A 230,686-nucleotide genomic window follows, 5' to 3' on the forward strand; every position below is an offset into this window, starting at 1 on the left:
TTATTTGGTTGTTAATCTATATTCAAATCTTGATTTACTTAAACATTTAGCTATGTCCGGTGCAAAAACTCAACCACTCATAACTCTTGGCAGAATGATAATTGACAATTATTCAATATTGTTTCTTTTATCTTCATATTCAACAAAAGAGGAACAAAATTTACGATACTATCTGTATTTACTCGATTCAATTTCAGTAAGATCTGAGTCAGTTAAAAGTTTTCACGAAGGAATTGAACATCAATTGACACTACAACATCGAAATGAGAAAGAAAGTCTAATTAATCACGATAAGAGAATTATAACTAAACTAAAAGCAAAAATCGTTTCTGAAAATTTACAAAATATTACTAGCCAAAATGACATAGCTAAATATAATTGGAAATTTCAAAGTGTTATAAGTGCAAAAAATAAATCATATTATAATTGGTATGAATTATATAATATTGCAAAAATTCCAAAACCTTTTAGCGAAACAATTCAAAAGCATTTTTCAGCATTTGTTCATGGTCTTGGAATGGTTATAATTTATGAACAAAAAAATAAAGCGATGGAAGAATCTGTAATGTCTTTATTAATGATTGTTCAATTTCTTACTGCGCAAATAATTGTGAATGAATATTCGGAGTTAACTAAGAATGTTATTTTAGATAAAGAATTCAAACTTAACATGCATGAAGGTTGGAACAATTGGAAATAAAACTCAAATGCTAACAGGTATTACGACGGATTTGGAACGTTGGTCTAGTATTTGGGGAGATTTGGCAAATCCGAACATAGGGCTTAATTTAGTCCCAAACCTGCTGTATTAACAGAACGTTAGCAGTAATAAATTTAGAGCAATTATGGATAAGAAAACACAAGAAGATTTCAAAAATTTACAATCTATATTTAAAAGCGCACACAGTAAAAAACATGAATGCTTACTTTGTTCTGATAATGCTATTAATTCACATGTTTTACAGAAAAACGGGATTTTAAATCTAATCAGTTCAAATAATCATGTCATACAGATTAAAAGCAAAGATTTTTTTTCAATAGACGAAAGTGGATTATTAGATATTAAATCTGTGGGAATAAATAGTGCAATGTCATATCCATTATTCTGTAACTTTCACGACACGCATGTATTTGCTCCGATTGAAAAAGAAGAGTTAAATTTAAATTTATACATTAGTCAATTGTTATTTTCATATCGTGCATTATGTGCCGAAATGAGAAAGAAGATAATTAATGTCGACATATTTCATAGAGTAAAAGATTCGAGTCACTTTGCATTTAGAGGTCCTTTATTGGAAATGGCAAAAATGCAAATTGAAGCAAACACCATGGGCATAAATGACATGGACTGGTTTAAGACAGAATTTGAAAAAGCTATTATTGATCCCGAAAACAATAAAAATTATGTTTTTGAAAAAATGGAATTTGATTTTATCCCTGTAAGTGTTTCCGCTGTATATTCGCCAATAAATCCTGAAGTTCATAAATTAGAAGTACTAATGAATTCTGCAAATATTTTAAATTATATTTTTATCAATTTAATTCCACAAAATAACAAACTGACTTTGATTATTGGATATCATAAACTAAAAAAAGATGAGTGGATAATGAATTACATCACATCATGGAAAAATATAAACCAAAAAGAATTTGAAATAAAACTAAATGATCTTTTAGCAACAAAAATTGAAACTTGGTGTATATCTCCAGAGTATTTTTTAACACTAAATACCAAAAACATTGATTTATTTAAAAAATATTGGAATGACAACGCCATGAATTTAAAAATCACTCAAGCTATTGATTTTAACATATTTGAATAATTTTACCCCGATCGCGCGCATATCCACAATCGTTAGCGCAGTTTTGCAAACTGTGCCCACAAAGAGAAGCACATAAAATAATAAACAAACTGGATGGGATTGCTTCGTTCCTTGCAATGACTTAACTCGCGATAGCCTTTGGGCAGCAAGCTAAAAGAAAAACATAAGAATGAAATTCGACAGAAAAGATAAAATAGAAATTTTTGAAAATGCAATTAGTTGGATTGTAGTATTTGCACTTTTTGTTTATGGTGGAGGTAAAATAGTACAATTTGATGGAGCTTCTGAAATTAACAAAACTGTTTCAGAAATGACTGGAATGGAATTGATGTGGGCTTTTTATGGTTACTCCAAATCATATGCATTAACTTTAGGACTTTTTGAAATAATTGGAGGAACATTAATTTTAATGAAAAGAACTAGAATTATTGGTTGTTTGTTCACATCTACTATACTTGTAAATGTAATTTTACAAGACATATATTTCGAAGTGCATCTTGGAGCATTGAAAGCAGCTATTCTATACCAAGTGTTACTTCTAATGATTTTATGGCTAAATAAAGATAAAGTTATTCAAAGCATAAAGGCTTTAATGAATCTCAATACACCTCAACAACCAAAAAATAAATTTATAATCAAATTAGCTATTGCTTTTATTTGTTTTGTACTATTGAGAATAACAGAATACTATATAACAATTAAATTGTAGAACCAATTACCAAAAATTACTACAACGGATTTAGGTATTGGCTTAATGGAAAAATGGTTTTATATTTGGGATGATTTGCTTCGCCTGTTCGCTATCGCTCAGGTGACAAATCCAAAAACAAGGCTTAATTTAGTCTCAAATTGCTTGTTTCGCGAGAACGTCAGGCTAAAAATTCCTAGTAACTGAATCAACTAAGTAGACAATCATAATCAGTTTTTATGGACGAGAAAATGTTTTTTAAGATCCGTATATATTTCACAGGAATTGTAACAATTGCCATATGGACACTTTTAGCCTGGAATTATTATCATGGAGGTGTGCCAAGTCACCATATTTTGAACGATAAAGACTTACCGGAAATCTCTAATTGGTGGGGTGGACTGCTACTTCCTTTTTTAACTTGGTTTCTTTTGTACCGAATCCAAAAGAGAATTGTTCGTCATAACAATGGAAGGTCTGAAACGTCAAATTATCAAAAACATACACTTTACAGATTCACTGGTTCTTTATTATTCGGGGTGCTGCTATCTGTCTTTTTTACTTTTGGCCATTCGGATTTATCGGGTTACATGATATTGGGACTATTGCCATTAGCCCTGTACTTTCCAATTTTTCGGGCAGAATGTCTTCTAGGTTTCGTTATTGGCATGACATTTACATTTGGTGCTGTACTTCCAACTGGTATCGGATCCATATTAACATTAGTGAGTGCAATACTATATATATTCGTCCGACCTGGAATATTATATATTGCATCAAAGTTTGTGCAAATTGCATCGTCAAATAAATAAAGAACAACAATTAAAAGCCCGATTGCTCGGATATCCATAATCGTTAGCGCAGTTTTGCAAACTGTTCCCACAACGAAAAGCAAATAAAATAATAGACAAACTGGATAGGATTGCTTCGTTCCTCGCAATGAAATAAGCCTATCATTAACAAATAAAAGCTAATGATAGTTTCCATCACTAAAATCGAGTTAAATTCATACCTAAAACTGATTCCTTTTTTTAAGTTCAATGGGCAAATCATAGCAGAGCTGCAACAAGCCAACTGTAAAAAACACAAAGTAGCCGGCAGTTGGAACGGGAGAGTTTGGTACACCATGACGTTATGGGAAAATGAAAATGACATTAACGCTTTTTATCACAATGGCACCCATCTGGCAGCGATGAAACACTCCGGAAAATTCTCCTCCAAAATTGAATCTCGTCGCACACAAAACGAGGATTTGATACGTTGGAAAGAAGCAAAGAAATTGTTTGGTAATAATTAATCTCAAGCCAGCTCTGCGAAGTATGAATAAGTCGTATCAACAAAATATAATCGGGATTGCTCTGCGAAGTCTCCCGACTTCATAGTAAGAATTAAGTAAGCAAAACAATAATTCACATTAAATAAATTATGGTCAAACCAAAAACGTTATGCGCAATAGGACTCGTTTTTTTCGTTACGAGTTATGTATTCTTTTCTCTTATTTCATTGAACACTCAAAAATATATTGATCTGGCGCATTGGTTTAATTTAATTGGAGCTGTGTTACTATTTTCTTTTAATAATGTATTTCCCAAGAACAAGATTACCACCGTAGCTTCTGTAATTACAACTCTAGGAATTATTGCTCATATCGGACTTTGCACAATTGATTTTATTATGTGGAGTTTTGGTAATGATGCTATTGGCAGCGAAAAATTAAGAGAACAAATAAGTAATACACCATTAATCTTATACCCATTTATTATTGTTGGTCCGTCTTTACTTTTTATAGGTTTGGCTGCTCATGCGCTAAACTTCATCAAAACAAATCCAATAAGCACTCTTATGGTAGTAATAGGCGGTCCTTTTGTTGGACTTTCCTACTTCATTTGGAATAATGGTTTTCTAATGTTAATCAGCTGTATGGTATTTACTTCCGGATTAGCTTTACTTCTATTTCGAGAAGAGGTAAAAAGATGGCAATATTAAAAGGGACAAACTATTCTTCTAAGTAGGATGAATTTAAATTTTGAGCACAATCATAGCGTTTGCAACGCGATAACTTTACCAGCTCTACGAAGTATGAATAAGTCGTATCAACAAAATATAATCGGGATTGCTCTGCGAAGTCTCTGACTTCGTAGCCATCCAATAATCAATAAACACAGGGAAATAAAATTTGCTAAAGTTAGAACGACATACAGCAAAATGTGCCCACAACGAGAAGCGAATAAATAATAGACAAACTAGATGGGATTGCTTCGTTCCTCGCAATTACTCAAACAAGTCGCTAGGAAATAAACCGGATCACTCGGATATTCACAAGAGTTACCGTAGTTTTGCAAACTGTGTACACAACGAGCAACAAATAATAGGAATGGGATTGCGTCGTTCCTCGAAATGACTTAATCCATTCGCCCACAGATAAAACCAATTAAAATGAAAAAGATCCTTTTTATATTTTCAATAGTTACATTCTTTGTTTCGTGCAAAGAAACAACTAGCAAGAAAGCGGCCGAAGTTAAAAACCAACAAGTTGACAGCACAGCGAATCAAGTGATAGCAGTTGCTGCCTTCAAAGGGCAACAAGTTACCGGAGTTACAGTTACTGATGCTGGGCGTATTTTTGTAAACTTTCCGAGATGGAGAAAAGGAGTTGATGATTCCGTCGTGGAAATAACAAACAATACCGTTCAAAAAAGCTATCCGGATGAAAACTGGAATTCTTGGGAGATTGGACAGCCAGTTGTAGCCAATAAATTTGTTGGAGTACAATCAGTAGTTGCCTCTGAAAACCAATTGTATGTTTTAGACACCAGAAGTCAATTATTTGAAAATGTCCTGGATGCACCTCGTATTTTTGTTTTTGATTTAGCTACTGATAAATTAGTTAAAACCTATATTCTAGATAAAAACAGCTACCACCCTGATTCTTATATCAACGATCTTAGGGTAGATAAAAAAACTCAAAAAATCTATCTTACTGACTCAGGAAACTCTGGTATTGTCATCCTAGACATTAAATCCGGTCGTTCCAGAAGAGTTTTAGACAACCACAAATCAACAGCTGCCGAACAAGGCTTTTTGACATTTGGAGACAAAAAATGGGAAAATACTATTCACTCAGATGGAATAGCCTTGGACACTGCAAACGACCGATTATATTTTCATGCTCTTACAGGATATAGCCTTTATTCAATTGCAACAAATATGCTTGACTCTGAAGACGAAAAAAACATCCAGGAAAGCGTTCGATTTGAGGCAAAAACTGCCGCACCAGATGGCATGCTATTTGACCAAAACGGTAATTTATATTTTGCCGATTTAGAAAACAATAAAATCCAGTATCGAAAACCAGATGGCAGTATTCACACTTTGGTAGAAGGTGACAAGATAAAATGGGCAGATACATTTAGTATTTATAACAACTACTTGTATTTTACAAACTCAAGAATAAATGAAGTTACTGCTGATATTTCAAATTTGACTTTTACTTTAAACAAAATCAAATTAGCTGAATAGTAAAAAATTCTTTGATAAATACAGTATTTGCAACGGATATAAAGTTTACTGCTATCAAACATTCGTTTTTAGTTTCAAGATATGATTTAAAATGGGTCCGAAAAATCGGATCCATTTTTTTTATCAAGCGAATACGTTTCACTACTTTCACAACTTGCAAATCCACAGCTACAGTTGCGCAAAGGTTGGATGTTTTTAAAATGTAATTACGCATAGTAACTTAGCTTTCAACTGCAACTAATTTCAAGTTAGAAATAATTACAGGATTTAAAACCATGAAAAAACACATCTCTCTATCAGTAATACTTACCTGTCTATTGGTTTTGGTTAGTTGTTCTTCCTTTAAAAAGGATCTGATTCCCACTTATAATGCAGGAGGATATAGAATTATCAACAGCAAGGAAAAGTCGATACCAAATTCTAATGAATTAATCATCTCGGGTAAAGTGTACGATATCAAAACAGGCAAACCGTTAAATAATGCAACAGTACTCGCACCATGTATTAGAATTCAAGTTTCATCAAAAGGAGAATATACTATAAAGACTGAAAATTCAACGTATAGTAATTTTTTTATTGAAGTAATTTCAATTGGCTACAAAACAATTCAAACTAATTTTATTGATCTAAAAAATAAAAAAGAAATTACTATTGATTTTTATTTAACAGAAGACGACAGACCTCTGATTAACTGTGAGGGAGGCGTAAAAGAAATGAAATCCAAATAGGTACTTGATTATAAAGATTTTTTAAAGTGTTACCGTAGCATTTTGTGCTCATGAGTATGAACAATAGACAAACTGGATGGGATTGCTTCGTTCCTCGCAATGACCTGCTCTGACACTAGTGTTTCTTTCTTTTGTTATTATGAAAATAAAACGAAATCTTTAGCCCTGATGATAGCGGCATCTCCCGATATAGAAAAACAAGGCTTTTTCAGCCGTAGATTTTATTAATCGGGAATACAGCGGACAGCAGGACGGTTGGTGATTGAAAAAACTATTCGTTCTGCTCCTAAAAAACAGCACACCCAAAACCATAATAAACAACCCAATCCCTTATTATGAAAAAAAATTAACCAAAAAAAAAAGACTTGATATATTTTAAAATATATCAAGTCTTTTTTGTGTCAATTATAAATTAGCCATTATTCTTGTTGCGACAAACCTCTTGTCAACCATCCGCTTTTATTAGCGGTAAAAATAGCATAAGGCAAAATCCAAAAAAGACTAAAAGTATAAAAAATACTGTACGTATACGCCCAAAAGGATTCTAGAATTGAATAGCGCCTTGCATAAAATAAGACCGGAAAACTGGAAAAAATCAATATTCCTAAAAGCGTAGAACTAATCACTAAAATAGGATGCGTGAGGATCAGAAACACCATAAGTAGCAGGAAAGGAATGGCCATAATTATCTTTATCGACTGGTTTAAAAACAAAAGCCTGGTTCCAAATTTTGCTCCATTTCTAAAATTCTTGAAAACATATTTTGCCATCATAATATTTTCGCGGACGTTGCTTCGTCCCCATCTGATAAACATTTTATACAAACCGGTATATTCTTCCGGTACGTTAGTTAAAACCAAAGCATTCTTCTGGAATAGCACCTTATATCCTTGTTTCAATATCATATTAGTCATTGCACGATCTTCGCCAATATCCGAAGGTTTTCCCATAAAAGTTTGGTTAATCCATTCCGGAAGACACTCAAGGACAGCCGATTTACGATACGCTGCTGCTGCTCCCGGAGTACATAAAACAGAACCTAAACTACTTTCTGCTGAACGCATGAATTCAAAACTCATTACGAAACTCACATTTAACATTTTAGGTAAAATAGCTTTTTGATTATTCAAAACCTGAACATTTCCAGCTACAGCACCACAATCTTCGTTGGTAATAAACGGACTTACCAGATTTCGCAACGTATCCACTTTGACAATCGAATCACTATCTACTGTTACAAAAATTTCTCCGGTACCCATCTTAAAGCCACGATCCAACGCATGACGCTTCCCTTGGTTTTTAGGTTGCTGATAAATAGACAAACGATCCCCTAATCTCAATTTTGCCTCTTGCATCCAATACCAAGTATCATCTTTACTACCATCATCTATGGCCAATAACTGCAATTTATGTTTGGGGTAATCGCTTTCAGCTAAGCTAATCAATGTATTCCAAACCAATTTTCCTTCATTATAAGCAGGAACAATTACCGTACAAGTGGGTAATAACTCATCTGCTACGGATTCAATAGGTTTATAAACTAAATAGAGATACAGGTTATATAAAAATACACTCGCATAAAACACAAATAACGAAATGGTCAGAATCAAAAATGATAATCCCCAGAACGAATTGACTCTGTCATTATGTAAGGCTTCAAAATCAGATTGCAAATTATAAACCAATAATGCTCCTGTTATAAGTAGTACAAATGTTCCAAACAGCACTAAAACCGCTGTTGGACTACTGTTTTTCTTAAAATTAATTTTGAATGACCTGAAATTAATTCGAAAAATGGAACTCAAATCAGGATTTGGAGAATAAACTTGTTTTAAAATACTGGTTTCATTTTTCATAATTGACTATTAAAATTGTAGGTTGTTTCATTTAAATCTCACTTTTCATTTTTTTTATTTATTTACTGTGTTTACAAAATAAATACTCACATAAAATGGACAGTGGAAATTATACAGTTCGATTTTACAATACTTGTTCCAAAATCATAAAATCATAATAATCAACACATTACTAAAAACACGCCAAAATACAATTGGGTAATTATTACCCAATTGAGGTGTATCTACACAACATTTACCCACTTGAACCCCGTTATCACAAGCTTCACGTTGTTGAACACAAACGGATACAAATCCATAAAAATGAGCAGATGCGGAACGCTGATTTCGGCTTGTAGAATAAAAATCTGTTTCCACTATTTTATATTTTCTTTCGTTATTATGAAAATAGAACAAAATATTTTAGCCCTGATGGAAGCGGCATCTCCCGATATAGAAAAACAAGGCTTTTTCAGCCGTAGATTTTATTAATCGGGAATACAGCGGACAGCAGGACGGTTCGTGATTGAAAAAACTATTCGTTCTGCTCCTAAAAAATAGTACCCCCAAGCCGTTCATAACTCCTACCGATTTCTTTTTAATACCAATTTCTAAATTCCTAATTTGCGCCCTTAAATCAGAAGGAGAAAAATGAAGGTCTGTATTGCCGAGAAACCGAGTGTAGCGCGCGAAATCGCATCCGTTTTAGGAGCCAATACCAAGCACGATGGGTATTTTGAAGGCAATGGATATCAGGTAACGTATACTTTTGGGCATTTATGTACCTTAAAAGAACCGAACGATTATAAACCGCACTGGAAAAGTTGGGACCTCAACAACTTACCGATGCTTCCCGAGAAATTTGAAACCAAGGTGGTGGAAAATTCGGGGATCCAAAAGCAATTCCGAATCATAAAAGGTTTGTTCGATAAAGCCGATTTGGTCATCAACTGCGGGGATGCCGGGCAAGAGGGAGAACTCATTCAGCGCTGGGTGATGAACGAAGCCCAGTACAAAGGCGAGGTACAACGCTTGTGGATTTCATCCCTGACCACCGAAGCCATCAAAGAGGGTTTTCAGAACTTGAAACCATCCGCCAACTACGATAATTTATACTACGCCGGATTTTCCAGAGCGATTGGCGACTGGTTACTGGGTATGAATGCCACGCGTTTGTACACCGTAAAACACGGTGGCTACAAGCAAGTTTTGTCTATCGGAAGGGTACAAACGCCAACTTTGGCAATGGTTGTGGAACGATTCAAAGAAATTGAGAATTTCAAACCGCAACCGTATTGGGAGTTGCAAACCTTGTATCGAGAAACGCTTTTTAGCTATGAAGAAGGACGTTTTTTGAAAAAGGAAGATGGAGAAATTCTCGCCAATAAAGTAAAGGAAAGTGAGTTCGAAATTGTTTCTGTCGAAAAAAAGAATGGTAATGAGTTTGCACCAAAACTATTCGATTTAACAGGTTTACAGGTATATTGCAATACAAAATTTGGTTTTACGGCAGATGAAACGCTTAAAATTGTACAGACTTTGTACGAGCAAAAAGTAGTTACGTATCCCAGAGTCGATACCACATTTTTACCCAATGATATTTATCCAAAAGTACCGGGGATTCTGAAAAACTTGACGAATTATACTGCGTTGACGCAACCGCTTTTGGAAAAAAAGATAAAAAAATCACCCAAAGTTTTCAACGATAAAAAAGTAACGGATCACCACGCTATTATTCCAACTGGGATTCAAAGTAATTTGCAATACAATCAGCAGCAAGTGTATGATATTATTACAAAGCGATTTATTGCCGTGTTTTATGACGATTGTTTGGTTGCCAATACTACTGTAGTCGGAAAGGCAGCCGATGTTTTATTTAAAACTACCGGAAAAGAAATCTTGAAAAAGGGATTTCGTGTCGTTTTTGAAGATCCAAACGCCAAAGAAAAAGAAGCCGATATCTTGCCGAGTTTTGTTGTAGGTGAAAAAGGGCCACACCAACCTTCGTTTTTAGAAAAGGAAACCAAACCACCGAATCAATTTACCGAAGCTACTTTATTACGTGCCATGGAAACTGCCGGAAAACAAGTGGATGATGAAGATTTACGGGAATTGATGAAAGAAAACGGTATTGGTCGTCCATCTACGCGAGCCAATATTATTGAAACGCTTTTTAGACGTCAATATATTGTAAGAAACAAAAAACAGGTTTTGCCAACACCAACGGGAATTCAACTGATTGACACCATTCAAAATGATTTGGTGAAGTCGGCTGAACTGACCGGTTCTTGGGAAAAGCAACTGAAAGATATCGAAAAAGGAACTTTTACCGCGGGTTCATTTATTAAGAACATGAAACACATGGTTGAAACTTTGGTGTACGAAGTCCGAAGCGAAACGAGACGCGCCAATATTTCACATGCAGGAAGTGTTCAAAAAGAAGTGGTAAAAGTCGAGAAAAAGAAAGCAGCCGGAATTTTGGCGGAAGCCTGTCCGAAATGTAAAAAAGGAACACTTATCAAAGGAAAATCTTCGTTTGGGTGTTCCGATTATAAAGCGGGTTGCGCATTTTTATTGCCTTACACTTTTGCAGAAAAAAAAATATCCGAGAATCAATACTTGCGATTGCTTCAAAAAGGATCTACCGTAAACTTAAAAGATTTCAAAACGGATGTCGGAATTGTGGAGGGTTTGCTTCGCTTTGACGAAAATTTCCAACTCAAATTAGAACCCAAGAAAACTTTGGCGAAAGCTATTCCGGATGAATTAACCTGTCCGAAATGCCAGAAAGGAACGGTGCTAAAAGGAAAAACGGCTTATGGTTGCAGTCAGTATAAATCAGGCTGCGATTTTAAAGTGACTTTTGATACAGTCAGATTGAAACTAAAAGATCAAAAGCCTACGAAGGAATTGGTTTATACTATTTTGAAAGCCAGTGTTTAATTTTTCACCATATAAGTCATATAAAAACATTTAAGTTTGTTTTTAAAAAGAAAGATAAATACCCTTTTCTTAACTGAAATACCTAATAAATTTTTGAGATTTAAAACATATAAGTCATATAAGATTATTGAGGTTAGCTGCAAAACAATTGCTTATATGTCCTTATATGACTTATATGGTTAAGTTTTTTATAACGGTTGCATTTTAATTATTTGTTTGAAAAGTATTCAAAACTCTAGTCTTTTTTGAAAATTTAAAAACTAAAAAAAGAACACTATTCTATTTTTTCATAATTTAGCTCCATAGAAATAACCCCATAAAATCTAAGCTTATGTTTCAAAAAACGACCTTTATACTGCTTTTGCTTGCCTTGGTTTCTTGTAAAGATTCTGATGCAAATGAAAAAGAAAAAATCAAGGCTGCCAATTGGCTTTTGGGAAATTGGGAAAACAAAGCCGTTGATGGTACTCTAACCGAATATTGGAAAAAAGTAAACGACAGCACCTTTCAAGCGCAATCTTATTTCGTTAAGGAGAAAGACACGCTGCATTTTGAATCCATCGTCTTACAACAAAAAGGAGAAAACCTTACTTATTCTGCAACTGTAAAAGGGCAAAATAATGACAAACCAGTGGCTTTCAAATTGACAACTGCAACAGAGAAGCAAATGGTTTTTGAAAATCCAAAACATGATTATCCTCAAAAAATAAGTTATACCCAAATTACTCCTGACAGTTTAGTGGCTAAAATTTCAGGAATCCAACAAGGAAAACCAAGTTCCGAGCAGTTTTCGATGAAAAAAATCAAATAAAACTTTAACATTTTATACTCCAATTAGAACCTTGCTCGAAATAGCAAGGTTTTTTTATGCTTCTAAAAAACTGATTTACAAGTTCATAAAAAATATTTCATTTTATTATCTATATTAAGTCTAAATAAGTTTTGTTAAAACAAAATGCACTTCTATATTTGCATTATTATTTTTACTTAATCTAAATAAATGAAAAAGATACATACTATTTACCTGTCCGTTTTACTTTTTGGCGCAACTGTTAGCGCCCAAGAAAAAAAAGATCAAGAAAAAGATTCTCTGAAAACGTTGAAAGAAGTTATTGTAAACTCGAACAAATACAAATACAAAAGAGAAAAAAGTACTACCGTTTCCAGAATGCCATTAAACAATATTGAAAACCCACAGGTTTACAATACAGTAACTGCTGAGTTAATGAAAGAGCAATTAGTTACAAATTTTAATGATGCGCTAAAAAATGCTACTGGAATAACACGTCTTTGGGAATCAACAGGACGTGGCGGCGATGGTGCTGAATATTTTACAATGAGAGGTTTTTCAGTTCAGCCGACTATGATAAATGGTTTACCGGGAATTAATAACGGAAGTATTGATCCTGCAAACGTGGATAATATTGAAGTTATTAAAGGACCTTCAGGAACTTTATTTGGCAGTAGTTTGATTTCTTACGGAGGCTTGATAAACATTGTAACTAAAAAACCTTATTCCAGATTTGGCGGAGAAATCAGCTATAATTCCGGAACTTATGGAATGGACCGCCTTACAGCTGATGTAAATATTCCCTTGAATTCAGATGTTGCCCTGCGTATCAATACAGCATATCAAAAAGAAAATTCGTTTCAAGATGCCGGTTTTGGAAAATCATTTTTCTTTGCACCTTCCTTGAGTTACAAAGTAAATAATAAACTTTCGTTCTTGATAAACACCGAATTCACTAACAGAAATTCGTCAAATGCACCGATGCTTTTCTTGAACAGAAATTCGGATTTGTCGTTTGATTCGATGGAATTATTCGAAAGAAATTATAAAAAATCGTTTACTTCAAATGAGTTGTCCATCAGTAATCCAACGTTTAGTTTACAAGCTCAAATGTTCTACAAACTTTCTGATCAATGGACTTCCCAAACGGTATTATCCAGAAGTAACAGTAAAACCAACGGCTATTATTCGTATTTGTTCGACGCTTCAAACGGAAATGATTTTACACGATCTATTTCTAAAAGAAACGGAGAAACTTTGGCAACTGATATTCAGCAGAATTTCATTGGAGACTTTAAAATTGGAAATTTAAGAAACCGATTAGTCGCAGGTGTTGATTACTACCAATCGAATATTATGAATGGAAGCACTGGTTGGGTTGGAAACGGAATTGTTTCATTAATCGATGGTGGAGATACTGGAGATTTGACACAAGCGGGAGTTGATAATTTATTAGTCGGTTCATTTGAAGGAAACTCAACTGCCGAAGTGGAAGTTATCAGTGCATATGCTTCGGATGTGTTGAATATTACCGATAAATTATCCGCGATGGCGAGTTTGAGAATTGACCATTTCAAATCGACAACCGCTACCGAAGAAAGAAGCCAAGCAGCCGTTTCACCAAAATTCGGTCTAGTTTATATGTTGATTAAAGATAAAGTTTCTGTTTTTTCCAATTACATGAATGGCTTTGTGAACGTGACACCAAGAGAAGTTTCAGAAGTGGATGGATCAAATCCGAGAATAAAATCTTTTGACCCGGAACAAGCCAATCAGTATGAATTTGGATTAAAAACAAACTTATACAAAGACATCATTTCGGCATCCATCAGCTACTATAATATTGATGTTAAAAACAAATTGATGACTGATCCAAACAATATAAACAACGCTATACAAGGCGGTGAAGTAAACAGTAAAGGAGTAGAAGTTAGTTTTACGGCAAATCCAGTAAAAGGATTTAACATCATTGCCGGATTCAGCAACAACAAAAGTGAAGTTACAAAAGACAATCCAGGAGATGGTTATTTAGGACTAAGACCCGAAGAAGCCGGACCGGAAACGCTTGTAAATTTATGGGGAAATTACACGTTGACTTCAGGGAAATTAAAAGGTTTCGGAATAGGATTTGGTGGAAATTATGCCAGCGAATACAAAACATTAAACAGAGCCAATATTGGAACCTTTGAATTGCCAAGTTATACCATAGTAAATTCGGCTTTATCGTATTCAAATGATAAATTCAATATTGCTTTGAAATTGAATAATGTATTCAACGAAAAATATTATTCAGGATGGTCGACAGTAACTCCACAGCGTTTGAGAAGTGTAACCGCCGGTTTAACCTATAAATTTTAAGTTTCATAATTGGTTTTTGTTTCACTAAGCTCCTCATTTCGGTGGGGAGTTTTATTCTTTTTTTAAATGAAAAATAATAACATTAAAAAAGCAATCCGAAAAATCCACCTTTGGCTAGGTTTGTCCTCTGGATTACTCGTTTTTATAATTGCCATCACGGGATGTTTGTATGCCTTTCAGGAGGAAATACAAAACATCACAGAAAAATATCGTTTTGTGGAACCGCAAAATGAATCTTTCCTGCCTCCTTCTCAGTTGGAAACAATCGCCAGAAAAGAAGTTCCTAATAAAGTGCTTCACGCCATCAAATACAATGAAAAAAACAATTCCGTTGAGGCGATATTTTTTCATTACGAACCCAGTTATCATTATACGACTTACCTAAATCCTTACACTGGAAAAGTCCTGAAAACGATCAATAATGAGGAAGGTTTCTTTGCATTTATCCTCGACGGACATTTTTATCTTTGGCTGCCGCATGAAATTGGGCAAACTGTTGTGGCATCTGCAACTTTAATATTTCTAATCATGTTAATTTCAGGTTTAATTCTTTGGTATCCCAAAAATAAAAGCGCAGCAAAACAACGCTTTTGGTTCAAATGGAAAAAAGGAACGAAGTGGAAACGAAAAAATTACGACTTGCATAATGTAACCGGTTTTTATGTACTCATCATCGGAATTATTTTTGCCATAACGGGATTAGTTTGGGGATTTCAATGGTTTGCATATTCCTATTATACCATGTCCGGTGGTGAAAAATCATTATTATATGAAGAACCACTTTCGAAAAAAAAACAGAAAAATACAACTACAATTGTAAAGCCATTAGATGTGGTTTGGCTCCAAATGCAAAGAGAATATCCATTGGCCAAATCCATTGAAATTCACCCGCCAGAAACGAATATGTCCCCAATAGCGGCAAATGCAAATAGCGATAAAGGAACATATTGGAAAATTGACTATCGATATTTTGATCAATACAGCTTGAAAGAGATGAGTGTTTCTCATATTTGGGGAAGAAAAACAGCCGATAAAATTGCTGATAACCTGATGAAAATGAATTATGATATTCATACCGGAGCGATATTAGGATTACCCGGAAAAATATTCGCCTTTCTGTGTAGTTTACTCATTGCAAGTCTGCCAATATCTGGATGCTACATTTGGTGGGGACGAAACAGAAAAAAGAAAACAGGGGTTTTGAATTAATCTACTTAAATTATTTCAAGTTCCTTCTTTAAACCTTTTCATCAGTTTGACATCTAAAGTAGTGGGAACTAAAAGATACCTTTTTCAAATTAACGAAAGAAAGATTGAAATATAAACAACATAATACATTAAATATTTCCTGATAATTGAGTCTTTAATAATTGGAATTATACTATTTATTTTTACATTTGTGTTATTTTTATTTATTCTAAATAACTTAAAACAATTTTCTTTACAACAACTAAGAACCCTTATAAAAACATTATGAAAAAGAATCTTTTCATCTCTTTTGCCTTAGTTGCCACTTTGTTTGTGAGTGCGCAGCAAAAAAATACACTTTTGGAGCAATCTTTTTGGAAAACAAATCCAGATGTAAATGCAGTAAAAGCTGAAATAGCAAAAGGTAACAGTCCTTCAGCCTCTACTCCAAATGCCTTTGATGTCACTGTTATGGCTATTAATAATGATGCGCCTGCAGCAACCATACAATTCTTACTGGAACAAGCCGGGAATGAAGTCAATAAATTGACACATGACAATCGTATTTATTTACACTGGGCCGCCAATAAAGGAAATGTAGCAATTGTAGAATACCTTATCAGCAAAGGCTCAGACCTTAATCTAGAAGACAGCAAAGGAGAAACTCCGCTAACTTTTGCGGCAATTGGAGGTCAAAGCAATACCGCATTGTATGAGGCTTTTTTTAAAGCTGGAACTGATCCAAAGAAAAAATACAAAGACGGTGTCAACCTTTTATTAATGGCGATTGCATCCGACAAAAACCTGGCGCTTTCAAACTATTTCACCACCAAAGGAATGTCAATTAAGGATACTGATAGTGATGGAAATACGGCTTTTGATTATGCTGCGAAATCAGGAAACCTACCATTATTAAAATCTCTGTTAGAAAAAGGAGTAAAATATACTGACAATGCATTGCTGTTTGCAGCACAAGGTTCCCGTAGAGATGTAACTCCTCTTGAAACCTACAAATACTTAGTTGAAGATTTAAAAATCAAGCCAACTGCTACTAGCAAATCTGGTGAAACGGTGCTTCATTTATTGGCAAACAAAGCCAACCAATCCGAAATTATCACTTACTTTTTGTCTAAAGGCGTAGATGCTAACAAAGCCAATAACGAGGGAAATACGGCATTAATGGCAGCAGCCTCAGCTAGAGATATTGCAGTATTAGAACTGCTATTACCAATAGTAAAAAACAACAATGTTAAAAATCTAAAAGGAGAATCGGCATTGACAATGGCTGTAAAAACAGGAACTCCTGAAGCAGTGACAGTACTTTTAAACAAAGGAGCTGATGCAAAAGTACTAGACAAAGACGGAAACAATTTAGGATATTACATGATTCAATCCTACAGACCATCAGGTCGCGGACCAGAGACAACCACTCAAGATCCTTTTGAGACTAAAATAAAATTACTTCAGGATAAAGGTCTAAACTTGGCTACTCCTCAAAAAGACGGGAATACATTATATCATTTTGCTATAATTAAAAACGATTTGGCTTTATTAAAAAAAATCGCTGCTTTAAACATCGATATCAATGCCAAAAACAAAGATGGCTTAACCGCTTTGCACAAAGCTGCTATGATTTCAAAAGACGATGCTATCTTGAAATACCTTATTTCAATGGGCTCCAAAAAAGAAATTACTACTGATTTTGACGAAAGTGCGTATGCTTTAGCCAAAGAAAACGAGTCGTTAACAACTAACAAAATAGCTCTAGAATTTTTAAAATAATAGTATGAAATCGCCGTGATACAAAATCACAAACAATAATAAACAATGGCGCTACCATATTCCTTAAAAAACAAAAATTATCTACATATGAAATCAATCCTAAAAATTAGTTTATCTATAGCGTTTTTATTCCTTTTGTCCTTTCAAGCGACAGCACAAACCAGTAAATACAAATGCATGCTCCAAATGTCAAACTACATGGGCGAAGGTGCTTATATCGTAGTTTCACTTGTAAACGCTAAAGGCGAATATGTAAAAACACTGTATGTAATGGGAGATGACAAAAAATGGTACAAAACCCTTAAAGAATGGCATAAATTCTATTCTAAAAAACCAGAAAACATCAGTGCCAAAACGGGTGCTTCAGTAACTGGTGGTGACCGCAGCATTACTACAATAGAAATTGAAGATGCTAAAATTAATAAAGGATTTAAATTGCGTTTTGAAACTGCAGTAGAAGATCATAAATATTACACCACTGATTTAGAGATTCCACTTACAACCGAAGGAATAGCTGCAAAAACAGAAGGTAAAAACTACATTCGCTACGTAAGATTAAACAAAATCTAAAAAAAACAGCTTTTACATTAAACCATATAAGTCATATAAGCTTTTACAAAACGTAAAACTCATATGACTTATATGTTAAAATTTATTACAAATGACTCTTTCTTTTTGGCGTTACGCACACTTGGCTTTGGCTGTATTTTCTGCTGCATTTTTAGTATTGGCATCCGTAACTGGTGTCATCCTTGCAGTCGATGCCATACAAGAGAAAGCAACGCCCTACAAAGTAGAAAATTTTGAAAAAATAACCCTTGGAGAAACTTTGCCAATAGTACGCAAAACCTATCCTGAAATAACGGAATTGAGTGTTGACCACAATCAATTTGTAACGCTGCAAGGTATCGACCAGGAAGACAATGATGTCAATGCCTATATTGACGCAAGAACTGGAAAAATACTAGGAACACCAATCAAAAAAAGTGAGTTTATTCAATGGACTACTGCACTCCATCGCTCTTTATTCCTTAAAGAAACCGGGCGTTTTATTGTGGGCTTTGTTTCCTTTTTGTTGGTATTGATTTCCATTTCGGGTTTTGCTTTGATACTAAACCGCCAAAGAAGCCTTCGCAGTTTATTTTCTAAAATTGTGAAAGAAAATTTCGCTCAATATTACCACATATTTTTAGGAAGATTATCGCTAATTCCGATTCTGATTATTGCACTTTCCGGAACGTATTTAACCTTGGAAAAGTTTAATTTTTTCCTTGAAAAAACAGATTCAGAAGAGAAAACTGAAACGACTGTAGCTACGCCTATTGCAAAAAAAAGTGCTGCTACTTCCGTTTTTAAAAACACGCTTCTGGCTGATGTCCAAAAAATTGAATTCCCATTTTCGGATGACCCCGAAGAATATTATATAATTACATTAAAAGACCGAGAAATAGAAGTTAATCAGGTTTCCGGTGCAATTGTAAGTGAAACTCCTTTTCCACTGCAAACTTTAGCATCAAATTTGAGTCTTGATTTACATACTGGGAGAGCAAGTATTTTATGGGCGATAATATTAGGAATAGCGAGTTTGAATATTCTGTTTTTTATCTACTCGGGTTTTGCCATGACATTAAAACGAAGAGCGAGTCGTATTAAAAACAAATACAAAGCTGAAGAAAGCACATTCATATTGTTGGTTGGTTCCGAAAATGGAAGCACGCTTCTTTTTGCCAATGCGATTCAAAAACAATTACTTGCGCACGGAGAAAAAGTCTTCCTTACTGAACTGAATAATTATTCGGTTTATCCAAAAGCAAAACATATCATCGTATTTACTTCAACCCACGGATTAGGCGATGCGCCATCTAATGCAAGCAAATTTATTTCGCTCATCAACAAAACGGAACAACAGCAAAAAATCAATGTTTCAGTAGTAGGTTTTGGGTCGAAAGCGTATCCTGATTTTTGCGGTTATGCACAGGAAATTGATGTGTTGTTAGCAAAACAAAGTTGGGCGGAACACTTGTTAGAATTACAAACCATAAACGACAAATCCTCAGAAGAATTTGTAGGTTGGGTAAAATTATGGAGTGCAAAAACAGGAATTCCACTTTCGGCGACTCCATCATTATACAATGAAGTTCCGAAAGATTTACAAAAAATGACAGTACTTGATAAAACTGCCATATCCGATACGGAACATACCTTTTTACTCACATTACAAACTAGTAGTAACGCTAAATTTACTTCGGGTGATTTACTGGCCATTTACCCGGCAAACGACAACCAAGAGCGGCTCTACTCTATCGGGAATCATAACGGCAACATACAATTAGTAGTAAAATTACATCCTTCAGGGTTGGGTTCCGGATATTTATATACTGTAGAACCAGGTTCTGTTTTTAAAGCACGAATCATTAATAACCAGACTTTTCATTTCCCGAAAAAAGCCTCTAAAGTAGCGTTGATTTCAAATGGTACCGGTATTGCTCCCTTTCTAGGAATGATGGAACAAAACAAGAAAAAAACCGAAATTCATTTGTATTGCGGTTTTCGAAAAGCAACTGAAACTGTTTTAAGGTATGAAAAATTTACTGCTGAAATGATTCAGAAGCATCAATTACACAGTTTTCATGTGGCTTTATCCCGTGAAGCAAACCATAATTATGTGATGGATTTGATTAAACGTGACGCTGATTTTTTTATGGATTTACTAACACAAGGAGGCGTTGTAATGATTTGCGGTTCGCTTGCGATGCAAAAGGATGTAGAAGCTATTCTTGATACACTTTGTCTTGACAAAACTGGGAAAGGAATTGCTGACTATAAAACTAATGGGCAAGTGCTGACGGATTGTTATTAGTGGAATTATGTTATTTTGTCATTGCGAGGAACGAAGCAATCACATTAGTTGCTCAACTTATATCCTTATACTAGTACGATTGCTTCGTTCCTCGCAATCACTACTGATACTTTTATTATGAAATTCCAATTCCTGTTTTTCCTTTTACTAATTTGCGCTTTCACAAGCCACAGCCAAGTCTTACGAAAAAGAACCAGCTTACTTATGGGCGGTCGATTTGACATTTCCATCGTTGACAAAGATTCATTATCGGCAGAACAAAACATATATGCAGTTATTAATGAAATTACCCGAATCGAAAATTTAATTTCCGATTGGAAACCAGACTCACAGGTTTCTGAAGTGAACCAAAATGCAGGTATTCGGCCAGTGAAAGTGGATAAAGAAGTTTTTGAATTAACGCAAAGAGCGATTCGGTTTTCTGAAGTGACGAATGGTGGTTTTGACATCAGTTTTGCGGCAATGGATAAAATCTGGAAATTTGATGGTTCCATGACACAAATGCCTTCGGCCGAAGCCATTCAGAAATCAGTTGAAAAAGTGGGCTACAAAAATATAATCTTGGATAGCGTTCAATCCACCATTTTTCTGAAACTAAAAGGGATGAAAATTGGTTTTGGCGCTTTAGGAGAAGGATATGCCACCGATAAATGCCGCGATATGATGCTTGCAAAAGGCGTTAAAGCCGGAATTATAAACGGTTCAGGAGATATGAGCACTTGGGGGAAACAGCCCAATGGAAAACCTTGGAATATTGGAATTACGAATCCCTTTCATCCTGAAAAACTCGTTGCAGTTGTACCATTAAAACAGGATGCTATAACCACTTCGGGCAGCTATGAAAAATTTGTTGTTTTTAATGGCAAACGCTATTCGCATATTATTAATCCGGCAACAGGTTATCCTGCAACGGGTTTGTGTAGCGTGACGGTTTTTGGACCGAATGCTGAAACGGCGAACGGTTTGAGTACTTCGTTAATGGTTTTAGGAAAAACAGCTGGGCTTCTTTTACTCAACAAATACGCTGATTATAGCTGCATCATGATTACCGATGATGGAAAAGTGATAAAATCAAAAAACTTCCGAATCAAGAAATTTAAGGCACGCCTTTAATTCTTCTGAGCTTAAACTTCCGAAATTAAATACTAGCTCCACAAAGATAAACTTCCTATTTGTGGTCAGGACAGGTTAATTCCAATACTGCCTCTTTGATATAAATTTCAAAAATCAAAGTTTACTATCAAAAATCTGTAGCATAAAAACGGTAACACACAACGCTGCTATTTGGATTACTCTTTAACAAAAATTAACATAAAAGATATTCATAGTCTTTTTGGAGAAGAATTTTCAGAATCTAGAAGTCAAAACAACCAAAAAACACTAGACAAAGGCCTCAAAAAGCATGTGTTATTTAAAAAAATGCTATTTTAAACAAACACAAATAGCTAAACTATAATTAGTTAAATAAAAAATAAAATATTATTAATATTTAATCTAAATAAGTTTTGTCAAACCAAACTTGGGTTTTATATTTGCATCGTTATTTTTAATTATTCCAAATAAACACTCATGAAATATATTTTCCTTCCCACATTAACACTTTTATTTAGTTTGACTTGTTTAGCACAAGAATCAGTGAATACATCTGACGATAAAAATTTTGAAGATCCTTTCGAATCCATAACGGATACCATAAAAAACAAAAAAGGAGGAGTACTTAAAGAAGTTGTTATCACAGCCAACAAAGAGAAAAAGGCAGTTTCAGCATTAAGATCAGGATTAAAACCAATGGACACTCCGCAAAGTGTTCAGGTTATTGGAGCTGAAATAATCGAGCAACAACAAGCCATTCGCCTAAGTGAAGTTATCAAAAATGCCAATGGTATTTATGTAGGTTCCGCACGTGGTGGCGCTCAGGAATCATTTTTCTCAAGAGGATATGATATGTCAGCCAACAATATGTTTAAAAATGGTTTCCGTTATAATGCAGGTTCTATCCCGGAAGTTTCAGGTTTAGAAAAAGTGGAATTTCTTAAAGGTGGTTCTGCCTTATTGTATGGAAACGTTGCTCCGGGTGGAATTTTAAATTTGGTTACTAAAACCCCTTCTTTCAAGAGCGGTGGAGAAATTACAATGCAAGCAGGTAGTTATTCCTACTACAAACCATCGATTGATTTTTACGGCCCTTTGAATAAACATATCGCTTATCGATTTAATGCTTCTTACGAAAACTCAGAAAGCTTTAGAGATGTTGTCAAAAATGAGCGTATTTATGTAAATCCTTCATTCCTTTTTAATGTAAGCGATAAAACTCAAATTACGGTACAAGGTGACTATTTAAGTGCCGATTGGACTCCTGATTTTGGAACAGGAATTCTTGGTAAAACTATTTTAGATTTGCCCCGCAACAGTTTTTACGGTGCGCTGTGGTCTACTGGAAATACAAAATCGGCAAGTGCTTCGGTATTATTAAACCATAGCTTTAATGAAAACTGGAAATTAAGTTTTAATACCTCGTTTCAAAACTACGATAGAAGCTCTAAATCAACGGCGCAATTATCAAATCTAGACACGTATGCCACTCCTGGTGACTGGAATAGAGGATTAGTTCAGAATAAAAACTCAGAACAAATATTTGGTGACCAATTGAGTTTGCAAGGTACTTTTTCGACTGGAAGCATCAAACATCAAATTTTCACTGGAGTAGATTATGAAAATTCTTTGGCTACAGCCAACACCTACGCTTTTTACGATGCAAATGGCAAAGTAATCACTACTTACGATACTATAAATTTATTTACATACGACCCAAATGTTCCAACATTGGCAATACCAAACTCAAGAGCAACCCAAACGGTATATACGAGCACACAGCGATTCGGAATCTATGCGCAAGATTTGATATCGTTTACAGAAAAAATCAAACTTTTAGCAGGACTGCGTTGGTCTTGGCAAGAATCACAGGCGGATACGCATAATTTAACCAAAAATCCGATAACCATTGCCGAAGGCGCCAAACGTTTAGATAATGCTTTTTCACCAAAAATTGGATTAGTGTATCAACCTACAAAAGACATGTCTTTGTTCGCTAGTTACTCGAACTCGTTTACCCCAAATACAGGAACAACGGTAGATTTAAAACCATTAGAGCCTTCAATCATAGACCAATACGAAGCTGGAATCAAAAAAGATTTTTGGAAAGGTGCCTTAAGTACCAATGTAACTGTCTATCAAATTACGAATAGCAACTTAGTTCAAACGGCGATTTACAAAGCAGACGGTACCTTGAATATCAATCCGATAGATCCTAATTTAAGAGAATTAAGTGGTGAAACAAAAAGTAAAGGAATCGAAATAGATGTAACAGCAAGACCTATAGTTGGATTAGGAATGAATGCCGGCTACAGCTATAACGACATGCGTTATGAGAAAACTTCAGGACTAAACGGTAGCCCGATAGCAGGAAATCGATTAGCTAGAACACCTGCAAATACAGCTAATTTGAGCTTTTTCTATACTTTACAAACAGGGATTTTGAAAGGAATGTCTCTTGGAGCCATCGGAAACTATATTGGTAAACGTGTGGGAGGTTGGAATAATCAATATGATTCAACCCGACCAAATGGAATTTGGGACAGAGAAATTCCTTTAGAAGGATACACAACAATTGATGTTTCAGCAGGTTATGAATGGAAAAAATTCTCCATATTGTGTAAATTATCTAATGTAACAAATGAGTTGAATTACACGGTACATGAAAATTACAGTGTAAACCCAATCGCTCCACGTCAAGTATTGACAAGCTTGAAGTATAAATTCTAAAACCTTGCAAAGGTTGTATTTTATCCAAAGTTTTTCTGCTTCTTTACTTTTTTTGAAAAGCAGAAAAACTTTGGATTTTTTAATTAAAAAATCCCATATCCTTTTTACAGGAAATGGGATTTTATATTTTAAAAGAATTTAACGGCTATTTCAAACCCGCCAGACTATGTTCAATCGTTTCAATTTTTGCCAAAGCATCCGCTTCTTTTTGTCTTTCGTTTGCCAGAACTTTCTCTGGCGCACCAGCCACAAATTTCTCATTTGCCAGTTTGTTTTGAACTGATTTCAAGAAACCTTGTGTGTAAACCAACTCAGTAGTCAATTTTGCAATCTCAGCTTCTACGTCAATACTTCCGGTGATTGGAATGAAATATTCGTTCGATTTCACACGGAAAGACAATGCTCCGTCTACTTTGTCCGAAACATATTCCAATGAAGTGATGTTCCCTAATTTAGTCACAACCGAATCAAAATAAGTCGATGCTTTATCATTGTTTACCACTTTCAATTCTATGGTATCTTTGAATGGAATATTTTTGTCTTTACGAATCGTTCTAATTCCAGAGATCACTTCAATTGTATTGTCAAAATCAGCAATCAAAGCTGCGTTAAACGGTTTCATTTCCGGCCAAGTCGAAACGATTAACGCTTCTTCTGTAGTTCTTTCGGCAAGAATTTGCCAAATTTCCTCTGTCAAAAATGGCATAAACGGATGCAACAATTTCATATTATTTTCCAGCATTTCTATGGCTTTCTCCAAAGTTACACTGTCAATTGGCTGTTGGTATGCCGGCTTTATCATTTCAAGGAACCAAGAACAGAAATCGTCCCAAACCAATTTGTAAATTGCCATCAACGCATCGGAAATTCTGTATTTCTCGAAATTGTCTTCAATTTCCAAAAGTGTTTGTTGCAATTTAGCTTCGTACCATTCAATCGCTACTTTTGAAGATTCTGGTTGCGGAATAGCATCCGAAACTTCCCAACCTTTGATTAGTTTAAAGGCATTCCAAATTTTATTCGTAAACGCTTTTCCTTGGTTACACAATTCTTCATCAAACATAATGTCGTTTCCCGCAGAAGCACTTAAAAGCAATCCCACACGAACTCCATCGGCACCAAATTTTTCAATTAAATCTAAAGGATCAGGTGAATTTCCTAATGATTTAGACATTTTACGACGTTGTTTGTCACGAACCAATCCAGTCAAATACACATTTGTAAATGGTTTTTTACCAGTGTATTCATATCCTGCAATAATCATTCTCGCCACCCAGAAAAATAAAATATCTGGACCGGTTACTAAATCATTTGTTGGATAATAGTATTTAAAATCTTCGCTTTCGGGATCCATTATTCCACCAAAAACAGACATTGGCCACAGCCAAGAAGAGAACCAAGTATCAAGCGCATCAACATCTTGCTTTAAATCTTTTGTTTCAAGTTTAAGGTTTAAAGTTTTCTCTCTCGCTAACGTTAAAGCGTCTTCAATGTTTTCAGCGACCACGAAATCTTCTTTTCCATCGCCATAAAAATATGCAGGAATTTGCTGTCCCCACCACAATTGACGCGAAATATTCCAATCGCGGATATTATTTAACCAATGTGCGTACGTATTATTAAAACGTGCAGGATGCAATTTGATTTCACCATCTTCCAATACAGATTTGATTGCCGGTTTTACCAAATCTTCCATTTTTAAGAACCACTGATCAGATAAACGAGGCTCGATTACCGCTTTGGTTCTTTCGGAAGTTCCTACTTTATTTAAGTGTGTTTCTGTTTTTGCTAAAGCGCCAATAGTTTCTAATTCTTTGGCGACAGCCTCACGAACTACGAAACGATCTTGTCCTTGATAGTGTAATCCAAAACTATTCAAGGTAGCATCTTCGTTGAAAATATCAATAATTTCCAGATTATGCTTCTCTCCTAGCGCTTTGTCATTCATATCGTGAGCAGGCGTCACTTTCAAACAACCAGTTCCAAATTCGATATCAACATATTCATCCTCGATAATTGGAATTACTCTTCCACAAATAGGCACAATCGCTTTTTTGCCTTTTAAATGAGCAAAACGTTCGTCATTTGGATTAATACAAATTGCGGTATCTCCAAAAATAGTTTCCGGACGAGTAGTAGCAATCGTCAGGAAGTCTTCACTTCCTTCGATTGTATATTTTAAGAAATATAATTTTCCTTGTTGTTCTTCATAAATTACTTCTTCGTCAGAAAGAGTCGTTTTTGCTTCCGGATCCCAGTTTACCATTCGGTATCCGCGATAAATCAATCCTTTGTTGTATAAATCTACAAAAGAACGAATTACTGATGCTGACATATCAGGATCCATCGTAAACTTAGTTCGCTCCCAGTCACAGGAAGCTCCCAATTTTTTTAATTGGTCTAAAATTACACCACCGTATTTATCTGTCCATTCCCAGGCATGCGCCAAAAATTCTTCGCGAGTCAAATCATTTTTATTGATTCCTTCAGCTTTTAATTTGGCTACAACCTTAGCTTCTGTTGCAATTGAGGCGTGATCCGTTCCTGGAACCCAGCATGCATTGAATCCCTTAAGACGCGCTCTTCTAATCAATACATCTTGAATCGTATTGTTCAGCATGTGTCCCATGTGTAAAACTCCAGTCACATTAGGTGGTGGAATTACTATGGTATATGGTGTTCTGTGATCTGGTTCTGAGTGAAAATAATTATTTTTCATCCAGTAGTCATACCACTTATTCTCAATAGTTTTAGCGTCAAATTGTGCAGGAATTGTCATTTTATTGTGGATCATTTAATCGTTAAGTTCACTTATTTGTCGGTTCCGTTTATTAGTTAACCAAATCAACAAATAACCTTTTAGACTTTGGTCTGATATTTGTAATTCTATTCTGGAACAAAAGTAAATAAATATGTAGACTATAAAAAGGGAAATAAAAATTTGTCCGTTAATTAAAACAAAGTACATTTACTTTACTGAATTTAAAAATTTCAAAATGAAAAAAACAATAGCTTTATTCGCATTCGCTCTCATCAGCAGTATCAGTTTTGCCCAAAATGGTCCTAAAATCGAGTTTGCCGCCCAAGACAACACGATTGATTACGGAAAGGTTACCAAGAATGAAAATGGATCTCGTGATTTTATCTTTACAAATACTGGAAACGCGCCATTAATTATTACGAATGTACTGTCTACTTGCGGATGTACGGTTCCTACAAAACCAGACGAACCAATCATGCCTGGAAAAAAAGGAAAAATAACCGTAAAATACAATATGGCTCCAGGTCCAATCAGAAAAACAATAACTGTTGAATCGAATGCCGTTAATTATGAAGCGGGAAGAGTCGCTATAAAAATAAAAGGAGAAGTAATTTCGAATTAATTTCTTAATCAATAATAAATTAAAAACGCTTTTGGAAAATTATCCAAAAGCGTTTTTTGATTATAAAACATCAAACAATTGAAAGCTGAATTTTAAAATTTCACTATCACGCTCCACTTCCAAAGTAATCCATTGCTCCTGCTCTGATTTAAAAAGAGTATTGATCTCTTGCAAAGAATATTTGTATGCAGGACTCCTATTTATCAATATTAGCACATCTCCTTTCTGTAATCCTGCTATTTCTGCCGGTGAATTTTTCCGAACATTGGCTATTTCATATATTGGTTTTAATACGAATTTATATTTAAAATCTTTTTTCTTATTATCATTGGAATCAAATACGTTTGTGGCTAATGGGACCGTTTCAAGACGTACTGTTTCTTGAATCCATTGCAATCCTTTATGTTGTATTTCAACCCCGCTTTTATTATACCCAAAAGCAGAATTGTATTCACTATTTTTTTTAAAATACATTTTTTGTTTTTGGTAATCAAAGACAATATCAAATCTTCTCAGAATTTCACCTCCAACTGACCCCATTCTATCTGCAACCATGTTTACATTTTTAATGGAACTCGAATCTGGAAAGGCTACTATAGGATTATTAAATTCAAATTCTGAAATGATAAATTTTTGAATCCTAGCCCTCTTACCTTCTATATCACCACTAAAACCTCGGCCTAAAAAATCATTAAAACTTTTTGATGGAACATTAATTACCTCTGAACGATTTTGAAAAAGCCATATCGCATCACTATTTCCTATATCAATCAGCAACTTTACAGGAATTTCACGGCCTTCCATAACTACTTTACTTTTCAAATAGGGCTTGGATTTTTCTATAGTGATTGGGATAGAAATATATTTTTTTTCAGTTTTTTTCCTGTTCGTTTCATTGTCTTTGTAAACAATTATTCTTTTTTTCTTATAATTAATTTCAACCAAATTATTTCTGAAAAACTGGTGACCAATAATACCGTTTACGGGAATACCAATATGAGATGATAAATTAAAATCCGGATCTAATACAATATAAAACATATGATTTTTATATTTCATGCTACCAAACTCCAATACATTATTAGTTGATTTTAATCCTTCAACTGCCGCTTGACTTCCTAAGCCTTTTAGAAGTATCCTTTCAGTATTGAAATATCGGACTTCTTTTTTATCCTCTAAACTGAACAATATGGTTTCAGCAACACCGGTATCCAGTAAAAAATTCAGTTCTATCCCATTCACTTTCATAGGTACAAAAACTAAATTATTGATTAATTTAAAAGGGACGCTTATCTTATTGTCATCTTTTTCAAACTGAAATCCTTGTTGAGAAAATACAGAATAACTAAAAGAGCACGTAAGAATTAAAAAGAGCAGTTTATTCATTGTTTTTCTTTTCATAAAAATACTAAATAAATCATATCAAAAATGCAGATTTAACAATATATACTCCTTTTGATTAGAATAAATTCGGAAAAAAAATTGCAAATTTGCAATTCAATAATTTAAGACTATGCCAACAATATCAAACAAAGGCAGACAAATGCCAGAATCACCAATTCGAAAATTGGTTCCCTACTCAGAAATTGCTAAGAAAAAAGGAAATAAAGTATACCATTTAAACATTGGGCAACCGGATATAAAAACTCCCGAAGTTGCGATGACTGCCGTTAAAAATATTGATTTAACTATATTAGAATACAGTCATTCTGCCGGAAATGAAAGTTACAGAAAAAAATTATCGGCTTATTATATCAATCAACACATTTCAGTAAATATAGAGGATATTATCATTACCACCGGCGGATCAGAAGCACTTATGTTTGCCATGGGAAGCACGATGGACCAGGGTGATGAAATTATTATTCCGGAACCTTTTTATGCAAATTACAATGGATTTTCAACGGCTTCAGGTGTTACCGTAGTTCCTGTAATTTCAACAATTGAAACTGGTTTTGCTCTTCCTGCAGTAGAAGATTTTGAAAAACTGATTACTCCAAAAACAAAAGCAATACTGATTTGTAATCCCGGAAATCCAACTGGATATTTATATTCAAAAGAAGAAATTATGAAACTGGCTGCGTTAGTCAAAAAACATGATTTGTTTTTAATCTCTGATGAAGTATACCGCGAATTCACTTATGATGGAGATGTACATTACTCTGTGATGAATGTTCCCGGACTTGAAGAACACGCTATCATGATTGATTCTGTTTCAAAAAGATACAGCATGTGTGGTGCCAGAATAGGATGTATAGTTTCTAAAAATAAGGAAGTGATGGCTACTGCGATGAAATTTGCGCAAGCAAGATTAAGCCCGCCAACCATTGAACAAATAGCAAGCGAGGCCGCTCTGGACACTCCACAAAGTTATTTTGACGAAGTAATTTCAGAATACAGAGAACGTAGAGACACTTTAATTGAAGAGTTAAATAAAATAGATGGCGTTATTGTTAGCAAACCAAAAGGTGCTTTTTATTGTATTGCACAACTGCCGGTGGACAACGCTGATGCGTTTGCACAATGGCTTTTAGAGAGCTATGACTTAGATGGCGAAACAGTAATGGTAGCACCCGCAGCAGGATTTTACTCTACTCCAGGAATGGGATTAAATCAAGTTCGAATCGCTTATGTTTTGAAGAAAGCCGACTTAATAAGTGCCGTGAGAATCCTAAAAGCAGCGATTCCGGTTTATAACGCATCACTTACAAAAGTATAATTAAACAAGAAATTTTAGATTTACCACTCCAGTAAATTGTTTTCTACATATAAAGGCAATAGCGAACTCGTTATTGCCTTTCTTTTTACTTCCAAAAAAAGAAATGATAAAGCCTTATAGAACCGATAAAGTAGTCTTAAATAGTGAGACCGATAGAAATTCTTAAATTTTTATTATTTATCTTTACCGCTTAAATATTTATACCAACAATAATAGTTGCTTTTAATGATAAAAAACGAAGAATTTCAAGACGAAATAGGAGATAATCATGTTAGTTTATCCGCAAAAAATCCAGTAAGAGATGATGCTTTTGACATTTCTGATGATGATAAAATTGAAAAAATAAAAAAAGACGTTGAGAGCATTCTAATTACACTTGGAATGGACTTGACTGATGATAGTTTGAAAGGCACGCCCAATCGTGTTGCAAAAATGTTTGTGAAGGAAATTTTTGGAGGTTTAAATCCTGCAAAAAAACCAAAAGCTTCTACATTTGACAATAATTACAAATACGGTGAAATGTTAGTTGAAAAAAACATCATCGTATATTCTACCTGCGAACATCATTTATTGCCCATTATAGGAAGAGCACATGTGGCTTATATTTCTAACGGAACAGTTATTGGCTTATCTAAAATGAACCGTATCGTGGAATATTATGCCAAAAGACCTCAGGTACAAGAGCGTTTAACGATGCAAATTGTTCAGGAATTACAAATAGCTTTGGGCACAGACGATGTAGCTTGCGTAATTGATGCCAAACACCTTTGTGTGAATTCAAGAGGAATCAGTGATATTGAGAGTAGCACTGTGACATCCGAATTTGGTGGAAAATTTAAAGATAGTGTAACTCGAAGAGAGTTTTTGGATTATATTAAATTAGAGACAAAGTTCTAGTCCTCTCCCCGACCCTCTCCAAAGGAAAGGGAGCCTAGTCTGGTAAGGCCTGAACAAGATTACAACAATTATTAATAACACATTCACGTCTCAACTCCCTTCCCTTTGGGGAGGGCTGGGGTTGGGAAAACAATAATCTACAATGCCATTATATAGTAGCCAAAATCTAAAAATATACAATTCTCTTTCGGGAGAAAAAGAAATATTCGCACCCATTCACGAAGGAAATGTTGGGATGTATGTGTGTGGACCAACGGTTTACAGTAATGTGCATCTTGGAAACGTGCGTACTTTTATGTCTTTTGACGTGATTTTCAGGTATTTTTTACATTTGGACTACAAAGTGCGTTATGTTAGAAACATTACGGATGTAGGTCATATTGTGGATGATGTGGATGAAGGCGAAGATAAAATTGCCAAAAAAGCACGTTTGGAGCAGCTGGAGCCGATGGAAGTCGTACAGCGTTACACTGTAGATTTTCATGATATTTTGAATGAATTTAACTTTTTGCCACCAAGTATTGAACCAACGGCAACGGGCCATATTATTGAGCAAATTGAAATAATCAAAACTATTATTGACAAAGGAATTGGTTATGAAGCCAATGGATCGGTTTATTTTGATGTGGTGAAATTTAATGAAACCAATCATTACGGGCGATTAAGCGGCCGTAATATTGAGGATATGCTTACCAATACCCGTGATCTTGACGGACAAAGTGACAAGAGAAATCCACAAGATTTTGCACTATGGAAAAAAGCGGAAGCACAACATATCATGCGTTGGCCCTCGCCTTGGAGCGATGGATTTCCGGGATGGCACTTAGAATGTACAGCAATGAGTACTAAATACTTGGGCAATCATTTTGATATTCACGGTGGTGGAATGGATTTGAAATTCCCGCATCATGAGTGCGAAATTGCACAAAACGAAGCTTGTACCGGTCAAACTCCAGTTAATTATTGGTTACATGCCAATATGCTGACTTTAAACGGTAAAAAAATGGCGAAATCTACCGGAAATAATATTTTGCCAAGAGAAATATTGACTGGAGAAAACACCATTTTGAGTAAAGCTTTCTCAGCATCGGTAGCCCGATTTTTTATGTTGCAGGCGCATTATAGAAGCATTTTAGATTTTTCTGACGATGCCATTGTTGCTGCCGAAAAAGGATACAAACGATTGATGGAAGCGATGAACTCCTTAAAAGAAATCACTGCTGACACAAAAAGTACAATTGATATTTCAGCGTGGAAACAATCCTGCTATGATGCGATGAATGACGATTTTAACACGCCAATTTTAATTGCGCAGTTGTTTGAAGGCGTACGTTTTGTCAATTTATTAAAGGATGGTAAAGAGACTTTGAATTCCGATGACTTAAACAATTTTGCAAAAGCAATGCATGATTTTGTTTTTGATGTTTTAGGATTGGAAGATGAAAAAGTTTCGGACAGCAATAACGATAAATTAGAAGGAACAGTGAATATGCTTATCGACATGAGAAAACAGGCCAGAGACAACAAGAATTTCGCCTTGTCTGATCAAATTAGAGATCAATTAATCGCTTTAGGAATTCAATTGAAAGACGGTAAAGAAGGAACGACATTCAGCATTTAGTGTTGAGTAATCTCATTTTAATGATTAGCGCAAAATTTAAAATAGAAACTAGTACTATATGATTTCTAAAATACTCATATTTCCTTTTGTACTATTGGTTCGATTTTATCAAGTTGCGATTTCTCCGTTTACACCTTCCGCCTGCCGATTTGAGCCTACGTGTTCATCTTATATGATTGAAGCCCTGCGTATTCACGGTTTGTTTTATGGAGGATTTTTGGGAGTAAAACGTATTTTGAGTTGTCATCCTTGGGGCAAGACGGGTTATGATCCTGTTCCAAAAAAAACATGCAATCACAAACATTAACCTTTTTTAGTATAAATGTACTTTAAAACTCTATTTTTACGACTAATAAACAAATTTAACACTAAATGACACACGCTTTAAACATCGTTTGGAATCCATCAGAAGGAATCGATTTAGGCTTTTTTATCATTCGATATTACAGCTTAATGTTTGTAATTGCTTTTGGGTTAGGCTGGTATATCATGAAAAACATCTTCGAACGAGAAGGTGAATCAATAGAAAAATTAGATTCATTGTTTATCTGGACTGTGTTGGCAACCTTAATTGGTGCACGTTTGGGACACGTTTTCTTTTACGATTGGGAATATTACCGCAATCATTTATTAGAAATTATTTTACCGTTTAGATTCAGTCCAAATTTTGAATTCACAGGTTATCAAGGTCTAGCGAGTCATGGCGCTGCGATTTCTATAATTATTGCCATGTATTTTTACAGTAAAAACGTGTTGAAAAGACCACAATTGTGGATATTAGACCGCGTTGTAATTCCTGTAGCAAGCGGCGCTATTTTCGTGAGATTAGGCAACTTTTTCAATTCGGAAATTATTGGTCATGAAACAACTTCACCTTTTGGAATAAAATTTATTAAAGATCATTTTAGTCCGATGGACGCAGTAAATGCTACTCAAATTCCAAATCCTAAAGATGCTTACACAGCCATTGCAACAGATCCAAAATTTGCGACTTTACTGGAACAGGTTCCCGTGAGACATCCTACCCAATTATACGAAGCATTTTGTTATATTTTTGTTTTTGCCATCTTATTTTTCATGTATTGGAAAACAGAAAAAAGGAAATATACAGGATTCATTTTTGGAATGTTTCTCGTTCTTTTGTTTACAGTACGTTTTATTGTAGAATCCGTTAAGGAAAGTCAAGGTGGTTTCGAAAGCGCTTTAGGTTTGTTTTCAACAGGTCAATGGCTAAGTATTCCGTTTATACTTATAGGACTGTATTTCATCTTTACAGCTCAAAAAGAACTTACGAATTAAATAATTATTCGTTTCAAAAAAAAGCGTTAGCTACATCAAAGTAGCTAACGCTTTTTTTATAGGGTAAATAAAAATCCAAAGTCAATATTTTTAGTATTGTAACCGGAATTAGTATTTTGTAATCCTGCATTTGAAACATGACGAATATTTGGTCTTACATCAAAAATTACTTTATTATATTTGAAAGTAAACCCTAAAGCTAAAACATTTGCGAAGGCAAAACCTTTAGACAAGCGCTCCGTTTCCGTATCTGTAATCATTGGTCCGACACTTCCTAAAACGTAAATTGAAGCCGATTTAAATATTGGTTTCCTTACCATAAAGCCAATATTAAGAACGTATTCTTTCACACTCTTTAGCTTTGTATATTGTTCTCGTTTTGCAATATAATTCAGTTCATCAGGTTTAACAAAATACAAATTTAAGAGTTGGTGTGTAGCTAAATTAAGCTCTGGCTGCAGTACAAATTCGTATTTAAAGCTCTTTGCATCTTTTATTTTGTAATATAATTGCAACTTGAAATACTGGTTTGTATATGTATAATTTCTATTTTTAAATTCATTACCTAATCCGTAAGCAAAACCAAATTCAACTCTATTGTCATCATCTTGCGCGTAAAATGGAATTGAGCTACAAATAATAATTGCAATAAGAAATGCTTTCTGACACATACATTTAGATTTAAAACTCATCAGCTATTTATAACAAACAGTTAAATTACGAATTAAAAATTTCACTTTGGATTGCAGACAAAAAAAAGAGATTCAACTTTCATTGAATCTCTTTTTAAAATTTATATAAAAGCTTTTTTTAGCTTTCTTGGTGTGCTTTTTCTACCTTGTTTTTATCTTCTTTAGAGATTGTATCCACAAGTACTGGAGTTGCAATAAACAATGAAGAATAAGTACCTACGATGATACCTACCAACATAGCGAATATAAATCCTCTGATTGATTCTCCACCAAAAACAAACATGATTAATAAAACCACAATCATCGTTAATGATGTATTGATAGTTCTTGACATGGTTGTATTAATAGATTGATTTACAATCTCAGCAAAAGTTCCTTTTGTTTTACCAGCTAAATATTCACGAACTCTGTCAAATACAATAACAGTATCGTTCATAGAATACCCAATAACGGTTAGGATCGCAGCGATAAAGTGCTGATCGATTTCCATTCCAAAAGGCATGAATTTATAGCATAATGAGTAAATTCCTAATACAAAAATAACATCGTGTGCAATAGCTGCAATAGCTCCTAAACTGTATTGCCATTTTCTGTAACTGATCATTAAGTATAAAAATACGATAGCCATCGCTCCAAGTACCGCCCAATATGCGTTAGTTTTAATATCTTCTGCTACAGTTGGACCAACTTTAGAGGCTTGTAAAACACCTAATTTTTTACCGTCATACGCATTTACAAATTTTTCATACGTCATATCGGCAGCAAAATGTTGTTTTAAAGCGCCAAACAACAACTTATTCACTTCTTCGTCCGCTTTAATTCCGGGCTCTTCAACTTTATATTTCGTTGTTATTTTTAATTGGTCAGTACTACCAAATACTTTAACCTCAGCGCTACCGTCAAAGACTTTTGATAATTCTGCTTTTACCGCTTCAGTTTCAATTGGTTTTTCAAAACGTACTTGAAATGTTCTTCCTCCAACAAAGTCAACACCTTCATCAAGTCCGTTTGTTGCTAAAGAGATCACACTTATAACAACTACTATGCTTGAGAATAAATACGTCCATTTTTTCATTCCTAAGAAATCAAAATGAAAGTTATTAAACATATTCTTAGAGAAATTTGTAACAAATGTCAAATTATTCTTTTTGCTTATGTTCCAATCAATGAAGATTCTCGCAATAAAGATTGAAGTAAATAATGATGTTACGATACCAATCAATAATGTAGTAGCAAAACCTTTAATTGGTCCTGAACCAAAAATAAACAATACAGCTCCAGTTAAAATATGCGTTACGTTAGCATCCGTAATAGATGACATTGCACCTCTCCAACTGTAAGAAGTTTTAACCGCTTCTTCTAGTGTTTTACCCGCACGTAATTCTTCTTTCGCTCTTTCGTAAATAATGATATTTGCATCAACCGCTGTTCCCATTGTTAAAACGATACCGGCAATACCTGGCAATGTAAGAACTGCTCCGATACTTGCTAAAATTCCGAATAAGAATAATAAGTTAACTGCTAGTGCAACGTTAGCATACCAACCCGCTTTACCATAATAAATCATCATCCAAAGCGATACTAGAAGTAATCCTATCAAAGCGGAGTAAGTACCATTCTCAATTGCTTCTTGACCTAAGGATGGCCCTACCACTTCTGACTGAACAATATCAGCAGCAGCTGGCAATTTACCTGCTCTTAAAACATTTGCTAAATCTTTAGTTTCTGAAACATCAAAAGCTCCTGAAATTTCAGATCTACCACCTGAAATTGGCCCTGTAGAAACACCAGGTGCTGAATAAACTATATCATCAAGAACAATGGCAATATTACTTTTTTGAGTGTATGCTCTACCTGTTAATTCTTCCCAAGCTTTTGCACCTTGACCGTTCATTTGCATAGAAACCGCAGGTTTACCGGATTGATCAAATGTATCACTTGCATCCGTTATAACACCACCGCTCATTGCAGGAACATTATCTCTATTACCTTTTAAAGCGTATAATTCTACAGCATCAATATCTTTTGCTTTAGCATCTTTAATTATCATTGGCTTACCCCATACAAACTTTGCATAACGTTGGTCACCAGCTAATAAAATTCTAACATCGGCTCTTTTCAAATACCCGTTTACTGCAGCAGTATCTTTTGGTGAGAAAAGTCCCAAAACTGGACCTCCACCTTGACCAATAATTTTATCAAACAAAGGATTTTCTCCTTTTTTAGTGGATGTCGAATCCTTAGCATCCGTAAGTAAAGCACTCAATGAATCTTTTACAACTGGCTTTACCTCTGTAGTTTTAATTTCAGTTTTTTTCAATGACTCATTAGCAGCCATTAAAAAGTTTCCAATTTCTTCAATTTTATAGGTTTCCCAAAACTGTAATTGAGCTGTACTTGATAATAATTTTTTAGCACGATCCACATCTTTTGCCCCTGGAAGTTCCACAAGAATTTGACCTGAATTTCCTAGTTTTTGAATGTTAGGCTGAGTTACACCAAATTGATCGATACGTTTTCTTAAAACGCCAAAAGCACTTTCTACAGACTCATCTACTTTTCTAGAGATAACCTTTTTTACTTGCGCATCTGTCATTTGAAAATCTACTCCACCTTCACCTTGCAAACTTCTGTTTGCGAAAATATCAGGAGATGCTAATTTTACAGTTCCTTTTGAATTTGCTTCAAAAGCATCAAAAAACTTGTCTAAATATGATTTATTACCTTGTAAATCTGCAGAAGCATCAGCCAATGACTTATTGAAGACTGGGTTTTTAGAATTATTAGATAATCCTTTTAAAATGTCTTTTACAGATATTTGAAGTATAACATTAATACCACCTTCTAAGTCAAGACCTTTATTGATTTGTTTGTCACTAACTTCATTGAACGTGAAATCGGTAAAACCAAGATTAAATACTTTCTCTTTACCAATAGAATCTAAATATTTTACTTCTTTGTCAGCATTTCCATTAGCAAAAGATTTTGCATCGTTTTTTACTTTACTTGCGACAAAAGTGAAAGAAAGTTGGTAAATACTTACCAATGCAAATAGAATTGCGAAAAATTTAATAAGTCCTTTATTCTGCATTATTACTAAAAATTAATTATTTTTATTTATTTATTTTTGCTTTAAACCCTATATAATAACACTTTACATTCATTTATTATAATAAAAAAAGAATATACCGAGTTACCTCATTTTTTTTAAACCGAGCAAATATATAATTAACGTTAAGATTAACCAATTTATTTATAGATTAATCTCAAGAAAAAGACTGCAATGATGCAGTCTTCTCTTTTTATATGTAAATTTTTATACCAAAATCGATTTTAAAGCGTCATTCATTTGTCTGACAGCATCTGCACTTTTAGCAAATAGTGCTTTTTCAGCATCATTTAGTTTAATGTCAAGAATTTCTTCTACTCCATTTTTACCGATAATACATGGAACACCAATACAGATATCATCCTGACCATATTCTCCTTCAACGAAAACTGAACAAGCAATCATTTTCTTTTGGTCATTCAAAATACTGTCTACTAAGAAAGCAACGGAAGCTCCAGGAGCATACCAAGCCGATGTTCCAAGAAGTCCTGTAAGTGTAGCTCCACCAACCATAGTATCTGCAGCTACTTTCTGCAATTCTTCTTCCGATAAAAATTGAGAAACTGGGATTCCGTTGTAAGAAGCCAATCTTGTCAAAGGAATCATCGTTGTATCACCATGCCCACCTATAACCATAGCTGAAATATCATTAGCCGGTTTGTCTAAAGCTAAAGACAAATACGTTCTGAAACGAGAACTATCTAATGCTCCACCCATACCTATAATTCTGTTTTTTGGTAATCCAGTAGATTTCAATGCCAAATATGTCATCGTATCCATAGGATTAGAAACCACCACAATAATAGTATCCGGTGAATGTTTCAATACATTTTCAGCAACTGTTTTCACGATTCCTGCATTGATTCCTATTAATTCTTCACGAGTCATTCCTGGTTTTCTTGGAATTCCTGACGTAATTACAACTACATCACTTCCTGCTGTTTTAGAATAATCATTGGTAACGCCTGATACTTTGGTATTAAAACCTGTATTAGTAGCGCATTGCATAATATCTAATGCTTTACCTTCAGCAAAACCTTCTCTAATATCCAATAACACAACTTCGCTGGCAATTCCTCTATAAGAAATCACATCTGCACACGTCGCTCCTACATTCCCTGCTCCTACAATGGTAACTTTCATATTTTAAAGTTTATTCGGTTATTTTTTAATCTTTGTGGTTAATTATTTAATAGAACATTTCCTAAGCGTCAATATTTGCGTAAACTGCATTTTTCTCAATAAATTCTCTTCTTGGCGGTACTTCGTCACCCATTAACATAGAGAAAACTCTATCGGCTTCCGCCAAACTGTCAATAGTTACCTGACGCAAAGTTCTAAAACTTGGATCCATTGTAGTTTCCCATAATTGCTCAGCGTTCATCTCTCCAAGACCTTTATAACGTTGAATTCCTGCACTTCCGCCCATTCGTTCATTCGCTTGGTCACGTTGTACGTCATTCCAAGCATACTCTTTCTTGTTTCCTTTTTTAACTAAATACAAAGGTGGTGCTGCAATATACACATGACCTTCCTCGATTAATTCTTTCATAAAACGGAAGAAGAACGTTAAGATTAAAGTAGAAATGTGACTACCATCGACATCGGCATCACACATAATAATTACTTTATGGTAGCGTAATTTTTCAATATTTAAGGCTTTACTATCTTCAGCAGTTCCTATTGTAACTCCTAGAGCAGTAAATATATTTCGAATCTCTTCGTTTTCAAAAACTTTGTGATGCATTGCTTTTTCTACGTTCAAAATCTTACCACGTAAAGGCAAAATAGCTTGAAACGCACGATCACGACCTTGTTTTGCAGTTCCACCTGCCGAATCTCCCTCGACAAGGTATACTTCACATTTTGCCGGATCTTGTTCCGAACAATCTGATAATTTTCCAGGCAATCCACCGCCACCCATTACGGTTTTTCGCTGCACCATTTCACGGGCTTTTTTGGCCGCGTGACGTGCTTGTGCCGCAAGAATTACTTTTTGAACAATGATACGGGCATCATTTGGATTTTCTTCCAAATAATTTTCAATCATTTCACTCACTGCCTGACTTACTGGAGAAACAACTTCTCTGTTACCAAGTTTGGTTTTCGTTTGTCCTTCAAATTGTGGTTCCTGAACTTTCACCGAAATAATAGCAGTCAATCCTTCACGGAAATCATCTCCTGAAATATCAAATTTTAGTTTGTCTAACATTCCCGAAGCATCTGCGTATTTCTTTAACGATCTTGTAAGACCGGTTCTGAACCCTTGCAAGTGTGTTCCTCCTTCGTGTGTATTTATATTGTTTACGTAAGAAAAAATATTTTCCGTGTAACTCGTATTATAAATCAAAGCAACCTCAACCGGAATCTCTCCTTTTTCATGATCCATAGAAATTACGTGTGCAATAATTGGCTCACGGTTTCCATCTAAGTAACGGATGTATTCTTTTAAACCTTCATCAGAATGAAATACTTCCGAAACAAAATTCCCGTCTTTATCTAATTCTCTTTTATCTGTAAAAGTGATTGTGATTCCTTTATTCAAAAAAGACAATTCACGCATACGAGCGGATAAAGTATCATAAGAATACTCTATTGTTTGCGTAAATATGCTTGGATCCGGATAAAAAGTAACGATTGTTCCTCTTTTTGTCGTTTCACCAATTTGTTTTACCGGATATAACGCTTTTCCTTTTTCGTATTCTTGTTCGTATATTTTACCATCACTACTGTGAACGGTAGCTCTCAAATGGTTTGACAATGCATTTACCACAGAAACCCCAACACCGTGAAGTCCTCCAGAAACTTTATAGGAATCTTTATCAAACTTTCCTCCGGCACCAATTTTAGTCATTACAACCTCCAATGCCGAAACACCTTCTTTTTTATGAATACCTACCGGAATACCACGTCCATTATCCTCAACCGAAACGGATCCATCTTCATTAATATCAACTATTATGGTATCACAATGGCCTCCCATTGCCTCATCGATAGAGTTATCTACAACCTCATACACTAAATGATGTAGTCCTCGAACACCCACATCTCCAATATACATCGAAGGACGCATTCTTACGTGCTCCATTCCTTCTAATGCCTGAATACTATCTGCTGAATAACTGTCCTTCTTGATTTCTTCGCTCATATATATTTTATTGTAAAAAATGTAATTTTTGTATAACACGCAAATATATAAAAACGCAAATTAGATAACCGTTAAAATCCCTTTTTAAGCCCTTAAGTTATTAACATTTGTTCATATAATTACAAAAAAAAAGCTCTCAAAATTGAGAGCGTTCTTCATTTATAAAAAATTCAAATTTTTGTTTCAAACCACAACTCCTGTTTTGGCAATTCCAATATCTGCCCGAACGTGAGCTGCATTGGCTCTTCCGCTTGGATCTAGGTTTTCTTGCCATTTTGGAATCCATTTCCTAACTGTTTGCGCGGCACTTATTTGCGGATAATATTTATTAAATATCGACCTATAAAAGTAGGCTTCTTTAGTGGTTGGTGAGTTATAAGGAAATTCGGCTGCAGCTCCGGCTAATTGCTCGTCCGTAACTTGCGTTGCACAATATTCAATCAATTGATCGATCCAATTGTATCCTACTCCATCCGAAAACTGTTCTTTTTGTCTCCATAAAACTTCTTCTGGAAGATAGGGATTATCCGGAGTATCAAACGCTTTTCTTAGAATGTATTTTTCTTTTCCATCATACGTTTTATGCATTTTTTCTTCTGCTTTGATGCGAATTGACACATTTAAGAACGCTTTATCCAAAAACGGAACTCTAGTCTCTAAACCATGTGCCATCGTTGATTTATCCGCTCTTAATAAATCAGCCGTAAATAATTTCTGTACTCTTTCAATGGTTTCCTTTTGGAAATCCTCTGCCGAAGGCGCATTTCTAAAATACAAATATCCACCAAAGATTTCATCAGCTCCTTCACCTGAAAGCACCACTTTTACACCTAAATCCGTAATCGCTTTCGACAAGAAATACATTGGTGTACTTGCTCGTACTGAAGTCACGTCATACGTTTCTAAATGCCAAATTAGTTTCTCTAAAATTTCAATTCCTTCTTCGACAGTAAAGTGAATTTCATGATGCTCTGTTCCTAAATACTCAGCAACTTTTCTGGCTGCCGCAGTATCTGGCGCATCAGCATTTAAACCAATTGAAAATGATTGTAATTTTTTACCGCTTTCTGCCAATAAACGACAAGCAATTGCTGAAGTCAATGAAGAGTCTAATCCTCCAGAAAGCAACACACCAATAGGCACATCGCTCATTAATCTTTTACGAGTCGCTTCGGTCAACGTTTCTCTGATTAACTCCAAATCTAATTCTTGGTCGGCTTTTAAAAAATCTTCATATTCCGGTTTGTAATATTTTACAAAACCTGTTTTTGCAGTATAATAATGTCCCGGAGGAAAAGTAGAAAATGTTTTACATTGATCTGCGATAGGTTTCATTTCAGAGGAGAAATAGATTCGCCCCCTTTCGTCCAAACCATAATACAACGGCTTTACTCCCATTGGGTCTCTACCAGCAATAAAATCATCACCATCCACCACCACAAAAGCCCAGTCTCCGTCCAGCATATTGCAAAAATCATATCCAAACTCTTCATACAAATGCACAATAACTTCAGAATCTGATTTTGTTCTAAAAGTATGATCTTTTAAAACACCATCTCTTAATTCCTGATGATTGTATATTTCGCCATTATGAACCATGTAGGTGGTTTTCGTACCTTGTATCGGTTGTTTTCCGGAATGCAAATCAATTATCGATAGCCTTTCATGACTGAGAATATGCCCTTTTTCAGTAACATGCAAATCACTTTCATCCGGACCACGATGCGTCATTCTTTTTGAAAGTTCTCCAAACAATTGCTCCTCTTTTCCTCTTCCGATAATGGCTAATATTCCGCACATAACGCTGTATTTTTATTTTTTACCAATTCTAAGTCAACAAATATGCAATAGCAGTTACAAACACAAAACACAATTGTAGTATTTAGTTACTATTTCAAACAAAAAAATATTTTTTACATTAAAAATGTAATTTAATTGCCATAAACCTAAGCTCACTGTAACAACTATAACTCATGAAGTACATTCTTACAGTTATTGCACTTTCTGACCTTTCAAGTAGGTATTAATTGGTTTCATTTTCACTATTTTATTTTCTTCCACTTTCATCAAATCCTGATCGTACATTACAAAATCAGCCCATTTTCCCACTTCAAGACTTCCTTTTTCTTTTTCTTCGAAATTAGAGTAAGCTGCCCAAATGGTCATTCCTCTTAAAGTTTCCGCTCTGGTCAAAGCATTTTCCATTTGGAAACCACCTTTTGGATATTCCTTACTGTCTTTTCTGGCTACAGCCGCATGAAAAGTTAGCATCGGATTTACTTCCTCCACTGGAAAATCAGTTCCAAGGGCTACCATTCCCGCTTTTTGAAGTAATTTTTTATAAGCATAGGCATTTTTCAGCCTTTCTTTCCCTAATCTATCTTCAGCCCAATACATATCGGATGTGGCATGCGTAGGTTGAACTGAAGGAATAATTCCAAATTTGAAATAATCAAAATCTTGTTCACGCAAAACTTGCGCGTGCTCAATTTTCCATCTTCTATCTTTGGTTCCAGCCAAAACATCTCCGTAAATTTTCAAAATCACCGTATTTGCCGAATCGCCAATAGCATGCGTATTCAACTGAAACTTTGAAGCCGCAATCTGTTTGGCTACATCCTTTAATCCAGAAATTGGTGCCAACAAAGCGCCGTATTGGCCTGGCTTGTCGGAATACGGTTTATGCATGCAAGCACCGCGAGAACCCAAAGCGCCATCACCGTACATTTTAAAAGAACGTACATTTAGATTATCCGTTTTATAAATTCCTTTTTTTAGATATAAATCAATATTTTTCTGATTTGCCGTAATCATTGCATACACATTAAGCTTCATCACTTTTGCTTTTTGCAAACTATCCATCAAATGAATAATGTCCGGATCTAATCCTGCATCATTTACGGTTGTCAATCCATAATCAAACATCACTTTTTCGGCATCCAATAAAGCGGCTATTTGTATTTTACGGGTTGGTTTGGGAATTATTTTAAACACTAATTCCATCGGATTATCTACTAAAATTCCTGTTGGTTCTCCGTTAGCAATTTCAATCTGTCCGCCATCTGCTTTCGTATCTTTAGTGATTTTTGCTAATTTTAATGCCTTACTATTCACGATAATTGCATGACCGTCAACTCTGTTTAAAACTACAGGAATATCAGGAAATGCAGCGTCTAAATCAGCTTTTGTAGGATACTTTTTGACTTTCCAGTCGTTTTGATCCCATCCGTTACCTACAATAAACGTTGGATTTTTATCTTTTTGAAAAGCCTTTAAACGAGTTATTATTTCGTCCATACTTTTGGTACCGCGTAAATCAGCTTCCTGCAAGCTTAAACCATAGCTATAAAAATGGCAGTGTGCATCAATCAAGCCCGGGTAAATAAATTTCCCTTCCGCATCTATTGTATTTTTGGATTCATATTGTTTTGAAATTTCGCCATTAGTCCCAATAGCCACAATTTTCCCCTTATCAATTGCCATAGCCGAAGCCGTTCCAAAAGAGTTATCTACCGAGTAAATAGTAGCATCTGTAATAATAGTGTCAACGGTAACTTTATTTTTTTGATCACAGGAAATCAACAAAAACAAAGCAAGAAATAAAGTAATAGATCTCATAATAAACATTTTAGTTATGCTAATATAAAAAAACTGTACCGAATTATTTTAAACAAACGGAATTAAAAGAAATTTTTGAATTCTTAACTCGACCATTCTGATTATTTCCATAAAAAAACGCTCTCCAAAAGGAGAGCGTTTGTCTATTTGTAAAATCTTAATTAATTGTGTTTATGCTTTTGCATACGCATCATCATGCACGCTAGCTACTGCTCTTCCAGATGGGTCATTCATGTTCTTGAATGCCTCATCCCATTCCAATGCAATTTTTGTACTACACGCAACGCTTGCTTCTTGCGGAACACACAAAGCAGCTGCATCACTTGGAAAATGCTCATGAAAAATAGAACGGTAATAATATTCCTCTTTTGAAGTTGGCGTTTGTAAAGGGAACTTGTATTTAGCATTTGCTAATTGTTCATCTGAAATTTCAACCGCTACCACTTCTTTCAAAGTATCAATCCAACCGTATCCTACACCATCACTAAATTGTTCTTTTTGTCTCCAAGCAACACTTGGCGGCAACATCTCTTCAAAAGCTTTACGAACTACCCATTTTTCCATTGGATGTTCTGCATTGATCATTTTATCCTGAGGATTAACGCGCATCGCCACATCCATAAATTCTTTATCTAAAAATGGCACACGCCCTTCAATTCCCCATGCTGCTAAACTTTTGTTCGCACGCAAACAGTCGTACATGTGCAATTTACCTAATTTACGTACGTTCTCCTCATGAAACTCTCTTGCATTTGGTGCTTTGTGGAAGTATAAATATCCTCCAAAAAGTTCATCTGCTCCTTCACCCGACAATACCATTTTGATACCCATTGATTTGATAACTCTCGCCATTAACCACATAGGTGTCGATGCTCTAATAGTAGTCACATCATAGGTTTCTAAATTGTAAATCACATCTTTAACCGCATCCAAACCTTCTTGAATAGTGAATTTAATTTCGTGGTGAATCGTTCCTATATGATCCGCTACAATTTGAGCAGCCGCTAAATCCGGAGAACCTTCTAATCCTACTGAGAAAGAATGTAATTGCGGATACCAAGCATCAGCAACATCTCCAGATTCAATACGTTTTTGCGCATATTTTTTGGCTACAGCCGAAGTAATCGAAGAATCTAATCCTCCAGAAAGCAAAACACCATAAGGCACATCACTCATCAATTGTCTATGAACCGCAGCTTCTAAAGCCACTTTAATTTCGTCAATGCTGGTTACGTTGTCTTTTACGGCATCATAATCGGTCCATTCTCTTTTATACCATTGTACAAATTCCCCGTCTTTACTCGTCATATAATGTCCTGGAGGAAACAATTGTATTTTTGTACAATAGCCTTCTAAGGCTTTCAATTCTGAAGCTACATAAAAAGTTCCATGCTCATCCCAACCTATGTATAATGGAATAATTCCCATGTGATCACGAGCAACAAAATATTCGTCTTTTTCTACATCATAAATAGCAAATCCAAATATTCCGTTCATTTCATCTATAAAATGAGGTCCTTTTTCTTTGTAAAGTGCCAGAATTACTTCGCAGTCACTTTCTGTTTGAAAGTTATATTTCCCTTCAAATTGTTTACGCAATTCTCTGTGGTTATAGATCTCACCATTTGCGGCTAAAACAAGTTGTTTATCTTCACTGAACAACGGTTGCTTTCCTGAAGCAGGATCAACAATTGCCAAACGTTCGTGAGACAAAATGGCTTTTTCATTACTAAAAATTCCACTCCAGTCCGGTCCACGATGACGGATAATTTTAGACATTTCTAATACTTGCGGTCTTAAAACTTCCGCTTTTTGTTTTAGGTCAAAGGCACATACTATTCCGCACATAACTATATATTTTTAATGTTTTGTTTATTTTGATAAGGCAAAGATGCAGTTATAGTTCTAATTGAAAAACACAAATACTATTTTTAGTTATAAATTATAACCAAAAAATAGCATTTGTGTTTAAAATGTAATTAAAAAAGAATAAAAAAGGAATAGAAGTTGAGAATTGTAAAATGGGACGCAGATGATACGGATACAACTCCCGAAGCTTCGGGACGGATTCTAACGGATTTTATTCAATAGCCTCCACCAAATACTTCGTACCATTAATCTCAAAAGTAAAACCTTCTTGATTTCCCATGAGTTTATTTCCCAAAGGAGATTGTGGTGATAATGCGATAATATTGATTCCCTCGACATTGATTTTTGGAAGCGCCACACTCAGATACAAATAGATTCCGTTCGCTTTTACCAAGCTCCCCAAAATAATTGTTTCGGCAATAGTAGCAGCATCAATTTTATCCAAAACTGTTTTTTGATCCAGTACTTCTCTCAACTTACGATTGAGTTTTTCCTGCTCAATGTGCATCATGGATAAAGCGGTTTCATGTTTGTCTCCGGCAGAACCTTTGGCATCGTTCTTAGAATCTTCGGTAAGCGCCACAATCATGTCTTTGAAAACATCGATTCGATCCTGAACTAATTGTAAATAATGGGTATGTATTTTTTGTTTGAAAGTCATAATTAGAATTACTAGCCTGACAGGGTTCAAAACCCTATCAGCGTTTCAAATTTTTATAATAAAAAAAGCGAAGATTGTTTTCCGTTTCGGCTCCCTCTCCTTTGGGGAGGGCTGGGGTGGGGATTTAAAAATCAAATTTATAGTTCACTCCCAGAATCACTTGAAATCCCTGAACTGGGTAATTCAACCATTTTTGATAGGCATTATTAGTGATATTATTAGCTCTTGCAAAAGCAGTCAATCGGTCGCTGTATTTGAATCCAACATTTGCATTAACATCAAAATAAGATTTCAAAGTTACAGGAGCTGCATTTGCCGAAAAGGCCGTATTCATCTGAAAATCTTTTCGCTCACCTACGTAAAACACATTTGTTCCAGCGAACCATTTTTCTGTAATATTAAAATCAAGATTTGAATTTATTTTTATTGCTGGCATATTCCAGGCTTCTTGCTGAAAATCATTAGTGAAACTGCTGAAAGTTCCGTTGATTCCAAAAGTTACATCCTCAGAAAAATCAGCTTTTAATTCTCCATAAAAACTTAATGTTTTCATATCATCATACACCACTTGAAAGGAATTCCCGTACGCATAATCCTCATTTCCTGTACTTTCATTGTAATCATTGCTTCTAAACAAGGCTTTATTTCTTTCATTTACATATGAAGCTTTTACATTATAACTCACATTATTTGTCAATTTCCCTTTTAATCCTGCAAAAATATCATATTGCTGATCTGTTGGAGTTATGCTCAAAGTCGGAGATAAAAACGGATTTTCGTTCACAAAATCCTGATATGAATTTTGTTTTAAATTTCCTTCGGCACCAGCATAGAAAATCATCAAATCGCCAACAACTTTATACGAAGCATTGAATTTTGGATACACATAAAAGGAATTATTGCTGTTTTGATTATCCATACTGTAAAAAACAGCGGCACCAATATTCAGTGTCCAATCCTCCTCCTGCATCACAAAGCTTGGAGAAATTCCAAAATTCGTAAATCCGTATTTGATGGCTTCGACATTCGTGTTTAAATAATTTTTATCGAAACTTCCTCCCACATAATCTACCGTTAAATCCGTTTTCACAGCACTTTCCATCACGTCAAATTCAACGGTTGGTTTTGCATAAAATCTATTTTCTGAAGATCCTGAAGCATCTGAAAAATGGCTGTATTTAAGACTTGTTTTATTCAAAATACTTTCGCTGAAAGCAACATTTCCGCCCAACGTTATGGTTCTGTACGTTTGCTGCGGATCAATTCCATTAATCAACATCACTTGATCCTGGGCTGATAAAGTATTTCCAAATTCCGACGGCAATCCGTACCAATTATAAATCTGATTTTGATATCCTAAATCCAAATTCCAAGACACGTCTTTTTGATTGGAACCATACATTAAGTCTAACGAAGTATCATAAAACCGATTTTCTAATGCTACATTTTTGATTCCGCCTTCTGACGAATGATGACGGAACATTCCTCCAACATAATCAGTGTTGCTGATATCGTGATTCACGAATAATTCTCCAATAAAAGTTCCGTAATTCCCAACACCAAAAGTCGCGTAATTTTTAAATAAATGTGCTTGTTTTTCTTTCTCCACGCCCTCTGCTTTTCCTTTGGATGGTGTAAATGTTGACGCTACCGGAAAAGAAAAAATCGAATATTTAATACTTTCTTTTTTGGCATTACCTTCTTCATCAAGTTCTGGGACTTCTTTGACTTTGTTCGCATCCGAAATTTTTGGTGTATATGGTTTTACAACATTTACGGTTTCGGTTCCAATTTGCTCTTTCTTTTGTGCAAACGAAAATTGAAATGCAATAAGTAATAAACTTAAAATTATTTTATTTTGGAAATTGATTTTCATTTTTATTGTTGTTTTTTGATAAAAGAAGAAAGAAACAAGACTTTACAAATTGCCTAATCAATAACTTTTTCTTTCTAATTACCTCTTTAATTTTTTACTTCTTATTTATTACTTAACTTGTAATTTAAACTTCCCACTCGCCTTTTGCAATGAATTGCGATTTACCACCAATATTTATATCAAAATGATTATTCTCTAATTTTCCGTCAAAATAAATTTGAGAAGGTCTATTTATGAAATCGCCCTGATGATTAATAATTTGAATTTTTGGAGCATTATATTTTAACAGAAAAGCCTGCAAACAAGTGCTTGCACTTCCCGTTGCTGCATCTTCTATAAGTTGATTGTTTTCTATACAAAGCATTCTACTGCTTAATTTCGTGTCTTCTAAACAAAAGAAATACAACGCTCTATGACTTGTTTTACAGTTTGCCTGCAACCATTCGTTCATTTTAGTTTTATCCAAAATCAAATTCTCTAAAACTTTTTTATTTTTGACAGGAACAATTACAAACGCGCTTCCTGTGGTTACTTCCTGAATGGGAAATGCATCATCAAAATCAGCACGGCTTAAATTGCTGAAGTTCAAAAAATCTTCTGCTGAAAAAGTATCCAAAAACTGAGGTTGAGCAGCCTGCAACCAAACCAAGTCTCCCGATTGATGCACCGGAATTTCACCAATTGGCACCGACAATGTAATCTTTTCCGGTTTGTGCTCAAAGATCTTATTCATCAAAACCCACGAAGTCCCAATGATTGGATGACCGGCAAACTTCATTTCGTGCTCCGGAGTAAAAATTCTGATGGTTGCCGAATTATTTTCAGCATTAAGCTTGGTAATAAAAGTACTTTCCGCAAAGTTGATTTCACGGGCAATTTTTTGCATCTGTTCGTCACTTAAGGCTTCAGCCTCTAAAAAAACAGCCAATTGATTGCCCGCATATTTTTTCTCTGTAAAAACATCAACTAGATAAAAAGGTAGATTCATTCTCTTTGTTTTTTGGCTTTCAATTATTTTAAAAATTTTACGCTTGATTTAAGCTGTTTTCCAACTTTCAAACCTTGATTTTTATTTTGTTATCGATGAGTTAGTTTTGGATTCTTCTGCTTTTATAATATCCAATTCTCTTTGCGCATCTGAAACCACATCCGGAAAATCAGTGAAATTCTGACTTACATTTTCTAAAATATAAGTCGCCTGATAACTGTCTTTTAGTCCGTAAAAGTTTTTCGCCATTAAAACTAAACCTTTGGCTCCAAAATATTTATAGCTGGAATAATTCTTCGCTAATTTTTGAACCGCAACATTTGACACCTCAAATTTTCCTTCTTTATTTTTAAAATAAGCATCATAATACAAGGCTTCAGCAGCTAATTCGCCTTTAGCAATCGTCATTAATTTTGCGTAGGCCTCTTTAGCTTTCGCTTCATCACCGGTTTCAATTGCTGCGCGTGCAATGATGATTTGCGCATCACTTTTTACATTATCATCTGTTTTAGGATTCATCAAAACCTTCTCGGCATAAATACCTGAATTTGGATAATCTTTCTTATCGTAATACAATTTCATCAAATTAGATTGTGCAAATGTTTTATTTTGAGGAATATCCGCTTCATTTTCTAAACGGGCCAAAATTAGAATTGCTTTTTGATCTTCTTTGTTTTTAAGGAAAATTTGAGCCAATCGCGACAACGATTGTTCTGTAAATTCACTTCTCGATTGTGCAACTATGTATTCATAATTAGGAATAGATTTGCTCTCTGACCCTTCAGAAAAATACAATTGAGCTAGGTAATAATTAGCCTGTAAAGCATGAATCCCACGAGGAAACTGGCTTACATAACCACTAAATCCTGCAATAGCCTGCTTGGTGTTATTTTGTTGAAATTGTTTTTCAGCAGCTTCATACGTGTCATTATCCAATTCTGCATCTGTAACGGCAACAAAATCCAATGTACGAACCCAAGTTGCATATTCATCCACTCTGCCATTGTCTACATAAATCAATCGAGCGGTTGCTACCGCTTCTAAAGCCTCCGGAGTTCTAGGAAAATCAGCCGCGACTTTTTTAAATTTCAACAATGCCTGCTCGTCTTTATCTGTATTATAATAAACCAATCCCTGACGCAAAATAGATCTAGAAGTGAAAGAACCTTTTTTGAATTCTGTATTCAATTGGTCGTACGTTTTTACGGCAAGGTCATTTTTATTCTCAGCAACATAAGTATTTGCCAATTCAAAAAGTGCATCGTCTCTGTATTCTGATTTTAGATACAATTGTAAAAAAGCGTTTAGTTCGTCAATTTTCTTATCGTTTTTAGCTAAAAATCCGTAGGAAATAGCTTTTTGGAAATACGCATAATCCGCATCAACACTTTTAGATTCGATTACTTTAGTGTAGGCATCCATTGCCGCACCGTATTTTGAAGTCACAAAACGACAATCCGCTAAACGCAAATAGGAATCATTGAGACGCACTTTATCAGCAGGCGCTTTTTCTATTTGGTTTTGGAAATAATTACCCGCTTGATCATATTCTTTCAATTTGAAATAAGCGTATGCAATATTGTAATTACTGTTTTTAAATTCCGGTGTTTTAGAAGCTTGGTTGGCACCAACAAATTGTTTGAAACTTAATAATGCGTCTTTAAAATCATTCAAAACATATTCTGTTTCTCCTTTCCAGAAAGTAGCACGAGCTGTAAAAACAGCATCTTTTTGTTCCCCTAAAGATTTCGTAAACATTTTTAGTGCTTCGGGATAATTTCCATCGGTGTATAATTCTAAACCTCTATAAAAAAGCACTTTTTGGTACGCTAATTTATTTTCTGGAGATTTATTTTTTTCCAATAAAACTAAAGCTTCTTTGTAGTTTTTAGAAGAAATATAAGAGTCAATCAATAATTTTTCTACCTCGGAACGGCTTGCATTCTCTGGATATTTTTTTAAGAAAGCCTGCAAAACAGAAGGAACACTTTGGTAAGAATTTCCTAATTCATAACTTAATTTTGCATAATTTAAACTCGCATCTTCTTGAATAGCCAAATCAAAATCCATTTCCGAAGCATTTTTGAACGCATTCAAAGCTTGTTGTTTTTTATCGGTATTCAGATAACTTTCTCCCAAATGATAATAGGCATTTTGCGCTACAAAATCTTTCCCGCCAATGATTTTATTGAACTGAGAAATCGCATTTTCGTAGTCTTTTTGCTTGTAATACGCATATCCTAATTGGTAAAAATCCGTATTATTCCATTTGCCTTTTTTACCTTTGTAAGCAACTAAAAATGGAATTGCGGTGTCGTATTTTTTTAAATTAAAATAGCTTTCGCCAATGATTTTATTGAGTTCTGATTTTTCCAAAGGAGTGGATTTAGCCATTGCTTTCTGACCTAAATCAATTGCTTTTTGGAAATTCCCCAATTTAAAATTCATATCCGCCTGATAATACGAAAGCTTTTCTTTGTACTTTTCTTCACCTGAAACTTCGTCAAAATACTTTGTAGCTTGCTTGTAATCGTCGCCTTCATACGCCATAAAACCTAAATAATATTTGGCTTGAGAACCATATTCAGCTGAATTCACCACTTTATTCAAATACACCGTAGCTTCTTTTTTGTTTTTGGCATTAAAAAAACTATAGCCTTTTTGGAAATTGAATTTATCTTGATCCTTTCTGCTTAAACTGCTTTCGTCAACTTTGTCAAACCATTGTAAAGCTTGCGGATAATTTCCTTGATTAAAATGATAATGTGCTACTTCGATGTACGCCTGATTTTGTTTTACGCTGGTAGGATAATCCGAAACAAATTGCTCCATCAACTCATCCGCATTGGATTGATTGGTTCGAATGGCACAATTCGCGGCATAATAAGCACAATCTGATTTCAATTCTTCAGTTGCGGCAGTTTCCTTTACTTTATTAAAAATAAGTTGCGCTGAAGCATATTGCGCGTCTTTAAATAAAGAAACCGCTTTATTGAAATCTTTTGAATCGTGCGTGTAAATGGTAGATTTTTGTGCCGAAATACTGGCCGTTATAATAAAAATGGATAAGAAGTACCTCCAGGAAAGTTTACGCATTGTGATTTTATTTTAATAATTCAAATATATTATATTCTGTCCTCTATAACGAATCACAATTGGCTTTTATTATGAATAATTTTTTTACAGTTTAGATTTCAACCTTCTTTATCGAAATATTAATCAAATCAAACTTCCTAACTTTTCAATATTATTTGTAATTTTTGTAATTCTGTCTAATACAACAGAATTTATTTTGAATAGAACCGTTATCTTATTACTTTTACCCAATAAACAAATGCAAATTATGTCACAATCCGTCCTATCGTTAAAAAATGTAACGATTTATCAAGAAGCAAAATCTATTCTAACAGAGGTAAACTTGGAAGTAAATCATGGTGAATTCCTTTACATCATTGGAAAAACAGGCTCCGGAAAAAGTAGCTTAATGAAGACTTTGTATGCTGATTTGCCATTGACAGAAGGAGAAGGAAATATTGTAGACTTTGACTTATCTGCATTAAAAGAAGATGATATTCCGTTTTTGAGAAGAAAAATTGGAATCGTTTTTCAAGATTTCAAATTACTTCCCGACCGTACTGTAAATGACAATATGTTGTTTGTACTGAAAGCAACTGGCTGGACGGACAACGCCGAAATGCAAAATAAAATTGAAGAAGTTTTGAATAAAGTAGGAATGAAAGATTTTGGCAAAAAAATGCCACACCAACTTTCCGGAGGAGAACAACAACGTGTGGCCATCGCCAGAGCTTTGCTTAACGATCCGGAATTAATCCTTGCTGATGAACCTACAGGAAACTTAGATCCACAAACCAGCGCCGAAGTACTGGAAGTATTGAAGAAAATCAATGCGAACGGCAAAACGATCATTATGGCGACACACGATTATGCGTTGCTAATGAAATTCCCTTCGAAAACATTGAAATGTGAGGATTCCAAAATTTTTGAAGTGATTCAGCAGCGAAACGCGTAATGCTCTCCATTCTTGTTCCAATATACAATTACAATGTTTATCCGCTGGTTTTAGAGTTGCACAATCAATGTAAAGATTGCGGAATAGCGTTTGAAATTTTGTGCCAAGACGATGCTTCAAATTTATTTAAAATTGAAAACCAGAAAATTAATAATTTAGAAAATTGTAATTTTTCAGTAAACAATTTAAATTTAGGACGAGGAAAAAACATCAATTTTTTGGCGAAAAAATCAAAATTTGAATGGCTATTAATCATGGATTGTGATACTTTTCCAACTCAAAATAATTACATCCAAAAATATATTTTCCAAATAAACGAAACTGAACAAGTTGTTTATGGCGGAATCGAATACCACAAAGAAAAACCTTCAAGTAACCAATTGCTGCGATGGTTTTATGGCAACGCGCGAGAATCAATTTCTGTTGAAAAACGAAAAATCAATCCTAACGACAGCGCACTGACATCAAATATTTTAATCCAAAAAAAGGTTTTTAACTCTAATAAATTTGACGATTCAATCACTAAATACGGCTACGAAGATTTAGTCTTTTTATCTGATTTGAAAAAGAAGGGGATTTTAGTAAAACATATCGATAACCCTACGTATCACTTGGGATTAGAAACTTCCGAACAGTTTTTAGTGAAGACAAAAATCGCTTTGGAAAATCTAAAATCAATTTCAGAAAACAATTATTTATACAAATCCGAAAGCAAGATTTTAAAAACTTATAGTCTATTGAAACGATTGTATTTGACTTCATTTATTTCCATACTATTCAAAAAAACCGAACGGAATTTACAACACAACTTACTTTCTAAAAACCCATCTTTGTTCCTATTTGATTTGTACAAATTGGGCTATTATTGCAGTATCGCTTCCCGATAATTATTTCGTTACAAGATTTTCGAAAAGGGATTTCCACTGTTCCATGATAGATTCTAAATCATAAATTTTGATACTTTCCTGAGCCTTTTCCCCCATTTGTGTTCTCAAATTTTCATCTTCAATAAGCAGTTCCAATCGTTGAACAAAAGAATCTATATTACCGTTTTCAATGAGAAATCCGTTTTCATTATTTTGAATTATAGCTCTTGGACCGCACGGACAATCATAAGCAACACAAGGCAAACCCATTGCCATTGCTTCAATAAGTACCATTCCGAAACCCTCCGTGCGAGAGGTCATCAGTAGTATTGATGCTTCTCGATATTTGTCATTTATATTTTTTACAGGGTCAAAAAAAGCAACATTAGTATCAATATTTAAAGTCCTGGAAAGTTTTTGCAATTCTTGATTTTGATCGGATTTCCCGTAAATTTCAAGAGTCCAATCTGGATGTTTCTGAATGACTTTATGCCAAATTCGCAACATTCTGTCAAATCCTTTTTCATAAGAATGACGGCCAACCGCAATTACTTTTTTAGCTTTTAAATCGGAAAAATTTGTTGGTTCAAACCAAAGTGGATTTGGAATTACAACTACGTTTTTCACATTCCATTCTTGTAAACTCGCCTGCGACAACGCCACGTATTTGGTAAAACTATTGGCGAAAAACCCTTTGAAAAACGCTTTAATTTTTGTCGAAAAAAAATATTTTGAAGGCTGAGTTTCCTCAATATATTTAGAACCGTGGCACTCAAAAACAATCGGTGTGTTTTTCTTTAAAATAAAAGGAATTAAATAAGCTTTTAAACCATTATCACCAACAATAATAACATCAGGTTGAATGGATTTAATTTTAGTTTTTAACCCTTTTGCAAACGAATTAAAAAACTGAAAAAAATTACCTTTCAATGATAAATCGTGATAAATAATATTAGCATTAAAAGAATAAAACAAAGGAGAAAAACCTTCATTTTGAGTTAAAACATGGACTTCATATCCTGATTTTTCTATCCAATAATTCGTTTTCACCGAAAGCACTCTCGCTACACCGCCTTCATTATTTATTTTGGGAACTATATAAAGAAGTCTCATTTTTTTGACTCTAAAAATGCATCAAAATCCCGAATATAATCGGCTTCTTCAAAAACATCTGAAGCCAAAACTAAGCAAACCGCTCCAGAAGAAAAATTTTGCAATTCTCTCCAAATCCCAGTTGGTATAAGCAATCCCACATTTGGTTTATTAAGGATAAATGATTTTTTCATTAAACCATCCTGCACAACGACTTCAAAACTTCCGCTCAAAGCGATCAAAAGCTCTTGCTGCACAATGTGAGAATGTCCGCCTCTGTACGCACTGCTCGGCACATCAAAAAGATAGTATACACGCTGGAATTCAAATGGTAAAATATCCTTTTGAATGAATGCTAAATTCCCACGCTGGTCTTCTACAACGGGGATTTTTAAAAGTTGCACGCCTGTAACGGTTGTTTTCATTTATTGATTTGTAAATAAGCTAATTTTCCTCTTTTGGCATTTTTTAGTGCTGTATAAACTTGGTTTATTTGTATTCTATTCTGCTTTAGATCAAAAAAAAGTTTCAAAAAAAGCAGTTTTTGGTAATGATTCTTTGCAACTCTGGTCAAGAATGCGCCCTGAATATAATAGCGTTGTTCAAGATTTAATTTATCATCTGTTGAAACCGCCGGATGACTTGCGATAACCGTTGGTACAATAATTATATTTTGCTGCTGCTTCTTTAAATCAGACAAAAAAATAGCTTCTTCTCCCATCGAAAAGGAACTTCCAAGACCAAAATCAGTATCGAATTTAGTGTTGAATTGATGAAGTGACTTTGTTTTTAAACTTATTTCAATTGATAAAACACTAAAAATATCCAGATTATTCAGTTGCAATTTTGGTTTCTCAGGATATTTTTTGAACAAAAAACCCTGGGAATCTTCTATTGCAAAACAAATGCTCACTGCCTCAGGATAATTGTTGTGGGCTTCCAGAATAGTATTTTCAAAATCTTCCTTGAAAACCTCATCATCATCGGTCAGCAAAATAATTTGTCCAATCGCATTTTGCAAACTTAAATTCCTGCTTTTTGACAATGCTTTTTCAAATGAATTTACAATTCTTACAGAAGGAAAATCTGAAACCAATAGCTTCTTTTCAGTCGTTTGATTGATAATTAAAATGGGGAATTCCGAAAAATGACAGAACGGAAACATGGGAATTAAAAAATCCAAAGAATCTCTATTCATCGTAGCCAGTACTATTTCCAGATCTCCTTTTTTAAATTCTTTTGTCAATTTGTTATTATATTTACACAAATATAAATAATTCCGCATTGTAAATGAAAATACTTTTGATTGGCGAATACAGTCGTTTGCATAATTCCTTAAAAGAAGGATTGGTGGCGCTGGGACATGAAGTAATTTTGTTTTCATCAGGAGATTATTTCAAAAAATTCGATTCCGATTATTCCTTTCATTCCTCCTTTTTATCCGGATATTGGTTGCCTCGAAAGATAAAAAATGTCATTCATAAACTCACTGGAATCGATTTAGAAAAAGCTGAAAGAGGGCTTCGTTTTTATCTTTTAATACCCCAATTACAGAACTTCGATCACGTACAGCTCATTAATTCTGATGCCATTGAAACATTTCCTTTTTTTTCCAGATTTCTCTATAAAAAATTATTCAAGAAAATTAAAAATCGGAGCTTATTGATTTGTGGTGATGAAACTCCGGTTATTGATTATTTGCTAAAAAGGGAAACTGATTACAGCATTTTGACTCCTTATTTTAAGGATAATTCGTTAGAAAAACATTTTGAATATCCATTAAAATACACCTCCAAAAATTACCGAAAAACCTTTGATTGGTTAGTCGAAAACTGCCAAAACATGATTGCTTCCGACTTAGATTATAAAATTCCGATGGAAAAAATGGGATATTCGGTTTATTTTATTCCAAATCCAGTCAACACTAGAAAAATCGACTTTCAAGAACAAAAAATCAATGATAAAATTGTAGTTTTTCTTGGAATAAATCGCGCCAGTTACATCAAAAAAGGGATTCCATATTTTGAAAAAGCACTGCAAATAATTCAGGAAAAATATATTGAAAAAGTTACTGTGATTATCAGCGAAAATCTTCCTTACAAGGATTATATAAATTCATACAATACTGCACAAATCGTGCTAGATCAAATGTATGCTGATGATCAAGGATACAATGCGCTGGAAGCTATGGCAAAAGGCAAAGTAGTTTTTACCGGTGCCGGAAAAGCCTTTATGGAACATTATAATTTAACGGAAAAAGTCAATATTAATGCGCTGCCAGATGTAGATTATTTAGTGAATGAACTTTCCTTTTTGATCGAAAATCCCGAATCTATTGTCGCTATTGGAAAACGAGCGAGAGCATTTATCGAAAAAGAACATGATTATTTTAATATTGCGAGTCAGTATCTCGAAGCTTGGGACTTCAAAACAACTTCCTAAACATCCATAAAATCAAGATAAACAAAATTAAATTTGCACAAAAATAAGCCTGCAAAGCTCCTTCGAAAGAAAAAAGCGGCACTAAATAAAAAGAAAGTAAAAGATACGATACATTAAAAACTATTTCAAGAAAAAAGTATTTCTTAATACGAGCTTTGACTACGATTTGATAGCCAAAAGCTAATGTCATTATCCTTAAAAAGTCACCTAAAAGTTGCCAAATCAGCACTTCATTCACTTTTGAAAACGCTGCAGTAAAAGCGATATCCAAAATAATTCCTTTCAACAAATAAACGGCTACTAATGCCGTAAAAAACAGTGGAACGAAAACTTTAAAATAGGACTTCAATTCCATTTTAAAAGCTTCATCTGTAGTCAACGAAGCTAATTTTGGCATGTAGTATAAAGACAATCCTGAACTAAAAACCAACATGTAAAAACTGGAAAATTTATTAGTTGCATCCCAAATTCCCGCTTCTTGAATGGAGTGCGTTTCAATTATAAAATTTCGGATAAGCATTAATGTTGCAGGAGCAATTACAGCGCTTAACAATGCCATTGAAGAAAATTTCTTGATAACATTTAGGTATTTCTTTTTTAAAATTTTTTGAAAACTGAATGTAAAATAATAGCTTTTATCTTTTAAAACAAATGCAAAAGTCACTAATACCATCAGTAATTCGCCTAGAACAACGGCCAGTAATCCTCCGTTTATTGCTTTGTTCACTATTAAAAAAGCGGTGAAACCAAAAATCAGCACATTAGAAATAATTTGGAGAATTACAATTTTTTTATACTTTTCTAAAGCGTTATAAATTGCCATCCAAAACGTATTGATAACGATTAAAGGCAATAGCAATCCAAAAAAACGAATGTGATTCGCAAACGAATTAGTGAAAAATAAAAATTCGGAAATACCATTGGCAAATACTAAAGTAAACAAACCCAAGACGGTTGAAATTATGAGGAAAAACCAAAAAAAAGTAGCGTAAATGACTCCTAACTCTTCCTTATCATCTTTATTTTCAACGAATAATTTTATAAAAGAATTGTTTATACCCAAAATCGCTACGGACTTCATCATTGCAGTGAAATTCCTGAAACTTCCTAACAATGCCATTCCAGAAGTTCCTAAATAAACGGATACAATCTTTGTCGCAAAAATTCCCAAAACAAAACTCACCGCTACCGAAATAGAATTAAAAGATACTACTTTTAAAAGTGTATTTTGTTTTAGGGATTTCAACATTATAAATTTCTTATGACTTTAGCGGGATTTCCTGCGGCAAATACATTCGCAGGAATGTCTCTTGTCACAATTGAACCACTTCCAATAACTGAATTTTCTCCAATTGTCACGCCTTTCAAAATTGTTGAATTATAATATATCGCAACATTTTTTTTAATAGTAATTTCAGCAGTTTTAGGAATTCCTGTCATTCTTTCTTGGGCACTTAAATCATGCCCGTCACTATCAATAATAAAACAATTAATTCCAATCATAACCTTATCTTCGATTGTAACTTTCGATTTTGCATAAATTGAGACTCCATTACTAAAAACTACATTATCACCAATTATAACTTCACTTTCATGATCCATTGACAAAATATAATTGTAATTAGAATAGTAACATGAAGATTCTACGACGCCATTTTGAAAATTTTTACCAAATTGTACCTTCCCATTTCCCTTTAAAAGTAAGGGAAAATATAAGTTAGGTTTTCCCGAAACTCTTTTGCAATCGGAAAGGAATTTATATTTTTTGATTCGCAAAGTAACAAAGCAAAATTGTTTTATTCTACTGATTATTCCCATTTAATATTGATTTAAAATTGCAATAATAAAACCCACTTCATCATCTGTCAAAACTGGACTTATAGGCAAACTCAATACTTCATTATGAATTTTTTCAGTAATTGGAAACGACAAATGATTCCATCCCGAAGTTTCGGGAGATAATGCTTTTTGATTATGCGGCGGAACTGGATAATGTATTACCGTTTGGACTCCATTCCTATCTAAATAGTCTTGTAAATCCACTCTGTTTTGAGTTCGAATGACAAACAAATGAAAAACATGATTATTTGACAAATCCCAAAATGGAAGCGTTATTTTTTCATTTTTAATTTCCGACAAATACCGTTTGGCAATTGTTCTCCGCTTTTCATTTTCAGCATCTAAAAACGGTAATTTCACATTTAAGAAAGCCGCTTGCAGTTCATCTAATCTTGAATTTATACCAACATAATCATTGTAATATTTGGTTTCCGAACCATAATTCCGAAGTGACTGAATCACTTTGGCTAATTCAAAATCATTTGTAGTAACTGCGCCGCCATCACCTAATGCTCCAAGATTTTTCCCTGGATAAAAACTGTAAGCTACGCTTGATTTTTGATTGCTGATTTCTGATTCTTGATTTCTGATTGCGCCGTGAGCCTGAGCTGCATCTTCAACAACCAGTAAGTCATTTGCAACAGCAATTTCATTTATCCTATCCATTTCAGCCAATTGCCCATAAAGATGAACTACCAGAATCGCTTTGGTTTTTGAGGTAATCTTTTGAGAAATTAAATCAGGGTTAATGTTGTAGGTTTCCAATTTTGGCTCGACCAAAACAGGAATTAAATCTGCTTGTAAAATAGCCAGAATACTCGCAATATAAGTATTCGCAGGCACAATAACTTCGTCGCCTTTTTGCAATTTCCCCAACTGAATATATCCTTTGAAAATCAAAACTAAAGCGTCAAAACCATTTCCCACGCCTACACAATATTTTTTGCCGCAATAGCTCGCAAAACTGGTTTCGAATTCCTTGACTTCATTCCCTAAAACATACCAACCATTATCTAAAACCACTTTCAATTTTTCTTGAAAAGCAGTTTCATACGGTTCGTTTATCTTTTTTAAATCAAGAAAAGGTATCATATAAAATTCATTTTATAAAAATCCTGACTGTAAACAGAGCATCCTAATTCTTCTTTTTGTTTCAAAAGTCCGGCGTGATATCCTTTTTCATTGTCCTCATTTACGATTCCCATATCAAAAAAAAGTTTGCCTTCGCTCTTGTATTTCTCTATTAAATTAATAAATAAAAAATCCAAAGCGCGCAACTCTTCGCCTTTTTTACTGGTAGCTCCATATTGCGATTTAACAACGGTTTCTGTTTCGAACACAGTAATTCCTGCAATAATAACATCTTCAAAATACACTGAAAACTGTTTGATATTATCCGGAAATTTTTCTTTTAACAAGGTAATTTCTGCTAACTTATGTACAGGTGTAGCATTGTATTTCTCCAATAATCTTGGTTCTAAAACCAATTCCCAAAAAGATTCTAATTGCTGTTCTTCGACCATTTCTAAATCGAGTTCTTCAATTTTTCTAAAATGTTTGAGTTTACTTTTTGAAATTGTTAAAGGCATGGCTAAATTGATACCTAAATTCATTTCTTTTTTGTCTAAAAACGCTCCTTTTTTAAGCATAAAAAATTCCATTTCGGCGTTGCCCTTCGAAGTATAGAATAACGGAATAGATTTAAAAAAGAACGATTGCACCTCATTTTCTTTAAAAAAAGACAAAATAGAATCCAGAATCTCTTCTACTTTTTCTCCGTTTAATTTAGGGGAATAAACCAACCCGCCATATGTCAATCCTTGATGGGAACAAACGATGTCTCCTACTCTATTTGCCGGCAAAACAGCAATCAGTTTTTGGTCATCAAAAACCATCAAAGAAAAATCCTCGAATCGATCTTTGTGGTATTCCATAAAGTCTCGATGAAATAAAAAAGTAGCATTTTTGGCCTGACCAATAAAGGCATTCCAATTTGAATAATCACTTTCCTGATATGGTTTGACAGAATAATTTTTCACTGTTAAATTTTAGACCCCGTGAAAGTAATCAATTTTTATTTATGTTCTAAAGTCGGTAAATACCATTTAAATTTTACGGCCATTAACCGTACCGAAATGATAACAATTGAAGTAGTCAAATACAGAATATCATTCTCTAAATTCAGTTTTCGAAGCAGGAAAAAGACAATTCCGCCCAAAATACAAATCGTGGCATAAATTTCTCTTCTAAAAATAACGGGGATTTCAGTACACAAAATATCTCGAATAACGCCTCCAAAACACGCTGTCATGGTTCCTAAAGCAATACAAATTACAGGATGAAGTCCAATATTGATTCCTTTTTCAAGACCAATCAAGGTAAAAACTCCTAATCCAATCGTGTCAAATAAAAACAAGGAAGTTCGTAATCTGTCGAATTTTTTTCGAAAAAGGATTGCCAAAACAAACCCGATGATGATCACATAAACGTATTTTAAATCCAGCATCCATCCTACCGGAGTTCGCCCAATCATAATGTCCCGCAGGGTTCCGCCGCCAACGGCAGTAACAAATGCAATAATAAAAACCCCAAAAGGATCGAGTTTTTTACTCATGGCTGTCAATGCGCCTGACATGGCAAATGCCATCGTACCGATGATGTCTAATAAATGAAACATTTGGATTGGGATTTTGACAAAAATAGAGAAAATACTCGTGAAATCAGTTTGAAACAACTACAATTAATGAAACTTATGCATCCAAAAAATATTCAAATCTGATTAGAAAACTGGATTTTCTCTATGTATCTTTGTTGCTACTAATTAAATAGTTGAAAGTCTTGAAACAAATCACTTCGATACAAAACCCTTATATCAAATCATTAGTGCAATTGCAGGAAAAAGCGAAAGCCCGCAAGCAAACCGGTACTTTTTTAATGGAAGGTAAACGCGAAATTTCAATTGCCATCAAAGGCGGTTACGAAATGGAAACGCTATTGTTTTTACCTGAAATTTGTTCCGAAACGGATGCCAGAACATTATCCAAAAATGCGGAGCTGATAGAAATCAACAAAGAAGTGTATCAAAAATTAGCGTACCGCGATACTACCGAAGGAATTTTGGCTGTAGCCAAAACCAAATCGATGCAATTATCCGATTTGAAATTATCTAAAAACCCTTTGATTCTGGTTGCTGAAGCTCCCGAAAAACCCGGAAATATTGGTGCTTTATTGCGTACCGCCGATGCTGCTAATCTGGATGCTGTGATTATTGCGAATCCAAAAAGCGATTTATACAATCCAAATATTGTGCGTTCAAGCGTGGGCTGTTTATTTACGAACCAAATTGCAACTGGAACAACATTAGAAATTATTGCTTTTTTGAAAGAAAGAAAAATTAATTTTTATTGTGCGACTTTGCAAAATTCCACTTCCTATCACACGCAGGATTACACAACTCCAACGGCATTAGTCGTAGGAACGGAAGCCACAGGATTGACGGAAGAATGGAGAAAAGAAGCGACCCAAAATATTATTATTCCAATGCAAGGCGAAATCGATTCTATGAATGTCTCGGTTGCCGCAGCCATCTTGATTTTTGAAGCCAAAAGACAAAGAGGGTTTTAGATTTTAGATTGCAGATTAACGATTTTTGATAGCAGATTTAAAAATAAAAAAATATGAAAAATAATTTATTCGTTGCAATAGCATTAATTTCAACCACATTTTCTTTCGCACAAATTAGTTCGATTCAAGTGGATGAATTAGTTGATCGTACTTTAAAAACATTCAATGTTCCTGGAATTGCAGTGGCAATAGTCAAAGACGGAAAGATTATTCATGCGAAAGGATATGGTGTAAAATCTATTTTGACTAATGAAAAAGTCGATGCGAATACGCTTTTTGGAATTGCTTCCAACAGTAAAGCGTTTACAAGCGCTGCTTTGGCAATGTTAGTTGATGAAGGAAAAGTAAAATGGGATGATAAAGTCATCAAATACCTCCCTAATTTCAAGATGTACAATGACTATGTAACGAATGAATTTACGATTCGCGATTTATTGACCCATAGAAGTGGATTGGGTCTTGGTGCTGGAGATTTGATGATTTGGCCTGACGGAAGTGACTTTACAGCACAAGATATTATTCAGAATTTGCAATACTTAAAGCCGGTTTCGGCATTTAGAACGCAATACGATTATGACAATTTACTTTATATAGTTGCCGGCCAAGTTATTCGCGTAGCAAGCGGTTTGAATTGGTGCGATTTTGTAGAAGAACGCATGATGAAACCTTTAGAAATGAATCATAGCGCCGCTTCTTTTTTACGTATAAAAGACACCACAAACATCATTGCGCCGCACGTTCCTATTGACGGTAAACTAAAAGTAATCAAACGCTACCAAAACCAACTTTTTGATGCGGCAGCCGGCATTTACTCCAGTGTAAATGATTTGAGTAAATGGACCATTATGCAAATGAACAATGGGCAATATGGTGCTGATAACAAGCAATTATTTTCCAAAAAAGAACACGCCGAAATGTGGCAATTACAAACCATAATTCCTGCGGCCACAAGACCTCCTTACAATACACATTTTAGTGGTTACGGATTGGGCTGGTTTTTAAGCGATGTAAAAGGATACAAACAGGTAACGCATACCGGCGGATTAGAGGGAATTGTTACGCAAGTGACTCTTATACCAGAATTAAATCTGGGAATTATTGTATTGACCAATCAGCAATCAGGAGCGGCATTCAGAGCAATTACCAACACTATAAAAGACAGTTATTTAGGAATCCAATCCGAGGATTATGTGACTAATTACAGTGCGAGTTTAAAGGAAAACGAAGCTTCTGCTGACAAAGTAACTGATGAAGTTTGGGCAACCATAACCAAGAATAAAAAAGACAAAATCAAAATTGATTTCAAAAGCTTTACAGGAACATACAAAGACAATTGGTTTGGTAAAATTATACTTTCAGAGAAAAAAGGGCGCTTGTATTTTGCTTCAAAACGTTCTCCACAACTTACCGGTGAAGTTTTTTTCTACAAAGACACTAATTATGTGGTGAAATGGGACAATGCTTATTTTCATGCTGATGCCCATTTATTTTTTGAATGTGATGCCTCTGGAAAAGCCGTACGATTAACAATGAAACCTATTTCTGAGTTAACTGATTTTAGTTATGATTTTCAGGACTTAGATTTTAGTAAAGTGCAATAACCATGTTGAATGTCACATTTGTTATTTGCACCATGAAACCCTTTTTTACTTGCACATCTCCCAACTAATTTCTATTTTTAGAAAATGAACCATGCCGCTATGACAGAAATTGATATAGAAAAAGAAAATAAAGCAATTGCTCAAGAATACAAAGAATTACTTCGTATTAGCTACCAAACGTTAAGTGATGAAGATAAAAAACTCATCCGAAAAGCATTTGACGTTTCTGTAGAAGCACATAAAGAACAACGACGAAAATCTGGCGAAGCCTATATTTTTCATCCTATTGCTGTCGCAAAAATTGTTGCTTCAGAAATAGGTTTGGGAGCAACATCTATTGCAGCTGCATTACTGCACGATGTTGTCGAAGACACACCCACTACTGTTCAGGATATCGAACGTTTGTTTAATCCAAAAGTGGCTCAAATCGTTGAAGGATTAACAAAAATATCATTGGTACAAAAAGATCTGAATGTTTCCATGCAAGCAGAGAATTTCCGTAAAATGATATTGACGTTGAATGATGATGTACGCGTAATTCTGATTAAACTAGCCGATCGTTTGCACAACATGCAAACCATGGATTCGATGCATGAGGACAAACAAACCAAAATCGCATCCGAAACCTTGTATATTTATGCACCTTTAGCACATCGATTGGGCTTGTACAACATAAAAACCAAACTGGAAGACTTAGGGCTAAAATATACGGAACCTGCCATTTACAAAGAAATTGTCAGTAAAATAAAAGAAACCAAAGAAGAGCAAGATGCTTATATTGAAGATATTTCTAATGTCCTGAAAGCCTCTTTAGATGCCGAAGGAGTTGAATATATTATAAAAGGACGTCCAAAATCTATTTATTCTATTCGCAGAAAAATGCAGGCGCAAAACGTGAGTTTTGATGAAGTGTATGATAAATTTGCGCTGCGTATTGTATACAAAGCAACTCCACATGAAGAGAAATTCGTTGCTTGGAAAATATATTCAATCGTAACGGATCATTATAGACCGAGTCCAAGCCGTTTGCGCGATTGGATTTCGTCCCCAAAATCTACCGGTTATGAAGCCTTGCACATTACAGTAATGGGACCAAAAGGGCGATGGGTTGAAGTACAAGTTCGAAGCGAACGTATGGATGAAATTGCCGAAAAAGGATATGCCGCACATTACAAATACAAGAACGGGGCTACCGAAGAAAGTGGTTTGGATGTATGGTTAAATTTACTAAAAGAAGCTTTAGAAAATTCCGAAACAAATGCAGTAGATTTTGTAGAAGATTTCAAAATGAATTTATATTCTAAAGAAATCTTTGTTTTTACTCCAAAAGGAGAAATAAAATCATTGCCTAAAGGAGCCACTTCACTAGATTTCGCGTTCAGTATTCACTCTGAAATAGGAATTCGTACCAGAGGAACGCGTGTCAATGGAAAATTAGTCCCTTTGAATTTCGAATTAAAAAGTGGCGATCAAATTGAAGTTATTACTTCACAACATCAAAAACCAACCATTAACTGGCTGGATTATGTGACGACCTCGAGAGCTAAAACAAAAATTAAAAACGTTCTAAACGAAAACACCAAGAAAATCGGTGAAGAAGGAAAAGAACTGCTCACCAGAAAATTAAAACATTTAAAGATTACTTTAAGTGAACAAGTGATTAATGAATTGGTCAACTTTTTCAAACTAAAAACAAGCCTGGACTTATTCTACAGAGTTGGAATTGGCGCTATTGAAAACCAACAGCTTAAGGATTACGCTGCGCAAAAGAGCAATACTTTCATAAATTTTTTCAAAAATAAGATGAAACGCTCTCCAAGCAACACTTCGGATGAGGATATTCATAAACCAGTAATTAGCAGTAATTATGACATGCTCGTTTTTGGGAAAGAACACGACAAGCTGGATTATAAATTATCGCCTTGCTGCAACCCAATCCCCGGAGATGACGTTTTTGGATTTGTAACAATCAATGAAGGAATAAAAGTGCATAAAAAAGATTGTCCTAACGCCATTGGTATGCAATCAAATTATGCATACCGAATCATGTCAGCAAAATGGATTGATTCATCGCAAGAAGAGTTCAAAGCCATTATAAACATCACCGGTATGGATGTTCTTGGACTTACCAACCAATTGACAAAAGTGATTTCGAATAACATGCATGTGAATATACAGAGCATTTCTTTGAGTACTGATGCGGGAATTTTTCACGGTCAGGTTGCCGTAATTGTTCAAAACAATACAATATTGAAAAAAATGATCAGTAACATCAAAAAAATTGATGGAATCGATAAGGTAACACGGGAGTATAAAACATAGAAAAGTGATATTGTTTATTGGAGTCCGTCTTTAGGATTTTCAAATACAAACGGAATAAACTTGAAACTAAACAAACCGGAAACTTTAAACTTTAAACTAAAAAATTTATCTTTGCCAGATATGACACTCATTTCCACAGATAATACCAAAAATCAAGAAATTGTAAAAAATGTTTTTACAATGTATCTTGAAAAAAAAGGACATAGAAAGACTCCTGAACGCTATGCTATCCTTCAGGAAATTTACGATAGCGAAGAACATTTTGATGTAGAGAATCTTTATATCAAAATGAAAAATAAAAACTATCGTGTGAGTAGAGCAACTCTTTACAATACGATTGAATTATTATTGGACTGTGCTTTAGTACGCAAACACCAATTTGGACAAAATCAGGCACATTATGAAAAATCGTACTTTGACAAGCAGCACGATCATATTATCATGACGGATACTGGCGAAGTAATTGAGTTTTGTGATCCAAGAATTCAAAGTATCAAGAAAACAATTGAAGAAATATTTGATATAGATATTACCAACCACTCGTTATATCTGTACGGAACTAAGAAACAAAAGAACAACTTGGACGAAGAAAATCGTTCATAAACATAAAAACTAACTACAAATAACATTCAGAATGACGGTAGATTTATTACTAGGATTACAATGGGGAGATGAAGGAAAAGGAAAAATTGTTGATGTTTTAACTTCAAATTATGACATTATTGCTCGTTTTCAAGGAGGTCCAAACGCAGGGCATACTTTGGAATTTGACGGAATAAAACATGTTCTAAGAACTATTCCTTCTGGTATTTTTCATAAAACTGCAATAAATATCATTGGAAACGGAGTTGTAATTGATCCTGTAGTTTTTCAAAAAGAAATTGAAGGCCTTGAGAAATTTAATTTAGATATTAAAAGTAAATTAATCATTTCAAGAAAAGCACATTTAATTTTGCCTACTCACCGTTTATTAGACGCCGCTTCTGAGGCTTCTAAAGGTAAAGCAAAAATTGGTTCTACATTAAAAGGAATTGGCCCAACGTATATGGACAAAACCGGAAGAAACGGAATCCGTGTAGGTGATATCGAATTAGAAGATTTTGCAGATCGTTACAGAGCTTTGGCTGACAAGCATGAAGCAATGATTAAATTCTATGATGTTGCAATCCAATATAATTTAGAAGAATTAGAAAAAGAATTTTTTGAAGCTATCGAAGAATTAAAAAAATTAGATTTCATTGATAGTGAAGAATATTTACACCAAGCGCAAAAAGCTGGTAAATCAATATTATGTGAAGGTGCTCAAGGTTCTTTATTGGATGTTGATTTTGGAACGTATCCATTCGTAACTTCATCTAACACTACTGCTGCTGGTGCTTGTACCGGTTTAGGGATTGCTCCAAATAAAATCAAGGAAGTATACGGGATTTTCAAAGCGTATGTAACACGCGTAGGAAGTGGCCCGTTCCCTACTGAACTTTTTGATGAAGATGGCGCAACTATGGCACGCGTAGGAAATGAATTTGGATCTGTAACCGGAAGACAAAGACGTTGTGGCTGGTTAGACTTAGTAGCACTTAAATATGCTGTTCAAGTGAATGGTGTAACGCAGTTGATGATGATGAAAGGCGATGTACTTTCAGGATTTGAAACCTTGAAAGTATGTACGGAATACAATTATAAAGGAGAGAAAATTTCTCATTTCCCTTATAACATCGAACCAGAAAATGTAACTCCAGTATATCAGGATTTCAAAGGATGGAAACAAGATTTGACGGGTATGACAACCTACGATGAATTACCGACAGAGTTGAAAGAATACATTGCATTCATTGAAAAAGAAGTAGAAGTTCCTATTAAAATTGTTTCTGTAGGTCCGGACAGAAAGCAAACTATTCTGAAATAAGATTACCAAACGCTCTGAAAATTCAGAGCGTTTTTTTTATACTTTAGTAATCAAATAGCTAACCCATTTTCAGCTCACCATGATACCAAAACAAGAAAAATTTTTACAGTACGCAATTCTATTTGCTTGTTTTAGTATGCTTTTGTCGTGTAGGGAGGAGCAAGATATTACTTTAAGCACTGACAATCAAAAATATAGCATCAAAGGAAATAAAATATTGAAAGACAACCAACCCATTCAGTTGATTGGAACAAATTCATTTCAAGTTTTTGGAGCAAATGACCTAAAAATGAGTAGTTGGAATATGGACATAGCGCGGGAATTTATAGGGAATGTTCAAGGACAACCCTTAACCGGTATGCCTATAAAAGACAGTAATGGTTCTTTTTTACATTCATTACAAAGTATTGTGGATGGAAATCGAAAAAATAACAGAATTACTATTTTATGCGGTTTTGGTTGGGACGGAAAAAACGAAACAGAATTTACAGGCAAAAGTCCTTCAAAAACAATTTGGTGGAAACCCTATAAAGAAAAACTACAAGAATGGGCGTTGCATTTTAAAAATCAACCAGATGTATGGATCGAAGTATGGAATGAGCCCTACAGATTTGACAGAGCTGATGGTTATACTGATGAAGTCTGGGAAAAAGACATGACAGAACTTGTTACCATTATTAGAATTACAGGCAATCCCTCTATAATTCTTGTACCTTGTGCTGAACAAGGACAAGACGAAAGTGTTTTGCTAAAAAAAGGGAATTCTTTTCTACAAAAAAATTCTAATATTGTCTTTGATATTCACGCTTATGAAAAATGGCTATTAGATAATGAAATTGCAATAGACAATAGGCTGGATTTATTAAAACAGCAAAACTTACCAGTCCTTTTTGGAGAAACAGCACCTATGAATGCAGGGATTTTAATGGACCCTCGCTATTTTCTTAATGCTGTATACAATAGAGGATTTTCTGTATGTGCATGGGTATGGAAATACGATAAAAATGACCAAGATGCACTGCTCACGGCTGATGGTACTCCTAATGACACCAACAATAATAACTGGGGCTCCACGTATAAAAACTTAGCTGCTAAACCTCGAAATCCTTAAAAATATTATTACAAAATAAAATGAAAAATCCAACTATTAAAATCCAAAACACTGAAATTCTGTCTGACAACTGGTATATATTAAACAAAGTAACTTTTGACTATCAAAAAAAAGACGACTCTTGGATTACCCAAAAAAGAGAAGTTTACGATAGAGGAAACGGCGCCGCTATTTTACTTTATAACACACAACAAAAAACAGTTATTCTAACGAGACAGTTTCGCTTGCCGACGTACCTTAACGGAAATGAAACCGGAATGATGATTGAGGTTTGCGCAGGACTTTTGGACCAAGATAATCCGGAGCAATGCATCATTCGAGAAACTGAAGAAGAAACAGGATACCGCATTTCTAAAGTCAAAAAGGTGATGGAAACGTATATGTCTCCCGGTGCTGTAACTGAAATTTTATATTTATTTGTTGGCGAATACGATGAATCTATGAAAGTAAGCGACGGTGGTGGAGTGGAACATGAAGAAGAAAATATAGATGTGATGGAAATGACTTTTGACGAAGCTTATGCTATGATCGAAGCCGGTCAAATACAGGATGCAAAGACAATTATGTTATTACAGTATGGCAAAATTCATAATTTGGTTTAATGAGCAATACGACTAAAGGAGTTTTTTTTGCCTTATTTGCTACCTTACTATGGTCTGTAAATATGGTAATTGCCAGTGGGATAAAAGGTCACATTCCCCCTGTTGGATTGGCTTTTTGGCGCTGGACTGTTGCTTGTATTGTTTTGGCTCCATTTGCAATAAAAAGCACTTATGAAAATTTCAAAATGGTAAAGAAACACATTCGGTATCTCACGCTTACAGCCGTATTAGGCATCACTATTTTTAATACGCTAATTTACTTTGCAGGAAAAACAACAAGTGCAGTCAACTTATCGTTAATCGCCATTTCGATACCGTTATTTATTGTTGTACTCTCCAGAATTATTTTTAAAGAGAAAGTCTCCAACATAAAAATAGTGGGAATTGCAACCATAATCACAGGAGTTCTAGTGCTTATTTCCAAAGGTTCCATACAAGCATTACTGCATATCAACTTTACTATTGGGGATTTATTAATGCTTGTGGCCTGCTTCTTTTTTGCTTGTTATACGATACTTGTACGACAAAAACCAGATGAATTAACACCAAAAGTATTTTTGTTCAGTGTTTTTGTAATTGGTACAATTTTACTGTTTCCGTTTTACATGTATGAACACCTCTATTATAAAAAAGTAATTTTTGACACTAAAACAGTCTTGGTAACCACATACGTTGGCGTTTGCGCTTCCCTAATTTCATTTTATTTATGGAACGAAGCCATTCGACTAATTGGAACATCAAAAACAGCGTTAATTTATTATTTGATTCCGGTATTCAGTGGGATTTTGGCGTATTTTTTTCTTAACCAAGCCATTTTACTAACCCAAATCATAAGTATGGGAATCATTATTACGGGGTTATTAATTACCAATAAGAAGTAAAACATTAAACTTTTGACGAAATAGAAAAGCAGAATGAAAATAAATTCATTCTGCTTTTTTATTTATGAAGTACTCTAAAAATTTACTATTTATTAGGTTGTGGTGTCATTCTTAAATAGGGTTTTATTCTTTCGTAGCCTTTTGGAAATTTAGCAGCGATATCTTCGTCCTTAACCGAGGTCGAGATTACCACCTTATCACCATCTTTCCAGTTTGCCGGTGTTGCTACGCTATATTTTGCTGTCAATTGCAAACTATCAATTACACGCAATAATTCATCGAAATTTCTACCGGTTGAAGCAGGATAGGTTAACGTTAATTTTATTTTTTTGTCTGGTCCAATTATAAAAACCGAACGTACCGTGAAACTCTCACTTGCATTGGGATGAATCATATCGTATAATTCAGCTATACGCTTGTCTTCATCGGCAATTATGGGGAAGTTTACTGTTGTATTTTGAGTTTCGTTGATGTCTTTGATCCATTCCATGTGTGAAGCTACTCCATCAACACTCAATGCGATTACTTTTACATTTCGTTTTTTAAATTCAGGATAATAATTCGCAACTGTTCCTAACTCAGTGGTGCAAACAGGTGTAAAATCAGCTGGATGGGAGAAAAGAACTCCCCAAGAATCTCCTAACCATTCATGAAATTTTATTTTTCCTTGTGACGTTTCTGCTTCGAAATCAGGAGCAATATCGCCTAATCGTACTGTTGCCATAGTAATTTAATTTATTGATTAGTAACACTGTAAGGTATTGAAATAAAAGCAATAAAGGAGAAAACTAATCTTAAAGTTGTACTAATTTTTATGAAAACTAGAAAGTAATCAGGAAACGAAATGCCCTAGCCCTTATAGCTTCGGCATCTCCCGATTTAGAAAAACAAGGCTTTTTCAGCCGTAGTTTCTATTAATCGGGAATACAGTGCAGAGCAGGAAAAAGCTCCTGAAAAGAAGTGTTATTTTTTCTTTAAATTAGGTAAAAAGAGCGCTATAATCCCTATTAAAGGCAAGTAGGCACAAAGATAATACACATACGTTATGCTGGTGTGATCTGCAAGATTCCCCAATAAAGCGGAACCCAAACCACCCATTCCAAAGGCAAAACCATAGAAAAGACCAGAAACCATTCCGAGTTTTTTAGGCAATAATTCTTGCGCATAAACCAAGATAGCCGGAAATGCAGAGGAAATTATGATTCCAATTACAACTGACAAAACGCCTGTCCAAAACAAATCAACATACGGCAACAATAAAGTAAAAGGTGCTGCTCCCAACACTGAAAACCAAATCACATATTTTCTTCCGAATTTATCGCCTAACGGTCCGCCAATTAAGGTTCCTATGGCACAAGAAGCCAAAAATAAAACCAAATGAAATTGCGCTTCCTGAACCGATAATCCAAATTTTTCGATTAAATAAAACGTAAAATAACTCGACATGCTTGCCATGTAAAAGAATTTTGAAAAGATCAAAACCAGTAAAATCCCTACTGAGATGACAATCTTTTTTTGGGATAAATTAGGCAAATCGATTACCGCTTTCTTTGCACTTCTTAAACTCAAATGGTTTTGGTACCAAAGTGCAATTCTACTCAAGACAATCAATCCGATGATGGCAACAACCACAAACCAAATGATATAATATTGTGAATTTGGAACTACAATTAAGGCAACTAATAAAGGCCCGATTGCAGTTCCGGCGTTCCCTCCCAACTGAAAAATGGATTGTGCCAAACCTCGCTTTCCACCTGATGCCAAAAAGGAGATTCGGGAAGCTTCCGGATGAAAAATAGAAGAACCAATTCCGACCAAAACTACCGAAATTATAATCATTTCAAAACTGGAAGCATAGGACAAAGATACAATTCCGGATAAAGTAAACAGCATTCCGAAAATTTGAGAAAAGGGCTTTGGTCTTTTATCGGTATACAAACCAACCAAAGGCTGCAATATAGAGGCCGCCAATTGATACGCTAAGGTGATTAATCCGATTTGTGTAAACGTTAAATTGAAATTTTCTTTTAAAATAGGATACGCTGCCGGAATTACGGCTTGTAATAAATCATTCAATAAATGGGCAAATGCTATCGAAAATAATATAGAATAAACGGTTTGCTGTGCAATAGGAGTTGTTTCTGTTTTTGATGTAGTATCAAGAGATGCATTCATATTTTATAAAACTTTATTACTAATTATTGATTCAGATTCAGGCTTTAAAAATTAAACATACTGAACCACAAAATACCAAAATAACAAGGTGATAAACGATATTGGAATTCCAAAACCAATCATCATGCTACTTAAACGGGGTTTTAAACCGTGGGTAGATGCTAAAATACAAGCCGTAATCATTGGTGCCATCGCTGACTCCATTATAGCAACTTGAATAACTTTAGAATGCTGTTGCAAAATTACGACATACAACACGTAAATGAGAGCCGGAGTTAATATTAATTTATACAAAAGCCCGAGTCCTAAAAATTTCCAATGCTGGCTTTTTCGTTCAAAACGTAGTTGCAAACCAACAGAAAGTAAAGCCAAAGGTGTCACTCCACTTCCCAATTTTTGGAATAAAAGCTGCACGTATTCATGGAAATCGACATTAAGAATATTCATCAAACAGGCAATCAAAAAAGTTATAAATGGCGGAAAAAGAAGAATCTTCTTTGCGATTTGAAAACCATTTGGGTTGCCGCTGGAATATAAAGTTGCCACTAAAATTCCTAAGGTAGAAAGCACCACAAAAGAACCAGGTTGATCGACTAGAATAGCTGTTTTCAAACCTTCTTCCCCATACAACGCTTCAATTATTGGAAAACCTAAAAAGGAAGTATTTCCTAAACCCGCCGTTAAAATTAAACAACCAATAAGTTTTTTAGACCATCCCAACCTATTTCCTAAGAAACTAAAAAATAAATAGGATACAATAAAACCAATCCAAGCAACTCCAATTGGAAATAACAATTCATTACTCCATTTTATTTTTGGGATATAATATAAAGCCAAAGCTGGAAGACAGATATAGATAACAATCTTGTTTAACAGCTTGTAAATAGTTACAGGAAAACCTTTTATATTTTGGAATACAATTCCAAGGAATAGGAAAACAAAGATTAGGATGAAATTAGTCATAGTTTAATTTGATTACAAAAATACCACTTAAATTTATTTTGAGAAGTAGAAAATCCTGCTTTAGATGCTACAATAAGTTAAAAAAGGAACAATAATTGGAAATTACAATTTTAGACGTATATTTGTAATATATTTTATTACAGTATGATTTCAGGTAAATTTGCAATAACAATACATATCCTAACCTTACTCACTAAATTCCCAGACGAATTTTTATCCTCTGAATTTATTGCGGGTAGCGTGAACTTACATCCTGTTTTGGTAAGAAAAGAAATTGCGAACCTGAAAAAAAATAATATTGTGGAAAGCAAAGAAGGCAAAAACGGAGGAACAAAATTATTAAAATCGGCATCAGATATTTCATTAGACACCATATTCAAAATGACTTTTGATACTGTGACCTTAGGTTTTTCAAAAAACGAACCTAATCCAAAATGCCCTGTCGGAAAAAAAATAAATAAGAACTTAGAAGATTTATATGAAAATATCAATGAGAAAATCAGCTTACAATTAAGCGGCATTACATTGGAAAATTTTTCTAATCAATTTTAAAACTATTTTTTTATATAAAACTGTAACATTTTTTATTACTTTTAAATACACATAATTATGAAAATCGCAATTATCGGAGCCACAGGATTTGTAGGTTCAGCAATTTTAAATGAATTGGCAAGTCGCAATCATGAAATAACGGCTCTAGCCCGAAATCCTAAAAATAATGGAAACGCAGCTATAAAATGGGGAAAAGCAGACATCAACAACGTTGAAGAACTGTCTAAAATTATTGCTGGAAATGATGTGATTGTAAACGCTTTCAGCGCAGGTTGGACCAATCCAAATTTATATACCGATTTCCTAGAAGGTTCAAAAGCGATTCAAGAAGCTGTTAAAAAATCCGGTGTAAAACGTTTTATTACCATTGGCGGTGGCGGAAGTTTGTTTATAGCTCCTAATTTGCAAGCAGTAGACACACCCGATTTCCCAAAAGAATATTATATAGGAGCTACTGCAGCAAGAGATTATTTAAATATTATTAAAGACGAAAAAGAGTTGGATTGGACATTTTTCAGTCCGGCTTTTGAAATGCATCAAGGCATCACTACAGGAAGAACCGGTAAATACCGCCTTGGATTAGAAAATCCTGTTTTTGATGAAAATCAGAGAAGTATTTTATCCGTTGAAGATGTAGCAGTAGTTATCGCAGATGAAGTTGAAACCCCAAAACACCATCAGGTTCGTTTTACAGCAGCGTATTAATTCTATATATTTTATAAAATAAATCAGTTTCATAAGGCCATTGCTTTTTGAAACTGTTTTTGTTTTCACTACTTTTACTATTCTAAAAAATAGTTTTGCCAAATAAAAAACACCATCCAAGCGCCTTAAACGAAAAACCCGGAATTTCTGCTCCTGAAATTGTTAGTGCCGTTGCTGTTGGGCATATTCAACAAATTAGAAAAATACAACCTTCTGCAAAAGAACTCGTTGAAGGAATTTTAAACGAAAATATTACTGCACTGAGTCGTGCGATTACTTTAGTCGAAAGTACGAATGTCAATCATTTGGCGAAAGCCAATGAAGTAATAAATGCCTGCTTACCCTACGCAAACAAATCTGTCAGAATAGGAATTACAGGTGTTCCAGGCGTTGGAAAAAGCACCTTCATTGAAGCTTTTGGAAAATACTTGACTGGTTTAGGGAAAAAAGTAGCTGTACTTGCCGTTGATCCCAGCAGCACGATTTCGCATGGAAGTATTTTAGGTGATAAAACTCGAATGGAAGAATTGGTCAAAGATAAAAATGCTTTTATACGACCATCCGCTTCAGGAGAAACATTAGGTGGTGTGGCTCGAAAAACCCGTGAAACCATAACGCTTTGTGAGGCTGCCGGTTTTGATACCATCATCATAGAAACCGTTGGCGTAGGCCAAAGTGAAACCGCCGTTCACAGCATGGTTGATTTTTTTCTTTTATTAAAAATTTCTGGTGCGGGCGATGAATTGCAAGGTATCAAACGCGGAATCATGGAAATGGCGGATGCTATTGTCATCAACAAAGCCGATGGTGATAATATCAAAAGAGCCAATCTTGCCAAACTTGAATTTAATAGAGCGTTGCATCTTTTTCCTGCCAAAAAATCAGGTTGGACACCCACAACCGCAGCATGCAGTGCCATAACCCATGAAGGAATATCCAATGTTTGGGAAACCATTCAGAAATTTTTGGAACTAACAAAAAGCAACAACTATTTCTTTGAAAAACGGAAAGAACAAAACCAATATTGGATGCTGGAAACCATCAACGAGCAATTGAAAACGAATTTTTACAACAATCCAGAAATTCAAAAATCACTGGAATCAACTAAAAAAGCGGTGCAAAATGATGAAATTTCACCTTTTGCCGCCGCTCAAAAATTATTAGAAAAGTATTTTAAAAAATAAACCTACTCTTTTTCGTAGCGTTCCATTTCACGATCGTAAAATTCATTGGCAAGAACGATTAATCCTTCCATTTCAGCATTTAATTCTGCCTCGTCAAGATCCTCTGCTTCTTCGATAAACTCTACTTCATCATCTTTGAGATTGATGATAAATCTTGGGTAATCAAGATGTATGATAAAAATATCTTCGGGAAAATCAGTATTGTCGCCTAGTAAAAATTTTGGTAATTCCATGAATTTAATATTTAAGTAATTTATTATTTTATTTATTCTCGTTTTGCATCACCAACTTTCTTGTCAATCTCGCAAAGCGAATATACAAAAATAAAGCGGCAGCGGTTAATCCTGCCAGAAGTCCTATCCAGATTCCAACGGCTTTCAGTTCTGTGTATTTTCCTAAATAATAGGAAATAGGAAAACCAATAACCCAATACGCCACAAAGGTAATGTACATTGGGATTTTCACATCTTGCAAACCACGTAATGCTCCTAAAACCACAACTTGAATTCCATCTGAGATTTGAAAAATGGCTGCAATCAATAGTAATTTTGAAGTTATAATGATGATTTCTTCATTATCCAACATTTGAGTCGAATCGCTCATATTCAAGAATAAATGCGGTAAAAAATTATGGAATACCACAAAGATTATTGCAAAAAAAGTTTCAAGTATAATCGCCAAAAGAAAAATAGATCTTGCAACGACAATCAAATTTTTATAATCGTTCATTCCTTTCGTGTGACTCACTCGGATCATTGCGGTAACACTTAAACCCATAGCAACCATAAAAGTGGAGGATGCCAGAATAAGTGCAATCTGATTGGCGGCTTGACTATTTTTTCCCAAAGAACCAGAAAGCCATATCGCAGCAGTAAACAACGTTACTTCAAACAACATTTGCATTGCTGAAGGCATACCCAGATTAATAATTTTTTTCAAAATTGATTTGCGGATTTCTTTAAAACTGAAATTCTTAAAATATTTTTTCAATGCCGAATTTTGTTTCATCAAGTAATGCATGAAAACCACCATCATTATTCTGGACAAAACCGTTCCAAGTGCAGCACCCAGAATTCCTAATTTTGGAAAAATCCAAATTCCGTAAATCAAAACATAATTAAAGAAGATGTGTACCACATTTGCCATAAAAATAGCATACATCGAATATTTAGTTTTGGCTAAACCATCCGCAAATTGTTTGTAACCCTGGTATATAATCACTGGAATCAATGAAAACGCCACCCAATCTATATATGGAGCGGCCATATCAGCCACTTCTTTGGGTTGGTGCATCATGTACATAATTTGTTTGGACAGCACAGTCAGAATAAACAATGCAACTCCTAAAACGGTGCATAAAAGCAATCCGTGGTGAAAAGTGGTGCGGATTTTTTGATCATCTTTTTCGGCATCCGCTTCAGCAACTAAGGGCGTAATTGCCGTAGAAAAACCTATTCCTAAAGACAATGCAATAAATATAAAGCTATTTCCCAGCGAAACCGCTGCTAACTCAGTAGAACCTAACTTGCCTACCATGAAATTATCAACTATTCCTATTAGTGTATGTCCCAACATTCCTAAAACCACGGGATACGCTAATTTAATGTTATAAGAAAACTCTTTGAAGTATTTTGATAAATTCACTTTCTATCTTTTTTTGGCAAATATAATTAGAAGCTTTGAATTGTGTTGATACTATTGCACTTTAAACAATTGTTTTTTTTTAGCTGTGGTATACAAAACAAGGAATTCTATAACAAATGGACTTAATTCTATAACTTTTTAAATACTTGAGGACTTACTTTTGCACTGTTGTTTTTAACCAAACAAAACCCGTAAAAACAACGAAAATATTAAAAAATACAATTATGAAAATCGCAGGAAAAATTAAATTCGCACTAGCACTTACAATCTCAATGATGTTTGCTAGCAATGTAGAAGCTCAAGAAACAAACAAAGCAACAAATTACGAACAAGGATTTCGTTTAGGTGTTGGTGCAAATGCAGGATATTCAGTTAATGATCCTTACAAATTATCACTTGGTGCAGATGTAAGAGGACAATATGATTTATCAAAAAGATACTCTTTGACGTTGACTACAGGTTACACTAATTTATTTGTAAGCAAAGCTGATGGGTTTCCTGGTCAAACAGAAGGGAAAGATTTAGGTATCATCCCAGCTAAAGCAGGTTTTAAAGCTTTCGTATGGAATGACCAATTTTATGTAATGGGAGAAGCTGGTGCAGCATTTGCAACAAGTAATGTAGAAAATACCAGAGATAAAACTTCTTTATTGTTATCTCCAAGTATAGGTTATGCAACTAAATACATAGATATTTCTTTGAACTATACACACTACAATCATTTTGATCGTTTAAACAATAACGGTTCTCTTAATAGAGGAGTTGGACAAGTAGGTGTTCGTTTAGCTTATGGTTTTGAACTATAAACCACAAATAATTCCATAAAAAAATGCGCTGAAATTCAGCGCATTTTTTTTGCCTATTCTTTTTTCAACATTTCTTTATACATCTCAAAATTAGCTTTCACTTTTTCATCTAATTTAGGTTCCTTAATATCAGTATATTTTTGCATTTCTTCCCAGATAATTTTAGCAACAACATAACGTGCCATTTCCTTATCATCAGCCGGAATAATATACCACGGCGCATTTTTAGTAGCCGTTTTATTAATTGCCTCCTCATAATACTGCATGTATTCATCCCAATGCTCGCGCTCTTTCAAATCTCCAGGCGAAAACTTCCAGTGGTGCTCTACTTCTTCTAATCTTCGCAGCAAGCGCTTGCGTTGCTCTTCCTTACTCATGTGAAAGTAAAACTTCAAAACAATAGTCCCGTTTTGTGTAATATGCTTTTCAAAATTATTAATTTGATCCAATCGATCTTCCCAAAACTGTGGCGTCACATCTTCTACTTTTTCAATTCCCGGCAAATTTTCATTCAAAATATATTCCGGATGCACCCGTGTCACCAAAACATTCTCATAATGTGTTCTGTTAAAAACTGCGAATTTCCCTTTTTCTGGTAAAGCCAAATAATGTCGCCACAAGTAATCGTGTTCCAGTTCCGTTGAATTGGGTGTTTTAAAACTATGCACCTCAACACCACGCGGATTAAATTCCTTGAAAACTTCCCGAATCAGACTATCCTTCCCAGAAGTATCCATGCCTTGCAAACAAATCAAAACGCCGTATCGATTGTGCGCGTACATCACATCCTGCAACTCGCTCAATTTCGCCTGAACCTTATCTAGTTTCTCTTCTTTGGCGTCATCACTGGCGCCATTAAACAAATTCGTTGGAATTTTGGCCAATTCAATTTTGCCAATCACTTTAAAATCATCGGGATTTATAGACTTCATAAGAAATATTTTATCTTTGTAAACTCAAATATAACAAATTATAAGGATTAATCCTGATGAATTTCAGGAGCATTTTCCAGCTATCCGTTGCAATCTTTTATTATTTTAAAGAAAAATAATAAAAGGATTTTCACTTTTATCTGGGCTAGGCACTCGTTTTAAAAACAAATACAATGGAAAAATTCACACTCGAATTATTATTTCAAATTATCGGCATTGGTTCTGCATCAGGACTTATTTACAAAGACAATTCCCTACTGATTATTGGTGACAACAGCGGTTTTCTTTATGAATATCAAATGGATTCTAAAAATTTAAAACGCCATCCATTACTAGAAAACCCAAGAGAGAACACACTCAAAAAAGACAAAGCAGATTTTGAAGCCATAACCCATTTTGGAGACAGCTTGTATGTTTTTGGTTCCGGTTCCACCGAGAAAAGAAACAAAATGATACAAGTCAATGCTACTGATAAAAAGATAATCGCCACAAATGACCTCAGCGATTTGTATGCCGTCATGCAAAATTTTGGAGCAATAAAACCCGAAGATTTCAACCTCGAAGGCGCCATCTATAATGGCGAAAGTTGGTTTTTATTAAATCGAGGCAACGGAAGCTCCAATAAAAATGTCCTTTTCACCATCGAAGGAAAAAATCTGACTAACGATTTTGCTATTCTATCAAACGACTACAAACTCCCTAAAATTAAAGGAGTGCGCAGTAGTTTTACCGATGCGATTTTAGTCGGTGACAGCATTTATTTTTTGGCCACAGCCGAAGATACAGAATCTACGTATGATGATGGGGAAGTTTTAGGAAGTCTTATTGGGAGCATTAACCTGAAAACTATGAAAATCGATTTCACCCAAAAAATTAGCAGCACCCATAAATTCGAAGGATTAACTTTGTACTCCAATTCAAAAGAAAAAATGGAGTTCCTACTTTGTGAAGACAACGACACCGAAGTCTTGGAAACAGATATTTACAAATTGACTTTAGACAAAAAATAATGTTCATTTCAGTCAAAATCACAGAACGTTAAATTTAGATTAAATAGAAAATCAAAATAGATTTCAACTGTAAAACGTACTACTTTTACAGTAAACTAAGCCTTTTATTGGCCTAAAACAATATACAAAATGACAGATTTAAAAAATAAAAATGCCCTAATCACTGGCGCAGGAAAAGGAATTGGTAAAGCAATCGCTTTGGCATTAGCCAAAGAAGGTGTAAATATAATTTTAGTAGCACGCACACAAGAAGAAATAGACAGTGTAGCGGCAAAAGTGCGTTCGTTAAGAGTAAAAGCACTGGCGATAACCGCTGATGTTGCTGATATCAATTCTGTAAACGCTGCCGTTGAAAAAGCTTTGGCTGAATTTGGAACCATTGATATTTTAATCAACAATGCTGGAATAGCTGCTTTTGGAAAATTCTTAGAATTAGAACCGACCGATTGGGAACGCATCATTCAGGTAAACTTAATGGGAACCTATTATGTGACACGCGCCGTTTTGCCAAATATGATAGAAAGACAAACTGGTGATATCATCAACATTTCTTCAACAGCAGGATTAAGCGGAAATGCGTTAACGAGTGCTTATAGTGCTTCAAAATTTGCCGTTTTAGGATTAACGGAATCACTGATGCAAGAAGTTCGTAAACATAATATTCGTGTAACGGCATTAACGCCGAGTACTGTTGCTACTGATATGGCCAAAGAATTAAAATTGACCGATGGCAATCCGGAAACCGTAATGCAGGCAGAAGACATGGCCGAATTAATAATCGCCCAACTTAAACTAAACCGACGCGTTTTCATCAAAAACAGTAGTATTTGGTCTACGAATCCGTAAATTCTTTCAAACATATAAGACATATAAGTTTTTTAAACCATTAAGGGATTAAGAAAATTAAGCGTAAAACTTAATGAACTTAATCCCTTAATGGTTTTTGATCTTTTGCTTATATGACTTATATGTTTAAAAAAATTAAACTAAAACAGAAACAAAATCCATTCGCACACTTCCATCTTCATCAATTTTCGTCAAATTAATATCATGCAATGTATTTACTAATTCTGGATTCCAAGGTGTTTTCACTTTCACATAGTTTTCGGTAAACCCGTGAATATACCCTTCTTTATTTTCACTTTCGAACAAAACAGTTCTATTACTTCCCAATTGACTTTCGTAAAAAGCACGACGTTTTTTTACTGATAACCCTCTTAACATCTTGCTGCGTTTGGCGCGAACATTAGCAGGAACAACACCTTCCATTGCAGCAGCTTCGGTATTATCTCGTTCCGAATACGTAAATACGTGTAAATACGAAATATTCATTTCATTCAAGAAATGGTAGGTTTCTAGAAAATGTTCATCTGTTTCGCCAGGAAAACCAACAATCACATCCACTCCAATACAAGCGTGCGGCATTACTTCCCGGATTTTGTTTACTCTTTCAGTATATACTTCACGTTGGTAACGACGTTTCATCAACTTTAGAATTTCATTGCTACCTGATTGCAACGGAATGTGAAAATGCGGAACAAATGTTCTACTTTTTGATACAAATTCTATTGTTTCGTTTTTCAATAAATTCGGTTCAATAGATGAAATTCGTAATCTTTCGATTCCTTCTACTTTGTCTAACTCCTGAACTAATTCTAAAAAGGTATGTTCGTGTTTTTTATTTCCAAATTCTCCTTTTCCGTAATCCCCAATATTTACTCCGGTAAGAACAATTTCCTTGATATTTTGTTTCGAAATTTCTGAAGCATTTTTCAGTACATTTTCCAGTTCATCACTTCTTGAAATTCCTCTTGCTAATGGAATAGTGCAGTAGGTGCATTTGTAATCACAACCATCCTGAACTTTTAAGAAAGCACGGGTTCTGTCCCCTATCGAATAGCTTCCAACATAAAAATCAGCTTCGGCGATTTCGCAGGAATGCACTTCGCCAAAATCATTTTTAGACAAATCATTGATGTAATCCGCTAATTTAAATTTTTCAGTTGCACCAAGAACTAAATCCACTCCATCAACACTAGCTAATTCTTCCGGTTTCAATTGCGCATAACAACCAACAGCCGCAACAAATGCTTTATCATTCAATTTCATTGCTTTTCGCACGACTTGTTTGAACTGTTTATCAGCATTTTCAGTAACGGAGCAGGTATTAATCACGTACATATCAGCCACTTCTTCAAAATCAACGCGGTCAAATCCTTCATCTTGTAAGTTACGGGCAATCGTAGAAGTCTCTGAGAAGTTTAGTTTACAGCCTAAGGTATAAAAGGCTACTTTTTTTCTGTTTTCCATAAGATAACTCAATTAATGAAATCGTTGTCAAAAAATTGAGGTTGCAAATTTACGAACTAAATTCTGGAAAAGGAAATCAATAATTTCTATATCTTAGCATCTTCTTGACCAATAATTTACACTCTAATAGATGAAAAAAATAATTTCAATTACATTACTTTTTATTGCGGTTCAAATAAATGCCCAGAACAACATTGAATGGGATGGAAAATACCAACTACAACTTTCCGATTTTCAATCTAATACCACTCAAATTGGGAATGTGAAAATTAATAGTATTCATACCGCTTCAAGTCTTGATTTCGCTTTCCAAATGAGCAATATTGAGTTTGTGTTTACCAAGAATTTTAATTCAAAAGTGAATTCTACATTCAAGCGCGATGCCGCATCCATTATAGCAATTAATACTAATACAGCAAACTATTTAGTGAATTTTGCGCAAAATGAATTTGATTTATCCGAACTCTATGCCCGTAAATTGCGTAAAGAAATTTACGATCAAAAAGGGATTTTTTCTGACGCCAGTTTTTTACAAGTACTTTATGATGCCATTCAGAAACAATATACTGAGGAACATGCAATTACTTCAAAAATAACGGACCTTGGACAAAATGAGAAAAAACTATTAGAAATTAGAACTGAGGTTCTTAAAAGAATACAAGAATATCCTGATTTTTGCAAAAGTTGTAAACCTCCAAAGAAAAAATCTTAATTAGAGATAGATCTTTTTACTTTAGCGCCTAATCATGTCGAGTGCCAACTTATTTTTGTAAACAAGAAAATGCGTTTGCAACTCGACTACTTTCTAAAAACAAAAACCATTAAGAAATTAAGTGTATTAAGAACTGCTCTTAAATTACCTTAATTTCTTAATGGTTTTATTTCTAATTTGAAAATTCTAGTTCAAGATAAATCGTCTCACCACTTCAGCCACGCCATGATTATTATTTGACGCCACGATAACATCTCCTTTATCTCTCAATTCAGGATCTACATTATCGACCCAAACGCCCAATCCAGCATATTCAATCATAGTTAAATCATTTCCTGCATTTCCTACAGCAATAATTTCACTTTGAAGAATATTTAGTTTTTCGGCTAAAAATTTAATACTGGCTCCTTTATCAATTCCATTTTGCGCTACCTCAAGAAAAAAGGGCTTTGACATGCTGACACTAAGATGTGGCATCGCTGCTTTCAAATCTTTTTCTACTTCTTTTAAATAATTTGGATCTTCTAATAAAATACATTTGACAGCTGAAGATTGAACTTCCTCTTTAAAACTTACCACTTTATTATGTTCTAAACCCGTAATATTTTTTTCGATTTCAATATATTCAGAATCCGTTTCACTTACAATTTTCCCATTAACGTAAGTTATAATATGTGTCTTACTTTTCAAACTGTAATCATACAATTCATGAATCTGTCCTTGGGTTAACGTTTGCTCAAAAATGACTTTATCTTCTTTTAAATCTGTAATAACAGCGCCATTATATGATATCATATAGGAATTATCTAATTGTAATTCTTTAGCGTAAGCAATCATTGCTGGCGTTGGTCTTCCGGATGCCAAAACAATATGCACCCCCAATTCTCTTGCCTTAGACAACATCACTTTATTTTCGTTTGAAATGGTATGATCATCGTTCAACAAAGTATCATCCATGTCCAAAACCAACATTTTATATTTCATTCTATTTCTTTTATTGTGAATGAATTAAATACTCATTCTGAATTCTTCAATAACAGGGTTTACTTTTGCAAACTCGGTTTCCTGAACAAACAATTCAACTGCTAAATCTGAATTTCCAAATCCTCCCAATCGAGCCGATTGTATATTATTTTTCACTACTACATCTACACCAATCGCTTCAATTCTTTCTTGTAACGCTAAAGCTAAAATTTCACTTCCCGAAAACACTTTCATTAATCCCATTTTATTCTTTATTTAATTATTTTGTACCGTTTTCTTCATCACCTTCTAATTCCTCAAAATCCTCTTCTGCATCTGCCTCCAAGTTTTCTTCCTCCTCAAAATCTTCATCGTCTTCATCCTCATCTTCTCCATCAAAGTCGAATTCATAAGGCTCCTCTAACATTTTCTCTGCAAGGACTTCAATACGTTCCGTTAATTGTTCCGAAAAAATGATACGTTGGGTTCTCACAATACTATTCGAAATACGCATGATTTTTGTTTCATGACGCAATTTCAAGATTGGATCAGCATCATCCAAAATAAACATTTTCAATCGGTTTACGTTAAATCCAGCCGTAGTAAACATTTCACTTAACTTATTTGGAGTCCCAATCAAAACATCAATTCCGCTGGAGATATAATTTTTATCGTATTCCATATCACCTTTGTCATGGACACCATAAACTTCTAAATTAGAATTCTTTCCATATTTTTCAAAAAGAGATTCCATTTCCAATACTTTCGCTTTGTCTTCAACAATAATCAAAGCCCTTGGCGATTCTTCGTTTGCTCCTGCCAATCTCTGAATTACATTTAGCACAATTGTCGTTGATTTCCCGCTTCCTTTTGGTGCAATAATGATACAATCCGAACCACTTTTTAGTGTCGAAAATGTTTCTTTTTGCATCGCATTGGCCTCGGTCAAACCGTTTTCAATTAGGGCTTGTTGTAACTCTTCGTTTATTTTTTTTAGTTTCATTTCTTATGATTGAAAGATTAAAAATTAAAAAATTAAAAGATTAAACTAGTGCCAAATCTTTAAATAGTTAAATTTTCAAATCATTAAATTAATTTTATTTCGATGCAAACAACTTCACATCATTCTCTGAAATTTCGCTTCCACCAAGGATAATTAAGCGCTCTACTACATTTCTTAACTCACGTATATTTCCTGTCCAATCGTATTCTTTCAACAAATTAATCGCTGCTGAAGAGAATTTTTTGACTGCATTCCCTTGCTCCGAAGCAATCTTATCCGCAAAATGCGAAATCAACATCGGGATATCATCTCGTCTTTCATTCAAAGCCGGAACTTTTATCAAAATCACTGCCAAACGATGGTATAAATCTTCACGGAAACGCCCTTCGGCAATTTCGACTTTCAAATCTTTATTGGTAGCTGCAACCACACGAACATCGACTTTGATGTCTTTGTCCGCTCCCACTCTAGTAATCATGCTTTCCTGTAAAGCACGTAATACTTTGGCTTGCGCCGAAAGACTCATATCACCAATTTCATCTAAGAAAATAGTCCCTTTATCCGCCGCTTCAAATTTTCCTGCGCGATCTTTGACAGCCGATGTAAACGCTCCTTTTACATGACCGAATAATTCACTTTCAATCAATTCAGATGGAATCGCAGCACAGTTTACTTCAATTAAAGGGAAATTAGCACGCTCGCTCTTTTCGTGTAATTGATGGGCAACCAATTCTTTTCCGGTTCCGTTGGGTCCCGTGATTAAAACTCTGGCTTCGGTTTGTGCAACTTTCTCAATCATCACTTTGATGTGATTGATAGCTTCGCTTTCGCCAATCATTTCGTAATTCTTGCTGACTTTTTTCTTTAGGATTTTATTCTCAACTACGAGCTGTTTTTTGTCCAAAGCATTTCGAACCGTATTTAACAATCGGTTTAAATCGGGTGGTTTTGAAATGTAATCAAACGCTCCCAAACGCATTGTATTAATTGCCGTTTCCATATCGCCATGACCGGAAATCATTACCATAGGAATTTCGGGCTTGATTTTTTTAACTGCTTCTAATACCTCAACACCATCCATCTTCGGCATTTTGATGTCGCACAAAACCAAATCGTAATCGTTGTTCTTTATTTTTTCAAGACCTGCAACACCATCTTCGGCTTCTTCAACCTGATAAGTGTCATTTTCTTCAGAAAGTATTTTTGTGAGTACTCTTCGAATTGCGGCTTCGTCTTCTATAATTAGTATTTTTGACATATTTTTATTTTTGTTTAGCCACAAGGGCACAAAATTTTTATTTCTAATTAACAGACAACGTTTTCTGAAAACTGATGCCCTAGCCCCGATTAAAGTGAAAATCCTTTTTATTTTTTTTTAAAAATAAAAAGATTGCAATCTCGTCTTCAGGACGAGACGGGAAATAGCTCCATAAATTAATTAAGTTTTAACAAAGCTGAACCGAGCTTTATTTAATATTTCAACCAGCGGTACATTTCACTCCACGTTGGTTTTTTGCCGTACATGAGTATTCCTATTCGGTACACTTTTGCGGCAAACCAAACGACACAAAAGAAACTTCCAAACAATAACGTTACAGATATAGCGATTTGCCACAAAGGTACGCCAAACGGAATGCGCATCAACATTACTATTGGTGAGGTAAGTGGAATCATTGAAAAAACAACTGCAACTGTGCCATGTGGATCATTGATAACTGTAAAAAAACCAACGTAAACGCTCAACATTAACGGCATAATGATTGGCAACAAAAATTGCTGTGAATCCGTTTGATTATCTACTGCGGCACCAATAGCCGCGTAAAAGGAACTGTACAGAAAATAACCGCCTATGAAATAAATCACAAATCCAATCAAGATACTTGCAATGGGTAAATTCCATAATTCCTTAATATACATTTGAGCAGTACCGGTCATTTCTTGCTGTGCAGTTTGAATCATTTCTGGTGAAATTCTGGCTGTAGGCCCCACATTTACTCCAAAAAACACAGAAGCTGCAAACATTAATGATAGTCCGATTATTGCCCAAATAAAGAATTGCAACAATCCTGCTAATGAAGTTCCTATGATTTTTCCCATCATTAATTGAAATGGTTTCACTGAGGAAATTATGATTTCTACAATTCGGCTGGTTTTTTCTTCAATGACACTTCGCATCACCATGTTTCCGTATATGATTATGAACATCATAATAAGGTACCCAAATGCTCCACCGATACCGATTTTGATTTCGTTAAGTCCTTTGACACTTTCTTCACCGGATGCTTTTGTCAAACTGATATTCACTTTGGACTGGGCGTTTTTAATTGCCAGCGTATCTAAATGAGCTTTTTCTAAATTGTTTTTGGTCAGTTTACTTGCAATTATATCCTGAACATTTTCAATGAATGAAATACTAGGACTGCTGTTTGAAATAAATTGGATTTTACTTTCAAATTCCTTAGTATTACTCGCCTTTGGGATATACAATAATCCTTCATAGCTTTCATTTGTGATACTGTCTCTCAGGAATTTTAAATCTATGAGAGACAAATCAAGGTATTTGTATTCATCATTTTTATTGTTCTGCGACGTAAATTCCTTTACAAACATACCTGATTCGTCATGAATAGCGATTCGTTTTGTTTCCGCTTTCATGGAACTTAAATACGCTACAAATGATGCAATTGCTACAAACAGTAACGGACTTAAAAAAGTCATGACAATAAAGGATTTATTGCGAACCTTGGCAATAAACTCTCTTTTTATGATTAATGATACTATGGACATTTTAGATGGTTAGATTATTTGACATTTTAGACTGTTAGAATTATAAACCTTTAGATTTCTAAAAGTCTAAGAAAGTCTATTGTGTTACTGTTTGAATAAAAATGTCATTGACACTTGGAATTTTTTCTACAAAATGTGTTACTTGTCCAGATTGCGTGAGGATATTCAATAATTCATTTGGTGTAGCATTTCCTAGTTGAATTTCCAGTTTTAATTCGTTGTTCAGTGATTTAAAATTAGCCGGACCAACAGTGAATTTTTGTGTAATTGCATACATCAATCCTTCTACATTCTCCGATAAAATGCCCACTTCAAAACTATTGGTTTTAAATTGTCTTTTTACATCATCCAGTTTTCCTTCAATGAGTTTATTGGATTTATGAATCAGCGCAATATGGTCACATAATTCTTCAACGCTTTCCATGCGGTGAGTCGAGAAAATTATGGTAGCTCCTTCTTCTCGCAATGCCAGAATTTCATCTTTTATGATATTGGCGTTTACAGGATCAAAACCAGAAAAAGGTTCGTCAAAAATCAATAGTTTAGGTTTATGCAAAACGCAAACTACAAACTGAATTTTCTGCGCCATTCCTTTAGAAAGCTCTTGGATTTTCTTGTTCCACCAGCCTTGAATTTCTAATCTTTCGAACCAATACTCGAGTTGTTTTTTGGCTTCAGCCTTAGAAAGACCTTTCATTTGAGCCAAATACAAGCATTGTTCGCCCACTTTCATCGTGTTATACAATCCTCTTTCTTCGGGTAAATAGCCTATATATTGAACGTGTTTGGGTTGCAGTTTTTCACCATCCAAAATAATTTCACCGCTATCAGGCAATGTAATTTGGTTAATAATTCGGATAAGTGATGTTTTTCCGGCTCCATTTGGACCTAAAAGCCCGTAGATACTTCCTTTTGGAACCATTAATGAAACCTCGTTAAGCGCCACATAATCACCGTATTGCTTAACAACTTTATTCACTTCAAGAATATTACTCATGCTCATTTTTTAATTGGTGTAAAAGTAAATAATTAGTACCGAAATACTTAGAATAGTTTCATATATGTAGCATTTAATTTTTAGCGGTCATATATGTTATCGCTTTGTATTTATCGGTGTTTATCTCACAATATTTTATTTTCATCGGAGTTCGATGATTTTCAATTGTTTGCAACAAACAAATTGTTAGTGGCGATTTCATAAAAAACCCATCCTTATTTTAACAAGGATGGGGGGGATATGTTTTTTTGATTAGACGAGATAAATCTCGTCTCTAAGTTTTTTATTATGAAAACATGTCTTTCACTTTCTCAAAAAATGATTTGTCTGATTTCTCTGGATTTGGAATAAAATTCTCGTCGGTAAGATTTTTTTCAAAAAACTGTTTTTGTTCTTTGTTCAATGTTTTTGGAGTCCAAACATTTACATGCACCAATAAATCTCCGTTTCCGTAGCCATTGATACTTGGAATTCCTTTTCCTTTTAATCTCAGAATTTTACCGGATTGAATTCCTTCTTCAAGTTTGATTCTTACTTTTCCGTTTATAGCTTCGATATCTTTAGAAATTCCAAGAACCGCTTCAGCAAAACTGATGTATAAATCGTAGTGTAAATTCTCACCTTCACGTTTCAGGAACTCATGCTCCAATTCTTCAATTGCAACAATCAAATCTCCTGGAATACTATTTCCTGGAGCATCATTTCCTTTATTAGAAACTTTCAACTGCATTCCGTCCACAACACCCGCAGGTATTTTTATCGAAACCGTTTCATCCTCAAGAATCATTCCTTGTGAATCCGCTTCAGATGGTTTTTTATCTAAAATTTGACCAGAACCACTACATGTTGGACAGGTAGAAGCTGATTGCATTCTTCCCAAAATGGTATTCGTAACGCGCATTACTTGTCCTTGACCGTTACAGGTAGAACATGTTTTATACGTCACACCAGGGGCTTGAACTTTACGTTTTACTTTTACTTTTTTCTCAACGCCATTGGCAATTTCTTCCAATGTCAATTTTACTTTGATACGAAGGTTGCTTCCTTTAGCACGACGAACTCCGCCGCCTCCACCGCCTCCGAAACCACCAAAACCGCCTCCGAAGATATCACCAAACTGACTGAAAATGTCATCCATATTCATTCCGCCGTGACCACCTCCGCCAAAACCGCCAGAACCATCAAATGCTTGATGACCATATTGATCGTATTTAGCTTTTTTCTGAGGATCACTTAATACTTCGTAAGCTTCAGCAGCTAATTTAAACTTATCTTCTGCCGATTTGTCTCCAGGATTTTTGTCAGGATGGTATTGTAAAGCATTTTTTCTATATGCTTTTTTAATTTCAGCAGCATCAGCATTTTTTGAAATGCCTAATATTTCGTAAAAATCTTTTTTCATTTTTATTTTTTCTTTTGTTGAAACGCACTGCAATGCGAATCAATGCGTGATATAAATACGCGATTAATCGCGAATCTATTACTGCCCTATTACAACTTTTGGAAAACGAATGATCTTGTCTCCTAATTTGTATCCTTTTTCAAGAACATCAACAATTTTTCCCTTCATCTTTGGCGCTGGAATCTGAGTAATTGCTTCAGCAAAATCAGCATCAAAAGCGTCTCCAGCCTTCACCTCAACTTGCTCTAATCCTTTAGAAACTAAAGTGCTTTTTAGTTTTTCATGAATAAGCTCCACTCCTTTTGTCAACAATTCGTCATCCGATTTGCTAATTTCAACCAAAGCTCTGTCGAAATCATCTAATACAGGAAGCATAGCCAATAAAACTTCTTGATTAGCTGTTTTGAATAACTCGATGCGTTCTTTAGAAGTTCTTCTTTTATAATTTTCGAATTCAGCAAATAATCGTAAATATTTATCTTTTTCTTTGGCTAAATCTTGCGTTAATTGCTCTTCTACACTTAATTCCTCAACAATCATTTGCTCCCCATTGGCATTATTTTCTAATGTCGCATCATCTAATTCTTGATCGATTTCTGTATTTTCAGTAGTCATAGTATTCGTATTTTTAAAAATATTCTTAAACTTCATTTTTATTCTTTTCTTTGGATTGCAAAAGTACTGCCAATTCTTTTAAAATGTCAAATTGTCACCTTTTTGTCGATTTGACTTTTCTTCTCAACATAACTACTATAGACTTAAAATTTTAATATTATTTTAAGATTATCTTGACATTCTTTATCTAGCTTTGTTGCAACTTTTTATTTAGAACACTTTTAAAAGTTAAAAAACCAAAGGTTTTATTCTAAACAATTATTAATTCACCATTATTTTATATTAAAAAAGCTTCGTTTACCAAAACGAAGCTTTTTTTCTGCTTTTAAATTTAAGAATCTGATAATGCTTGCCTTACACCTTCAAAATCTAACGAAAGCTGTTCACCCGTCATTAGATTTTTGAGAGAAAAAGTATTGGAAGCCAATTCCTGCTCTCCTACAATTACAGCAAATGGAATTCCTCTTTTATCCGCATGTTGAAACTGCTTCGCCACTTTAGCATTATCAGGATACATTTCTACCTTAATGCCTGCATTCCTTAATTCTTTTATTGATTTCATCGCATAAAAAGCTTCTTTTTCACCATAATTGATAAAAAGCGCTTTGGAAGTTGCCGTTACAGTTTCCGGAAATAAATTCAGTTCCTCTACAACTAAATAAATTCGGTCCAATCCAAAAGAAATTCCCACGCCACTCATATTTTTCAATCCGAAAATCCCGGTCAAATCATCATATCGTCCACCGCCACCGATGGATCCCATTGCTACTGATTTTGGTGGAGCCACTTCAAAAATGGCACCTGTATAATAATTCAATCCTCTGGCCAAGGTTACATCCAAGTCTAAAATTGCTGTCGATAAACCAAGATTAGCAACATTATCACAAATAAAACGCAGTTCTTCAACTCCTTTCATTCCTTCATTGGACTCCGAAAGCAAAACAGAAAGTTGGTTTATTTTCTCTGAAATACTTCCTGTAAAATTAAATAATGGCTGTACTTTCAGAATCGCTTCTTCCGAAATCCCTTTCTCCATCATTTCTTTTTTCACGCCGTCCTCGCCTATTTTGTCGAGTTTATCTAATGCTACCGTGAAATCTATTAATTTATCCGAAGCACCGATTACTTCCGCAATCCCGGATAATATTTTTCTGTTATTTATTTTGATAGTTACACCTTCTAAACCCAAAGCCGAAAAAACCGTGTCATATAACTGCACCAGTTCTACTTCTTGCCACAACGATTTCGAACCTACTACATCCGCATCACATTGAAAAAATTCTCTGAAACGGCCTTTTTGTGGTCGATCTGCTCTCCAAACGGGTTGGATTTGGTATCTCTTGAACGGAAATTCAATATCATTTTGGTGTTGTACCACATAACGCGCAAACGGAACGGTTAAATCATAACGCAATGCTTTCTCCGATATACTTGCAGTCAGTTTTGTGCTGTCTTTATTTTCCAGGTGCGTTACATTGGCTTTCGCCAAATAATCTCCGGAATTTAATATTTTGAAAATCAAACGGTCGCCTTCTTCCCCGTATTTTCCCATTAAGGTTTCGGAGTTTTCAAATGAGGGCGTTTCTATGGGTTGGAATCCGAATTTCTCGAAATTACTTTTTATAACCTGAATGATATAGTGACGTTTTGCCACCTCTGTAGGTGAAAAATCTCTAGTTCCTTTTGGAATGTTCGGTTTTGATGCCATTTTTTGATTATTGGATTTTAGATTTTCAGATTTAGGAATTCTTGAAAAACTCCAAATTCTAATTATTTGCAAATATCTTATTTTTAAAATAAATCTGTTTACAAATTTCATCATTTTATTGCCAGATGCCTAGCCCAGATTACTTCACTTAATTTCTATTTTTCACAGGAGTTCAGAGAACTTCGTTTGCAGCGAAAATAGGGAAGTAAAAAACAATATTGTTTTCTTGCCTGAAAGAGCGACCAAAGGAAGCTCCTTTTAGGCAAAAAAAAACAAATTATTTTCACTGACAGGTTGTAGCGAAAAGCTGGACACGAGCGAAGCGAACTGACGAAGTAAATAGCTCCTAAAAAATAAATTAGGATTTTTGAAAAGGAAATTTGTAACAAAAATTGTATTTTCGTGTCAAACTGCTATGATGTTAAAATTATTCAAAGAAAATATTCGCATTGCACTAGGTTCTATCAGAACGCAATTGTTGCGAACGGTTCTTACGGTGATGATTATCGCTATTGGAATCACGGCTTTAGTCAGTATTCTTACGGTTGTTTCGGCACTTGAAAATACGATCTCCTCTGATTTTGCATCGATGGGAGCCAATACCTTCAACCTAAAACAGTATGAAAACACTGTAAGAAGACAAGGAAGAGACGAACGTGAAATAATTAATCCCATTATTTCGTATCCTGAAGCGGTGGCTTTTAAGAATAAATACAGCTATCCTTTTACGGAAACTTCGCTTTCATTTACCGCTACTTCTGGCGCAGAAGTAAAATTTGAATCTTCAAAAACGGATCCTGAAAATTCAATTGTAGGAGTCGATGAATTTTTCATGACTAATTCCGGACTGGAAACCAGTGCTGGACGAAATTTTACAGGATTTGATATTGACAACAATGCGTATGTTTGTGTTGTAGGTTCTGATTTTGAAAAAGGACTGCTAAAAGACGTGAATCCTATTGATAAAATAATTTCAATCAGAGGCGCTAAGTTTAGGGTTATTGGAGTTTTAAAAGAGAAAGGATCCACCTTTGGGAACAGTCAGGATTTGCGGGTTTTAATCCCAATACAATTAGCGCGTTCCTTATTTACGGCGCCTAACATCAATTATACGGTGAGTGTAATGGTTGGCAAAAAAGAGTTGCTGGACCAAGCCATTGACAATGCTAACAGCACCATGCGCAGGGTTCGTAAATTAAGTCCTGTTGAAGACAACAATTTTGGAATCGTCCGCAGTGATGACTTAATCAACCGAATTTTAGGCATCACTCAATATCTAGGACTTGCTTCTTGGCTGATAGGTATTATCACCGTTCTGGGTTCTTCTATCGCTTTGATGAATATTATGATTGTCTCGGTAACAGAACGTACTCGAGAAATTGGGGTCAGAAAAGCATTGGGAGCCAAAAAAACGACTATAGCTATTCAGTTTTTCATAGAAACATTGCTAATTGGTCAACTGGGCGGATTAGTTGGAATCATTTTTGGAATCCTAATTGGATTTGGTATTGCAACTGCAATGGATTTTGCATTCGTAATTCCATGGGGCGCTATTATAGCCGCTTTCATCACTAGTTTCATCGTAGCCATTGCTTCCGGATTATACCCTGCTATCAAAGCCGCTGTATTAGATCCAATTGAAGCGTTACGATACGAATAATAGTAGTGTTCAAAATCATTGTATGAAATTTTTCACGAAAAAAAATTGGGCGTGACCCTATTAAAAAAAGGGGCTATTAACCATATGAGTTAATAGCCCCTTTTCTTAATACGGTCGGGTCATACGCGTTACATGGTAACTAGCTCCTACCCCTCACGCAAACCACCTAAAACCAGAACTTTTACAGGTACAACAACCCAAATTAAATAACATCGCTTCATTCCTAGCAATGGCACCTAATCATGCGGTCATTCCCGTAAATATCCTTGCGCAATTCGATGTTTTTGAAATTCATTTTTTCGAGTAAATCAATCATTTCTTTTCCCAAATATTGATTGATTTCAAAATACAACTGACTATTTTCAGAACCATTTTTCTGAGCTAATTCGGCTATTTTTTTGTAAAAAATTAATGCGTCGTTATCTTCTACAAAAAGTGCCAAATGTGGTTCATTGTCCAAAACATTTTTCTTGATTTCTACCTTTTCAAGATTCCGGACATAAGGCGGATTGGACACAACAATATCAAATTGTTGCCCTAAATCTTCTGTTTCAAGAATGTTTTGATTGATAAAAGTGACGTTTACAGCATTTATTTTGGCATTCCTTTTGGCTATAGCCAAAGCTTTCTCCGAAATATCTAAAGCAAAAACGTCGGCATTTGGAAGATTCTTCGCCAATGAAATAGCAATGCAACCGCTTCCTGTTCCAATATCAAGAATACGGATCTTTTTATTTTCTCCTTTTGACTTTTGACTTTCTAAAATCCACTCGACTAATTCTTCGGTCTCTGGTCTTGGAATTAAAACATTTTCATTGACTTCAAAATCCAAGCCATAAAAACTGGTTTTTCCCAACAAATATTGAATCGGAATCTCCTGTTTCAATTGTTCTAAAATCAAGTTCCAAACTACAATTTCTTCCTCCGAAAAAACCAAATCAGGATGTAAAGCCAAGTCAATTCTTTTTAATTGCTGTTTATCCTCGAGAACCAAATAAAAAAAACTCTCGGCCTCACCTGCATCGCAAATGGGTGTAAGTTGCTGAATAAACTGGCTTCTGTATTCTTTGATTTTCATTTTATAGTGGTATCGATGCTATGAAGCAATTCGGCAATTCAACTTTTAAAACTTACAGCTCTTTTAGCATCCAAACCGGACAACTAACATGACCGGTACTTCCCATAGGACCAGAAATATATTCAAAACCTGTCTTTTTATATAATTTTTGTGCATCAAGCATAAATGGCATCGTTTCCAAATAGCATTTTTCGAAACCAAAATTTCGAGCACTTTGAATACACACTTCCATCATTTCAGTTCCAATTCCAATGCCGCGTGTTTCAGGTAAAAAATACATTTTCTGTAATTCGCAAATGCTATCTGCTTCATTTGCAAGCGGAGCAATTCCGGCTACACCTACAATTCTTCCGTTGTTCTCCACAACATAATAAACGGATTTTGGTTTATTGTATTCTTCATACATTAAATCCAAATACGGATCTTCATAAGCTGTTCCCACTTTTGGAATATCCAATTCATCAAAAACGGCACGAATTAATTGTGCAACTTCAGGATTGTCCTCTTTATTTATTTTTCTGATAATGTAGTTTTCCATTTTTTCAAAATCTGATTATACCTGCAAAAATAGAAATTGTTTACTATTATTTTTAAAAGTTTCAAACAAATCCCAAATCGCTTCCGAAGTTTCGGTACAGGATTGGGGCTAACCTCAAAAATTACTACTTTTGTGAAGTGAAAATACATGAAAAATACATAAAACGGTGCATCGAATTAGCCAAAAATGGTTTAGGAACAACGTATCCAAATCCCTTAGTGGGCAGTGTTATAGTTTATAAAGATAAAATCATTGGCGAAGGCTGGCATAAAAAATCAGGAGAACCGCATGCCGAAGTCAATGCTGTAAATTCCGTAAAGGACAAATCATTATTGAAAAAAGCCACGATTTATGTGAGTCTGGAGCCGTGCAGTCATTTCGGAAAAACACCTCCATGTTGTGATTTGATTATCAAAAATAAAATTCCAAATGTGGTCATAGGAACAGTGGATCCTAATGTAAAAGTAGCTGGAGACGGAATCAAAAAACTGATTGAAGCCGGAATACATGTCACCTTAGGCATCCTTGAAAAGGAATGTCATGAACTTAATAAAAGGTTCTTTACATTTCACGAAAAGAAAAGGCCGTATATCATTTTGAAATGGGCCGAAAGTAAAGATGGCTTTATTGCACCCACTGAAAAATTAGAAAGAAAACCGGTGTGGATTACCAATAAGTACTCTAGACAATTAGTACACAAATGGCGTACTGAAGAACAAGCGATTCTCGTGGGAACTCAAACGGTTATTGATGATAATCCAAAACTAGATGCCAGAGATTGGTATGGAAACAATCCGATTCGAGTGGTTTTAGACCAAAATAACCGAATCCCAAAAGACAATCATATCCTTGACAATCAAGTTAAAACTATCCTATTTTCCAGATTTGAAACGGCTGTTGAAAAAGAAAACAGTATCTTTGAAACAATCGATTTTGAAAAAAATGTAGCGCAGCAAGTTATTCAATCGTTGTATAAACATAACATTCAATCCGTTATTATTGAAGGCGGAAGACAAACAATACAAACTTTTATCGATGCCAATCTTTGGGACGAGGCACGAATATTTATTGGAAAAGTCCAATTCAAAAATGGGATCAAGGCGCCTAATCTTGTTAATAAACAGTTCGAAAAACATTTTATTAGTGCTGACGAACTTATAATTTCTAGCAACCATGATAAATACTATAATATTTGATTTTGGAGATGTATTTATCAATTTAGATAAGCAAGCCACCATTAATGCTTTTGAAAAATTAGGATTAAAGGAATGGAATGAAGATCTGGATTTTTTGAATAAACAGTTTGAGACTGGCCAAATCTCCCGCGAAAACTTCCTTTTTGGAATTCAAAAACACATTCCTACTGCCAGCATAAAGGAAATATTATCCGCTTGGAACGCGATACTTCTTGACTTTCCGTTGTATCGATTAGAATTTCTGCAAATGCTTTCTGAGAAATACCGTCTTTTCTTATTATCCAATACGGATGCAATTCACATCGAAACTTTCGAGCAAACGCATGGAGTTTCATTTTACAGGGATTTTTATCAATGTTTTGAAAAAGTTTATTTTTCATTTGAACTTGGCTTGAGAAAACCAAATCCTGAAACATTCAATCATTTAATTAATAACCATGAATTAGCTCCCAAACGCACGTTATTTGTGGATGATAAAAAAGAGAATACTGATGCTGCTCTCGCATTAGGATTTGAAGTTTGGAATTTACAAGTAGGAGAAGAAGATGTCATCAATTTACTGGACAAAAAGATAATTTGACAGCAACTACCTCAGCAAGCTAATTCTAATTTAAATTTCACTCCCTTTTGTATTCAAATTGAAAGATACCTACCGCACTATTGAAATCCCATCCGAGCAAATTCTATTTAAAGAAAAAAACAGCAAGTTTTTTGGTTATGCGTATCCAATCAAAACCGATGAAGAGGTAAAACCACTCCTTGAAATTTTGCGAAAGCAGCACCCTAATGCAGGACATTTTTGTTATGCCTACCAAATAGGCAGTGATGCAATAATTTACAGAGCAAATGATGACGGAGAACCAAGTAATAGCGCCGGAATGCCGATTTATGGACAAATTCAGTCCTTTACAGTCACAAATGTATTGATAGTTGTGGTTCGGATATTTGGTGGAGTAAAATTAGGAGTTGGCGGATTGATATCGGCTTATAAAACTACTGCGCAGCTGGTTCTTGAAAGCTGCAACATTGTCGAAAAAACAATTGATATTCATTTTGAAATCACTTTTGACTACCAAAACATGAATAAAGTGATGCGTGTAATCAAGGAAAAAAAACTGGAAATTGTATCTCAGGAAATGGAAATAGATGAAATTACGACACTTCCAATAGGCAAAATTGAACTAAAAACCCGAAAAAAAAATGCCGAAATGATATTCGACATTTTCAATTCGATGTTTGAAATCAAAATAAATCGACTTTAATTTCGCTACAAAATTGCCTCTTTTATAATTTATTCCATTGTTTTTAACAATTCCAAAATATAATCTGGAGGAGCCGTTGGTCGACCCGTTTTTAAGGACACAAAAACCAGAATAAATTGGGCTGTTGTTAATAACTCATTCGACTCATTATAAATTGCGCAATCAAATTCAATCTTCACGGAAGTCTGACTTTTGAAAACCGTATGAACCGTTAGCAACTCATCATAGCGGGCTGATTTTTTATAATTTATATTCATGGAAACTATAGGTAATGCAATACCGCTTTCCTCCATGCTTTTATATGAAATCCCTTTGTTTCTAAGCCATTCCACCCTTCCTATTTCAAAATATGGAATATAATTCCCATGATAAACAACTCCCATTTGGTCTGTTTCGGAGTATCGAACCCTAACTTCTATTTGATGATCTTTCATTAATTATGAATTAAAAATTTAAATTTTGAACGGTGCCTTACAACAATAATTCGTAAAATTATTACCCTATATATTTTTTTTTACAGAAATTTGTTCACATATTTGTTACCCCGATAATAAATAACAAAACATCTTTTTTTTAGTAAGATAACAATTACCAAATAAAAACAATTTTATAGAATATATGAACAAAACTGCTCAATCAGTATGGGAAAACTGTTTGTCTTTCATAAAAGACAACATCCAAGACCAAGCGTACAAAACTTGGTTCGAACCAATCAAATCAGTTGAACTTACCGATAACGCATTATATATTCAAGTTCCAAGTAAATTTTTCTATGAATGGTTAGAAGAGCACTATGTAAAATTACTAAAAGTAGCCCTTACCAAAGAACTTGGAAAAAACGCTAAGTTACTTTATAAAATCAGAATGGAAAACACTTATGGCAATAAACAACCGTTTACGGAACAGTTGCCAAGTGCGAATAGAGTTCCTATGAAACCACAGGAAGTAGATGCTCCATTTAAAAACTTAAACCCAGAATTAAAAAATCCTTTTGTCATTCCGGGGATTCGAAATTTGAAAATTGAATCTCAACTGAATGCAAATTATAGTTTTGATAATTTTTTAGAAGGAGATTCCAATAGATTAGCCCGTTCTGCAGGTATGGCTGTTGCCAATAAACCGGGTGGAACTTCGTTTAATCCTTTATTAATTTTTGGAGGAGTTGGTCTTGGAAAAACACACTTAGCACACGCTATTGGTGTAGAGATAAAAGATAAATATCCTGAAAAAACGGTTTTATACATTTCAGCTGAAATTTTCACACAACAATATATCGACTCGGTTAAGAAAAACAACCGAAATGATTTTATTCATTTTTATCAATTAATTGATGTTTTAATTATTGATGATGTACAATTCCTTTCCGGTAAATCTGGAACTCAGGATGTATTTTTCCATATCTTTAATTATTTACATCAAAATGGCAAACAGGTAATCTTGACTTCTGATAAGGCGCCTGTTGACATGCAAGATATTGAGCAAAGATTATTATCTCGTTTCAAATGGGGATTGTCTGCTGAATTGCACCAACCGGATTATGAAACCAGAATTTCCATCCTGAAAAACATATTGTACAGAGATGGTGTAGAAATTCCGGAAGAAATTATCGAATATGTGGCCCGCAATATCAAATCAAATGTTAGAGAATTAGAAGGAGCAATCATTTCACTAATAGCGCAATCGTCTTTCAATAAAAAAGAAGTGACATTGGAACTTGCTAAAAGTGTCGTGGAAAAGTTTGTGAAAAATGTAAAAAGAGAAATTTCCATCGATTATATTCAAAAAATTGTCTCGGATTATTTCCAATTGGATTTAGAAACATTGCAGTCGAAAACAAGAAAAAGACACGTAGTACAAGCGCGTCAGTTAGCCATGTTTTTTGCAAAGAAATTTACTAAAGCTTCTTTGGCAAATATTGGTTCCCAAATTGGAGATCGCGATCACGCAACGGTGCTACATGCATGTAAAACTGTTGATAATTTAGTGGCTACTGACAAACAATTCAAAAAATTCGTTGAGGATATCAATAAAAAATTAACGTTGTAAAAGCATCATGTCTGTAAAAATTCTAATGGTTTGTTTGGGAAATATTTGCCGTTCTCCATTGGCAGAAGGCATTTTGGCTTCAAAACTTCCTAAAGACAAATTCACAGTTGATTCAGCAGGGACTGGCTCTTGGCATATTGGCCATTCGCCTGATGAACGTTCTATTGCTGTTGCAAAAAAAAATAAAATCAGCATTTCAAATCAAAAAGGACGACAATTCAGCAAAACTGATTTTGATGCCTTTGATTACATTTACGTAATGGATAATTCAAATTATGAAGATGTAATTCAGCTTGCTGAAAACCAACAACAAAAAGAAAAAGTCGAACTTATTTTGAATGAATTATTCCCAAACGAAAAAGTAGATGTTCCCGATCCTTATTTTGGTTTACCTAATGGTTTCGAAATTGTTCACAACATGCTAGATGAAGTGTGCGAGATAATTGCAAAAAAACTAATTGCGAAGCACACATAATTTTTCTGCGAAAAATTACTTTGGGTTCACAACACAATCCTGACCATATCATACTACAAATACATTACTTTTAGGAACATAAATTACACCTATGAAATCAAATACTGTTTTAGGGAAACTCTATCTAATCCCCACCACAATGGGTGACTGTGACCCTATGGACGTTTTGCCGCAAACCATAAAAAGAAGTATTGATCTCATTGATTATTATATTGTTGAAAACGACAAAACAGCTCGTAAATCTATTAAAGAGGTCGATCCTGAGAAGAAACAATCCGAGTTAAAACTTTTTGTATTAAACAAACACACCGAAACCAAAGAACATTTAGAGTTCATAAAACCGCTACTTGAAGGTTACAATATGGGTTTAATGAGCGAAGCGGGATGTCCCGGAGTGGCTGATCCTGGTGCTGTAATTGTAAAATTAGCACATGAAAAAGGAATTCAGGTTATTCCTTTGGTTGGTCCTTCTTCTATTCTTTTGGCAATGATGGCATCAGGAATGAACGGTCAAAGTTTCACTTTTCATGGTTATTTACCTATTGAGAAAGATGAAAAGAAAGCCAGTTTTAAAACGTTAGAAAGAGTTTCTTTCGAAAAAAACCAGTCTCAAATTTTCATTGAAACTCCGTATCGCAACAACAAATTACTGGAAGATCTGGTGCAAACTTTACATCCTGAAACGCATTTATGTATCGCCACGGACATTACCTTACCTACAGAATATATCAAAACCAAGAAAATTGCGGCTTGGAAAAAAGAAACCATTGATTTACATAAACGACCTACAATTTTTATCATTCACAAGATGTAAATTCAAAATGTTTTTTATTAATATTAAAGAATGATTTTAGTAAAAAACTTTAGAACTTACAATTTGATATAACAATAGTAAACTTTAAATTTTTCGACTCAAAAGAGTTAATAAAAGATAAAACAAAACTCGTAATCATTAATTCTAAGTATAAAAACCTATTTTTATACTTAGAATTAATGATTTTTTTTATGAGTAAACTTCCAAATATCAGTACGAGTATTTTTACGGTTATGTCAAAAATGGCTGCTGAATATAATGCCATCAATCTTTCTCAAGGTTTTCCAAACTTTCCTGTTGATGAACGATTAACAGATATTGTTGCCAAACTGGCCAAAGAAAATGTACATCAATACACGCCAATGTCTGGCTATCCACTGTTATTATCCAAAATAGCGCTATTAATTCAGAACTCTTATCAAAGAACAATTCAGCCTGAAACAGAATTGCTAGTTACCGCTGGAGCGACACAAGCCATTTTTACCACCATAACAGCTTTGGTAAAAAGCAATGACGAAGTGATTATCTTAGATCCCAGTTATGATTGCTATGAAGCGCCCGTATTATTATGCAACGCAAATCCGGTTCGGGTAGCACTGAATGATGATTACACTCCAAATTGGGAAATTATCGAAAAAGCATGTACTGTAAAAACTAAAATGATTATCATCAATAATCCGCACAATCCAACGGGGAAAATTTTAACAGAATCTGATTTTGAAGCCTTGGAAATCCTGCTCGAAAAACACCCTGATATCGTACTTCTTTCTGATGAAGTCTATGAATACATCACTTTCGAGGAGAAACATATTTCAGCTCATACACGCGAGAAACTATTGAATCGTTGTGTGATGGTTTCTTCTTTTGGAAAATCGTTCCATGTTACGGGATGGAAAATTGGTTATTTAGTAGCACCGGAATATTTGATCAAGGAAATCAAAAAAGTGCATCAGTTTTTAGTTTTTAGTGTCAATAGCATTTGTCAGGTTGCCATTAACGAGTATTTAGAGATTGTTTCTGTTTCTGAAATCGGGAAATTATATCAGGAAAAACGGGATTATTTTAGACAATTATTAAAAGGCAGCCGCTTCAAACTCATGCCGTGCGAAGGAACTTATTTTCAGGTGGTATCGTATGCAAACATATCAAATGAGAATGATGTTGATTTTTGCAAACGCCTCATTATAGAACATGGCGTTGCTGCAATTCCTATCTCTACTTTTTATGCCGATGGAAAAGACCTGAAATTAATTCGGTTTTGCTTCGCCAAAGACAATGCTACGCTTGAAGAAGCCGCTAAAAGATTGTGTGCCATCTAAAATCAGAATTGAAATTTATTTTTATTATGCATGCATACTATTTAATTTTATTATATTTACAATAAAAAAATATCGAAATATGAGCTATACAGATAAAATGTTACGCGACGATGCCCTAAAAGGCAAAGTGATTGTCGTGACCGGAGGCGGAAGCGGTTTAGGAAAAGCAATGACCAAATATTTCTTGGAATTGGGTGCGCAAGTGGCCATCACTTCCCGAGATTTAGAAAAACTAAAAAATACTGCCGCAGAACTGGAAACGGAAACCGGCGGAACTTGTCTTCCTATTCAATGTGATGTGCGTCATTATGAAGAAGTGGAAAATATGCTGCAAGAAGTGTTGAAAGCTTTTGGTAAAGTTGATGTTTTATTAAATAATGCTGCCGGAAATTTCATTTCTCCAACAGAAAGATTATCTGCCAATGCTTTTGATACTGTAATTGATATCGTTTTAAAAGGATCCAAAAACTGTACACTTGCTTTTGGAAAACATTGGATTGATACCAAACAAAAATCATCTACCATTTTGAATATTGTTACGACTTACGCTTGGACAGGTTCTGCTTACGTGGTACCTAGCGCAACTGCAAAAGCAGGAGTTTTGGCAATGACACGAAGTCTCGCGGTCGAATGGGCAAAATACGGAATTCGTTCGAATGCAATTGCTCCTGGACCGTTCCCAACTAAAGGTGCGTGGGACCGATTGTTACCTGGAGATTTAGCAGAAAAATTTGATATGGCTAAAAAAGTACCGTTAAAACGTGTGGGAGATCATCAGGAATTAGCCAATCTAGCTGCTTATTTAGTTTCTGATTTTTCAGCATACATCAACGGTGATGTTATTACAATTGATGGTGGTGAATGGCTTAAAGGTGCTGGACAATTCAATTTACTTGAAGCAATTCCAGAAGAACTTTGGGATCAATTAGAAATGATGATCAAAGCAAAGAAGAACAAATAATAGTTTTGTATAAAATAAAAAGAGAGTCATTCACATGGCTCTCTTTTTGTTTCTGCTACTATTTAGTATTTTCCAAGGCAAGTAGAATTTCACTTTTCAGTAAACCACTTCCACCGCCATAATGCTGAACAATACTAATATTTGGATTTTTATTTTTGAAAAAAGAACACAATTCAGCTTCACTTTCTTCCTGAATTCCGGAACCTAACAATACAATAGAAAAATCTTTTTTTAGAAAAATTTCCTTCGCTTCCTCATCATTCATAACGCCTACTCCATTCCAAATCTCGTTTGCATTTATCAATCGGATGACGGTTTCTAGAATTTCCGGATGTCTTCCTATGTATAAAATATTTGTGGTCTCCATCATTTCATCTTTAAAAAAACACAAATCTCAAATGACATAATTCATTTTAAATTTGTGACTAATTACTTTATATTATTGTTGCAAAAATTGCAACTCGATATTCAAACGAACTTCTTCGCTTACTAAAACACCTCCTGTTTCAAGAGCAGAATTCCAGTTTAATCCCCAATCTTTTCTGTTGATTTTTCCTTCTAATGCAAGTGCCATTTTGGTATTTCCCCACGGATCTTTCATTAATCCTCCATAATCAGCAGCTAATTTCACTGATTTTGTAACGCCGTGTAATGTTAAATCACCAACCAATTCATATTCGCCTTCATTAATTTTGGTAAAAGAAGTAGCACTAAATTTAATTTCTGGAAACTGAGCAGCATCAAAAAAATCAGCACTCAATAAATGTGTATCTCTATCTGCGTTTCCTGTTGTTACAGAATCAATTGCTCCTGTAAATTCAATTTTCGCATTTTCTAAATTGCTGTCTTCTGCTTCAATCGTTGCATCAAATTTTGAAAATTTACCTGAAACATTAGTAAACATCATGTGTTTTACTTTAAAACCAATTTCTGAGTGTGTTGGGTCAATTACCCATTTTGTTGTTGACATAATTTTGATATTTATTAGTTATTTTTATTATTTATTAGATTACAATTGCATCGGAACTTCCATCAATAGGATCTCTGCATTAGCTGAATTAGCGGTAATTTTAATTGAATTTATATCCCAAATTCCTAACCCGTCACGTTCATTTAAAGCAATGTTTCCTATTTTAAAATCTCCTTTTAAAACAAAAGCATAAATTCCATTTCCTGGTTTTTTCAATTCGTACGAAGTAGAAAAATCGTTGTCAAACTTCCCAATATGAAACCAAGCATCTTGATGAATCCAAACCCCTTCGTCTTCTGGATTAGGTGACAAAATTTGCTGTAATTTATTGTGACGATCATTTAAATCTAAAGTGATTTGGTCATAACGAGGCGTTACATTTTTTTTATTTGGATAAATCCAAATCTGTAAAAATTTAACCAACTGATCTTTGTTTTTATTGTACTCGCTGTGAAAAATTCCGGTACCAGCACTCATCGCCTGGATATCACCTTCCTTGATTACGGTAGTATTTCCCATACTGTCTTGGTGTTCTAAATCACCTTCGAGGGGAATAGAAATAATTTCCATATTATCATGTGGATGTTTCCCAAAACCCATTCCTTGGCTGACTCTGTCATCATTTAGAACGCGTAAGACTCCAAAATTCATACGTTCTGGATTTTGATAATTGGCAAAGCTAAAGGTATGATAGGATTCTAACCAACCATGATTAGCATGACCGCGAGTATTTGCTTTATGCAAAACCGAATTAGTAATTACACCATCTATTTTTTTATCTGTATTTTCCATTGTCCTGTTCTTTAATTGTATGATGCAAAGTTGCGTCAAAAAAAAAGCGCATGCATTGAACTAGGACAAGAAATGAAAAAAGCGAAATCTAGAGTTTAGCAATTTTAGTTCTTACTTTACTTAAAAACTCGGCTGAAATTCCCAGATAAGAAGCAATATAATGCTGGGCAACGCGCTGTGAAAGTGTGGGATAATGTTCCAGAAACTCTAAATATTTCTCGGTGGCCGATTTAGAAATCGTATTAAATAAACGGTCTTGAGTAACGGCAAGACTTCGTTGCATCAGAATACGGAAAGCGCGTTCAAACTTTGGGGCTTTCGCAAATAATTCCTCTTTTGTTTCCGGACTAAAAAGGAAGAATTCACAATCTTCCAACGTTTCAATGTATACGCTGCTGGGATTATCTTCGTAAATACTAAATGAAATATCACTCACCCAAGCATTTTCGATCGCAAATTGCAGAATTACTTCTAAACCATTGGCATCAATGTAATATTTTCGGACACAGCCTTTGATGACAAATGCTTCAAAACTACACATTTCGCCCTCCTGAAGCATAATCGTTTTCTTAAGAACCGTTTTGTATTCCAACAAAGAATTGAAAATTTCTAATTCTTTTGGTTCAAAAGTGACATACCGACTTATATTTTTATTGATTTGTGAATACAATGTTTTAAATTTTAGAAACTAAAGATAGAAAAACATCAAGTAATAACTCCCAATAAATATAGTAATTTAGCAATATTTCTTAAAAAAAGAAAAACTGCTCCCGATAAAATTCCTATTTTTGTCCAGATAAAAACATAACAAAAAATTTATGCTCATTATAGGAATTGCAGGTGGTACAGGAAGCGGAAAAACAACCGTTGTACATCAGATTATGAATGAATTACCACAAACAGAAGTTGGTATTATTTCTCAAGACTCATATTACAAAGAAAATCACGGACTATCATTTGATGAAAGAGCATTAATTAATTTTGATCATCCGCGTGCCATTGATTTCCCGTTATTAGTAGCTCATCTCAAGGAATTAAAAGAAGGAAACAATATCAATCAACCCGTTTATTCTTTTGTAACACACAATAGAACAGACGATACCGTTTTTACACATCCTCGAAAAGTGATGATTGTAGAAGGGATTTTAATCTTGGCAAATCCAGAATTAAGAGAATTATTTGATGTCAAAATATATGTTCATGCTGATTCTGACGAGCGATTAATCCGACGGATGAAACGTGATATCGCGGAACGTGGCCGAGACATGAATGAAGTAATCAACAGATATCAAACTACTTTGAAGCCTATGCACGAGCAGTTCATTGAACCAACTAAAGCATTTGCGGACATCATCATACCAAATGACAAATACAACACCGTAGCCATTGATGTGGTTCGTGCGGTAATAAATCAAAAAATTCTATAATTTATTTGTAATTTTAGTGGAATAATAATTAAGAGCTATTTCCCGTCTCGTCCTGAAGACGAGATTGCAATATTTTAGTAGGTGAGTCTTCCTTCGTGAGTATCACCTACTAAAAGGATTTCCACTGTAATCGGGGCTAAAAAAAATAAAATGAAAAATCCGTACAAAGAGAAACCTTGGTTTAAATTTTTAAGCAACAAATATGTCTGGGTTTTGTTGTTTTTTTGTACATGGATGATTTTTCTAGACAACTATTCCTATTTTGATCATCGCATTTTAGATCAACAAATTGAAGATTTAGAAGACAATGCCACTTATTACAAAGAAGAAATAAAAAAGGATCAGGAAAACATAAAGCAATTAAAAAATTCAGAACAAATAGAAAAATACGCCCGCGAAAAATACTATATGAAAAAAGATAGTGAAGATATTTATATCATCGAATTCGAAGGTGACACGATTGAAAAAAAATAAAATCCCATCCCCAACCCTTCTCAAAGGGAAGGGAGTTTAAAATTTATTGTAATTATTAAAACATAACACCAAGTTTCGGCTCCCTCTCCTATGGAGAGGACTGGGGTGAGGAAAATAACAAACAAAATGGCTAAAAACCTTTTCAATGATTTCAGTCCCATTTCCTCCAAACAATGGAAACAAAAAATCCAATTTGAACTCAAAGGAGCGGATTATAATGAAACCTTAGTTTGGAATTCTCCGGAAGACATTCAGGTAAAACCTTTTTACCACAAAGATGAATTCACTAAAGCTTTTCCTGTTTCCACTAAAGCTACTGAATTCAAAATTTGCCAAAACATTTTTGTTTACGATGTTGAAAAATCAATAGAAAGAGCGCGCGACACCTTGAGTCGTGGTGCGGATAGCCTTCGGTTTACAATAGAAAACGAATCAATTGATATTACTAATCTTTTGGAGCAATTACCATTAGAAAAAGTTACCGTTTATTTTAATCTTGGATTTATTTCAATCGATTTCGTTAAAAAAATTGATGCTTTCGCAAAAAAAAATAATACTGTTATTTTTTGTAATCTAGATCCAATTGGGCAATTAGCCAAAGATGGAAACTGGTTTGTAACTAAAGAAAAAAGCAATTTTGATACACTGAATTTACTTTCGGAAGAAACAAAATCAGTGTCATTAATCAGTATAAATGCTGCTTTGTACCAAAATGCAGGTGCCAATATGGTGCAGCAAATTGCTTATAGTTTAGGACAAGCCAATGAATATTTCAATAGAATTGAAACGATAAATAAACCTATTGTTTTTGAAGTAGCCGTTGGGACAAATTACTTTTTTGAAATTGCAAAACTGCGTGCATTACGATTACTTTTTAATCTGATAGCCAAGGAATACAACCACAACTTGGATTGCAACATTATTGTTTCACCAACCAAACGAAACAAAACATTGTATGATTATAATGTAAATATGTTGCGAACCACAACCGAATGTATGAGTGCAATTATTGGCGGAGCAGATGCTATTGCAAATTTACCGTACGATGCCTTGTACCATAAAGACAATGAATTTGGCGACCGAATTGCCCGAAACCAATTATTGATTCTTAAAAATGAAAGTTATTTTGACAAAGTCAATAATCCGGCTGACGGCAGTTATTATATCGAAAATCTTACGAATCAATTAGCCGAAAAAGCATTGTTTTTATTCAAAGATATTGAGGCAAATGGAAGTTTCTTGAAACAACTTAACGATGGAATCATCAAAAGGAAAATTCAGGAAAGTGCTGATACAGCTCAGGAATTATTTGATTCTGGTAAAGAAATTCTGTTAGGCACAAACAAACATCCTAATAAACAGGATAAAATGAAACATGATTTAGAATTATTTCCTTTTGTAAAAGTCAAACCAAGAAAAACCTTGATTACACCAATAATCGAAAAACGTCTGGCAGAGAAAATAGAACAGGAAAGATTGGATCTTGAATAGCATCCAGAAATTTCGGTTAATCAAAATTAAAAATTAATCAGCATTCGTGTAATTTGGTACTTAACAAATGAAAAGAAAAGATTTACAACATATAAAATTAGAAAGTACACCGTTGAAAGTGGAGAATGAAAATTCTTTAGCTGATGCATTTCTAACCGCAGAGGGAATAGAACTAAAACCAACGTATTCGGAACAAGATATTGAGCAACTTACTCATCTTGATTTCGGAGCTGGTTTTGCACCAAATTTACGTGGACCTTACGCTACAATGTACGTTCGTCGTCCGTGGACTGTGCGTCAATATGCAGGATTTTCGACCGCTGAAGAAAGCAATGCTTTTTACAGGAGAAATTTGGCTGCGGGTCAAAAAGGACTTTCCATCGCTTTTGATTTACCTACACACCGCGGTTATGATTCGGATCACGAACGTGTGGTAGGTGATGTAGGAAAAGCGGGAGTCGCGATTGACACCGTGGAAGACATGAAAGTATTATTCGACCAAATTCCACTGGATGAAATGTCCGTTTCCATGACGATGAATGGCGCTGTTTTACCTATTATGGCCTTCTATATTGTCGCCGCCGAAGAACAAGGCGTAAAACCCGAATTGCTTTCCGGTACGATACAAAATGACATTCTAAAAGAGTTCATGGTGCGTAACACGTATATTTATCCGCCAACGCCTTCGATGAAAATCATTGCTGATATTTTTGAATTTACCAGTAAAAAAATGCCGAAATTCAACTCGATTTCAATTTCCGGATACCACATGCAAGAAGCGGGAGCCACTGCTGATATTGAGTTAGCTTACACGCTGGCAGATGGATTGGAATACATTAGAACTGGATTAGCAACCGGAATGAAAATTGATGAATTCGCTCCAAGATTATCTTTTTTCTGGGCGATTGGTATGAACCATTTTATGGAAATTGCCAAAATGCGTGCGGGAAGAATGATTTGGGCGAAACTAGTCAAACAATTTGAACCAAAAGACGATAAATCATTAGCATTGCGAACCCATTGTCAAACTTCGGGTTGGAGTTTAACAGAGCAAGATCCTTTTAATAATGTGGCGCGCACGTGTATTGAAGCAGCCGCAGCAGCTTTTGGAGGAACACAATCTTTACATACCAATGCTTTGGACGAAGCCATCGCTTTACCAACAGATTTCTCGGCAAGAATTGCTAGAAACACGCAACTCTATTTACAAGAGGAAACTAAAATCACTAAAACAGTCGATCCTTGGGCAGGCAGTTATTATGTAGAAAGCTTAACGAATGAGATTGCAGAAAATGCTTGGAAACTTATCGAAGAAGTTGAAGAACTAGGCGGAATGACTAAAGCCATTGAATCCGGAATTCCGAAACTTAGAATCGAAGAAGCGGCAGCCAGAAAACAAGCAAGAATAGACAGCGGTCAGGATATTATTGTAGGTGTCAATCAATACCGATTAGAAAAAGAAGATCCTTTACAGATTTTGGATGTGGATAACCAAATGGTCCGCAAGCAACAACTGGAACAATTAGACCGAATTAAAGCTAGCAGAGATTCTGAAAAAGTTCAGGATTCACTTAAAAAACTAATCCTTTGTGCTCAAACTGGTGAAGGAAATTTACTGGAAATAGCTGTTGAAGCAGCTCGAAACCGAACTACATTAGGAGAAATCAGCGATGCACTAGAAACGGTTTTTGGAAGATACAAAGCACAAATTAAATCCTTTAGCGGTGTGTATAGCAAAGAAATAAAAGACGACAAAAGCTTTGAAAAAGCAAAACAACTGGCAGATGAATTCGCTAAAAAAGAAGGACGTCGCCCACGAATTATGATTGCCAAAATGGGACAAGACGGACACGACCGTGGTGCCAAAGTGGTCGCTACCGGTTATGCCGATGTAGGTTTTGATGTTGACATTGGCCCACTTTTTCAAACACCGGCTGAGGCTGCCAAACAAGCGGTAGAAAATGATGTTCATATCCTGGGTGTTTCCTCACTTGCTGCTGGTCATAAAACCCTGGTTCCTCAAGTCATCGAAGAACTTAAAAAGTATGGTAGAGAAGATATTATGGTGGTCGTAGGCGGGGTAATTCCGGCACAAGATTATCAGTTTTTATTTGATGCCGGTGCAGTTGCCGTATTTGGACCAGGAACAAAAATCAGTGAAGCAGCCATTAAAATATTAGAAATTTTAATGGGAAGTTTCGAGTAAAAATAACTTATAAAAATTTATTACCTACAAAGCATCAATCGAAAGGTTGGTGCTTTTTTTTTGTAAAAACATTGATAATAAGTCATTTAAATCTTATTAAAAAAACATGAAATTATTGCCTTTTATTAACATTGTTTATGGAATACGTTAACAGTCAGACCTTTAAAAAATAGGTAAATTTACATATACTTATGACAATTTACATTTTAAATCATTGATAAACAGATAATTAAATATTTCAAAAAAAAGGGGAAGAAAAGACAAGCCTTAACATTCATTAGACCATTACAAGTATTAAAACTCATTAATTAATTTAAAACTAAATATTATGAAATCACTTATTATTATCATCCTTTTCAGTTTTTCTATAACTGCATTTTCTCAGGAAACAGAGAAAGGAAAAATCAAAATCGAAGAATTGCCAGGAGTAGTTATCAAAAGGGTCGGAACTGATTTTTCAGTTTATATCCCAGATAATAATGCGGATCAAAGAGTTCAAGTGGTGGAAGAAAAATTTATCGCTTACGATTTAGGAAAAGACGCAGAGGGTTATGAAGAATATCTTGTAGTAATGGAAGTAAAAAACGGCTCTTTGACCGCTACTTATAATGAAAAGGGAAAATTAGTTCGCGTGGTAGAAAATTTTAAAAACGTACGACTTCCCAGTGAAGTTATTTACTCCATTTACAGAACGTATCCTGGCTGGTCTATTGTGAATGACAGTTTTTTATACACACAAGAGGACGGAGACGTCCTCAAGAAACAGTATAATGTTAAAATCAAAAAGGATAAGGAAGTAGTTAAATTATTAGTACGTCCAAATGGAGAAATTCTTAAAGCGAAATAATCCATTTATAATTAAACAGAAAGAGGCTGTCATGAATTTGACAGCCTCTTTTATATTTAGCAACAAAAGGAATTAAATATTTTTCACTTTTGCATTAATATCTGCAATTATGAAAGAAGTATCATAACCGCCAAACATTTTCATGTAAGATCGTATGGAACTTCCGTAAGCATCTCTAAAATTACGTTTTCCCTTGTGTTTAAAATATTTTTTGACAGATCCTGCTCCTCCTAAATGTGCCGCAGCTAAGATACCGGATTCTGTGATTTGAATACCGTTTAATATTGTACCCTCATATTTTTCAATTTCTGTTTTCAACTCCCATTTATTTTTTGCTAAAAGTGCTAAAAAAGCTTTTTCCTGCAATTCAGGACTATTCAAAAAAGCGGAGCGATTGTAAATACCTACTGATTTTAATGTTTCAATACCAAACTGGTATTTACCCATATAACCAAGAGAATTGATTTTTTTATATTTATTTTCAGATTCTCTATAGCCGATGGCTTCTTTAAATCCAATAAAAAAATTTCCGGTGTAAGGGATGTTTAAATTAGCGTATTCTTCTTGTTCTTCGGATGGATATAAGTAGTGTGTTCCATCTTCTTCATTGATGAGAAACCATGGGTTGGTTTCTAAATTAAAAGGTTTAAAACCTGAGCTCAAAAAAACTGTAATAACAGTCAGACTTGCATAAAAATACCATTTCTTTATCATAAATTGTTTTTCTTCAAACGCTGTCCCGTTATGAAATTTCTACGAGCAAAGATACAATAAAAATAATTATACTGATAATCAAGCAGTTAAACTTTTCTAAAAATAGATGAAGTGGTATTTTACATCGTTGAAACGCATAAATTCGATGGTTGGTGCAGGAATTTTAACGGTATTAAAAACCGAAAAAACGGTCTTTAGAAAATGGGAATTGGTCTTAATTTTTGTTAAATCGACATCCAAACTCAGGTAAAATTGTCTAAATCGTTGGGGATGTGAGGCTAAAAAAGCGGTTGTATCTTCATTTCTCCCAGTAATCATTCCTTCTGCTCCATAACCCAATGCTAAATTTAGCCATTTTGGTATTTTAGAACCTTTAGCAAAAGAATGCAAATTGACCGAAAGCCAGTACGTTTGTCCGTTATAATCCTTTAAAATTTGTTCCGAGAAGGAACTACCCAATACTTCCGGTCGTTCACTTACATATTTTGTAGTATGAAAAGAGAATTTTGGCGTAATCCGTTGTTCGTGCCACATTAATTCTTGGGAAACGTACAAAGCGGTTCCAGTAGCGTTAGCAATAATGTCGCCGGAGGAAGCGCCCCATTCAGATGAATGTCCGTCTAAAACCTCGACAGCGGTCAGAAATGCAAATCCGAGTCCAGCGCCATAAAGCAACTGATTTTTTTTAGTAGCACCGCTCCACTGTAGCATTTGGGCACCAAAACGTCCTAAATGATAGGAGGAAAAAACATGTCCCGCTTTATCCATTTGAAGCCAATCAGAATTATCATTAATAAAATGAAAATCAGATTTAGGATAATCGGCGTACCAAAGTTGGTTCAAACCTGCTAAAGTTCCGGTCGCCAAAACAGCCTCCGAAATAACCACTGAATTTTGTCTTTTCCTATTTAAAGAATCGGACGGTTTAAAAAAGCTTTCTGCAGTATTTTGAGAATTTCCAATTTGAAATCCAATTAAGCATAAAAAAAGTAAGAGTGTTTTGTATCTCAAAACTATCTTTTCACCCCTTGACTGTTGATCCAATCGGAATATTTTTTGGCATTTTTATTGTGTTCTTCTAAGGTCGCAGCAAACTCATGGTATCCAAAACGTTCCACACTGGCACAGAAATAGATAAAATTATTTTTCTCAGGATCTAAAACAGCTTCTAGTGCGGTGATGTCAGGCATAGCGATAGGTCCCGGAGGAAGACCCAAATTCATATACGTATTATACGGATGTGACATTGTCAAATCATTGTAGAAAACTCTCTTGATAACCTGATTAAAATCATTCGATTTCTTTTTCATCGCAAAAATAACTGTTGGATCCGCTTGCAAAGGCATTCCAGCTCTCAATCTATTCAAATATACGCCTGCAATTCTTGGTCTTTCGTCTTTTTTCACGGATTCTTTATGAACAATAGAGGCCAGAATAGTAGCTTCAATTGGAGTCAGTCCTTGTTTTTCCGCTTTGGCAACTCTTTCTTTATTCCAAAAATTACGGTATTCTTTGATCATCTTATCGCGGAACTTTTCAGCGGTTGTGTTCCAATAAATCTCATAAGTATTCGGAATAAACATCACCAAAACGTTTTCTTCATTGAACCCGTTTTCCTTTAGAAAAATAGAATCTTTAAACGAATTCAGCAACGATAAACTGTCGGCTTCGATTTGAGAACCTACGCGTCCCGCCAAATTTTCCACACGTTCCTGATTGTTGAAAGCCAACTTTACAGCCGAATTAAGTCGCAAGGTTTTTACCAGTTCATAACTGTTCATTCCTTTTGTCACTAAAAAACGTCCCGGAATCACATTATCAGAATATCCTCTTTTACTGGCAACCATGTCAAATCGCTCCATGTTTTCGACATAAGGTGCCATTATTTTTTTGACACCATCATATTTAGAATCCGTTGGAATATAAACATAGATTTCGTTCTCCGAAAATTTTGTGTTGGAGGAAAAAATCTGACGTAAAATAACCAATCCGTAAATCATTAATAGTGATATTAAAATTACGGAAACTATAGTGATGATTTTCTTTATATTCATGTGTGGTATTTATTTGCTGGAGTGTTAGTATTTATAATCTTCTCTTTATGTTTAAAAGGTGCGGGATTAAAACTGTATTTTTTAAAATTTAGTATTAATCAATTGAAAAATAGCTTCGTCTTTGTATTTTCCGTTTACAAAAGTCCAATCTTTTTTGACGCCTATCATTTCGAATCCAAATTTAGTAAAAAGAGCTTTACTTGCTTCATTTTCGGTACCAATATTTGCATATAATTGGTGCAAATTAAGATTATAAAAAGCATATTCTATTAATAATGCCAAAGCTTCGGAACCAATATTCTGTTTTCGGTTTTCGTTATTTTGGATTACGATACCCACTCCTGCCCTGTTATTCTTTGGATCAAAATCAAACAAATCGATTAAACCCAAAGCGGGGAAATCCTGATCCTGACAAATAGCCAATCGCAATTGCTTGGCTTCATAAATATCCTGATGGGCATTTTCTAAATATTGTTTGACTAAAAATCGACTGTAAGGTGTGTGTGTATTACTGACTTCCCAAATGCTCTGGTCGTTTTCTATCGCATACACAAACTCCAAATCATTGGGTTCTAATGCACGTATATAGATGTTGTCGCCTTTTAATGTTTTCATTTAAGTATTTGGTTCTTGGTTTTAAGTTAAATCTCGATAGTTCCTTTAAATACAAATTCCGCTGGTCCTTTCAGGAAAACATTAGTAAATTTCCCTTCTCCTTTATCAAAAGAAACGACTAATTTTCCGCCTTCCACATTTAAATCAATAGAAGAAGCATCTGTTTTTCCCAACACGTTCATCGCAATTGCTACTGCTGTAGCGCCTGTTCCGCAAGAAAGAGTTTCGTCCTCTACGCCTCTTTCATACGTTCGCAACGAAAAAGTGGTGTCATCAATCTGTTTTACAAAATTGATGTTACTTCCTGCTTTCCCGTATAAATCTCCGTATCGAATGGCCGCTCCATTTTCCTTAACATTATAATTTTCTAAATCGTCTACTAATTGTACATGATGCGGCGAACCTGTATTCATAAACACATGATCTGGACTTATTTTTACCGCATCAACATCAATCATTTGTAGTGCAACCAATCCGTCATCGCCAATTGTTGCGTGGTGTAAACCATCTGTGGCTATGAAAGTCGCTTCATTCTCGATTACATGTAGCTTTTTGGCAAAAGCCACTAAACAACGCCCACCGTTGCCACACATGGAACTTTGGTTTCCATCAGAGTTGTAATAGACCATTTTGAAATTAGTGGCCGTTGCGAGATTCGAAGCAATCGTGTCATTTTCCAATAAAATCAGCCCATCGCCTCCTATTCCAAAACGTCTGTCGCATAAACGGGCAATCAGTTGTGTATTCTCTTTTGGAAAAAACTCCGAACGATTATCAATCATTACAAAATCATTTCCTGTTCCTTGGTATTTATAAAATTCTAGTTGCATTTTAATTTGTATTGAGTCCAACAAAAGTACGAACTATTAATGAAATGTTAATCATTGTTAAAGAGCGTTAAACTACATTTTCCGAATCAATTTTAGTTTTATTTTTACGGGTAAATATCTTAATAAACGAATTTAATTATGAAAAAATTTTCAACACTATTTATGGTTTCCCTGTTGAGCGGAGTAGTAACACTAGGTTCATACAAATTATTATTTGACACCAATGGATATTTTTCTAATGATAAAAATTCAGGAGTCACAACGGCATCCGATTCCTACGGAAAGAAAGTGGGATTATCATCAGATGTGCTTGATTTTACTGAGGCTGCAGAAAAAACCATCCATACGGTTGTACACGTAAAAAATGTTTCCCGCAGAACGATTACAAATCCCATTTTAGAATACTTTTATGGATATAAAGGTGGGCAATCGCAGGAACAAGTAGGGACAGGTTCTGGTGTAATAATTTCTGAGGACGGTTATATTGTGACCAATAATCACGTAATCAAAGACGCATCAGAAATCGAAATTACCTTAAACAACAAAAAATCATACGTGGCAAAACTCATTGGAACCGATTCTAAAATGGATATTGCCTTATTGAAAATTGACGCCACCGAGAAATTACCGTATACTGTTTTTGCCAATTCTGATTCGGTTAAAATTGGTGAATGGGTTTTGGCAGTCGGAAATCCATATAATTTAACGTCCACGGTAACTGCCGGAATTGTTTCGGCGAAAGCCAGAGATTTAGACACCAGCGGAATCCAATCTTTCATACAAACAGATGCTGCAGTAAACCCAGGAAACAGTGGTGGAGCATTAGTCAATACGCGTGGTGAGCTGATAGGAATCAACACAATGATTTCCTCTATGACCGGTTCTTATGTTGGCTATTCGTTTGCGGTTCCTTCGAATATTGCTCGAAAAATCATTGAAGATTTAATGGAATTTGGGAATGTGCAGCGTGGAATTCTTGGCGTTGAAGGAGGCGAATTGAACAGTATTAGTTCTAAAGAATTAGGAATTTCCCAAACGCAGGGATTCTACATTAATAAAGTTACTAAAAATTCTGGCGCCGAAAAATCAGGTTTAGAAAAAGGCGATGTTATCATCAAATTAGACGAACAAAATGTGGCTACGTTTGCAGATCTTTCCGGATACATCAATACCAAAAGACCGAATGACAAAGTGCAGGTTACGTACATCAGAGATGGAAAAACGAGAGCGGTTCCAGTAGTGTTGAGCAAAAATGAATTTTTCAGTGCAGAATTTAAAGGTATCGAATTAGAAAACATTGAAGCTGCTGACAAGAAAAAATTCAAAATTGATTACGGTGTAAAAATCAAATCCATAAACAGCGAAAACTTGAAACAATACGAAGACGAATTAATAGGAAATATTATCTTGAGCATTGACAATATCAAAGCTACTGATGTGGAAACCGTTTCTAAGCTTTTAAATAAAAAAGAGGAAAGCCAAACGGTTCGAATCGAAATGATCAATAAAAATGGAGAAGTACTTCGTGTGATACTTTAAAAGATTTTATTTTTTTTAACCTAAGCCATCTTAAAAAATCAAGATGGCTTTTTTATTTTATAAATAATTCATAAAATACGTTACGAAATCGATTGAAATGGGTACTTTTGCGCAAATTTTAAAAAATACAATCACTTATTTTCATTAAATTTTCAACATGGCAACCACAACTTTATACGAAAAAGAAGTTTCTTTTCAAGCCGACAGGCGACGCGCAGGAGTAAAACTAATCAAAATCATCAGCGATTTATGGTATGATAAATCCATAGAAATGGTCTTATTCCGAAATCAATTAATTGATAGAAATGTCAGTGACATTATCAACCTGCATGAATATGCCGCTGAATTTGTAGGCAAACCCATTTCAGTATTTGATTCGGTTAAAATTGCAAAAGCTATTTTAGAATTGAATTTGCCGCCTGCAAAATTGGACATTGGAAAACTTACGTACGAATATGGTTTAGAAGAAGATAAATATCCAGACGCCAAATATTTCGTCATTGACAAACTTAAAAACGCCAAGAACTCTGAGGACATTCAGCCGAAAGATGTTGTGTTATATGGTTTTGGGCGCATTGGTCGATTATTAGCCAGAGAATTAATGTCTAAAACCGGAAAAGGAAGTCAAATGCGATTGCGCGCTATAGTGACACGCGATAAAAATGATGCTACTTCTCTAGAAAAAAGAGCTTCTTTATTGCGTTACGATTCTATTCACGGTGATTTCCAAGGTTCAGTTACTGCTGATACAGAAAATAATGCTTTGATTATTAACGGAACAACCGTTCACGTGATAACAGCAAACGGTCCAGAAGAAATTGATTATACACACTACGGAATTGATAATGCTTTAGTAATTGACAACACAGGCGCTTTTACGACCCACGAAGCACTGAGCCGTCATTTGGTTTCTAAAGGTGCCGATAAAGTATTGCTTACCGCTCCTGGAAAAGGAGTTCCTAATATTGTTCACGGTGTAAACCATAACGAATACAATCCTGATGAAATCAACATTTTTTCGGCGGCGTCGTGTACAACGAATGCGATTACGCCAATCTTGAAAGCTGTTGAAGACACTTTAGGCGTTGTCAAAGGACATTTGGAGACCATCCATGCCTATACAAACGACCAAAATCTTGTGGATAATATGCACAAAAAATACCGTCGTGGAAGAGCTGCAGCCTTAAATATGGTGATTACCGAAACGGGCGCCGGAAGTGCTGTTGCAAAAGCATTGCCGTCATTGGAAGGAAAATTAACGTCAAATGCGATTCGTGTGCCGGTTCCTAATGGTTCATTGGTCGTTTTGAATCTGGAAGTAGCCAAAAAAACATCCGTTAAAGACATCAATGCCATCATGAAAAAATATGCTTTGGAAGGCGAATTGGTGGAGCAAATCAAATACTCCATGAATAACGAGTTGGTTTCATCGGATATCGTTGGTACATCGCAACCAGCTATTTATGACAGTAACGCCACAATCGTTTCCACCGATGGAAAAAATATCGTGCTATACATTTGGTACGATAACGAATACGGTTACAGTCACCAAGTAATCCGATTAGCAAAATACATTGCCAAAGTAAGACGTTTTACGTATTACTAGCCTATAAATTACAGGTTGTGGATTTGAGGTTGTAATTTTTTTAGTTTTAGTTTTTAGTCTCCTTAGTTTTAAATTTAAAACAACCGCAACCCAGCCTGAATTAAATAGAAAATCCGTCGCGTTATCAAAACGAGACGGATTTTTTTTTGTTATTCTACCGAATTTAGCCGCAGATGACACGGATTAAACGGATTTTCACTTATTTCCAAAAAGTCCTATTTGAAAATTCGATTTAACATCCGCAAATTCATAAATTATATAATACATCCCACTACTCACAACTAAAAAAAACTACTCCTTAGCTTTTGTCAAATAATACACTGGAATACCTATTAGCATGATCAAAACGCCCCATCCACATGTAGTTGGTTTTGTATACAATAACGCCATGCAAATTGCCACCGTAATTAAAATGTACAGCGCTGGCAGTACCGGATAACCAAAGGCCTTATACGGACGCTCTGCATTTGGCATTTTTTTACGTAAAATAAAAATCCCATAAATGGTTAAGATGTAAAATATCAAAACAATAATCACCACAAAATCAAGTAAATCACCGTATTTACCCGTCAAACACAAAGCCGAAGCCCAGATGCATTGTGCCCAAATAGACCATGCAGGAACACTTGCTTTATTCAGTTGGGCCGCTTTCTTAAAAAACAAACCATCCTGAGCCATCGTATAATAAACCCTAGCACCAGCCATAATCAAACCATTGTTACACGCAAAAGTCGAAATCATAATCATCACGGCAATAATCAAAGTTCCTACCGATCCAAAAATAGTTTGCGAAGCCACTACCGCCACACGATCAGATTCGGCAGTAGCAATATTAAACAAAGGCACTACTGCCAAGTACATCACATTGGCTAAAATATAAATTACACTTACAATCAAAGTTCCCAAAAACAAACTCAAACCCACATTGCGTTTTGGGTTTTTAATTTCACCCGCAATAAAGGTCACCCCTTCCCAAGCCACGCTCGAAAATTGCGAACCCACAAAGGCCGCCGAAATACCACTAATTAATGCCAAACCACCAATAGGCAACCACTCGCCAGTATCTACATTCAGGCTTTGAGCCGACCAAGCGTTGGCCCAATTCGCATCCCAAACTGCTCCATCCGCAGCAATAAAACCAAAAACAATCAAACCCGCTAGCGAGAGCACTTTGACCACCGTAAGCACCGTTTGTAAAATCTTCGAGTTTTTCACCCCGCGACTGTTCACATAACTCAGTAAAATAATAGTAAAAATAGAAACAATCTGAGCCGCATTGAGTTTGAAATCCCCAATCTCGTATAAAATATTCTTATCACTTAAGGGCGCATACAAATAAGCGGCAAATTTAGCAAAAGCCACACCCACAGCAGCAATAGTCCCGGTTTGAATCACGGCAAAAAAGCTCCAACCGTACAAGAAACCCACCAGTTTCCCGTAAGCTTCCTTAATGTACACATATTGACCACCCGCTTTAGGAAACATCGCGCTCAACTCGCCATAACTTACGGCGGCAATCACCGTAATAGCGCCCGTAAGCACCCACATAGCAATCAACCAACCGGCAGATCCCAACTGGCGAACCATATCCGAGCTTACAATAAATATCCCTGAACCTATCATAGAACCCACCACAAGCATGGTTCCGTCAAGTAATCCTAATTCTCTTTTAAAATCGTCTGGTTTTTGGTCTTCCATATTTTTTGGTTTTGGGGTTTTGGTTTTAGTTGGCTAAAGATATACTTTTTTTGGAAATTTCATAAAAACCAATAGTAAAGAGTATAGAATATAGAAGAAAGAGTAAAGAATATAGAGAATGTCGTGAATATTATAAACCGATTATTCTTTTGGGCGTGACCCTGCAGCAGCTTTGTCGTTCCTCCTCGCCACTTAGGGTCGGGCGGTGCGCTGTATCTTTATTTTCTTAAAGAAAGAAAATAAAGGATGCCGCTTCCCTCCCTCACGCAAACCGCAATAACTATAACGTTTATCCCTTTCAAGAAAATTTGTAAGAAAAATTTAATATATTTGAAAGAGTCAAAAGGAAGTTTCAGCAATCTACCAAATGTCGTTTGATTTGCGAAGGTTTGATTAGGCTAAATGCAAGTTCACTTTTATATTACCTATGAAACTATAAAAAACATTTTTATGAAATATTTTTTTATTCTTATTACACTTTTTACAGCAAGTATAAATGCACAAAATCTTTTGAAATTTGATAAAAGAAATGTTCAGTGTGAAGACAAATGGATAGCTTACCAAATTGATAATGAAAGCACTTATACTTTCGGCTTTATTTACCTTGATTCCGAAGCAGGATTAACGCTGAACTATGAAGGAAAATTTAAAATTGATAAGAATGGTAAATTCAACAGAGTTGAAAGCGGTACTAAAAAAGAAATTGGTTTTATGAAAGTAAGGCTCCAACCGAGTAAAAATCCGATCGCTGAAATTCCTGAATCAAAATTTAAAGAACTTAATATTGAAAAAGTTCCGAATTGGTTAAAGTTATATAAAACTGATGAAAATTCTATCCAGAGATTATATCGTTGGGGCTATAAGTACAATGGTTGGAATGAAAGTGAAAAAGCATTAACTTATTTAGAAAAAGCAGACATACTTGACCCCAAATTCAAAGGATTACAAACTGAGCTTGCATTTTCATATAATGCGTTAGGAAAATTTGAAAAAGCAGAATTATCGCTTAAAAAAGCAATTGCCGAAAATCCTAAAGATTGTTATACGTATAAAGAGTTGGCTTATACATATACTAAACTTGTTGAACTAAAGAAAGTAATTGAAACTTATGAAAACATGTCCAATATATGTTCTGAGCAAAATTTCATACAAGAAACTGCATATAATTTAGCATATGAATATTTCAAAAATAAAGATAAAGTAAACTTCAAAAAGTGGAAAACAGAAGCTGAAAAATGGTCGAAATCTGAAAATCAGTACACAAAGAATCTGAATCAAATGGAAACCGAATTAAATAAATAAAAATACAGCTAGAGTAAGTAGAACATACTAAAATAGCTCAACCAAGTCTTATCAGAATATGATCAACTTTTTAAAAAAATTATTTAATCAACAAAAGAATTTACCAAAAATGAGTACCAGCATTTTGCAATCTATCTTACATAAATCAAAAGAAAACAAGGAAATAATTTCTATTTGGCAATACAATACAGACAAAGGTTCTCTTGTGGGCTACATCACTGAAATAAATGAAGAATATATCGGATTTAGACATTTTACTAGGTTTGGAAAACAAGATGGAATTATTTTTATAAAAGTCGCAAATATCAAAAACATTGATTTTAATGATGATTATGTTAAAGTAATGGAATGTCTAATAGAATATTCTGATATTATTGACAAGCCTTCTGATTTTTCAATCAATCTAAACCAAGCAGAAAACTGGCAATTTAATGCGATTTAACAACTTCATAAGGCAAAAGATCAAATGGCTAGTTTTGAGATAAATGGAAGTGAATTTTTTACAGGATTTGTAAAAGATATTTCTGATGAAGATTTCATTTTAAATTGTATTGCTAAAAACGGTGAAGATCTAGGAACTTCTCTTTTCAAAATAGAAGACGTTACAGAAGTTAGAGTAAATGACATTGATGACAGAAGGCGATTACTACTATATAAATGGAGGAAAGCTAGTTTATAATGACAATTGCGGTTAACTGTGGTTATAATGGAATCATATTTCACATCACGTATCGTTAATCCAAAAAAACTATATTCCGAAATTCCTAACATATTCAAGTACCAAAAAATTGAATACTATTTTAATCCAATATCTGTAAAAATGAAATATAAAATAATTTTACTGACATTCTTCATACCATTTTTGGGAATATGCCAATCGAAGCCATATTACAAACAAACCATCACCGCTTACGAAATCAAGAAGAAGGATACAATCAGCAAAAAAGTAATGGTAACACATCTTGATAGTATTCGAAAAATTATTACAACAGAAAATAATATCCTAAATGCTATATCTGCTAGTGTATACAAAAGGGACAAAACTCATTCTATAATTGAAGTTAATACTGATAGGTTGTATATATCCACTGATATAAATTCCAAAGGAGACACCATAGGAAAGGTAATCTATGTATACGATGAAAAAAAGAATAGAACTGAAAATTATCAAATCTTAAATGGAGATACCTTAAATGGACAAAAACGTAGTTATAATAAATCAGGGAAATACACAAAACTATATAATAAGTATAAAGATAGCCATAAGTACTACTTGAGTAATAAATGGAAATATGATTCTAATGGCAATACTCTAAAATCTCAAACTTATGACCAAAATGGTAAATTAGTGGGGATAGAAAAATTTAAAAATATTTATAAAAAAGACGAGTTTATTTCAACTAGGTCTGAATCCTTAAATGGTAAAGAATTTATAATAAAATCTAAAGAAATTAAAAAAGGAAATGTTAGAACAATTTATTTCTACTATAATAGTTTTGGTTTTAATTACGGGATAAAAATCAATCATGTTTCTGGCGGTTATAGCATTGAAGAAGATGATAGCGAAGGCAATATGAAAGAGTTACGGATATACGATAATCAAAACAACATGACAGTATTTGTAAAAAATGTTGAAGTAAAAATTTGATTAATTAAACCATCTATTTTCGATGGTGCTGAAAACTTTTCCTTACTCAAAATTAATACTTTACAAAAAAACTAGAAAATAATACTATTGCACGGTTGTATAATTTTTCGGATAATGATGATTTAGATTTGAAACATTATAAAGACTCAAACCAAAAATGAAATACGCTGAATTTAATATTGACTTGAATAAAATAGAATTCTGAAACTCTATTTTTGGAATGGAAAGCGTTTTACGGCATGGAAAAAGAATTTCTAAAAGTTTTCTTTTTCTGGAATTACCCATGAAATAAAAATACACGCCAGAGATTTGATATTAGAATCCAAATACAAACAATTCGACAAAAAAGAAATCAAACTTGAATTGAAAGAAAATGGAATATTACTCAAGGAACAATTTGTAAAAATAGACAAAAAACAAAGATTTTTTTTGGTTTCTAATTGGAATAGGCTTGGGGTTTGCACTCCTTAAACTTTTAAATTTACTGAAGGACTACTGAATTTATAAAACTCGTTTGTTTGGATATTTATAATCCGTTACACTCGTAATTTTATGTTCCTTTCCCAGAAATAAACCGTACTTTAGTATCGCATTTCTGATGTTATTATAGTTTTAACAGCAAAACAGGAAACGAATCATTTTACCCCTAAAAATCATGAATACATTAAAATTAGGATGGATTGGTCTTGGCAACATGGGAAATCCAATGGTTATGAACCTACTCAAAGCAGGTTTTGAAGTATCTGTCTTCAATCGCACCAAAGATAAAGAAGCGCCATTACTGGCTGCAGGAGCAAAATCAGCAAGCAGTTTACAAGAACTAATGGAAACCTGTGACGTAGTTTTGACGATGTTATCCAATGATGCAGCTGTCAAAGAAGTTTTTGAGGGACCAACAGGTTTATTGTCTAAAACCAATTCTGGCAAAACCATCATCAATATGAGCACGGTTGCTCCGGAAACCTCGCGTTATTTAAACACCATTTGCAACCAACATAACGTACATTTTATAGATGCTCCCGTTTCTGGAAGTGTAAAACCGGCACAAGACGGAACTTTGGTCATTCTCGTTGGCGCTTCGAGTGAAGACTACGAATTAGCCAAACCAATATTTGAAGTTTTGGGTAAGATTGCCATTCACGTAGGCGAACCTGGCGTGGCAAGTTCGGCTAAGTTAGCCATCAATTATTTATTAGGATTGAATCTTCAAGGTATAGCCGAAACGGTTTTATTTGCGGAGAAAAATGGCGTAAGCAAAGAAGACATGCTCAACATCATCAATCAAGGCGCTTGCGGCAACGGCATTACGAATATCAAAACACCTTCCATTCTGAATGATTCCTATCCGGCAGCATTTGCGTTGAAACATTTAGTTAAAGATTTAAGACTGGCCAAAGAAGCCGGACTCGATTCCCCGTTGATTCATCCTTTGTATGACAGTTATGCTGCAGCAGAACAAGAAGGATTAGGCGATCAAGATGTTATGGCAATTATCAGCAGTTTAAAAAATAAGTGATAATTGAATAGTAGTACATCCAGCGAATAAATCATTGATTTTAATTGGTTTACTTAAAAAACAAAAAAGCTACATCTTTAGGAATGTAGCTTTTTTATTTAATGGAATCAGAAAACGATATTACTTCGTTTTAACTGGTGGCAAGTCAAATGCAGCTGATTCATGCTCAAAACCATTGCGGTGGGAACCATCACAAAAAGGTTTGTTTGCTGACAATCCGCAACGGCAAAGACCCAAAGCGGTTCTTCCTTCTAATCCGTATGTTTTTCCTTCACAGTCTGTTATTTCAAAATCGCCTTCTATTTTTATAGAACCATTGCGATTAATTGTTAGTTTTGTCTTGCTCATAATGCTTTAATTTTTTTAGAGTTCAAAGATTGCAAAATATTTTAGGACCTTTCTGCATTGCTGCGCTTTTTTATGATTCCAAATCGTAATTTACATTAATTCTATTTTGTGCTACAGTTAAATTAGGAGCAATCGCAGGCAACTGAAAGAAATTAAAAATTAGAAATTTTTGAATATCTCAAAATTTGGCACAATCAAAAAAGAGGACATTCTCCTTAAAATTATCCAACCATTGAAGAACATAACAATCAAATTAATTGCAAAAATACAGCGTAACTTTATATGTCGTTTTTATTTGCATATTCAATCCTTAAGAATAAAGTATATTATAAGAAGCTACAAATATTATTAGCTTCTATATTGTATATTTGCCCGTTAGGTAATCCGTTTTGGGTGGTGTTATTTATTTTATGTTCTGTAAAAAAGAATAAAAACAGACCTTTTCAATTTTATATTTAAAAATGATTTCAATACTATATAATATTTTAAAAGCATGAGTATCTTAAAAAAAGTAAATGTATTCCGAAGAATTGTAACGCATAACCTAACTAAAAATATTGGGAATTCACAAAAGAATCAAATAATCGATTTATCTCAAAAAATCGAAATCAAAAGGGTTTTAATTTCCAGACCCAATCACAGACTTGGAAATTTGTTACTCATAACACCACTGGTGCAGGATGTAATTGCTACTTTTCCTGATTGTAAAATTGATTTGTTTGTAAAAGGAGGTTTGGCTCCAATTGTTTTTAAAAATTACACCAACATCAATTACATCATTGAACTTCCAAAAAAACCTTTCAAAAATTTGATCGACTATTTCAAGGTTTGGGTGAAAATTAAAAAGCAAAAATATGACATTGTCATCAACGTGGATAAAAACTCCTCTTCTGGACGATTATCGGCACAATTTGCAGATGCCAAATACAAATTTTTTGGAGAACTGGATGAGGAAATGCAATTGAAGCACACCGATTATGAGCATATCGCAAAATATCCCGTGTACGAATTTAGAAGTTTTTTGACCAAATTGGGGTTCCCAAAAAATGAAAATCCTGTTCCGTCACTAGACCTTAAATTGAGTGCTTCAGAAATTGCTGAAGGCCATACAATTGTTAAAGAACTGGTTAAAAATGACAAAAAGACCATTTGCATATTTACCTATGCTACTTCTGACAAATGTTATTCAGAATCTTGGTGGGAGGAATTCTATGAAAGATTGAAAATAGAATATTCTGATTATAATATTATTGAAATCTTACCCGTTGAAAACATTTCGCAAATAGGATTTAAAGCAACTACTTTTTACAGCAAAGACATCCGTGAAATTGGCGCTGTCATTGCCAATACTGAACTTTTTATTGGCGCAGATAGCGGCATTATGCATTTGGCAAGTTCTGTACTAACTCCAACAGTGGGATTATTTTCCCGTCCAAATATAAATATGTATAGGCCTTACAACAATAATAGCACAGCCATAGATACGAATAGCGGTAACAAAGAGAATTGGATTGAAACAATAAACAACGTACTGCTTAAACGATAATTCATCTGTATCCTAGTTATAAATATATCATTTGAAGTGGCAATAATGAAACGGTAAATCGATTAAAATACTGAACGCAATCGCAGCAAAATGAAAACAAAACTCCTACTTCCGCTCCTATTTGCATTTTTTTGTACGGGAACACTTTGGTCACAAAATCTAGAAACTTTTACTTTGAAGTTAGATCACATGGCACTTTCAGTTAAAGATCTGGATCGCTCTGTTGATTTTTATAAAAATGTATTGAAGCTTTCAGAAATCACCAACCTTACCAAAAAAGAAGGAATTAGATGGATTTCATTGGGAGATGGGAAAGAATTACATCTTGTGTCAACCATAAAAGAACCCGTTACCATAAACAAAGCGGTTCATGTGGCGTTTAAAGTCACTAATTTTGATGCTTTAATCACTAAGCTGCAAAACCTCAACATTACCTATTCCGACTGGCCTGGAACACTTGATAAGATTACGGTTCGCGCAGATGGAATCAAACAAATCTATATCCAAGATCCCGATGGATATTGGATTGAAATTAATAGTGTTGAAAAATAACCAAATCCAGCTACTTCCCTTTTAATTTATATCCTTCGGAAGTTGTATGTATTAATCATCAGCTACTTAAGCTATAGATATGTGAAAGTTGAAACTTTTACTCTTAATTGTGTAACCCTTTTTTGTGTTTTGTTTCCCAACTTTGTATAAGAATTTACGGAGTCTAACAATAGAACTAAAACTTAGGATTATGAGTGATCAAGCAAATGAACATACAGTTGAAGGAATAGATAAACTTAAAAGTCTGGTTGAAGAAATCAACACCTGCCTTTTTTGTACCAATCTCAAAACGAATGATGGAGCAACCACCAGACCTATGGGAGCTGTAAAAGTATGCGATGAAGGAAACATTTGGTTCTTCAGCGAAAAAAATAGTGATAAAAACAAAGAAATTGAGCAAGATTCCAGTGTTCAATTATTTTTTGCACATCCTGGAAAAGGAAGTTACATGGTTGTAAATGGTAACGCATCCATAGTTACCAATCAAGAAAAAATCGAAGAGCTTTGGTCTCCCGTTGTAAACATATGGTTTAAAGAAGGTAAAAATGACCCTGAAATTTCGCTTATTAAAGTAAAACCAAGCAGTGCATACTTCTGGGACACTGACGGAAATCAAATGGTTAATTTTCTAAAAATGGCGGCCTCAGTTGCTACAGGAACTAATTATGTAAGTGGGAATAAAGGAGAAATAAAAATCTAAAAGAAATAAAAAAACGTTCCAATCTTGGAACGTTTTGAATATGAATATTTTTATTTTTCTAAGAAACTATTGTAGTACTCTATTAATTTGAGAAAAGTTTTTTCGATAATATTTCTCTTTGGTAGATGAGATTATTACCCCGTTGCTAACTGATGAGTGAATGAATTTAATTTCATCATCACAAACTTCAACGACCATCCCAACATGATTAATTTGGCTTCTACCATTAGTTTTAAAGAAAATTAAATCTCCTTTTTGAGCCTCTTCCGTGTTAATTTTAGTTCCAATGTTGGACTGCTCATGTGATGTTCTTGGCAATTTAATATCGAATGCTCCAAAAGTAGTACACATAAGACCTGAGCAATCAAATCCAGATTTTGTGGTTCCTCCTGTGCGGTACCGTGATCCAATATTTTCGGAAGCACGTTCAATCAACTGATCTAAAAAATCATGACTGAAAGTTGGTTTCGAAGCGTTATTAAAATCAATTTTAGAAGTTTGAATATCCGAATTATGGTAGCTATCAGTACTTACAACTGCATTTTCAACAGGTACAGTATTTGCCGAAATATTTAATTTATACCCTACAGGAAGTCCATTTTTAATATCTGGATTTTGCTTTTCTAATTCACTAACGGTAATTCCGTACTGTTTTGCAATAGCATATTTAGTTTCTTTTGGCAAGACCTCGCGGATAATAAGCTGCGGTGCATTATCTGTAGTTGTTTCATTTTGAGAAAACTGAGTCGCTACTGTTTTTGATAAATCTGTAGTTGTTTGGATAACGACAGCTTCTTCTAATGTTGGTGCGATAGTTTGTAATGAAGTAGCATTTTTTGAAATAAGTACTGGTGACTCTTTAGTTTCTTGTGATACTAAAACTGTTTCTGACAAAGGAGCGGCAGGAATATTTATTTTTTGACCAACTCTAAGTGCTTTTACGCCTATTCCTGGATTGGCTTTATCAAATTCTTTGATTGTAATTCCGTATTTTCTTGTGATGGAATATTTTGTTTCTTTTGGTAAAACTTCCCAACTAAATGTATCAGGTTTTGTGGATATCGATTCCGTGGATTGAGGCAAAATAGCCACTTCATTTTTTGATTCCGTTTGTTTTATTGGTGCAATCGTCGCTATTTCAGATGCGGTAGCGTTACCGGGAATATTTATTTTTTGACCAATTTTTAATTCGGAAGAAGCGAGTGTCGGATTGACTTGGTTTAATTCTTTAAAGGAAATTCCGTATTGTTTTGCGATTCCGTAAAGTGTTTCTTTAGCTTGAACTTCGTGTTCTTTAACGGAATTATTTATTGCAATCTTACTTTTAGAAACAGTATTTTTTGTAGAAGCGATAGGAATTAATAAAACGGAATTGAGTTTTAAAAGATTCTTGGCATTGGGATTTAATTTAAAAATAGCGCTTTGTTTTACTTCATATTTCTCAGCGATACTCGATATTGTTTCCCCTTTTACTATAGTGTGTTTTGTGATTTTCTCCTGTGAAAAAAGAACGATACTATTTAAAAAAACTAATGTTACTATTACTCTAAAAGTCATATTCATTTATTTCAAATTACTTACCCCATTGTATTCTTCATAGCGATTTCGGGATATAATTATTAAATCTCGCTTAGGAATGCACTTTTACTATTTTTATTTAAAAAATTGTAAAAAAATTTCTCATCTCTTTGATAAAAGAGAGCCTAATTTGTGCAATTATTATTTGTTGATTTTTTGTTGTGATTGCAAAAGCAACTCAAACAGTAACGCAAGACAATTGTATGCTATTGTTGCGCAGAAAATAAAAATGGGTAGAGAATTGATGTAACTAATAACCAATAAGCTCAAATACAATTTAATTTTTCTTGTTTGCTAATTTAAACTATAAAATCAAAAAACCTTCTTTTTTTTTTAATTTTAACGCAGTTTAAACACAAACGACTCTTTTTTTTGATTTTTCAACACATTTTAACCGCAAATTTGATGCTTTTTTAAAAAATATTCACTCTTATCATTAATACTAAAGTAACGAATAATTTGGTTTTGATTAAATAGCCCTGATGAGAGTGGAAAGCCTTTTGAAGCAGAATTGCCTATTTTTCCAAATAAAAAAGAGCGACTAAAAGAAGCTCCTTTTTTATCTTGGACAAAAGCAATTGTGCAAAAAGCTTGAAACGGTCAGCAGGAAACAGCTCCAGAAACAAAGTGTAATTGAAACAAAAAAAACTCCCAAGTTTCCTTGAGAGTTTTAGAACTATAGTATTGAAATGCTTATGCTTTTCCAGCAGCAGCAATAAGGTTTAATGCTGAACCTGCAACGAACCAACCAATTTGCCCTTCATTATACGTGTGGTTTGCCAAGATAACATCTTTGGTTCCATCCGCGTGAACGAATTCTAATGTTAATGGTTTTCCTGGAGCAAAATCAACTAAATCTGTGAAGTTGATGGTATCATCTTCCTGAATTTTCTCATAATCAGCTTCGTTTGCAAATGTCAATCCTAAAAGACCTTGTTTTTTAAGGTTTGTTTCGTGGATACGAGCAAATGATTTTACCAATACCGCTTTCACACCTAGGAAACGAGGTTCCATAGCGGCATGTTCACGAGAAGATCCTTCTCCATAGTTGTGATCTCCAACAACAATTGAAGGGACACCAGCTGCCTTGTATGCACGCGCTACAGCAGGAACTGCATCGTAAGTACCAGTCAACTGATTTTTCACTGTATTTGGTTTTTGGTTGAATGCATTGATAGCACCAATCAACATATTATTAGAAATATTATCTAAATGTCCACGGAAACGCAACCATGGTCCAGCCATAGAGATGTGATCTGTTGTACATTTTCCGAAAGCTTTGATCAATAATTTAGCTCCTATAATGTTTTTCCCATCCCAAGGCAAGAATGGCGCTAATAATTGTAATCTTTCTGAAGTTTCACTAACCGCGATTTGAACACCTGAACCATCTTCTGCCGGTGCTTGAAAACCCGGGTCTTCAGCATCAAATCCGTTTTTCGGCAATTCGTCGCCTGTTGGCACTTCTAACATTACTTCTTCACCATCTTCGTTTATTAAAGTATCCGTCAACGGATTGAAACTTAAATCTCCGGCAATTGCCAAAGCTGTTACCAATTCCGGTGAACCTACGAAAGCCAAAGTGTTTGGATTTCCATCGGCACGTTTGGAGAAGTTACGGTTGAAAGAGTGAACGATTGTGTTGCGTTCTTCTTTTTCTGCTCCTTCTCTGTCCCACATTCCGATACATGGTCCGCACGCATTAGCAAATACCGTCGCACCAATCTTATCGAAAGTATCGATAAAACCGTCACGCTCGATTGTATAACGAACCACCTCAGAACCTGGAGTGATCGTGAATTTTGATTTTAATTTTAATTTTTTGTCGGTGACTTGTTTTGCTATTGAAGCTGCACGAGCAATATCCTCGTAAGAAGAGTTCGTACAAGAACCAATCAAACCTACTTCAATTTTCAAAGGCCAGTTATTTTTGATAGCTTCCTCTTTCATTTTAGAGATTGGAGTTGCTAAATCCGGAGTATAAGGTCCGTTTAAATGTGGCTCTAATTCGTCTAAGTTAATTTCTATAACTTGGTCAAAGTACAATTCTGGATTAGCATAAACTTCCGCATCACCTGTTAAATATGGAGCAATTTTATCCGCTGCATCAGCAACATCAGCTCTATTTGTAGAACGCAAATAACGGCTCATAGAATCATCATAACCAAATGTAGAAGTAGTTGCACCAATTTCGGCACCCATATTACAGATTGTTCCTTTTCCAGTGCAAGACATAGAAGTTGCGCCTTCTCCAAAATATTCAACGATAGCTCCTGTTCCACCTTTTACGGTAAGAATTCCTGCTACTTTAAGGATAACGTCTTTTGGAGCTGTCCAACCGGAAAGTTTTCCAGTTAATTTTACTCCAATTAATTTAGGAAATTTCAATTCCCACGCCATTCCTGACATAACATCAACTGCATCAGCACCACCAACACCAATGGCTACCATTCCTAAACCACCTGCATTCACAGTATGAGAATCAGTACCAATCATCATTCCACCTGGGAAAGCATAATTTTCAAGTACTACTTGGTGAATAATCCCAGCTCCTGGTTTCCAGAAACCAATTCCATATTTATTAGATACCGAAGAAAGAAATTCAAACACTTCATTACTTTGTGTTTTTGCTCTGGCCAAATCAGTTACAGCATCAACTTTAGCTTGGATCAAGTGATCACAATGCACTGTTGTAGGAACCGCTACTTTAGTTTTACCGGCATGCATGAATTGTAACAACGCCATTTGAGCGGTTGCATCTTGACACGCAACTCTATCTGGAGCAAAATCGACATAATCAGCACCTCTTGTAAAAGCTTTTGACGGCATTCCATCCCAAAGGTGATTGTACAATATTTTCTCTGTTAAAGTAAGCGGACGACCAACTATTTCACGTGCTTTGTCAACACGAGAAGTCATGTTGTCATACACTTTTTTAATCATTTCTATATCAAAAGCCATATCTAATTATTTTCTGTTGTTATCTTTAAAACCACAAGGTACAAAAAATAGAAGACCTATTAAAATAAAAAAAGCCTAAGTCTGTTGAAAGACTTAAGCTTTTTGATATAATTAACAAAAATTAGTTATTATCTAACCAACAACTTATGAGATGGTGCAAACTGCGTTAGATTTATACCTTTTACCGCAGCTTTGTATTCGTCAAGAGTTGGAGTTCTACCTAAAATTGTAGACAATACAACAACTGGTGTTGACGAAAGTAACGATTCTCCTTTTTTACCTTCTGTATCTTCAACAACTCTTCCTTGGAAAAGACGCGTAGACGTTGCCATTACAGTATCTCCTTTTGCTGCTTTTTCTTGGTTACCCATACATAAATTACAGCCTGGACGCTCAAGATATAGAATATTTTCATATCCTGTACGTGCCACGCCTTTAGGAGCATTATCATCAAATTCGAAACCAGAATACTTTTGTAAAACTTCCCAGTCTCCTTCAGCTTTAAGTTCATCTACAATATTATACGTAGGAGGCGCCACGACAAGAGGTGCTTTAAACTCTACTTTACCATATTGCTCATCAATGTTTTTTAGCATTTGAGAAAGAATCTTCAGATCACCTTTGTGTACCATACAAGATCCTACGAAACCAAGATCTACTTTTTTCACACCACCGTAAAAGGAAAGTGGCCTAATAGTATCGTGCGTATAACGCTTAGAAACATCCGCATTATTTACGTCTGGATCTGCAATCATAGGTTCAGCAACGATATCTAAATCGATTACAACTTCAGCAAAATATTTTGCATTAGCATCAGGAGTCAAAGCTGGTTTTTCACCTGATTGGATTGCTGCAATTCTATTATTAGCGATAGCGATTAATCCTTTTAAGACTTGCTTCTCGTTATCCATTCCTTTATCAATCATGATCTGGATTCTTCCTTTGGCGATCTCTAATGATTCAATTAAAGTGTCATCCTCAGAAATACAAATAGAAGCTTTCGCTTTCATCTCTGCTGTCCAATCTGTAAAGGTGAAAGCTTGATCAGCAGTAAGTGTTCCTAAATGAACCTCGATAATGCGCCCTTGAAATACATTCTCTCCACCAAATTGCTTCAACATTTGAGATTGTGTAGCATGAACAACATCACGGAAATCCATATATTCTTTCATATCACCTTTGAAGGTAACTTTTACTGACTCCGGAATTGGCATTGAAGCCTCACCCGTAGCTAATGCGAGTGCTACCGTTCCTGAATCAGCTCCAAAAGCAACTCCTTTTGACATTCTTGTATGAGAGTCACCCCCAATAATAATCGCCCACTCATCAACAGTAATATCATTAAGAACTTTGTGGATTACATCTGTCATTGCGTGATAGTTCCCTTTAGGGTCACGAGCAGTAATCAAACCAAAATCATTCATGAACTTCATCAATCTTGGAATGTTTGCTTTAGACTTATTATCCCAAACTGATGCTGTATGACAACCAGATTGGTATGCACCATCAACAATTGGAGAAATCACAGTAGCAGCCATAGACTCTAATTCCTGAGAAGTCATCAAACCAGTCGTATCTTGCGAACCTACAATATTTACCGTAACACGCACATCGGAACCTGCATGTAAAACTTTACCTGGAGTTGAACCAACTGCGTTCTTATTGAATATTTTTTCTACTGCCGTAAGACCTTGTCCTTCAATAGAAACTTCTTTTGACGGAGCAAATACCGGTACAATATCAATTCCCAAAGTCTTTGATGCAAAAGTTTGTAGTTTTTTTCCAAATACAATAGCGTAAGACCCACCAGCTTTAATAAATTCCATCTTTTGAGGCGTAAATGCCTTAGAAATATCAATTAATTCTTTATCACCGTTGTAAAGTTTTTTTGTTTTTGTATTAATAGTCAGTACTGTTCCAGTTGCAACAGAATAAACTTCTTCTAGAATAGGCTCACCGTTTTCATTACGCAGAACCGCTCCATTTGCATCTGTTTTCTTTACCCAGTTTTGAAGATCAAGACCAATACCACCAGTAACGTCAACAGTAGTAAGGAAAATTGGGGAAATACCATTAGTTCCAGCAACAATTGGAGCTATGTTTATGAATGGCACATAAGGACTTGCTTTTCTACCTGTCCAAAGAGCTACATTATTCACTCCTGACATTCTTGAAGAACCTACACCCATAGTTCCTTTTTCAGCAATCAACATCACACTTTTGTCCGGATGTTGCGCTTGAAGGACTTTAATTTCATCTTGAGCTTCAGGCGAAATCAAACATTTTCCATGTAACTCACGATCTGAGCGTGAATGCGCTTGGTTACCTGGAGAAAGTAAATCTGTAGAAATATCTCCTTCACCAGCAACATAAGTAACAACCTTAATTTCCTCAACTACCTTTGGCAACTTCGTAAAGAATTCCGCCTTAGCGTAGCTAACGAGAATATCTTTTGCAATCTCATTACCGCTTTTAAATGCCGCCTCTAAGCGATCAGTATCAGCCTCATAAAGATACACTTGTGTTTTTAAAACTTCTGCTGCCGATTTAGCAATTGTAATATCATTTCCTAAAGCTAAGTCAAGCAAAACTTTGATTGATGGCCCACCTTTCATGTGTGACAACAACTCTAATGCAAATGCTGGCGTAATTTCATTCACCACTGATTCACCAAGAACAATCTCCTTCAAAAAAGATGCTTTCACACCAGCTGCAGGTGTCGTACCAGGAACCGTATTGTAAATAAAAAACGAAATTGAATCTTCGCGATTTACGTTATTTGAATCCTTAATTTGTGCAATGATTTCGCTTACTAATTCAGCGCTATCAATTGGTTTTGGGTTAAGTCCCTGAGTTTTTCTGTCTTCGATTTCCTTTAGATAATCGTTATAAATGTTCATAGTAAGTTGTTTTCAATGTTAATGGCTAATTATTTTACTTAACTCAAAATTACAAGCCATGATACTAAGTTTTTATTCGCGACGCAAATTTAGCTCTTTAAGATGATATTTGAAAAAATTTAATAGATGTGGTTTTTTGAAATGATATTATTACTAAATACTGACTTTTACTCTTTAAAATTGATGAATTTGAAAAAATTTAACACTAAAATGATTAATCAACAAATAATTAATTATATTCTAATGAATATCAAATTACAAAAACCATCAGAACTAAGAAAACGTTGTAGTTACGATCAAAAATCAAGCTCAGAGTTCAAAAAAAAAACAGTTATACCAACTTAGCAATAATCATTTCTTCTGTAATTCCTTCAGCGTCGGCTTTGTAATTTTTAATAATTCGATGACGTAAAATCCCTGTCGCAACAGCTTTCACATCTTCAATATCCGGAGAAAATTTTCCATTAAAAGCTGCATTGGCTTTAGCCGCCAAAATCAAATTTTGCGATGCTCTTGGACCCGCACCCCAATCAAGATAATTTTTGACAAACTCATTTGATAAAGGATTATCCGGACGAGTTTTACTGACTAATGTCACAGCATATTCTATAACATTATCCGCAACAGGAATTCGGCGAATCAGATGTTGAAAATCTATTATTTCCTGAGCGGTAAATAATGGATTTATGGTGTTTTTTATATCGGATGTTGTGCGCTTCACCACTTGAACTTCTTCTGCAAAAGAAGGATATTCTAATTTTATGGCGAACATAAAACGGTCTAATTGAGCTTCGGGCAAAGGATACGTACCTTCCTGTTCAATTGGATTTTGTGTAGCCAAAACAAAATACGGTAAGTCTAATTTATAATTCTCTCCTGCAATAGTAACAGAACGTTCCTGCATGGCTTCTAATAATGCAGCTTGGGTTTTTGGCGGCGTACGATTGATTTCATCTGCCAGAACAATATTCGAAAAAATAGGCCCTTTTATAAATTTAAACTGACGGCTTTCATCTAAAATTTCACTTCCCAAAATATCCGAAGGCATTAAATCCGGGGTAAACTGAATTCTCTTGAAATCAAGACCCAGCGCTTGTGCCAACGTATTTACCATCAAAGTTTTGGCTAATCCGGGAACACCTACTAACAATGCATGACCACCAGAAAAAATACAAAGTAAGATTTGATCTACCACAACATCCTGACCTACAATGATTTTTGCGATTTCGTTTTTTAGCTCATTTCGTTTTTGAACTAAATTATGTATTGCTGCTACGTCTGACATGTATGAAGTATTTTAAAATTAAAAAGAGTTAGCATTATGAAATCATAAAACTAACTCTTTTTCTTTATTTATCGAAAACTTTTTTATTGCTAATCGATCCGCGAAGGGCAAAAAAGAAGACTATTTTTTAAGCCAATTGTTGGTAAAAGTACAATCTCTATATTCACCAATAATTTTCACATACGTTTCTTTTATTTTCTCATCAAACCATTTTCCAATAGCAGTAATTTGTTTATTTTTTAGAGCCAATTCTTTAATTTTGATGTAATCTTTGGCATAGTCAGCTGCATGTTCATCAATTCTGTTGGTTACGGTAATTAATTTGAATTTTTTCTTACCTTCTTCTCCTTGGTCTAAAATTGTAGCTGAAATTTCATTTTCCTTCAAATTAGAAACTTGACTGTAAAAAGTAGGATCCATTTTAGTCAATTCAAAACGAGTATCCTGTGTTTGTGGATTGATTAATGCACCACCATTTGCTCTTGTTTCTTTTTCATCAGATAATGTTCTGGCTGCTTCCGCAAAAGTAATTTCTTTGTCTTCGATTCTTTTTTTGATCAAAGTAATTTTTTCTTTCGCTTCATTCAGCGCCGTTTCAGTAACCGTAGGTGATAATAAAATATGACGTAATTCTACTTCCTGTCCTTTTATTTTTTCTACATATATAATATGATATCCAAAATCTGTTTCAAACGGAGCTGATATTTCACCTTCAGCTAAACTAAAAGCAACATCTTTAAATTCTTTTACAAATGGCGTTTTACGATTCATTTTATAAAATCCTCCATTCGATCTTGATCCCGGATCTTGAGAATATAAAACTGCTTTAGTGGAAAAACTAGAACCTTCCTCAATTTCCTTTTTGAAACCATTCAATCGATCAATAACTTTTTGTTTATCCTCTGCCGAAACTTTCGGAGTAACCACAATTTGCGCAACTTCTAATTCCACTCCAAAAAACGGAAGATCATCTTTTGGAATTGTTTTAAAATAATTACGAACCTCTTCCGGCGTAATTTCTACTGCATCAACAATTTTCTTCTGCATTTCAGAAGTCAACTTTCCTTCTTTTAAAATATCAGCGAAATAAGTTCTAAATTCTTCTTCAGAATCCTTTTTGTAATACTGCACTACTTTTTCCAAAGACCCAATTTGTCCTACCATATAGTTCAAACGCTCTTCTAACATTCCTTTTACCTCAGAATCTGTTACAACAATACTATCTTGAATTGCTTGATGCGCATATAATTTATCTTCTAATAATTTCCCCAACATTTGACATCTTGTAATATCTTTTACAGATCCGCCTCCCGCTGAAATTTCAAGATAAGACTTATCAATATCTGAATCTAAAATGATGTAATCTCCCACAGTTGCAATTACGCCATCAATTTTTTGTTTACCAGTTGATTGGATTTTCTTGATTGGAACAATCACGGAGTCCTTAATAATTTCTTGTGCACTTGTTATAACACTTGTAAAAAGTAAAAGAAAAAAAGTAAGTGCAATTCTATTATTAATGGATTTCATTTTTATTTTATTTATTGGCATTATTCTAATTTGTATTTGTCGTAAAAATATACTTATTCTATTGTTATTAAACCATTTGATAGGTGCCCGAATAATTTTGGCAAATATACACTTTAAGAATCAACAACTGAATTGAAATTTTACAATACAATTCTTAAGTATTCTTTAAATTTAAAACGAACAAAAATAGCAATTCAATTACATAATACAAGTTTCCTAACTACTATTAACAAAAAATTATAAACGCATTTATTTATCGGCTAATTCCATTTGTAAACCATAAAGATACTGAAGGTTAGCTACGAAAAAACATCATAAATACGGATTACTTTTACTTAAATCCACAGTAATTAAATTCATCATCCCTGTTTTCTCTTATTTGACACCTCCGATTAACCACCAGAATTTATGATTACAGTATTTTTTCATTCTATCAAAAATTCTTAGAACTGCCAAGAATTTCTCGTTTTTAAGGTTACAAATTAAAAATTATAGCTATTAAAATACTCATTTTTAGCGCTCTATTTAAAAACTTGTGAACACTACAACGTTTTCGTTCTTCATTAAAAAAAATCTGACGCATAGCTTGTAAGAATTTGTATAAATTAGCTAAAAGTTTGCATTTTAATCTAAAAAAATAGTATTAAAATAATTTTATACTATTTTTTTATACTTTTTATTTCCATTATAATAAAACACATTCTTTAAATAATTTTAGAATTTAAATTCAAACAAAAACAGAAACTTGTCATTTCAATCTTAATTACTATTACCCAAAACCTATTAATTAACCTAAATTATCTATTTTATGAAAAAACACAATTTTAAAATTTGTTTCTTAACCGCTTTACTCGTTGGATTCTACTCGTGTAATTCGAATGATGACCTTGTAACCAATTCATCAGAAGCCGCTGCACAATTCAAAGTGATCAATGTTACAAATCACGATGGCCATCCTTTTAGTACAGGAAAACAATCAAGTACAACAGGCAGATACGTTGCAAATCCAGGTGGCGGTGTGATGATGCAGGCATTTTACTGGGACGTGCCAGCCGGCGGAACGTGGTGGAATACTGTAAATGCAAAAATCACTGCTTGGTCAAATGCTGGAATTGGTTCTATCTGGCTTCCTCCGGTTTCAAAAGCTCAAAATGGACCATTTTCCATGGGTTATGATCCTACAGATTATTTTGATTTTGGAAATTACAATCAAAATGGTACGATAGAAACCCGATTTGGTTCCCGTACCGAATTAGAAAGTTTAATCACCAAAGTGCATACCGAGAACATGCAGGTTTATGCTGATATGGTTTTAAATCACAACAGTGGTGGGCAATTAGAAAGCAATCCATTTACAGGGACGCAAACCTATACTAATTTTACTGGTGTTGCTTCTGGAAAATTTAAGAGAACCAGCGCTGATTTTTATAAAAATTCTTATGGAAATAATGATGAAGGAGCTTTTGGAGGTTTTCCTGATTTAGCGCATGTCGTTCCTAATGTACAAGACTGGCTTTGGAAAAGAGTAGACGGAGTTGGTAAATATTACAAAAATACTATGAAATTTGATGGCTGGAGATTTGATTACGTGAAAGGTTTTGCTCCGTGGGTGATAAAAGATTGGAATGCAAACGTTGGCGGTTTCTCTGTTGGCGAATTATGGGACTCAAACGTAAACATACTAAATGATTGGGCGAATAATGCCAATAGTTCTGTTTTTGATTTTGCTTGTTATTACAAAATGAATGATGCCTTCGATGGAAATAATCTAAATATTTTGAATGATGACATGATGTGGAAAAGAAATCCGTACAAAGCGGTTACATTCGTCGCCAACCACGACACTGACGAAATTTGGAAAAAAGAGCTAGCATACGCCTACATCTTAACACATGAAGGTTATCCAACTATTTTTTATCGCGATTATGAAGAATGGCTGAACAAAACAAAGATGAACAATTTAATCTGGATTCATAATAACAAAGCCACCGGAAACACCTCAATTTTATTCACTGATACTGACGAATATATCGCCCGCAGAAACGGATACAACGGCAATCCTGGCTTAGTAGTTTACATTAACAATTCATCTACTTGGCAAGAAAGATGGATTCAAACGAATTGGACTAACGCACAAATCAAAGATTTCACTGGAAATTCGACTTGGCTACCAACAACCCAAGGAGATAAATGGGTTAAAATTCAATGTCCGCCAAATGGATATTCTGTTTGGTCAATCAATATGTAACACTTAAAAATCATCAAGGCTGTCTGAAAAGACGGCCTTCTTTTTTATCATTTATTAAATCATCACGTTTCTAATATTGAATCAAAATCACTTGAATTGCGACTTCAAAACCCACCTGCTCCAATTAGCGGATACTATTTTTTTAATTGGCATTTATAAATAGTACTTTTGCAAACTATTTATACAAATATGAGCTTTTTAGAAGAAATACAACGCAGAAGAACTTTCGGGATTATCTCACATCCTGATGCCGGAAAAACAACACTTACTGAGAAACTCCTCCTTTTTGGTGGTGCGATTCAAGAAGCAGGTGCGGTGAAGAATAATAAAATTAAAAAAGGCGCTACCAGTGACTTCATGGAAATTGAACGCCAGAGAGGAATTTCGGTTTCTACCTCAGTTTTAGCATTCAATTATAAAGATAAAAAAATAAACATTCTCGATACGCCAGGTCACAAGGATTTCGCCGAGGACACTTTTAGAACTTTAACTGCTGTTGACAGCGTTATTGTTGTAATTGACGTTGCCAAAGGGGTTGAAGAACAAACTGAAAAATTAGTGGCTGTTTGTAGAATGCGAAAAATTCCAATTATCGTATTCATCAATAAATTAGACCGAGAAGGAAAAGATGCTTTTGACTTGATGGATGAAGTGGAACAAAAACTAGGTTTAACAGTTACACCATTAAGCTTCCCGATAGGAATGGGGTATGATTTTCAAGGAATTTATAATCTATGGGAACAAAATATCAACTTATTTAGTGGCGACAATCGTAAAAACATTGAAGAAACAATTGCTTTCTCCGATGTTCAAAATCCAGAATTAGAGAAAATTATCGGTCAAAAACCCGCTGATAGATTGCGTGAAGAATTAGAATTGATAGACGAAGTTTATCCTAAATTTGATCGTCAGGATTACTTAGACGGAAAACTACAACCAGTATTTTTTGGTTCCGCTTTAAATAATTTTGGAGTTAGAGAATTATTGGATTGTTTTGTACAAATTGCTCCATCTCCAAGACCTAAAGATTCCGAAACACGATTAGTAGATCCTAAAGAGGAAAAAATGACTGGATTTGTTTTTAAAATCCACGCCAATATGGATCCAAAACACAGAGACCGTCTGGCTTTTATAAAAATTGTTTCTGGAACTTTCGAAAGAAACAAACCGTATTATCACGTACGCCAGAAGAAAAACTTAAAATTCTCCAGTCCAAATGCTTTCTTTGCTGAAAAGAAAGAGATTGTAGACATCTCGTATCCTGGAGATATTGTTGGTTTACATGATACCGGAAATTTCAAAATTGGAGATACGTTAACCGAAGGAGAAATTATGAGTTTCAAAGGAATTCCAAGTTTCTCTCCGGAACACTTTAGATATATTAATAACGCTGATCCAATGAAAGCTAAACAATTGGACAAAGGAATTGATCAGTTAATGGATGAAGGTGTAGCGCAGCTATTTACTTTAGAAATGAATAACCGAAAAATCATTGGAACAGTTGGAGCGCTTCAATATGAGGTTATTCAATACCGTTTAGAGCATGAATACGGCGCTAAATGTACGTATGAAAATTTCCCAGTACACAAAGCATGTTGGGTAAAACCCAATGATCCAAAAAGTGAGGAATTCAAAGAATTTAGAAGAATCAAACAAAAATTCTTGGCACATGATAAATATGGACAATTAGTATTTCTGGCTGATTCTGATTTTACAATACAAATGACACAGAATAAATATCCAAATGTGAAATTATTCTTTACTTCGGAATTTGAATAATATTTTAGTTAAAAATAATTTCTGGATGACAATATGCTATCCAGAAATCAAAGTAAAAAAAATTACATAAAAAAAACGCTAATTTAAAAATTAGCGTTTTTTTTATGTAATTTAAAAATGATTTTTAGTTTAAGCAATCATACTTTCCAAGTTCGCTGCTTTTTTCAAAAAAGCTTTGATTAACAGACGATTTGGTGCTGTACCTGAAGTGATAACTTGTTTTTTAGTATTTGTTCCTTCTGTAGATATTGTAGTGTTTGGATCTTGTTTAGAACCCATAAACCACAATACAAAGTTCATACTATTTGAGGATGAAACTGCAGAAACATTATCTTGTTTAGTGTTAGTAGTAACGTCAATTGTATTTACTTCTACTACATTTTTTGAAGTTTGAGCAAAAACAGTAGTATTAGACACAAAAATAAAAGCAAACATTAGGAAGCCATTCAACATGACTTTTTTACTTGCTTCTAAAGAAAAATATTTCATAACAATTCGTTTTTTATAATAGACAGAATACATTTGTCTATCTCGAGAGCGAAAGTATATCATTTACAAACGAGCGAAAAATATTTTCGATAAAGAACCAGAATACTCGTTTAAAGCACAAATTTGTTGTAAATAGCCAAGATTTAATGATGAGTTAATGTTGACGTATTCAATAAACACGTTAACCTAAAGTGGTAAAATAATGGTAAGGCTCAAATAATAACAAAGCACAAACTAAAAAACATTCCAATTATTACTAATAAGTTTCTAGCAAAACCGAAGTGCATTTTTGAGAATCAGATTTGATTTTTAAAAACCTAAAATCATTCCAATCACTTGTATTTCAAATTTAAAACGTTGAATGCTACTAGCAAATCCTCACATTCAAGAATAACTTATAAATAAAAAGGCTCCATTTCTGGAGCCTTTTAAGAATATTATGCTTGTCCCGCAGGACCAAAATTAAGCGGAATTGGCGCTTGTTCAGTGTCTTTTATTTCGCCATGAGCGACTTCAAAACGGTGAATATTTTCTCCAATTGCTTTTAGCAATCTTTTAGCATGTTGTGGCGTCAAGACAATTCTTGATTTCACTTTAGCTTTAGGAATACCGGGCATGATACTTACAAAATCTAAAACAAATTCTGATGAAGAGTGATTAATTATAGCCAAATTAGAATAAATTCCTTCAGCAATTTTTTCATCTAACTCAATATTAATCTGCTCTTGTTGTTGATTAGTATTATTCATCTTAATAAATATATTCTTCTTTGTTAGCCATCATATCATTGTAATCTTCTTTCGAACCTACAATCGTATTGTCATATTCTCTCATACCTGTTCCGGCTGGGATTCTATGTCCTACAATTACATTTTCTTTCAATCCTTCTAAGTAATCGATTTTACCTGCAACAGCAGCTTCGTTCAATACTTTAGTAGTTTCTTGGAAAGATGCAGCAGAAATAAACGATTTAGTTTGCAACGATGCTCTTGTAATACCTTGTAAAACTGGTGTTGCAGTTGCAGTAACAACATCACGAGCCACAACAAGATTTTTATCTGTACGTTTCAATAAAGAGTTTTCATCACGCAATTCACGAGGCGTAATAATTTGTCCTTCTTTCAATGCACTAGAATCTCCAGCATCTTCAACCACTTTCATACCGTATAATTTATCGTTTTGAACGATGAAATCTTTAGTGTGAATCAATTGATCTTCTAAGAATAAAGTATCACCTGGATCTTGTACTCTTACTTTACGCATCATTTGACGTATTACTACCTCAAAGTGTTTGTCGTTAATTTTTACCCCTTGTAAGCGGTATACTTCTTGAATTTCATTAACCAAATACTGTTGAACAGCTGCTGGCCCTTGGATTCTTAAAATATCATCCGGAGTAATTGCACCATCAGATAAAGGCACACCTGCTCTTACGAAGTCATTTTCTTGAACTAGAATTTGGCTTGATAATTTAACCAAGTATTTTCTAATGTCACCAAATTTAGATTCGATAACAATCTCACGGTTTCCTCTTTTGATTTTTCCAAAAGAAACAACACCATCAATTTCAGAAACAACAGCTGGGTTTGAAGGATTACGAGCTTCTAACAACTCTGTAATTCTAGGTAAACCTCCTGTAATATCTCCTGATTTAGAAGAACGACGCGGAATTTTCACCAATACTTTACCTGCTTTAATTTTCTCCCCGTTTTCAACCATCAAGTGGGCTCCAACTGGTAAGTTATAAGAACGAATCAATTCATTGTCTTTACCGTAAACCAATAAAGTTGGAATTAATTTTTTAGCTCTAGATTCAGAAATTACTTTTTCTTGGAAACCAGTTTGCTCATCAATTTCAACCATGAATGATTGACCTTGCTCTAATTCTTCGTAAGCAATTTTACCGGTAAATTCAGAAACGATAACTCCATTATATGGATCCCATTTACAAATCACATCTCCTTTTACAACAGATTGACCGTCTTTAACGAAGATACTTGAACCGTAAGGAATGTTATTAGTACTCAATAAGATACCTGTTCTTTCATCGATTAATTTCAATTCAGTTGAACGAGACACTACAATATCAACTGCATTACCGTCACTGTCTTCTCCTTTAACCGTTTTTAAATCTTCAATTTCCAGTTTACCGTTAAATTTAGTAATGATACTAGACTCTTCAGAAATACCACCCGCAACCCCTCCAACGTGGAAAGTACGTAATGTTAACTGTGTACCAGGCTCACCAATAGATTGTGCTGCAATAACACCAACAGCTTCACCTCTTTGTGTCATCTTACCAGTAGCTAAATTTCTACCATAACATTTTGCACAAATACCTTTCAACGCTTCACAAGTTAATGGCGAACGCACTTCAACTTTCTCAATTGGAGAAGCGTCAATTGCTTTCATTATAGCTTCTGTGATTTGTTGTCCAGATTCAATTAAAACTTCATTGTTCAAAGGATTAATAAGGTCTTGCAAAACAACACGTCCTAAAATTCTTTCACCTAATGATTCAACAATTTCTTCATTTTTCTTCAATGCTGAAACTTCAACACCTCTAAGAGTACCACAATCTTCGATATTAACAATAACATCTTGAGATACATCATGCAATCTTCTTGTTAAATATCCTGCATCGGCAGTTTTCAATGCCGTATCCGCAAGACCTTTACGCGCACCGTGAGTAGAAATAAAGTACTCAAGGATAGAAAGACCTTCTTTAAAGTTAGAAAGAATCGGATTTTCAATAATTTCACCACCACCAGCAGTAGATTTTTTAGGCTTAGCCATCAAACCACGCATACCGGTTAACTGACGAATTTGTTCTTTGGAACCCCTCGCTCCAGAATCAAGCATCATATACACTGAGTTAAAACCTTGTTGGTCTTCTCTAATGTTTTTCATTGCTAACTCTGTAAGTTGTGCATTCGCTGAAGTCCAAACATCAATAACTTGGTTGTAACGTTCGTTATTAGTGATAAGACCCATGTTATAATTAGCAGAAATACCTTGAACTTGTTCTCTGGCATCTGCAATTAATTTTGGTTTTTGATCTGGAATTCTAATGTCTCCAAGAGAGAATGACAAACCACCTTTGAAGGCAAATTTGTAACCCATGTCTTTCATGTTATCCAAGAAAGCCGCGGTTGTAGGCACGTCAGTAGAACTTAAAACGTGACCAATAATATCTCTAAGATTTTTCTTAGTCAATACATCATTGATATATCCAGCTGCTTCTGGTACTACTTCATTAAATAATACACGACCAGCAGTTGTTTGAATAATTTTAAAAACTAATTCACCAGCTTCATTGAAATCCTTAGCTCTAATTCGAACACGAGCATTCAATTCTACTCTACCTTCATTCAAAGCAATATTTACTTCTTCAGCAGAATAGAAAGTAATTCCTTCACCTAAAATTTTAAGTTCCGGAGTTGATAAACGTTCTTTGGTCATATAGTAAAGACCCAAAACCATATCCTGAGAAGGTACTGTAATTGGAGCTCCATTTGCAGGATTCAGAATATTGTGAGAACCCAACATTAATAGTTGTGCTTCCAAAATAGCTTCTGGTCCTAAAGGCAAGTGAACTGCCATTTGATCCCCATCAAAATCCGCATTAAATGCAGTACAAACTAAAGGGTGCAATTGGATTGCTTTTCCTTCAATTAATTTTGGTTGGAATGCTTGAATACCTAATCTGTGCAAAGTAGGAGCACGATTCAGTAATATTGGGTGACCTTTGATTACATTTTCAAGGATATCCCAAACTACAGGCTCTTTCTTATCAATTATTTTTTTAGCTGATTTCACCGTTTTAACAATACCTCTTTCTATCAATTTACGGATAACGAAAGGTTTGTACAATTCTGCTGCCATATCTTTTGGGATACCACACTCAGATAATTTCAATTCAGGTCCAACAACAATTACCGAACGAGCAGAATAATCCACACGTTTTCCAAGTAAGTTTTGACGGAAACGTCCTTGCTTACCTTTAAGGGAATCAGATAATGATTTTAATGGTCTGTTTGATTCTGTTTTTACTGCAGATGCTTTACGTGTATTATCGAAAAGTGAATCTACAGATTCCTGCAACATACGTTTTTCGTTTCTTAAGATAACTTCAGGAGCTTTAATCTCCATCAATCTTTTCAAACGGTTGTTACGTATAATTACACGACGGTATAAATCATTTAAATCTGAAGTTGCAAAACGACCTCCATCAAGTGGCACAAGTGGACGCAATTCTGGTGGAATAACAGGAACCACTTTCATAATCATCCATTCTGGACGATTCTCACGGTTCAAATTAGACTCACGGAAAGATTCTACAACTTGTAATCTTTTTAATGCTTCCGTTTTACGTTGTTTAGACGTTTCATTGTTAGCATTATGTCTCAATTGGTAAGACAATTGATCTAAATCAATTCTTGCCAATAAATCCATAATACATTCTGCTCCCATTTTGGCAACAAATTTATTTGGATCGAAATCATCAAGATATTGATTGTCAGCAGGAAGTGTATCTAAAATGTTTAAATATTCTTCTTCTGTCAAAAAGTCAAGTCTTTGTAATGATTCCCCTTCTGCATTTTTAGCAATACCAGCTTGGATTACTACGTATCTTTCGTAGTAGATAATCATATCTAATTTCTTAGATGGAAGACCAAGGATATAACCAATTTTGTTTGGAAGGGAACGGAAATACCAGATATGAGCAATCGGCACAACAAGATTGATGTGACCTACTCTGTCTCTACGTACTTTTTTCTCTGTTACTTCAACACCACAACGGTCACAGATGATTCCTTTGTAACGTATTCTTTTATACTTACCACAAGCACATTCAAAATCTTTTACTGGTCCGAAAATACGTTCACAGAAAAGACCATCACGCTCTGGTTTGTGCGTTCTGTAGTTGATAGTTTCAGGTTTCAATACTTCACCTCTTGATTCTTTCAAAATAGATTCAGGAGAAGCAAGTCCTATTGAGATTTTATTAAACCTTTTTACAGGGTTTTTATCTTTATTGTTATTATTTCTATTATTCATCATAGTTTTTACTATTGATTTATTTGCAATTAAAAATTGATTGTAGATTTATGACTTTCTTAAATCATTAAACTATTACCTCGAATTACTTCTCTAAACTTTAAATAAAATTTTAAAGTGCTATTTACAAAACCATTTGGGTCTTAGTAAAAAATCGGAACGGTTTACGGGTATAAATCCTAAAAACTTTTATAAATGAGTAATCAGCCCCAATAAAATTGGGACTGATTACTTCAACTATTATTTATTCTTCTAAACGAATGTCAAGTCCAAGACCTTTCAATTCATGCATTAATACATTGAATGATTCTGGTAATCCCGGTTCTGGCATAGATTCACCTTTAACGATTGCTTCGTAAGTTTTTGCTCTACCGATAACATCATCAGACTTCACAGTCAAGATTTCTCTAAGTGTACTTGATGCTCCATAAGCTTCAAGTGCCCAAACCTCCATCTCTCCAAAACGTTGACCTCCAAATTGAGCTTTACCTCCAAGTGGTTGTTGTGTAATCAACGAGTATGGACCTATAGAACGTGCGTGCATTTTATCGTCAACCATGTGTCCAAGTTTCAACATGTAGATTACTCCAACTGTTGCAGCTTGATGGAAACGCTCTCCTGTACCACCATCATATAAATGTGTGTGTCCAAAACGTGGTACTCCAGCTTCATCAGTCAATGCATTGATTTGATCAAGAGATGCTCCGTCAAAAATTGGTGTAGCAAATTTTCTACCCAAGTTCATTCCAGCCCAACCAAGTACCGTTTCATAAATTTGACCAATGTTCATACGTGAAGGTACCCCTAATGGGTTCAATACGATATCAACTGGTGTTCCATCTTCAAGGAAAGGCATATCTTCATGACGAACGATACGAGCAACAATACCTTTGTTACCGTGACGTCCCGCCATTTTATCACCAACTTTCAATTTACGTTTTTTGGCAATATATACTTTAGCTAGTTTCAAGATACCTGCTGGCAATTCATCTCCAACAGTAATAGTGAATTTCTCTCTACGTAATGCACCTTGTAAATCGTTCAATTTAATTTTATAGTTATGAATTAAATCATTAACCATTTTATTAGCTGCATCATCAGCAACCCATTGACCTTTACTTAAGTGAGCAAAATCTTCAACAGCATAAAGCATTTTTTGAGTATATTTTTTACCTTTTGGTAAAACTTCTTCACCCAAATCATTCATTACACCTTGAGATGTTTTTCCGTTTACAATCAAGAACAGTTTTTCAACTAATTTGTCTTTTAATTCAACAAATTTAACTTCAAACTCCATTTCAAGTGCTCCTAAAGCATCCTTGTCCTGAGTACGTTTACGTTTATCTTTTACTGCTCTTGCGAACAATTTTTTGTCTAAAACAACACCATGTAAAGAAGGAGACGCTTTTAATGAAGCATCTTTTACATCACCTGCTTTATCCCCAAAGATTGCACGAAGCAATTTCTCTTCCGGAGTAGGATCTGATTCTCCTTTTGGAGTAATTTTTCCGATAAGAATATCACCAGGTTTAACCTCGGCTCCAATTCTAATCATACCATTTTCATCTAAATCTTTAGTAGCTTCTTCAGAAACGTTCGGTATATCGTTCGTTAATTCTTCGTTACCTAATTTAGTATCTCTAACTTCTAATGAATAATCATCAACGTGAATAGAGGTAAAAATATCGTCACGAACTACTTTTTCAGAAATTACAATCGCATCCTCGAAGTTGTATCCTTTCCATGGCATAAATGCAACTTTTAGGTTTCTACCTAAAGCTAATTCACCATTTTGAGTCGCATATCCTTCAGATAATACTTGTCCAGGAACCACTCTATCCCCTTTTCTTACGATAGGTTTAAGGTTGATACTTGTACCTTGATTGGTTTTTCTAAATTTAATTAGATTGTATGTTTTCTCATCTGGCTCAAAACTTACCATTCTTTCTTCTTCAGAACGGTCGTATTTGATAGTGATGATATTTGCATCTACATATTCTATAACTCCATCTCCTTCAGCATTAATCAATACTCTAGAATCAGAAGCTACTTGACGCTCTAAACCAGTTCCAACAATTGGAGCTTCAGGACGAATTAATGGTACGGCCTGACGCATCATGTTAGATCCCATCAAAGCTCTATTCGCATCATCATGTTCCAAGAAAGGAATTAAAGATGCAGAAATCGAAGCAATTTGGTTAGGAGCGACATCTGTATAATCTACTTTTGATGGTTCAATTACTGGGAAATCACCTTCTTGACGTGCAATTACGTCTTCGGCAGTAATTTTACCAGTAGCATCCATTTGAATGTTTGCTTGAGCAATTAACATTCCTTCTTCTTCTTCAGCACTTAAGTAAACTGGAGTAGACTCTAAATCTACAACTCCATTAGTCACTTTACGGTAAGGTGTTTCAATGAAACCCATTCCGTTTACTTTAGCATAAACACCAAGAGATGAAATCAAACCAATATTTGGTCCCTCAGGAGTTTCAATTGGACATAAACGTCCGTAATGCGTATAGTGAACGTCACGTACCTCAAACCCAGCTCTCTCTCTCGAAAGTCCACCTGGTCCTAGTGCAGATAATCTTCTCTTGTGCGTAATCTCGGCAAGTGGATTCGTTTGATCCATAAACTGAGACAACTGGTTTGTACCAAAGAAAGAGTTAATAACAGACGATAATGTTTTAGCATTAATCAAATCTATTGGTGTAAACACCTCGTTATCTCTAACGTTCATTCTCTCACGAATAGTTCTTGCCATACGCGCTAAACCAACACCGAATTGTTGAGACAATTGTTCTCCAACTGTTCTAACACGACGATTTGACAAGTGATCAATATCATCAATCTCTGCTTTAGAGTTGATCAATTCGATCAAATATTTCACGATAGTTATAATATCTTCTTTGGTCAAGACTTGCTTTTCCATTGGAGTATCTAACCCTAATTTTTTATTAATTCTGTAACGACCTACTTCACCTAAGTTGTAACGTTGGTCAGAAAAGAATAATTTATCAATAATACCACGCGCCGTTTCTTCATCAGGCGGTTCAGCGTTACGTAATTGTCTGTAGATATGCTCAACAGCCTCTTTTTCAGAGTTTGTTGGATCTTTTTGCAACGTATTATGAATGATAGCATAATCACCTTGATTAGCATCTTCTTTATGTAACAAAATAGATTTAACGTTAGAATCAATGATTTCTTCCACATTATCTTTGTCGATAATAGTATCTCTGTCAAGGATTATTTCGTTACGTTCGATAGAAACTACTTCGCCAGTATCTTCATCTACGAAATCTTCATGCCATGTATTCAATACACGTGCAGCTAATTTTCTACCGATGTATTTTTTAAGTCCTGTTTTAGAAACTTTAATTTCCTCCGCAAGATCAAAAATCTCAAGGATATCCTTGTCTCTTTCAAATCCAATAGCACGGAATAAAGTAGTTACAGGTAATTTTTTCTTTCTGTCGATATAAGCATACATTACACTGTTTATATCTGTAGAGAATTCTATCCAAGAACCTTTGAAAGGAATTACTCTGGCAGAGTATAATTTTGTTCCATTTGCATGGAATGATTGACCAAAGAAAACACCCGGAGATCTGTGTAATTGAGAAACAACTACACGCTCAGCACCATTAATAACAAAGGTACCGCTTGGTGTCATATAAGGAATTGTACCAAGATAAACATCTTGAACAATAGTTTCAAAATCTTCATGTTCTGGATCTGTACAATATAGTTTTAGCCTTGCTTTTAAAGGCACACTATACGTTAGACCTCTTTCTATACATTCTTGAATTGTATAACGTGGTGGATCTACAAAGTAATCAAGGAATTCCAATACAAAGTTATTTCTTGTATCAGTAATTGGGAAATTTTCCATGAAGGTATTGTAAAGCCCTTCGTCGCCTCTTTCGTCAGATTTAGTTTCTAATTGAAAAAAATCTTTAAACGATTTAACCTGAACATCTAGAAAATCTGGATAGTCAGGAATGTTTTTTGTTGAGGCAAAATTCAATCTTTCAGTCTGATTTGTTATCATCAATGGACAAAATTTTGATTAAAAAAGTAATTTTTTTGTACAAATAAGGACTTATTTATACTTTTCTTTTACAACCATTACATCTTTAAAAACCAATTTAAGATAACTACTTTCTTATTATCTGTTAATTTTTTTTCCTCGTAATGGGTAAAATGAATTTGTTTTAAAGACTATTCTGTAATTATACAACCTAGACTTTTGTTATACGAAAAATGGTTTAGGTCATTGGGTGACTCCCAAGACCTAAACCTAATTCTTTAAACTGAGTTTAACTATTTAAGCTCAACAACAGCTCCAGCTTCTTCTAAAGATTTTTTAAGACCTTCAGCCTCTTCTTTAGAAACACCTTCTTTTACATTACTTGGTGCGCTATCAACTACATCTTTAGCTTCTTTCAAACCTAAACCTGTAAGTTCTTTAACTAATTTTACAACTGCTAATTTAGAAGAACCTGCTTCTTTCAATACAACTGTAAATTCTGTTTGAACTTCTTCAGCAGCAGCTTCACCACCACCTGAAACTACTACAGCTGCAGCAGCTGGTTCGATTCCGTACTCATCTTTTAATATTGTTGCTAATTCGTTAACTTCTTTTACCGTTAGGTTAACTAATTGTTCTGCGAATTGTTTCAAATCTGCCATTTTTTCTATCGTTTTAAAATGATTTGTAAAAATATAATTTATTTATTGTGCGCTTTTTTAAATAAAATTAGAGTAGAACTCTATTTTTATTATGCTTCCACTTCTTCGGTAGCCTCTTCGCCTTTTGCGAATTGGTTTTGAAGAGCAGAAATAACTCTTTGTGCTGGTGACTGCAATAATCCAATAATTTCGCCGATAAGCTCTTCTTTAGATTTAATAGTTGCTAACGCATCTAATTGATCGTCTCCAATATAAACTTCAGAATTTATAAAAGCTCCCTTTAACACAGGTTTAGCAGATTTTTTTCTGAAATCTTTGATAATTTTACCAGGAGCGTTTGCTATATCAGAAATGAATATAGCACTATTACCAGTCAAAACTGAAGGTAAATCTCCATAATCATTAGCTGAAGCTTCCATTGCTTTTGCAAGCAAAGTGTTTTTAACTACTTCCAATTTTATACCTGCTTTATAGCAAGCTCTTCTCAAGTTTGAAGTTGTTTCTGCATTCATTCCAGAAATATCAGATACATAAACAATGTTTGTACCAGCTAACTGTGCAGTTAAAACTTCAATCGCGATTGATTTTTCTTCTCTAGTCATACTAAAAATTTTTAACTACCAATTATACTGCTTTAGGGTCCAATGCAATTGCAGGACTCATAGTGCTAGTTAGGTATATACTTCTGATGTATGTTCCTTTAGCAGCAGTTGGCTTAAGTTTGATTAATGTTTGAATAATTTCGTGCGCATTGTCAACGATTTGCTCGCTACCAAAAGAAATTTTACCAATTCCTGCATGCACAATACCAGTTTTATCAACTTTAAAGTCAATTTTACCAGCTTTAACCTCTTGAACAGCTTTTGCAACATCCATAGTTACAGTACCTGTTTTAGGGTTTGGCATTAAACCTCTAGGTCCTAATATACGACCTAATGGACCTAATTTACCCATAACAGAAGGCATCGTGATGATAACATCAACATCTGTCCAACCGTCTTTAATTTTTTGTAAATAATCGTCAAGACCTACAAAGTCTGCACCAGCTGCTAAAGCTTCCGCTTCTTTGTCTGGAGTAACTAATGCTAATACTTTAACGTCTTTACCAGTTCCATGAGGCAATGTTACCACACCTCTTACCATTTGATTCGCTTTTCTTGGATCTACACCCAAACGTACCGCGATATCAACAGACTCATCAAATTTTGCAGAAGCAACTAATTTTATCAATGCCGCAGCATCTTTAAGAGAATATAGTTTGTTCTTTTCAATTTTCGAAGCAGCCTCTTTTTGCTTTTTTGTCAATTTTGCCATGTCTTTCTCTTAATTAAAAAGGAGAATCTCCTGATACAGTTATACCCATAGACCTAGCAGTTCCAGCAATCATGCTCATAGCAGATTCGATTGTGAATGCATTTAAATCTACCATTTTATCTTCAGCAATTGCTTTGATAACGTCCCAAGTAACGCTTGCTACTTTTTTACGATTTGGTTCACCTGATCCTGACTTTAGCTTTGCAGCTTCCAATAACTGGACAGCAGCTGGAGGAGTTTTTACAACAAAATCAAATGATTTGTCTTTATACACAGTAATTTGTACTGGGCATATTTTGCCGGGTTTATCTTGAGTTCTAGCATTAAATTGCTTACAGAACTCCATGATGTTTACCCCAGCAGCTCCTAAAGCAGGTCCAACCGGTGGCGACGGATTCGCAGCACCTCCCTTAACTTGTAGTTTAACTACCTTACTAATTTCTTTAGCCATTTTTTAAAAAATTTAACATCATAATCATTGGAAGCGATTATAATGGATATTATAGATGTAACAAAAAATTATACTTTTTCAACTTGCATAAAACTCAACTCTAACGGTGTTTTTCTTCCGAAAATTTTAACCATTACTTCAAGCTTACGCTTTTCTTCATTAATTTTTTCAACAGTACCATTGAAACCATTAAAAGGTCCATCAATCACCTTAATTGTCTCACCGATATTGAAAGGAATTGAACGAGTGTCTGTATTCACAGCCAATTCATCCACTTTACCTAACATTCTGTTTACTTCTGAAATTCTCAAAGGAACAGGCTCTCCACCTTTTATTTCACCTAAAAAACCAATAACACTTGTTATAGACTTGATAATATGAGGTATTTCACCAATAAGATTCGCTTCAATCATAACATATCCAGGAAAATAAACTTTGTCTTTGATTATTTTTTTCCCTTCTTTCACAGTAACGACTTTTTCAGTAGGAACTAAAACTTGCGAAACATAATCACCCATCCCTAACCTTGCGATTTCGGTTTCGATGTATGCTTTCACTTTGTTTTCCTGTCCGCTTACCGCTCTAACGACATACCACTTTTTAATATTATTATCTGCCATAACAAAAAAATTAAGCTTTTATCCAGTTAAAAAATCCAGCTAAAGCTTTTGCGAAAATTTCATCAACTCCCCATGTTGCCAAGGCGAATAATACCGAAAAAACAGCAACAACAATCGTTAGACGTTGCACCTCAGGCCAAGCTGGCCAAGTTACATTTGACTTTAATTCCTCAAATGCTTCTGATATGTAATTAACAACTTTTGTCATTATGATTTATTTTTTTGCACGGGCGGAGGGATTCGAACCCCCATCAACGGTTTTGGAGACCGCTATTCTACCCTTGAACTACGCCCGTTAGTTAAAAGCCAGCGACTTTTCAGTTATGAAAATCAACTGGCTTTATATAATTTTTAGGATATTAACCTACAATCTCAGTTACTTGTCCAGCACCTACAGTTCTACCACCTTCACGGATAGCGAAACGTAAACCAACGCTCATTGCAATTGGGCTTAACAAAGATACATTAATAGTTAAGTTATCTCCTGGCATTACCATCTCTACACCTTCTGGCAAAGTAATAACCCCTGTTACGTCAGTTGTACGAACGTAAAACTGCGGACGGTAGTTATTATGGAATGGTGTATGACGACCACCTTCTTCTTTTTTCAAGATATAAACCTCAGCTTTAAAAGTAGCGTGTGGTTTAACTGAACCTGGCTTAATGATAACCATTCCTCTTTTGATAGATTCTTTATCAACACCACGTAACAATAAACCTACGTTATCTCCTGCTTCACCTCTATCAAGGATTTTACGGAACATCTCAACTCCTGTAATAGTAGAAGTCAATTTTTCAGCTCCCATACCAATGATTTCAACAGCATCTCCTGTATTAGCAATACCAGTTTCGATACGACCTGTAGCAACAGTTCCACGACCAGTAATTGTAAATACATCCTCAACTGGCATCAAGAATGGTTTTTCAGTATCACGAATTGGCTCTTCGATCCAAGAATCTACAGCAGCCATCAATTCAATAATTTTTGGTACCCATGCTGGATCATTATTCAATCCACCTAAAGCAGAACCTTGAACAACTGGACAATTATCCCCATCATATTCATAGAAAGACAATAAGTCTCTAATTTCCATTTCAACAAGTTCCAACAATTCCTCATCATCAACCATATCCACTTTATTCATGAACACAACCATTCTAGGAATACCAACCTGACGTCCTAAAAGGATATGCTCACGTGTTTGTGGCATAGGTCCATCAGTTGCAGCTACTACAAGAATAGCACCATCCATTTGAGCAGCTCCCGTAACCATGTTCTTTACGTAATCCGCGTGACCTGGACAGTCAACGTGAGCGTAATGACGATTAGCAGTTTCATACTCAACGTGAGATGTATTAATTGTAATACCTCTTTCTTTTTCTTCAGGAGCATTATCAATTTGATCAAATGATTTTGCTTGACAGTAACCAGCATCAGATAAAACTTTTGTGATTGCTGCCGTTAATGTAGTTTTTCCGTGATCCACGTGCCCAATTGTACCAATGTTTAAGTGGGGCTTGTTACGGTTAAAGGTTTCTTTTGCCATTTTACTTAATTTTAATCTTGTTATATATTAATTTTTATTTCCTACTTACTTGAGCCAACTACGGGAATTGAACCCGTGACCTCTTCCTTACCAAGGAAGCACTCTACCTCTGAGCTAAGTCGGCAGAACCCCTTATCAAAGAGCTTAAATTACAATCCTCAGACTATTCAATCTACCTATTGTAATCTAAGATTAATCCTAGTGGGGAGAGCAGGATTCGAACCTGCGAAGTTCACACAGCAGATTTACAGTCTGCCCTCGTTGGCCGCTTGAGTATCTCCCCTACTTTTTATATTATCAAACCTTTAAAGTTTTGAGCCGGCGGAGGGACTCGAACCCACGACCTGCTGATTACAAATCAGCTGCTCTAGCCAACTGAGCTACGCTGGCGAATCAATAAAAAAAGTCCGCTATTTCTAACGGACTGCAAATGTATAGATTTTATCTCTCAATCAAAACATTTTTTCAAAAAAATTTATATTAAATATGAGAACTTATCTTTTCTTTTCTTTTTACCAACATTCGTTCTAGAGATTCTGCAGAAAGTTCCACAGCTTCTTCAAAAGTTTTGCACTGTTTTTTTACTAAAAAATCATCTCCAGGAACATTAATTTTCACCTCGGCAACTTTATTCTCCTTATCACTTGTCTTTTCAACTTTCAAAAAAACATCCGCTGACACGACTTTGTCATAATACTTTTCCAACTTGTCCAACCTTTCTTGAACAAAATCTACTAGCTTTTTGTCAACAGTAAAGTTAACTGCATGAACACTTACCTTCATAATCATCTTTTTTAATTGTTAAACACCAAATCACTTTCTTCCCCGCGGATGCGCATCTTTATATATATTCTTCAGTTCCGCTAAACTGTTGTGCGTATATACTTGAGTAGATGCCAAACTGGAATGTCCCAATAATTCTTTCACCGCATTCAAATCTGCTCCATTATTTAATAAATGTGTCGCAAATGTATGTCGCAAAATGTGAGGGCTTTTTTTTACTTTTTCCGACACAGTACTAAAGTAAGAATTTATTAGACGATACACAAAGGATTCATTTAATTTTAACCCTTTTTTTGTGAGAAAAAAATAATCATCATCAACCATAACCAACAACGAGTTTCTTTCTTTTACGTATAAAGAAAACTGATCTGAAATTATTGGCAACACTGGAAGAATACGCTCTTTATTTCGCTTCCCTAACACCTTAATTGTACTAGATAACAAATTAACATTCTCCATTTTTAGATGAATCAATTCTGCTCTTCGCACTCCTGTGGTATACAACAAATCAATTATGAGCTTATTCCTAACCTCTTCAAATCCGACCGTGTTTTGCATTTGATCCAAAACAGCCGTCATTTCCTTTTCAGAAAAAGGAATCTGTATTATTTTGGGAATTTTAAGCGCTTTGTGTTTCAACAGCGGACTAACTTCTATCTGTTTTGTTTTTAATAGAAATTTATAAAATGCCTTTAAGGATGCAATTTTTCTATTCACCGAAACATTTGATACTGAATCATCAACTAATGAAACAATCCAATTTCTAATTTGACCGTAATTCACTCGTTCGATATTTTCCTGATCAAAATGAATTTTATTGAACGACTCAAAAGAATTAATATCGTTGCAATAAGCTGTTATTGTATGAGAAGAATATTTTTTCTCCAAAGAGAGATAATCTCTAAATGCGTATTTATTTGTGGACATAAAAAAACCGTTAGCATCAAAGTTATAAAATTTTGATGACTAACGGTATTTTATTTAATGGAATCGACTAACTCTCTAAGTTATCTCTCATATTTTGGATATAAGCCGCTTTTTGAATTTTGATTCTATTGGTTACTGAAGGCTTAATAAAAGCAGTACGTGCTCTTAGTTGACGAACAGTTCCTGTTTTATCAAATTTTCTTTTGTAACGTTTTAACGCTCTATCGATATTTTCTCCGTCTTTAATTGGTATAATTAACATAATATAGACACCCCCTTTCTTTAGACTGCAAAAGTAGGATAATAAAGTGAACTTACAAGTATTTGCATAATTTTATTTATTTTTACCAATAAAATCTAGTTTATGTGGTTTATCGTAATTTCTATTCTACTTCTTTTTGCAAGTATTTTACCCTATATGCCACTGACACATTGGTTCTATAGGTTTTTTGAGTTTGGGAAAATTCAAATACTTATTTTACAGATTACAGCTCTAATCTTTAGCTTTATCTTAATAGATGAATATGATGTTTGGATACGGATTCTTCAGGTATTGACTTTAATAAATATCATAGGACATCTTGTAACTCTTTCCAAATACACTTCTTTTCACAAGTCTGTACAAAAAGAACCTTGTGATATTTCTTCAGAAATAATTACAGTCCTTTCGGCAAACGTATTTCAAGAAAACAAAGAATATGAACAATTTATAGCTTTGATTAATAAATACAATCCGGATATTTTTTTAACCATGGAATCTGATAAAAATTGGGAAAAGGCACTCTCGGTTTTGGATAACAAATACATATACAGTGTCAAAGTAGCCTTAGACAATACGTATGGCATGCATTTATATTCTAAATTAAAAATAACAAATCACAGCGTTCATTATTTTGTAGCGGATGATCTACCCAGTATTGAGGCAATAATAAGAACTGCAGACAATTTTGAATTCACTTTCTTTGCCGTACATCCACCACCTCCAAGTCCTACTGAGGAAGAAAATTCCAAAGAGCGTGATGGAGAGCTTTTGAGTATCGCAAAAAAAATAAAACAAAACGCTGATACTTGTGTTGTAGTTGGGGATTTTAACAATGTGGCTTGGGCAAAATCCTCCATCTTATTTAGAAAAACCAGCGAGACTATAGACGGACGAATTGGCAGAGGATTTATCTCCAGTTTTCATACCAAATACTGGTTTCTAAGATTTCCTATTGACTTGATGTTTCACACGTCAGATGTATTTATTGATGAATTAAAAAGTTTAGAACATTTCGGATCTGATCATTTTCCGATATATGCAAAATTTTTCATCAACAAGAAGACATCAGAACAAGAACATTTAACAGAAAACTTAGAAGAGGGAGAACACGAGATTGTTCAAGAAATAATTATAGAAGGCATAAATGAAAAAAGCGACAATCGTAACTGATTGTCGCTTTTTTTATGATTTTAAAAACACTTGCGCTTTCAACAAATTTCTATAAATCGCTATTTTTTTAATTTCAGTAATTCCTCTCCGAAGAGAAATAATTTAGAAATTATTCAACATTCGCTATCCTTTATCTGAATTGATTATCGGCGAGCTATTATTTCACAGCTGGCTCATAATTTTGATTATCAATAATCATTTTTCCTAAAATCTCTTTAAGAATTTCTGAAGTTCCACCGCCTATTGGCCCTAAACGACTATCTCTAAACAAACGTGCTAATGGATACTCCTCCATATAACCATAACCCCCTAACATTTGCAAACAGCTGTAAATAGCATCATCTGCAACTTTTGTGGATTTCAGCTTAGCCATGGTTGCCTCCTTAACAACGTATTCCCCTTTATCTAAACGAGCAACAGCGGCATAGTTAAACACCTTACAATGTTCTACCTCTGTTGCATGCTCAACTAACGTATGTCTAAGTGCTTGAAACTTGCTGATTTTTTTCCCGAACGCCTCTCTATGCGACATGTAATCTATGGTATAATCTATCGCATATTCAGCTCTAGCATGTGCGTTTATTGCCATTATTAAACGCTCTAAAGCAAAATGTTGCATGATATAAGGAAACCCTTTCCCCTCTTCACCCATTAAGTTTTCTGCTGGAATCTCTACGTTATCAAATGCAATTTCGGCTGTATCCGATGCTCTCCAACCTAATTTATCTAGCTTAACGGCAGATATACCCTTTAAACCAGTATCCATTAAAAAAATGCTAATCCCTTTGTTACCGAGTTCAGGATTAGTCTTTGCTGCAACAATATAATAGTCTGCATAAACACCGTTTGTAATAAATGTTTTAGAACCATTAATAATATATTTGTCTCCTTTTTTAACGGCGTTAGTGCGCATCCCCGCAACATCACTGCCCCCAAAAGGCTCTGAAATACATAAAGCACCTATTTTCTTTCCAGCGATACTTGGCACTAAGTAGTCTTGTTTTATTCTTTCGTCACCCTCAGCATTCAAATGGGTCATCGCTAAATACCCATGAGCCCACATTGCAGCAGCAAAACCTGATGACTTAATTTTTTGTAATTCTTCTAGAAAAATAACAGTATAAAATAAATCTAGATCTAGACCGCCATAAGCCTCAGGATATGCAATTCCAAAGTAACCCATCTCGCCAAATTTCTCCCAAATAAAACGTTCTATCGTACCTGTTTTTTCCCACTTTTCAATATGCGGAACAACTTCTTTCTGCAAAAAATCTTTTAAACTTTCTCTAAACGCCTGGTGTTCTTCAGTGAAATAATTTGAATTCATATATTATATATTTTTTTAACAAATAGTATTAATTGAAACATTATGATACAGCTATGCCTCAGATTTCTTTTTTTTACGGTTAAAATAATTAGTGAATAGAAAAGTAATGCATCTATTTTAAAATGCATTATAATATTGCTGTCAATAGCCAAAAATTTGACACTTCTAATTAAAGTCCAAATATAAGCCAATTAAATTTGCTTTATCAACAGGAAATCCCTTAATTTTTGTTAAATCCTCAATATTCTTTATATTTCCTTTCATACTTCTGTAAGTTACTATTTCTTTAGCCAAGGAGTATCTGAAATAATAAAATTGAGCAAGTTCCTTTAAAGACGCGTTATTAATATCAATTTTCTTAAAGTCAGGAACAATTGAAACTTTGAAATGAGTATTCAAATTTTCGATTACTTCGGGAGATAATCCCCAAACCTCTTTCATTTGCTCCATGGAAACAAATCCTCCCAAAAGTTCTTTTTGCTTTAAAATCCGGATAGAAATAGCATCGCCAATCCCATAGATTTTTACTAAATCCTCTTTCGTAGCCTGATTTATATCAATAAGAACAATTTTTTCTTTTTTGGCGAAAGCCTGATTTTGATACGATGTATATTCTTTAAATTTAGTATTGTATTTTTTATTATTTACCCAATCCGGAAATTTAAAATAAGGAGCCATGACATGTAGCAGGGAATCTGAGACTTTTGTCACATTTTGAAATTCCTTAGGCGAATTTACATACTTGTTCTCTTTTCTAAAAGCCAGCAAACGATCAATTTCCTGAACAGACATTCCAAGCTTATACCCTTTATAATCCGTTATAAAATTAGGGTTGAAAAGATATATTTTCGGTTTGCTATTTTTAGCATCCATTTTAAGAGAATCCATTTCAGACTGGAGAGAAAGCCATTTTTGTTTCTCAGGATATTCTTTACTCACAGCGCTAAAATCAACAAAAAAACATACGAGTTGCATTACGACAATAACTAGAAACAAAAAGAAAATACCTGTGCGTTGTTCCTTGGTGAATTTAAAATAACTTTGAATCGTTTTGAAACTCATATTGTATTGATGGATTTGCACGTTGAAATTATGAGTCTAAAATTAGAAATAAAATTAAGATAAAATAACTTTGAAAATAAAAATATTTCAAATGAAAATTAACATTTTCAATAGACCCTTTTTATACGAAATCAATATTAAAAAGGGCAATGCATCATTTTTTACAACTTAAAATTCAATTATTGTTTTTATTTTTTATAAAAAACAATACATTTGGAGCTTAATAACAAACAAAACCATATAACCCATGTCAATTTGGAAAACTAAACCACTTTCGGTATTGCTAAATGAAGCATCAGAATCTGAAAAAGGATTAAAAAGGACTTTGTCTTCACGTTCATTAGTAGCACTTGGAGTTGGAGCAATTATTGGAGCAGGATTATTCTCGTTAACGGGTATTGCTGCTGCAGAACATGCTGGTCCGGCAGTTACACTTTCATTTATTTTAGCCGCTGTAGGATGTGCTTTTGCAGGGCTTTGCTATGCTGAGTTTGCATCCATGATACCAGTAGCAGGTAGTGCTTACACATACTCCTATGCCACAATGGGGGAATTTATGGCTTGGATCATCGGTTGGGATTTAGTCCTTGAATATGCACTAGGAGCCGCAACAGTTGGAGTGAGTTGGTCTCGTTATTTACTTGAATTATTAAACAAATACGGCATACATCTCCCCCATGATTTAATATGTTCTCCTTGGGAAACATTAAAACTAAGCGATGGAACTATTATAGAAGGTGGTATGATAAATCTTCCTGCCATTTTTATTGTTTCTATGTTATCACTATTATTAATAAGAGGAACAAAAGAATCTGCTTCAATAAACAACATTTTAGTTGTAGTAAAAGTAATCGTAGTTATCATGTTTATCGTTTTAGGCTGGAGCTTTATTGACACTGCAAATTACACTCCGTATATCCCTGAGAACACAGGTGTTTTTGGAGAGTTTGGATGGTCAGGAATTGCCGCTGGTGCTGGAACTGTTTTCTTTGCCTTCATTGGTTTTGACGCTGTTTCTACAGCTGCACAAGAAGCAAAAAACCCACAAAAAGGAATGCCAATTGGTATTTTAGGATCATTAGTAATCTGTACAATATTATATGTCTTATTTGCGCATGTAATGACTGGACTTGTACCTTATAATGAATTTGCAGGAGATGCTAAACCAGCAGCAACAGCATTTGCAAGAACTGGTTATACTTTTTTACAAACTGGTTTAATCGTGGCTATTTTAGCGGGATATACTTCTGTAATGTTGGTGATGTTAATGGGACAAAGTCGTGTTTTTTACACCATGAGTAAAGATGGTTTATTGCCTTCATTCTTTAGTGACATTCACTCAAAATTCAGAACACCATGGAAAACAAATCTTTTCTTCATGGTATTCGTGAGTCTTTTTGCAGGTTTCGTACCCGTAAGTGATTTAGGACATATGGTAAGTATCGGAACATTATTAGCGTTTGTATTAGTATGTATTGGAGTATTGGTAATGCGTAAAAAAATGCCCGATGCACCAAGATCATTCAAAACGCCATTCGTTCCTTATGTTCCCATTGCAGGAATATTAATCTGTTTGGCATTAATGTATTCGTTACCTAATGAAAGTTGGGCTAGGTTAATAATCTGGATGGCATTAGGAGTAGCTATCTATTTTATCTATGGAAGGAAAAATAGTAAATTGAATAATCCGGATAAATAGATTCATATATCATAATCAAAAAAGGGATTATAAAGCATTTCAACTGCTTTATAATCCCTTTTTCTATTTAAAGATTTTTACAAATCAAAAACAGATGTACGTTTTGCCCGAATCAAATCCTTTAATCGAATCCAGAATGCAAGCGTTAAATAAACGGCAAACCACAATCCAGCCGTAACAAACGATAAATAAATAAAAAAAAGTCGGACACTACTGGCACGCATTCCCAAAGTATCCGCCAAACGCGAGGAAACATGAAAACCGTGTTTCTCAAAAAAAAACTTGAGCTTTATGATTACTGACATTTTAAAAAATTATTAGTTATGTGCAAAATTACAAAATTATCCAGTTGATGCCTTTGCTAAACCACTAATTGTTTTTTCAGTAATTCTATTCCAACACTACACTCCAAACATTTACTTTTGTTACAATATTCATTCTTGAGTTGCAGCAATGATTGTGTCTCAAACGCACTTTTTGAAACAATTCCGAAAGAATTAAACTTATCAATAATAGCATTTTTTTCTGGTGTAACTTCATTTAAGAGTTGAATCAAATCCTCAGAAATTTCTTTTCCCTGACTTTTTGCAAAAGCAAATTGTAACGGAATTATGGTATTTATGACAATCAAATCAATGAAAGATTTAGCAAGGGATTTCCTTTTATTTGGGCTTTCTTTATCAAATTGATAATGATTAAACCAATATTCAGAAACTGAAACCTGAAACAAATCATAACAGCTTTTCAAAGAATTTATGGCACTTATTTTTGAGAATAAATTCTGCTGATTATGGTATAAGTTGGCCAACTGGGAAAGCCGAATCGTTGGGAAATTATCCGGACGATGCTTGAAAAACTGAACCGGTTCAATGCAACTTTTTTCCAATTGATATTTATGCAATAAATAGAAATACCTGAATTTTAAATCTTTAAAATAATTATCTTCTTTATTAAAATCCAATAATCCAGCGGTTCCAAAAATCAAAGCTTCCAGATTCTCGACCTCGAAACTTTCTTTTCTCACAATTGAAAAAGGAATAGTTTGTGCGATTTTCAAAAAGATCTCACCATTCGTATTTAATCCAAAATTCTTCGCCAAAAGACAAAATAACACCGCTTCCCAATCCTGATTGGTTTGTTCCAATAAATCAAATATCGGTTTTGATTTTCTTTCCAAACGTTCAAAAAACAAACGTTCTTGCCAATTTTTGAATACAAATACATCAATTTCTTGAATTTGCTTTTCACAGAAAATCCAAGATTTAGGAGAAACTAAGGATTGATAATTAGATAGTGTTAAAGCATCAACATGTTTTCTAAGTTCCAAAACAGGAATCTCTGTGTTATTTTTTCTAAAAATTTCTGTGTCGTGTTCCCATACCACATGAAGAATCACGTTTTCGTAGGTTTCATCTCTTTCGTGATGATGCACGTACCAATCTGAAGATTTAAGATGAATTTCTACATTTCCAGCCCATTTTTGCTTATCAATAGTAATTTGGGCATTAAAAAAATCAGGTCCGGCAAGTTCTAAATATTGTCCAGCATTAATAATTGTAATTTCCTCCCCATTGCAGGTTTTCAAATTTAAGGTATCAAATTTCTTAAATTTCCAGAGATAATGAAGGAAATCTTCTTTCATATTGACCATATTAGATTGAATACTAATGTAATAAAAAAAGAAATAACAAATTATCTAAAATAAAAAAAATCAGAAATTTCACTAAAGAGAGTAGCGAAATTGGAAAATATAAATGTTTTTATTTCATCAGGTACAATTTGGCACAAGCTCGAGCATCCGATAAAGCTTCGTGATGATTCAATGAAATATTCATTTCTCGGCAACAATCACTCAATTTGGTTGGCTTCAATCCTTTAGCTTTGTAGATTTTAACGGTACATTCCCATCGAGAAGCGATATTCAAATCAGCGTAATCTAAATTATAAAGCGCCATTGATTTCGCCAAAACATTCCTATCAAAACTTTCATTGTGCGCCACTACTACTCTATTTTGGAGTCTTTTTTGAATTTCAGGATACACTTGAGCAAATGATTTAGCATTTACTGTATCGCGAGGATATATCCCATGCACTTGAATGGTAAAAGGAGAGTATAAATTATTTGGTGGTTTAATCAAGGTAACAAACTCGTCGACAATTATTCCGTTTTCTACGGTTACGATACCTACAGAACAGGGATGATATCCAATTGCGGTTTCAAAATCTATAGCAGTAAAGGTCAATTTTTTTTACGATTTTAAGGTTGGTATTTTTAGATATTAAATTTACAAAAGTACTGTCAATTATACAAGTTCAAAGCATTCGATAACTTTCTTTTTATTTCTTGTTGCAAATTTTAGTCTCCAAAATTTTTACAACAACAAACTAATTAAACCAAAAAACCTGCAAGGTTTTTCGAATCTTGCAGGAGTATAGTTAGGAAATAACTTGCACTTTTAAGCTTATTTTATTGAACCAATAATATCATATTTGGTGATAATATGATGACTTCCATTTTCTAATTCCACTAGAACAGCTTCATTTTCTTTAGTGAATAATTTAGAAACTTCTTCAATAGGTGTTCCGTGTTTCACAATTGGAAAAGGTTTCCCCATCACCTCTTTAATCGGTTTGTCAGCTACATCTTTATCAGCTACATAACTTTGAAACAAATCACTTTCATCAACAGAACCTACAAATCCTGTAATATCAATCACCGGAATTTGAGAAATTTTGTATTTACGCATTCTTTCTATGGCATGCGAAACTAACTCTTCGGTACGAACCACAATTAATGGTTTATCGATATGGTCTTTGATAACATCCTCCGCTTTTGTGATTTCTTCTTCCAGAAAACCACGTTCGCGCATCCAATCATCATTAAACATTTTACCTACATAGCGACTTCCTGAATCATGAAAAAGTACCACAACAACGTCTTCGGGTTTAAAATGTTCTTTAAGTTGCAACAATCCTTTAATTGCTGCTCCAGCTGAATTCCCAACAAATATTCCCTCTTCAAGTGCAATTTTACGTGTATAGACCGCAGCATCTTTGTCCGTCACCTTTGTAAAACCGTCAATTAGAGAGAAATCAACATTTTTTGGCAAAATATCTTCTCCAATTCCTTCGGTGATATAGGAATAGATTTCATTTTCGTCAAAAATCCCCGTTTCGTGGTATTTTTTAAACACAGAACCATAGGTGTCAATTCCCCATATTTTAATATTTGGATTTTTCTCTTTCAGGTATTTTGCTACTCCTGAGATTGTCCCTCCAGTCCCTACTCCTACTACAAAATGAGTAATCTTACCTTCCGTTTGTTCCCAAATTTCAGGACCTGTTTGCTCGTAATGCGCTATTGCATTTGAAGGATTATCATACTGATTTACATACCAAGAATTAGGCGTTTCCGTTGCTAAACATTTAGAAACCGAATAATAGGAACGTGGATCTGTTGGTTCTACATCCGTGGGACAAACTACAACTTTTGCTCCAACGGCACGAAGAATATCCATTTTTTCTTTAGACTGTTTGTCTGAAATCACACAAATCAGTTTGTAACCTTTTATGATGGCTACTAATGCCAATCCCATTCCGGTATTTCCCGAAGTCCCTTCAATGATTGTTCCGCCTGGCTTTAATCGTCCATCAGCCTCAGCATCTGCAATCATTTTTACGGCCATTCTGTCTTTAACGGAATTTCCAGGATTGAACGTTTCGACTTTTGCAAGAACCAAAGCCTCTACTTCGGAAGTTACTTTATTAAGTTTTACTAAAGGAGTATTGCCTATTGTGCCTAATATATTTTCTGCGTAGCGCATTATAGTTTTATTTTAAGATTGTGATTTGTTGTAAATACTGCTGCAAAGATAGTATTTTGTTATAAAATATTCTTGTTTACGGAATTTTGCGTTCGTGATAAAAGCGATATCCTTTCTTTGCCTCCCTTAAGCAAGGAAAGATAAAGCGGATAGCACGATAAAACGCCCAAGAAAACATAATTGGTACCCTATAATTCTAAGAAGAAATTAATTGAAGAAGTTCCAAATCAAACCAAATCGAATCGTAAAATCACGCGATGGATTATTGGGTGACGCATAAAAATTATTCCCCATAAGAGCCGAATTAAAATGTTCCACCTTGAAATAAATCCTTGTTCGCTGCACTTTTGCATTGATGAAAAAATCTAGGTTTGGATGATTCCCAATTTGTTTATCATTTTGAACAAAAAACTCTCCTATTACAGGATTATAATCATTAGCATAATACTTAGAAAAATAATTCAGTGAAATCCCGGTTTGTAGGAATAGCGCTTTTTTAAACAAATAATTGGAATAATAAAACGTATTTCGGGTGACAATTTCAGGAACATTCAAAATAGCTTCGTCTTGTTCCGTTTTTTGATATAAAATTGTATTGTCCAAAGCAAAATTTCCAAATTTTAACTCTCTGCTGATTTTAATCGATAAATAATTTATAGTTCCATCGTATTGTGATGGAGCCACAATTTGGGTTTTGGCAAGGATTTGCTCTGAATTTGAAATGTTATTAAAATACAAATGATCCTTGAAAACTGAAAATTGTACCTCGGCATCAACCCAAGGGGAAATAGCATTTGCTTTGATTGTATTAATTTTTTCGTTTTTAAAATCATTTGACCAATTGTATTGTACAAAACTGCTTTGGTGCAAATTATAATTATTATTTGGCAGTTTATTTATATTTTGGTACTGAAATGCAAGTTGGATTTCATCATTCAGTTCGTATTGTAATTTAGCATCTAAATTAGACAGCGATTGTGCCGTTACCGATCTGGAGTATAAAAATTTACCATTCCATTTATTGCGTCGATATTCATACTGCCCACCAGCGCTATTGATTTCCTGACTGAAAGAACTCGGTATGGTACGGTCATCAAAAATAAGGATTTGATTGTAATAATAGTTTGATCTGAAATCATCTATAAAAAACTGGAAAGTACCCAAAGTAGTATTCTCATATATCAATCCTACTTTGTTATACATTTTATTATAACGAGTTTGATCATTTATACCACTATCCAAATAAGATTCTCCAAAACGGAAAACTGTCTCCGAACCAACTGTTGATGGGACTGTTGCCTGATTGTATTCAAAAAACTTATTCTCGTAATTAAATTGATGCGTCAAGTACAAATTATTATCGCCCTTTTTAGGATTAATTCTAAAATTGTGATCCAGAAAAATTCTTTTCCCTTTTAGAAAGGATTTGGCATCATTAAAATACACTTCAAATCGTTGTCGGTTATTATAGTTAGGATCCTCGCTTTCAAAATCTTCAATAGTTGTGATTCCTCCGTTTTCCTCATTCAAAATATCTTGAAAAGTGTAATGTGCTTTAGCAAAATAGCGTTTATTTTTAGTGTTGTAATTTGTGGTGAATCTAAAATTACCGGTACTAGACAATTGATTGATATACTCACCCTCTGACCGCAATCCTTTGTAAGCTATCGAAAAATTAAGATTTTCAGAAGTATTTACTGTAATAAAAGCATCGACAGATTGCCCTTTTCTGACAGTAGTTTTAAAATACAGTTCGGTAACGGGTGTCGCAACAGAATAATATCTTATCTGATTCGCTTCTAAAAAATTAAAATGTTTTGCTTTAAAACCAAACTCAGGATATGGTGAAAAATCCGTTAAACTATATTGCAGCGTATTATAAGTTTGTCCATCATTTGCAAAAGGCAAAAGTCCAAAAATGTCTTTTCGCAAATAGTTGTGGCTGTATTCTTTTTGAATCGTAAGCGAAGTATCGATGTAAGTAGTGTCGTTTTCTATGGTGATTACCTTGTAGAGATCGATGGTTGCTATTTTTATATTTTCGATAGAATCAGAAATTCTAAGGGGTTTGTTTTTTTCTATAATTCTGTCATTTTTTGTTTGAGCAAAAAAAGCTACTGGTATTAGCAAAAAAAAGAAAAGAAAGATAATTCTCATTTGTAGGGATATATAATTAAGCAATTATTTTAAATCTTATAATCGAACAAAGGTATATCATTAAGAGTTATGAATAAAAAAAGAAGTACAAATATGAAATTAAAAAAATCAAATTAAAATGAGAATCTAAAAAAAAACAGTAGCAAACATAAGTTCACTACTGTTTAAAAAATATACTGTTATTTATTATTAATCCTGTATCACTTTTTCAGGAATAGACAATTTAATAACCAGGGTTTTGTTGTGCTCTTAACGTTGGATTAGAATCCAATTCTAATTGCGGTATTGGCCACAAAAACTTAAAGTTATCGTAAGGAATTGCATTGACACCCAAAGCTCCTGAGTACGGAGTACCTAATGCGTACGCAGTTAAAGCAGTTGGAGCACTTGAAAATCCTCCGTTAGCAGCTTTTGCAGGAACTCCATCAATTGGAAATAATGGATCTTTTTGTAATCTATGGATATCTGCCCAACGGCGACCTTCCATAAGAAATTCTATTCTTCTTTCTTTTAAAATAGCTCCAAGTAACTGAACATTTGAAGTAAAACTAAGCGCAGTAAAAGCTTGTGTTGTTGGATTAGCCAAAGACCTGTTTCTTACTGAATTCAATCTTGACAAACCATTCGTCACATCGCTAGTTCTAGCATAAGCTTCAGCCATATTTAATGCTACCTCAGCATATCTAATAATTGGTGCAGCATCAGTTTTGTTTACACCGTCTTTATATTTTTTGGTGAATTTAGAATTAGGATAGTAACTTCCAATACCAGTTATAACCATAGTACCTTCAGCTCTTCTTTTGTCATCTGCCAACCAACTTGGATCTCTCCAAATAATTGGACTAATAGCTACTAAACCACGACCATTAGAGGCAGCAGGAATTGGAGGATGATACATATTAGCCAAAGCACCATTTGCACCAGGATTATTAGTAGCACCATTTGCAATAGAGAAAATAGATTCTGTATTTGAACTGTTACTAGCGAAAGGAGTATCTGGATTAGCCGTCATTGAATACAAACCATCCAATTTTTTACCTTCTGTAATTACACCATCCCAGTTACGCATGTGCAAATGAACTCTTGTTTTGTAAGCTATAGCAGCCTCCTTGGTAATTCTTTCAATTTTTGCAGCACCAGCTCTAGCACTTTTTGAAAAAAGCAACGTCTCAGCGTCATCTAAATCTTTAAGAATTTTAGTATAACACTCAGCAACAGTATTTCTACCTTGAGCCAAACCAAGTTCAATATTTGCAGGAGTATTATAAGGAATCTCTCTGTAAGGAACACCTAAACTAGCCCCATTATTATCTTGGAAAGGTCTTGCATAAAAAATTAGCAATTCATTGTGCGCAATCGCTCTAAAAAATTTTGCTTGACCAATATAATCATTAGCTAATTCCTGAGAAATTATTCCGCTTGCAGCTGCTTTTGTAACACCTTCAATAACAATATTTGTTCTATTAATCAAGCGATAAGCATCAGCCCAATAATAAACGTTATTCGCTGTAGTAGGATCGTAAGTACCTGTGTAAGTTAATTGATAAAATGCTGCTAAGTTAACTACATCTTCTCCTCTATTATCTCCTTGTTGAACATAAGCCGCTCCAAAAACATATCCCCTTGCTCCTGCACCATTAAAGTTACCCAATTGAGCACCATTATACATACCTGTTACTGAAAGATCAATTAAAGCAGGAGTCTCAAATGCAACATTTTCTGAGACACTATTAAAAGGACTTAACTCTATGGTACTTTCTTCACTACATGAAGTAAATAAAAGTGAGACCATCATTAACGGAACCGCAATTTTAGCGCTCCATAAGGATAAAAATTTATTTTTATTTTTCATTTTTTTCGTTTTAAAATTAGAAACCTACATTAAGACCAAGAGTGAATATTCTAGATCTTGGAGTACCGTTTAAATCAATACCATTAATTTCCATTTCAGGATCTAAACCTTTATAGTCTGTTATAATTAATAGATTTTGACCTTGTACAAAAAGTCTAAATTTATCTACTCCAATTTTTTCTAAAACTGTTCTCGGTAAATTATAACCTAAAGTTACGTTGTCCAATTTAATATAGTCACCATCTTCAACAAAACGAGTTGATGCTTGATTCAAATTGATAAAAGTTTCTCTATCATCTCTCAATCTTGGAGTCCAGCCATCACCAGGATTAGCAGCACTTTGCCATCTTCCTAATATTTCTGTACTGTTGTTATTGAAATTCATAGTCAATGCATCACGTCTTGTTGAATTGTGAATCTTATTACCTCCACTAAAACGGAACATAAAGCCTAAATCAAAATCTTTGTATCTCATGTTAGAATTAAAAGCTCCAAAATAAGTAGGAAGCACATTTCCTAAAATACTTTTATCAGATGTACTCAAAGAAGAAGCAACTGAAACGTCTGTAGGATTACTTGGATCAAAAACTCTGTATGCCTGAGTATCTATATTTCCTTGAACTAATGAACCATCCGCTTTGTAATAAACTGGGTTACCATTAGATGGATTCACTCCCCAATATTTAAAACCATATAATGCATAAGGAGACTCACCCTCTCTTAATATATTGTTTCCAGTATTAAAGTTATCTGCATCTACATAATTAATATCCTGTCCATTAACTAAAGTGTTCACTTTACTTTTAACCAAAGATAAATTAGCATTCAAAGTCCATTCAAAGTTTTCAGTTTTAACAGCTGATGCTTCAACAGATATTTCATGACCAGAATTTTTTAATGAACCAATATTTTGTGATATTGAATTATTTGGAACACCTAATGATAATGGCTGAGGCACAGCTAAAATCAACCCATCTTGATTGTTGATAAAATAATCATACGTAAATTTCAAACGATTATTAAAAAAAGCTAAATCTACACCGTAATCAATTTTTTCAGAGGTTTCCCATTTTAATTGGTTATTACCAGCCTGAGAATATCCAATACCATTGTACTCTGCATATTTAGAATTATTGTACAATCCTAAATACGGATAATTACCAATATCAGTATTACCAACTTCAGCATAAGAAGCTCTTAATTTAAATTCAGAAATAACATTTTCTAAAGGTGCCATAAAAGACTCTTTGTTTACGCTCCAACCTCCAGAAACTCCCGGGAAAGTACCCCATTTGTTTGCAGAAGGCAATGATGAAAGACCATCTTTACGTATAGATCCTTGAAGAAAATATTTTTCTTTATAGTTATACGTTAATCTCCCTGCGTAAGAAATGATTCCGTTTTCAGAAATCGAACCACCAGATACTTGTGTAGCATAAGAACCTGAAATCAAACCTTGATTGAAAAAAGTATCAGACAAACCATTACCTCCTCCGAAGAAAGAATTCACTCTTTGTTTTTGTGCTTCATAAATTGCAGTAGCTCCAATAGTATGAGCATCACCAAAGGTTTTGTTGTATGACAAAATATTTTGAACATTCCAACGTGTTAAGTTTGAAAAGTTATTTCTAACTAATCCTGCTACACCAGCACCATCGCCATTAATTGGATTTAAATATTGAAAACCTTCTGTACCAATTGCATCTACACTTCCTTGAGTTTTAAAATTTAAACTAGGTAAAATTTTAAAATCAGCAAACAGACTCACTAAAGATCTATCTACTTTTGATCTGTAAATATTATTATCTAAAACATAAACAATGTTCGGTAAATTATTACCAATAACTGATAAGTTTTCCCCTTGACCAACACTTCCACCAGCAATGTTATAACCCGTTGGATTTGCTGCATCGTATATAGCAGTATTAGGCAATTGACGCATAGCATTAAACATCAAACCTGATAATGAACCTTGACCAATATTCAATCCATTATTCTGTGTTCTTGACAAAGCAGCATTTACACCAATGTTTAACCAGCTTTTCACTTTTTGGTCTACATTAGCTCTTATATTATATCTAGTTTGGTCATTTGATTTTGCAATACCTTCTTGCTCATTGTATCCAACAGAAAAATAATAGTTTGTTTTATCCGTTGAACCAGAGAGAGATAAATTATGATCCGTTTGAAAAGCATTAGAACGCAGCACCGCTTTTTGCCAATCTGTATTAAATTTAGTTCCAGCAGCCCATGGTGACGCAGCTCTGTTTGATCTTTTTTCGTTTTGAATTGTAACAAAATCATTAGTCCCTAACAAGTCTAAAAAATCAATTGGTGAGGCAACTCCAGTGTACGTGTTATAATTCACTCTAAACTTACCGCCTTTTCCTTTTTTAGTTGTAATTAAGATTACCCCGTTTGCTGCTCTAGAACCATAAATAGCGGTTGCAGAACCATCTTTTAAAATCTCTGTTGACTCAATATCAGCTGGATTAATATCCCCTAAAGCATTTGTATTAGCATACCCTCCTACATCTCCAGTAAAAATCGGCACCCCATCAACAACAACCAAAGGATAACTTCCAGAAGAAATAGAACCTATTCCTCTAATTCTGATTCTAGGAGCTTGTCCTAACACACCTGAATTAGAAGTAATTTGAACTCCCGCAGCTCTACCAGCCAATTGAGATTCAAAACTAGGAGTTGCTAAATTTGCTATAGACTCTCCTTTAATTTGAGAAATTGAACCAGTAAGATTCTTTTTCTTTTGAGTTCCATAACCAACAACTACCACTTCTTCCAAGGTATTACTATCCTGCTCCATTCTAATATTAACCGTTGCAGAAGCTCCTACAGTAGCAGTTATTTCTTTCATACCTACAAAAGAGAATACTAAAACTTCACCCACATTAGCTTTAATGGAATATTTACCATCAAAATCAGTATACGAACTTCTATTCGTACCTTTAACAACAACATTAGCTCCTGGTATAGAACCAGCTGCATCAGATACTACACCAGATACCGTTTTCTCTTGAGCAAACGATAACTGCATTGATAACGCTAAAAAAAGCGTGATAATCCATTTGTACTTTGATCTCATATTAATTTATTGAATTAGTTATTTGACAAAAATCATAATAATTTCTTAAAGAAACAAATTTATTTTACAAACAAAGAAGTTAACATTTGTTAAAGTTTCTACTTAAATTAATAGATAAACTCATTTTTTTTTGATATTTACTATTTATCATGCGTTAATAATGCTCTATAAAGCTATATTTTTGTCAAAATTAATTTAATGTTAAGCCCATTCTTTTTAACACCATATTTAGAAACAGGAACGGATGAAGCCGGTCGTGGTTGTCTAGCTGGACCTGTTACTGCTGCCGCTGTCCTATTACCTGAAAATTTTCAAAATGAGTTACTGAATGACAGTAAGCAATTATCTGAAAAAGCGAGAGAAAAACTAAGACCTATTATAGAGCAAGAATGCATTTCATTTGCAGTAACCCACTTGGAACCTTTGGTTATTGACGAAATAAATATTCTGAATGCCTCTATAAAAGCAATGCAAGAAAGTATTTTAAAACTGGATCCGAGACCGCTTCATATTATAGTAGACGGAAATAGTCCGTTCATTCCTAAAGGCGGAATTAAAAATCGTGGAGGAAAAATTTTTACTGATGCTGAACTCGAAATTCTTAATTCGATTCCAAATACAAGTATTGTAAAAGGTGATTCTAAATTTATGAGTATTGCAGCTGCGTCGGTTTTGGCAAAAACATATCGTGATGAATATATGAACCGCATTCATGAGGAATTCCCCATGTATAATTGGAAACAAAACAAAGGGTATCCCACCAAAGAACACCGAGAAGCAATCCGAAAACACGGGATTACGAAATACCACAGAATGACATTTCGATTGTTGCCAGAGCAAACAAAATTGGATTTTGATTCGCTTTAATGAATAAAAAAAGAGGATACTTTTCAGTATCCTCTTTTTTATAAATTGCACTAATTAATTAGACTTAGTACCCTTTATTTTGCGTAGCATTTGCATTAGCATTTGTTTCTACCAAAGGAATTGGAAATGCATATCTGTAGCTTCCAAAAACGATAGCTCCTTTATCATCATAGGTTTGTCTTAACGCATCCACTATAGGCATATCTTTTTTAGTTCTTGCTAAGTCATCAAATCTAAATCCTTCAAAAGCTAACTCTTTACGACGCTCATTAAGTATATCATTTCTGGTAACTGCAATATATAAATCAGCTCCTCTATTACTTGCAATTGAATTCAAAGAAACTAAAACAGATGGATCAGCGCTATTCAACATAAAAGAAGCTTCAGCATTTACCAAAACCATTTCTTCAAAACGTATTAAAGGAACATTAGAAGAGTTTGAAATAAACTTCCCTACATTTCTTAATTTGTTTTTTGAATCAACAGCTAACATTGCCGCACTACCTCTTACATCAGAAGGACTAAATTGATTTTTAAAATTTTGTAAAACTGCTACATCTCCATAATTTGTTTCTGCATAAATATTATACAAACCATCAATAGATTGATTATCGTTATCTCTAAATGCCAATTCAAAAATTGAATTAACAGGAGTTGGCATAGTATAGCTATTTACAAACTCATTTGCTTGAGCGATACGGGATCCGTTTGCAGCAGCAGTATTCATCGCATCACTAGATGCCTTTTTAGCAATAGTCCAATCTTCAAAATACAATGCAACTCTTGCTTTTATAGCATTTACAGCTGGCGTTGTTATCGTTTCTTTAGAATCATCTAAATCAGCATTCATTAAAGATAATGCTTGATCTAGATCAGCATAAATAAAATCTTTAACTTCACCTACAGTATTTCTTGAAGGGCTCAAATTAGAACTTTGAAATTCTCTAATATAAGCAATCCCTTTAGCAGTAAGTCCTCCTCCATCAACATTTTGTTGACCAAAAAGACGAAGTAAATCATAATGGGCTAAAGCTCTCAATGTAAGCGCCTGACCTTTATAATAACTAATTTGGCTTGTTTCAGTAGCATTAGCACCTGCTATAGAAGAATTAATTACAATATTACAGCTACCAATTACCTTATAAATTTGTGTAAAAGTATCTCTAGGGTACGCATCAGAATCTACCATATCCATTGAACCTGCAGTCACAAAACGTCCTGAATTTCCATTAGAATAAGCATTATCTGAACGAACATCACCAAAAATTAATATATCACGACCATAATAAAAACTATTAGTCATTCTATCATAAGCACCAGAAATCACTAAGTTCAAATCATTAACTGATTTTATAGTTGTAATATCTTTATTGACACTTAATGTTGGATCTAAATCTTTATCGTCACATGAAATTACCGTAAATAGTAATGACAGCGCCATTAGGCTTTTTATTATTGTTTTCATTGTTTAAAATTTAAAATTAACGGCAAATGTTACTGACTTAACTGGAGGTGTAGTTAAACGTGTAAAACCATCTGCTCTTACTTCTGGATCATATTTTAGACGGCTATCTTTTACAAAAGTGAATAAGTTTGATCCTCTAAGAGACAAAGTCAAACCATCCAAACTCATTCTTTCTACCAATTCTTTATCAAAAGAATAACCTATTACTAAATCCTTAATTCTGATATAATCTCCATCGTATAAGAAACGAGTTGAAGATGAAGCAGAATTATTACCGGTGGAAGTCAAGTCCATCTTAGGGACATCAGTAATATCTCCTGGATTTTGCCATCTGTCTAACAAAGTATTTACTCCATTGTAAAAAACAATAGTTCTTTGCCCTGTACTTTGTGTATAACCGGCCCAGTCTTCAAAAACTTTATTACCACCAGCAAAATAAACACTAGCATCAAAAAATAATCCCTTGTAATCCAAATGGGTACTCACACCACCTGAATAAGTTGGTAATGATTTTCCCTGAATAGCAACTTTAGCTTCATTATAAACGCTAGTTACTGCACCATCAACACCATTTACGAACCACAAAGGTAGTCCGTTGTCTGGGTTAACTCCTGCCCATTTTCTCATATTCCAAGTTCCTACTGCTTCACCTACTTTAGTGATTTTTGTCCCGGTAGCAATGTTAATATCAGTTCCTGATGCGTCTTTAGCCAACTTCGTTACTTCATTATGATTCAAAGCATAATTTGCTGAAATAGTCCAGTTGAAGTTTTTAGTTTGGAACGCAGCAAAAGTTAAGTCTACTTCAATTCCTTTATTCACAATCTCACCTACGTTAGCAGATAAGGAATTAAAACCAGTAGTTCTTGATAATGGCACATCTTGCAATAAATCAAACGTTCTTTTATTATAAACTCCAATACTTCCAGAGATGCGATTATTTAAAATTCCAAAATCTACTCCTAAATCAATCATTCTATTTTTCTCCCATTGCAAATCTAAATTCCCATAAGTAGAGGGATATATTGTTGGGTTACCTGCATAATTTGTATCGTAAGCAAGTAACGCTTGATATTGATTCAAATCAATTTCATTATTCCCTGAAGTCCCTACAGAACCTCTTACTTTCAATTCATTGAAAATAGAATTTTGCATAAATTCTTCTTTATGTGCATTCCAAGCAGAACCTACAGACCAGAAATCTCCAAAACGTCTTGTTGGTGCAAAACGAGAAGAACCTTCTTTTCTATATGTGAAGTCTACAACATATTTACTTTTATAATTATAATTCAATAACCCTAAGTAAGATACATTTAACCAATCTTGGTAATTCCCATTAACACTTATGTTTGAAACAACATTATCAACATATGTTAATCCTCCAGAAGCAATGTTCTCACCATAAGCACCTAATTCATTATAGGTGTTTTTTTGGTATTCAAATAAAGCGGTAGCATCAAAACTATGGTCTTTATATCTATAATTGTAATTAATCGAGTTTTGAGCAACTAAATTTAAGTTACGAGAAACTTGTTGACTTGCATCTCCATTTACATCAGCTCCATCTCCATGAATTGGATTATCGTATTGGTGGTAAGTGGCAAGATTGTAATCGATCCCAAAAACAGATTTATATTTAAAACGGTCTGAAATTCTCCACTCTAATGTATTGTTTGAGAGAATACGAGCTAAATTGTTTTCGATTAAATTATTTTCAACAACATATAAAGTATTTGGCAAGCCAGTATAACTTTTTATATCTTCAATATTCAATGAACCATCTTCATTATATGGGTTAACCCATGGATTCATGAAATAACGCGCTAAATGTGGATTAGCAAAAAAACCTCCTCCTTCAAGAACACCAGATTGCTTTGAATCCGAAAAAGAGTTGTTTGTAGAAAATTTAACATCCTCAGTCAATTTTCTTGTCATACCAATTTTTGCAGTAAGACGTTTAAAGTCTGACCCAATCACGGTAGCATCTGTTTTATTGTAACCTAAAGACAGGTTAAAAGTTGATTTTTCGTCACCTCCACTTGCAGAGATATCAAAAGTTCTCAAAACGGCATCTTTATTTTTTAAAATTTCTGCCCAATTTCCTTCTTTACCATTCCAGTATTGCAATCCTGCAAAGTTATCATCGATAGAAAGTCCTTCAGAGGTGCCTAATAAAAATCCTTCGGCACCATTTCTGGTAAATCCTTTAGAAGCTCCGTAAGTATTATAAACCGCATCTAAGTACAATTCTTTTCTTTCGGCGCCAGTTAAAGGTGTTTGTCCTTTTACAGCATTATTTTGAAAACCAACAGAAGTATTAACATTAAAAGCCGTTTTTCCTGATTTCCCTTTTTTAGTAGTAATGATAATTACACCATTTGAACCTCTTGCTCCATAAGCTGATGTAGCAGAAGCATCTTTCAATACGGTCATACTCTCAATATCATTGCTACTGATAGAAGCCAAAGGAGATAAAGTAGAAACATTATCACTTCCTGAAAAGTTAGAATTGATTACCGGAACTCCGTCAATTACATATAAAGGCTGATTACTTGCCGAAACGGAACCCACACCTCTAATACGGATATCTTGAACTGAACCCGGTGTTCCTGAAGATTGTGAAATCTGCAAACCAGCCACTTTTCCTTGCAAAGCCTGATCAACAGACACAACAGGAACTCCTCTTAAGCTCTCTCCTGAAAGTTGTTTCACGCTACCGGTTACTTGATTTTTCCCTTTAGAAACATAACCCATAATCACAACCTCTTCTAAAACTTTGCCTTCTTCTTTCATTTTAACATTAACAACTGAAGATGCTCCCACTACAGACGAAAAGTCCTGCATTCCTACAAACGAAAATACTAAAACATCCCCAGCATTAGCTTTTATGGCATATTTACCATCTAAGTCACTCTGGACACTTTTGTTTGTCCCTTTGATAACTATATTAACCCCTGGAATTGATCCAATGGCATCTGAAACTACACCTGTAACAGTTCGCTCTTGTGCAAAAGCAAACTGAAGAGACAACGCCATTAAAAGCGCATAAATCCATTTAAATTTTAACCTCATTATTGAAATATTTGAATTAGTTATTCAGCAAAATTCTTAATAAAAGCTTAAACTATCCATATCAAACACCAACCAAAAATTACATTTAACATTCGGTTAAAAATTATCAGGACAAACTCTTAAAAAAAGAATGATTATTCCTTTTTTTAAAATTATTCCTATAGATATCAAAATTAAATTTTTCGCAATAAAACCAAAAAACGTAATAAAATCAGCTACTGGTTATACATCGCCTTCTAGCTCTATTAATTTAACATTATATTTTGCATGTTTTTTGGTTCTTACTTTTTTTAGCAAAATCCAAATATCGACCCATCTTTTTTTGATTAAAAACATACAAAAAAGAGGTTTTATGAATCCTAAAAAAAGGCTTTTTTCTAGATTCAATTTTCTAAGTGTTTGCCGCTTCAAAAAAATCTGAAAAAGAATAGAAAAGGATGAAAAATTGGCTGTTTTCAAAATCTAGAATATAACCTGATGCGCTGTATTTCAATTAAAAAAAAAGAATTAAAAAAATTACAACGGACCAAAAACAGAGTAAAACAAAAAGAATAGTTTTACTCTAATCCCAATAATTTTTTTATAAAATTATTGGAAATCAAAAAACCCACAAATAAAAATTTATCGAATAATAATCGCTTCGAACAGATTGCTGAAATGTTTCAGAATCTTTTCTTTGACTTCTTCTTCATTAACTTTTGCTACGCCAAGTTCGACGTTTAAGGAAGTTACTGCTTTACCGCGAATCCCACATGGAATGATATTATCAAAATAACCCAAATCAGCATTTACGTTTAAAGCAAATCCGTGCATGGTTACCCAACGGGAGGCGCGAACGCCCATAGCACAAATTTTTCTGGCAAATGGAGTTCCTGCGCCTAACCAAACTCCGGTTTCACCTTCGCTTCTGCCGCAAGCTATTCCATATTCATTAAGAGTAAGAATAATGGCTTCTTCCAGAAAACGCAAGTATTTATGAATATCAGTAAAAAAATTTTCCAAATCTATAATAGGATATCCTACAATTTGCCCCGGTCCGTGATACGTAATATCGCCTCCACGATTGATTTTGTAGAAAGTAGCTCCTTTGGCTTCCAATTGTTTTTCAGATAACAGTAAATTACTTAAATCACCGCTTTTCCCTAAGGTATACACATGCGGATGCTCCACAAAAAGAAAATAATTTGGAGTCTCCAGTTCGAGTTCTTCTCTGCGATTTCTAATTTTCAAGTCAACGATTCCTTTGAACAATTCCTCTTGATATTCCCAAGTTTCTTTGTAATCTTTAGTTCCTAAATCTTGAAGTTGGATATTTTTATTCATTCTTGAAAGATGCAACGGTTAAGAGCGGCAAAGGTACAAAGTTTTTAAGAGAACTTAATGAGTAGAAAAGCTTCGAATGAATTACTCTAAAATAACTTCCAGATTAGTGCTTTCCGGATTCACCAAACAATCCGTTATAAGAAATTGCACTTCCAGTGATTTCTTGTCTTCACTAATTTTTGCATTCGGATTTGATACGGACTTTATTTTCTTTGGGAAATGATATTTTAGAACAAAAGGCTGTGTGATTTTGAATTTAGAAACCTGCGTTTTATATCCTTCAATTTTATCCTGCTGTTTCTTTAATTCTATCGGATCAGTAATTTTCACTATTCTCCTGAAAACACTTCCGTCAAAAACATAGTTCACGCTATAATAATGTTCTTCGGCAGCCAATGCATAATTATTTTCGATGTCATCAGCGTATTCTTCCGTTTTATATAGATCGGCGACTTGCTCTATTTTAATAAAATTTTGCGTGATTGTTGTACGAAATTCTTTCTCAAATGAACTTTTCTTGATATGTACTTTTACCGCAGCAAATTTTTGAAAAATAGCTTTTTCGGATGCTGGTAATCTGGAAAACGTCTCGGAATGTTTCGTTATCAAATCCTGAAAAACATAAGTCGTATCTCTAAAAACTTCTTCTTTGGAGTAGTTTTCACCCATTAATTGCATATAACTATGCTCGTCTCTCAACTCATTAATTTCAATTTTTCCGGTTCCATCTTGGTTTAAATGAATGGTTTCTGTGACTTGGCAACTGGTTAAAAATAACACTAAAAGTAGTAAGGCGTATTTTTTCATTTGGTAATTTAGAGTATTTATTGGTTTCCAAATATACACTATTTGTACTATTTTTCACGCTATTTTGAAAAAGAAAAAGTAGTGGAATAGCCCCGATAACAGCGGCATCCTTTTTCTCTTGTTTTTTTCAAACAAGAAAAAAAGATAGAGCGAATAGCGGGACAAATCGTATTGAAAAAACAAAATATTCTGCTTCAAAAAACCTTGAATTTTAAACTTTACATTTTAAAACTTATATAGTATCTTTGCGCTCTTAAAATCAGCATAAAATGTCATTATCCGAACAAGAAATATTACGCAGAGAAGCACTTACAGAATTACGCAATTTAGGTATTGAGCCTTATCCGGCAGCCGAATTTATCACAACCGCTTATTCCAGCGAAATCTTAGCTGATTTCGAGAAGTACGAAGGAAAAGAAGTTGTTTTAGCAGGTCGTTTGATGGGGAAACGTATCATGGGAAAGGCGTCGTTTGCAGAATTGAAAGATGCTGAAGGACGTATTCAAGTCTATGTTTCGAGAGATGATATTTCGACGGATGAGGAGAAAACTATGTACAATGTGGTTTTCAAAAAACTATTGGATATTGGCGATTTTATTGGGGTTCGCGGTACGGTTTTTAAAACTCAAGTAGGTGAAATTTCGGTTCATGTTTATGGTTTGACGGTACTTGCAAAAGCCCTAAAGCCGCTACCTGTAGTAAAAACGGATGCTGATGGAAAAACGCACGATGCTTTTGCTGATCCGGAACAAAGATACCGTCGTCGTTACGTGGATTTAACGGTGAACGATCACGTAAAAGAAACCTTTATCAAAAGAACTAAATTGTTTAATGCGATGCGTTCTTTCTTTAATGACAAAGGGTATCTTGAGGTAGAAACGCCTGTTTTGCAACCGATTCCCGGTGGTGCTGCTGCGCGTCCTTTTATCACGCACCACAACTCGCTTGACATGCCATTGTACATGCGTATTGCGAATGAGTTGTACTTAAAAAGATTAATTGTTGGTGGTTTTGATGGGGTTTATGAGTTTTCGAAAAATTTCCGTAATGAAGGAATGGACCGAACGCACAACCCGGAGTTTACTGCCATGGAAATATATGTAGCCTACAAAGACTACAACTGGATGATGAATTTCACCGAAAACTTATTGGAACATTGCGCCATTGGTGTAAACGGGACCAGCGAAGCGACTTTTGGAGAACACACTGTGAACTTCAAAGCTCCGTATGCAAGAGTTACAATGACAGATTCTATTAAGCATTTTACTGGCTTTGATATTTCAGGAAAAAACGAAGCAGAATTATTTGATGCTGCAAGAGGAATGGGAATTGACGTGGATAAAACCATGGGTAAGGGAAAATTAATTGATGAAATTTTTGGCGCTAAATGCGAAGGGAATTATATTCAGCCTACTTTCATCACGGATTATCCAAAGGAAATGTCTCCGCTATGCAAGCAACACCGCGACAATCCAGAATTGACAGAACGTTTTGAGTTAATGGTTTGCGGTAAAGAAGTGGCAAATGCCTACTCCGAATTAAATGACCCAATTGATCAAAGAGAGCGTTTTGAAGAGCAAATGCGCTTGTCTGAAAAAGGAGATGATGAAGCAACTGGAATTATCGATGAGGATTTTTTGAGAGCTTTAGAATACGGAATGCCACCAACATCTGGATTAGGAATTGGAATGGACCGTTTGATGATGTTTTTAACCAATAATTCATCTATCCAAGAAGTATTATTGTTTCCACAAATGCGTCCTGAGAAAAAACAAGTTAAAATTGAATTAGAAGACGACGAGAAATTGATTGTTGTGTTATTGCAAACTAACAATAACCAAATGGAATTTGGTCTACTTAAAATTAATTCTGGATTGAGTGGTAAAAAATGGGACAAAGCCATGAAAAACTTATCTTCTTTGGGATTGACTGAAGTAGTTGTTGATGGAGATACTAAAGCGTGTAGATTGAAAGAGTAATTTATTTTATATCAGAATATAAAAAGGAACTTCGTAATGGAGTTCCTTTTTTTTATGCCTATTTGCCCTTTTAAGTACTTTCCTAAGACTAAAAACTTGTACCAACAATCTACAAGGTTAAATAAGTCATAAAATTCATACGTTAATCAATTTTAAACCTATTTTTGGTTGAACAAAAAACAAATCAATATGAAAAAAATTATTGTATCGATCTTAGCCTTATTTGCTTTTGCCTTTGCCAATGGTCAAGCCAAAGAAGGTCAAGTATCAAAAGGAAAATGGCTTATTGAGGCCAACACTGGCTTTGGTAGAAACGTAGGAACTACCGCAATGCATTTTAGTTCTTCGGACGGGATCACTTCCTACAACATTGGAGCTGAAGGAGGTTATTTTATCAAAGATAATCTGGCACTTAAATTAGGATTAGGCTACGGTGAAATAGATGGAAATGGAGAACCGATTGCTTATAAAATAGGAGCTAAATACTATTTGAAAACAATGATTCCTATCGAGCTTTCTTATAATGGAGTTGGTTTTGGATCTGCAGATGCTAATCCTACATACGTTGGCACACAGATTGGTTATGCACTCTTTTTGGGTAAAAATATAAGTATCGAGCCTGGAATTCGATACAACATAGCTACTCATAAACAGTATTATGATAATAGCTTGCAGTTAAATATTGGTTTTGCTTTGCATTTTTAAAACAGTCAGCTTGAAATAAAAATAATCATCAATGATTATTATTTCTTATCTCAAACAAAAAAAGTCGGCTCTAATCAAAGAGCCGACTTTTTTAAAGAATTTTTTAGTTTTAGAATCCTAAACCAACAGCCATTGCTGTTGCTTGAATATTTATATCGGAAACTTTAGTAGCTGCACCAGTTGCCAAGTTAATACTATACACTGATGTAACATTATTTACTTTCAATAAAGCAAAAGCAGCAGCACTGTTTCCACCGATATCAAATCCGCTATCAGCATCAACATTTACCCCTAAACCTCCAATAGCAACTAATGTCCCGTTGTTTGGTGGATCTTGACGATATATCATATCCGTTTGTGAGTCAACTACAAATAAAGTAGTTGTTGTAGCTCCAGCAATATTATTGGTGTAAGCAGCTCCAGTTACAAATGGTGCTCCAGGATTTAAATTACCATCAACTGACACTACTGTTCCTAAATCTGGATGTAAACGTAAGTTTTGACCTGTATTACTAACCAACCTGATTCTATCTACTGTTGGATTAAAATCAAAACCAAAAGAAGTACCTGATAATGCCGTTAAAAAGGGAGACCCAATTGCTGTTAATGCTCCGCTAGCGGTATTCACAGAAAACAATCTGCTTTGATTAGAAATAGCATATAAACCTCCGTTTGCAGGTCTAAAATCTAAGCCGACAATACTTTCATTTGCAGCTAAACCAGTTAATGCAACAGAATTATTACTTCCGTTTGTAGGATTAAAACGAACCAACATATTTCCTGCAGTTGTAGCATATGCAATTGGGTTAGTTTTGAATGCTATGCTTATCACTGGAGCAGTGAATTTGCCAACATCAACAGCTTTTCCTGTTGCTAAATCAATTGTGTATAAAGTGGATACACTAGCATTATTTGTTACAGCAAGAGCAGTTGAATTATCTGCTAAAATATCCATGTCCCCTACACCTTGAAAGTTCACGCCTAAGTCACCAACAAGTTGCAATCCACCATCATTTGGAGGTGTTTGCATATACAATTTATCTTGTTCGAAATCTATATCATACAACATGGTTGCTGTTGCACCAGCTATACTATTTGTATAAGCTACTGCACCAATTTTAGGATTTGTACCACCATTAATAACCCCATCAGTTGCTACAACAGTTCCTAGTTCAGGGTGCAATCTTAAATTCTGACCAGATTCTGTTACCAAACGAATTCTATCTACTGTTGGATTAAAATCCAATGAAGCATTAGCTCCGGCAACAATAGGAGAAAAAGACCCCGCTCCTAATGCTGTTGCAACTCCGCTTTTCTCATTAATAAAATAAAGACGACTAGACGATCCTACTGCATATAACTGTCCGGTTGCAGGTCTGTAATCAATACTTACGATACTCTCTGATGTAGGTAAACCAACAATTGGAGTGGTCGTAATTGGAGTAGCTAAATTTCTTGCATTGAATGTGAGAATGGTATTATTACTGGCTAATGCAGTAAAATCAACGTCAGGTGCCGCAACAGGCATCATCATTTCATTACTATCATCATCATTACATGAAATTGCAGTAATAGATAACAGTGCTAGTCCAATAATGGAAGCAAAACCTAAATTTTGTTGTTTGTTTTTCATCGTTTATTTATTTAGTTCTATAACCATGTACGAAGAATACTTCGTTACGGTTTTAAAATTCTAAAAAAAACTTACATAACTAATAAATCGTAACGTTTGTAAAAGTAAAAACACCTCGGACTTGACCGGTATAAGCGGACTCAAGTCACCTTGAGAACATAATACCAATAACTAAAAAACTTCAATAAACTTTTATGATTTTACAAACTGTAATTGAAGTTTACACTCCAGCGATAATTCGCTTCTACATTGCCTCCGGTAAGATTTTGATTGATAGGCAGCATTGCATTGGCTCCAAAAGAAAGCCTGTCTTTTCCAACTTCAAAACCAACTTTACCAAACAAAATATCACCGTTTGTATTTCGTAATTTTTGATTGTACTGGTAATTACTTTCATAAACTTCACCGGCAAACCCAAGTTGTGGAACAATCGAAAAACTATTGTTCTCGTACAAATAGAAGAAAGTTCCGGCGTAATTCAATTGATTCCCAAAACGGTAACTCTTTTGGTTTTCTGTTTTTATTACATAATTCAGCATCGAGTTTAAACCAAATTGTTTTCTTTTAACCACATATTCGGTAGCAAAAAGATAATCCCAACTTCCTGTTCCTACTTGAAAACTTGGATTTATACTACCGGAATTTGCTTCATTAAATTTTCCGGTTGGCGCTTTGATTCCGCCTCCCAATTGTAATGTATGTACCAAAAACGTACTGTCTTTATGGGTTTGATACAAACGATACATTGCCAAAACAGTAATATCGCCAATCCCATTAATGCTTTTGTTGCCAGTTGCGGTTTCTCTTTCATGAAAATGATACGGCAATAATGCCGAAACCTGAACCTTTGCACTAACCGGGATTCGGCCCCAAACCTGAACGGTGTTGAAATTTTCTTTATACCAAGGGGAATTGCTGTATAAGCCATCCATGGATTTATATTGTTGATTGAAATACCGAATCCCAACAAAATTAGAGTTTAACATCGAGGCGAATCCCATGCTTCCGCCACTGGCGGAGCAACCGCAGGCATCGCAGAAATCCTCTTCTTCAAGGAAAGAATGGTATTTTGTAAATGGATTTACGGTATTTAAACTGTCTTTTTCGGCGGCGTTTGCCAATTGAAAAAGAAGTACTAAAAGCAATGTGTATTTTTTCATGTTTGTTGTTTTTAGCCCTGATGGAAACGGAAAGCCCACAGCGGAAAAAGCTTGTTTTTCTTGTCCTGAAAAAGCGACCGGAGGAAGCTCTTTTCAGGACATAGAAAAACGGCTTTTGTAGCGAGGACTTGCAGTGTACAGCAGGAAATAGCTTCTGAAATTAATATTCAGAAAAGCGTTTGTCTGTTAGGTATTGCGTGTCTGTCAATGTTTTTAGAAAAGCAATAATTTTTGATTTTTCTGTCGCTGTCAAAGGGATTCCGAGTGACCCGTTTTTATTCAAAATTGGGTCTAAAGTAGCTGAATTCACTATACCGGAATTATAATGATCCATAACGGCTTCTATTGTAAATAAGCGTCCATCGTGCATGTAAGGCGCTGTTTTTTCTATGTTCCTTAAACTTGGCACTTTGAATTTGTACTTATCCTGAGGCAACTCCGTCACGCGAAAACGACCGATATCATTATACGCGGGATCAATTGACAAACCGTTGTTTCTAAAAGAATTGTCCGTAAACAAATCCGTGGCGTGACAAGTGGAACATTTCTGATTGAAAATGGCATATCCGTCCTTCTCGTCTTGCGTGAGCGTTCCGCCAGATTCATTGCGTCGGTACTTGTCAAAACGGGAATTCGAGGACGTAACCATTACCATAAATTGTCCCAAGGCTTTGAGCATGTTTTCGGAATTGATTTGTCCATCCGTAAAAGCAACTTTGAATAGGTTTTGATAGGCTGAATCGCCTTTCATCATAGCAATCGCTTTTGCAAAATCGCCATTCATTTCTATAGGACTTGTGAACGGAATAATAGGCTGTAAATCCAAATGTGATGCTGCACCATCATACATAAAAGTGGTTTGATAGGCTAAATTCTGGATTGGTGGCGTGTTTCGGGTTCCAATGGCATCATCAACTCCATGACTCAAAGTATGGCCGTGATGCGTAAAAGCATCTTCCTGAATGTGACAAAATCCGCAGGAAACAATCCCATCCGAAGCCAATCGACCGTCGTAGAAAAGTTTTTTCCCCAATTCGAATCCTTTTTCGGTGGGTTGATTATTCGCCAAATCGTATGCCAAAGGCGGGAAATTTGCCGGAACCTGAAAGTTCAGAGGAACGTCCTGATAGTCTTCGCTTTCATCAGCAGAACAAGACCACAGCAACGGAAAAATGAGCAATATGATATATTTTGCTTTCATTTTATATTTTTTTAAAAAAGCGGTCGGAGATTTAATTCCCAACCGCTTTTTGATTAAAAAATTAATCGTTGTGAACGTGATCTATTTTGAACATAGAAGAAACGTTAGCAGTAACCAAAGCCAGTTTAGCCCCACCCATAACGGTTGCCGCTTCCGTAAGATTGATTTTATTAGTTCCATCTATAACTTGAGACAAGTCAGTCATGATGTGTACTTGAGGCGTAATTGTAGTTCGTACCAAAGCATTTTCAGGGAAACTCAAAGTAACTTCAGCATAATTATAATCGGTTCCAGTTTGTCCGGTATGTACTTTAAATTCTTTTGCCGTTGTTACCGTAGGAGCTGTAAAAGTACCTTCGAAAGCCACAAACTTGTAACCTGCACTCCAAGACCACATCATTCCTGCGGTTTGGGCTGTTGCCAAGAAATCTCCTTGACCCGTTGCTCCTGCTTCCCACTGGGTTTTATCGACTCCAATTCCGTATTTTACTTTAGTGTAATTTCCAGCAGGAATGTTTGAAAGATTTAATACTAATGTTGCAGGCGTAGCTTCATCTACAATAAAATAGCTTTGACTTTTTGGGTACGTAAATGTAGTTCCATCCTCTTTTGTCAAGACAATATTACTCACAATGTACTTCACTTTTGAAACCGCTACAACCTCAGCATTCGAATTGGTATAGTTCGTATTGAAAGCAAAATTAGCCGATTTATACACGTTGTCAAATTCTAATTTTAAATTTCCGTTTCCGGTAATCATTTCATTATCATCATCATTAGAGCAAGAAAACAAGGTAACTGAGATAGCCATTACAGCTAGTATATTTTTTAATTGAAATTTCATTTCTTAAAGTTTTTTATTTTGAATATAAGTACTATTTCGCATGCCATATTTGGATTATTATTTCCAAAAAAAGCAAACAAATTTTCATCCGTTGTTTAGAACGGAAGAAATAAAGCATACTACATGCTTAAAAAAATTATGAAATGAAAGTGGGTGGGTGAAAAACAGAAGCACTATTCAAGCGAGCATATAAATTAGAATAATGCGGGTTTATTTTTTCTTTGGTATCAAAAAAAACTGTTGCAATTTCGAAAGATTTGATTTCCTCAAAAATAATTACATCTAGTATAGGAGCAGTTACTTTTTTATCGGAAGAAAGAGGCTTTTCAGCCTCAGAAGCTTTGGCTAATTCTTTCATCAAATGACATTTTCCGTTACATTGCATTTTAGGTTTGTCCTTATTGATACAAAGTACTTTTGAAATGTATTCATAATTAACGACATACTCTAAAACCGGAAGAACGGGTTTTATAAGCATGATAAATACAATTATAAATATGATTTTTTTCACCGTGCAAAATTACTAAATGATTGTTTGATAAAAAATAGTTTTGAATAGAATAATCATAAATAAAATCACTCTATTCAAAACCAAATACTTGAATGCTTTACGCCAATTTTAATTCGGGGATTTCAATCTCGTTTAACTCCGTTTTATAGCAATCAAATTGACTGAAAATCTCGTTTTTAGTGCTTTCGAAAAAAGGAGTTGCTGCGAATAAATCCTCATAATATCCGATTCCTGCGAGCAAATTATTTTTGAACGAATTCCATTTTTTAATTTGTCCCAAAGTTATTTCTTCAGTAACCGCTGAGATTTCATTTTTCAGATAATCCAAATACATTTTTAACTCTTTCACAAATAGATTTGGTCGATTAGTAACCGTCAATACAGATGCGTTTCCATAAATGTGCTGCACCATTTTAGAAAGTGAAACTTCTTTATCAAAATATGCCATGTTGGGCCCCGGACAAATGATTACGCCTTGCGCCTGCCCTTTTATCTTAATGTCATTTTCAAGATACGAAGCATTGGCTAAACCCACACAAAGACAGGCTTTCTCCGTAATACTGTTTTTCTTTTTTTCGAAAATTTCAGCAGTTAAAATATCTTTTTGAAGCAGTAATTCTTCCAGTTTTAAGTCTTGGTATTTCTTGGAAGATGTACAAATTCCTTGTGCATCGTATTCTTTGCTTAGCGCCAAAAATCGTTTTGGACACGAACTTCCCGCTTTGCTTTCCTCGATTCGTTTCAATTTCAATTTTTCATTCGTCGTTCCTCGCAACGTATTGAAAGGAATTCCCAACGGCGAAATATGACTTAAATAAAGATCATCTTCTTTGGCTCCAGCCAATAAATCTCTGGTGTGCACATCTACCGATGTGGCTTCAGGAACCAATAAAAAAGGCGAACCCCAACCCACAGAATCCACTTCATAATGATCCAATAGAAAATCGTGTTCTTCAGCAGTTCCTACGCCACCTTGAACCGTGATTTTTAAATCCAAAGGCTGTTCTGGAACATGCATTTCTTTTTGCCCCAATGCTTTCACCATCAACTCATGTGCGGATTGAATCAATTGCTCTTTTTTCTGTTTGAATTCTTCAAGAATTGGTCCCAACAAATAGCCTTCGGTTGCAAAAGCATGTCCACCACAATTCAGTCCGGATTCGATTCGATATTCAGAAACCCAAAGTCCTTTTTTAGCTAAAAAATTCCCTTGAATCATTGCCGAACGAAAGTCGCTTACTTTCAGCGTAATTTTCTTTTTCAGTGCATTATTCGCATCCGGAAAGAAGGCCGAAAAACTTTCAAAATAGCTGTATAATCTTGGATTCATCCCAGCAGATAAAACGACCGAAGATTCTAATGTACTATTCACAAAACCACGAAGCGCCGCATGTGCATCATTAAAAATAATGGGTAATTGTTCGTCTTTGATGAAATTATCCTTATCTAATTTGGTCATAATATTAACATCAATATCGCCCGGATAAAGATTTTTCTCCAGATAATTTTTGATGTTTTCTTTGAAAGCAAAACCGTCTTCCATCAAGTTTTGCAAGCCTGCTTTAATGGCTGATTTGTTGGGTAACATCGCGATGTAATTTTCCAAAGCTGATTTGCTTTCGGATAATTCCGTCTTGAAGTTTTCAAATTTTTCCTTAACGATTTTGTCTACCAAATTCAAATAAGAAGTAATGCGTTCTGCGCGGTAATCATGTATTTTTTGGGTAATTTCCTGATACGGCAAATCGAATTTCTTGCTATAAAAAGCATTCATTTTTTCGATAAGTTCATCATCCATAATTGAAATCACAGACGAAATTCCATACTTTGCCACTCGTATCGGACTATCAATCGTATAAGCAAGTCCCATAACCGGGATATGAAAAGTATGTAGTGGTTTACGTGTTGTCATGTTAAATGATTTAAATAAATAAACCACAAAAATCGAGAAACAAAACCGTATAAAAACTGATAAATATCATGCTTTCACAGCTATTAACAGCACTTATTTTGTGTCTTTTTATAGAAAAAAAATAACTTCAACTTTACATTTAATCCTAAAACCAAAACGATAAACTTTTGTTAACGATTAAACTTTTTAGTTCTATTCCTATCTTACATCTATAAAACTTAAAACAATACACATGAAAAAATTATTTATCGTTGCATTATTAGTTGTCGGAATGACAAGCTTTGCACAAGAAAGAAAAGCAAGACCGGAAAGAGCCAAAATGGAGCAAATGACTCCAGAGCAAAGAAACCAATTGCACTTGAAAAAGATGACTCTAGAATTAGATTTGAATGCTTCTCAACAAAAAGAAATGAGTAAAATCATTGGCGAACAAAGTACCAAAAGAGAGGCCCGAATGGCAGAGAGAAAAGCAAACAAAGATTCGGTTAAAAAACAACTTACTTCTGATGAACTTTTTGCTAAAAAAAGCCAAATGTTAGACGAGCAAATTGTGATGAAAGAGAGAATGAAAAAAATTCTTTCAGCAGACCAATATAAAAAATGGGATGAAATGAAAGGAAAAAACCACCACCGAATGAATAAAAGAATGGCGCATCATAACGGCAGAAAAGCAGCACAAATGGGTGATAAAAAATAATCCATTTGCTTAAACTATTTCATCTTAGTTCATAAAAAAGCCCCAAATTTGGGGCTTTTTTTATTTAAAATGTTTTCGATACTTTGTCTATCGCTCGGATGGTAAAATCCAAATCCTCATACGTTAACGCATCAGTAATAAACCACGTTTCATAAGCGGAAGGAGCAATATAAATCCCTTCCTGCAACAATCCGTGGAAGAATTTTTTGAACGTTTCGTTATCGCCATTTGCAGCGGTTTTAAAATCAACAACCGAAGCTGCATCAAAATGAACCGAAATCATTGAACCAATAGTATTGATTGTAAATGTAACATTATTTGCTTTCAATACTTTATCAATTCCTGCAGCCAAATACGCTGTTTTATCTGCTAATCTTTTAAAAATAGCACGATCATTATCTAAAGCTTGTAACATTGCTAATCCCGCAGCCATTGCCAATGGATTTCCAGACAATGTTCCTGCCTGATAAACGGGACCTAACGGAGCCAGATAATTCATAATTTCTTCGCGAGCGGCAAAAGCACCAACAGGCAATCCTCCACCAATTACTTTACCAAAACACACAATATCAGCCGATATGTTAAGTAATTCCTGAACACCGCCAGCAGCAAGCCTGAAACCAGTCATTACCTCATCAAAAATCAACAGAATTCCATTATCGGTACACAATTGGCGTAAGCCTTCTAGAAAGCCTTTATTGGGCGGAATACAACCCATATTCCCCGCAACAGGTTCCACAATTATGGCAGCAATTTCATTTTTATTGGCTTCTATTAAAGTAGCTACATTTTCTAAATCATTGTATTTTGCAAGCAAAGTATCTTTGGCTGTTCCTGCCGTAACTCCAGGGCTGTTTGGTGAACCAAAAGTAATGGCTCCACTTCCCGCTTGGATTAAAAACGAATCCGAATGACCGTGGTAACAACCTGCAAATTTTATTATTTTATCTTTTTTGGTAAACCCGCGTGCCAATCGTACAGCGCTCATACAGGCTTCGGTACCGGAATTTACAAATCTAATTTTATCGATATTTGGAACCATCGCAACGGCTAAAGCTGCAATTTGTGTTTCTAATTCCGTTGGCATTCCAAACGAGGTTCCTAACTTCGCTTTCTCTATCACTGCTTGTACGACTGGTTCGTAAGCGTGTCCTAAAATCATTGGCCCCCAAGAATTGATATAGTCAATCAAACGGTTTCCATCTTCATCATACAAATAAGCGCCTTTGGCACTTTTGACAAAAATTGGAGTTCCTCCTACTGCTTTAAATGCTCTTACTGGTGAATTTACACCTCCTGGAATTACTTTTTCTGCTTCAGCAAAAAGCTGACTGCTTCTTTTATATAACATTTATGAATTATGAATTATAGTTATTTTTTCAATTATTTTACCATTAATCTCTGTCCAATAGAAAGCGCATTATCCGAAAGATTATTCTTTTGTTTTAAATCTTCCACCTTTAATTCGAATTTTTTCGAAATGGAATATAATGTATCTCCTTTTTGAACGACATAGGAAGTCAGGCCATTACTAGCTATAGTTCTGGTTTCTAGTGATAATTCCTCCACTAGCTGTTTTTCATTCGAAACATAATTAATATCTAACACCTGACTGTCATATTGATCCAAATGATAGCGCTCAATATATGAAATCAATTTGTCTGGATACTTAGGATCTGTGGCATAACCTGCAGCTCTTAATCCTCTTGCCCAAGCTTTGTAATCATCTTTGGAAAAACCAAAAAGCTTGGCATACCTGCTTCTCCCAGTCAAAAATAACGCGTGGTCTTTGAATGATTCTGAAGGGTTATCATACTTCCTAAAGCATTCCTGATCAGAATCATCATCGTGCTTAACGCTTTCTCCTGTCCATCCCACATGACATTTTATTCCAAAATGGTTATTGGCACTTATTGCTAAATCGCCTCTTCCAGCACCTGATTCTAAAATCCCCTGAGCTAAAATAATACTTGCGGGAATCCCATAACTTTTCATGTTTCCCATGGCAACATCTTTATATTGAGAAATGTAAAATCTAACAATATCATTAGTGACTACTGTTTTTGAAGTAGAAACAATTGTTTCCGTTTCACTCTTTTTTTGTTCTGGTCTTGTGGGTTTGGAAAGGATGGGTTTTGTGCTGTTCCTGCTTATTTGATTCGTTTTTTTAACGGTCCTAACGACTTCTGATTTTGATTTTAAAGGTGCTTTTTTGGTTGTTGCAATAACTGGCTTTGTGGCATTACACCCTATCAAAGTCAGTATAGTAAAAATTAGTAGGATTTTTTTAAACATTGATATCTATTGTTGGTAATTGTTTGTTTCTTAATTTCATGTTCATTCCCTGAATTCCTTGAATTCCACCGGTATGAATCAGTAAAATTTTTGATTCGGCGGGAAAATAGTTTTTTTTAATTAAATCTATAACGCCAAAAACCATCTTTCCCGTATAAATGGGATCCAAAGGAATTTGATTTTCAGTATAAAATTGATTGATGAATCCGATTAATACTTCATTTACTTTTCCGTATCCACCAAAATGATAGTCCGTTAGTAACTCCCAATTATCATTTTGGGTGAAATTACGAATTTCCTCTTTTAAAAAATCACCCTTTAAGGCGGGAAATCCTAAAACTTTTTGGTGTGGCAAAACACTATTGATGATTCCTGAAATCGTTCCACCAGTTCCTATTGAACAACAAATATAATCAAATTCAGCATCTTCCGGACCCAGAATCTCCTGACATCCCTTGATGGCCAAATCATTTGTCCCGCCTTCTGGAATCAAATAAAAACTGCCGAATTTTTGTTTTAAATTTTCGATAAAAGACACTTCACTTTTCAATCGGTATTCTTCCCGAGATATAAATTCTAGTTGCATACCGCAATTTTGAGCGAATGACAACGTCGGATTCTCAGCAACTTTACCTGCCAATTCATCTCCGCGGATAATACCTATGGTTTTGAATCCTTTTTCTTTTCCTGCAAAAGCTACTGCGGCAATATGATTGGAAAAAGCACCTCCAAAAGTAAGTAATGTTTCCTGATTTTCTTCTTTCGCCTGAAGCAAATTATACTTCAACTTTCTAAACTTATTTCCAGAAACAAAAGGATGTATCAAATCTTCCCTTTTGATTTGCACTGAAATAGAGTTCGGAAATAATGTTAGTACCTTTTGATTCAAACTATTTTATTTTTTACAAAGTAAATTTATATATACTAAAAATGCAACCTCTACAGATTGCATTTCTATTATTTGTACCAAAAACAAAAATTAATTTTTAATTATAATCTTTTTCCCAAGTTCTATCTTTTCATCTGTTGCAATTTTAACAATATAGACTCCATCACTTAAACCGGATGTGGGAAAATTATAAGTAACATTCCTGCCTAAATCTTTTTTACTGAAAATTAACTTCCCAACAATATCATACAAGTTACATGTAGCAATATCTAATTGAAAAGGATTGTTAATCGTTAAATTTTTCGCATTATTATTCTGAAAAACAACAAAATCTTTAACCGCTAAGTCTTCTGTACCTAAACTATTATTGTTTTTGAAAGTTAATTCAAACTGTGTGTTATTAACACCTCCAGGTAGCGTTAAGTCATAAAAATCATTTTTTATATCGTGATAAAGGTCCGTATTCTTATCATGCAAATAGATATTCTCAGCTTCCGTGAAATTCAAAATTTCTTGTACTGTAATTTTAAAATTGGCTTGATTAGTATTTTTAAAACCAAGTGGAATTTTTGTGTCTATATTAAACGGTCTAGCATCAATAACATATTCAGATTCATTTAATGAAAAATAGGTATCTATTCCTGCGTTATCTCCAGCTAACATAGCATCCATAGCGTGATCTACACCATCTGTTGCATCAGGCACCAGCGCCAAAACCAACTGACGAATCCCTTGATCGTTTAATAATGCATTTAATCTAATTTGCGGAGCGGGCTTTGTGTTGACCATGGTATAATCATATCCGGACAATGATTGAATTGCCGGCAAAAATTCATTGGTGTTTTTAGTTTTACTAGGACTGCTGCTTCTTTCAAATTGAGAAAAATTTAGAACATCCTCTTTTACAAACACGCGATAGCTATTTTTCATTTCTACTATTCCATCAGCAGTACCATCTAACATGAACCCCTGTCCAACAGGACAAAATCGTCTTTGAAAAACATTTCCTGAACTACCTAAATTAGTGACTTCATTCCCATTACCATCGTACGAATAAAATGTTGCCGGTGTGTAGACCCCCATGTTTCCGATAGTACCATTACTATCGCCTCCAAGTGGGGAATACGCGCCATATCCTCCTCTGAAATTATCAATATAATGCGAATTCGCAGTTTTATCATGTTCCCAGAAATAGGCAATACCAGTTGTATTTGAGGCACCTAACAAGAATAATTTCAAATCTATTGCAGATGGATATGGGTTGCCCGTTAATGTATATTGAAGATTGAGAACGTTAATTGCAATAGTTCCATCATTTGGTTTCCCTCTAAAATCATATCGTTGCTTACTCCCTGGATTATTCATAACGCCATTTACTATTGTCGCATTAGTTCCGGAAGTTCCTTTCATGGTAAAACCTTCTCCTGCATTTATGGTAGATGCTGTACCCACGGAAATCCAACTCGAATAAGTACTAGAAGTTACTAATTTATTGATCCAATAGGGCGCTATAGCAAATGGAGTTGCCGTTCCATTATAATTATTCATTCCTAAAGGAGTTGAATTAACACTAGATGTTAAAGTCACAATGTCCTTAAGTTGGGTAATTCCAAAGGGTGAATTTCCTGCGGCAGCTATATTCCCGCCAACTGGGGAACACCAATAATTGTATTGAAAATTATTAGTGGTTCCTTCTTGGAACACAGATAAATTACCCAATCCACTATTTACCCCTGAAGAAGTTGAACCCTGCAGCAACTGTGCATTTTCCCTCAAATAAAAATCACTATTTGCCGCATTTAACTCTAATTGTTGTTTTATAAAAACAACTTCATTACTGGCAAAAACGTAAGAGTTTGGACTTACATACATTTGTGCATTTATATTACTCTGGATTAAAAAACCAGTAACAATCAGCAGTGTTTTTTTAAGTATTTTTGAGGTCATAAGCATAAAATTTATTGTTGAAAATCACAATAAAAATATAACTTTTTTAGACAAAACACTCGATTAAAAGAACATAAATTTGTTTAAATACATATTTTTGTATATTGAATGCGTAATTTCTTATATAAATAAATTGAAAAAAATAAATAAATAAAATTATTGCAAAGCTATTTTAACAAAAAAAAGCTTGATCGTTGAAGATGGATCACTTTTCTAAAATATCAAAATTTGCAACGAAAAGAAAACATAATTCTATCCGAGATTGAAGTATATAAATCTTATTTTTAAAAAATTTGTTATGAATTAAACACTATTTTTTCAAAAACAAGTAGTTACAAAATTGAAAAATAGATCGGTTTTTTAAGTAGTCTAAATTTGCTTCATTCGAATATGCTTCCCTCTCGAAACTGATATTTCTATAAGCCAAATTTGCATTCTGATACTGACCCAAGCGAATAAGATATTCTAATAAATACCAAATAAAAAAAGGAAGTATTAATAATTCAAGCTGTTGACGAAGATGGATTTTTTCGTGATTGACTAAAATTCTATTTCCTTTATCCATTCCATATTTTACAAATACAAAAGGAAATACAGTCAGTCCGCGATATCCTTTAGGAATTAAAAATTTAGCAACAATCAGAAACATTCGCTATAAAATTTATAAATTTGTAATGATAAAATGGTTCTATTTGATGAAATACTCAATCGTTTGAGTTGACGTTACTGAATCATAAAAACTAAATGAATTTTACAATAGAACATTCCCAAATATGATTGACCAAAGTAATGAAAATAAATTGATAGAAGGGGAAGATTTCTATTACACACCGGAAGGATATAAATGTTTTACCGAAAAACACCATTTAAAACGAGGATATTGCTGTAAAAGTGGCTGTCGTCATTGTCCATATGGTTTCGATAAAAAAACAGGAACCAATAAAAAATAATCGCATTTTAGAATCTAAATAAGAAACAGTATTAGAGCGTCAGTTTTAAAAACACAAACATAAAAATGGATATTTGTTTACAGAAATATAGAATCAAAATTCACAAATCCTACCACAGGTCGGATATTCGTTATCCTTAGTTGTTTCATTTTTTTATAAGAAGCCAATGCTTCTTTAAATAATCAACACAAAAAATTAACGAAACAACATCAAACATGACTTTTCAAGAACAAATACAACAGGGAATTCCTTCGGTTTTACCAAAACCAAAACCCTACGAAACAGATATCAATCACGCACCAAAGCGCAAAGAAATCCTTTCGGTTGAAGAAAAAAAATTAGCCTTGCGCAATGCCTTACGTTATTTCGAACCGCAACATCACGCTGAATTAATCAAAGAATTCTCGGAAGAACTGGAAACCTACGGACGTATTTACATGTACCGTTTGCGTCCGGATTATAAAATGTATGCACGACCAATTGCTGAATATCCAGGAAAAAGCGAACAGGCCAAAGCAATTATGCTGATGATTCAAAACAACTTGGATTATGCCGTGGCGCAACATCCGCATGAATTGATTACTTATGGTGGAAATGGAGCAGTTTTTCAAAATTGGGCACAGTATTTATTGACGATGCAATACTTGTCGGAAATGACCGACGAGCAAACCTTGACGATGTATTCCGGGCATCCAATGGGATTGTTTCCTTCCCACAAAGAAGCGCCACGAGTTGTAGTCACTAACGGAATGGTAATTCCTAATTATTCTAAACCGGACGATTGGGAAAAAATGAATGCATTGGGCGTTTCTCAATATGGACAAATGACCGCCGGAAGTTACATGTACATTGGTCCCCAAGGTATTGTACACGGAACAACCATTACCGTTTTGAACGGTTTTCGTAAAATAAAACGCAGTCCAAAAGGCGGCTTATTCGTAACTTCCGGTTTAGGCGGAATGTCTGGCGCACAACCAAAGGCCGGAAATATTGCGGGTTGCATCACGGTTTGTGCCGAAGTAAACCCAAAAATAACGCACATTCGCCACAGTCAAGGATGGATCAATGAAGTCATTGATGATGCGGATGAATTAGTGAAAAGAGTTGCTTTGGCGCAAGCCAATAATGAAATTGTCTCCATCGCCTATCTTGGAAATGTGGTTGATGTTTGGGAAAAATTTGACGAAGAAAACATCCATATCGATTTAGGCTCTGATCAGACTTCACTCCATAATCCTTGGGCGGGTGGTTATTATCCAGCTGATATTTCCTTTGAAGAAGCCAATATAATGATGGCTGAAAAACCTGATTTATTTAAAACAAAAGTTCAAGAAACCTTACGTCGTCACACGACCGCTATCAATAAACACACTGCCAAAGGAACGTATTTCTTTGATTATGGAAATGCTTTTTTATTAGAAGCTTCCCGTGCTGGTGCTGATGTTATGGCAGAAAACCACATCGATTTCAGGTATCCGAGTTACGTACAGGATATCATGGGCCCTATGTGTTTTGATTACGGTTTTGGTCCTTTCCGCTGGGTATGTGCTTCAGGGAAACCAGAAGATTTAACCAGAACAGATCTAATTGCTTGCCAAGTTCTCGAAGAAATGGCAAAAACGGCTCCCGAAGAAATTCAGCAACAAATGCAGGATAACATTCACTGGATAAAAGGCGCTCAGGAAAATAAACTGGTTGTAGGTTCCCAAGCCAGAATCTTGTATGCTGATGCTGAAGGACGCGTTAAAATTGCCGAAGCCTTTAATCAGGCTATTGCCAAAGGCGAAATTGGAACTGTAGTTTTAGGACGCGATCACCATGATGTTTCCGGTACTGATTCGCCGTACAGAGAAACTTCAAATATTTATGACGGCTCCCGTTTTACGGCTGATATGGCAATTCAAAACGTCATTGGAGACAGTTTTCGCGGTGCCACTTGGGTTTCCATTCATAATGGCGGAGGAGTTGGCTGGGGCGAGGTAATTAACGGTGGATTTGGTATGGTTCTTGATGGTTCAAAAGAAGCATCAAGACGCTTAGCGTCAATGCTTTTTTGGGATGTCAACAATGGAATTTCCCGAAGAAGCTGGGCGAGAAATGAAGGCGCACTATTTGCCATCAAAAGAGCCATGGAGACGCAACCTTTGTTGAAAGTCACCATCCCTAATATAGTTGCCGACAATTTGTTGGATTTTTAAAAATTTGAACGTATCTTTAATAACATTTAGTAATCTAATAATCAAGCCATGAAAGCAATTAAACTCCTCCCAGTACTTTTACTTTTCGTAGTTGCATCTTGCAGTTCCGTAAGAGTATATTCCGATTATGATAATAACGTGGATTTTAGCCAATATAAAATATACGCTTTTCATAAAAAAGGAATCGATAAAGTTGAGATTTCAGAATTGGATAAAAAAAGAATACTCAATGCAATAGACCGAGAATTAAGCTTAAAAGGGATGACTAAAAGTGAAAATCCAGATTTGCTAATCAATATACTTACCAAAGAAAGAGAACGAATTGACGTAAACCAATACAACGCAGGTTGGGGTTACGGTTGGGGATGGGGATGGAATCCTTATTTATGGGGAGGCCGCAGCACTTATGTTTCCTCTTCAACTGAAGGAACATTGTATATTGATTTAATTGATGCCAAGAAAAAAGAATTAGTTTGGCAAGGAGAAGGCGTTGGTTATTTGACGGAAAATCGCAGTGAAAAAGAAAAACGAATCAACGAATTTGTTGCTAAAATTTTAGAGCAATTTCCACCTAAAGCAAAATAGTTTCCCATCAGAATCAAACATAAAAGTCTACCTTTGCGTAGGCTTTTTTTATACCCAATCATGACACCACAAACCGACATTACTACATTCGACGATATCAAATTACTGGTTGATACTTTTTATTCCAAAGTTCAAAAAGACGAATTTATTGGTCCCATTTTCAATGAGAAAATAGGAAATCGATGGCCCGAACATCTGGAAAAAATGTACCGCTTTTGGCAAACTATTTTACTTGAAGTGCATTCCTATTCCGGAAGTCCATTTCCACCACACAAACAATTACCAGTTGCAAAAGAACATTTTGACCGCTGGATGCAAATTTTCACGGAAACTACCGATAGTTTATTTTCAGGTCCATTAGCCGAAGAAGCAAAACTTCGGGCTAAAAATATGGCTGAAATGTTCCATTACAAAATTGACTATTTCCGCAATCTTGAGAAAAATCAAACGAACAATTCGTAGTTTTTTAAATGGTTTTTCATTCCAAAATCTGTTCCTTTTTGCAAACAGCAACACATTTCTTTATGCGTAAATTATTATTTCTTGCCGTTTTTCCAACTTTTCTATTTTCTTGTTCCAATTTAAAACAAACCGCTGAAAACAAAGCAACGCCAAGTTTAAAGCTAATCAGTTCGATTGAAATTCCATTTGATGAAATGTTTCAGAATACAAAAGTGGGCGGATTATCCGGAATCGATTATGATGCAAAAAACGATTTGTATTACCTGATATGTGACGATAGATCTGTGTTTAACGATTCCAGATTTTATACCGTAAAGATTAATTTGTCCGAAGACAAAATAAAAAGTTTTGCTTTTCAAAACGTAACTTATTTGAAAAACGAAACCGGAACAGCGTATGGAAATTGGAACACCACGCCAACTACTTCCGCAGATCCAGAAGACATCCGATTCAATCCAAAAACGAATTCTTTAATTTGGAGCAGCGAAGGCGCGCGAGTGATTACTGCCGATAAAGAAGTCTTACAAAATCCTTCCCTGAACTTCATGGATATAAAAGGTGACTTTCTTGGCAATGTTACCTTACCTGAAAATTTAAAAATGCACAAGCTAGAAAAAGGCCCGAGAAATAACGGGACTTTAGAAGGAATTACTTTTGACAAAAAGTATAAAAATATCTACACCAACATTGAAGAACCTTTATTTGAAGATGGCGACCAAGCCAACACCAGCAAAGGAGGTTTAATCCGATTATATCTATTTGATGCCAAAACAAAAGAGAACACCGCTCAGTACGGCTATCAACTGGAACCTATTGCGCTTGAACCCAATCCTAAAGGAGCTTTTGCAGTAAATGGTATTTCGGCAATTCAGTATTATGGTAAAAATCAGTTATTGGTAGTAGAACGCTCCTACTCGACCGGAACGCAAGCCTGCACGGTAAAAATATTTTTGTGTGACCTGAAAAAGGCAACTGACATTAAAAATTATCCTTCCTTACAAAATCAAAAATTAGAATTGGCTTCTAAAAGACTGGTCCTTAACATGGATGATTTGGGAATTTTTATTGATAATATTGAAGGGCTAACTTTTGGACCAAAATTGGCAAATGGCAATCCATCTCTCATTTTTGTTTCGGATAATAATTTTTCTGATAAACAGAAAACGCAGGTTTTGGTGTTTGAGTTGGTGAGGTAGTTATTTGCATAAAGACAACTTTAAAATGCAGTGATAAAAACCGTAATTATGATATTACGATTTTTTAATATTTTTTTAGTTTAGCAGGATTTTGTTTTCCGTTAAAAATGTCTAAAATTAGGACTCCATTTTTAGTTCGCTCATATATAATTTTGTAAGACCAAATACTTATATGGCGGAATTTTTCTTTATTAATGATTGGATCAATCGCAAATTCATAACGTTCATCCTGTAACGACTCTGCAACATCAATTATCTTGTTCAAGACTTTCTCTGCATTTTGTGGACTATCCTCAAAAATGTAATTATAAATTTCAGAAAGCGATGTTTTAGCTTCCTGCGACCAAATTACATTCATTTCTTTTGGGATAAAATGTGACTACGAACTTGTTCTGAAGTATACGTTTCTGCTCCATCTGCAACTGACTCACTAATGGACTCTATGTGTTCTATATACTGGTATTTAGTCAAAGATTTACCTTCAGGAGTATAGGCAACAATAGGATTTCCGTTTAAAACAGCTTCTATTTGTTCTAATAGCTTTTTATCTTGAACATCTATTAGTTTTTTGATTATCTGATTTTTATAAGCCTCAATATTCATACTCATATATTTAATAGAGTAAAGATACAACTTTTTAGAAATGGAAATTAATTCCTTGACAAACAGTATTATTACTTTTTGTTGACAACTTAGAAGTATTTTTTTTCTTAAATAGGTTATATTAGCAATTCACACAAGAAAAAACAATGAGTTTAGTTTATACTATTAAATCGGGATATTTAGAATGTCAAGAGGAAAAACTCAACATTCCTTTTGCTTTAATTTTTTTAGAGAATGGTATTTATAGCCTTGAAATTCTATTGCCAAGTAATGATTTTTATAATAAATACAAGTTTAATTATTATTATAAACTTTATGGTATTACCGAAAAAAACTATTTCATTGAATGTTCTGGTTTACAATTAACAAGCTATGATAGTGGCACAAATAAAGTCATATTCAGATGCGATAACTACATAAAATTAACAAAAAATGATGAGAATGAGCCCGAAATAGAAGACAAAAAAACAAGGGAACAAATATTTTTTGTAGAATTAGAAAATTTCAAAACACAATTTGGAAATTTTACTCACATAAACAGAAGTAATAATTTAGAAGATTACAACACCTTTTTTACCAGTCCAATTCCAGATCATACAGAAACAGTATGGATTACAGATGATTTAGAAAACAATGGTAATTATTTCAAATTCAAAATAATTCAAAAACCTAATAGCGAAAACATATTAATTGATTTCAGATCAAATGAAGGTTACTGTAAACTATATTATGACAACTATTTGAAAATCAAAAAAGACCTAATTAGTATCTTGTCTTTTATCAATGGCGGTATTGTGATAGTGAGAAGTGAGTTAACTGGAGATTATTACTCACAGAGTAATAATGGTTTCGACTCTCATAAAAAAATTAACTATTCAAGAGAAATCATTAAAGATTACTCACATAATGACTATATAGGAATCAATTCTCATCACTCACAATCAGATAGTATTTTTAGAGAAATTTTCTTTAATTGTTTTAGGAATTTTCAAAAACTGAATAAACTTCTAGATTTCGATTCTTTAATTATTTCTTTAAATATTGCATCCCAATCAAAAGGTTTAGATGAACGGTATTTCATTTTAATAACAGCTCTAGAAAGAATAACAAAAAAATATTCCACTCTAAATATTGATGATAATTCGTTTCTTATAGACAATGAAATATTTGAAAACGAAATAAAGGTAAATTTAATTGAAGCCCTTGAGAAAGTTAAAGTTATAAATCCGAATTCATGGGGTATAATGAAATCGGTAGTCTCAAATTTGAACAATAAAAATAATGGAACCAAAAAAAGTCTTTATACATTTTTAAATTATGCCAAAATCCCCATAAATGAAAACGTTCTAAACTTAATTGGAGCTGAAAGAAATGATGCAGTTCATGAAGGAAAAATTGGAAAAACCTTAGAAGACAGTTATGAAAACTATTTGAAATTAGACAATATTTTAAGAGATGTAATTTTAAATTCTATTGAATACTTTAGCTATCGGAATAGAAAATATGTATACGCTACAAAAGAAGAATTTATTGAAGCAAACCCTAAACCTACAAATTACAATTTTCCTCCAGCGGTAATAATGCCTTAATTAAATACAAAACTCCCCTAGCCCCGAGTGAAATGAAAAGCTTTTTGCGAAAGCCGTTTTGGTTTTTCTTGTTGCTGCAGAGCGACCAAAGGAAGCTCCCGCAGGAACGTTAGAAAAACAAACGGGTTTGCAAAAACTTGCAATGAAAAGCGGGAAATAGCTCCTGAAATTCGTACTTTTGCAGTAGAACTACAACGTTTTCGATATGAACTCAACTATAGAAAGCAATCCGTTATTAGACCGATTGCCAAAGCACTTAAAACAATTCATTAAACCTCAGGATTATAGCGATTACACGCCCATAAATCAAGCGGTTTGGCGTTATGTGATGCGCAAAAATGTAGATTACTTATCAAAAGTAGCCCATAGTTCCTACTTGGAAGGTTTGAAAAAAACAGGAATCGAAGTAGATAACATTCCAAGCATGTATGGTATGAACCGTATTCTGACCGAAATAGGTTGGGCTGCTGTTGCCGTGGATGGATTTATTCCTCCAAATGCTTTTATGGAATTTCAGGCCTATAATGTGCTTGTAATTGCCTCTGACATTCGCCAACTCGAACATATAGAATACACGCCCGCACCGGATATCATTCACGAAGGTGCTGGTCACGCTCCCATTATTGCCAATCCGGAATATGCTGAATACCTGCGTCGTTTTGGGGAAATAGGCTGTAAAGCGATTTCTTCTCACAAAGATTACCAAATGTATGAAGCCATCCGACTGCTTTCTATCTTGAAAGAAGCCGAAGATACGCCGCAAGCCGATATTGATGCTGCCGAAAAAGCGGTGGAAGATTTGCAGAATAACATGGGTGAATTATCCGAAATGGCGCAAATTAGAAACCTGCATTGGTGGACCGTGGAATATGGTTTGATAGGAACTGTTGACAATCCAAAAATTTATGGTGCCGGACTGCTTTCGTCCATTGGTGAAAGCGCTTGGTGTATGACGGATAATGTGAAGAAAATCCCTTATGATATTTCAGCAGCGAACCAAAGTTTTGACATTACAAAACTGCAACCGCAGCTTTACGTTACTCCAGATTTTGCTTATTTAAGCTTAGTTTTAGAAGAGTTTGCCAATAAAATGGCGTTGCGTACCGGAGGATTATCAGGAATTAATAAACTGATTCATTCGAATGCTTTAGGAACGATTGAATTGAGCACCGGAATTCAGATTTCGGGAGTTTTTACAAATGTTATTGAAGAAGAAGGAAAACCCGTTTATATCCAAACAACCGGAAAAACGGCATTGTCATACCGTGAAAAAGAATTAGTTGGTCATGGAACAATCAAACATGCCGAAGGTTTTGGAAGTCCTATTGGAAAATTAAAAGGTATAAATCTAGCGATTGAAGACATGAGTCCAAGAGACTTAAGCGCTTATTCCATTACCGAAAGTAAAAGTGTAACACTTGAATTTGAAGGAGATATTACCGTAAAAGGGGAAATCATTACAGGTTCTAGAAACCTGCACGGAGAGATTATTTTAATCAGTTTAAAGAATTGTACCGTGACACATGGAGAAACTATTTTGTTCCAACCGGAATGGGGAATTTACGATATGGCTGTAGGTAAAAAAGTGATTTCAGCATTTTCAGGTCCTGCTGATGTGAATAGTTTTGATTTGATTTCGCATGTTCCAACAAGCAAAACCATCAAAGCGAAACATACCGCGGAACGTGATGATTTAGAGGTTTTATACCAAACAGTTCGAAACATAAGAGAAACAAAGGATACCGAAACTTCTTTGGCTCCAATTTTTGATAAATTACGAACTAATCATCCAAACGATTGGTTGTTAGCTGTTGAAATTACCGAGCTATTGAACGACCGAAACGAACCTCAATTGCTACAGGAAATAATGGTTTATTTGGATCAATTGAAAGTAAAAAGACCCGAAATAGCGCATTTGATTGCTGGTGGTTTGGATTTGATTTTTGACAAAGAGAAAGCTTAAAAAAAGGAACCGCAAATTCACAAATTATTAGAGTTGTCTAAAATTTGTGAATTTGCGGTTCCTTTTTTAATTATAATTTTATTTTTTGCCCAAAATCTTTCTCGCTTTCGATAATTTTACCTTCGTATTTTAAAGTCCAACCCAACTGACTCGTTGTAATTAATAGTTTAGACAACTCGCTGATCAATCGGTTTTGAGCATTGGTTTTCAAAGTTGATTTCTCAATTTTCTTAGCCAAATTTGCTTTTACTGATTTGTTGATTTTATTGTAATCATCTCCCGTAAAAGGATTCAGTTTACTTTGTTCGACATCATAAAATTGAATATCCGGACTGATTTTTATTTCTTCTTTTGGAATACTAACAATCGTGATGGTTTTATTTTTTTCATCGATATCGTATTTCATTTTGTGCAAATCATACGCTACAGTTACATCGGCATTGACGACAACCAAAGCTTTTTTCTCGAAAGAAAGCATGTCCATCAAGTATTTCTGTTGATTTTTATAGGTGATAACTTCTGAGAAATGACCTTCGGTAACAACCAATTTCCCTACATTTAGGATTTGTTGCTGAATGAGATTTGTATTGTACGTGATATCTTCATCATCGTTTTTCTTAAAATCGCAATATTTGAACAATAAAAATATCCCACCGATAACTGCTATTCCAATAAGTATTCTTCTAAGCATAATTAAAATTTCATAAATGAATATTGACTTTCCAATTTAGTGATTTTTTCTCTGACTTTGGTCTCGAACTTTAAATGACTTTCAGAATCCGGATTAAAAGGCTTGTGCGAAAGACTTTTTTGAATACTTTCTACTTCATCCATCGTCGCAAAAGCAGTTTCAGAAATAGTAGTTTCCTTGAAACGTTTCCAAATATAATCGATTGCCACTTGATTAGGATGTAACATATCTTCTGCATAAAAACGGTAATCCCTAAGTTCATCCATCATGATTTCGTAGCTCGGGAAATAAGCCCTCTCAGCCCCCGAAGAGGTAACTTGCAAAGCACTGTACAAGGCAGAAATTAAATTCGCTTTACTTACCTGATTTTCTACAAAACCATCTTTGATGTGTCGTACCGGTGAAACCGTGAAAATAATATTGCAATTAGGATTTAAAGCATGAATTAATTTCAGTGTATTTGCTATACTTTCTTTTATTTCCTCTACAGAAAGTAACTCTTTCTTGAACTGCTTTTGTGGCACTTTATGGCAATTCGCCACAATAGAATCGCTTTCTATATTTCGATAAACCCACGAAGTTCCATATGTGATGATAAAATGTGTTGATTCGGTTATTTGTTGGTTAGTTGATTTGATTAGGTCATTTAAAGATGCTAACAATTCTTCTTTATTTGAATTACTTAAATCCGAATGTACATCAAAACAATGCCAACGTTCATTGTGAAAAAAAATATCGTTTTCTGTAAAGTCCTTTCCAGAAACAGCAAAGTCTATCAGTTTTTCAATCGCTAAAGGATGAAATAAAATACCAACTGGATTACAATGATTTTGAAATTTAAAATAGTCCAGTTTCTCTGCCATATTAACCGCAAAACAAGAACCTAAAGAGACAATCTTTGAATTGTAGTCTATTGGATAATTACTTTCAAGAATGGGAATTGGGGTTCTGAATTGCATTGTTAATTTATTTACTACAAATTTGAATAATTTTAGCGAATTAAATGAGGTTTAGATCTTTTTTCATTGGTATTAAAAAATCTAAAATTAAAAAACCCTTTCAGAGTTTTAAACTTTGAAAGGGTTGTTACAAACATAAATGTTTTTATTAATAGAAGTATTCTGTTTTCAAATAACCACCATTTCCATTAGTAGCAACAGTATTTTCGGAAACCCGTTCTATCGGGTAATTATCTAAATCGTATTTAAAAGAATTAGTATAAAAATTAGCTGATGATGTGATTTGGTCGTCTTTAGAAATACTTGTAATTACAGTACTCATCAAACTATTATTAGAAGAGATTTCTTCATTATAATCCAACAGTTTTTTGTAGCCCGAAATATTATATAATGGATTATGCTTAGTATCATAATCAAAACTTATGCTATAATTTGAAGTAACTCCTACTGCCGTGTTGTCTAAAATTCGTTCGTCTTTCAAGAAATTTTCATTTTCAAAAGACAATTTTCCGTGAAATTCCTTTACTTGCTGATTTGCTGAACCAATCGTAAATTTTTCATAAGAAACAGTTTCATCTGAGTTGTGATTGTATTTTATTCTGTAATTACCCAAAGATTCAACTCCAACCAATTTTCCTTCAAGATAACTATATTCAATAGTCTCCAGAAGCTGATTTACTTTATTTAGCGTTACCGTTTTGTTAATCAAGCCATCAGTATACGTAAAATCGGTACGTTTCTTAGCACCGTCAATACTCACTATTTCATTTCCATTATAAGTAAACAAAGTTATTTCAGAAGTTCCATTTACTGATGTCTCAACTATTTTTTTTATAAATTTTATGCTATCATCATTATCCGATGAACAAGAATAAAGAGCCATTAAACAAATCGATACTATCCAAAATATTTTGTTTTTTTTCATTAAAAGTCAATTATATTATAGTCTATTTTAGAATTTTTAATAATTAATTAAAGTACAAAGTTACAAAAACATTTCCTATCATTTCTAATTTGAATCTTTCTACTTACCTTACAAACTCAATTGCTTTATCCAAAGCTTGTTGAATTCCAGCTACATTCTTCCCACCTGCTGTCGCAAAAAACGGTTGTCCGCCACCACCTCCTTGGATAAATTTACCCAATTCACGAACTACTTGTCCTGCGTTCAGATTTTTCTCCGCCACTAATTCTTTAGAAACATAACAGGTCAACATTGGTTTTTCTTCGTCGGCAGTAGCCAAAACTAAAAATAAGTTATTCCCTAAATTCCCTAATTCGTAAGCCAAATCTTTTGCTCCTTCTGGATTCAAATAGACTTGTTTGGCTAAGAATTGCACGCCGTTTATTTCCTGAATTTCAGCAACTAAACTCGCTTTCAAGTTTTTTACTTTATCTTTAACCAAAGCTTCAATTTGTTTCGCTAATTTGGCGTTTTCTTCTTGCATCGAATGAACGGCTTTCAAAATATCCTGAGGATTTTTCAAGGCTGATTTCACTTCATTCAATGTGTTTTCATACGAAGCAAAATGTGCTTTTACCGCATCACTTGTAATCGCTTCGATACGACGAATTCCCGCAGCAACCGCTCCTTCAGAAACGATTTTGAAATGCCAGATTTCAGCTGTATTTTTCACATGGATTCCACCGCATAATTCCATGCTTTCGCCAAATTTAATCGCACGAACCTCATCACCATATTTCTCTCCAAACAAAGCCATCGCTCCTTCTTGAACTGCTTGCACAAAAGGAATGTTTCTTCTTTCGATTAGTGGCAATTGCTCTTGGATTCTTGCGTTTACAAAATCTTCCACTTGTTGCAATTCAGTTTCTGTCATTTTAGCAAAATGAGAAAAGTCAAAACGCAAGTAGTTTGGATTTACTAAAGATCCTTTTTGTTCCACGTGTGTTCCTAAAATACTTCTCAACGCTTGATGCATCAAGTGTGTCGCCGAATGATTTCTGGAAGACAAGCTTCTCAAATCCTGATTTACTTTAGCAACAAAACCAGCGTTTACATTTTCTGGTAATTGTTTTGTAAAATGTAAAATCAGGTTATTTTCTTTTTTAGTGTCGATGATTTCAATCGTTTCGTTTGCAGAAACCAACATTCCTTTATCACCCACTTGTCCGCCACCTTCAGGATAGAATGGTGTATTATCTAAAACGATTTGGTACAAAACTCCGTCTTTTTTACTGTCTACTTTACGGATACGAGTAATTTTTACATCACTTTCAGTTTGATCGTAACCTACAAATGTTTCCACATTTCCAGGAATCAATACAGACCAGTCTTCAGTAGAAACTTCCGATGCAGCACGGGAACGATTTTTTTGTTCCTGCATTGCAGCGTTAAAACCAGCTTCGTCTAGTTCGAATCCTTTTTCTCTCAGAATTAATGCTGTTAAGTCAATTGGAAATCCGAAAGTATCGTACAATTCAAATGCTTTTGTTCCTGAAACGGTTGCACCTTTAGTTTCGGCAACTACATTTTCTAATAATTGTAATCCTTGGTCTAATGTTCTCAAGAAAGAAGCTTCTTCTTCACGAATTACATTCGTAACCAATTGTTGTTGTGCTTTGATTTCTGGGAAAAACTCCCCCATTTGATTCGCTAAAACACTAACCAATTGATTGATGAAAGGTTCTTTGGTATTCAAGAACGTAAATCCATAACGAATTGCACGACGCAAAATTCTACGAATCACATAACCAGCGCCCGTGTTTGATGGCAATTGTCCATCAGCAATAGCAAAAGCTACGGCACGAACATGATCAACTACTACACGAATAGCAATATTGGTTTTGTTTTGCTCTTCGCTGCTATTTAAAACTTCGTTTGAAGTGTATTTTAATCCTGTGATTTGTTCTACTTTTTCAATAAGTGGTGTAAAAACATCGGTATCATAATTGGAAGTTTTTCCTTGTAATGCCATACACAAACGCTCAAATCCCATTCCGGTATCAACGTGTTTTGCAGGTAATTTTTCTAGAGAACCATCAGCTTTACGGTTGAATTCCATAAATACATTATTCCAAATTTCCACTACTTGCGGATGGTCATTGTTTACCAAACTCTTTCCTGAAACTAAAGCTTTTTCTTCTGCAGAACGAATGTCAACATGAATTTCTGAACATGGTCCGCAAGGTCCTTGGTCGCCCATTTCCCAGAAGTTGTCTTTCTTGTTTCCAAGAATGATTCGGTCTTCGTCAATTAATTCCTTCCATATATCCCAAGCTTCTTGGTCGAACGGTACATTTTCTTCTGGATTTCCTTCAAATACAGAAACATATAAATTTTCTTTTGGGATTTTATACACCTCAGTCAAAAGTTCCCAAGCCCAGTTGATGGCTTCTTTTTTGAAATAATCTCCAAATGACCAGTTTCCCAGCATTTCAAACATGGTGTGATGATAGGTATCAAAACCTACATCTTCCAAGTCATTATGTTTTCCTGAAACACGAAGACATTTTTGCGTATCGGCAATTCTGGTGCTTTTTGGAGTTCCGTTCCCCAAAAAATATTCTTTGAATTGCGCCATTCCTGAGTTGTTGAACATCAGTGTTGGATCGTCCTTAAGAACTATGGGTGCCGATGGAACGATTAAGTGTCCTTTTGATGCGAAAAAATCCAAAAATTGTTTACGTACGTCTTGTGATTTCATTATTAATTTTAGTTTAAAGTTTAAGGTTTAAAGTTAATTATCCCTGAAACTACATCTTTTACTATTCATTTTTTGCCCCAGATAGCAGTGAAAAGCTTCGAGATTTATACATCTATTTTTTCTTGAGGTGGCAGAGCGACTAGAGGAAGCTCCTGCTCGCTCATTAGAAAAAAAGATTTATAAACGAGAACTTGTAACGAATAGCTGGAATAGGCACATTATTTTATTTATTCCTGAAAAAAGGGTGTAACAAATGAAACATTTCTTAAATTTGTTCGTCTAACCTTTTTACAGTGTGCAAAAATAGGGTATTTTAAAATATGTCGAAAGTAAAATATTATTACGATTCCGAAAATCTAGCCTATAGAAAAATAAAAACACGAAAAAGAATAAAATTTGGTGTTATTATCTTGTTTTTATTGGCATCAGCGTTGTTTGGTTTTTTGAGTTTTGTAGTTTTACTAAATACTCCTTATTTTGAAACGCCAAAAGACCGTTTGCAAGCGCGTGAAATTGAGAATTTGAAATTGAATTATGCGCTGCTGAACAAAAAAATGGATCAGGTAAATGGTGTTATTGAAGCTATTGAGGATAGGGATAATAATTTGTATCGCGTGTATTTTAACAAATCAGCAATTCCAGATTCTATTCGGAAAGCAGGATTACCAGGCAAAAACAGGTATCAATTATTAGAAGGATATGACAATTCACAGTTGGTAATCAATACCACAAAAAGGATTGATGTCCTTGGTAAGGAATTAGCGGTTCAGTCCAAATCATTGGATGTGATTTTGAAATTGGCAGAAGCCAAAAGTGATTTTTTGTCAGCCATTCCTGCCATTCAGCCAGTACGAAACGAAAATTTAAAACAAATGGCCTCCGGTTTTGGTTATCGCACGGATCCTTTTACAAAAGCAAGGAAAATGCATGAAGGAATGGATTTTACGGCAAAAACAGGAACGCCCATTTATGCTACGGGTGACGGAGTGGTAGCAAAAGCAGACAACACCGCTTCCGGATATGGAAATCATATTGTAATTCGGCATGGATTTGGATACGAAACTTTATACGCACATTTGAGCAAATATAAAGCCCGAGCTGGACAACGCGTAAAACGAGGTGACGTTATAGGTTATGTAGGAAGCACAGGAAGGTCCGAAGCTCCACATTTGCATTATGAAGTTTTAAAAGATAAAAAAGTGGTGAATCCGCTAAATTTTTACTATGGAAACATTTCGGCAGTAGAATATGTTGTAATCGCGCAACTGGCAAACCAGGAGAATCAATCATTAGATTAATACAAAAATAGGGTGCAGTGTTCGGTTCGCAATGTTCAGACAAAAAATAGTATACAGTAACAATTCAACTGGACAAAAAATAAAAAACAGATATGCATATTGAATTATCTAAAGATAAAAGATATTACAGCATTGGCGAAGTAGCCAAAGCATTTGACGTGAATGCATCGCTGATTCGTTTTTGGGACAATGAATTTGATATTCTGAAACCAAAAAAGAATGCGAAAGGCAATCGAATGTTTACTCCGGAGGATATCACTAATTTACAATTGATTTATCATTTAGTCAAAGAAAGAGGTTTTACGCTCGAAGGTGCCAAAACCCATTTGAAAGAAGGACAAAAGAAAACCTTGGATAAGTTTGAAATTATTCGAAAGTTAGAAACGATACGCACACAATTAACAAATATTAAAAACGAATTGTAGTCAGCACGGCTACTTACCAATTAATTTTTTTTAAACAATTAAATAATAAACATTAAATTAAGTAAACATGAGAAGATTTTTGCCTTGGATTATTGGAGCGGTTGTGATTTTTGTAATTTACAGCTGGGTTAAAGGAATTAATAATACTGCAGTAACGTTAAACCAAAATGTAGAACAATCTTGGGGTGATGTTCAAACAGCGTATCAAAGAAGAAATGACCTTATTGGGAATTTAGTAAACACCGTGAAAGGTGCCGCTGATTTTGAAAAAAGCACTTTGACAGCAGTTATCGAAGCGCGTTCTAAAGCTACTGCTGTAAAAATTGATCCTGCAAATATTACTCCGGAACAATTAGCGGAATTCAACAAAGCGCAAAGTGGTGTGAGCAGTTCATTATCCCGTTTATTAGTAACGGTTGAAGCGTATCCAGAATTGAAAGCCAACCAGAACTTCTTGAAATTACAAGACGAATTGGCAAGCACAGAAAATCAAATTCTAACGGCGAGAACGCGTTTCAACGAAGCAGTAAAACCATATAACTCTCACATCAAAACGTTTCCAAACAGCTTATTTGCTGGATTATTCGGATTCAAAGAAAAAGCATACTTTAATGCAGTTGAAGGTGCAGATAAACCAGTTGAAGTAAAATTCTAAAGTTAGATTATTAGACTTCTTAGATTTTTAAAAGTCTAAATAAATCAAATTTAAATTGAAGAAACAACCTTTAAAAATTAACGGTTTTTATTGCAGATTTAATAATTCTGAAATCAAAAATCGTTAATTTTAACTCAAAAATATTTCAATGTCAAAAGTAGAAGATTTTTTAACCAAAGAAGAAGAACAAGAAATTGTTGAAGCTATTCGTATGGCTGAAAAAAACACTTCTGGAGAGATTAGAGTTCATATAGAAAAGACAACTTCCATGGATGCGTATGATCGCGCCATGGAAGTTTTTCATGAACTAAAAATGGATGAAACTGAACTTCAAAATGGTGTTTTAATTTACTTAGCGGTAGAAGACAGAAATTTTGTAATTTGTGGTGACAAAGGCATTAATGACGTAGTACAAGATGATTTTTGGAATTGTACCCGAGACATTATGGTGGCGGAATTCAAAAAAGGAGATTTTAAGCAAGGCCTTATCGATGGAATTACAAGAGCCGGAGAACAATTGCAGAAATATTTTCCTTGGTTGGAAGGAGACACAAATGAATTATCAAACGAAATATCTAGAGGATAATGCTATTACAAAAAAAGAATACTACAATTTTCCTAATGCTATTTGTTTGTTTGTTATTCACACAAATTGGCTTTGCGCAATTTACCATTCCTGAAAAACCAACTTTACAGACTTCTGTTTATGATTATGCGAATGTTTTAAGCGCAACAGAAAAAGCACAATTAGAAGAAAAGCTGATTAAATATTCTGATTCTACCACTACTCAAATTGTGATTGTTACCATAGAAACCCTCAAAGGGGAAGATATTGGTATTCTTACTCCAAAATGGGGACAAACTTGGGGAATTGGAGGAACAGCAAAAAATGATAATGGAGTTCTTATTTTATTGGCTAAAGCCGAAAGAAAAATATGGATCTCAGCAGGTTATGGTCTTGAAGATCGATTGACTGCAGGTATTGGTGGAGAAATTACCCGAAACATTATTATTCCAGAATTTAAAGCAGGAAGTTATTACAAAGGACTTGACAAAGGAACGGATGCTTTATTTGATGTTTTCAAAGGGAAATACAAAGGCGAACGAGTTAAAGCAACCAAAGATAAAGGATTGCCGATTTTACCAATTATTATTATTGTCATCATTATACTGGTGCTGATATCGCGAAACAAAGGCGGTGGCAATTCTGGTAACAGAGGTGGCGGAATAGGACCTAGTTTATTAGACGTCATTATTCTGAGCAGTTTAGGCAGAAACAGTGGCGGAGGCGGTTTCGGCGGAGGTTCATCAGGTGGTGGATTTGGCGGAGGCGGTTTCGGCGGTGGATTTGGCGGTGGAGGTTTCTCTGGCGGTGGATCTGGTGGAGACTGGTAAAACATATAAAATAATTAAAAGCTGCAATCGCAGCTTTTTTTGTTTCTAAATAGCACTAAATATTAGTTTTCTTGCCTAAAAGCAACTTCTTTATAAAAAAAATTAAATGTCTTTTTAATTAAATTAGTAGTAACAATTTTATCTTTGAATAAGAAACTAAATTTTTAAATAATGAAAAAATTAAAATTATCGCATGGTATCGTGATCCTAATTTTATGCACTGGATTGCAAAGTTACGCACAATTTAGTGGTTGGAAAGAAAAAGCATTACAAGCAGGCACCGCTTTGGGGGCCAAAAAAATGGGACTTGATCAAGTGCTGAAAAAACCAGAATCGATTACCACTTCATTTGAAGATGTGGACCAAACAGGATCAAAATTACCTGATTTACTAGTAGTCAAAAACGCGCAACCATTGTATTTGTTACCAAAAGCTACTGAAGGTGGTTATGTATTGTGCGATGGTTTTTATGAAATGAGTGCGAAAAGTTATTGTTTAAAAGCAGGTACCTTTGCACCATCTCAAGGCGATGGATACATGTACGCACCTACTCTAGGTCCTAAGCAAGAAATTGTAACTGCTATTTTAAAAAATGGCGAAAAACATCCTGAAATAAAGCAGCACAACATACAAGAATTATTGTGGGCTATTATAGCTAGAGCCCGTTTTGCCGATTTCAGTGGGCAATTGAAACTTACTGCTGTAGCACTATTGAGTACAGCCGAATTAACGCACCTTGAAGGTGGCATGCTAGGTGTATTACCTGCGAGCATTATGAATCAAGCAAAATCAAAACTTCCTGAAGCGGTACAAAATGTTTTTGAAGCCGAAAATAACATTCGACAAATGGTAGCTAATGGCAATTATACCTACGCCGAAATGGAAAAATACGCCATTGTTGCCGGTATGGCACCTGTACGCACGGATATTCCAAGTGGGATTTGGACTTTACACCCAGATGGATACTACATTAGGTATTTTCCCTCTGGTTATGCAATAACCAAAGTACAACTTTATGTTCCCAAAACACTATTGGTTACTGGAAAACGAATTGTTTATAATGCAACTAATGACATTGCATGTCCAGCAAATGTAGGTTCGCAACGACTAGCACAAACAAATGAGCCCTTAAATCCAGATTACACTATTAAATTAAAAAGCACTTGTAAATAAACTTGTGATTTAAGCCAATACAGTAAAAGGATAAAGACTGCTGTACGCCTCTTTATCCTTTTTCAAATTAGCGGTAAGCAATCACAATAATGAAACACACATCATAATGAAACACACATCCTGAAGATCTAAAAACTTCATAAATTAGAGTTGTTTCGTTTAAAAAAACAAGTACCTTTAGCCTAGTTTTTAATAGACTTAAAAAGCGTAATACGAATATCAAATGCTTTCACAAAAAACCAAATATGCACTTAAAGCACTGCTCTATTTAGCAGAACAAGACGTAGACCATATCTCTAAAACAGTAGAAATTGCTGAGGCGGCCTCTATTCCAAAAAAGTTTTTGGAACAGATTTTATTGGATCTAAAACGTGGCCATTTCGTAGGAAGCAAACAAGGAAAATTTGGCGGTTATTATCTTTTAAAATCTAAAAACGACATTACTTTAGCCGATATTCACAGGCTTTTTGATGGTGCAATTGCTTTACTTCCTTGTGCATCATTGAATTTTTACGAACGCTGTTCTGATTGCGTAGATGAATCGGAATGCCTGCTAAGACACGGATTGATTACCATTAGAGAGGAAACTTTAAAGGCCATGCAAGGCATTACTATTGCTTCATTGGTAAAAAAATAAAAAAATATATTTTAAACTCTACTAATTTTACAGAATTAATTATATATTTGCCTCGAATTTAATATATCATTAACAATCCAAATTTAAACGTATGAAAACGTACCGAAGTAAGCTTGCTTTTCTGACTAGGCAATCCCAAAAAAATCGACTAATTATAATTAAAAAAAAGAGTTCTCAAATGATGTGTATGTGTTAGTAAAAAAATTTAAACTAAATTCTACTAATTACATATACTTAATATAAATGAAAAATTCTATAAAAAACATATTTACAATACTATCTATTTTAACATTCTCAATATCATTTGCACAAAACATTGACGGTGTAGTCACAACAAACCAAAACATTCCTTTAGAAGCCGCAAATGTTGTAATAAAAGGAACAACCTCAAACACGATTTCAGATTCTAACGGGAAATTTACAATAGACACAAAAGGAAAACTCCCTTTAACTCTTTTAGTACAATATGTAGGATACAAAACTGCAGAAATAGAAATCACTTCTTTACCAATACCTTCATTACAAATAAATCTTATTGAAGAAAATACTTTGGTCGAAGTGGTAGTTTCTTCAAGACGCCGAATAGAAAAAGTACAAGATGTGCCAATAGCGATATCAGTAATAACAGGAAAACAAGCAGAACAATCTGGAGCTTTTAACGTTAATCGCATAAAAGAACTTGTTCCTTCAGTTCAATTATATTCGTCAAACCCCAGAAATACCGGAATTAATATTCGAAGCTTAGGTTCCCCTTTTGGACTTACAAATGATGGAATCGACCCGGGTGTTGGTTTTTATGTTGATGGCGTTTATTATGCACGTCCAGCGGCAACCACTTTAGATTTTATCGATATCGAACAAATTGAGGTATTACGCGGCCCGCAAGGATCATTGTTTGGTAAAAATACAACTTCGGGAGCCTTTAACATTACTACTCGTAAACCAAGTTTTACTTCAGGTGCAAACTTTGAAGTGAGTTACGGAAATTACAATTTTTTGCAAGCTAAAGCTTCGATTACTGGAGCTTTGAGTTCAAAAATCGCTGGTCGTATCTCGTTTTCAGGTACACAACGTGATGGTTTAATCGATAATATCGCAACAGGAAAACCTACCAATACCCTCAATAATCAAGGAATTAGAGGACAATTGCTTTATACCCCTTCTGAAAAAACTAATATTATATTAGCTGCAGATATCACAACGCAACGTCCAGACGGATATGCACAGGTAGTTACTGGTGTTGCACCTACACAAAGAGCGGCTTACCGTCAATTTGATGCTATTATTGCTGATTTGAATTATCAATTGCCTAGTTTAAATGCGTTTGACCGTAAAATTGACCACGATACACCATGGCGTTCCGGACAAGACATGGGAGGTATATCTCTTAATATAGATACAAAAATTGGAAACGGAACACTTACTTCAACAACAGCTTGGCGTTTTTGGAATTGGGATCCATCAAATGATAGAGATTTTACAGGATTACAAGTATTAGCAAAATCACAAAACCCAACCAGACAAACACAAATAACACAAGAAGTACGTTATGCAGGTCAGCTTACCTCTAAATTAAGTGGTGTGGTAGGTGTATTTTTTATTGACCAAGCATCACAAACAGATGGCACAGAAGAATCTGGTTCTGCACAATGGAGATTTGCACAAAGCACTACCAGTAATTTATGGAAAACACCACGTCTATTTGAAGGATACGGTATCACAACGGATGCTCGCATTAGAGCTTCCAGTGCGGCAGTATTTGGTCAGTTAGACTGGGCAATAACAGAACGTTTACATGTATTACCGGGTTTACGTTATAATTTTGAAAAAAAAGATGCTGATTACAACCGTACCACATACGGAGGACTCCAAACGAATGACCCAGCTTTAATTGCCTTGAAAAAACTAGTTTATACGGATCAGTCTTTTTCATCTAACACAGATAATACTGACTTATCTGGAAATATAACCCTTTCTTTTAAAGCCACTGACAAGATTAATGCATATGCAACTTTTGCAAAAAGCTACAAACCCGTTGGAGTCAACGTAGCTGGATTACCTACTCTTGCCGGACAGCCCATTCTTGAGCTTGCCGTAATTAAACCCGAGGAAGTCAATCATTATGAAATTGGAGTTAAAACAGCACCGTTTAAAAACTCAATATTCAATATAACCTTCTTTAATACCGACATCAAAGATTTTCAAACCAATGTACAGGCAGCTGAATTAGGTGTAAACCGTGGCTATCTTGCTAATGCAGATAAAGTACAGGTAAAAGGTATAGAATGGGATGCCAGTTTTGTAATTAGCAAACATTTGACCATCAATGGAGCAGCTACCTATACAGATGCTAAATATGTTAAATTTACAAATGCTCCCCTTCCGCTAGAAGAAACAGGAGCGGCAGTATCATTCAAAGATGTTTCCGGAACTGCATTACCGGGCGCTTCAAAATGGGCAGGATCTTTAGGAGGTGAACTAACAGACAAAGCCAAATTCTTTGGGAATACAGGAAAAATATTCCTTGGAGTTGATTCTTATGCACGTTCTGAATTCTCTTCAAGTCCATCTGCTTCAAAATATTTAGTAGTTCAGGGTTATGCGCTATTTAATGCTCGTTTAGGTTTCCGTGCAACAGATGGTCTGTCTGTACAATTCTGGGGACGCAACCTTTTAGACAAAGATTATTACGAACAACTATTGCCTGCTGGTGGTAATACAGGACAATATGCAGGTGTATTAGGAGATCAAAGAACGTATGGTATTACATTGAAATATTCACTTTAAAAAACTTTCAAAAAATTAAAATTTGAAACAGCACTCTTAAAAATCAGGTTTTAAGAGTGCTGTTTTCTTTTTTCTAAAACACTATTAAGCTGACAAAGTAAAATACTTTTTAAAAACACAAAACAATACCTATAGGATTTGTAGACTTTATGTAAATTTGCCAAAATTGAAATAAAGCTTCGTGAAAAAATTTAGAGTCATTTTATTCTCACTGCTGTCTGTTCTTTGCCAAGCGCAAACGGAGGAAAAAAATATAGATCACCAAAGTATTCTTTGGTCACGCTATTACAATCAATTGCTGCTAACCGAAAAATGGTCTTTGCATTCTGAATTTGACAACCGAGTTTTTCTAAAACCAGTGCAAGAAAACTTATATGTCATCCGAATTCAAGGTCGCTATAAAATCAATGATCATTTAGAGACTGGTGCTGGCTTTGCTTATTTTTCTGTTGATACACAAGTCCCTGAAATTAATCCTGATTACAATACCCCTGAATACAGAGGACAGCAGGATCTTACTTGGAAATTAAATGCTAGTAAAGTAACGCTTATACAACGTTTTCAAGTAGAAGAGCGATTTATTCACAATGCTGATAATGTAAAGTTGCTTCCTGGCACCACATTTTTTTGGAGATTCAGATACAGACTCCAAGGTGACTATGCTTTTTGGAAAAAAGAAAAACAGTTATTAAAAGCCGTACTGTCTGATGAGATAATGTTCAATTTTGGAAAAAAAATAATTAAAAATACGTTTGATCAAAATAGAATTTACGTTGCCATACACTACGGTCTAAATAGCCATTTAGCATTCGAACTCGGGTACCTAAACAGTTTCCAAAGAAGAAGCAATGGAATCGATTATTTCAACAGAGACATTATCCGCTTCAGCATTTTTCATAAAATTAAAATCTCAAAAAAAGTATAAACAGCATTTATAATTTGCTAGAGATAAATATTTACAATAATTTTAAATATTGATTATCAATGCATTAACTAATTTTTTAGAATTCGTGCCGTAACTTTATTTAAAAGATATAGCCATGAAAAATTTTGCAATTAAACTCGTGTGGTTCACTACCATTTATGTTTTTGTTTTTGCCGGTTTATGTCAAACTAATGTTGCTTTGCCGGTAATAATGACGTTATATTGCGTTGGCATGCCGTTAATCCTCTTTATGGTTTACACCGTGCTAACTGATGATTATAAAACTACAAAAACATTCAAAGATTGGTACGGCGACCATCCAATGGAAACATTGGAAAAAGAAGAAGAAGAAAGTTAATCATTTCAATCCATTTTAATCCAAAAAATCCCGACTGCTCGGGATTTCTTCGTATTTTACAATACTATAATTATCAATTTGAACTATTGAAATTCAGATTATCTAACTTTACTTTGCAGAACAAAATGATGCAACCACTTAGGAAAAAATCGTTTCAAATAAGCGCCTAGAACTTCCTTGCCGCCAATATAGACTTCAAATTTTTCAGACTCAACTGCTTTCACAAATTTTGTAGCAAAAAGACTTGTTGGCATTCCATTTTGAGTTGCAGTATCATCTATATTTTGTTTAGATCCGTCTGCCGTTAAGGCATTTTTGGCCACATTCGTTTGTATAAAACCGGGACAAATTAAGGTGACATTGATATTGTCTTTTTGATGTTCCATTCTCAAAACATCAAAAAAACCATGTAAGGCATGTTTTGCACCACAATATCCGGAACGGTATGGCGACCCAAATTTTCCCATCAAACTGGTTACAGTAACAAAATGTCCTTTCTTATTTTTGATAAAATGAGGCAATAAAGCTTTTGTCAACGCAACTGTACCTAGATAATCTACTTCAATTAGTTTTTTATCTACTTCAAAATCGGTGTCAGCAATCAGTGAGCGTTGGCTAACACCTCCATTATTCACTAGAATATCAATTTTTCCAAAGGCAGCAATAGCATTTTCTACCTGATTTTTAGCATTGTCAAAATCAGACAGATCAAAAGGCAAAATCACAACTTCCGCTGTTGAACATTTAGATTTCACAACTTCTAAAGCTTTTATGTTCCGTGCCGAAAGAATGAGTTTGCAATTCCTCCCAGCCAATTCATACGCTAAAGCCTCTCCTATACCACTGGAAGCACCAGTAATCCAAACAATTTTGCCATTTGTTGAATTCATTTTTTTTATAAAAATAAAAAAAGTTTATAGAGCTTTTACAAACTCAATAAACTTTCTAGTGTGATTACGGAAATAAAGATTATTTCTCTCTAATATAGATATCGATTGGTACTCCTGAAAAGTCCCATTTTTCTCTAATTTTATTTTCCAGATAACGTTTGTACGGTTCTTTTACATATTGTGGCATATTGGCAAAAAATACAAATTGTGGTGTCTGTGTTGGCAATTGCATACAATACTTGATTTTTACATACTTCCCTTTTGTTGCTGGCGGCGGATATGCTTCAATCACTTTCAACATAAATTCGTTGAATTTTGAAGTCGCAATACGTTGTTGTCTATTCTCATACACTTTTACGGTTGCTTCCAATGCTTTCAACAAACGTTGTTTTGTTAATGCTGAAACAAAAAGAATAGGCACATCCGTAAATGGCATTAATTCTTTTTTAATTTTCTCCTCATAATCTCTGGTAGACATGGTTTCCTTTTCAACCAAATCCCATTTATTTACAAGAATTACAACTCCTTTACGGTTTTTCTCAGCTAACCAAAATATACTTTGATCCTGACCTTCAAAACCACGAGTGGCATCAATAATCAAGATACAAATATCAGCATGTTCAATCGCACGAACGGAACGCATTACAGAATAAAATTCTAAATCCTCTTTTACCTTAGCTTTACGACGGATTCCCGCAGTATCTACCAAGTTAAATTCGAAACCAAAACGGTCAAACTTCGTATCAATTGCATCACGGGTTGTACCTGCAATATCCGTTACCATAAAACGCTCTTTACCAATTAATGCATTGATAAAACTTGATTTACCAGCATTAGGACGTCCTACCACTGCAAAACGAGGCAAAACTACTTCTTCTTGAACTGGTTCTGGTTTTACAGGAAAAGCATCAATCAATGCATCCAATAAATCTCCAGTTCCACTCCCTGAAATACTCGCAAATGTATAATATTCACCTAAACCCAAGTTATAAAACTCAAGAGCGTCTTTCTCACGCATCGCATTATCTACCTTGTTTACCGCTAAAAGAACTGGCTTAGTCACTTTACGCAATAAACGCGCAACAACATCATCCATAGGAGTAATTCCCTCTTCTACATCAACCACAAAAATGATAACATCAGCCTCATCAATAGCAAGTTCCACTTGTTTACGGATTTCTCCTTCAAAAACATCATCAGAACCACGCACATATCCGCCGGTATCAATTACAGAAAACTCTTTTCCGTTCCACTCGCTTTTACCATAGTTTCTATCTCGGGTCACCCCGGATACTGAATCTACAATAGCTTCTCTTCTTTGTATCAGCCTATTAAAAAGGGTTGATTTCCCTACATTAGGTCTTCCTACTATCGCAACAATGTTATTCATAATATAAATTCAAATATTTTGCAAAGGTAGCATTTAAAACCATGAATATCTATTTTTTTGATATATTAGCAAACCCTTATCCTTTTAATACTTACAAGTTTACTACTATGGACGCTAATAAAGAACTCAGACTTCGATTGCGATTTTACAAAGATGTTCCGCAAAACATAGATGCTTTACGTGTTAAATTCGCTAATTACGCTCAAATTGAGTCAAAAGATTACTTTATAAAAATACGGGGCTATCACATTTGGCTGAACATAAAAGGTCAAAAAAAAGCATATTGGTCACCTCATTTGCACATAGAAATGGAATCAAAAGATCAAAATGAAACTCATATCCGAGCATTATTTGGCCCTGACCCAACCTTATGGACACTTTTTATGTTCTTCCATTTTATAATTGCAGGAATATTTTTGATTTTTTCTGGAATTGCTTACACTGATTACATTCTTAAAAACGCAATTACATTCGATTTAGTAGTGATAGGATTAATGATTTTCGCCTGGTTTCTACTCTATATTGTAGCCAAACAAATCCGAAGCAATGGTCACGACCAAATGAATGATCTGGAAAACATATTCTTGGAAATTATCGAATCTTAGTTTTCTTAGGAGCAATTCCAGCTCTCCGCTATATCTTTAGTGCAGTCCCGATGTTTCGGGACTGCACTAAAGGATGCCGCTGCTATCTGGGCTAAAAAAAAATCAATATCGAAAGTTGAATTCCAATATTGATTTTTCAAAAAAAAGGACCAGCAAAAATTACTGGTTATAACCAAAACGCTTCAACATATTTGCGTTGCTTCTCCAGTTTTTATTCACTTTTACATACAACTCAATATGTATTTGCTTGCCAAAGAATTTCTCTAAATCAGCGCGAGCATCCATTCCTACTTTTTTCAAAGCGGCACCTTTATGCCCAATGATGATTCCTTTTTGTGTATCGCGTTCCACCATAATCAAAGAACGGATTCTAATGATGTTTTCATCTTCAAAAAACTCTTCAGTTACAATTTCTACTGCGTATGGAATTTCTTTGCTGTAATTCAATAATATTTTCTCACGGATGGTTTCATTTACAAAGAAACGTTCCGGTTTATCTGTCAATTGATCTTTTGGATAATACGCAGGTGATTCCGGCAACAATTCAATGATTCTTCCAAAAACTTCTGGAACATTAAAATTTTGCAAAGCTGATATTGGAAAAATTTCGGCATTAGGAACTTTCGCAGTCCAAAAAGCCACTTGCTCTTCGAGTTGTTCTTGGTTTGAATTATCTATTTTGTTCAATAATAACAGAACAGGAATTGTAGCGTGAATGATTTTATTAAAAAAAGCTTCGTCTTTCAATTCTTGTTCTCCAATTTCCACCATATAAATCAGAATATCAGCATCTTCAAACGCGGATTTAACGAAATTCATCATAGAAGCCTGCATTTCGTAGGCTGGCTTGATGATTCCCGGTGTATCCGATAAGATCAATTGAAAATCTTCCCCGTTTACAATTCCTAGAATTCTATGACGTGTTGTTTGTGCTTTTGAAGTAATAATTGATAACCGTTCTCCAACAAAGGCATTCATTAGTGTTGATTTCCCAACATTTGGGTTTCCTATGATGTTTACAAAACCTGCTTTATGTGACATTTCTATTATAATTTATTGTGCAAAGGTAGACATATCAAGTCAATAGACGAAATAAAACATTTTTTAAAATTTTTGTTGGAAATACGGAAATTCGTTGTACATTTGCACCCGAAACAACGCGGGATAGAGCAGTAGGCAGCTCGTCGGGCTCATAACCCGAAGGTCACAGGTTCGAGTCCTGTTCCCGCTACTAAGTAGCCTTATTGAGATTACAAAACGCACATCGCGGGATAGAGCAGTAGGCAGCTCGTCGGGCTCATAACCCGAAGGTCACAGGTTCGAGTCCTGTTCCCGCTACTAGAAAAGCTTCAGAGAAATCTGGAGCTTTTTTCATTTAATACCTTTGATAAATTTGTTTTTTTAGAATTTGTAAAATCTTTTAAACTCAAATAATAGAAGAAAACGTATTACATTTAAAAGCCAAAACGTTATCAATACTACCTTTCGGAATTATATATATGATCTCTTTACCCCTATTAGGAATCCTTTTGGCACAAACTGGAGTACAAAATAGCCTCCTGATCTATATTCTCGCTTTTACCCATACTATGCTTTCTGCAATTGTTTTTATTTAGATTGTTTTCCGGCACACTACTTCTAGAACTTCGAAATGAGACAATTAAATGGATTAGATATAGAAACCAATTTATAGTTCGTTTAAGCCTCAAACGATTATTTTGAATGATAGTAATCAATGGAAACATCAAGAGGAAAAGGTATTGACCGACTCAAAATTTATCTAAAGAACACTAAAAAAATATACATTGAATTGGATAATCTTTCAAATTCAACTAAGAATTATGAAATGGTAAACAAGTTTAAAAACTTCCTGACTGCTAACAGGATGAAAAAAGATATTCCTTATTAATATTTTTTAGAAATAACAAAAAAACCTGTGGAGCAAGTCACACAGGTTTTTAACCAACTACGTTTATTCAATTTAACATAACCAAAAAATCAACTAAATTCTAATTGTTTAAAAATACTAAGTCTATTATTTTATTTAAAATTAATCTTCTGAAACAATTGCTGAATTTCTATCCATCGCTACTTTAAGCAATACTGCAATTCCTTCCTCATTTATCATC

198 protein-coding genes and 6 tRNA genes (2 of these 204 only partly in view) are annotated in these 230,686 nt (G+C 34.6%); 93 read left to right on the forward strand and 111 right to left on the reverse strand.

The genetic code is table 11. From position 1 onward, the window contains the following. The 3 genes from DR871_RS00260 to DR871_RS00270 form a co-directional block, all read left to right on the forward strand. Positions 1–700 carry the 3' portion of a hypothetical protein gene (locus DR871_RS00260; RefSeq protein ID WP_113665374.1) on the forward strand. Its footprint begins 104 nt before the window's first position, so only the last 700 of its 804 coding nucleotides appear in the window; its start codon lies off the left edge, out of view; it ends in the stop codon at positions 698–700. Between the two features lie 145 nt (positions 701–845). Beyond that, complete coding sequence (locus tag DR871_RS00265) at positions 846–1,823, forward strand: hypothetical protein (RefSeq protein WP_113665373.1); 978 nt, start codon at positions 846–848, stop codon at positions 1,821–1,823. A gap of 169 nt (positions 1,824–1,992) precedes the next feature. Beyond that, positions 1,993–2,532 (forward strand): hypothetical protein, encoded by a 540-nt coding sequence (locus DR871_RS00270; protein ID WP_113665372.1) that lies wholly within the window; start codon positions 1,993–1,995, stop codon positions 2,530–2,532. 565 nt (positions 2,533–3,097) lie between these two features. Here the strand turns inward: DR871_RS00270 and DR871_RS16595 are convergent. Further along, positions 3,098–3,226, reverse strand: a complete 129-nt coding sequence (locus DR871_RS16595) for a hypothetical protein (protein WP_256371165.1) — start codon at positions 3,224–3,226, stop codon at positions 3,098–3,100. Positions 3,227–3,484: 258 nt separating this feature from the next. Here DR871_RS16595 and DR871_RS00275 point away from each other — a divergent pair, with 258 nt between their 5' ends. The 4 genes from DR871_RS00275 to DR871_RS00290 all read left to right on the forward strand — a co-directional run bounded on the left by DR871_RS00275 (position 3,485) and on the right by DR871_RS00290 (position 6,758). After that, a complete protein-coding gene (locus DR871_RS00275) occupies positions 3,485–3,808 on the forward strand; it encodes a DUF3291 domain-containing protein (RefSeq protein ID WP_113665370.1) in 324 nt (107 codons plus the stop codon). 128 nt (positions 3,809–3,936) lie between these two features. Continuing rightward, on the forward strand, positions 3,937–4,497 hold the full coding sequence (locus DR871_RS00280; RefSeq protein WP_113665369.1) for a hypothetical protein: 561 nt from the start codon (positions 3,937–3,939) through the stop codon (positions 4,495–4,497). A gap of 450 nt (positions 4,498–4,947) precedes the next feature. Continuing rightward, positions 4,948–6,030 carry an L-dopachrome tautomerase-related protein gene (locus DR871_RS00285; protein WP_113665368.1) on the forward strand — a complete coding sequence of 361 codons (1,083 nt, stop codon included), beginning with the start codon at positions 4,948–4,950 and terminating at the stop codon, positions 6,028–6,030. A 275-nt stretch (positions 6,031–6,305) separates the two neighbouring features. Beyond that, on the forward strand, positions 6,306–6,758 hold the full coding sequence (locus tag DR871_RS00290) for a peptidase associated/transthyretin-like domain-containing protein (RefSeq protein ID WP_113665366.1): 453 nt from the start codon (positions 6,306–6,308) through the stop codon (positions 6,756–6,758). A 419-nt stretch (positions 6,759–7,177) separates the two neighbouring features. On the opposite strand, the gene DR871_RS00295 is transcribed toward DR871_RS00290, so the two are convergent. Together DR871_RS00295 and DR871_RS00300 are read right to left on the reverse strand one after the other, a co-directional pair. After that, positions 7,178–8,614, reverse strand: coding sequence for a glycosyltransferase (locus tag DR871_RS00295; RefSeq protein ID WP_113665365.1), 1,437 nt, complete (start codon positions 8,612–8,614; stop codon positions 7,178–7,180). Positions 8,615–8,758: 144 nt separating this feature from the next. Further along, positions 8,759–8,971, reverse strand: a complete 213-nt coding sequence (locus DR871_RS00300; RefSeq protein ID WP_113665364.1) for a hypothetical protein — start codon at positions 8,969–8,971, stop codon at positions 8,759–8,761. A 273-nt stretch (positions 8,972–9,244) separates the two neighbouring features. On the opposite strand from DR871_RS00300, the gene DR871_RS00305 reads away from it, so the two are divergent. The 9 genes from DR871_RS00305 (at position 9,245) to DR871_RS00345 (ending at position 24,336) form a co-directional block, all read left to right on the forward strand. Further along, entirely contained in the window at positions 9,245–11,536 is a 2,292-nt protein-coding gene (locus DR871_RS00305; RefSeq protein WP_113665363.1) for a DNA topoisomerase 3, read from the forward strand. Between the two features lie 331 nt (positions 11,537–11,867). Further along, entirely contained in the window at positions 11,868–12,347 is a 480-nt protein-coding gene (locus tag DR871_RS00310; protein WP_113665362.1) for a DUF6265 family protein, read from the forward strand. A gap of 189 nt (positions 12,348–12,536) precedes the next feature. After that, on the forward strand, positions 12,537–14,684 hold the full coding sequence (locus DR871_RS00315) for a TonB-dependent siderophore receptor (RefSeq protein ID WP_113665361.1): 2,148 nt from the start codon (positions 12,537–12,539) through the stop codon (positions 14,682–14,684). Positions 14,685–14,750: 66 nt separating this feature from the next. After that, the gene (locus tag DR871_RS00320; RefSeq protein WP_113665360.1) at positions 14,751–15,893 is read left to right on the forward strand and encodes a PepSY-associated TM helix domain-containing protein; all 1,143 of its coding nucleotides are present in this window, start codon (positions 14,751–14,753) and stop codon (positions 15,891–15,893) included. Between the two features lie 264 nt (positions 15,894–16,157). Then, a complete protein-coding gene (locus DR871_RS00325) occupies positions 16,158–17,654 on the forward strand; it encodes an ankyrin repeat domain-containing protein (protein WP_113665359.1) in 1,497 nt (498 codons plus the stop codon). 87 nt (positions 17,655–17,741) lie between these two features. Next, positions 17,742–18,224 (forward strand): DUF2271 domain-containing protein, encoded by a 483-nt coding sequence (locus tag DR871_RS00330; protein WP_113665358.1) that lies wholly within the window; start codon positions 17,742–17,744, stop codon positions 18,222–18,224. A 91-nt stretch (positions 18,225–18,315) separates the two neighbouring features. Then, positions 18,316–20,514, forward strand: coding sequence for a PepSY domain-containing protein (locus DR871_RS00335; RefSeq protein WP_113665357.1), 2,199 nt, complete (start codon positions 18,316–18,318; stop codon positions 20,512–20,514). 117 nt (positions 20,515–20,631) lie between these two features. Continuing rightward, the gene (locus DR871_RS00340; RefSeq protein WP_113665356.1) at positions 20,632–21,627 is read left to right on the forward strand and encodes an FAD:protein FMN transferase; all 996 of its coding nucleotides are present in this window, start codon (positions 20,632–20,634) and stop codon (positions 21,625–21,627) included. Positions 21,628–22,083: 456 nt separating this feature from the next. Beyond that, positions 22,084–24,336 (forward strand): TonB-dependent siderophore receptor, encoded by a 2,253-nt coding sequence (locus DR871_RS00345; protein WP_113665355.1) that lies wholly within the window; start codon positions 22,084–22,086, stop codon positions 24,334–24,336. A gap of 145 nt (positions 24,337–24,481) precedes the next feature. Here DR871_RS00345 and DR871_RS00350 read toward each other — a convergent pair whose 3' ends face one another. After that, on the reverse strand, positions 24,482–27,115 hold the full coding sequence (locus DR871_RS00350; protein ID WP_113665354.1) for a valine--tRNA ligase: 2,634 nt from the start codon (positions 27,113–27,115) through the stop codon (positions 24,482–24,484). A gap of 217 nt (positions 27,116–27,332) precedes the next feature. On the opposite strand from DR871_RS00350, the gene DR871_RS00355 reads away from it, so the two are divergent. After that, complete coding sequence (locus DR871_RS00355; RefSeq protein WP_113665353.1) at positions 27,333–27,719, forward strand: DUF1573 domain-containing protein; 387 nt, start codon at positions 27,333–27,335, stop codon at positions 27,717–27,719. A 60-nt stretch (positions 27,720–27,779) separates the two neighbouring features. Here the strand turns inward: DR871_RS00355 and DR871_RS00360 are convergent, their stop codons facing one another. Further along, entirely contained in the window at positions 27,780–29,105 is a 1,326-nt protein-coding gene (locus tag DR871_RS00360) for a PDZ domain-containing protein (protein ID WP_113665505.1), read from the reverse strand. 127 nt (positions 29,106–29,232) lie between these two features. Here DR871_RS00360 and DR871_RS00365 point away from each other — a divergent pair, with 127 nt between their 5' ends. The 5 genes from DR871_RS00365 to lgt all read left to right on the forward strand — a co-directional run bounded on the left by DR871_RS00365 (position 29,233) and on the right by lgt (position 34,255). After that, a complete protein-coding gene (locus tag DR871_RS00365; protein WP_113665352.1) occupies positions 29,233–30,438 on the forward strand; it encodes a pyridoxal phosphate-dependent aminotransferase in 1,206 nt (401 codons plus the stop codon). A 225-nt stretch (positions 30,439–30,663) separates the two neighbouring features. Next, positions 30,664–31,335 carry a GTP cyclohydrolase I FolE gene (gene folE / locus DR871_RS00370; RefSeq protein WP_113665351.1) on the forward strand — a complete coding sequence of 224 codons (672 nt, stop codon included), beginning with the start codon at positions 30,664–30,666 and terminating at the stop codon, positions 31,333–31,335. Positions 31,336–31,477: 142 nt separating this feature from the next. Next, entirely contained in the window at positions 31,478–32,956 is a 1,479-nt protein-coding gene (gene cysS, locus DR871_RS00375) for a cysteine--tRNA ligase (protein ID WP_113665350.1), read from the forward strand. Between the two features lie 58 nt (positions 32,957–33,014). Next, positions 33,015–33,263, forward strand: a complete 249-nt coding sequence (gene yidD / locus DR871_RS00380; protein ID WP_113665349.1) for a membrane protein insertion efficiency factor YidD — start codon at positions 33,015–33,017, stop codon at positions 33,261–33,263. A 65-nt stretch (positions 33,264–33,328) separates the two neighbouring features. Beyond that, complete coding sequence (gene lgt / locus DR871_RS00385) at positions 33,329–34,255, forward strand: prolipoprotein diacylglyceryl transferase (RefSeq protein ID WP_113665348.1); 927 nt, start codon at positions 33,329–33,331, stop codon at positions 34,253–34,255. 56 nt (positions 34,256–34,311) lie between these two features. Here lgt and DR871_RS00390 read toward each other — a convergent pair whose 3' ends face one another. From DR871_RS00390 to DR871_RS00440, 11 genes are all read right to left on the reverse strand, one after another. Then, positions 34,312–34,926 carry an acyloxyacyl hydrolase gene (locus DR871_RS00390; RefSeq protein ID WP_113665347.1) on the reverse strand — a complete coding sequence of 205 codons (615 nt, stop codon included), beginning with the start codon at positions 34,924–34,926 and terminating at the stop codon, positions 34,312–34,314. Between the two features lie 139 nt (positions 34,927–35,065). Further along, a complete protein-coding gene (gene secDF / locus DR871_RS00395; RefSeq protein ID WP_113665346.1) occupies positions 35,066–38,038 on the reverse strand; it encodes a protein translocase subunit SecDF in 2,973 nt (990 codons plus the stop codon). A 225-nt stretch (positions 38,039–38,263) separates the two neighbouring features. After that, on the reverse strand, positions 38,264–39,199 hold the full coding sequence (gene mdh / locus DR871_RS00400; protein WP_113665345.1) for a malate dehydrogenase: 936 nt from the start codon (positions 39,197–39,199) through the stop codon (positions 38,264–38,266). 61 nt (positions 39,200–39,260) lie between these two features. After that, positions 39,261–41,204 carry a DNA topoisomerase (ATP-hydrolyzing) subunit B gene (gene gyrB, locus DR871_RS00405; RefSeq protein WP_113665344.1) on the reverse strand — a complete coding sequence of 648 codons (1,944 nt, stop codon included), beginning with the start codon at positions 41,202–41,204 and terminating at the stop codon, positions 39,261–39,263. A gap of 183 nt (positions 41,205–41,387) precedes the next feature. Beyond that, the gene (gene asnB / locus DR871_RS00410) at positions 41,388–43,004 is read right to left on the reverse strand and encodes an asparagine synthase B (RefSeq protein WP_113665343.1); all 1,617 of its coding nucleotides are present in this window, start codon (positions 43,002–43,004) and stop codon (positions 41,388–41,390) included. A 192-nt stretch (positions 43,005–43,196) separates the two neighbouring features. Continuing rightward, positions 43,197–44,822 (reverse strand): amidohydrolase, encoded by a 1,626-nt coding sequence (locus DR871_RS00415; protein ID WP_113665342.1) that lies wholly within the window; start codon positions 44,820–44,822, stop codon positions 43,197–43,199. 171 nt (positions 44,823–44,993) lie between these two features. Beyond that, positions 44,994–46,670, reverse strand: coding sequence for an asparagine synthase B (asnB, locus tag DR871_RS00420; protein ID WP_113665341.1), 1,677 nt, complete (start codon positions 46,668–46,670; stop codon positions 44,994–44,996). A 232-nt stretch (positions 46,671–46,902) separates the two neighbouring features. Continuing rightward, positions 46,903–47,352: a hypothetical protein gene (locus tag DR871_RS00425; protein WP_113665340.1), complete on the reverse strand. Its 450-nt coding sequence runs from the start codon at positions 47,350–47,352 to the stop codon at positions 46,903–46,905. Positions 47,353–47,476: 124 nt separating this feature from the next. Next, positions 47,477–49,228 (reverse strand): porin family protein, encoded by a 1,752-nt coding sequence (locus DR871_RS00430; RefSeq protein ID WP_113665339.1) that lies wholly within the window; start codon positions 49,226–49,228, stop codon positions 47,477–47,479. A gap of 124 nt (positions 49,229–49,352) precedes the next feature. Beyond that, positions 49,353–50,216 (reverse strand): PhzF family phenazine biosynthesis protein, encoded by an 864-nt coding sequence (locus tag DR871_RS00435; RefSeq protein WP_113665338.1) that lies wholly within the window; start codon positions 50,214–50,216, stop codon positions 49,353–49,355. Positions 50,217–50,297: 81 nt separating this feature from the next. Beyond that, positions 50,298–53,312, reverse strand: coding sequence for a tetratricopeptide repeat protein (locus tag DR871_RS00440; protein ID WP_113665337.1), 3,015 nt, complete (start codon positions 53,310–53,312; stop codon positions 50,298–50,300). A 247-nt stretch (positions 53,313–53,559) separates the two neighbouring features. On the opposite strand from DR871_RS00440, the gene DR871_RS00445 reads away from it, so the two are divergent. Together DR871_RS00445 and DR871_RS00450 are read left to right on the forward strand one after the other, a co-directional pair. Further along, complete coding sequence (locus DR871_RS00445; protein WP_113665336.1) at positions 53,560–54,246, forward strand: cell division ATP-binding protein FtsE; 687 nt, start codon at positions 53,560–53,562, stop codon at positions 54,244–54,246. Further along, complete coding sequence (locus tag DR871_RS00450) at positions 54,246–55,133, forward strand: glycosyltransferase family 2 protein (protein WP_113665335.1); 888 nt, start codon at positions 54,246–54,248, stop codon at positions 55,131–55,133. Before DR871_RS00445 ends, DR871_RS00450 begins: the two co-directional genes overlap by 1 nt. Here DR871_RS00450 and DR871_RS00455 read toward each other — a convergent pair whose 3' ends face one another. The 3 genes from DR871_RS00455 to DR871_RS00465 are packed head-to-tail and all read right to left on the reverse strand — an operon-like array spanning position 55,134 to position 57,450. Next, positions 55,134–56,225 carry a glycosyltransferase family 4 protein gene (locus DR871_RS00455; RefSeq protein WP_113665334.1) on the reverse strand — a complete coding sequence of 364 codons (1,092 nt, stop codon included), beginning with the start codon at positions 56,223–56,225 and terminating at the stop codon, positions 55,134–55,136. After that, positions 56,222–56,629 carry a sugar 3,4-ketoisomerase gene (locus tag DR871_RS00460; RefSeq protein ID WP_113665333.1) on the reverse strand — a complete coding sequence of 136 codons (408 nt, stop codon included), beginning with the start codon at positions 56,627–56,629 and terminating at the stop codon, positions 56,222–56,224. The genes DR871_RS00455 and DR871_RS00460 overlap by 4 nt, the downstream gene beginning before the upstream one ends. Next, positions 56,626–57,450 (reverse strand): glycosyltransferase family A protein, encoded by an 825-nt coding sequence (locus DR871_RS00465; RefSeq protein ID WP_165355292.1) that lies wholly within the window; start codon positions 57,448–57,450, stop codon positions 56,626–56,628. Before DR871_RS00465 ends, DR871_RS00460 begins: the two co-directional genes overlap by 4 nt. Positions 57,451–57,494: 44 nt before the next feature. Between DR871_RS00465 and DR871_RS00470 the strand changes: the two genes are divergently transcribed. Further along, positions 57,495–58,646, forward strand: coding sequence for a glycosyltransferase family protein (locus DR871_RS00470; protein WP_113665331.1), 1,152 nt, complete (start codon positions 57,495–57,497; stop codon positions 58,644–58,646). Here DR871_RS00470 and DR871_RS00475 read toward each other — a convergent pair. From DR871_RS00475 to DR871_RS00495, 5 genes are read right to left on the reverse strand one after another with little or no spacing between them, the layout of a single operon-like run. Beyond that, a complete protein-coding gene (locus DR871_RS00475; RefSeq protein WP_113665330.1) occupies positions 58,630–59,895 on the reverse strand; it encodes an O-antigen translocase in 1,266 nt (421 codons plus the stop codon). The two genes, DR871_RS00470 and DR871_RS00475, sit on opposite strands and share 17 nt — an antisense overlap. Then, positions 59,895–60,464 carry an acyltransferase gene (locus DR871_RS00480; RefSeq protein ID WP_113665329.1) on the reverse strand — a complete coding sequence of 190 codons (570 nt, stop codon included), beginning with the start codon at positions 60,462–60,464 and terminating at the stop codon, positions 59,895–59,897. Before DR871_RS00480 ends, DR871_RS00475 begins: the two co-directional genes overlap by 1 nt. Next, the gene (locus tag DR871_RS00485) at positions 60,465–61,577 is read right to left on the reverse strand and encodes a DegT/DnrJ/EryC1/StrS family aminotransferase (protein WP_113665328.1); all 1,113 of its coding nucleotides are present in this window, start codon (positions 61,575–61,577) and stop codon (positions 60,465–60,467) included. Beyond that, positions 61,574–62,524 (reverse strand): GNAT family N-acetyltransferase, encoded by a 951-nt coding sequence (locus DR871_RS00490; RefSeq protein ID WP_113665327.1) that lies wholly within the window; start codon positions 62,522–62,524, stop codon positions 61,574–61,576. Before DR871_RS00490 ends, DR871_RS00485 begins: the two co-directional genes overlap by 4 nt. Before the next feature lie 35 nt (positions 62,525–62,559). Continuing rightward, positions 62,560–63,162, reverse strand: coding sequence for a trimeric intracellular cation channel family protein (locus tag DR871_RS00495; protein ID WP_113665326.1), 603 nt, complete (start codon positions 63,160–63,162; stop codon positions 62,560–62,562). Between the two features lie 161 nt (positions 63,163–63,323). On the opposite strand from DR871_RS00495, the gene DR871_RS00500 reads away from it, so the two are divergent. The 8 genes from DR871_RS00500 to DR871_RS00535 all read left to right on the forward strand — a co-directional run bounded on the left by DR871_RS00500 (position 63,324) and on the right by DR871_RS00535 (position 72,532). Continuing rightward, positions 63,324–64,109: a TrmH family RNA methyltransferase gene (locus tag DR871_RS00500; RefSeq protein WP_113665504.1), complete on the forward strand. Its 786-nt coding sequence runs from the start codon at positions 63,324–63,326 to the stop codon at positions 64,107–64,109. Between the two features lie 53 nt (positions 64,110–64,162). Beyond that, positions 64,163–65,710: a serine hydrolase gene (locus DR871_RS00505; protein WP_113665325.1), complete on the forward strand. Its 1,548-nt coding sequence runs from the start codon at positions 64,163–64,165 to the stop codon at positions 65,708–65,710. Positions 65,711–65,809: 99 nt separating this feature from the next. Then, entirely contained in the window at positions 65,810–68,032 is a 2,223-nt protein-coding gene (locus tag DR871_RS00510; protein WP_113665503.1) for a RelA/SpoT family protein, read from the forward strand. Between the two features lie 120 nt (positions 68,033–68,152). Then, complete coding sequence (locus DR871_RS00515) at positions 68,153–68,635, forward strand: Fur family transcriptional regulator (RefSeq protein ID WP_113665502.1); 483 nt, start codon at positions 68,153–68,155, stop codon at positions 68,633–68,635. A 31-nt stretch (positions 68,636–68,666) separates the two neighbouring features. Continuing rightward, positions 68,667–69,938, forward strand: coding sequence for an adenylosuccinate synthase (locus tag DR871_RS00520; protein WP_113665324.1), 1,272 nt, complete (start codon positions 68,667–68,669; stop codon positions 69,936–69,938). A 79-nt stretch (positions 69,939–70,017) separates the two neighbouring features. Continuing rightward, the gene (locus DR871_RS00525; protein ID WP_113665323.1) at positions 70,018–71,049 is read left to right on the forward strand and encodes a cellulase family glycosylhydrolase; all 1,032 of its coding nucleotides are present in this window, start codon (positions 70,018–70,020) and stop codon (positions 71,047–71,049) included. Positions 71,050–71,069: 20 nt separating this feature from the next. Then, entirely contained in the window at positions 71,070–71,651 is a 582-nt protein-coding gene (gene nudK / locus DR871_RS00530) for a GDP-mannose pyrophosphatase NudK (protein WP_113665322.1), read from the forward strand. Continuing rightward, positions 71,651–72,532, forward strand: coding sequence for a DMT family transporter (locus DR871_RS00535; RefSeq protein ID WP_113665321.1), 882 nt, complete (start codon positions 71,651–71,653; stop codon positions 72,530–72,532). The genes nudK and DR871_RS00535 overlap by 1 nt, the downstream gene beginning before the upstream one ends. 85 nt (positions 72,533–72,617) lie before the next feature. Here DR871_RS00535 and DR871_RS00540 read toward each other — a convergent pair whose 3' ends face one another. The 3 genes from DR871_RS00540 to DR871_RS00550 all read right to left on the reverse strand — a co-directional run bounded on the left by DR871_RS00540 (position 72,618) and on the right by DR871_RS00550 (position 75,670). Then, the gene (locus tag DR871_RS00540) at positions 72,618–73,256 is read right to left on the reverse strand and encodes a peroxiredoxin (protein WP_113665320.1); all 639 of its coding nucleotides are present in this window, start codon (positions 73,254–73,256) and stop codon (positions 72,618–72,620) included. A 239-nt stretch (positions 73,257–73,495) separates the two neighbouring features. Then, complete coding sequence (locus DR871_RS00545; protein WP_113665319.1) at positions 73,496–74,707, reverse strand: MFS transporter; 1,212 nt, start codon at positions 74,705–74,707, stop codon at positions 73,496–73,498. 51 nt (positions 74,708–74,758) lie between these two features. Beyond that, positions 74,759–75,670 (reverse strand): AEC family transporter, encoded by a 912-nt coding sequence (locus DR871_RS00550; RefSeq protein WP_113665318.1) that lies wholly within the window; start codon positions 75,668–75,670, stop codon positions 74,759–74,761. A gap of 144 nt (positions 75,671–75,814) precedes the next feature. Between DR871_RS00550 and DR871_RS00555 the strand changes: the two genes are divergently transcribed. From DR871_RS00555 to meaB, 3 genes are all read left to right on the forward strand, one after another. Further along, positions 75,815–76,222, forward strand: a complete 408-nt coding sequence (locus tag DR871_RS00555) for an Rrf2 family transcriptional regulator (RefSeq protein ID WP_113665317.1) — start codon at positions 75,815–75,817, stop codon at positions 76,220–76,222. 57 nt (positions 76,223–76,279) lie between these two features. After that, a complete protein-coding gene (locus DR871_RS00560; RefSeq protein ID WP_113665316.1) occupies positions 76,280–76,927 on the forward strand; it encodes an NAD(P)-dependent oxidoreductase in 648 nt (215 codons plus the stop codon). A gap of 95 nt (positions 76,928–77,022) precedes the next feature. Further along, positions 77,023–78,111, forward strand: coding sequence for a methylmalonyl Co-A mutase-associated GTPase MeaB (gene meaB, locus DR871_RS00565; protein WP_394345618.1), 1,089 nt, complete (start codon positions 77,023–77,025; stop codon positions 78,109–78,111). Between the two features lie 2 nt (positions 78,112–78,113). Here meaB and DR871_RS00570 read toward each other — a convergent pair whose 3' ends face one another. Continuing rightward, the gene (locus DR871_RS00570) at positions 78,114–78,344 is read right to left on the reverse strand and encodes a hypothetical protein (RefSeq protein ID WP_091164535.1); all 231 of its coding nucleotides are present in this window, start codon (positions 78,342–78,344) and stop codon (positions 78,114–78,116) included. A 28-nt stretch (positions 78,345–78,372) separates the two neighbouring features. Beyond that, positions 78,373–79,755: an MATE family efflux transporter gene (locus tag DR871_RS00575; protein ID WP_113665314.1), complete on the reverse strand. Its 1,383-nt coding sequence runs from the start codon at positions 79,753–79,755 to the stop codon at positions 78,373–78,375. Between the two features lie 224 nt (positions 79,756–79,979). Between DR871_RS00575 and DR871_RS00580 the strand changes: the two genes are divergently transcribed. Beyond that, positions 79,980–80,561 carry a hypothetical protein gene (locus DR871_RS00580; protein WP_113665501.1) on the forward strand — a complete coding sequence of 194 codons (582 nt, stop codon included), beginning with the start codon at positions 79,980–79,982 and terminating at the stop codon, positions 80,559–80,561. 53 nt (positions 80,562–80,614) lie between these two features. Here DR871_RS00580 and DR871_RS00585 read toward each other — a convergent pair whose 3' ends face one another. Further along, positions 80,615–81,493, reverse strand: a complete 879-nt coding sequence (locus tag DR871_RS00585) for a PPK2 family polyphosphate kinase (protein WP_113665313.1) — start codon at positions 81,491–81,493, stop codon at positions 80,615–80,617. 173 nt (positions 81,494–81,666) lie between these two features. Here DR871_RS00585 and DR871_RS00590 point away from each other — a divergent pair, with 173 nt between their 5' ends. Both DR871_RS00590 and DR871_RS00595 read left to right on the forward strand, forming a co-directional pair. Further along, a complete protein-coding gene (locus tag DR871_RS00590) occupies positions 81,667–82,503 on the forward strand; it encodes a DUF6929 family protein (protein WP_113665312.1) in 837 nt (278 codons plus the stop codon). Positions 82,504–82,632: 129 nt separating this feature from the next. Beyond that, positions 82,633–83,349, forward strand: coding sequence for a 3-ketoacyl-ACP reductase (locus DR871_RS00595; RefSeq protein ID WP_113665311.1), 717 nt, complete (start codon positions 82,633–82,635; stop codon positions 83,347–83,349). Between the two features lie 135 nt (positions 83,350–83,484). Here DR871_RS00595 and mtaB read toward each other — a convergent pair whose 3' ends face one another. Then, positions 83,485–84,813: a tRNA (N(6)-L-threonylcarbamoyladenosine(37)-C(2))-methylthiotransferase MtaB gene (gene mtaB, locus DR871_RS00600; RefSeq protein WP_113665310.1), complete on the reverse strand. Its 1,329-nt coding sequence runs from the start codon at positions 84,811–84,813 to the stop codon at positions 83,485–83,487. A gap of 130 nt (positions 84,814–84,943) precedes the next feature. On the opposite strand from mtaB, the gene DR871_RS00605 reads away from it, so the two are divergent. Next, a complete protein-coding gene (locus tag DR871_RS00605; protein WP_113665309.1) occupies positions 84,944–85,525 on the forward strand; it encodes a hypothetical protein in 582 nt (193 codons plus the stop codon). Between the two features lie 186 nt (positions 85,526–85,711). Here the strand turns inward: DR871_RS00605 and DR871_RS00610 are convergent, their stop codons facing one another. The 9 genes from DR871_RS00610 to hisS all read right to left on the reverse strand — a co-directional run bounded on the left by DR871_RS00610 (position 85,712) and on the right by hisS (position 95,000). Then, positions 85,712–86,509 carry a Cof-type HAD-IIB family hydrolase gene (locus DR871_RS00610; RefSeq protein ID WP_113665308.1) on the reverse strand — a complete coding sequence of 266 codons (798 nt, stop codon included), beginning with the start codon at positions 86,507–86,509 and terminating at the stop codon, positions 85,712–85,714. Between the two features lie 24 nt (positions 86,510–86,533). Next, on the reverse strand, positions 86,534–86,752 hold the full coding sequence (locus DR871_RS00615) for a DUF2007 domain-containing protein (protein WP_113665307.1): 219 nt from the start codon (positions 86,750–86,752) through the stop codon (positions 86,534–86,536). Between the two features lie 16 nt (positions 86,753–86,768). Then, the gene (locus DR871_RS00620) at positions 86,769–87,491 is read right to left on the reverse strand and encodes a DEAD/DEAH box helicase (RefSeq protein WP_113665306.1); all 723 of its coding nucleotides are present in this window, start codon (positions 87,489–87,491) and stop codon (positions 86,769–86,771) included. A gap of 94 nt (positions 87,492–87,585) precedes the next feature. Next, entirely contained in the window at positions 87,586–88,749 is a 1,164-nt protein-coding gene (locus tag DR871_RS00625) for a sigma-54-dependent transcriptional regulator (protein WP_113665305.1), read from the reverse strand. 212 nt (positions 88,750–88,961) lie between these two features. Continuing rightward, on the reverse strand, positions 88,962–90,278 hold the full coding sequence (locus DR871_RS00630; protein WP_113665304.1) for an ABC transporter permease: 1,317 nt from the start codon (positions 90,276–90,278) through the stop codon (positions 88,962–88,964). A gap of 76 nt (positions 90,279–90,354) precedes the next feature. Beyond that, complete coding sequence (locus DR871_RS00635) at positions 90,355–91,275, reverse strand: ABC transporter ATP-binding protein (RefSeq protein ID WP_113665303.1); 921 nt, start codon at positions 91,273–91,275, stop codon at positions 90,355–90,357. A gap of 286 nt (positions 91,276–91,561) precedes the next feature. Beyond that, positions 91,562–92,677: a molecular chaperone DnaJ gene (dnaJ, locus tag DR871_RS00640; protein ID WP_091164593.1), complete on the reverse strand. Its 1,116-nt coding sequence runs from the start codon at positions 92,675–92,677 to the stop codon at positions 91,562–91,564. A 78-nt stretch (positions 92,678–92,755) separates the two neighbouring features. Then, entirely contained in the window at positions 92,756–93,328 is a 573-nt protein-coding gene (locus DR871_RS00645; protein ID WP_113665302.1) for a nucleotide exchange factor GrpE, read from the reverse strand. A gap of 295 nt (positions 93,329–93,623) precedes the next feature. Next, entirely contained in the window at positions 93,624–95,000 is a 1,377-nt protein-coding gene (gene hisS / locus DR871_RS00650) for a histidine--tRNA ligase (RefSeq protein ID WP_113665500.1), read from the reverse strand. Positions 95,001–95,415: 415 nt separating this feature from the next. On the opposite strand from hisS, the gene DR871_RS00655 reads away from it, so the two are divergent. Continuing rightward, positions 95,416–96,660, forward strand: coding sequence for an ABC transporter permease (locus tag DR871_RS00655; RefSeq protein ID WP_165151781.1), 1,245 nt, complete (start codon positions 95,416–95,418; stop codon positions 96,658–96,660). Between the two features lie 223 nt (positions 96,661–96,883). On the opposite strand, the gene prmC is transcribed toward DR871_RS00655, so the two are convergent. After that, positions 96,884–97,738: a peptide chain release factor N(5)-glutamine methyltransferase gene (prmC, locus tag DR871_RS00660; RefSeq protein ID WP_113665301.1), complete on the reverse strand. Its 855-nt coding sequence runs from the start codon at positions 97,736–97,738 to the stop codon at positions 96,884–96,886. Positions 97,739–97,790: 52 nt separating this feature from the next. Beyond that, positions 97,791–98,276 carry a GNAT family N-acetyltransferase gene (locus tag DR871_RS00665; protein WP_113665300.1) on the reverse strand — a complete coding sequence of 162 codons (486 nt, stop codon included), beginning with the start codon at positions 98,274–98,276 and terminating at the stop codon, positions 97,791–97,793. Positions 98,277–98,413: 137 nt separating this feature from the next. On the opposite strand from DR871_RS00665, the gene ribD reads away from it, so the two are divergent. The 3 genes from ribD to DR871_RS00680 are packed head-to-tail and all read left to right on the forward strand — an operon-like array spanning position 98,414 to position 100,734. Then, positions 98,414–99,472 (forward strand): bifunctional diaminohydroxyphosphoribosylaminopyrimidine deaminase/5-amino-6-(5-phosphoribosylamino)uracil reductase RibD, encoded by a 1,059-nt coding sequence (gene ribD / locus DR871_RS00670; protein WP_113665299.1) that lies wholly within the window; start codon positions 98,414–98,416, stop codon positions 99,470–99,472. Further along, positions 99,450–100,052, forward strand: a complete 603-nt coding sequence (locus DR871_RS00675; RefSeq protein WP_113665298.1) for an HAD family hydrolase — start codon at positions 99,450–99,452, stop codon at positions 100,050–100,052. Before ribD ends, DR871_RS00675 begins: the two co-directional genes overlap by 23 nt. Positions 100,053–100,110: 58 nt before the next feature. Then, positions 100,111–100,734: an IMPACT family protein gene (locus tag DR871_RS00680; RefSeq protein WP_242497057.1), complete on the forward strand. Its 624-nt coding sequence runs from the start codon at positions 100,111–100,113 to the stop codon at positions 100,732–100,734. Positions 100,735–100,763: 29 nt separating this feature from the next. Here DR871_RS00680 and DR871_RS00685 read toward each other — a convergent pair whose 3' ends face one another. Further along, positions 100,764–101,168 carry an acyl-CoA thioesterase gene (locus DR871_RS00685; RefSeq protein WP_113665296.1) on the reverse strand — a complete coding sequence of 135 codons (405 nt, stop codon included), beginning with the start codon at positions 101,166–101,168 and terminating at the stop codon, positions 100,764–100,766. 184 nt (positions 101,169–101,352) lie between these two features. Here DR871_RS00685 and dnaA point away from each other — a divergent pair, with 184 nt between their 5' ends. The 5 genes from dnaA to DR871_RS00710 all read left to right on the forward strand — a co-directional run bounded on the left by dnaA (position 101,353) and on the right by DR871_RS00710 (position 106,349). After that, complete coding sequence (gene dnaA / locus DR871_RS00690; RefSeq protein ID WP_035674283.1) at positions 101,353–102,780, forward strand: chromosomal replication initiator protein DnaA; 1,428 nt, start codon at positions 101,353–101,355, stop codon at positions 102,778–102,780. A gap of 7 nt (positions 102,781–102,787) precedes the next feature. After that, entirely contained in the window at positions 102,788–103,255 is a 468-nt protein-coding gene (locus DR871_RS00695) for a low molecular weight protein-tyrosine-phosphatase (protein ID WP_113665295.1), read from the forward strand. A gap of 91 nt (positions 103,256–103,346) precedes the next feature. Then, complete coding sequence (locus DR871_RS00700; RefSeq protein WP_091164627.1) at positions 103,347–104,069, forward strand: SAM-dependent methyltransferase; 723 nt, start codon at positions 103,347–103,349, stop codon at positions 104,067–104,069. A 191-nt stretch (positions 104,070–104,260) separates the two neighbouring features. Continuing rightward, a complete protein-coding gene (locus DR871_RS00705) occupies positions 104,261–105,388 on the forward strand; it encodes a methionine aminotransferase (RefSeq protein WP_113665498.1) in 1,128 nt (375 codons plus the stop codon). A gap of 79 nt (positions 105,389–105,467) precedes the next feature. Next, on the forward strand, positions 105,468–106,349 hold the full coding sequence (locus DR871_RS00710; RefSeq protein WP_165151789.1) for an SDR family oxidoreductase: 882 nt from the start codon (positions 105,468–105,470) through the stop codon (positions 106,347–106,349). A 58-nt stretch (positions 106,350–106,407) separates the two neighbouring features. Here DR871_RS00710 and DR871_RS00715 read toward each other — a convergent pair whose 3' ends face one another. From DR871_RS00715 to DR871_RS00730, 4 genes are all read right to left on the reverse strand, one after another. Continuing rightward, entirely contained in the window at positions 106,408–106,719 is a 312-nt protein-coding gene (locus DR871_RS00715; protein ID WP_113665294.1) for a hypothetical protein, read from the reverse strand. Positions 106,720–106,788: 69 nt separating this feature from the next. Next, positions 106,789–107,319 (reverse strand): YceI family protein, encoded by a 531-nt coding sequence (locus DR871_RS00720; RefSeq protein ID WP_113665293.1) that lies wholly within the window; start codon positions 107,317–107,319, stop codon positions 106,789–106,791. A 39-nt stretch (positions 107,320–107,358) separates the two neighbouring features. Beyond that, a complete protein-coding gene (locus DR871_RS00725) occupies positions 107,359–108,111 on the reverse strand; it encodes a pirin family protein (RefSeq protein WP_113665292.1) in 753 nt (250 codons plus the stop codon). Between the two features lie 88 nt (positions 108,112–108,199). Then, positions 108,200–108,781 (reverse strand): Crp/Fnr family transcriptional regulator, encoded by a 582-nt coding sequence (locus tag DR871_RS00730; RefSeq protein ID WP_113665291.1) that lies wholly within the window; start codon positions 108,779–108,781, stop codon positions 108,200–108,202. Positions 108,782–108,929: 148 nt separating this feature from the next. Here DR871_RS00730 and udk point away from each other — a divergent pair, with 148 nt between their 5' ends. The 5 genes from udk (at position 108,930) to DR871_RS00755 (ending at position 114,556) form a co-directional block, all read left to right on the forward strand. Beyond that, complete coding sequence (gene udk / locus DR871_RS00735) at positions 108,930–109,538, forward strand: uridine kinase (RefSeq protein WP_113665290.1); 609 nt, start codon at positions 108,930–108,932, stop codon at positions 109,536–109,538. A gap of 150 nt (positions 109,539–109,688) precedes the next feature. Further along, the gene (locus tag DR871_RS00740; protein ID WP_113665289.1) at positions 109,689–110,012 is read left to right on the forward strand and encodes an FtsB family cell division protein; all 324 of its coding nucleotides are present in this window, start codon (positions 109,689–109,691) and stop codon (positions 110,010–110,012) included. 126 nt (positions 110,013–110,138) lie between these two features. After that, positions 110,139–111,503, forward strand: coding sequence for a methylmalonyl-CoA mutase subunit beta (locus DR871_RS00745; RefSeq protein WP_113665496.1), 1,365 nt, complete (start codon positions 110,139–110,141; stop codon positions 111,501–111,503). Between the two features lie 67 nt (positions 111,504–111,570). After that, complete coding sequence (gene scpA / locus DR871_RS00750; RefSeq protein ID WP_113665288.1) at positions 111,571–113,709, forward strand: methylmalonyl-CoA mutase; 2,139 nt, start codon at positions 111,571–111,573, stop codon at positions 113,707–113,709. A gap of 328 nt (positions 113,710–114,037) precedes the next feature. After that, positions 114,038–114,556, forward strand: a complete 519-nt coding sequence (locus DR871_RS00755; protein WP_113665287.1) for a hypothetical protein — start codon at positions 114,038–114,040, stop codon at positions 114,554–114,556. Positions 114,557–114,628: 72 nt separating this feature from the next. Here DR871_RS00755 and DR871_RS00760 read toward each other — a convergent pair whose 3' ends face one another. From DR871_RS00760 to dapF, 5 genes are all read right to left on the reverse strand, one after another. Next, on the reverse strand, positions 114,629–115,270 hold the full coding sequence (locus DR871_RS00760) for a peptidoglycan-binding protein LysM (RefSeq protein WP_113665286.1): 642 nt from the start codon (positions 115,268–115,270) through the stop codon (positions 114,629–114,631). Positions 115,271–115,366: 96 nt separating this feature from the next. Then, the gene (locus tag DR871_RS00765) at positions 115,367–116,281 is read right to left on the reverse strand and encodes a DUF2279 domain-containing protein (protein ID WP_113665285.1); all 915 of its coding nucleotides are present in this window, start codon (positions 116,279–116,281) and stop codon (positions 115,367–115,369) included. A gap of 2 nt (positions 116,282–116,283) precedes the next feature. Beyond that, positions 116,284–117,324, reverse strand: a complete 1,041-nt coding sequence (gene mltG / locus DR871_RS00770; RefSeq protein WP_113665284.1) for an endolytic transglycosylase MltG — start codon at positions 117,322–117,324, stop codon at positions 116,284–116,286. Between the two features lie 81 nt (positions 117,325–117,405). After that, positions 117,406–117,939: a GNAT family N-acetyltransferase gene (locus tag DR871_RS00775; protein ID WP_113665283.1), complete on the reverse strand. Its 534-nt coding sequence runs from the start codon at positions 117,937–117,939 to the stop codon at positions 117,406–117,408. A 26-nt stretch (positions 117,940–117,965) separates the two neighbouring features. Then, positions 117,966–118,769 carry a diaminopimelate epimerase gene (gene dapF, locus DR871_RS00780; RefSeq protein ID WP_113665282.1) on the reverse strand — a complete coding sequence of 268 codons (804 nt, stop codon included), beginning with the start codon at positions 118,767–118,769 and terminating at the stop codon, positions 117,966–117,968. Positions 118,770–118,907: 138 nt separating this feature from the next. Here dapF and DR871_RS00785 point away from each other — a divergent pair, with 138 nt between their 5' ends. Continuing rightward, complete coding sequence (locus DR871_RS00785) at positions 118,908–120,308, forward strand: S1C family serine protease (protein WP_113665281.1); 1,401 nt, start codon at positions 118,908–118,910, stop codon at positions 120,306–120,308. A gap of 157 nt (positions 120,309–120,465) precedes the next feature. Further along, positions 120,466–121,914 carry a glyceraldehyde-3-phosphate dehydrogenase gene (locus DR871_RS00790; protein ID WP_113665280.1) on the forward strand — a complete coding sequence of 483 codons (1,449 nt, stop codon included), beginning with the start codon at positions 120,466–120,468 and terminating at the stop codon, positions 121,912–121,914. 291 nt (positions 121,915–122,205) lie between these two features. On the opposite strand, the gene DR871_RS00795 is transcribed toward DR871_RS00790, so the two are convergent. Further along, the gene (locus tag DR871_RS00795; protein ID WP_113665279.1) at positions 122,206–123,612 is read right to left on the reverse strand and encodes an APC family permease; all 1,407 of its coding nucleotides are present in this window, start codon (positions 123,610–123,612) and stop codon (positions 122,206–122,208) included. A gap of 450 nt (positions 123,613–124,062) precedes the next feature. On the opposite strand from DR871_RS00795, the gene DR871_RS00800 reads away from it, so the two are divergent. From DR871_RS00800 to DR871_RS00825, 5 genes are all read left to right on the forward strand, one after another. Further along, positions 124,063–124,914, forward strand: a complete 852-nt coding sequence (locus DR871_RS00800; RefSeq protein ID WP_129752513.1) for a tetratricopeptide repeat protein — start codon at positions 124,063–124,065, stop codon at positions 124,912–124,914. Between the two features lie 109 nt (positions 124,915–125,023). Continuing rightward, entirely contained in the window at positions 125,024–125,356 is a 333-nt protein-coding gene (locus DR871_RS00805) for a hypothetical protein (RefSeq protein ID WP_129752514.1), read from the forward strand. Positions 125,357–125,380: 24 nt separating this feature from the next. Beyond that, positions 125,381–125,593 carry a hypothetical protein gene (locus DR871_RS00810; protein ID WP_113665276.1) on the forward strand — a complete coding sequence of 71 codons (213 nt, stop codon included), beginning with the start codon at positions 125,381–125,383 and terminating at the stop codon, positions 125,591–125,593. Between the two features lie 141 nt (positions 125,594–125,734). Beyond that, the gene (locus DR871_RS00815) at positions 125,735–126,562 is read left to right on the forward strand and encodes a hypothetical protein (RefSeq protein WP_129752515.1); all 828 of its coding nucleotides are present in this window, start codon (positions 125,735–125,737) and stop codon (positions 126,560–126,562) included. Positions 126,563–127,217: 655 nt separating this feature from the next. Continuing rightward, entirely contained in the window at positions 127,218–128,078 is an 861-nt protein-coding gene (locus tag DR871_RS00825; protein WP_113665274.1) for an NAD(P)-dependent oxidoreductase, read from the forward strand. 120 nt (positions 128,079–128,198) lie between these two features. Here the strand turns inward: DR871_RS00825 and DR871_RS00830 are convergent, their stop codons facing one another. Then, positions 128,199–128,426 (reverse strand): CDGSH iron-sulfur domain-containing protein, encoded by a 228-nt coding sequence (locus tag DR871_RS00830; RefSeq protein ID WP_113665273.1) that lies wholly within the window; start codon positions 128,424–128,426, stop codon positions 128,199–128,201. A 493-nt stretch (positions 128,427–128,919) separates the two neighbouring features. Here DR871_RS00830 and DR871_RS00835 point away from each other — a divergent pair, with 493 nt between their 5' ends. The 3 genes from DR871_RS00835 to DR871_RS00845 all read left to right on the forward strand — a co-directional run bounded on the left by DR871_RS00835 (position 128,920) and on the right by DR871_RS00845 (position 131,224). Continuing rightward, positions 128,920–129,972 (forward strand): glycosyltransferase family 9 protein, encoded by a 1,053-nt coding sequence (locus DR871_RS00835; RefSeq protein ID WP_113665272.1) that lies wholly within the window; start codon positions 128,920–128,922, stop codon positions 129,970–129,972. A gap of 90 nt (positions 129,973–130,062) precedes the next feature. Beyond that, complete coding sequence (locus DR871_RS00840) at positions 130,063–130,524, forward strand: VOC family protein (RefSeq protein ID WP_113665271.1); 462 nt, start codon at positions 130,063–130,065, stop codon at positions 130,522–130,524. A gap of 190 nt (positions 130,525–130,714) precedes the next feature. Next, on the forward strand, positions 130,715–131,224 hold the full coding sequence (locus tag DR871_RS00845; RefSeq protein WP_113665270.1) for a pyridoxamine 5'-phosphate oxidase family protein: 510 nt from the start codon (positions 130,715–130,717) through the stop codon (positions 131,222–131,224). Between the two features lie 66 nt (positions 131,225–131,290). Here DR871_RS00845 and DR871_RS00850 read toward each other — a convergent pair whose 3' ends face one another. From DR871_RS00850 to DR871_RS00870, 5 genes are all read right to left on the reverse strand, one after another. Next, positions 131,291–132,781 carry a peptidoglycan endopeptidase gene (locus tag DR871_RS00850; protein WP_113665269.1) on the reverse strand — a complete coding sequence of 497 codons (1,491 nt, stop codon included), beginning with the start codon at positions 132,779–132,781 and terminating at the stop codon, positions 131,291–131,293. Positions 132,782–133,495: 714 nt separating this feature from the next. Beyond that, complete coding sequence (locus DR871_RS00855; RefSeq protein WP_113665268.1) at positions 133,496–135,763, reverse strand: aconitate hydratase; 2,268 nt, start codon at positions 135,761–135,763, stop codon at positions 133,496–133,498. A 128-nt stretch (positions 135,764–135,891) separates the two neighbouring features. Continuing rightward, positions 135,892–138,663: a bifunctional aconitate hydratase 2/2-methylisocitrate dehydratase gene (locus DR871_RS00860; protein ID WP_113665267.1), complete on the reverse strand. Its 2,772-nt coding sequence runs from the start codon at positions 138,661–138,663 to the stop codon at positions 135,892–135,894. Positions 138,664–138,994: 331 nt separating this feature from the next. Continuing rightward, positions 138,995–139,948, reverse strand: a complete 954-nt coding sequence (locus DR871_RS00865; RefSeq protein WP_113665265.1) for an AAA family ATPase — start codon at positions 139,946–139,948, stop codon at positions 138,995–138,997. A 120-nt stretch (positions 139,949–140,068) separates the two neighbouring features. Continuing rightward, complete coding sequence (locus tag DR871_RS00870; protein WP_113665264.1) at positions 140,069–141,499, reverse strand: peptidylprolyl isomerase; 1,431 nt, start codon at positions 141,497–141,499, stop codon at positions 140,069–140,071. Between the two features lie 787 nt (positions 141,500–142,286). Between DR871_RS00870 and DR871_RS00875 the strand changes: the two genes are divergently transcribed. After that, positions 142,287–143,726, forward strand: coding sequence for an alpha-amylase (locus DR871_RS00875; protein ID WP_113665263.1), 1,440 nt, complete (start codon positions 142,287–142,289; stop codon positions 143,724–143,726). A gap of 189 nt (positions 143,727–143,915) precedes the next feature. After that, complete coding sequence (locus DR871_RS00880) at positions 143,916–145,505, forward strand: peptide chain release factor 3 (protein ID WP_113665262.1); 1,590 nt, start codon at positions 143,916–143,918, stop codon at positions 145,503–145,505. Positions 145,506–145,634: 129 nt separating this feature from the next. On the opposite strand, the gene DR871_RS00885 is transcribed toward DR871_RS00880, so the two are convergent. The 18 genes from DR871_RS00885 to rpsU all read right to left on the reverse strand — a co-directional run bounded on the left by DR871_RS00885 (position 145,635) and on the right by rpsU (position 161,657). Continuing rightward, positions 145,635–145,994, reverse strand: a complete 360-nt coding sequence (locus tag DR871_RS00885; RefSeq protein WP_113665495.1) for a hypothetical protein — start codon at positions 145,992–145,994, stop codon at positions 145,635–145,637. Between the two features lie 437 nt (positions 145,995–146,431). Further along, positions 146,432–146,743 (reverse strand): DUF3467 domain-containing protein, encoded by a 312-nt coding sequence (locus DR871_RS00890; RefSeq protein WP_113665261.1) that lies wholly within the window; start codon positions 146,741–146,743, stop codon positions 146,432–146,434. Between the two features lies 1 nt (position 146,744). Further along, positions 146,745–151,058, reverse strand: a complete 4,314-nt coding sequence (rpoC, locus tag DR871_RS00895; RefSeq protein ID WP_113665260.1) for a DNA-directed RNA polymerase subunit beta' — start codon at positions 151,056–151,058, stop codon at positions 146,745–146,747. A 241-nt stretch (positions 151,059–151,299) separates the two neighbouring features. Next, positions 151,300–155,112: a DNA-directed RNA polymerase subunit beta gene (rpoB, locus tag DR871_RS00900; RefSeq protein ID WP_113665259.1), complete on the reverse strand. Its 3,813-nt coding sequence runs from the start codon at positions 155,110–155,112 to the stop codon at positions 151,300–151,302. Between the two features lie 272 nt (positions 155,113–155,384). Next, positions 155,385–155,753 (reverse strand): 50S ribosomal protein L7/L12, encoded by a 369-nt coding sequence (gene rplL, locus DR871_RS00905; RefSeq protein ID WP_091202326.1) that lies wholly within the window; start codon positions 155,751–155,753, stop codon positions 155,385–155,387. Positions 155,754–155,842: 89 nt separating this feature from the next. Continuing rightward, positions 155,843–156,355 carry a 50S ribosomal protein L10 gene (gene rplJ, locus DR871_RS00910; protein ID WP_113665258.1) on the reverse strand — a complete coding sequence of 171 codons (513 nt, stop codon included), beginning with the start codon at positions 156,353–156,355 and terminating at the stop codon, positions 155,843–155,845. A gap of 22 nt (positions 156,356–156,377) precedes the next feature. Further along, positions 156,378–157,067, reverse strand: coding sequence for a 50S ribosomal protein L1 (gene rplA / locus DR871_RS00915; RefSeq protein WP_113665257.1), 690 nt, complete (start codon positions 157,065–157,067; stop codon positions 156,378–156,380). A 13-nt stretch (positions 157,068–157,080) separates the two neighbouring features. Beyond that, on the reverse strand, positions 157,081–157,518 hold the full coding sequence (rplK, locus tag DR871_RS00920) for a 50S ribosomal protein L11 (protein WP_035639405.1): 438 nt from the start codon (positions 157,516–157,518) through the stop codon (positions 157,081–157,083). 68 nt (positions 157,519–157,586) lie between these two features. After that, positions 157,587–158,138, reverse strand: coding sequence for a transcription termination/antitermination protein NusG (gene nusG / locus DR871_RS00925; RefSeq protein ID WP_091164783.1), 552 nt, complete (start codon positions 158,136–158,138; stop codon positions 157,587–157,589). A gap of 10 nt (positions 158,139–158,148) precedes the next feature. Next, positions 158,149–158,346, reverse strand: coding sequence for a preprotein translocase subunit SecE (secE, locus tag DR871_RS00930; RefSeq protein ID WP_066082297.1), 198 nt, complete (start codon positions 158,344–158,346; stop codon positions 158,149–158,151). 17 nt (positions 158,347–158,363) lie between these two features. Then, positions 158,364–158,434, reverse strand: a tRNA-Trp gene (locus DR871_RS00935). Positions 158,435–158,497: 63 nt separating this feature from the next. Then, positions 158,498–159,685 (reverse strand): elongation factor Tu, encoded by a 1,188-nt coding sequence (tuf, locus tag DR871_RS00940; protein WP_113665256.1) that lies wholly within the window; start codon positions 159,683–159,685, stop codon positions 158,498–158,500. A gap of 52 nt (positions 159,686–159,737) precedes the next feature. Further along, positions 159,738–159,809: transfer RNA gene (locus DR871_RS00945), tRNA-Thr, on the reverse strand. Between the two features lie 78 nt (positions 159,810–159,887). Then, positions 159,888–159,968: transfer RNA gene (locus DR871_RS00950), tRNA-Tyr, on the reverse strand. Positions 159,969–160,001: 33 nt separating this feature from the next. Further along, positions 160,002–160,075, reverse strand: a tRNA-Thr gene (locus tag DR871_RS00955). A gap of 90 nt (positions 160,076–160,165) precedes the next feature. Further along, positions 160,166–160,468, reverse strand: coding sequence for a ribosome hibernation-promoting factor, HPF/YfiA family (gene hpf, locus DR871_RS00960; protein ID WP_113665494.1), 303 nt, complete (start codon positions 160,466–160,468; stop codon positions 160,166–160,168). 30 nt (positions 160,469–160,498) lie between these two features. Continuing rightward, positions 160,499–161,395, reverse strand: a complete 897-nt coding sequence (locus tag DR871_RS00965; RefSeq protein ID WP_113665255.1) for a tyrosine-type recombinase/integrase — start codon at positions 161,393–161,395, stop codon at positions 160,499–160,501. Positions 161,396–161,462: 67 nt separating this feature from the next. Continuing rightward, positions 161,463–161,657, reverse strand: a complete 195-nt coding sequence (gene rpsU / locus DR871_RS00970) for a 30S ribosomal protein S21 (protein WP_035670421.1) — start codon at positions 161,655–161,657, stop codon at positions 161,463–161,465. Positions 161,658–161,759: 102 nt separating this feature from the next. Here rpsU and DR871_RS00975 point away from each other — a divergent pair, with 102 nt between their 5' ends. Then, complete coding sequence (locus DR871_RS00975) at positions 161,760–162,827, forward strand: endonuclease/exonuclease/phosphatase family protein (RefSeq protein WP_242497058.1); 1,068 nt, start codon at positions 161,760–161,762, stop codon at positions 162,825–162,827. A 157-nt stretch (positions 162,828–162,984) separates the two neighbouring features. Here the strand turns inward: DR871_RS00975 and DR871_RS00980 are convergent, their stop codons facing one another. Together DR871_RS00980 and DR871_RS00985 are read right to left on the reverse strand one after the other, a co-directional pair. Next, positions 162,985–164,154 carry an acyl-CoA dehydrogenase family protein gene (locus DR871_RS00980; protein WP_113665253.1) on the reverse strand — a complete coding sequence of 390 codons (1,170 nt, stop codon included), beginning with the start codon at positions 164,152–164,154 and terminating at the stop codon, positions 162,985–162,987. Positions 164,155–164,319: 165 nt separating this feature from the next. Beyond that, positions 164,320–165,216: a ComEA family DNA-binding protein gene (locus tag DR871_RS00985; RefSeq protein WP_113665252.1), complete on the reverse strand. Its 897-nt coding sequence runs from the start codon at positions 165,214–165,216 to the stop codon at positions 164,320–164,322. 247 nt (positions 165,217–165,463) lie between these two features. On the opposite strand from DR871_RS00985, the gene DR871_RS00990 reads away from it, so the two are divergent. After that, complete coding sequence (locus tag DR871_RS00990) at positions 165,464–166,915, forward strand: amino acid permease (protein ID WP_113665251.1); 1,452 nt, start codon at positions 165,464–165,466, stop codon at positions 166,913–166,915. Positions 166,916–166,992: 77 nt separating this feature from the next. On the opposite strand, the gene DR871_RS00995 is transcribed toward DR871_RS00990, so the two are convergent. The 7 genes from DR871_RS00995 to DR871_RS01025 form a co-directional block, all read right to left on the reverse strand. Beyond that, a complete protein-coding gene (locus DR871_RS00995) occupies positions 166,993–167,220 on the reverse strand; it encodes a PspC domain-containing protein (RefSeq protein ID WP_113665250.1) in 228 nt (75 codons plus the stop codon). A 56-nt stretch (positions 167,221–167,276) separates the two neighbouring features. After that, positions 167,277–168,557, reverse strand: coding sequence for a DUF2851 family protein (locus DR871_RS01000; protein WP_113665493.1), 1,281 nt, complete (start codon positions 168,555–168,557; stop codon positions 167,277–167,279). A 118-nt stretch (positions 168,558–168,675) separates the two neighbouring features. Further along, positions 168,676–169,158 carry a 3'-5' exonuclease gene (locus tag DR871_RS01005; protein WP_113665249.1) on the reverse strand — a complete coding sequence of 161 codons (483 nt, stop codon included), beginning with the start codon at positions 169,156–169,158 and terminating at the stop codon, positions 168,676–168,678. Positions 169,159–169,377: 219 nt separating this feature from the next. Next, positions 169,378–170,739, reverse strand: coding sequence for a pyridoxal-phosphate dependent enzyme (locus tag DR871_RS01010; RefSeq protein ID WP_113665248.1), 1,362 nt, complete (start codon positions 170,737–170,739; stop codon positions 169,378–169,380). A 207-nt stretch (positions 170,740–170,946) separates the two neighbouring features. Continuing rightward, positions 170,947–172,896 (reverse strand): putative porin, encoded by a 1,950-nt coding sequence (locus tag DR871_RS01015; RefSeq protein ID WP_113665247.1) that lies wholly within the window; start codon positions 172,894–172,896, stop codon positions 170,947–170,949. 223 nt (positions 172,897–173,119) lie between these two features. Beyond that, positions 173,120–174,748, reverse strand: coding sequence for a RagB/SusD family nutrient uptake outer membrane protein (locus tag DR871_RS01020; protein ID WP_113665246.1), 1,629 nt, complete (start codon positions 174,746–174,748; stop codon positions 173,120–173,122). A 16-nt stretch (positions 174,749–174,764) separates the two neighbouring features. Next, a complete protein-coding gene (locus DR871_RS01025) occupies positions 174,765–177,851 on the reverse strand; it encodes a SusC/RagA family TonB-linked outer membrane protein (protein ID WP_113665245.1) in 3,087 nt (1,028 codons plus the stop codon). 198 nt (positions 177,852–178,049) lie between these two features. Between DR871_RS01025 and DR871_RS01030 the strand changes: the two genes are divergently transcribed. After that, on the forward strand, positions 178,050–178,718 hold the full coding sequence (locus DR871_RS01030; protein WP_113665244.1) for a ribonuclease HII: 669 nt from the start codon (positions 178,050–178,052) through the stop codon (positions 178,716–178,718). Between the two features lie 64 nt (positions 178,719–178,782). On the opposite strand, the gene DR871_RS01035 is transcribed toward DR871_RS01030, so the two are convergent. From DR871_RS01035 to DR871_RS01050, 4 genes are all read right to left on the reverse strand, one after another. Next, on the reverse strand, positions 178,783–180,183 hold the full coding sequence (locus DR871_RS01035; protein ID WP_113665243.1) for a RagB/SusD family nutrient uptake outer membrane protein: 1,401 nt from the start codon (positions 180,181–180,183) through the stop codon (positions 178,783–178,785). Positions 180,184–180,186: 3 nt separating this feature from the next. After that, entirely contained in the window at positions 180,187–183,255 is a 3,069-nt protein-coding gene (locus DR871_RS01040; RefSeq protein ID WP_113665242.1) for a SusC/RagA family TonB-linked outer membrane protein, read from the reverse strand. A 621-nt stretch (positions 183,256–183,876) separates the two neighbouring features. Beyond that, entirely contained in the window at positions 183,877–184,578 is a 702-nt protein-coding gene (lipB, locus tag DR871_RS01045) for a lipoyl(octanoyl) transferase LipB (protein ID WP_113665240.1), read from the reverse strand. Positions 184,579–184,659: 81 nt separating this feature from the next. Then, complete coding sequence (locus DR871_RS01050) at positions 184,660–185,385, reverse strand: hypothetical protein (protein WP_113665239.1); 726 nt, start codon at positions 185,383–185,385, stop codon at positions 184,660–184,662. Between the two features lie 269 nt (positions 185,386–185,654). Between DR871_RS01050 and lysS the strand changes: the two genes are divergently transcribed. Both lysS and DR871_RS01060 read left to right on the forward strand, forming a co-directional pair. Further along, positions 185,655–187,364, forward strand: a complete 1,710-nt coding sequence (lysS, locus tag DR871_RS01055; protein WP_113665238.1) for a lysine--tRNA ligase — start codon at positions 185,655–185,657, stop codon at positions 187,362–187,364. A gap of 189 nt (positions 187,365–187,553) precedes the next feature. Then, a complete protein-coding gene (locus tag DR871_RS01060) occupies positions 187,554–188,069 on the forward strand; it encodes a hypothetical protein (RefSeq protein WP_113665237.1) in 516 nt (171 codons plus the stop codon). A 109-nt stretch (positions 188,070–188,178) separates the two neighbouring features. On the opposite strand, the gene DR871_RS01065 is transcribed toward DR871_RS01060, so the two are convergent. The 6 genes from DR871_RS01065 to DR871_RS01090 all read right to left on the reverse strand — a co-directional run bounded on the left by DR871_RS01065 (position 188,179) and on the right by DR871_RS01090 (position 195,330). Next, positions 188,179–189,702: a DUF4394 domain-containing protein gene (locus DR871_RS01065; RefSeq protein ID WP_113665236.1), complete on the reverse strand. Its 1,524-nt coding sequence runs from the start codon at positions 189,700–189,702 to the stop codon at positions 188,179–188,181. Between the two features lie 200 nt (positions 189,703–189,902). Next, the gene (locus DR871_RS01070) at positions 189,903–190,862 is read right to left on the reverse strand and encodes a transporter family protein (protein WP_113665235.1); all 960 of its coding nucleotides are present in this window, start codon (positions 190,860–190,862) and stop codon (positions 189,903–189,905) included. A 160-nt stretch (positions 190,863–191,022) separates the two neighbouring features. Beyond that, positions 191,023–192,063 carry a cytochrome-c peroxidase gene (locus DR871_RS01075; RefSeq protein WP_113665492.1) on the reverse strand — a complete coding sequence of 347 codons (1,041 nt, stop codon included), beginning with the start codon at positions 192,061–192,063 and terminating at the stop codon, positions 191,023–191,025. A 61-nt stretch (positions 192,064–192,124) separates the two neighbouring features. After that, positions 192,125–192,907: an MbnP family protein gene (locus tag DR871_RS01080; protein ID WP_113665234.1), complete on the reverse strand. Its 783-nt coding sequence runs from the start codon at positions 192,905–192,907 to the stop codon at positions 192,125–192,127. A gap of 136 nt (positions 192,908–193,043) precedes the next feature. Next, positions 193,044–193,385 (reverse strand): hypothetical protein, encoded by a 342-nt coding sequence (locus DR871_RS01085; RefSeq protein ID WP_113665233.1) that lies wholly within the window; start codon positions 193,383–193,385, stop codon positions 193,044–193,046. A gap of 130 nt (positions 193,386–193,515) precedes the next feature. Then, positions 193,516–195,330, reverse strand: coding sequence for a hypothetical protein (locus tag DR871_RS01090; RefSeq protein WP_113665232.1), 1,815 nt, complete (start codon positions 195,328–195,330; stop codon positions 193,516–193,518). A gap of 232 nt (positions 195,331–195,562) precedes the next feature. Here DR871_RS01090 and DR871_RS01095 point away from each other — a divergent pair, with 232 nt between their 5' ends. After that, on the forward strand, positions 195,563–196,027 hold the full coding sequence (locus DR871_RS01095; RefSeq protein WP_113665231.1) for a hypothetical protein: 465 nt from the start codon (positions 195,563–195,565) through the stop codon (positions 196,025–196,027). 64 nt (positions 196,028–196,091) lie between these two features. On the opposite strand, the gene hemL is transcribed toward DR871_RS01095, so the two are convergent. From hemL to DR871_RS01120, 5 genes are all read right to left on the reverse strand, one after another. Further along, the gene (hemL, locus tag DR871_RS01100; RefSeq protein WP_113665230.1) at positions 196,092–197,378 is read right to left on the reverse strand and encodes a glutamate-1-semialdehyde 2,1-aminomutase; all 1,287 of its coding nucleotides are present in this window, start codon (positions 197,376–197,378) and stop codon (positions 196,092–196,094) included. A gap of 32 nt (positions 197,379–197,410) precedes the next feature. Next, complete coding sequence (locus tag DR871_RS01105) at positions 197,411–198,322, reverse strand: glucosaminidase domain-containing protein (RefSeq protein ID WP_113665229.1); 912 nt, start codon at positions 198,320–198,322, stop codon at positions 197,411–197,413. Further along, on the reverse strand, positions 198,315–199,211 hold the full coding sequence (locus tag DR871_RS01110; RefSeq protein WP_113665228.1) for a 1-aminocyclopropane-1-carboxylate deaminase/D-cysteine desulfhydrase: 897 nt from the start codon (positions 199,209–199,211) through the stop codon (positions 198,315–198,317). Before DR871_RS01110 ends, DR871_RS01105 begins: the two co-directional genes overlap by 8 nt. A gap of 90 nt (positions 199,212–199,301) precedes the next feature. Beyond that, positions 199,302–201,158, reverse strand: coding sequence for a T9SS type A sorting domain-containing protein (locus DR871_RS01115; protein WP_113665227.1), 1,857 nt, complete (start codon positions 201,156–201,158; stop codon positions 199,302–199,304). A 310-nt stretch (positions 201,159–201,468) separates the two neighbouring features. Next, positions 201,469–201,807, reverse strand: a complete 339-nt coding sequence (locus DR871_RS01120; protein ID WP_113665226.1) for a hypothetical protein — start codon at positions 201,805–201,807, stop codon at positions 201,469–201,471. Positions 201,808–201,931: 124 nt separating this feature from the next. On the opposite strand from DR871_RS01120, the gene DR871_RS16365 reads away from it, so the two are divergent. The 5 genes from DR871_RS16365 (at position 201,932) to DR871_RS01140 (ending at position 206,549) form a co-directional block, all read left to right on the forward strand. Continuing rightward, positions 201,932–202,108, forward strand: a complete 177-nt coding sequence (locus DR871_RS16365; RefSeq protein ID WP_158634650.1) for a DUF5522 domain-containing protein — start codon at positions 201,932–201,934, stop codon at positions 202,106–202,108. Positions 202,109–202,323: 215 nt separating this feature from the next. After that, positions 202,324–204,306, forward strand: a complete 1,983-nt coding sequence (locus DR871_RS01125; protein ID WP_113665225.1) for a urocanate hydratase — start codon at positions 202,324–202,326, stop codon at positions 204,304–204,306. A 48-nt stretch (positions 204,307–204,354) separates the two neighbouring features. Further along, positions 204,355–204,891 carry a DUF4136 domain-containing protein gene (locus tag DR871_RS01130; protein WP_113665224.1) on the forward strand — a complete coding sequence of 179 codons (537 nt, stop codon included), beginning with the start codon at positions 204,355–204,357 and terminating at the stop codon, positions 204,889–204,891. Positions 204,892–204,951: 60 nt separating this feature from the next. Further along, positions 204,952–205,353 carry a group III truncated hemoglobin gene (locus tag DR871_RS01135; RefSeq protein ID WP_113665223.1) on the forward strand — a complete coding sequence of 134 codons (402 nt, stop codon included), beginning with the start codon at positions 204,952–204,954 and terminating at the stop codon, positions 205,351–205,353. Between the two features lie 62 nt (positions 205,354–205,415). After that, positions 205,416–206,549 (forward strand): esterase-like activity of phytase family protein, encoded by a 1,134-nt coding sequence (locus tag DR871_RS01140; protein ID WP_113665222.1) that lies wholly within the window; start codon positions 205,416–205,418, stop codon positions 206,547–206,549. 64 nt (positions 206,550–206,613) lie between these two features. Here the strand turns inward: DR871_RS01140 and DR871_RS01145 are convergent, their stop codons facing one another. Together DR871_RS01145 and DR871_RS01150 are read right to left on the reverse strand one after the other, a co-directional pair. Then, complete coding sequence (locus DR871_RS01145; RefSeq protein WP_113665221.1) at positions 206,614–206,907, reverse strand: type II toxin-antitoxin system RelE/ParE family toxin; 294 nt, start codon at positions 206,905–206,907, stop codon at positions 206,614–206,616. Then, positions 206,904–207,152, reverse strand: coding sequence for a hypothetical protein (locus DR871_RS01150; RefSeq protein WP_113665220.1), 249 nt, complete (start codon positions 207,150–207,152; stop codon positions 206,904–206,906). Before DR871_RS01150 ends, DR871_RS01145 begins: the two co-directional genes overlap by 4 nt. A 146-nt stretch (positions 207,153–207,298) precedes the next feature. Between DR871_RS01150 and DR871_RS01155 the strand changes: the two genes are divergently transcribed. Continuing rightward, on the forward strand, positions 207,299–208,741 hold the full coding sequence (locus DR871_RS01155; RefSeq protein ID WP_113665219.1) for a hypothetical protein: 1,443 nt from the start codon (positions 207,299–207,301) through the stop codon (positions 208,739–208,741). A 205-nt stretch (positions 208,742–208,946) separates the two neighbouring features. Beyond that, the gene (locus DR871_RS01160; RefSeq protein ID WP_113665218.1) at positions 208,947–210,704 is read left to right on the forward strand and encodes an aromatic amino acid hydroxylase; all 1,758 of its coding nucleotides are present in this window, start codon (positions 208,947–208,949) and stop codon (positions 210,702–210,704) included. Between the two features lie 70 nt (positions 210,705–210,774). On the opposite strand, the gene DR871_RS01165 is transcribed toward DR871_RS01160, so the two are convergent. From DR871_RS01165 to alaS, 4 genes are all read right to left on the reverse strand, one after another. After that, on the reverse strand, positions 210,775–211,395 hold the full coding sequence (locus DR871_RS01165; RefSeq protein ID WP_113665217.1) for a DUF4230 domain-containing protein: 621 nt from the start codon (positions 211,393–211,395) through the stop codon (positions 210,775–210,777). A gap of 2 nt (positions 211,396–211,397) precedes the next feature. Beyond that, positions 211,398–212,354 carry a GSCFA domain-containing protein gene (locus DR871_RS01170; protein WP_113665216.1) on the reverse strand — a complete coding sequence of 319 codons (957 nt, stop codon included), beginning with the start codon at positions 212,352–212,354 and terminating at the stop codon, positions 211,398–211,400. Between the two features lie 148 nt (positions 212,355–212,502). After that, a complete protein-coding gene (locus tag DR871_RS01175) occupies positions 212,503–213,279 on the reverse strand; it encodes a hypothetical protein (protein WP_113665215.1) in 777 nt (258 codons plus the stop codon). Between the two features lie 103 nt (positions 213,280–213,382). Beyond that, positions 213,383–216,019, reverse strand: a complete 2,637-nt coding sequence (gene alaS, locus DR871_RS01180; protein ID WP_113665214.1) for an alanine--tRNA ligase — start codon at positions 216,017–216,019, stop codon at positions 213,383–213,385. 320 nt (positions 216,020–216,339) lie between these two features. On the opposite strand from alaS, the gene DR871_RS01185 reads away from it, so the two are divergent. The 10 genes from DR871_RS01185 to DR871_RS01230 all read left to right on the forward strand — a co-directional run bounded on the left by DR871_RS01185 (position 216,340) and on the right by DR871_RS01230 (position 225,672). Beyond that, complete coding sequence (locus tag DR871_RS01185; protein ID WP_113665213.1) at positions 216,340–217,317, forward strand: M23 family metallopeptidase; 978 nt, start codon at positions 216,340–216,342, stop codon at positions 217,315–217,317. Between the two features lie 92 nt (positions 217,318–217,409). Continuing rightward, positions 217,410–217,742, forward strand: coding sequence for a MerR family transcriptional regulator (locus DR871_RS01190; protein ID WP_091165014.1), 333 nt, complete (start codon positions 217,410–217,412; stop codon positions 217,740–217,742). Between the two features lie 67 nt (positions 217,743–217,809). Then, positions 217,810–218,397, forward strand: a complete 588-nt coding sequence (locus DR871_RS01195) for a LemA family protein (protein ID WP_113665212.1) — start codon at positions 217,810–217,812, stop codon at positions 218,395–218,397. Positions 218,398–218,545: 148 nt separating this feature from the next. Further along, positions 218,546–218,983, forward strand: coding sequence for a TPM domain-containing protein (locus tag DR871_RS01200; protein WP_113665211.1), 438 nt, complete (start codon positions 218,546–218,548; stop codon positions 218,981–218,983). A 35-nt stretch (positions 218,984–219,018) separates the two neighbouring features. Beyond that, positions 219,019–219,792: a TPM domain-containing protein gene (locus DR871_RS01205; protein ID WP_241258585.1), complete on the forward strand. Its 774-nt coding sequence runs from the start codon at positions 219,019–219,021 to the stop codon at positions 219,790–219,792. 171 nt (positions 219,793–219,963) lie between these two features. Then, on the forward strand, positions 219,964–220,965 hold the full coding sequence (locus tag DR871_RS01210; RefSeq protein ID WP_113665209.1) for a hypothetical protein: 1,002 nt from the start codon (positions 219,964–219,966) through the stop codon (positions 220,963–220,965). 223 nt (positions 220,966–221,188) lie between these two features. Continuing rightward, entirely contained in the window at positions 221,189–221,602 is a 414-nt protein-coding gene (locus tag DR871_RS01215; protein ID WP_113665208.1) for an RrF2 family transcriptional regulator, read from the forward strand. Between the two features lie 243 nt (positions 221,603–221,845). Beyond that, entirely contained in the window at positions 221,846–224,389 is a 2,544-nt protein-coding gene (locus DR871_RS01220) for a TonB-dependent receptor (protein WP_113665207.1), read from the forward strand. A gap of 181 nt (positions 224,390–224,570) precedes the next feature. After that, positions 224,571–225,314 (forward strand): DUF2490 domain-containing protein, encoded by a 744-nt coding sequence (locus DR871_RS01225; protein ID WP_113665206.1) that lies wholly within the window; start codon positions 224,571–224,573, stop codon positions 225,312–225,314. A gap of 115 nt (positions 225,315–225,429) precedes the next feature. Then, positions 225,430–225,672 carry a hypothetical protein gene (locus DR871_RS01230; RefSeq protein ID WP_113665205.1) on the forward strand — a complete coding sequence of 81 codons (243 nt, stop codon included), beginning with the start codon at positions 225,430–225,432 and terminating at the stop codon, positions 225,670–225,672. A 98-nt stretch (positions 225,673–225,770) separates the two neighbouring features. Here DR871_RS01230 and DR871_RS01235 read toward each other — a convergent pair whose 3' ends face one another. Beyond that, positions 225,771–226,562, reverse strand: coding sequence for an SDR family oxidoreductase (locus tag DR871_RS01235; RefSeq protein ID WP_113665204.1), 792 nt, complete (start codon positions 226,560–226,562; stop codon positions 225,771–225,773). Between the two features lie 79 nt (positions 226,563–226,641). Next, positions 226,642–227,952 carry a ribosome biogenesis GTPase Der gene (gene der / locus DR871_RS01240; RefSeq protein ID WP_113635069.1) on the reverse strand — a complete coding sequence of 437 codons (1,311 nt, stop codon included), beginning with the start codon at positions 227,950–227,952 and terminating at the stop codon, positions 226,642–226,644. 41 nt (positions 227,953–227,993) lie between these two features. Here der and DR871_RS01245 point away from each other — a divergent pair, with 41 nt between their 5' ends. Continuing rightward, positions 227,994–228,557 carry a hypothetical protein gene (locus DR871_RS01245; RefSeq protein ID WP_113665203.1) on the forward strand — a complete coding sequence of 188 codons (564 nt, stop codon included), beginning with the start codon at positions 227,994–227,996 and terminating at the stop codon, positions 228,555–228,557. A 159-nt stretch (positions 228,558–228,716) separates the two neighbouring features. Here DR871_RS01245 and era read toward each other — a convergent pair whose 3' ends face one another. Continuing rightward, the gene (era, locus tag DR871_RS01250; RefSeq protein ID WP_113634912.1) at positions 228,717–229,598 is read right to left on the reverse strand and encodes a GTPase Era; all 882 of its coding nucleotides are present in this window, start codon (positions 229,596–229,598) and stop codon (positions 228,717–228,719) included. 117 nt (positions 229,599–229,715) lie between these two features. On the opposite strand from era, the gene DR871_RS01255 reads away from it, so the two are divergent. The 3 genes from DR871_RS01255 to DR871_RS16370 all read left to right on the forward strand — a co-directional run bounded on the left by DR871_RS01255 (position 229,716) and on the right by DR871_RS16370 (position 230,466). Next, positions 229,716–229,788: transfer RNA gene (locus DR871_RS01255), tRNA-Met, on the forward strand. A 34-nt stretch (positions 229,789–229,822) separates the two neighbouring features. Beyond that, a tRNA-Met gene (locus DR871_RS01260) sits at positions 229,823–229,895 on the forward strand. 397 nt (positions 229,896–230,292) lie between these two features. Then, positions 230,293–230,466 (forward strand): hypothetical protein, encoded by a 174-nt coding sequence (locus DR871_RS16370; protein ID WP_165355293.1) that lies wholly within the window; start codon positions 230,293–230,295, stop codon positions 230,464–230,466. Positions 230,467–230,607: 141 nt separating this feature from the next. On the opposite strand, the gene DR871_RS01265 is transcribed toward DR871_RS16370, so the two are convergent. Continuing rightward, a protein-coding gene (locus tag DR871_RS01265) for a leucine-rich repeat domain-containing protein (RefSeq protein ID WP_113665202.1) crosses the window boundary here: on the reverse strand, positions 230,608–230,686 show its 3' end. 776 nt of this gene lie beyond the right edge of the window; only the last 79 of its 855 coding nucleotides appear in the window; the start codon falls outside the window, past its right edge — the gene reads right to left on this strand; it ends in the stop codon at positions 230,608–230,610.

The organism is Flavobacterium petrolei (assembly GCF_003314435.2).
GTDB classification, from domain to species: domain Bacteria; phylum Bacteroidota; class Bacteroidia; order Flavobacteriales; family Flavobacteriaceae; genus Flavobacterium; species Flavobacterium petrolei.

What these genes read in the sequence shown, in the direction of transcription:
- DR871_RS00340 (WP_113665356.1), top strand. Translation starts at nt 20,632, where the DNA reads ATGAAATTCCAATTCCTGTTTTTCCTTTTACTAATTTGCGCTTTCACA.
- DR871_RS01075 (WP_113665492.1), bottom strand. Translation starts at nt 192,063, where the DNA reads ATGAAAGCAAAATATATCATATTGCTCATTTTTCCGTTGCTGTGGTCT.
- DR871_RS00265 (WP_113665373.1), top strand. Translation starts at nt 846, where the DNA reads ATGGATAAGAAAACACAAGAAGATTTCAAAAATTTACAATCTATATTT.
- DR871_RS00665 (WP_113665300.1), bottom strand. Translation starts at nt 98,276, where the DNA reads ATGGAAAACTACATTATCAGAAAAATAAATAAAGAGGACAATCCTGAA.
- DR871_RS01120 (WP_113665226.1), bottom strand. Translation starts at nt 201,807, where the DNA reads ATGTTTCTGATTGTTGCTAAATTTTTAATTCCTAAAGGATATCGCGGA.
- DR871_RS00485 (WP_113665328.1), bottom strand. Translation starts at nt 61,577, where the DNA reads ATGATACCTTTTCTTGATTTAAAAAAGATAAACGAACCGTATGAAACT.
- DR871_RS00470 (WP_113665331.1), top strand. Translation starts at nt 57,495, where the DNA reads ATGAAAATACTTTTGATTGGCGAATACAGTCGTTTGCATAATTCCTTA.
- DR871_RS01175 (WP_113665215.1), bottom strand. Translation starts at nt 213,279, where the DNA reads ATGAAAAAAAACAAAATATTTTGGATAGTATCGATTTGTTTAATGGCT.
- DR871_RS00390 (WP_113665347.1), bottom strand. Translation starts at nt 34,926, where the DNA reads ATGTGTCAGAAAGCATTTCTTATTGCAATTATTATTTGTAGCTCAATT.
- DR871_RS00580 (WP_113665501.1), top strand. Translation starts at nt 79,980, where the DNA reads ATGAAAATCGCAGGAAAAATTAAATTCGCACTAGCACTTACAATCTCA.
- prmC (WP_113665301.1), bottom strand. Translation starts at nt 97,738, where the DNA reads ATGAAAATCAAAGAATACAGAAGCCAGTTTATTCAGCAACTTACACCC.
- DR871_RS00610 (WP_113665308.1), bottom strand. Translation starts at nt 86,509, where the DNA reads ATGAAATATAAAATGTTGGTTTTGGACATGGATGATACTTTGTTGAAC.
- dapF (WP_113665282.1), bottom strand. Translation starts at nt 118,769, where the DNA reads ATGCAACTAGAATTTTATAAATACCAAGGAACAGGAAATGATTTTGTA.
- alaS (WP_113665214.1), bottom strand. Translation starts at nt 216,019, where the DNA reads ATGAAATCACAAGACGTACGTAAACAATTTTTGGATTTTTTCGCATCA.
- DR871_RS00455 (WP_113665334.1), bottom strand. Translation starts at nt 56,225, where the DNA reads ATGAGACTTCTTTATATAGTTCCCAAAATAAATAATGAAGGCGGTGTA.
- DR871_RS00350 (WP_113665354.1), bottom strand. Translation starts at nt 27,115, where the DNA reads ATGACAATTCCTGCACAATTTGACGCTAAAACTATTGAGAATAAGTGG.
- cysS (WP_113665350.1), top strand. Translation starts at nt 31,478, where the DNA reads ATGCCATTATATAGTAGCCAAAATCTAAAAATATACAATTCTCTTTCG.
- scpA (WP_113665288.1), top strand. Translation starts at nt 111,571, where the DNA reads ATGAAAAGAAAAGATTTACAACATATAAAATTAGAAAGTACACCGTTG.
- DR871_RS00870 (WP_113665264.1), bottom strand. Translation starts at nt 141,499, where the DNA reads ATGCCAATAAATAAAATAAAAATGAAATCCATTAATAATAGAATTGCA.
- yidD (WP_113665349.1), top strand. Translation starts at nt 33,015, where the DNA reads ATGATTTCTAAAATACTCATATTTCCTTTTGTACTATTGGTTCGATTT.
- DR871_RS16365 (WP_158634650.1), top strand. Translation starts at nt 201,932, where the DNA reads ATGATTGACCAAAGTAATGAAAATAAATTGATAGAAGGGGAAGATTTC.
- DR871_RS00330 (WP_113665358.1), top strand. Translation starts at nt 17,742, where the DNA reads ATGAAATCAATCCTAAAAATTAGTTTATCTATAGCGTTTTTATTCCTT.
- DR871_RS00965 (WP_113665255.1), bottom strand. Translation starts at nt 161,395, where the DNA reads ATGTCCACAAATAAATACGCATTTAGAGATTATCTCTCTTTGGAGAAA.
- DR871_RS00590 (WP_113665312.1), top strand. Translation starts at nt 81,667, where the DNA reads ATGGAAAAATTCACACTCGAATTATTATTTCAAATTATCGGCATTGGT.
- DR871_RS00475 (WP_113665330.1), bottom strand. Translation starts at nt 59,895, where the DNA reads ATGTTGAAATCCCTAAAACAAAATACACTTTTAAAAGTAGTATCTTTT.
- secDF (WP_113665346.1), bottom strand. Translation starts at nt 38,038, where the DNA reads ATGCAGAATAAAGGACTTATTAAATTTTTCGCAATTCTATTTGCATTG.
- DR871_RS00305 (WP_113665363.1), top strand. Translation starts at nt 9,245, where the DNA reads ATGAAGGTCTGTATTGCCGAGAAACCGAGTGTAGCGCGCGAAATCGCA.
- DR871_RS00585 (WP_113665313.1), bottom strand. Translation starts at nt 81,493, where the DNA reads ATGAAGTCTATAAATCCCGATGATTTTAAAGTGATTGGCAAAATTGAA.
- DR871_RS00745 (WP_113665496.1), top strand. Translation starts at nt 110,139, where the DNA reads ATGGCTAAAAACCTTTTCAATGATTTCAGTCCCATTTCCTCCAAACAA.
- DR871_RS00985 (WP_113665252.1), bottom strand. Translation starts at nt 165,216, where the DNA reads ATGAGTTTCAAAACGATTCAAAGTTATTTTAAATTCACCAAGGAACAA.
- DR871_RS01080 (WP_113665234.1), bottom strand. Translation starts at nt 192,907, where the DNA reads ATGAAATTTCAATTAAAAAATATACTAGCTGTAATGGCTATCTCAGTT.
- DR871_RS01130 (WP_113665224.1), top strand. Translation starts at nt 204,355, where the DNA reads ATGAAAGCAATTAAACTCCTCCCAGTACTTTTACTTTTCGTAGTTGCA.
- era (WP_113634912.1), bottom strand. Translation starts at nt 229,598, where the DNA reads ATGTCACATAAAGCAGGTTTTGTAAACATCATAGGAAACCCAAATGTT.
- DR871_RS00325 (WP_113665359.1), top strand. Translation starts at nt 16,158, where the DNA reads ATGAAAAAGAATCTTTTCATCTCTTTTGCCTTAGTTGCCACTTTGTTT.
- hpf (WP_113665494.1), bottom strand. Translation starts at nt 160,468, where the DNA reads ATGAAGGTAAGTGTTCATGCAGTTAACTTTACTGTTGACAAAAAGCTA.
- der (WP_113635069.1), bottom strand. Translation starts at nt 227,952, where the DNA reads ATGAATAACATTGTTGCGATAGTAGGAAGACCTAATGTAGGGAAATCA.
- DR871_RS00440 (WP_113665337.1), bottom strand. Translation starts at nt 53,312, where the DNA reads ATGCGTAAACTTTCCTGGAGGTACTTCTTATCCATTTTTATTATAACG.
- asnB (WP_113665343.1), bottom strand. Translation starts at nt 43,004, where the DNA reads ATGTGCGGAATATTAGCCATTATCGGAAGAGGAAAAGAGGAGCAATTG.
- DR871_RS00785 (WP_113665281.1), top strand. Translation starts at nt 118,908, where the DNA reads ATGAAAAAATTTTCAACACTATTTATGGTTTCCCTGTTGAGCGGAGTA.
- rplA (WP_113665257.1), bottom strand. Translation starts at nt 157,067, where the DNA reads ATGGCAAAATTGACAAAAAAGCAAAAAGAGGCTGCTTCGAAAATTGAA.
- DR871_RS01195 (WP_113665212.1), top strand. Translation starts at nt 217,810, where the DNA reads ATGAGAAGATTTTTGCCTTGGATTATTGGAGCGGTTGTGATTTTTGTA.
- DR871_RS00805 (WP_129752514.1), top strand. Translation starts at nt 125,024, where the DNA reads ATGAGTACCAGCATTTTGCAATCTATCTTACATAAATCAAAAGAAAAC.
- DR871_RS00675 (WP_113665298.1), top strand. Translation starts at nt 99,450, where the DNA reads ATGATAAATACTATAATATTTGATTTTGGAGATGTATTTATCAATTTA.
- folE (WP_113665351.1), top strand. Translation starts at nt 30,664, where the DNA reads ATGATAAAAAACGAAGAATTTCAAGACGAAATAGGAGATAATCATGTT.
- DR871_RS01245 (WP_113665203.1), top strand. Translation starts at nt 227,994, where the DNA reads ATGAATATCTATTTTTTTGATATATTAGCAAACCCTTATCCTTTTAAT.
- lipB (WP_113665240.1), bottom strand. Translation starts at nt 184,578, where the DNA reads ATGAATAAAAATATCCAACTTCAAGATTTAGGAACTAAAGATTACAAA.
- DR871_RS01200 (WP_113665211.1), top strand. Translation starts at nt 218,546, where the DNA reads ATGTCAAAAGTAGAAGATTTTTTAACCAAAGAAGAAGAACAAGAAATT.
- DR871_RS01040 (WP_113665242.1), bottom strand. Translation starts at nt 183,255, where the DNA reads ATGAGGTTAAAATTTAAATGGATTTATGCGCTTTTAATGGCGTTGTCT.
- DR871_RS16595 (WP_256371165.1), bottom strand. Translation starts at nt 3,226, where the DNA reads ATGGATCCGATACCAGTTGGAAGTACAGCACCAAATGTAAATGTCATG.
- rpsU (WP_035670421.1), bottom strand. Translation starts at nt 161,657, where the DNA reads ATGTTAATTATACCAATTAAAGACGGAGAAAATATCGATAGAGCGTTA.
- dnaJ (WP_091164593.1), bottom strand. Translation starts at nt 92,677, where the DNA reads ATGAAAAAAGATTTTTACGAAATATTAGGCATTTCAAAAAATGCTGAT.
- DR871_RS01220 (WP_113665207.1), top strand. Translation starts at nt 221,846, where the DNA reads ATGAAAAATTCTATAAAAAACATATTTACAATACTATCTATTTTAACA.
- DR871_RS00790 (WP_113665280.1), top strand. Translation starts at nt 120,466, where the DNA reads ATGGCAACCACAACTTTATACGAAAAAGAAGTTTCTTTTCAAGCCGAC.
- DR871_RS00450 (WP_113665335.1), top strand. Translation starts at nt 54,246, where the DNA reads ATGCTCTCCATTCTTGTTCCAATATACAATTACAATGTTTATCCGCTG.
- DR871_RS01070 (WP_113665235.1), bottom strand. Translation starts at nt 190,862, where the DNA reads ATGAAAAAATACACATTGCTTTTAGTACTTCTTTTTCAATTGGCAAAC.
- DR871_RS01095 (WP_113665231.1), top strand. Translation starts at nt 195,563, where the DNA reads ATGAAAAAATTATTTATCGTTGCATTATTAGTTGTCGGAATGACAAGC.
- DR871_RS01145 (WP_113665221.1), bottom strand. Translation starts at nt 206,907, where the DNA reads ATGAATGTAATTTGGTCGCAGGAAGCTAAAACATCGCTTTCTGAAATT.
- DR871_RS00425 (WP_113665340.1), bottom strand. Translation starts at nt 47,352, where the DNA reads ATGACTTTCAAACAAAAAATACATACCCATTATTTACAATTAGTTCAG.
- DR871_RS00875 (WP_113665263.1), top strand. Translation starts at nt 142,287, where the DNA reads ATGAAAAAACACAATTTTAAAATTTGTTTCTTAACCGCTTTACTCGTT.
- DR871_RS00835 (WP_113665272.1), top strand. Translation starts at nt 128,920, where the DNA reads ATGAGTATCTTAAAAAAAGTAAATGTATTCCGAAGAATTGTAACGCAT.
- asnB (WP_113665341.1), bottom strand. Translation starts at nt 46,670, where the DNA reads ATGTGCGGAATAGTATGTGCCTTTGACCTAAAACAAAAAGCGGAAGTT.
- secE (WP_066082297.1), bottom strand. Translation starts at nt 158,346, where the DNA reads ATGACAAAAGTTGTTAATTACATATCAGAAGCATTTGAGGAATTAAAG.
- DR871_RS00630 (WP_113665304.1), bottom strand. Translation starts at nt 90,278, where the DNA reads ATGTCCATAGTATCATTAATCATAAAAAGAGAGTTTATTGCCAAGGTT.
- DR871_RS00415 (WP_113665342.1), bottom strand. Translation starts at nt 44,822, where the DNA reads ATGAGATCTATTACTTTATTTCTTGCTTTGTTTTTGTTGATTTCCTGT.
- DR871_RS00980 (WP_113665253.1), bottom strand. Translation starts at nt 164,154, where the DNA reads ATGAATTCAAATTATTTCACTGAAGAACACCAGGCGTTTAGAGAAAGT.
- DR871_RS00520 (WP_113665324.1), top strand. Translation starts at nt 68,667, where the DNA reads ATGACGGTAGATTTATTACTAGGATTACAATGGGGAGATGAAGGAAAA.
- DR871_RS00335 (WP_113665357.1), top strand. Translation starts at nt 18,316, where the DNA reads ATGACTCTTTCTTTTTGGCGTTACGCACACTTGGCTTTGGCTGTATTT.
- DR871_RS01105 (WP_113665229.1), bottom strand. Translation starts at nt 198,322, where the DNA reads ATGTTTAAAAAAATCCTACTAATTTTTACTATACTGACTTTGATAGGG.
- DR871_RS00975 (WP_242497058.1), top strand. Translation starts at nt 161,760, where the DNA reads ATGTGGTTTATCGTAATTTCTATTCTACTTCTTTTTGCAAGTATTTTA.
- DR871_RS00345 (WP_113665355.1), top strand. Translation starts at nt 22,084, where the DNA reads ATGAAATATATTTTCCTTCCCACATTAACACTTTTATTTAGTTTGACT.
- DR871_RS00430 (WP_113665339.1), bottom strand. Translation starts at nt 49,228, where the DNA reads ATGAAAATCAATTTCCAAAATAAAATAATTTTAAGTTTATTACTTATT.
- DR871_RS01125 (WP_113665225.1), top strand. Translation starts at nt 202,324, where the DNA reads ATGACTTTTCAAGAACAAATACAACAGGGAATTCCTTCGGTTTTACCA.
- DR871_RS01160 (WP_113665218.1), top strand. Translation starts at nt 208,947, where the DNA reads ATGAACTCAACTATAGAAAGCAATCCGTTATTAGACCGATTGCCAAAG.
- udk (WP_113665290.1), top strand. Translation starts at nt 108,930, where the DNA reads ATGCTCATTATAGGAATTGCAGGTGGTACAGGAAGCGGAAAAACAACC.
- tuf (WP_113665256.1), bottom strand. Translation starts at nt 159,685, where the DNA reads ATGGCAAAAGAAACCTTTAACCGTAACAAGCCCCACTTAAACATTGGT.
- DR871_RS00365 (WP_113665352.1), top strand. Translation starts at nt 29,233, where the DNA reads ATGCCAACAATATCAAACAAAGGCAGACAAATGCCAGAATCACCAATT.
- DR871_RS01035 (WP_113665243.1), bottom strand. Translation starts at nt 180,183, where the DNA reads ATGAAAACAATAATAAAAAGCCTAATGGCGCTGTCATTACTATTTACG.
- DR871_RS00990 (WP_113665251.1), top strand. Translation starts at nt 165,464, where the DNA reads ATGTCAATTTGGAAAACTAAACCACTTTCGGTATTGCTAAATGAAGCA.
- DR871_RS00695 (WP_113665295.1), top strand. Translation starts at nt 102,788, where the DNA reads ATGTCTGTAAAAATTCTAATGGTTTGTTTGGGAAATATTTGCCGTTCT.
- rplJ (WP_113665258.1), bottom strand. Translation starts at nt 156,355, where the DNA reads ATGACTAGAGAAGAAAAATCAATCGCGATTGAAGTTTTAACTGCACAG.
- DR871_RS00855 (WP_113665268.1), bottom strand. Translation starts at nt 135,763, where the DNA reads ATGGCTTTTGATATAGAAATGATTAAAAAAGTGTATGACAACATGACT.
- DR871_RS01085 (WP_113665233.1), bottom strand. Translation starts at nt 193,385, where the DNA reads ATGCTTATAAAACCCGTTCTTCCGGTTTTAGAGTATGTCGTTAATTAT.
- DR871_RS00270 (WP_113665372.1), top strand. Translation starts at nt 1,993, where the DNA reads ATGAAATTCGACAGAAAAGATAAAATAGAAATTTTTGAAAATGCAATT.
- DR871_RS00480 (WP_113665329.1), bottom strand. Translation starts at nt 60,464, where the DNA reads ATGGGAATAATCAGTAGAATAAAACAATTTTGCTTTGTTACTTTGCGA.
- DR871_RS01170 (WP_113665216.1), bottom strand. Translation starts at nt 212,354, where the DNA reads ATGCAATTCAGAACCCCAATTCCCATTCTTGAAAGTAATTATCCAATA.
- DR871_RS01150 (WP_113665220.1), bottom strand. Translation starts at nt 207,152, where the DNA reads ATGAATATTGAGGCTTATAAAAATCAGATAATCAAAAAACTAATAGAT.
- DR871_RS00755 (WP_113665287.1), top strand. Translation starts at nt 114,038, where the DNA reads ATGAAATCACTTATTATTATCATCCTTTTCAGTTTTTCTATAACTGCA.
- DR871_RS00460 (WP_113665333.1), bottom strand. Translation starts at nt 56,629, where the DNA reads ATGAAAACAACCGTTACAGGCGTGCAACTTTTAAAAATCCCCGTTGTA.
- DR871_RS00725 (WP_113665292.1), bottom strand. Translation starts at nt 108,111, where the DNA reads ATGGAAAATACAGATAAAAAAATAGATGGTGTAATTACTAATTCGGTT.
- DR871_RS00720 (WP_113665293.1), bottom strand. Translation starts at nt 107,319, where the DNA reads ATGTCAACAACAAAATGGGTAATTGACCCAACACACTCAGAAATTGGT.
- gyrB (WP_113665344.1), bottom strand. Translation starts at nt 41,204, where the DNA reads ATGAGCGAAGAAATCAAGAAGGACAGTTATTCAGCAGATAGTATTCAG.
- DR871_RS00840 (WP_113665271.1), top strand. Translation starts at nt 130,063, where the DNA reads ATGAAAACAAAACTCCTACTTCCGCTCCTATTTGCATTTTTTTGTACG.
- DR871_RS00495 (WP_113665326.1), bottom strand. Translation starts at nt 63,162, where the DNA reads ATGTTTCATTTATTAGACATCATCGGTACGATGGCATTTGCCATGTCA.
- DR871_RS00705 (WP_113665498.1), top strand. Translation starts at nt 104,261, where the DNA reads ATGAGTAAACTTCCAAATATCAGTACGAGTATTTTTACGGTTATGTCA.
- DR871_RS01230 (WP_113665205.1), top strand. Translation starts at nt 225,430, where the DNA reads ATGAAAAATTTTGCAATTAAACTCGTGTGGTTCACTACCATTTATGTT.
- DR871_RS00655 (WP_165151781.1), top strand. Translation starts at nt 95,416, where the DNA reads ATGATGTTAAAATTATTCAAAGAAAATATTCGCATTGCACTAGGTTCT.
- DR871_RS00890 (WP_113665261.1), bottom strand. Translation starts at nt 146,743, where the DNA reads ATGAATAATACTAATCAACAACAAGAGCAGATTAATATTGAGTTAGAT.
- DR871_RS01115 (WP_113665227.1), bottom strand. Translation starts at nt 201,158, where the DNA reads ATGACCTCAAAAATACTTAAAAAAACACTGCTGATTGTTACTGGTTTT.
- DR871_RS01215 (WP_113665208.1), top strand. Translation starts at nt 221,189, where the DNA reads ATGCTTTCACAAAAAACCAAATATGCACTTAAAGCACTGCTCTATTTA.
- DR871_RS00510 (WP_113665503.1), top strand. Translation starts at nt 65,810, where the DNA reads ATGACAGAAATTGATATAGAAAAAGAAAATAAAGCAATTGCTCAAGAA.
- DR871_RS00685 (WP_113665296.1), bottom strand. Translation starts at nt 101,168, where the DNA reads ATGAAAGATCATCAAATAGAAGTTAGGGTTCGATACTCCGAAACAGAC.
- DR871_RS00885 (WP_113665495.1), bottom strand. Translation starts at nt 145,994, where the DNA reads ATGAAATATTTTTCTTTAGAAGCAAGTAAAAAAGTCATGTTGAATGGC.
- DR871_RS00700 (WP_091164627.1), top strand. Translation starts at nt 103,347, where the DNA reads ATGAAATCAAATACTGTTTTAGGGAAACTCTATCTAATCCCCACCACA.
- DR871_RS00445 (WP_113665336.1), top strand. Translation starts at nt 53,560, where the DNA reads ATGTCACAATCCGTCCTATCGTTAAAAAATGTAACGATTTATCAAGAA.
- DR871_RS00550 (WP_113665318.1), bottom strand. Translation starts at nt 75,670, where the DNA reads ATGACTAATTTCATCCTAATCTTTGTTTTCCTATTCCTTGGAATTGTA.
- DR871_RS01025 (WP_113665245.1), bottom strand. Translation starts at nt 177,851, where the DNA reads ATGAGATCAAAGTACAAATGGATTATCACGCTTTTTTTAGCGTTATCA.
- DR871_RS00280 (WP_113665369.1), top strand. Translation starts at nt 3,937, where the DNA reads ATGGTCAAACCAAAAACGTTATGCGCAATAGGACTCGTTTTTTTCGTT.
- rplK (WP_035639405.1), bottom strand. Translation starts at nt 157,518, where the DNA reads ATGGCTAAAGAAATTAGTAAGGTAGTTAAACTACAAGTTAAGGGAGGT.
- DR871_RS00275 (WP_113665370.1), top strand. Translation starts at nt 3,485, where the DNA reads ATGATAGTTTCCATCACTAAAATCGAGTTAAATTCATACCTAAAACTG.
- DR871_RS00615 (WP_113665307.1), bottom strand. Translation starts at nt 86,752, where the DNA reads ATGGGATTAATGAAAGTGTTTTCGGGAAGTGAAATTTTAGCTTTAGCG.
- DR871_RS00535 (WP_113665321.1), top strand. Translation starts at nt 71,651, where the DNA reads ATGAGCAATACGACTAAAGGAGTTTTTTTTGCCTTATTTGCTACCTTA.
- rpoB (WP_113665259.1), bottom strand. Translation starts at nt 155,112, where the DNA reads ATGATAACAAATCAGACTGAAAGATTGAATTTTGCCTCAACAAAAAAC.
- DR871_RS01235 (WP_113665204.1), bottom strand. Translation starts at nt 226,562, where the DNA reads ATGAATTCAACAAATGGCAAAATTGTTTGGATTACTGGTGCTTCCAGT.
- DR871_RS00825 (WP_113665274.1), top strand. Translation starts at nt 127,218, where the DNA reads ATGAATACATTAAAATTAGGATGGATTGGTCTTGGCAACATGGGAAAT.
- DR871_RS01030 (WP_113665244.1), top strand. Translation starts at nt 178,050, where the DNA reads ATGTTAAGCCCATTCTTTTTAACACCATATTTAGAAACAGGAACGGAT.
- DR871_RS01205 (WP_241258585.1), top strand. Translation starts at nt 219,019, where the DNA reads ATGCTATTTGTTTGTTTGTTATTCACACAAATTGGCTTTGCGCAATTT.
- nusG (WP_091164783.1), bottom strand. Translation starts at nt 158,138, where the DNA reads ATGGCAGATAATAATATTAAAAAGTGGTATGTCGTTAGAGCGGTAAGC.
- DR871_RS00360 (WP_113665505.1), bottom strand. Translation starts at nt 29,105, where the DNA reads ATGAATAAACTGCTCTTTTTAATTCTTACGTGCTCTTTTAGTTATTCT.
- DR871_RS01155 (WP_113665219.1), top strand. Translation starts at nt 207,299, where the DNA reads ATGAGTTTAGTTTATACTATTAAATCGGGATATTTAGAATGTCAAGAG.
- DR871_RS00635 (WP_113665303.1), bottom strand. Translation starts at nt 91,275, where the DNA reads ATGAGTAATATTCTTGAAGTGAATAAAGTTGTTAAGCAATACGGTGAT.
- DR871_RS00740 (WP_113665289.1), top strand. Translation starts at nt 109,689, where the DNA reads ATGAAAAATCCGTACAAAGAGAAACCTTGGTTTAAATTTTTAAGCAAC.
- DR871_RS01135 (WP_113665223.1), top strand. Translation starts at nt 204,952, where the DNA reads ATGACACCACAAACCGACATTACTACATTCGACGATATCAAATTACTG.
- DR871_RS00525 (WP_113665323.1), top strand. Translation starts at nt 70,018, where the DNA reads ATGATACCAAAACAAGAAAAATTTTTACAGTACGCAATTCTATTTGCT.
- DR871_RS01185 (WP_113665213.1), top strand. Translation starts at nt 216,340, where the DNA reads ATGTCGAAAGTAAAATATTATTACGATTCCGAAAATCTAGCCTATAGA.
- DR871_RS00815 (WP_129752515.1), top strand. Translation starts at nt 125,735, where the DNA reads ATGAAATATAAAATAATTTTACTGACATTCTTCATACCATTTTTGGGA.
- dnaA (WP_035674283.1), top strand. Translation starts at nt 101,353, where the DNA reads ATGAACAAAACTGCTCAATCAGTATGGGAAAACTGTTTGTCTTTCATA.
- DR871_RS00775 (WP_113665283.1), bottom strand. Translation starts at nt 117,939, where the DNA reads ATGAAAACATTAAAAGGCGACAACATCTATATACGTGCATTAGAACCC.
- mtaB (WP_113665310.1), bottom strand. Translation starts at nt 84,813, where the DNA reads ATGGAAAACAGAAAAAAAGTAGCCTTTTATACCTTAGGCTGTAAACTA.
- DR871_RS00830 (WP_113665273.1), bottom strand. Translation starts at nt 128,426, where the DNA reads ATGAGCAAGACAAAACTAACAATTAATCGCAATGGTTCTATAAAAATA.
- DR871_RS00715 (WP_113665294.1), bottom strand. Translation starts at nt 106,719, where the DNA reads ATGATGGAGACCACAAATATTTTATACATAGGAAGACATCCGGAAATT.
- DR871_RS01165 (WP_113665217.1), bottom strand. Translation starts at nt 211,395, where the DNA reads ATGCTTAGAAGAATACTTATTGGAATAGCAGTTATCGGTGGGATATTT.
- DR871_RS01090 (WP_113665232.1), bottom strand. Translation starts at nt 195,330, where the DNA reads ATGACAACACGTAAACCACTACATACTTTTCATATCCCGGTTATGGGA.
- DR871_RS01015 (WP_113665247.1), bottom strand. Translation starts at nt 172,896, where the DNA reads ATGAGAATTATCTTTCTTTTCTTTTTTTTGCTAATACCAGTAGCTTTT.
- DR871_RS00560 (WP_113665316.1), top strand. Translation starts at nt 76,280, where the DNA reads ATGAAAATCGCAATTATCGGAGCCACAGGATTTGTAGGTTCAGCAATT.
- DR871_RS01010 (WP_113665248.1), bottom strand. Translation starts at nt 170,739, where the DNA reads ATGCGCTACGCAGAAAATATATTAGGCACAATAGGCAATACTCCTTTA.
- DR871_RS00310 (WP_113665362.1), top strand. Translation starts at nt 11,868, where the DNA reads ATGTTTCAAAAAACGACCTTTATACTGCTTTTGCTTGCCTTGGTTTCT.
- DR871_RS00555 (WP_113665317.1), top strand. Translation starts at nt 75,815, where the DNA reads ATGATTTCAGGTAAATTTGCAATAACAATACATATCCTAACCTTACTC.
- DR871_RS16370 (WP_165355293.1), top strand. Translation starts at nt 230,293, where the DNA reads ATGGAAACATCAAGAGGAAAAGGTATTGACCGACTCAAAATTTATCTA.
- DR871_RS00595 (WP_113665311.1), top strand. Translation starts at nt 82,633, where the DNA reads ATGACAGATTTAAAAAATAAAAATGCCCTAATCACTGGCGCAGGAAAA.
- DR871_RS00860 (WP_113665267.1), bottom strand. Translation starts at nt 138,663, where the DNA reads ATGAACATTTATAACGATTATCTAAAGGAAATCGAAGACAGAAAAACT.
- nudK (WP_113665322.1), top strand. Translation starts at nt 71,070, where the DNA reads ATGAAAAATCCAACTATTAAAATCCAAAACACTGAAATTCTGTCTGAC.
- hisS (WP_113665500.1), bottom strand. Translation starts at nt 95,000, where the DNA reads ATGGCATCAAAACCGAACATTCCAAAAGGAACTAGAGATTTTTCACCT.
- DR871_RS01000 (WP_113665493.1), bottom strand. Translation starts at nt 168,557, where the DNA reads ATGAAAGAAGATTTCCTTCATTATCTCTGGAAATTTAAGAAATTTGAT.
- DR871_RS00995 (WP_113665250.1), bottom strand. Translation starts at nt 167,220, where the DNA reads ATGTCAGTAATCATAAAGCTCAAGTTTTTTTTTGAGAAACACGGTTTT.
- DR871_RS00625 (WP_113665305.1), bottom strand. Translation starts at nt 88,749, where the DNA reads ATGTCAAAAATACTAATTATAGAAGACGAAGCCGCAATTCGAAGAGTA.
- DR871_RS01210 (WP_113665209.1), top strand. Translation starts at nt 219,964, where the DNA reads ATGAAAAAATTAAAATTATCGCATGGTATCGTGATCCTAATTTTATGC.
- DR871_RS00760 (WP_113665286.1), bottom strand. Translation starts at nt 115,270, where the DNA reads ATGATAAAGAAATGGTATTTTTATGCAAGTCTGACTGTTATTACAGTT.
- DR871_RS00435 (WP_113665338.1), bottom strand. Translation starts at nt 50,216, where the DNA reads ATGAATCTACCTTTTTATCTAGTTGATGTTTTTACAGAGAAAAAATAT.
- DR871_RS00545 (WP_113665319.1), bottom strand. Translation starts at nt 74,707, where the DNA reads ATGAATGCATCTCTTGATACTACATCAAAAACAGAAACAACTCCTATT.
- DR871_RS00810 (WP_113665276.1), top strand. Translation starts at nt 125,381, where the DNA reads ATGGCTAGTTTTGAGATAAATGGAAGTGAATTTTTTACAGGATTTGTA.
- DR871_RS00795 (WP_113665279.1), bottom strand. Translation starts at nt 123,612, where the DNA reads ATGGAAGACCAAAAACCAGACGATTTTAAAAGAGAATTAGGATTACTT.
- DR871_RS00605 (WP_113665309.1), top strand. Translation starts at nt 84,944, where the DNA reads ATGAAAAAAATAATTTCAATTACATTACTTTTTATTGCGGTTCAAATA.
- mdh (WP_113665345.1), bottom strand. Translation starts at nt 39,199, where the DNA reads ATGAAAGTTACCATTGTAGGAGCAGGGAATGTAGGAGCGACGTGTGCA.
- DR871_RS00315 (WP_113665361.1), top strand. Translation starts at nt 12,537, where the DNA reads ATGAAAAAGATACATACTATTTACCTGTCCGTTTTACTTTTTGGCGCA.
- DR871_RS00710 (WP_165151789.1), top strand. Translation starts at nt 105,468, where the DNA reads ATGAGCTATACAGATAAAATGTTACGCGACGATGCCCTAAAAGGCAAA.
- DR871_RS00540 (WP_113665320.1), bottom strand. Translation starts at nt 73,256, where the DNA reads ATGGCAACAGTACGATTAGGCGATATTGCTCCTGATTTCGAAGCAGAA.
- DR871_RS01140 (WP_113665222.1), top strand. Translation starts at nt 205,416, where the DNA reads ATGCGTAAATTATTATTTCTTGCCGTTTTTCCAACTTTTCTATTTTCT.
- DR871_RS00515 (WP_113665502.1), top strand. Translation starts at nt 68,153, where the DNA reads ATGACACTCATTTCCACAGATAATACCAAAAATCAAGAAATTGTAAAA.
- DR871_RS00800 (WP_129752513.1), top strand. Translation starts at nt 124,063, where the DNA reads ATGAAATATTTTTTTATTCTTATTACACTTTTTACAGCAAGTATAAAT.
- hemL (WP_113665230.1), bottom strand. Translation starts at nt 197,378, where the DNA reads ATGTTATATAAAAGAAGCAGTCAGCTTTTTGCTGAAGCAGAAAAAGTA.
- DR871_RS00320 (WP_113665360.1), top strand. Translation starts at nt 14,751, where the DNA reads ATGAAAAATAATAACATTAAAAAAGCAATCCGAAAAATCCACCTTTGG.
- rplL (WP_091202326.1), bottom strand. Translation starts at nt 155,753, where the DNA reads ATGGCAGATTTGAAACAATTCGCAGAACAATTAGTTAACCTAACGGTA.
- lysS (WP_113665238.1), top strand. Translation starts at nt 185,655, where the DNA reads ATGTCATTATCCGAACAAGAAATATTACGCAGAGAAGCACTTACAGAA.
- DR871_RS00880 (WP_113665262.1), top strand. Translation starts at nt 143,916, where the DNA reads ATGAGCTTTTTAGAAGAAATACAACGCAGAAGAACTTTCGGGATTATC.
- DR871_RS01050 (WP_113665239.1), bottom strand. Translation starts at nt 185,385, where the DNA reads ATGAAAAAATACGCCTTACTACTTTTAGTGTTATTTTTAACCAGTTGC.
- mltG (WP_113665284.1), bottom strand. Translation starts at nt 117,324, where the DNA reads ATGAATATAAAGAAAATCATCACTATAGTTTCCGTAATTTTAATATCA.
- DR871_RS00290 (WP_113665366.1), top strand. Translation starts at nt 6,306, where the DNA reads ATGAAAAAACACATCTCTCTATCAGTAATACTTACCTGTCTATTGGTT.
- DR871_RS00295 (WP_113665365.1), bottom strand. Translation starts at nt 8,614, where the DNA reads ATGAAAAATGAAACCAGTATTTTAAAACAAGTTTATTCTCCAAATCCT.
- DR871_RS00285 (WP_113665368.1), top strand. Translation starts at nt 4,948, where the DNA reads ATGAAAAAGATCCTTTTTATATTTTCAATAGTTACATTCTTTGTTTCG.
- DR871_RS00620 (WP_113665306.1), bottom strand. Translation starts at nt 87,491, where the DNA reads ATGAAACTAAAAAAAATAAACGAAGAGTTACAACAAGCCCTAATTGAA.
- lgt (WP_113665348.1), top strand. Translation starts at nt 33,329, where the DNA reads ATGACACACGCTTTAAACATCGTTTGGAATCCATCAGAAGGAATCGAT.
- DR871_RS00850 (WP_113665269.1), bottom strand. Translation starts at nt 132,781, where the DNA reads ATGACTTTTAGAGTAATAGTAACATTAGTTTTTTTAAATAGTATCGTT.
- DR871_RS01060 (WP_113665237.1), top strand. Translation starts at nt 187,554, where the DNA reads ATGAAAAAAATTATTGTATCGATCTTAGCCTTATTTGCTTTTGCCTTT.
- DR871_RS00845 (WP_113665270.1), top strand. Translation starts at nt 130,715, where the DNA reads ATGAGTGATCAAGCAAATGAACATACAGTTGAAGGAATAGATAAACTT.
- DR871_RS01020 (WP_113665246.1), bottom strand. Translation starts at nt 174,748, where the DNA reads ATGAAAAATAAAAATAAATTTTTATCCTTATGGAGCGCTAAAATTGCG.
- DR871_RS01065 (WP_113665236.1), bottom strand. Translation starts at nt 189,702, where the DNA reads ATGAAAAACAAACAACAAAATTTAGGTTTTGCTTCCATTATTGGACTA.
- rpoC (WP_113665260.1), bottom strand. Translation starts at nt 151,058, where the DNA reads ATGATGAATAATAGAAATAATAACAATAAAGATAAAAACCCTGTAAAA.
- DR871_RS00505 (WP_113665325.1), top strand. Translation starts at nt 64,163, where the DNA reads ATGAAAAATAATTTATTCGTTGCAATAGCATTAATTTCAACCACATTT.
- DR871_RS00865 (WP_113665265.1), bottom strand. Translation starts at nt 139,948, where the DNA reads ATGTCAGACGTAGCAGCAATACATAATTTAGTTCAAAAACGAAATGAG.
- DR871_RS00645 (WP_113665302.1), bottom strand. Translation starts at nt 93,328, where the DNA reads ATGAAGTTTAAGAATATTTTTAAAAATACGAATACTATGACTACTGAA.
- DR871_RS00570 (WP_091164535.1), bottom strand. Translation starts at nt 78,344, where the DNA reads ATGGAATTACCAAAATTTTTACTAGGCGACAATACTGATTTTCCCGAA.
- DR871_RS01190 (WP_091165014.1), top strand. Translation starts at nt 217,410, where the DNA reads ATGCATATTGAATTATCTAAAGATAAAAGATATTACAGCATTGGCGAA.
- DR871_RS00355 (WP_113665353.1), top strand. Translation starts at nt 27,333, where the DNA reads ATGAAAAAAACAATAGCTTTATTCGCATTCGCTCTCATCAGCAGTATC.